Below are 206,597 nucleotides of genomic sequence, written 5' to 3' on the forward strand. Positions count from 1 at the left end.
CCGGCACCAGCCGTCGTGCCGTGGCCGGCTGCGCCACCCCAACCCGCTTCGCCGGCCACCTCAAACGTCGCCGATAAGCCAACCATGCATTAGATTTGAACCGGGCCACCTAACGGGGGCAGGCCAGAATAGGCCGTGCCCATGCAGAGCGTGTGCACGGGCGCGCGGATGTAGCGCATCGTGTCGTACATGGCGAAGCCGCTCGACACGACGCCGCCCGGCGAGTTGATGTAGAGATGGATGGGCTTTCGCGGATCCTCCGCCTCCAGGAGCAGGAGCTGCGCGCAGACCAGCGCCGACACCGTGTCGTTGACCTCCCCGTTCAGGAAGATCACCCGCTCGCGCAGGAGGCGCGAATAGATGTCGAAGGAGCGCTCCCCGCGGGGAGACTGCTCGATCACCATGGGGACGAGTTGCATCGCTTCGCGCATCGGCGAACTCCGGCAGGTTGGGTCGTGGAAGGGGATTGCCGCGGCGCGCGGCGGGAGGCGTCAGGCGGCGCGCATGAGCGGCGGCGCGTTGCCGTTGGCGGCTTGAGGCGCGACCTTCCGGAGGCGCGCGTCGGTCAGCTCGTGGAGGATGCGGAGGCGCGTGCCGCCGACCTCCGTCGGCTCCAGGCGGAAGGTCACCGTGCTTTCGAGAAAGGGCGGCTCGTGCTCCCGCATCCGGTAGCTGACGTCCCGCCCCGGTGTTGCGGCCACCGGCTCGGGCGAGGCGAGTGCCTCGCCCGGCAGCCAATGCTCGCGCAGGCCGGGCGTGGTGATCGCGCGCCAGACACGTTCGGGCGAGTCGTCGAACTCGTGGATCTCCTCGACGCGGACGGAGCGCTCCGGGATCTCGTCGAGGCTCATGGGTCCATCTCCTTGAGCACGCCGCGCAACGCGTCCATGCGAGCGGGCCAGTAGGCGCGGTACTTGGCGAGCCATCCGGCGATCAGCGCGACGCCGTCCGGGTCGACCTCGTAATGGACGAAGCGCCCTCGCCGCTCCTCGCGCACCAGCCGCGCGTCGCGCAGGACGCCGAGGTGCTGCGAGATCGCGGGCTGGCTGACGCCGATCCCCTCTCGAAGGGCGCTGGCGTTCATGCCGCCGGACGCCAGCTTCTCGAAGATCAGGCGGCGCGTCGGATCGGCCAGGGCGCGGAAGATGTCGTTCTCGACCATGCGCCAAACATAAGCCGATACTTATGAGTCGCGCAAGTTCCTCGATCGATCAGATGTCGTGCGCGCGCTGTCGGCGTCGATCCGGTGCGGCCTGCGCCAGGCCGATCGGCAGCCTGCCACGCGTCACTGCGAGGGCACCTTTCCATCGAGGTCGCCGCTCAGCAACCGCTCGAAGGCGACGGGCTCGAGCCTGCCCGGCGGCCGGAACGGGTCCGAGAAGGCGTAGATGAAGAAGAGCACGACCCCGGAATAGATCCCGAAGGTCGACAGGAGCACGAGGTGGCCGCGCGTCGGGCGGTAGACGTGAAAGGGCACGGACAGAAGGGCGAGACCTGCGATCGCCGGAGCCCAGAACAGGCCGCTGAAGCGCCCGAACACGCCGGCTTCCCGGGCTTCCCGCAGCTTTGCGACGTCGGTGATACGGCCGAGCATGCGATCGCCGAGCCACCGTTCGCGGTTCGTCGTGGGCTGCAGGTTCAGCAGGCGCTCGTAGACCCCCTCCCACTCCGCCCAAGCCTGCGGCGACAGCCCTTCCGAGCGCCCGAGCATGCCCCACTCGACGTCGATGACGGTGGATAGGTATCGCTTCAGCCCGTCCTGCACCGGATCGACCTCGCCGCCGCCATAGCGCCGGATGTCGTTGTAGACATCGGTGACGGCGATCGCCTCCTCGGTCAGTGCCGAACGGACGTCCTTGTAGTCGGAGAGCTCCTGGGCATAGACGAGGCCGAGGATCAGGCCGTGCAGCGCGGCGATCCTGAACGCGACCGATCCGGCGACGTCATGCGTTCGGTCGCTTTCGGTCCCCTCCGGCAGGAGCCGCCGCGCGAGAAAGTAGCTCGCGAGCACGATCGCCGTGGCGCCGGCCACGAAGGCAAGCCCGTAGGCACCCGATATCAGAAGGTTGCTCATCCTGTCCTTCGACCCCGTGGAAGGCCCTTGCCGCTCGCGTCAGCGGAACACGAGGCCGCAGGTCCCGCAAGCGCGAAGCGAGTCCACGATGGCCGCACGCCGGTCCGATCAGTATGAAAGGGGGACCGAGGGTCGAAAAACGCGACATCCGGCCCCTCGACGAAGACTTCCCGCGAAACCTTCTACATCCACGAAGCCGAACGATACGCGGACGGGATGTGCTGACGCGCGTTGCGATCGCGTGTACCGTTCGATACCAGCAAAACGCGGAACCAGGACCGGGGAAGCTCAACATGACGCTGCGGTCGGCATGCCTCCTCGGCGGCGTCGTGCTGCTCGGCTCCCTTGGATCGGCGAGCGCCGCAGACCTGCGCTACACATGCGACGACGGCCAGGCGCTGACGGCGGCGTTCACGACGCCCGGGAGCGGCCTCGGATCGGTCCGCCTGACCTTTGCGGGATCGCAGGAGATAGTCCTGTCCGCCGACGGCGGGCGCTACGCCTACGCGGAAACCGAGTTCTGGATCAAGGGCCGCGAGGCGTCTCTGACGCGCGGCGGAGTCACGACGAGCTGCCGCACCAGCGAATGACGGCGATCAGGCACTGACATCGGGCAAGGTTCCCCTTCTGCGGAGTTCGACGCGTGAGCACCATGGCCGGAACGCGCAACGATCTGTCCGTCCTCATCGTCGGGGCCGGACCCGTCGGCATGACCCTCGCCTCCGAGCTCGCGCGCTACGGCGTGACGGTGCGGATCGTCGACAAGGCGCCGCAGCGCACCGACAAGTCCAAGGCCCTCGTTCTCTGGAGCCGCACGCTCGAGCTTCTGGACCGCGGCATGGGCGCCCGGCCCTTCGTCGAGGCCGGGTTCAAGGTTCACGGGGTATCGATCCAGGCAGGCGGCGCGACGATCGGGCGCCTGGAGATGGACGCCGTTCCCAGCCCTTATCCTTTCGCCCTGATGATCCCGCAGTCGGAGACCGAACGCCTTCTTGAGGAGCGGCTCGCCGAGCAGGGTGTCACCGTCGAGCGCTCGGTCGCAGCACAGTCGATCGACGTCGGAAGCGAGGGTGTCTCGGCGGTTCTCCAAGCCGCCAGCGGGCACGAGGAGACGGTTCGTGCCCGCTGGCTCGTCGGATGCGACGGAGCCCACAGCGTGGTGCGCCACGCGCTCGGCGTCCCGTTTTCCGGCGAAACGCTGCCGAGCGACTGGATGCTCGCCGACGTGCACATGACGGGCTACCCCCATCCCGACACGGATGCGGCCGTTTACTGGCACAAGGAGGGCGTCCTGATCGTCTTCCCGATCTCGCCGGGCCGATATCGGGTTCTCGGCGACCTGCCCTCCTCCGGCGCCGAGGTCCCGCCTGCGCCGACGCTCGACCAAGTCCGCGATCTCCTGGCGCGGCGAGCGTCGCCCGGCATGAGCGTCCATGACCCGATCTGGCTGGCGGGCTTCCGGATCAACGATCGCAAGGTGCGCGATTACCGGCACGGGCGCGTCTTCCTGGCCGGCGATGCAGCTCACATCCACAGCCCCGCCGGCGGCCAGGGCATGAACACGGGCATGCAGGACGCCTTCAACATCGCCTGGAAGCTCGCGCTCGTCGAGCAGGGCACATGCGGCGAGGCGCTTCTGGACAGCTACTCGCCGGAGCGCAGCGCGGTGGGCGACCAGGTGCTGGAAGCTGCGGGGCGGCTGACGACGATCGCGACGCTGAAGAACCCGGTGGCCCAGCAGGTGCGCAACCTCGTCGGACACCTCGTGCTCGGCGTGACGGCGGCGCGGCACAAGGTGGCCGATACCCTGTCGGAGGTCGCGGTGCATTATCCCGACAGTCCGCTGAACGGACCGAGCCTCCGCCGCGGACCGCGACCGGGCGAGCGCCTCGCACCGGCGAAAGGCGACACCCCGATCGGCTCGGGGAACGCGCCGAGGTTCGTGCTTCTGGCCGAGAGAACGAGCGCCATCGACGATCTCGTCGCACGTCGCCCGGGCCTCGTGGATCCCGCCGTCCGGCCACCGCTGCGCGACGGTGCGATCTGGCTCATCCGCCCCGACGGCTACGTCGCCTGCGCGAGCGAGGATCCACGGGAGATCGCCGACTACCTCGACCGAATCGCAGCAGAACCTGCGCACCAGGTGGGAGCCGTTCCTCGCCGACATGGAGAAGCAGACGGGCCTCGACATTGAGCCCTTCTTCGCCTCTCGACTATGCCGGCGTCATCGAGGGCATGCGCTTCGGCAGGGTCCAGTGGGCTGGTTCGGCAACAAGTCGGCCATGGAAGCCGTCGACCGCGCCGCCTGATGGACCTGTTCCGGGCGATCCACGAGGTGGTCTTTGCGGTTCTCCTCGTCGTCGCCGTCGGCCTCGGCGTCATCGGCGCGGGCGGCATCGGGCACGTGCTGTTCGAGACGATCCGCGGCTTCTATTATCCGCAGGCTTCGGCGATCCTCATCATCGTCGTCGCCACCGTCACGGTGATGGACCTCGTTTCCCAAAGCCTCCGCAAGCGGGTGATCTGATGCGCGCCGCCCTCTACTACGCGCCGCCGGACGGCGCGCCCCTCGCGCGCCTCGCCGCCGACTGGCTGGGCCGCGACGCCGCCACGGGCGAGGCGACGCGCAAGCCCGATCCGCGCCTCGACCCGCTCGTCGCCGAGCCCGCGCGCTACGGCTTCCACGCCACGATGAAGGCGCCCTTCCGCCTCGCCGAGGGGCGCACGCTCGCCGAACTCGACGAGAGCCTCGCCGCCTTCTGCGCGGCGCGGGGCGCGGCGAGCGTCGAGCGCCTTGCCCTGCGCCGCATCGGCCGCTTCTTCGCCCTCGTGCCGGACGGGCCACATCCCGACCTCGCAACCCTCGCCGACGAGACGGTCCGCGCCTTCGAACCCTTCCGCGCGCCCTTGAGCGAGGCCGAGACCGCCCGGCGCGCGCCCGAGCGCCTGACGCCGCGCCAGCGCGCGCTGCTGGGCGACTGGGGCTATCCTTACGTCTTCGACGAGTTCCGCTTCCACATGACGCTGACCGGTCCGGTTCCGGACGAGGATGCGGCGGCCCTGGAAGCCGAACTCGCCGAGCGCCTCGCACCCGTCATCGACCGGCCGCTCGCCATCGACGGTCTCGCCCTCTTCGTCGAGCCGGAGCCGGACGCGCCCTTCCGGCTCCACGCCCGCCATCCCCTCGCCTCCATTCGCTGAACGCTGCCCATGATGACCCGCCAGCCGACCGAAGACGTCTTCACCCACGCCCGCATCGTGCTGCCCGACGAGATCGTCGAGGGCAGCCTCCTCGTGCGCGACGGACGCATCGCCGACATCTCGTCCGGCAGCGTGCGGACCGGCACCGACTGCGAGGGCGACCACCTCCTGCCCGGCCTCGTGGAGCTCCACACCGACCACCTCGAAGGCCACTACCTGCCGCGCCCCAAGGTGCGCTGGAACATCCACGCCGCGCTCCAGGCCCACGACGCGCAGGTCGCGGCCTCGGGCATCACCACCGTCTTCGACGCGCTGCGCGTCGGCATGGACGAGGACGCTGCGCTCGGCTCGGCCGACATGAGCGCGATGGCGGACGCCATCCTGACGGCGGGCGCCGACGACGCCCTGCGCGCCGAGCACTTCATCCACCTGCGCTGCGAGGTCTCGGCCCCCGACGTCCTTCCGAGCTTCGAGGCCTTGGCCGGCAATGCGCGCGTGCGCCTCGCCTCGCTGATGGATCACGCGCCCGGACAGCGCCAGTTCGTGGATCTCCAGACCTACCGGATCTATTACCAGGGCAAGTCGGGCATGTCGGACGCGGTCTTCGACGCCTTCTGCGAGCGGCGCGTCCGCGAATCCGAGCAGCACGCGCCCGGCAACCGCCGCGCCATCGCCGAGCGCTGCCACGCGGCCGGCATCCGGCTCGCATCCCACGACGACGCCACAGCCGCCCATGTCGCGGAAAGCCGCGATCTCGGCATCGCGCTTGCCGAGTTCCCGACGACGCTGGAGGCCGCGCGCTTGTCGCGCGAGGCGGGCCTGTCCGTGCTGATGGGCGCGCCCAACGTCGTGCGCGGCGGCTCGCATTCGGGCAACGTCTCGGCGCGGGATCTCGTGGAGATCGGCGTCCTCGACGCCCTGTCCTCGGACTACGTGCCCTTCAGCCTGATCCAGGCGACCTTCGCCCTGGCCGACACGATCGGCCTGCCGGCGGCCGCCGCCATGGTGACGCGCACGCCCGCCCGCGTCGCCGGGCTCGACGATCGGGGCGCTCTGTCTCCCGGGCTCCGGGCCGACCTCGTGCGGGTCCGGGCGCCGGCTGCGTCGGGCACGCCGCCGGTGGTCCGCGGCATCTGGCGCGAGGGTCGCCGTGTCGCTTGAGCCGGAGCATCCCGGTCGCGGCCTCCTCGTCGCGATCGTCGGCCCGAGCGGCGCAGGCAAGGACACGCTGATCCGCCTCGCCATGGAGCGCCTGCACGGCGAGCCGCGGTTCGGCCTCGCGCGGCGGGTCGTCACCCGCCCGCCCGACGGATCGAGCGAGGATCACGACAGCCTCGACGAGGCGGCCTTCGAGCGCGCCGAGGCGGCCGGCGCCTTCTGCCTGACGTGGCGAGCGCACGGCCTCGCCTACGGCCTGCCGCGCGAAGTGGCGAAAGCCGTCGCGGGGGGACAGGTGGTTCTCGCCAACCTGTCGCGGCGCTCGCTCGCGGAAGCGGCGCAACGCTTCGGACGCCTCGCCATCGTCGAGATCACCGCGCCCCGCGCCGTGCTGGTCTCGCGCATCGCGGCGCGGGGCCGAGAACCACCGGCCGAGATCGAGGCGCGGCTGGCACGGCAGGTCGACCTGGAGATGCCGGCCGGCGCCCTCAGTCACCTGCGGATCGACAATTCCGGACCGCCCGCCGACGGAGCCGACGCTCTCGTCCGGCACCTTCTGTCCTTCTCCGGCGCCTCGGGGAGCGCCTGCGTCTCGCAGGGATAGGCTCGGGCGAACAACCTGCGGGGAATGGCACAGGGGAACCTGGACGACCGTCGACAAGCAGCTCGCAGCCGGCCGAGTCGAGCTCCGCCGGCTGCGATCGGTCTCAGCGCGGCGGCAGCTTCATCCAGGCGGGGACGGCGACGTCGGCATGGGCGAACTGCGGCAGCTTCTTCGACAGCTCCTCCATGTTGGCGATGTTCTCGTCGTTGAGCTGGGCCTGCGTGATGAGGGTCGGCGGCACGATTACCGAGGCGCCGGGGTTCTCGCCGGCGAGCAGCATGGCGAGCGTTCGCACCGAGACTTCGCCGACGACAGCGGGGTTCGTCGCCGCGGTCGCGGCCCAGGCCGAGCCGGGCTCGCGCATCGCCGCGATGTCGGCGGTTGAGATGTCCGCGGAGTAGATCTTGATGTCGCCCGACATGCCGGCCTCGTCCACCGCGATCTTCACGCCCTTGGCGAACTCGTCATAGGGCGCGAAGACGACCTGGATCGTCGGGTTGGCGCGCAGAACCGCCGAGGCCTGGTTGGCGACGGAGTTGGCGATGGGATTGTCCATCGTGCCCCAGCGCGCGGCCTCCTTGATGCCGGGATACTTCGCCTTGAATTCCGTCCAGGTCTCGTCCCGACGGTCGAGAGGCGCGATGCCGGCCACGTAGACGTAGCCCGCCTCGAACTCCTCGCCATTGTCCTTGATCGCCTGCTCCAGCGCGAGACGGGCGAGGTCGCGGTCGGACTGCTCGACCTGCGGCACCGCCTCGTTTTCGACGTTGACGTCGAAGGCGACGACCTTGATGCCGGCGTCCAGGGCGCGCTGGACGGCGGGCTTCATCGATTCCGTCAGCCCGTGCTGGACGATGATGCCGTCGACGCCGAGGCCGATCGCCTGGTCCATCATGTCGGCCTGGAGGGCCGCATCTTGGCGGCTGTCGAAGACGCGCAGCTCGATGCCGAGAGCCTCGGCCTGCCGCTCGACGCCCGAGAGATAGGCCTGGAAGAAGTCGCCGGTGGAAAGGTAGCGCACCAGTGCGATCCGCGGCTTCTTCGAGCCGTCGAAGGGCGCGGGCGCGGCGCCCTGCGCGAGCGCGCGCAGCGGCAGGCCGGCAGCGGCCGCGCCGAGCGCCAGGGCCGTTCCCGCGAGAAGCCGGCGCCGGGTGATGCGTGTCATGGTTTGTCCTCCCCTTTTGTTTTCGTTATCGCGGCCGGTTCGACAGGCCGAAGGTGAACATCAGGGCCGCGACGAGAACGGCGCCCTTGATGAAGTCCTGCGCGTAGTAGGGCGCGTTCATCATGGTCAGGCCGTTGAGGAGCAGGCCGACGAAGAGTGCGCCGATGGCGGTGCCGATGGCGTTCGGCTTGCCCGCCCCGAAGACGGCGAAGCCGATGAGCGCGGCGGCGACCGCGTCGAGGAGGAGCGAATTGCCCGAGGACACGTCGCCGCGCCCGACGCGGGCGGCGAGCAGCACCCCGCCGACGCTCGCGAAGACGCCGGAGATCATGTAGGCGGCGATCCGGTAGGCCTCGACCGGCGCGCCGGCGAGGCGTGCGGCCCGCTCGTTGGAGCCGATCGCGTACATGATGCGCCCGAACCGGGTGAAGGTGAGGAAGACGGTAATGAGGAGCGCGAGCGCCAGCATCACGAGCACCGAGATCGGCACGAGGTCGAAGACGCGGTAGCGGCCGAGCGCCAGGAAGGCGGCCGTGAAACTGCCAGTCGCGGTCGAGCCGTCCGGCAGCGTCATGCCGCTGGCGATGGAGCGCCCTTCCGTCGGGATGAGCTGGAGCCCGAGCAGCAGGAACATCATGCCGAGCGTCGCGAGGAGATCCGGGATGCGCAGGCGCACGATCAGGAGGCCGTTGACGAGGCCGACCAGCGCGCCGACCGCCAGGCATGCTCCGACCGCCGCGACCGTGCCGCCGCCGAAAACCACCATGATGTAGGAAGAGGTCATGAGGCTGGTCGCCGCCACCGCCCCGATCGACAGGTCGAAGCCGCCGACGACGAGCGTCGCCGTCACGCCGAGTGCCAGGATCGCGACGATCGACACCGACTGGAGCACGATCACGAGGTTGCGCACCGACAGGAAGGACGGCTCCATGACGCCGAAGAACGCGACCATCAGGACGAGCAGCGTCACGAGCCCGTAGCGCACGGCGATCGGGCGGAAGGCGAAGCCCTCGCTTCGCTTGCGCTCGGGCAGGTTTGCCGAGGCGGGCTGGGCGAGGTCAGGCTGCATGGCGCTCGGCATGGGTGCTCTTCGACAGATCTCGGATAACGGCCTCGCGGTCGAGGCTGCCGGCGAAGTGTTCGGAGACCACTGCGCCCTGGCTCATGACGAGGATGCGGTCGGCGACTTCCGCGGCCTCGTCGAGGTCGGCGCACAGGACCAGCGTCGCCCTCGCCTCCGCCGTGTCGCGCAGCGCCTGGCCGATGTCGCGGCGCGCGGCGATGTCGACGCCCTGGAAGGGCTCGTCGAGGATCAGGAGGCGGCAGGGCCGCGACAGCCAGCGGGCCAGCACCACCTTCTGCTGGTTGCCGCCCGACAGCGCCGACATCGGCGCGATTTCGGAGGGCGCGACGATGCCGAGGCGCCGCACGAAGTCGGCGGCGTGGCGCCGCTCGGCCGAGCGGCCGAGGAGACCCAGGCTGCTGAAGGCGCGGGTGAAGGGCAGCGAAACGTTCTGCGACAGGTCGAAGTCCGGCACCAGCGAGGCGCCCGCCCGGTCCTCCGCCGCCATGTGGACGCCGGCCGCGACCGCCGCGCCCGGCGAGGCCGGGGCGAAGGGACGACCGTCGAGGCGGATCGCGCCGGCGGCCGGTCGGCGGGCGCCGAAGAGGCATTCCGCGAGCTCCGTCTTTCCCGCGCCGACGAGCCCGACGACCGCCGTCACCTCGCAGGTGCGCAGCGACAGCGAGACCGGTGGGCTTTCCGCCGACACGCGCAGGTCCCGCGTCTCCACCACGACCTCGCCGCCGGGCACACGGGCGTGGCTGGCCTTGGCGAGCTGGCGGCCGAGCATGGCCTGGACGGCCGCGCCATAGTCGAGCGGGGGCGCGAAGTCGCCAGTCACGACGCCGTCGCGCAGCGTGACGATGCGGTCGGCGAGGCGGCGGATGTCGCCCATGCGATGCGAGATGTAGAGGACCGGCACGCCTCGCCGCTTGAGGTCGAGGACGACGCGGAACAGCCGCTCGGCCTCGGCGTCGGACAGCGCCGAGGTCGGCTCGTCGAGGATCAGGAGCTTCGGGTCGTGGCCGAGCGCGCGGGCGATCGCCACCATCTGCCGGTCGGCGAGCGACAGTTCGGACACCGGCGTGTTCAGCGGCACGTCGAGGCCGACGCGCGCCGCCATGGCCTGGGCCTCCGCCCGCCAGCGCCCGCGCCGGAACAGAACCGGACCGCCGCGGCAGAGCCGGTCGATGCAGAGGTTCTCGAGGACGTCCATCGACAGGACGACGTTGTCGTTGATCGCCTGGTGGACGACGACGATGCCGTGTCGCAGCGCGTCGGAGGGCGAGGATGGCTGGAACGGACGGCCGTCGAGGCGCATCGCGCCGCCCGACAGGTCGTGGACGCCCGCGACGATCTTCACCAGCGTCGACTTGCCCGCGCCGTTCGCGCCCATGAAGGCGACGATCTCCCCAGCGCGCAAGAACAGGTCGACGCCCTTCAGCACGGCGGACGCGCCGAAGCTCTTCGTCACGCCCTCGAGCGCCAGCCGGGGCGCGCCCGCGCCTCCCGCGGCCGGCCCCCGATGCGCAGCTTCTTCGCCGAGCACGATGCGATTCTCCTCCCGAACCGGCGTCTCCCGAGCCGATTTCGCCGACAGACTTGCTCGATGCACTGGCCTATGTCAAACCCATTTGAAAAATGCCAGCGGGAGGGAGGTCCGCGCCATGATCCATTCGGGAGGCCTGCAACCGGAACCGCTCGTCGACGTCGTGCCGGACTACGGCGCCTACGAGCCGCTGGCCGTGGAGCGCGTCGCCGCGCGCCTCGCCGCCTATCCCGAGGTCGCCGCCCGGCTCGGCGGGCGTCCCGAAGACTGGCAGGTGCGCGAGGTCGGCGACGGCAATCTCAACTTCGTCTACATCGTCGAGGGTCCGGCGGGCTCGGTCTGCGCCAAGCAGGCGCTGCCCTTCGTGCGCCTCGTCGGGGAAAGCTGGCCGCTGCCGCTGTCGCGCTCCTTCTTCGAGCACGCCGCTTTGTCGCGGCAGGCGCGCCTGGCCGGCACCGTCCCGCAGATCCTACGCTTCGACGGCCCCCAGGCGCTCATCGTCATGGAGAACCTCGGCACCCACGTCATCTGGCGCAAGGCGCTGACGGCCCGCGAACGCCACGAGACGGCGGCGCCGATCCTCGGCCGCTTCATGGCCGAGACGCTGTTCCGCACCTCCGACCTAAACCTATCCGCGGCCGAGAAGAAGCGCGAGGCGGCGCTCTTCGCGGGCAACACCGCGCTCGCCAAGATCACCGAGGACCTCGTCTTCACCGATCCCTACCGCGTCCACCCGCTGAACCGCTGGACGAGCCCGGAGCTCGACGGGACGGCGGCCAAGGTGCGCGGCGACGCCGAGTGGAAGCTGGCGATCCAGGAGCTGAAGTGGCAGTTCCTGTGCTCGGCCGAGGCGCTGGTCCACGGCGACCTCCACACGGGCTCGGTCATGGTCTCGAAGGCTGGCGACGCGGAGGACGTGCGCGTCATCGACCCCGAATTCGCCTTCTACGGTCCCATGGGCTTCGACGTCGGCGCACTCCTCGCCAACCTTTTCCTCAGCTACTTCGCGCAGGACGGCCACGGGCCGGGTGCGGAGGCGATGAAGGCCTGGCTCCTCGTCCAGGGAACCCGCGTCTGGGACGCATTCGCCGCGCGCTTCTCCGAACTCTGGCGCACCGAGCGCCGCGGCGACGCCTATCCCGCGAGCCTCTTCGAGGAGCAGGGCCAGGCGGACGCCTCCGAGGCCGCGCTGGAAGCCTTCCTCGCCCGCCTCCAGGTCGACGCGCTCGGCTTTGCCGGCGCGAAGATGGCGCGGCGCATCCTCGGCCTCGCCCACGTGTCCGACCTTGAGACAATCGAGCCGCCGGCCCTGCGCGCGGCCTGCGAGACACGCGCCCTCGCGCTCGCTCGCCAGCTCGTCGTCGAGCGCCGGGCCATCGCAACAGTTTCGGCCGCCTGCCGGCGCGCCGCCATCCTTTCGGGAGCCGACGCATGAAGGTTAAGGGACAGCCGACGCGCACGATCTGGGTCGAGGCCGAGCCCGCCGAGGGGCGGCCCGGCAGCATTGGCATCATCGACCAGACCCGCCTGCCCCACCGCTTCGAGACGACGAGCCTTCGCTCCCTGGACGACGCCGTGCGCGCCATCCGCGACATGCTCGTGCGCGGTGCCCCGCTGATCGGCGCCACCGCCGCCTACGGCGTCGCGCTCGGTCTTCACGGCGACGCCTCCGACGCCCGGCTGAAGACCGTCTACGACGCGCTCTTCGCCACCCGCCCGACCGCGGTAAACCTGCGCTGGGCGCTGGACGAGATGATGCGGACGCTCCAGCCGCTGCCCGAGGCGGACCGCGAGCATGCCGCCTGGGCGCGCGCCGCCGAGATCGTCGAGGAGGACGTCGCGATCAACCGGCGGATCGGCGAGAACGGCCTCGCCCTCATCCGCGAAATCGCCGCAAAGAAGGGGGACGGCGAGCCGATCAACATCCTCACCCACTGCAATGCCGGCTGGCTCGCCACCGTCGACTGGGGCACGGCGACGGCGCCGATCTACCTCGCCCACGAGGCGGGCATTCCCGTCCACGTCTGGGTCGACGAGACGCGGCCGCGCAATCAGGGCGCGGCGCTGACGGCCTGGGAGCTGAACAATCACGGCGTGCCCCACCACGTCGTCGCCGACAACACCGGCGGCCACCTGATGCAGCACGGGCTCGTCGACATGGTGATCGTCGGCACCGACCGCACCACGGCCAACGGCGACGTCTGCAACAAGATCGGCACCTATCTGAAGGCCCTCGCCGCCCACGACAACGGCGTGCCCTTCTTCGTCGCCCTGCCTTCGCCGACGATCGACTTCTCGCTGAAATCCGGGCGCGACATCCCGATCGAGGAGCGCGGGGCGGAGGAGATGACCCACGTCCACGGCAAGACGGAGAGCGGCGAAATCGGCACGCTCCAGGTGACGCCGGACGGCTCGCCCGTCGTCAATTACGGCTTCGACGTGACGCCGGCCCGTCTCGTCACCGGCCTCATCACCGAGCGCGGCGTCGTCGCGGCCGAGGAGGAGGCCATCGCGGGCCTCTTCTCCGAGCGCCGGCAGGACGCGGCCTGAGCCATGGCGCACCGCGACGACCGGGCCCTCCGTGAGGCGATCATCCGCATATGCCTGCGCATGAACGCGGAAGGCATCAACCAGGGCACCTCCGGCAACGTCTCGGCCCGCGTCGAGGGCGGCATGCTGGTGACGCCGTCGGGCGTGCCCTACGAGGCGATGACACCGGACGCGATCGTCTTCGTCGCCGAGGACGGCTCCTGGTCCGGCGGCTGGCGCCCGTCGTCCGAGTGGCGCATGCATCTCGACATCTACAACAACCGCCCGGAAGCGGGCGCGGTGGTCCACACCCACTCGCCGCATGCGACCGCGTTGTCGTGCCTGCGCCGCGGCATTCCCGCCTTCCACTACATGGTCGCGGCGGCCGGCGGGCGCGACCTCGCCTGTGCCCGATACGAGACCTTCGGCACGCAGGCCCTGTCGGAAGCCATGCTGACCGCTCTCGAAGGCCGGCGCGCCTGCCTCCTCGCCAATCACGGCCAGATCGCCTTCGGCGCGAGCCTCGACAAGGCGCTCTGGCTCGCCGGCGAGGTGGAGGCCATGGCCCGGCAGTACATCCTCGCTTGTTCCCTCGGCGAGCCCGTGATCCTCGACGATGCCGAGATGACCCGAGTCCTCGCCCTCTTCGACGATTATGGCAAGCAGCCCGCGCGCGCCTAAGGCGGCGGGCGTCCCGGCGCCCTCGCTCGATGCCGGCCAGAGCCCGATGGTGCGGGCCGCCTGGGGCTACTTCGTCGAGGACATGAGCCAGGCCGAAATCGCCGAGCGGCTCGGCGTCTCGCGCGCCAGCGTCCACAACTACCTGCGCCAGGCCCGCGACGAGGGGCTGGTGCGCATCTCGCTCGATCCGGCCGTTCTCGCCCGGTCGCAGACCGCATCGAGCCTCGCCGAGCGCTTCGGCCTCGAAGCCGTCTACCTCGTGCCGGACGTGTCCAGCGTGCCGCTGGAAAGCGTCGCGCGCGCCGCCGCCATGTGGCTCGACGACCTCGTCGCGCCCGACGCCACCCTTGGCGTCGCCTGGGGCGAGACCGTCCACCGCGTCGCCGAGCTGCTGCCGCGCCGCGCCTATCCCGCCATGACCGTCGTGCAGCTCGTCGGCTCGATGGCACTGCCCTTCCGCTTCACGGCGGAGAGCTGCACCTCCCTCATCGCCGAGCGCTTCGGCGCGGCTTGCGCCACCCTCCACGCCCCGGCCGTGCTTTCCAGCACTGATCTCGTGTCGGCCCTGTCGCGAGAGCCGCTGATCGCCGGCCACCTCGCGCGCTTCCAGGGCTTGGACGCGGCCCTCTTCGCCGTCGGGCTCGCCACGGCCGAGAGCCACATCGTCCAGTCCGGCGTGGCGAGCCGCGCCGAACTCGACTTCTATCGCGGGCGCGGAGCCGCCGCCGTGATCGCCGGCCGCTTCATCGACGCGGACGGCCGGCCGATCTCCGGGCCGCTGGACGGACGCATCATCGGCATCGAACTGGAGCGCCTGCGCCGCGTGCCGGCCCGCGTCGCCGTCTGCGCGGGGACGGAGCGCGTGCCCGCCCTCCACGCCGCGCTTCGCGGCGGCTTCGCCACCCACCTCGTCACGGACGCCGCGTCGGCCTTTCAACTCCTCGATCTCTCCCGGCGCGACGAGCCCGTTCGGTGACAAGAAGGGCCGTGGGCGGACCGATCGTCGTTCAAGCCCAACAGTCAGAGAACCACCTGATCCTGGCGACCGGTGTCGGGTCAGCCGACGCTCGCATCAGCCCCGGCGGGTGTCGATCCGTTGCTGTCCGCCAACGCGGTCGTGAGCGATCGGACCGCCTCTTCGATCGCCGTTCGAGGCCCTACGCCTCGCAGCAGTCGTCCTGGTCCGGGTCGGGCTTGCGCCCGCGCTCCGTCAGCCCGACGATGCGCCGGTTGACACGGCTCGACAGGATGCCGGGATCGCCGAAGACGGCCTCGACGTCGGCGAGCGTCACGGCGTTGCCGCCGTTGCGGGCGAGCGCGCGCTGGGCGAGCCGTCGCACCATCTCCTTGACATAGGCGGCGCTTCCGCCGTCCGAGGCCTCGACCGCCCGCGCGGCCGCCCCGTCTGCGAAGGCGAGCGCCCGGCCGTAAAGGGATACGAGCCGGCGCCGGCAGTAGGCGTCGGGCAGCGGGATCTCGATCGCCTCGTCGACGCGCCCCGGCCGCGAGGCCAGCGCCTCCTCGATATCCTCCGGCCGATTGGTGGTGAGGACGAACAAGATGTCGGCCTCGGGCGCGAGGCCGTCCATCTCGTTGAGGAGGCGGTTGAGGAGGGTCTCGGTCTTGACGCTGTTGATCTCCTCGCGCGCCCGCCCGACGAGGTCGACGTCCTCCAGCACCACGATGCTCGGCTGGAGCGTGCGCGCGAGCGCGATGTATCGGCCGATCGAGGGCATCTGCTCGGCGGTGGCGAGGATCGTGGTGCGGCCGGGCAGGTTCGCCGCGACGTAGCGGATGACGTGCGTCTTGCCGGTGCCGGGCGGGCCGTAGAGGAGGATGCCCTTGCGCGTCGACTGGCCGAGGCGCTTCAGCCCCGCGCGGTGGCGGTCGAACTCGAAAACGTGGGCGTCGAGCCGCGCCATGGTGGCCGGCGCCAGGATCACGTCCTCACGCGCCACGGCCGGCAGGTCGTGGACGCGCATCGCCGAGTGCATGCCGTCGTATCCGGCGCTCGGCTCGAAGGAGAGGATCTTGCCGCGATAGTAGCGCGACGCCTCGCCGGCCCTCTGGACCCTGCCGAGAATGTCGCGGGCGAAGGCGGCCGCGTTCCCGCCCGGCAGGAAGCCGATCTCGACCTGCACCACCTGTCCGCCGCGCGGCTCGAAGAACTGCGAGAGCAGGATGGCGAGCGGCTCGCCTTCCGCCTCGAAGAGCCAGAGGGCGTTGTTGAGCGAGGCGTAGGTCTCGTGGCTGCCGACGTCGATGTCCTGGTACTGGAGCGGCGTCAGCGCCACGACGTGATGTCCCTGGGAAATGACGAGGTCGGAGAGCTTGGGCGCGATGAACTCGTGCTGCTGGTGGATGCCGAAGAGCCTCGGCGACAGGGCGGCGAGCTCCGCCTCGATCGTCGATTGCAGGTCGGGCAGGAGGTGCGGCGCGAAGCGGCGCCGCGAGGAGGACAGGCCGGTGAGGTCCGTGCTGCCGAAATGGGCGCCGAGCGCCTCCCAAGCGAAGCGGATGGGCTGGTTCATGCGGGTTCTCTCGATCGGTTTCGAATCGAATGGACGGGTGGTTGCGGTCAGTCCTCCCGGCGCCGCGCGCGGATGGTTTCGAGCATCTCCAGGTTGTTACGCGCCGTTTCCGACGAGATCCGGGCGCGCTCGAGAGCCAGGATCTGCTCGTTGTCGCGCCGCTCCTGTTGGCGGAGCATGCATTGCGTGTGGGCGTGCGAGCCGGGGCGTGCGCCGAAGTCGGCGCAGGTGCCGGCGTCCTGATAAAGGTCCGCCCGTCGCTGCTCCCCGTCCGACAGGCAGCCGGCGGAGGCCAGGGCGACGAGGAGCACGCCGCCGAGCGGCAGCAGCCGGCGAGCACGGGTCGCGGCGGTCATCGCGGCGCCTCCACCGTCAGGCCCGTCCAGCGGGCGGCGAAGGCCAGCATGTCGGCGAGCTGATCGACGGCCTTCCCGGTCGGCATGCCCGCGCCGTGCCCGACCTGCCGGTCGACGCGCAGGAGGCGGGGTCGGTCGCCCAGGTCGGCGGCCTGAAGGGTGGCGGCGTACTTGAAGGAATGGCCGGGCACCACGCGGTCGTCCGTGTCGGCCGTTAGCGTCAGGATGGCGGGGTAGTTTCGCCCCGGCGCGATGGTGTGCAGCGGCGAATAGGACAGGAGGTTGCGGAAGTCGGCCTCCTGCCCCGGATCGCCGTAGTCTTGCCTCCAGAACTGCCCGCCGGTGAAGCGGTCGAAGCGCAGCATGTCCATGACGCCGACGCCGGGGAGCGCCGCGGCGAAGAGGTCGGGGCGCTGGTTCACCACGGCGCCGACGAGCAGCCCGCCGTTCGACTCGCCCTGGATCGCGAGGCCGCCGGGCGCGGTGATCCCCTCGCTCTTGAGGTACTCGCCGGCCGCGATGAAGTCGTCGAAGACGTTCTGCTTGTTGGCCATGCGGCCGGCATCGTGCCAGGCCTTGCCGTACTCCCCACCGCCGCGGATGTTGGCGACGGCGTAGACGCCGCCCTGCTCGACCCAGGCGATCGTGGCCGGCGAGAAGAAGGGCGTCATGCTGATCCCGTAGCCGCCATAGCCGTAGAGGAGGGTCGGCGCGGGATCCGCGACGTCCTTGCGCCGCACGAGAAAGAGGGGCACGCGCGTCCCGTCCGTCGAGGCGAAGAAGCGCTGCTCGACTTCGATGGCGTCGAGGTCGGCCTCGACCTTCGGCTCCGCCCAGACGGTGGCGGCGTTCTTCGCGACGTCGTAGCGAAGGATCGTCGTCGGCGCGTCGTGGCTGGTGAAGACGAAGAAGGCCTCGGCGTCGTCGGCCCGGCCGGTGAAGCCGCCGGCGCTGCCGATGCCGGGAAGCTCGACGGTGCCGTCGGGCGTGCCGTCCAGGCGGAAGCGCTCGATCCGCATGCGGGCATCGACGATGGTGGAAAGGACCAAGCGACCGCCGATCAGCACCGCCTCGCGCAGCGCCGCATCGCCTTCCGGAATCAGGTCCTCGAAGCGGCCGTCCGGGTCGGCGAGGTCGAGGGTGACGATCTTGCCCCGCTCGGCGCCCTTCTGCGTCGAGAGAAAGAGCTTCGTTCCCACGTTGCCGACGAGCGCCCAGGCGTTCGTCGTTTCCGCGACGAGGACGCGCGGCGTCCAAGCGGGGTCCTCGAGGTCGACGATCGCGAGCGCGTTGCCGCCGGCGCCGGGCATCGACGAGACGGTGGCATAGCGGCCATCCTCCGTGACGCAGACGATGTTGAGGAGGTTCGGCCGATCGGGCGTTTCGAACAGGAGCCGGTCCTCGGCCTGCGGCGTGCCGAGCCGGTGGAAGTAGACGGCGTGGCCGGCGACCGGCGTCTCGAAGCCCTCGTCCGCCGCCGCGTCCGGGAAGCGGGCGTAGAAGAAGCCCGACCCGTCCCGCGCCCAGGCGATCGTCGTGAACCGGACGCGGGCGAGTTCGTCGTCGAGGAAGGCCTCGCCGTCGACGTCGAGGATCCGGATCCGGCGCCAGTCGCTGCCGCCCTCCTGCATGGCGAAGGCGACGTGGGATCCATCCTGCGAGACCGCCCATTCCGCGAGCGCGACGTCCCCCTTTTTGGACCACCTGTTCGGATCGAGGATCACCCGGTCGCGCCCGTTGACGCCTTCGCGCATCACGAGCGTCGCCTGGGCTTCGAGTCCGGCAAGGCGCGGCGAGAAGTAGCGCCCGCCCCGCTTTTCCGGCACGCCGAACTGCTCGTGGTCGAACAGCGCGGCGAGCCGCGTGGCGAAGGCGTCGCGCTCCGGCAGCCCGGCGAGGTAGGAGCGCGCGAGCTTGTCCTGCGCATCGACCCAGCGCGCCACCTCGGCGTCGCGGCGCCAGTCGGTCTCCAGCCAGCGATAGGGATCGGCGACATCGACGCCGAACAGGTGGTCGACGACGTCGACGCGCTTGGTGTCGGGATAGATCATCGGCATGTCCTCGTTGGCGGAGGCGGGCAGCGCTCCGAGCAGAAGGGAGAGGCAAAGGGCGCTCGCGCGCCCGGCGAGACGCGCGGGAGCGGTGCGGGCATGCGGGCTCCGCTCCCCGGCGGCACGGCGCGCGTCGGGGCCGAGCCCGGATAGCCGGGCTCTTCTCGTCGGGATCATGGTGGCTCCGTGTGTTCGATGAGGCGCGCCGCGACAGGCGGCGGCGCGCGGCTCAGTCGCGAGCCGGCCTCAATCCTCGACGGGATCGCAGATCGGCAGGGTGCAAGCTACCCGGATGGCAGCGGCGATGCGGCCGGACAGTTCGTCCAGCGTGAAGTGCCGGCCGCCGTTGATGGCGGCCGAACTGATCTCTTCGTCGACGAGGCGCAGGGCGGCCATGGCGGTCGCCGCGCAGAGCCTGACGTCGAACTCTTCGGGCGAGCGGCCGGTCCGCGCCGCCACGACGCGGACGAACTGCTCCTCGGCCTGGGCACAGGCCATCAGCCAGGCCGAGCGCAGCGCCGGCTCCTTGGGCAGCATCGCGACGAGGCGGGCGGCGGCGACGCCGTCGCGGACATACTGCTCGTCCCCGACGAAGGCGCGCATGGTGGCGAGGAGGTAGGCCTCGAGCGACTGAGACCGCGGCCAGGCTTCGAGGTATGCCGCGAAGCGCAGCTCCGTTGCCAGGAGCAGCGGCTCGGCGCAGGCTTCCTTGGAGCGGAAGTAGCGCCAGACCGTGCGCTTGGAGAGACCGGCAGCCTCCGCGATGGCGTCGCCGCTGGTTCCGTCCACGCCGTGCTTCCAGAAGAGGTCCGCCGCGTGCCGCGACACGGCGAGCCGCGCCTCCTCCATCTTCGACCGTTCGATCGCCGCCTCCGTGTCACTTGGTGCCACAGAGATATGGCACTAAGTGACAGGCGGTGCAAGATGGGTGGACGATGAATCCGGCGGCGCTACCCAGACGCCCAGCAAGCGTTCGGCCGCGTCAGGCCCTGTCCAGCCCGTCGACGGTGCGGATGCCGGCGAGGACGAAGTCGGAAAAAGCGCGCACCGCCGGACGCATGAAGCGCACGGAGGGATAGGCGAGGAACAGCTCGGTCGGGCGCACCTCCCAGTCCGGCAGGATGCGCACCAAGCGGCCGGACCTCAGATCGTCGGTGACCAGCAAGGACTGGACCGGACCTGCCGCATGGCCGTCGAGAAGCGTTCGCCCGACCACGTGCGCGTCGTTGGAATGAAGGATCGAGCGGACCTCCAGCTCCAGCACCTGACCGTTCGACAGGAGCGCCAGCCGGTTCTTCGCCGTCATGGAGCGCGACGTCGTCACCAGCGGAACCTGCGACAAGCGCTCCACCGTGTCGACGGGGCCGTGCTCGTCGAGAAAGGCCGGGCTTGCGACAAGGATGCGACGCGCGAGCCCCAGGCGGCGGATGACGAGGTCCTGCGCGCTCGGTCGCCCGTGCATGAAAGCCATGTCGAAGTTCTCGAAGACGAGGTCGACCGTCCGGTTCTCCAGCACCAGCTCGAACGTCACGTCGGGATGGGCGCGCTGGAACCGCATCACGAGGGGATGGAGATACCGCCCCCCGATGCAGGACGGCGCGTGGAGGCGAATCGTCCCCTCGATCGAGCCGGTCATCGCGCTGAGGCCCTCGACGGCGGCGTCGATGGAGGCGAGCGCCGAGCGGCTGGCGTCGTAGAGCGCCTGGCCTTCCGGCGTCGGCCGCACGAGGCGCGCGGAGCGCTCCAGGAGGCGCGCCTGCACACGCCGCTCCAGGTTGGCGATGTGCTTCGACACGGCGGGCTGCGACAGCGACAGGTCCTGGGCGGCGGCCGTGATCGAGCCGCGCTCGACGGTCCGCGTGAAGGCTCGAAGCGCCGCTGCCAGATCCATCCCGCCCCCACGCGCCTGCCCGCCCGGACGGCCTGGCCTCCCCCGTGGCCATCCATTCGCTTCGGCTATGCTGCCGATCAATCATAACCATCTGGAAGGATGCGGGGCAAGGTGTAGATATCGGCCTTCGTCGTCGAGCTCGAGCCTGTGATTTGACCGCACCTCTTCTAACCCGCCGCGCCTTCGTTCTGGGAGCGGCCGCCCTCAACCTCCTGTCGGCGGGATGCGTCGCGACACGGGATGCCCCGCCCCAGGCGCCGGCGCCGCAGCTGCCGCCCCCGCCCCAACCGGCGGCGATCGAGCCCCAGGGCTTCGATGGGCAGCGCACGCCCGAACTCGACGCCCGCTACGCGGCCCTCGTCGATGGCGGGCACGAAATCCCGGCCGTGCCCTACTGGAAGATCGACCCGAAGTTCTATCGCCAGCAGGTCACCGACCCCACCGCCGAGGCGCCGGGAACGGTGGTGGTCGATACGGCCAACCGCTTCCTCTACCTCGTCGAGCCGGGCGGCACCGCGATGCGCTACGGCGTCGGCATCGGCCGTGTCGGCTTCACCTGGGAAGGGCGCGGCATCGTGCACTGGCGTCAGCACTGGCCGCGCTGGAAGCCGCCGGCCGAGATGATCGAGCGCCAGCCCAACCTCGAGCGCTATTCCGTCGCCAATGGCGGCATGGAGCCCGGCATCGGCAACCCGCTGGGCGCACGCGCTCTCTACATCCACCAGAACGGCGAGGACACCCTCTACCGCCTCCATGGTTCGCCGGAATGGTGGACGATGGGCACCGCCGCCTCGGCCGGCTGCGTCCGGCTCGTGAACCAGGACGTGATCGACCTCTACGAGCGCGTGCCCCATCACGCGCCGATCGTCGTCAGGCAAACCCCGCTCTCGGCCTGAGGCCCGGCCCGCTCGTGACGCCCCGCCTCCGTCGCCCTCTGCGGCTGCGAAACCCTCGACGTCACGACCTCCACACCGATCCCGAGCGATCTCTCGAAACGGCGATGCGGGTGAAAAGCGAGGGCTTCCCGAACCCGCCCGATCCGACCTCGACTTCGGCCGGCGTCAGCTGGCTGACTGCACCCTCTCTCCCGCTCGCCCCGGAGCAGTTGGGCGATCGGGAGAGAGGGTGATGCGGCTCAGTTCGTCGAAGGAGCGCCGCTCGACGCCGTTCCGAGCAACGCGTCGGGACGGCTGATCGGAACGCCCCGCATGGACGAGGCTTTCGCCAGTCCGCTCGGCCCGAGCTTGCGCAGGGTCTGGAGGTAGCTGGGGTGCATGCCCCCGTCGACGTAGGCGACGGGCTTCGAGGGCTGGCGGGTCGCCAGGATCGCCTTCACCGCTTCCTCGTCGGCCGAACTGACGGCGAGGAGGTCGGGCGGCCCGCCCGTCACGGAGGGCGGGCACTCGGCCAGCGGGTCGAGCGTCTTGGCGATCTCGTCGGGCACGTCGAAGACGTAGCGCCGCCCGCAGGAGGAGACCTTCGGCTCCTGACCGCGGACGCGGAAGGCATCGTAGCCTTCCTTGAGGTTGCGCCAGAACGCGATGTTCGGGTCCGAGCGGTAGCGCGCCATGTTCTCGGGCGTCATCCGGAACGGAAAGGCCTGCACCTGGAAGGACTTCTTCTCGCCGGCCAGCGCGTCGCGCGCCAGGGCGTAAATCTCGCCCATCGCCTCGTCCGTCATGGCGAAGCAGCCGACGGAGGCGCAGGCGCCGTGGACCATCAGCGAATCGCCGGTGTGCCCGAGCGCGCGCTCCAGGCGGTTCGGATAGCCGAGGTTGAAGGAGAGGTAGTACTGGGACTTCGGGTTCAGGAGGCCGGCCGTCACCGTGTAGAAGCCTTCCGGCGCCTGGCGATCACCCTCCTTGACCTTCGGCCCGAGCTTTCCGGACCAGCGGCACATCGGATAGGTCTTCAGAAGCTCGTACCGGCCGCTCGCCGCGAGCTTCCAGACCTCCAGTTCGCTTTCCTGCTTGAAGACGCGCACGAGGATCGGGCTCGACGGCGTCATGCCCTTGGTCCGCATCTGGGCCATCAGCGCGGCCGGGATCGGCTGGAGGTGCGGCGCCGGGTCGAGGACGTCGTCCATGACGTTGACGCAGCCCCCGAGCACCAGGGTCAGGGCGACGGCCGAGAGGGCGGACTTCAGTCTTCTGAGCACGTCTGGTCGTCCGTGGATTGTCGGCTTGCAGCGAAGGGGTCGGCGGTTGGAGCGAAGTCGGGCGATGATCGCCGAGGATAGAGCGATTCCGGTCAAGAATGGGTTAAGCATGGATGGACGGCATCCGCGTGACGCACAAGCGTGCGACGGCGAACACCAGGTTCCTGGTGTCGCCACCTTCAATCGGCACGACCTTGCGCCAGGATGGCGACGTCCGCAGAGCGTCCTCTCGACCGCCTCCTCGAGGCGCGCCTGCGACGCGGCTCCTCGTCGAGTCCGCTGTCAGACGCTGGGAATGTCCACCCACCGCCCGAGGCGCGAGGACTCCATGCAGGCGTCGACGATCTGGCAGATGTGGTGGCCCGTCTCGAAGGTCGGCCACATGGGCGTATTGGTCGCCACCGAGCGGACCACCTCGGCGATCTCGATGATCTTCATCTCGTTGTAGCCGAGGGAGAAGTTCGGCAGCGGCAGGAAGGCGCGGTAGTTCGGGTTCTCGGGACCGACGTCGATCTCGCGGAACCCGCGGCGGCCGGCCCGGTCGTCGTTGGTGTAGAAGCGCAGGCGGTTCACCTCGTCCCAGTCGTAGGCGATGCTGCCCTTGGTGCCGTAGACCTCGTAGGTCTGCCTGAACTTGCGCCCGGTCGCCACCCGGCTGAAGTCGACGATGCCCCTCGCCCCGTTCTCGAAGCGGCAGAGGAGGTTCGTGCCGTCGGGATTGGTGACCTCCGCCATGGCCTCGTCGCCCGTCAGCTCGGCCCCCTCGCCGATGCCGAGGCCCGCGAAGATTGGGCGGCGCGGCGTCGCGACGAAGTTGTCGGCGACGAGCGAGCTCACGCGGCCGACCAGGAACTCCATGAAGCTGAAGACGTGCGTGCCGGTGTCGCCGACGATGCCGGTCGGCGCGAGCGTCCCGTCGGCCCGCCACATGAAAGGCGCGGCGGGATCACCGAAGACGTCGATGTGCTGGCAGCCCTTGAACATCTTGATCTCGCCGATCTCGCCGGCGTCGATGATCTCCTTGGCGCGATCGTGGATGGGATTGCGCGGGAAGGCATGGCCGACGCGCGTGATCAGGCGCTTCTCCCGCGCGATGTCGGCGAGCTCGCGCGCTTCGGCCGCCGTGTTGGCGAGCGGTTTCTCGCAGAAGACGTGCTTTCCGGCGAGAAGGGCCGCCTTGGCGACCTCGTAATGGAGGTCGTCGGGCAGGCAGATGTCGACGAGATCGACCTCGGGATGGTTCACCGCCTGCCGCCAGTCCTGGAAGACCTGCGCGCCCGGCACCTTCCGCAGGAGCCCCTCGGCGGCCTGCGGGTTCCGGTCCACGAGCGCAACGACGCGCGCGACGCCGCCCGCATCCCCGAAGAAGTGCGGGAAGGTCAGGAAGGCCATGGTGTGCACCTTGCCCATCCAACCGGACGCGCCGATCACCGCGACATTGACGTCCTTCATGGTGGTCATCCCTTCTGTTCGTTGGAAGCTCGAGCGGCGGGCCTTCGCAGCGCCTTCGCGCCGGTTCAGCCCGTCGCGGCCAGGCGTCGGTTGCCCGAGAACACGGCCGGCGGAAGCGGCTGCATGCCGCGGATGAGGTCGGCGCCCTTCTCTCCCACCATGATCGTCGGCGCGTTGGTGTTCGAGGAGGGCACGAAGGGCATGACCGAGGCGTCGCAGACCCGGAGGCCCTCGATGCCGTGGACCTTCAGGTCGGGACCGACCACGGCCATGGCGTCGTGTCCCATCTTGCAGGTGCCGACGGGATGGTGGTCGGTCTTGGCATTGGCGCAGCCGTATTCGAAGAGGTCCGCGTCGCTGATCACCTTCGGGCCGGGCAGGACCTCGCGCTTGACGAAGGGCTTCAGCGCCTGCGCCGACAGGATCTCGCGGGCGAGCTTCAGGCCTTTGATCGACATCTCGCGGTCGTAGGGGTCGGCCCAGTAGTTCGGGTCGATCAGCGGGGCCGCGGCGGGATCGGCGGAGGCGAGACGCACCGTGCCGCGCGAGCGCGGCCGCAGAAACGCCGAGTTCAGGGTGACGCCGGCATTGGCGAGCTTCTCGACACCCTTCTCGATGCCCGATCCAAGCCCGAGGTGGAACTGGATGTCGGGATACTCCGCCGTCGGGTCGGCGTACCAGAAGCCGCCGGTCTCGAAGAGGCTGGAGGCGACGGGGCCCTTGCGGGTCAGGATGTATTGGAGCCCGGCCAGCACGGTCCTGTGCGGCTTGGCGACGCCGTCATAGGTGTGATCGCCTGTGCATTCGGCGACCGCGAAGAGGTCGAGGTGATCCTGGAGGTTGGAGCCGACGCCCGGCAGGTCGTGGACCGTCTCGACCCCCACCGCGCGCAGATGGTCGGCCGGGCCGATACCCGACTGCATCAGGATCTTCGGCGAGCCGATCGACCCGGACGAGAGAATGATCTCCCGATCCGCGCGCAGGGTCTCCGGGCCGCTCTCCCCCTGGATCTCCACGCCGACCGCGCGGCCCTTCTCCACGAGGATGCGCGACACGCGCACGCCGGTGCGAACGGTCAGGTTCGCGCGCGCCTCGGCCGGCTTGAGGTAGGCGACGGCGGCGGAGGAGCGGCGGGCATTGCGCTGGGTGAGCTGGTAGTAGCCGACGCCCTCCTGCACCGCGCCGTTGAAATCCGGGTTGAAGGGGATGCCGCGCTCCTGCCCGGCCTTGAAGTATCCCTCGCAGATCGGCAGCGGCGAGATCGGGTTGGACACGCCGATCGGGCCGCCCTGCCCGTGATAATCGTTGGCGAAGCGCTGGTTGTCCTCGGCCCGCATGAAGTACGGCAGGACGTCGCGATAGCCCCATCCCTCGCAGCCGGCCTCGACCCAGCGCTCGTAGTCGCCGGGATTGCCGCGGGTATAGATCTGGGCGTTGATCGACGATCCGCCGCCGATGATCTTCGCCTGGGTGTACCAGAGGACCCGGTTCTTCATGTGCTTCTGCGGCACGGTGGACCAGCCCCAGGAGCCGAGGCCCTTCGTCATCTTGGCGAAGCCGGCCGGCATGTGGATGAAGGGATGGCGGTCGCGCCCGCCGGCCTCGAGGAGCAGGACGGAAACGCTCGGGTCCTCGCTGAGGCGGCTGGCGAGGACGCAACCGGCGGGGCCTCCGCCGACGATGATGTAGTCGGTCATGGACGGGTATCCAATGTGAAATGCGGGATCGGCGTGTCACCGCCCCGCGCCCTGCGCCGAGCCGGGACCTGCCGCGGCGGTTTCATGCCGCGAGATCCCCGGATGCGATGTGGTCGCCGACGCGCAGCGCCTGCGCGGCGACCGTCAGCGCGGGGTTGACGGCGGCGGAGGTCGGCAGGAACGACGCGTCCACGACGAAGAGGTTCGGGTGGTCGAACGCGCGGCAGAACGTGTCGAGCGGCGCTATCGCGGGGTCCGTTCCCATCCGCACGGTGCCGCACTGGTGCGATGGCGTCCGGCGGTCGAAGGTCCGGTGGAGGACGACGGGATAGCCGATCGAGCGCAAGACGCCGCGCATCCTGGCGACGAGCTTCTCGTGCGCCGCCATGTTGCTGCGCCGCCAGTTCAGCACGATGCCGCCGTTCTTGAGGGTAACGCGGCTCTCGGGGTCCGGCAGGTCCTCGCTCATCAGGTACCAGTCGGTCGAGCGCTTTGCCATCCAGTCGAGCGCGGCGAAGGGTGCCAGCGCCATGTTGGCCTTGAGGATGTGGCCGTCGATCTTGCCGAGCATCTGGACGTTGCCGAGCGGTCGGCCGCCCTGCCCGTCGCCGAGATAGAAGTCGTTCACGCCGATCGTCTTCTGATAGACGAGGCCGTGGCGCCGGCGCGGATCGAAGGCGATCATCGCCGTCGCGTTGTGGTTCATGAAGTTGCGGCCGACCTGGTCGGAGCGGTTGGCGAGGCCGGCCGGGTTGCGCGCGTCCGCCGAGCGCAGGAGCAGCGCCGCCGAGTTGATCGCGCCGGCGGACAGGATCACCAGCCCGGCGCGCACGATCTCCCGCGCGCCGCCCCGCTCGACATGGACCGCCTCGATGCGCGTCCCGTCCGGCACGGTTTCCAGGCGCTCGACCTTGGCGCCGGTCACCAGCGTCACGTTGGGATGGGCCAGCGCGACGGCGAGCGCCGCCGTTTCCGCGTCCATCTTGCCGCCGGCGCTGTTCGGGAAGGCGTCCCAGGGCGTGTCGCCTCCGGCGAGCCAGGCGGGCAGGTCGACGCCGAGCGGCAGCGAGTAGGGATGCAGCCCTTGGGCTCGCAGCCGCCCACGAATCTCGGCGATCTCCGCCTCGTCGGGTACGGGCGGATGGGCGTAAGGGGTCGAATGCGGCGGCTCGGTCGGGTCCTCGTTCGCGGCGCCGCGAACGCCGTAGAGCGCCTCCGCCCGGCCGTACCAGGGCTCCAGCTCCTCGTAGGGGAACGGCCAGGCCGGCGAGACGCCGCCGTCGAGCTCCATCTCGGCGAAGTCCTCCCGGCGGTAACGGGTGAGGACCGCGCCGTAGAACTTCGAATTGCCGCCGACGTAGTAGTAGTTGCCGGGGTTGAACGTCTGGCCGTCGCCGTCGAGCCAGAACTCCTTCGGCCGAAAGACGCCCTCGCGGAAGATCGCATGCGTGCTGCGGTCGTGCTCGGCCGGGGCCATGCGCTCGCCGCGCTCCAGGATCACGATCCGCGCGCCGGTCGGCGCGAGCGACGCCGCGATCGTCGCGCCGCCGATCCCCGAGCCGATGATCAGGACGTCGGGGCTGGGTATGGCATCGGCGGTCGTCACCCGATGCGCTCCTCGGTCTTGGGATCGAAGTAGACGATCTTGTCGGTGTGGATGGCGAGGCGCGCGGTCTGTCCCGCCCGGATCGGATAACCAGCCGAGCAGCGGCCGATGGCCTGGCGCCCGCCGAGCTCGCTGATCGCGTAGACGTCGGCGCCGGTCGGCTCGACGACGTCGATGCGGAAGTCGGACACGACGACGGAGGGGTCGGCGCCGTTCTCGGAGCGCGGCTCGGTGATCGCCTCGGGGCGGATGCCGACGATGATCTCGCGCCCGCCATAGCCTTCCAGGATGCGGCCGGCCTTCACCGGCAGCCGCAGCGGCTCGCCGCCGCGCGCAAGGGTGACGGCGCCGCCGTCCGGATCGACGCCGGCGCGCACGAGATTCATCGAGGGCGAGCCCATGAACTCGGCGACGAAGAGGTTGGCCGGCCGCTCGTAGATCTCGGCCGGCGTGCCGAACTGCTGGAGGACGCCGCCCTTCAGGACGGCGATCTTGGTGGCCAATGTCATCGCCTCGATCTGATCGTGCGTGACGTAGACGATCGTCGTCTTCAGCCGCTCGTGCAGGCGCTTGATCTCCGTGCGCATGTCGACGCGCAGCTTGGCGTCGAGGTTCGACAGCGGCTCGTCGAACAGGAAGACCTGCGGGTTGCGCGTCAGGGCCCGGCCCATGGCGACGCGCTGGCGCTGGCCGCCGGAGAGCTGGCTGGGCTTGCGGTCGAGGAGGTGGGTGATCTGCAGAGTTTCGGCGACGCGCTTGACCGCCGCGTCCCGCTCCGGCTTCGGAACCTTCCTCATCTCCAGGCCGAAGGCGATGTTCTGCGCCACCGTCATCGTCGGGTAGAGCGCGTAGGACTGGAACACCATGGCGATGTCGCGGTCGGCGGGCCTCAGGCCCGACACGTCGCGCCCGGCGATGCGGATCTCGCCGCCGGAGATGGGCTCGAGGCCGGCGATCGTGTTCAGGAGCGTCGACTTCCCGCAGCCGGACGGGCCGACGAGGACCAGGAAGCCGCCCTTCTCGATCGACAGGTTGATGTCGTTGAGGACCTGGACCGAGCCGTAGGACTTCTTCAGGTGGACGATGTCGAGGGAGCCCATGAGGGATCAGCCTTTCACGGCGCCCGCCATCAGCCCGCGCACGAAGTAGCGGCCGGCGACGACGTAGACGAGGAGGGTCGGGAGCGCGGCGAGAATCGCGCCGGCGAAGTGGACATTGTATTCGCGCACGCCCGTCGAAGAGTTGACGAGGTTGTTCAGCGCCACCGTGATCGGCTGCGACTGCGGGCTCGCGAAGGAGGCGCCGAAGAGGAAGTCGTTCCAGACGTTGGTGAACTGCCAGATGACGGTGACGACGATGATCGGGCCCGAGGACGGCAGGAGGATGCGGGTGAAGATCTGCCAGAAGCCCGCCCCGTCCATCTCCGCCGCGCGGATCAGCTCGTTCGGAAAGGCCTCGTAGTAGTTGCGGAAGAACAGCGTCGTGAAGCCGAGGCCGTAGACGACGTGGACGAGGACGAGGCCCGGCGTCGTGCCGGCGAGGCCGATGAGCCCGAGGACGCGCGCCATCGGGATCAGCACGATCTGGAACGGGATGAAGCAGGAGAAGAGCATCAGCCCGAAGACGATGCGGTGGCCGGGAAAGCGCCACTTGGTCAGGACGTAGCCGTTCACCGCGCCGAGCATGGTCGCGATCACGACCGCCGGCACCACCATCTTGATCGAGTTCCAGAAGTATGGCGCGAGACCCGTCGCCTCGATGCCGATCTGCGCCTGGTCCCAGGCCGACACCCAGGGCGCCAGCGTCCAGTCCCGCGGCAGGGCCAGCATGTTGCCCTGCTGGATCTCGGACAGGGGCTTCAGCGAATTCACCACCATCACGAACAGCGGCAGCAGGTAGTAGACGGAAAAGAGGATGAGGATCGCGTAGAGCGCGGCGCGGGCGAAGACGGACGCGCGCGAGCCGGCGGCAGGCTCCTCGCGGGGCTTGAGCGACAGGTCGGTCATGAGCGCGCCTTCCCGGCGAGTTCGCTGTAGAGGTAGGGGATGAGCACGGCGGAGATCATCATCAGCATGATCACCGCGGACGACGCGCCGACGCCCATCTGCGAGCGGGTGAAGGTGTAGGAATACATGAAGGTCGAGGGCATCTCCGTCGCGCGGCCGGGGCCGCCGTTGGTCATCGCCACCACGAGGTCGTAGGACTTGATGGCGAGGTGGGCGAGGACGACGAAGGCCGAGAGGAAGACGGGCTTCAACTGCGGGATGACGATCCGCCGATAGGTCTGGAAGGCCGAGGCGCCGTCGATCTGGGCGGCCTTCAGCATCTCGCCGTCGATGCCGCGGAGCCCAGCGAGAAACATCGCCATGATGAAGCCCGAGCTCTGCCAGACCGCGGCGATCACGATCGTGTAGATCGCCATCTCACCGTCCTTGATCCAGGTGAAGGAGAAGCTCTCCCAGCCCAGCGCGTGCATGGTCTGGGCGATGCCGATGCCGGGATCGAGCATCCACTTCCAGGCCGTGCCCGTGACGATGAAGGAGAGCGCCATGGGATAAAGGAAGATCGGCCGGATCAACCCCTCGGCGCGAATGCGCTGGTCGAGAAGGATCGCGAGGAGGAGGCCGAGCGCACAGCAGATGGCGATGTAGAGCGAGCCGAAGATCGCAAGGTTCTTCAGCGCCACCCACCAATTCGGCAGCGAGAACAGGCGGACGTAGTTCCCGAATCCGATGAAGTCGTAGACCGGCAGGAGCCGGGAGCTCGTCATCGACAGGTAGATCGAGAACAGGATGAAGCCGTAGACGAAGAGCAGCACGGCCGCGAAGCTCGGCGCGAGCACGAGCCTCGGCAGCCAGTCGCCCAAGGCTCGCCGCCGCGGCTGGGGCCTGTCCGTCGTCAGGGGCATCGAGGCCAGGGTCATGGCGCGCTCCTCCTCCCGCGCGTCCGAGACGCGCTCGTGCGACCGCTTGAATGGTGGAGGGCGCCCGCCTCCCGACGGGCGCCCCCTCGCCCGTGTCTTACTGCGCGCCCGCCACCGCGGTGACGAGCTCCTGCGTCGCCTGCTCGGGGGTGTAGTCGCCGTTGAAGGCGGCGGTTACGACATCGTACATGGCGTTCTTCACCGCCGCGCGGGCGGCGTGGCCGTGGGCGAGCGAGCCGAGCAGCGTGCCCTTCTCCGCAGCCTCCTTCACGTCGGCGATCGCCTTCTTGCCGCAGGCGTCGAAGGCCTCGTCGGAAACGTCGGTGCGGGTCGGCGCCGAGCCCTTGATCGTGTTGAAGGAGACCTGGAAGGCCGGGTCCTCGATGGCCGCCGCCAGCTTGCTCTGGGCGTCCTGCGCGTTCTCGCCGACCTGGAACATGGCGAACTGGTCGGTGTTGAAGGTCACCGTGCCCTGCGTGCCGGGGAAGCGGTAGCAGAGGAAGTCGGTGCCCGGCTGCTTGCCGGCGTTCAGGAACTCGCCCTTCGCCCAGTCGCCCATGATCTGGACGCCGGCCTCGCCGTTGATGACCATGGCGGTGGCGAGGTTCCAGTCGCGGCCCGAGAAGTTGTCGTCGACATAGGTGCGGAGCTTCGCCATCCGCTCGAACACCGTCTTCATGGTGTCGGAGCCGAGCGCCTCGGGGTCGAGGTCGATCATCGACTTCTGGTAGAAGTCCGGTCCGCCGGTGGTCATCACCACGCTGTCGAAGATCGTCGCGTCCTGCCAGGGCTGGCCGCCGTGGGCGAGCGCCGTCTTGCCGGCCGCCTTGATCTTGTCGAGCGCGGCGATGAGGCCGTCCCAGTCCTTCGGCTCGGAGAGGCCGAGCTCGTCGAACATCGCCTTGTTCACCCAGATCCAGTTGGTGGAGTGGATGTTGACGGGGGCGGCCACCCACTCGCCCTCGTACTTCGAGAACTTCTGGATCGCCTCGGGGATGGCCGCGTCCCAGCCGCCGGCCGCCGCCACGTCGTTGAGGTTGGCGAGCACGCCCTGCTCGGCCCAGTCCTGAATGTCGAAGCCGAGCATCTGCGAGGCCGTCGGCGGATCGCCGGCGGTCACGCGGGAGCGCAGAACGGTCATGGCGCCCTCGCCGCCGCCGCCCGCGACCGGCACGTCGACCCAGGCGACACCCTCGCCCTGGAGCTTGTCCTTCAGCGTCGAGAGCGCCTTCGCCTCGCCGCCCGAGGTCCACCAGTGCAGCACCTGGACCTCTTCGTTCGACTGCGCGGACGCCGAGCCGGCGATGCCGAGCGATGCGGCCGACGCCATCAGCGCGGCGGTCAGAAGGTTGGCGAATTTCATGGTCAGTCTCCTCCCAGAGAGGCCGGAAACGCCCGGCCGGCGTGTATCAGATCGCGTCGACCACCCAAGGCTTGGGGCGGCCGCCGGAATGCAGGTGGAGGGTCTTCTCCTCCGTGTAGTCGAGGGCGGCGTGGATCCCGAGCTCGCGCCCGAGGCCCGATTGCTTGAAGCCGCCGAACGGCAGCTCGCTGGCGCCGTCCATGAAGGTGTTGATCCAGACCGTGCCGGCGCGCAGGGCGCGCGAGACGAGGTGGCACGTGTCGAAGTTCGCGCTCCAGACGCCCGCCGAGAGGCCGTATTCCGTGCCGTTGCCGATCGCGATCGCCTCCTGGGGCGTCTCGAAGGTGAGCACCGTCAGCACCGGGCCGAAGACCTCCTCGCGCGCGATCGCCATGTCCGGCGAGACGCCGGTGACGATCGTGGGCGCCATGAAGCGACCGCTGTCGGCGGACAGCATCGCCCCGCCCGCCGGAAAGCGCGCGCCGGCGCCCCGCGCGCCCTCGACATAGGCGCCGATCTTGTCGGTGTGATCCTGCGAGATCAAGGCGCCGACGACCGTGGCATCGTCCAGCGGATCGCCGACGCGCACGCGCGCCGAGCGCGCCCGCACGCGCTCCACGAGCTCCTCGGCGATCGAGGCGTGGACGACGAGGCGGCTGCCGGCATTGCAGCACTCGCCCGCGTTGAAGAAGGCGCCGAAGACGATGGCGTCCGTCGCCGCTTCGAGGTCGGCGTCGGGGAAAACGATCTGGGCGTTCTTGCCGCCGAGCTCCATCGAGACCTTCTTCAAGGTTCCGGCGGCCGACGCCATCAGTGCCTTGCCGACCTTGGTCGAGCCGGTGAAGGAGAGCATGTCGACGTCCGCGCTCTCGACGGTCGGCGCGCCCGCCTCCGGCCCCGTGCCGGTGACGATGTTGACGACGCCCTTCGGCAGGCCGACCTCGATCAGAATCTCGCCGAGCAGCAGCGCCGAGGCCGAGGTCATCTCGCTCGGCTTCACCACGGCCGTGCAGCCGGCCGCGAGCGCGAACGGCAGCTTCTGCGACAGGATCAGGAAGGGGAAGTTCCAGGGCGTGATGATCGACACGACGCCGATCGGCTCGCGCAGGACGACGCCGAGCTTCGTTTCGCCGATGGTCGAGAAGGACTGGCCGTGGAGCGTTCTGGCGAGCGCGGCGGCGAAGCGCCAGATGTCGACCGCGCCGGCCATCTCGCCGCGCACCTGCGCGATCGGCTTGCCGGCCTCGATCGCGTCGAGCCGGGCGAACTCCTCGGCGCGCGCCTCGATGCGGGCTGCGACCTTGAGGAGGAGGCTCGACCGTTCGGCGCCGGTCATGCGCGGCCAGGTGCCGTTGTCGAACGCGGCCCGCGCGGCGGCGACGGCGGCGAGCGCGTCCTCGCGCCCGGCCCGCTCGTAGATGCTGACGGCGACGCCGTGCGCCGGCGCGACGCGCTCGATCGTTCCGCCGGCGCGTGCCTCGGTCCAGGCGCCGTCGATCAGGAGGCGATAGCGGCGCGGGCCGGCTTGGCTTTCCGGGATCGGGGCGATGGTGATGTGTGCGGTCATCGGTCGGCTCTCGTGTCTCATCGATGCTCAGCGGCCGGGAAAGGCGGGCGGGCGCTTCTCGCGGAAGCTCGACACGCCCTCAAGGCGATCGGCGGTGGTCGCGACGAAGGCGCTGGCGAGGGCTTCCGCCGCCCCCTCGCGCTCCTCGCCTTCGGCGATGTTGAGGAGGAGCTTGACGGCCTGCGTCGCGGTCGGCGCGCGGGCCGCGATGGCCTGCGCCCAGGCAAGCGCCACTTGGCGCCCTTCTCCCGTAGGCGCCAGCCGGTCGGCCAAGCCCTCGCCGAGCGCTTCCTGAGCCGTCAGCACCTCGCCGCCGAGCGCCATGCGGCGCACGATCCGGATGCCGAAGCGGCGCGCCGCGCGCTGCGTGCCGGACCAGCCGGGTACGACGCCGATGGAGCTTTCGGGAAAGCCGAACTTGACGTGCTCCTCCGCGACGCGAAAGTCGGCGCAGGCGGCCAGCTCCAGGCCGCCCCCGAGCGCATGGCCGTCGAGCAGCGCGATCAGCGGCACGGGAAGGCGCGCCAGCCCGTCGAAGATCGCGTGGCCGCGGCGCACCCACCCCTGCGCGAAGCCGAGCGGCTCCATGTGGCCCCAGGCGAGGATGTCGCCCCCCGCGCAGAAGCCGCGCCCCTCGCCCGACAGGATCGCGACGCGGACGCCCGGCTCGGCCGCGAGCGCCGAGACCGCGCCGTCGAGCGCGTCGAGCATCGGCAGGTCCAGCGCGTTGAGCTTGGCGGGACGCGCGAGGACGATCTCGGCGACCGTGCCCGACACGACGAGCCGGACGCCGTGCCCTTCCTCGCCGAAGAGGCGGGCGGTGGAGACGTCAGGCTGCACGGGCTTCTGCCTTCGGCTGGAGCGCGAGGCCGGGCGTGACCTTCCTCGGCAGCGCCAGGCCCATCGGCTCGGGCCGGTAGAGCGCGGCGTCGGAGACCTTGAGGTTCGGCGAGACGAGGAGCGGGAAGTCGGCATGGGCGAGAACGTCGCGCTGAAGGTCGATGCCGGGCGCGATCTCCGTCACCTCGATGCCCGCCGGCGTCAGGCACATGACGCAGCGCTCGGTGACGTAGAGGATGTCGCGGCCGGCGGCGCTCGCGCGCGGGCCGGAGAAGGAGACGTGTTCGACCTCGCGAACCAGCTTGTTGACCTTGCCTTCCTTCTCGATGACCACGCGGCCGTCGGAGACGCCGACGCGCGCGCCGGCCTTGAAGAGGCCGGAGAAGACGATGCGCTTGGCATGCGAGGTGATGTCGACGAAGCCGCCGGCCCCTGCCGTCACGTGCGGCCGGGCGGACAGGCGCGACACGTTCACCGAGCCGTCCTGCCCGATCTCCAGGAAGGACAGGAGCGAAGCGTCGAAGCCGCCGGCCTGGAAATAGGTGAAGAGGTGGGGCGAGGGCATGATGGCCTCGGCGTTGGACGAGCAGCCGAAGGCGAAATCGAGGAGTGGCAGGCCTCCCACGGCCCCTTGCTCGATCACCCAGGTCACCGCCCCGTGCAGCCCCTCCTCCAGGAGGATGCGCGGCACGTTGGCGGAGATGCCGAAGCCGATGTTGACGGCCATGCCGTCGGCGAGCTCGGTCGCGACGCGCCGGGCGATGACCTTCTGCATGCCCCACTCCGCCGTCTCGAAATGCGAGAGCGGATGGAAGATCTCGCCGGAAATGGCGGGGTCGTAGGGCGTCTGCGTCGTCTGCATCTGGTCCGGCGCGACGACGACGTGATCGACGAGGATGCCGGGCACCCGCACGTCCTGGGGCGACTGCGTGCCCGACTTCACCTCGCGCTTGACCTGCGCGATCACGACGCCGCCATTGTTGTGGGCGGCCATGGCCTGCTCCAGCGCGCCGAGAAAGGCGCCCTCGTGCTCGAAGGTGAGGTTGCCGCGCTCGTCGGCGCTGGTCGCGCGGATCACCGCGACGTTCGGGCGGATGGCGGGGAAGAACAGCCACTCCTCGCCGCCGAAGCGTTCGACGCGCACCACCGGCTCGCCGGGATTGTCGTTCATCGCGCAACCATGGCGGCGCGGATCGACGAAGGTGTCGAGGCCGACCTTGGTGAAGACGCCCGGCCGACCGGCCGCCGCCTCGCGATGCATGTCGAAGAGGATGCCGGAGGGGATGTTGTAGGCCTCAACCGCGTTCTCCCCGATCATCCGCCAGATCGCGGGCGGCTCGGCCGTCGAGGGTCCCGAGGGATACGAGCCGCAGATCGTGCGCTTGAGGAGGCCGGGCCTGGCCAGATGGTCGATGCCGCGGATGCCGTACATGTCGCCGGCCGCGATGGGGTGCAGCGTGGTCAGGCCGCGCGGATGCCCCGTCGCCTCGAAGCGTTCGCCGATCGCCGCCAGGACCGCGTCGGGGCAGCCGAGACCCGAGGAGGAGGAGACGGTCACGACCGAGCCGTCGCCGATCAGGCTTGCCGCCTCTTTGGCCGAGATACGCTTGCTCATCGTGTCACCAGTCGCGTTTCGTGTGGTCGCCGGGTGTCCGCGAGACCGACCGGAGATCAACCTCTCCGGAAGCTCGCGGACGATGCAGCCCGGCGCGCCGGGCGCCGGGCCGTGGTCGTGATCGCGTGGGGAAACATCTCGATCGACCGAATCCGGTCGCCGCTCCTGCGAGCGGCGCCGTGCGCCCCTCCTCAAGGCCGCCGGACTTCGACGATCTCTCCGCCTCCCCGGAGAATTTGGAACGTTCCAACATGCGGTGAGCGGATTGTCAATATGCCTGACGAGTGGCGCTGGCTGGAATGATCGGCGGCGAACCCATGCGAGCCTCGGAAAACTGCCTCAGCAAAGCAGACCGGTGCCGCGAAGGGGCGTGATCGACCCCCATGTTGTCGATTTGGCTTCGCCCCGGCGCAACACGGCGGCCAGCGGGCGAGTGTGGACGAGCGCGCAGACAGCCATGCCGCCCCTTGACCATTTTGGATCGTTCCAACAAATTCACCCGAATCGAAGCGCGGAGGATAGGATGGGTCGACCGCGGGTGACCGTCATCGACATCGCTCAGGCCGCGGGCGTCTCGAAGTCGACGGTCTCGCTGGTGCTGCAAGGCTCGCCCCTCGTGAAGGGAACCACGCGGGCGAAGGTCGTCGAGGCGATGAACGAGCTCGGCTATGTCTACAATCGCGGCGCCGCGAACCTGAGGCAGACCGGTTCGAAGTCGGGCATCGTCGGCGTCGTCGTGAACGACCTGACCAACGGCTTCTTCGCCGAGCTCGCGGTGGGCGTCGACATAGTCGTCCAGTCCGCCGGCTTCGTGCAGTTCCTGTCCAACACGGGCGAAAGCATCGACCGCCAGCGCGAGGTCGTCGCCTCGATGCGCGAGCACGGCATCTCAGGCCTCCTGGTCTCGCCGGCGCGGGGAACGGACCCGTCGGACTTCGCGCCGCTCGTCGAGGCCGGCATTCCCGTGGTCGTCGTCGTGCGCAGCCTTCCGGGCGGGAAGCTCTCCTCGGTGGTCGCCGACAATCCGAGCGGCGTCGCCGGAGCGGTTCGCCATCTGGTTTCGCTCGGGCACCGGCGCATCGCCTTCCTCGGCGGCTTCCAGGACACGGCCGTCTTCCACGAACGGCTGTCGGGCTATCGCTCGGCCGTGACGGCAGCGGGCTTCGGCTTCGACGAGGCGCTCGTGGTGCCGTCCGCGCCGTCGCGGGCGGGCGGCGCGGATGCCGTCGCGCGGGCGCTGGCCGTCGAGGAGCGCCCCACAGCCGCCGTCTGCTTCAACGACGCCGTCGCGTTCGGAGCCTGCGACGGGCTGCGGTCGCATCGTCTCGAGCCCGGCCGCGACTTCGCGGTCGTCGGGTTCGACGACGTCATCGAGGCGCGCACCGCTGTTCCCGCCCTCACCACCGTTTCCGTCGATCCGCAGGCCATGGGCCGGCGGGCCGGGCAGCTCCTCCTCAAGCAGATCGCCGCCGGCGGCGTGTCGTCCGAAGCCGTGATGACGTCCGTCCGGCTCGTCGTCCGCGAGAGCTGCGGCGCGCCGCGGCTCGCCGCCCAGGCCTGAGAACCGGCCCGACCGAGTCCGCTTCGTTTCTCGTCACCGTCGAACCTGCGCGCCCGCCGAGCGCTCTCGCCCGAAAGACCCCCATGACCCTCGAAGTCCCGCAACACATCCTCGATGCCCTGACCGACGTCGACATGCCCAAGCTCCCGGCCGAGCCCGCGACCGCCGAGACGATCGTCGTTTCCGGCGCCGAGATGCCGCTCTATCGCCGGGCCTGCGTCGTCGTCGGGTCGGGCGCGGCAGGCCTTCGCGCGGCGGTCGAGGCGAAACGGCGCGGCGTCGACGTCCTGGTGCTCAGCCAGAACGCCTGGGGCGGTACCTCGGCCTGTTCCGGCTCCGACAAGCAGACGCTCCACACGGCCAACACGGCGAATGCGGGCGACAACTTCGGCGCCATGGCCCGCGCCCTGGGGGCGGGCGGGGCGATGGACGAGGACACGGCCTATGTCGAGGCCGTCGGCTCGGCACGGATGATGGCCTCGCTCCAATATCTCGGCCTCCCCCTGCCCCAGGATCCGCTGGGCGGGACCCTGCGCTACCAGACCGACCACGACGAGGTGGGCCGAGCGACGAGCTGCGGCCCCCGCACCTCGCGGCTGATGGTCAAGGTGCTCGCCGAGGAGGCGATCCGTCTCGGGGTGCCGATCCTGAACCATACCACGGCGGTGCAGATCCTCGTGGTCGGCACCGGAGCCGAGCGGCGCGTCGTCGGCGTGCTCGCCCTGCGCGCCGCCGAACGCACGGAGGCGAACCCGCTCGGCCTCGCCGTCTTCCGCAGCGACGCGGTGGTGCTCGCAGCGGGCGGGCCGGGGGAGCTCTACCGCGACAGCGTTTATCCCAACGGCTGCTTCGGCTCGCTCGGCCTCGCGCTCGCAGCCGGGATCGACCTCGTTAACCTGACGGAGAGCCAGTTCGGGATCGGCACGCGGCGGGAGGGCTTCCCGTGGAACCTGTCGGGCACCTACGTGCAGGCGATGCCGCACATCTACTCGGTCGATGCCGACGGCCGGGAGCACCACTTCCTCGCCGACTACTACCGCACGACGCGGGAGCTGGCCTCGAACGTCTTTCGCAAGGGCTACCAATGGCCCTTCCACGCGACGCGGATGCTGGATTTCGGGTCGAGCCTCGTGGACCTCGCGATCGTGCGCGAATCGGCGGCCGGGCGCCGCGTGTTCATGGACTTCCTGAGGAACCCGCTACCCGTCGGCGACGACCTGCCCTTCTCGCTCGACCGGCTGGACGACGACGTGCGCCGCTACCTCGGCACGGCCGGCGCCGACCAAGCGCTGCCGATCGAGCGCCTGCGCCACATGAACCCGCTCGCGATCGAGCTCTACCGGCGCTACAAGGTCGACATCGCGCGCGAGCCGCTGGAGTTCGCCGTGAACAACCAGCACATGAACGGCGGCGTCATGGTCGACGTCTGGGGCCGGACGTCGCTGTCCGGCTGCTACGCGGTCGGCGAGGCCGCCGGCACGCACGGCGTCACGCGCCCGGGCGGGGCCGCGCTCAATGCCGGCCAGGTCTTCGGCACCCGCGCCGCGGAGCACCTCGCGGCACGGTTCGATCCCGACCCGGCGGACGCGGGCACGGCAGGCTTCCACGAGGCCGTCGGAGAGGCGCTGGCTGGTGTCCGCGCAGTCCTTCGCCCCGGAAGCCCGCTGTCGGTTCGAACCATCCGGGCCGAAGTGCAGGATCGGATGAGCGACAAGGCCGGCATGATCTGCGAGGCGGCCGAGGTCGAAACGGCCCTCGCCGACGCCAAGTCGCTCAACGCGCGCATCCGGTCCGAGGGCATCTCCTACGGTCGTCCCGCCGAGGCCGGGCGGGCGCTCCAATGGCGCCAGATGGCCCTCGCCTCGGAAGCGGTGCTCACCGCGCTGGATCATTTCGTCCGCAGCGGCGGGGGCAGCCGCGGCGCGCGCGCGATCATCGACCGAGACGGCGAGTCGCTGCCGCTGGCGAGAACGGGCGCCCTGGAGGACTGCCGCTTCCGCAAGGAGCGCGATGCGCAGCGCGGAGAGCAGATCGTCGTCGCGTCGGGCCGCGACGGCATGAGGGTATCGACGCGCGCCAATCGCAGCTTCGACGAGAGCGGGCGATCGTTCTTCGAGCGGGACTGGCCCGATTGGCTGACGGGGCGGATCTTCTCGTCCGGTGGCCGCAAGAGCGCGGTCGACGGCTGACAGGTCGCGGCTGACGGGATCGATCATGGCCGAGGCGATGCTTGCGGCGTAACTCCTCGGCAACCGCGCGTGAGGGGATCGTCACCCGGGCCGGCGCCCTCAGGCGACGCCATCGTCATCGCCGGGCTGGGCTCGCCGCCCGGTCATAAACGTCATTTGGGGAGCAAAATGATGACTGCACCGGATCTCGAAGAACTCGCGCGCGAGCTGGAGGAGCTTCGCTTCGAACGCTTCGACCTCGACACTGCCTGGCGGCTCGGGTGCATCCTGCGCGAGATGGCGGTGGCCGACGCGCTACCCGTGCGGATCGAGATCAGCGTGGCCGGCAACGTGCTGTTCGCGACCGCCCTGCCCGGCACCAGCCCCGACAACGCGGAATGGGTCCGCCGCAAGCGCAACACCGTCATGCGCTTCCACCGGTCCTCGCTCGCGCTGCGCCTGGAATGCGAGGCGAGAGGCGTCGGGCTCGGCGCGCGGTTCGGCCTCGACGAAAGGGACTTCGCCGCGAGCGGCGGCGGCGTGCCGATCGCCACGCAGGCCACCGGCATCATCGGAGCGGCCGTCGTCAGCGGCCTGCCGGACGTGGAGGACCATCGGTTGCTGGTGCGCGCCATGAGAACGCTGCGCGCCGAGCAGACCGGACAGGCGCCGGCCTGACGGCACGGCCGAACCGGCTGCCCATCCTCGATGATGGCGCGGGCGAGTTCGGGTCATGCCTGAAGTGCGTTTTCCGCGATCGGCTCTGGATGCGTCGATCAGCGCTCGTCGGAGAGGCTGGACGCCGCAGACGCCTGCCGGAGCGGCGCGGTCCAACCGGCGGCCGGACCGGACGCGTTCCGGTAGGCCTCGATGAAGGCGGCGAGCGCCGGGTTCTCGTTGCCCGGCAGCCAGACCATCATCAGCTCCACCGGCTCCGCCGGATCGGCTACCAGCTTTCGGAACGCGACGCCTTCCATGCCGAGACAGGCTGCGCTTTCGGGCACGAGCGCCGCGCCGAAGCCGGCCGCCACGAGCGCCAGCATGGTATGAATCTGTCCGACCTGCTGCACGACGTTCGGCCGCACGCCCGCGCGGTCGAGAATTCCGCTCGTCAGCTCGAAGAAATACTTCGACGCGTCGGGCGAGTAGCCGATGAGGTCGCGGTCGACGAGGTTCGCCGGTGCGAGGACCTCGCGCAGACAGAGCGGATCGTCTCGCTGGAGAGCCACCATCATCGCCTCGGGCGCGAGCGGCAGGCTGGCGTGCCTTGCGCCCGGCGGCAGGGCGCGCAGGAGCCCGACATCGAGCGTGCCGCTGTCGAGCCCTTCGAGCTGGGCATGGGTGACCATCTCCCGCAGCACGACGTCGATCCCCGGCAGCTGCCGCCGCAGGAGATCCAGGAGCGCCGGCATCCGGCTGTAACCGGACGCCGCCGTGAAGCCGAGGCGCAGCGTGCCCGCCTCGCCGCGCCAGACCCGCCGGGTCCAGCTCGCCGCGCTCTCCGACAGGCGCAGGATGCGCCGCGCCTCCGGCAGGAAGGCGCGCCCCGCCGGCGTCAGGCGCACGACGCGGCTCGATCGCTCCAGGAGACGCGCTTCCAGCGCGTGCTCCAGGAGCTGGATCTGCCGGCTCAGCGGCGGCTGCGTCATGTTCAGCCGCGCGGCGGCGCGCCCGAAATGCAGCTCCTCGGCGACCGCCACGAAGCAGCGCAGCTGGCTGAACTCGAACATCGATCCAATTCCCGCATCGATCCATTCGGTCTTTGAGTTAGACCGCATCGACGGGGGCGTCTACTCCTCGGCTCACGAGCCTCGGGCCGAGCACGAATGCTCCGATCCGGGCGCCAGCGCCGACCAGCACTCGGATCGGCCCGATCGAACCGGAACCGGAGGAATCCAGATGACGAATCTTTCGCCCGCAGCGATGGCCAGCGCCGTCGGATCCGGCCTCCTGACCTTCCCGATCACGCAGTTCGACCCGAACAACCGCTTCAACGAGGAGGCCTTCCGCGAGCACTGCTCCTGGCTCCTCGCTCACGACGTCGCCGCCCTCTTCGCGGCCGGCGGCACGGGCGAATTCTTCTCGCTCACCCCGGCGGAGGTCGACGCCGTGGTTCGCGCGTCCGTCGTCGAGACGGCGGGCCGCGTGCCCGTCATCGCGGGCTGCGGCTACGGAACGGCGATCGCCGTGGAGATCGCGCGGGCCGCCGAGAAGGCCGGAGCCGACGGCCTTCTGCTTCTGCCCCCCTACCTCACCGAGGCCGGGCAGGACGGTCTGGCGGCTCATGTCGAGGCGGTGTGCCGCTCGGTGGGCATCGGCGTCATCGTCTACAACCGCGCCAATGCCGTTCTCGGTCCCGACGCGCTGGCACGGCTCTGCGAGCGCTGCCCGAACCTCGTCGGCTTCAAGGACGGCGTCGGCGACCTCGAGCTGATGGCGCGCGTCGCCAGCCGGATCGGCGACCGCCTGACCTATGTCGGCGGCCTGCCCACCGCCGAGACCTTCGCCCTGCCCTACCTCGAGATGGGCGTGACGACCTATTCGTCGGCGATCTTCAACTTCATGCCGGAATGGGCGTTGCACTTCTACAAGGCGGTGCGGGCCCGCGACCGCGACACGGTCGCCCGGGAGCTGAAGGAGTTCGTGCTGCCCTACATCGCGCTGCGCGACCGCGGCCGGGGCTACGCCGTCTCCATCGTCAAGGCCGGCGTCGACGCCGTCGGGCGCCGCGGCGGCCCAGTCCGCACGCCTCTGACCGACCTCACGGCATCCGAGCGGGCCGAGCTCAAGGTCCTGATCGAGAGCGCCGAGGCGCGACTGCCCCGGGCCTCGCTCGCCGCCTGAACCAGCCGCCACCGCGGGTGCGGAACGCGCTCGACGCGCTTCGCACCCCCGCATCCGGAGGGAGGATCCCGATGCTCACCGACCCCATGTTCAGCACGACCGCCGACCGTCACCTCGCCCGCCACGCGCCGCGGATCGTTTCCGTGCGCGCCGTGCCGGTGGCGGGGCGCGACAGCATGCTCCTGAATCTCAGCGGCGCCCACGCTCCCTTCTTCACGCGCAACCTCGCCATCATCGAGGACGATGCCGGCCATGTCGGCGTCGGCGAGGTGCCCGGCGGCGAGGCGATCCGCCAGACCCTCGACGAGGCGGGACCGCTCCTCGTCGGGCACTCGGTCGGCGAGTACAACGCCCTCCTCAACCGCGTGCGCGCGACCTTCGCCAGCCGCGACAGCGCCGGCCGCGGGCTCCAGACCTTCGACCTGCGCACGACGATCCACGTCGTCACGGCCCTCGAATCGGCGCTTCTCGACCTTCTCGGCCAGCATCTCGGCGTGCCGGTCGCGGCGCTCCTCGGCGACGGGCAGCAGCGCGACCGCGTCGAAATGCTCGGCTACCTCTTCTATGTCGGCGACCGCCGCCGCACCAACCTGCCCTACCGCGCCGGCGAGGGCGCGAACGACGCCTGGACCCGCCTGCGCGACGAGGAGGCGCTGACCCCGGAGGCCGTCGCCCGCCTCGCCGAGGCGGCGCAGGAGCGCTACGGCTTCCGCGACTTCAAGCTGAAGGGCGGCGTCCTCGCGGGCGAGACGGAGATGGAGGCGGCGGTGGCGATCAAGCGCCGCTTCCCGCAGGCGCGCGTGACGCTCGATCCCAACGGCGCCTGGTCGCTCGACGAGGCGGTGCGGCTCTGCAAGGGGCGCGGCGACGTCCTCGCCTATGCCGAAGATCCCTGCGGCGCCGAGAACGGCTATTCCGGCCGCGAGGTCATGGCCGAGTTCCGCCGCGCCACGGGCCTGCCGACCGCCACCAACATGGTGGCGACCGACTGGCGCCAGCTCGCCCATGCCGTCCAGCTCCAGTCGGTCGACATCCCGCTCGCCGACCCGCATTTCTGGACCATGCAGGGCTCCGTGCGCGTCGCCCAGCTCTGCCAGACCTTCGGTCTCACCTGGGGCTCGCACTCCAACAACCACTTCGACGTCTCGCTCGCCATGTTCACCCATGTCGGCGCCGCGGCGCCCGGCCGGGTGACGGCGCTGGACACGCACTGGATCTGGCAGGACGGCACCGAGCGCCTGACGCGCGAGCCGCCGCGGATCGTCGACGGCCACGTCGCGGTTCCCGATCAGCCCGGCCTCGGCGTCGAGCTCGACATGGAGCGCGTGGAGGCGGCGCACCGCCTTTACCTCGACCATTGCCTGGGCGCGCGGGACGACGCGCTCGCGATGCGCTTCCTCGTGCCGGACTGGCGCTTCGACAACAAGCGGCCCTGCCTCGTGCGCTGAGCGCGCCCGCAGCACGCGAAATCGCGCCGTGCCCGCCGATGGGAGGTGGGGCGCGGCGATGATCAACCTGGGAGGAAACCAGATGAAGAACACCCTGATCGGGCTCGCCGCCGGACTGGTCATGTCCGCCGTTGCCGGCGCGGCCTATGCCTTTCCCGATGGGCCGGTGACGATCGTCGTGCCCTTCCCGCCGGGCGGCGCCACCGACACGACCGCCCGCCTTATGGAGGCGAAGATGGCTGCGGCCCTCGGCGGCAACCTCGTCATCGAGAACCTGCCGGGCGCGACGGGATCCATCGGCGCCGGCCGCGTCGCGGCCGCCGAGGCGGACGGGCAGACCCTGATGGTCGCCTCGCTCGGCACCTTCGCGACCAATCCGTACCTCCAGAAGAACCTCGCCTACGATCCGGTCAAGGACTTCGACCTCCTGACCGTCGCGGTGCGCACGCCCAACGTCCTCGTCGCCAACCCGCAGTTCGAGGCGGCCGACGTCGCCGCGCTGGTCGAGGCCATGAAGGCCGAGCCGGCCACCGTGACCTTCGCCAATTCGGGGACGGGGTCCTCGGACCACCTGACGGCAGCCCTGTTCTGGCAGGCGACGGGTACGGAGGGCGTCCACGTGCCCTACAAGGGCGGCTCGGCCGCCCAGACCGATCTTCTCGGCGGCCACGTCGACGTGTCCTTCCAGAACCTCGGCGCGATCCTGACCTATGTCCAGGGCGGGCAGATGAAGGCCCTCGCCCAGACCGGCGAGACGCGCCATTCCATGCTGCCGGACGTGCCGACGCTGAAAGAGCTCGGCTACGCCGACGTCGTCGTCAATTCCTGGCAGGGCGTCGCGGCCCCGAAGGGCCTGCCGGCCGAGACCAAGACGAAGCTGAACGAGGCGCTCCAGGTCTCGCTCAAGGACCCCGGCATCGTGGAGGAATTCGGCAAGCTCGGCTTCGAGGTCGTTGCCAACTCCAACGAGGAGTTCGCGAGCTTCCTGACGCAGGAGATGGCCCGCTGGAAGGGCGTCATCGAGAAGGCCGGCATCCAGCCGGAATAGTTGGACGAGCGAAGAGCGGCCGCGCGTCGTCGCGGCTGCTCTCGCCTCAGGAACGGATCGACGATGGCTCCGCCAGGAGGCCGGTCGCCATCGCGCGGAAGGCCTCGACGGCCTTGGGCAGGACGGCGCGCGGCTCGTCGCTGGCAGCGATCCAGAGGGCGGCGTTCAAGGCCGCGCCGCTCAGAAGGCGGGCCGCGGCCTCGACGTCGACGGGCTTCATGACGCCCTCGGCCACGAGGTCGGCGACCGCCTGCTTCGTCAGTTCGAGGCAGGCGTTCTGGCTCGGCCACGTCGAGGGGTCTCCGAGAAAGGCCGGACCGTCGAGAAGCACGATCCGCCGGACCTGCGGATCGAGCGCCATCTCGATATAGGCGGCCCCTTCCGCCAGCAGAGCTTCCCACTGGCTCGGCGCCGCCTCGGCGGCCTGCCGAGCTTGGGCCGCCATCTCGCCGTCGAGTTCGGCGACGACCGCGGCCAGCAAGCCCTTCTTGTCGCCGAAGTTGTGGTAGAGCGCCCCGCGCGTCAGGCCGACATCGGCGGTGAGCTCGTCCATGGATGCGGCGGCGAACCCCTTCTCCGCAAAGGCGCGCCGCGCCGCCTGGACAAGTTTGGCGCGGTTCTCTTCCATGGTTTCGAGGCGGCGATTGGCACGCATGAGGGTTCTTCCAGCGAACGGCGGCGCGCACGTCGATTGACATACGCTCCGTATCTGAGATACTTCGGATACGTGCCGTATATCAAACCACGCGGCGTCCGCAAAGCTCCGGCTGCTGCCGCGCGGCAGGCTTCGCGCGATCAGCGCCGCCCAGGAAGGATCCGATCATGACGAAACGCGACCCCGTCTTTCCCGCAAACCGTCACGCCCTCTACGAGAAGCACGGCTACTCGCCCGCCATCCGCTCCGGCGACCTCCTGTTCGTGTCCGGCCAGGTTGGGAGCCGGCTCGACGGCTCGCCCGAGCCGGACTTTCCGGGCCAGGTGCGGCAGGCCTTCGCGAATCTCGAGGCGATCCTAAACGCAGCCGGCTGTACCTTCGAGGACGTCGTGGACGTCACGACCTTCCATACCGACCCGGAGAACCAGTTTCCGGCCGTCATGGAGGCGAAGGGCGATGCCTTTCCGCAGGCGCCCTACCCGACCTGGACGGCTCTGGGCGTCAACTGGCTGGCCGGCTTCGACTTCGAGATCAAGGTGATCGCCCGCATCCCGGCCGCGGCCTGACGGCCGGCCCGCAGCGGCACCATCGACGCCGCTGCGGCAAGGCGGATCAGGGGGCAGCCGGCAGCTCGCCGGGCCGTCCTCCGCCTCCTGGAGGCAGAGGCGTGGTCCGGTCGGACCTTAGTTGTTGGGGCCGTCGATCCGGCTCGGCTGGATGGGATCGGAGGTCGGGAAGCTGTCCTCGAGCGACTTCTCCAGCTTCTCGTCGTCGGTCAGCGGCCGTTCCTGATGGCCGGGGGTGCCGTGATCCTCGCCGATCTTCTGCATCGCCGGCGCCTTGGTGTCATGCTCGGACTTGGACATGGAATCTCCTTTGCCAAGCGATGAGAAGCCCGCGTCGCTCGTGATGGTTCCCGTCTGGTCAGTCCCGCCAGGGAACGATGCCGGGAAGGCGACGGCCGAGCCGGTCGAACAGGACGGCAAGGAGCGCGACGACGAGGATCGACAGGACGGACAGCGCCGACGCCTCGCCGGAATTGCCTTCGTACTGGAAGGCGAAGACCATCACGCCCACCGTCTCGGTGCCCGCCGACCAGAGAAGCGACGAGACCGTCAGCTCGTTGAAGGCGGTCAGCGCCGCGAGAACCATGCCCGCCCCCGCGGCCGGTGCGGCGAGCGGCGCGGCAATCCCCCGCAGGCGCCGCCCCAGACGGACGCCGCAGACGCGGCCCGCATCGTCGAGCGCCGGATCGAGCCGGCCGAGCGCCGCCGAAACGGGGCCGAGCACCAGCGGCAGGAACCGCGCGACATAGGCGAGGAGCAGGATCGCCGGCGTCGCGTAGATCGAGACGCCGACGATCGGCAAGGGCGGCAGGAAGACGAGGATGAAGGCGAGCGCCACCACCGTGCCGGGAACGGCGAACGGAATCTCGGCCCCAAGCGTCGTCAGCTTGGCGGCGGGATTTCGGCGCAGTCTGGCGAGGTAAGCGAGCGGCACCGCGACGAGGCCGGCGATCACCGCCATGGACAGCGAGAGCGCGGCCGAGTTCAGGATGGCACGGCGCACGGCGGCGCTGGAGAGGACCGTCTCGTAGTTCGCCGCGGTCGCGCTGGTCCGGCTCAGCGCGACGCCGAGGGCCGGCGCCAGGGAGCTGAGCACGAGGGCGAGCATCGGCAGGATCGCCACCACCGTCACGGCCGCCCACACCACGCCGAGGGCAAGCGGGCGCGTCGCGCTCGGCAGCACCGGCGCGGGGGCGCCCGGTCGCGCCTCCACCGGCACCGACATGCGCCGAAGCAGAAGCGCCCGCGCCCCGAGGGCGCCGAGGACGAGAACGGCGAGGATCAGCGCGATCACCGCGACCTGCGGCAGGACCGCGGGCCCGAAGCCGTTCAGCCGCTGGTAGGCGAGCGTCGTGAGAACGGGAAAGCGCCCGGGGATGCCGAGAAGCGCGGGAATGCCGAAGTTTCCGATCGAGGCGGCGAAGGCGAGAACGGCGCCGCCGAGAATGCCGGGCGCGAGCAGCGGCAGAACGATGCGGCCGAGGATCCGTCCGCGCCTGGCGCCGCAGATGCGGGCGGCCTCGACGAGGTCGGCGGGCAGGCCCTTCATGGCGGCGCGCGTCGCCAGGAACACCAGCGGCATAGCCTCGACGCCCATCAGCGCCGCGATGCCCCAGCCCGAATAGAGCGGGCTGCCGCCCGATCCCGGCCAAGCCAGAGCGGACAGCTCGATCCAGGCAAGCGCCATGATCTGCGAAGGGACGAGGAGCGGCGAGAGCAGGAGAAAGGTTGCGGCAATGCGCCCGCGCGAGCGGCCGTATCCGAGCGCGAGCGCGAGAATTGCGCCGGAAAGCGTCGCGATGATCGTCGCGCCGGCCGAGACGGCGAGGCTGTTCACGAGCGCGCGCTGCACGGCCGTGGATGCGAGCGCCTGCGACAGCGTGCCGAGGCTCGCGCCGTCCTCGCCCGGCGAGAAGGCGAGCGCGATCAGCCGGGCGAGCGGATAAAGGCACGCGGCGCAGACGAGAAGCAGGAGGCCGCCCGCGAGGACGGCCTCCGATCGAAGCGCGGGTCTGCGCAGCCGCAAGCCGCCGGGCCGGCGGCCGGCCGCGGCGTCGGCGACGTCAGCCACCGAACAGGTCGGAGAAGCGCATCTTGAGGTCGCTCTCGTCCGCCAGGAGCCTGGCGGCATCGGTCGGAAGAACCTTGAGCGTCGCCTGGTCGGGATAGCCGGTCGGCGGGGCCATGCCGGCAATGACCGGGAAGTAGCCCTGCGCCACCGACTGCTCCTGCGCGGCGCGGCCGAGCTGCCAATCGACGAAGGCCTTCGCGGCCTCCGGATTGTCGGTGCCGGCGAGGATCGCGACGGGCTGGGTGATCGTCGAAACGCCCTCGGCGGGGAAGACGAAGTCGACCGGCGAGCCCTTCGCCTTGGCGTTCATCGCCATGTACTCGACGATGATGCCGTAGGCCTTCTCGCCGCGCGCCACGGCCTCGATCACCGTGCCGTTGCCCTGGCCCGCGACCGCGCCGGCATCGGCAAGCGCCTGGTAGTAGTCCCAGCCGAAGTCCGGCTGCTGCGTCACCGTTCCGACATGGATCACCGCCGCGCCGGAATAGAGCGGGCTCGGCATGATGAGCTGCGAGGCGACGGTCTCGTCCTTGAGGTCCGCCCAGGAGGTCGGCGGCGTCTGGACCTTCTGCGTGTTGTAGACGATGCCCGTGGTGATGAGCTTTGTGCCGAAATAGGTCTTGTCTGGGTCGACCAGCGTCGCCGGAATGTCGGCGACGGGTGCCTCGGCATAGGGCATCAGGCGCTTGTCGTTCTTCAGCTGCGTCATCGCGATCGTGTCGGCGATCAGCAGCACGTCCGCAGGCGAATTGCCGGCCGCGAACTCGGCCTGGAGCTTGGCCATCAGCTCCGTGGTGCCGGCGCGGAAGATCTCGACGGACACGCCCGGATGATCCTTGCGGAACGCGTCCACCACCGCGGTCATCTGGTCGTTGGGCTGCGAGGTGTAGACGGTGATCGTGCCGGTCGCCGCATCCTGCGCCGCGGCGGGAGCAGCGAGCATGACGGCGGCGGCGAGCGCGACGATGGACGAGCGGAGACGGAAATACATGCGACGGCCTTCCGGAAACGGCGGGATACGCAGCAGCTAACGCGGCCGCATGACAGGCGGATGACTGCCGGCCGCAGCGTCAGGGGTCCCGCGGCAGCAGCCAGCCATCCACGACGCGCAGCCGCACGACCGCGCCGGCGGGCAGCGGGACGGGACTGCGGACCTGCACCGCAATTGCCTCGCCTGCGCGTGCGAGATCGACCGTCAGGAGATGATGGCCGCCCTCGAAATGTCCATCCCGCACGGTGCCGCCGAGCAGCGGCTCGCCCGGCGGGCGGGGACCATCCTCGGCAAGGGCGAGCCCGTCGGGCCGCAGGCAGAGCCAGCCCGGACCGGCCGGCGCCGGACCGGGCAGCGAGAGCACGCCTTCGGCGAGGCGAACGTCGCGCCGCGCCGGGTCGCTCGCCGAGGCGCCCAGCACCTCCACGGGCAGGAGCCGCCGGTTGCCGACGAAGCGCGCGACGGCCGGCGAGGCCGGACGGTGCCAGATGTCCTCGGGCGCCCCAACCTGTTGCAGACGCCCGCCATTCAGGACCGCGACGCGGGTCGCGAGCGCCATGGCTTCGGCCTGATCGTGGGTGACGAAGACGAAGGTGGTGCGGGTCTCGGCGTGGATGCGCCGGAACTCCGCGGCCATGCTCGCGCGCAGATTCGCGTCGAGGTTGGCGAGCGGCTCGTCGAGGAGGATGAGCCGCGGCCGCATGGCGAGGCTGCGTGCCAGCGCCACGCGCTGACGCTGGCCCCCGGAAAGTTGGTGCGGCCGCGCGCCCGCCTTGGCGGAGAGACCGACGAGATCCAGCGCCTGGGCGACCCGCGCCGCGATCTCCGACCGATCGAGGCCGCGCCCGTGCAGGCCGAAGGACACGTTGCCCTCCACCGTCATGTGCGGCCAGAGCGCATAGGACTGGAACACCATGCCGAGCCCGCGATCCTCGGGTTCGACGAAGATCCCCTCGCCCGCCACGACCCGCTCGCCGAGCGCGATCGTGCCGCCGTCCGGGCGCTCCAGCCCGGCGAGGAGGCGCAGGACGGTCGTCTTTCCGCAGCCCGACGGCCCGAGAAGCGCGAGAAAGGCGCCGTCCTCGACCTCCAGGTCCAGGTCGTCGACGGCGCACGTTCCGCCGTAGCTCTTGCTCACCTGCCGCAGAAGGATACCGACCATGCACGCCGTCAAATTGCCGCCCGAAGTCCGGCCACTTAGCCCCGGCATGCGACGGTGCTGTGACAAGGTAGGCGGGAAGAGCCCGATGGCCGCGTTACGTTCGCCCCATGCCCCGTCGTCGCACCGACCGCGCGCTTGAGAGTTATGCTCCGCCGCTGGACGGTTTCGGCACGGCCGACGAGCAGGACGTCGTGCGCCGGTTCGAGCCGCGGCTAATGCTTCGATGACGCCGCAGCAGCGTCCGTTCGCTCGCTCCATCGCGCAGCGAAGGGCTCGGTGCGCAACCCTTCGCCCGTGACGAACGCCATCGGAAGGGTCGCGTAGAGCCCGGAGGCGTCGAGGCGTTCGATCCGGCCGAAGAGCTGACGCTCCAGGCACAGGCGCACGAGCCGCAGGCCGAAGCCGGACGTCCACGGCAAGGGATCCTCGCCGTCGGGCAGGATCCAATGAAAGTGCATGTGCTCGCCGGCTTTTTCGACGCGAAGGACGACGGGCTGGTCCCTCGCCTGCCCGTGCAGGCGCTGGTTGACGGCGAGTTCGTGCAGGGCCTGCGCCAGGGGTACCACGGCTTCGGCGCGCATCCGAATCTCCGGGCCTTCGAAGAGCATGGTGAGACGCTCCTGCTCGGCCGTCCTCGCGACGAGCTCCGACAGCGCCGTCGCCGACCATTCGGCGTGCGACAGGAGATCGTGCGCTCTCGACAGAGCCATGATGCGCCCCGAAGTCTTGGACGCCAGGGCGGCGTTGTCGCCGCTGCTCCGAATGGTGTGCTCGACCACGGAGCGAAGCACGGACAGCGTGTTGCGGACGCGGTGGTTCAGCTCCGCCAGAAGAAGGTCGCGATGACGGTTCCGCTCGTGAAGCGAGGCATCGGCTTCGCGCAGCGCGGATGCGACCGTCACGAGCTCGCTGACCGTCTGCGGCGTCCGATCCGCCGGTCTGCCCGTCCCCGTCGAAGCTGCCAGGGCCTGGAGGGCCCTGACATCATGCTCCAGGCGCAGGGAATAAAGCCGGGCGAGAACCACCGACGTCGCGAGAACGAGGGCGATCACCGCCGCGAGAGACAGAACGAGCGTTCGGAACGGCGCGTTGAGGACCGACCGGGGTACCGCGACCACGACGCGCCAGGGCGTCACCTCCAGCGTGTCGTAGGCCGTGAAGACCGGCGTCCCGTCCAGGGCTCTGACATCGTCGACGACGCCGGACTGGAACTCGGCCGCTCGTTCGGTGAACGAGGGCGGCGCGAGCTCGCCGATGTAGCGCTCCTGATCGCGGCTCCGCGCCACCACGCGGTCGTTTCCGTCGAGAACGGTCGCGGTCCACGCCGCCGGTAGAGGCGCGTTCGCCAGGATGCCCCGGATCACTTCCGGCGCCATCGCCATGTTCAAAGCGTAGCGAACCTCGCCCTCGACCCTGAGGGGCACGTTGACCAGCACGTATCGCCCGCCCGTCAGGGCGCCTGTGTACAGGTCGGACACGGTCGGCTCGCCCGTCGAGAAGACTCGCATGTCCGCGGCGACGACCGCTGGATCCCGGTTCACGGGCAAGGGCTCGCCGGTGGGAACGAGCGTGTTCATCACCTGGCGATGATCGCGATCCCGCACCGAGATCATCGATCCGCGGAGCTTGAGGAGTTCCAGCGCCTGCTCGCGCAGCGCGCCGAAATCCTGGGCGGCGACGTTCGGCGAGGCCGCCAGGGCCTGCAGCGCCGCCTTCGTCGCCTCGAGCTCGCGGTCCAGCTGGCTGCTCACGGTGGCCGCGAGCGCGACGGCGCCCTCTTCGACCCGTCTGTGCTCGGCGACCGCGTACCACCAGCCGAGGCCGAGGCCCAGCAGGAGCTGGGGAACGAGGATCAGCACGGCGAACACCAGAAGGTGCCAGCGGATCGGCAAGGTTCGGATCGACAGCTTCATCGCCGCTCGACATCTGCCATCGAGCCGGCCGGGGGCTTCGTGCCCCTCCAGCCTCGCCGAACCGTCGGCACCCTGCGCGAGGCCGACCTCACGGCCGTTCGTCCCGGATGACGGCTCCGATTCGGCGGCCGAGATCCTCGACGTTGAACGGCTTCGTCACGATTGACATGCCGTGATCGAGATGGCCATGATTGAGTACGGCATTCTCGGCATAGCCCGTCACGAACAGCACCTTCAGGGTCGGCCTGAGTTCCCGGGCCGCGTCCGCGACCTGCCGTCCGTTCATGCCGTTGGGGAGGCCGACATCGGTGATCAAAAGGTCGATCCGTGCGTTCGACTGCAGCACCTTCATGCCCGAGGGGCCATCGGCCGCCTCGATCGCCCTATAGCCGAGATCTTCCAGGACGTCGACGACGAGCATGCGCACCAGCGGCTCGTCGTCGATGACCAGCACCGTTTCACCATCGCCGCCGGGCACCGCTGCCTGCGCGGCTCCGACGGGTTCGGCCTCGGCGTCGCCGAGGTGGCGAGGCAGGTAGACGCAGACCATCGTGCCCTGCCCGACCTCCGAATAGATCCGCACCTGACCGCCGGACTGGCGCGCGAAGCCGTAGATCATCGAGAGGCCGAGGCCGGTGCCGACGCCGATCGGCTTCGTCGTGAAGAAGGGCTCCATCGCCCGCTCGACGACGTCGCGCGGCATGCCGGTCCCATTGTCCGAGACGCAGAGCGAGACGTACTGGCCCGGCGGCAGGTCGCGCTCGCGCGCCGCCCGCTCGTCGAGCCAGCGATTGCCCGTCTCGATCGTGAGCCTGCCCCCGTCCGGCATGGCGTCGCGGGCGTTGATGCAGAGGTTCAGGAGCGCGTTCTCGAGCTGGTTGGGATCGGCGAGAACCGGCCAGGCGCCGCTGGCGACGACGACCTCCACCAGGATCGACGGCCCGACCGTGCGCCGGACGAGCTCCTCCATCCCGGCCACCAGGACGTTGACGTTCGTCGCCTTGGGTTCGAGCGTTTGGCGCCGCGAGAATGCGAGAAGCCGGTGCGTCAGGGCTGCGGCGCGGCGCGCGGCGCCTTGCGCGGCGGACAGGTAGCGCTCGACATCGGCGCTGCGCCCCTGGGCGATCCTCGTCTCCATCATCTCGAGGCTGCCCGAGATCCCGGCCAGGAGGTTGTTGAAGTCGTGCGCGAGCCCTCCGGTGAGCTGGCCGACCGCCTCCATCTTCTGGCTCTGGCGCAGCTGCTCCTCGACGCGCTTCTGATCGGTCACGTCGCGGCCGACGATGTGGAACGAGCTGGTCTCCACCTCCGGGATCGCCGTCCAGTCGATCGTCCGGTAGGCGCCGTCCCTTCCGCGGACATGGTCGACGAAGTCGGTGACCGTCTCGCCCTGCGAAAGACGTCGAACGACGTCGGCCGTTTCCGAGTGGTCGGCGGGATCGACGATCTCGGCGAAGGGACGAGCGAGCAACTCCTCCTCCGTCCAGCCGAGCATGCGGGTCCAGGCCGGGTTGATCGACTTCATGTAGCCGTCGAAGCCGGCGGTCCCCATCAGGTCGTTGGTGCTCTGCCAGACGCGGTCGCGTTCGCGGGTGCGGCGATCGAGCTCCTCCGCCTGTCGCTTCACCTGCGTCACGTCGCGCACGGTGGCGTAGATGCGCCCCTCCCGCGGCACCGCGTTCCAGGACAGCCAGCGGTAACTGCCGTCGCTATGTCGGTAGCGGTTCTCGAAGGAGAGCTGGGCCTCTCCATCCGACAGCCGGGCGGCGGCCGCGCCGGTCGTGTCCCGGTCGCCGGGATGAACGAAGTCGAGGAACGGCCGCGATCGCATCTCCTCCTCGCTCCAGCCGAGCGTTTCGGCCCAGGCCGGATTGAGCTCGACGAAGTAGCCGTCGAGATCGGCGACGCAGAGAAGATCGCTCGATGCGCTCCAGATCAGGTCGCGCTCGCGAGTCCGCTCCTCGACCTTGGCTTGCAGCGCCGAATTGAGCCGAGCAAGCTCGGCCGCCTGCCGCCTGTTGTCGTCGATGTCGGTGTTGGTGCCGACCCAGCGCGAAACGGCGCCCGCCTCGTTTCTAACGGGAAGAGCGCGCGCGAGGAACCACCGGAACGCGCCGTCGTGGCGCCGGATGCGGAACTCCACCTCGTAGGTCTCGCCCGTGGCGAGGCTGCGGGTCCAGGCTTCCGCCGCCCTCGGCAGGTCGTCGGGATGCACGATCCGGCCCCAGGTCTTGGCACCGTCGAGCGTGCCGGGCGCCGCACCGCAATAGGCGTAGACCTGGGCGTTGAACCAATCCAGATGGCCGTCGCCCGTCGCCGCCCAGACCTGGTTGGGCACGGCCTGCGCGAAGACGCGGAACTGTTCCTCGCTCCGGCGCAATTCCGTTTCGGCGGCCTTGCGGGCGCTCGTGTCGTTGAACAGGAGGGCGACGCGATGGCGCTCCGGCGCGTCGACCGGAAAGGCGTAGACGTCGAACCATCGGGCCATGGCGTCCGAGCCGCTCTCGAAGCGGCTCGGCTCGCGCCGACGGTCGACGTCGGCATAGGCATCGACCCAGGCCTGCTCGAGGTTCGGCACGAGGGTCCGAGCGGTGCGCCCCGTCGCGTCGCTCAGTCCGGTTTGTTGCTCGAAGGACGGATTGGTCTCGACGAAGAGGTAGTCGACAACTCGGCCGTCGGGATCGTGAAGCACCTCCAGGACGCAGAAGCCGAGATCGGTGTTGTCGAGGATCGCGCCGTAACGGTCGGTATTTCCGTCGAGGTGGGGTCCAGTCGGCTCGGGATCGGTCATCTCGAAAGGTCGGGTCCGGCTGCGGGCTGCGGGATCATGGAAGACGCCATCCGAAGAGACCGACGCCCGATCCATTCCGCTGGCCGGGAGCGGGGCCCGGAGGAGCCTAGATAGACGACTAGGCGCCTATGGCGAGGCTCGGCCTGGTTGTGCGACGGCCCGGCCGGCAGGTCGTCGTCCGCCGCCGGGCCGCCATGCCCAAATGCCGGTGGTTTCCCGCCGAGCGGGTTGTTCCCAGCGCGTCAGCGGCTGCGCGTCAGGGGGAACGGAGCGCTCCGCACCGATCAGCGATGGTCAGCATCCCTGGTGGTTCCGCGCTTCGAGGGCGAGCGGCTCGAGGGCACGCAGGATGTCCTCGTCCCGGAAGGGCTTGGCGATGAAGCCCAGGGGCTCCCACGCCGCAGCCATGGCTCGGAGACGGTTGTTGACGTTGCCTGACACGAAGAGGGAGCCGACACCATGCTCCTCCCTCAATCGCCGGGCGACATCCACGCCGTCGTGGCTGCCGGCGATGTTGTAGTCCATGATCGCGACGTCGAGACGCTTCCTGGAAGCGATCTCCATGGCTTCGCTCATCCGCGTGGCGATGCCGGCGACCTCGTGATCCGCATCCTCGATGATGCTTTGCAGATCCATCGCGATCAAAGGCTCATCCTCGACGATCAACACGCATAGGGTCATTGCTGCAGGCTCCTTCGAGCCGCAAACACACCGTCCGACCGGAAGGATGCGGTGAATAGGCGTGAAGTCTGTGGACGGCGAAGGGTGACCGTGGAAGCGCGTCGGAAGATCGCGCCTCGGCCGGAAACGAACGCGATCGCGGTCCCGGATCGTTCGGCAGATCCCACGTCGATCCTCGCGAGCGGGCAAGCTGTCCTTCGCCAGACAAGAGGGCCTGCACTATCGTCCGGCGGGCCTCAGGCGGATGACGTCGACGTCAGTGCTCGACGTCGGGCCATCGCCACCGCCGGCGGACGGGCTGCGCATCCCGAACGTGGCGCGTGCGACGGCCTTCAGAAACCGGGTGCGCGTGAGATCGCGCCCGCTTTCGGCCAGTCCGTCACGCACGATGCGCGCAAGCAGGTCCGCAAGATCGTCGCGGCTGGTGAAGGGAGAGGCTGGTCTCACGAGAAGGGTTTCGGCAGGCGCTTCGGCGAGGCGTTGGAGATCGCTCGGCGTTTCCACGGCGAAGATCGACACGATGAGGCTGGTGTCGGCGAGGTCCGCCTGGGGAAGCGCCAGGATCGCGGCGAGGTCGCGCGCCGACGCCGCGCGACGCTCCGCGCGGTCCCCGCCCTCCCGGAGCGCATCAGCGTTCCGCGAGATGAAGTCCGCAACCGCACTCTCGCCCGGGGTGAGCCAGACGACATCGGGCAGGCGCTCGCGATCCCGCGACGGCAGGTGGGCCGGACCGACCACCGGGATGCCTTGGGCGACGAGCGCATCGAGGAGTTCGGTGCCGAAGGCGGTTCCCGGCTCGCTGCCGAGAACCGCGAAGACGTCGTCGAACGCGCCGGAGGACGGATCCGCGAGGATCGAGACGAATTCGGCGCGCCGCCCGTTCACGTCAGGCGAACCGAGGGCGCCCCAAGCCCGCTCCAGGGACAGGCGGAGGGCTTCCGCTTCCTCGCGGTTGCCGGGCCGCGCCGCGACGGCGAAGCGGACCCGACCCGCTTCGACCCCGCGGCGCTCGTCCGTCTCGATCTGCGACAGGAAGCGCCAGAGGACATCGAGCTGCGCATCGTCGAACGCGTAGCGCGGCATAGCGAGAGCCAGCGGCCGTCCGTTGCTGCGAAGCCCGTCACGGAGCGCGCGGGCGAAGAGCGCGGCGTCGTAGGCCGGACGCGCGAGCGCGGGCTCGCGCAGCCTCCGGCCGTCCACCGGCGGGATCGTCGCCGAGCCCGCCACCGTCCCGGAGGCGTCGCGGCCGTGGCAGCCCGAGCATCGAAGCCCGGCCTGCGGCACGCCGGCGATCGTCGCGGCCCGGTCGGAGGCTTGCGTGCCCCGGAAGATGGCGCTTCCCGTCTCCTCGCCGGTCGCGGGACCGTTCGAGGCCAGCAAGCCGAGAAGGCCGACGAGGCGCAGACAGTGCCTCACGGCGGAGATCGGACCCAGTCCAGGAGTTCCCCCGGTTCGACGAAGCCGTCGCGGATCGAGGGCCCACTGTCTCCTGGTGCCCAGCGCACGAAGCGGACGGTGTGATCCTCGCCGCTGGACGGGCGCATCGCGAGCCCGTCCAGAACGGCGAAGACGTCGGCGGGATGGCCGGTGAGGAAGATCCGCGATGGGTCGAGATAGTGGGCTCGCTCGGCTTCGAGGCGCTCTGGCGTATCGTCGAGCGGGTTCAGCGTCAGCGTCGCCAGGGTGAGACCGTCGAGACCCTCCGCCCGAGCCATGTGGGCGACGGCGTCCATGATCGCGTCGCTGGGCGGGCATTGGGCGACGCAGCCGGTCAGGGTGAAGGAAAGGAGCAGTGTCCCCTCGCCCGCCAGATCGTCCGGGAAGCGCAAGGTCCGCCCATCGGAGGTCACGAGGTCGACCCCGACCGTCCGCGGTCCCGGCGCGCTGCTCTCGACGCTCAGGTCGATCGCGCGGGCGGCGCCCGGCGCCGAAAGGAGCAAGCCCGCGGCAACAACACGAAGCATCCGTCGCAGGATGTCGCAAGCGGTCATGGCGTCGATCTCCGGATGTCGAAGACGGCCGGCGCGATCTCCACGCCCGGCGCCTCAACCGACAGCGAGAAGCGCCCCAACCGGCGCGCGAGTTCGACGACGAAGGTTTGGTCCGGACCCGGGCGGGCCAGGAGGCGCTTGGGCGCGCCGAAGCCGAGATCATGGAGCCGGAGTGGCAGCGGGCCCTCGGCGAGGCCCGGCGGCCGGTTGCGGATCGCCAGGACCACCACCGCCTTGCCCCCCGGCGCGGGCGGCGGCGTCATCGAGACGACGCGGAGGGAGGCGGGCGGCAACTCCTCGGCGCCCGGTCCGTCCACGAAGAAGCCGGCGCAGCCGGTGGTTCCTCCCGGCCCCGTGGTCGCGACGAGCTGGTAGGCGCCGCCGCGCGGCAGCGTCACGAGGGCCGAGAAGCGGCCGGGCGCGATTTCGGCGAAGCCGCGATCGAAGAGCGCGAGCTTTCCGATCGCTCGCCCCGCCACGCGGATGGTCGAGGTCATCGCGTTGGAGATGCCGCCGCCCGCCGCGATCCGGTAGGCGACGGGACTGCCGGGCGGCAGAAAGAGCGCCATCGGCTCGGGATCGAGCGGCACGAGGATCCCGCTCTCGCCGCCCGGCATGGGCGGTGGTCCGGGAATGTCCACCCGGCGCAGGAAGGGCGGCGCGCCGGCGCCGAGCGGCGCGAGATCGAGGACGCTCACGAGACGGGGATCGGCGTGCGCGAGAACGAAGGCGGTGCCGGCGCGGGCGCTCGCCGTCACCGGCCCGGGAAGCGGCAACCGCGCGGCAACGCGCGAGAACGTCAGATCGACCACGGCGAGCTCGGGGCGCTCGCCGTCGCTCCAGGCCAGGGCGTAGCGGCGATTGCCGGCCTCGCCGAGCGCCAAGCCGGATGGCGAAAACGGAAGCAACAGGCGAGCCGCGTCGGCGGGCGCGTCGAGCCATCGAAGTTGCAGTTCCGGTGCGTCGGGGCCGGCGGACACGAGCGCCACGCCATCGGCCGCGACCGCTGGGCCTAAGCTCGCCGCGGGCAGGCGGAAGGGCGTGGACTCAACATCGCGCAGGATCGCCGCCGACCCATCGGCCGCCGCGACGATCGCGCCCGCGCCGGACGCCGTGATGCGAAAGGGAGCGGGTTCGAGGTGCTCGCGGCGTTGGAACCGGCCGTCTCCGTCGAAAAGTGCGATCGATCCGGTCGCGTCCTCGGCGACAACCAGCCCGTCGTCGCCGATGGCGAGGATGCCGCCGGGGCCTCGAAGGCCCTCGGCGACGAGGCGCCGACCGCCGGCGGGAAGCTCGACCGCCTCGACCCGCCCCGCCGTGCGATCGAGAAGAAAGGCGCGCGGCACCGTTCCGCCAATCGTGAAGCCGTCCGCCGCGCCCTCGATCGGCGTGACGCTGATGGTGTTGGCAGCGCCGAGGCGATGGGCGAGATCGGTCACCACGAGCTGCGCCCGTCCGTTCTCGCGAGCGATGCCGACGAGGTAGCGCCCGTCGAGCGGAAAATCGTCCGGGGACAGCGTTCCCGAGGCGCGCAGCATGTGGGCGGCCGCCCCGCAGCCCGGCGCGCCCGGCTCCAGCCGCCGCACGAAGGCGCGCGGCGCGAGCCCGGTCGCCGGCCGACCCGAAGCCGCGTCCGAAAACGAGACGGTGACCGAAAGAACCTGTCCGGCCATCAGGGGGCGATCGCCGGCAGGCCCGCTCGCGGAGAAGGGCTCGATCGTCATGGCGGTCCGCAGGCCCGGAGCAGGCGGAACGTCCTGGGCTGCGGCGGTCGCGACCGCCGCCGCGAGGAGGCCGAGCGCGACGACGACGTGGCCGCCCCGGTTCAAGGCCCGCACGGCGTCGCCTCCCCCGGCACGTTCGGCGACACCGCGAGATAGCCCCAGACGCCGGCCGCGAAGATGTGCTGCGGACCGTCGCGCCAGAGGTAGTCGCCCGACGCCTCCGGCGCGCAGCCGAAGGCCGTCATGGCCTTGCCGGGACCGAGCAGCGCCGAGTGCCCCGATCCGAAGCCGGGCATGAGGTCGTCGTAGCCGAAGCCCGTCGACACGAAGGCCCGCTGGCGCGCCCGACCCTGCGGCAGGGCGATCCGCACGGCGATCTCCTCCTTCGGCCGCGCCGCGATCTCGGGACCGGCGAGCGGCCGCGTCTGCGGCGAGGCGAAACGCCGCGCGAAGAAGTCGGGCGCGAACTCGACGGCATTGAGATCGTCCCCGTCGCCGCGATCGGGATAGCCGCGCGTGCCGAAGGCCGCGTCGGCTCCGCCCGTTCCGGCGATGCGCAGCCGGAACGGCGCGGAGCGATAATCGACGCCGTGCTCGCCGCGGTCATAGGAGTCGTCGCAGACGACGCAGTCCGGCAGCGGCCGCCCGCTCCAGCCGGGGAGCGCGGCCACCGCGGCGGCCCGGCGCCAAAGGTTGAGGCCGTCCTGCCAGAGAAGCACCCGCTCGCGCAGGATCGCCTCCGGCACGTGCGTCGCGTTTCCGGGATCGCCGGCGACGGTGACGGCGGGCACCGGCACGAGCGCTGCCGGGGCATGGCGCCAGGCGAAGCGCTCCGCCGGACTTCCGGTCGGCATCGATCCCTCGGGCTCGACGACCAGCGTTCCCGACAGGCCGTGCACGCCGTGCGAGACGACGTCGCCGAGCGAGCGGATCGGCAGAGCGCCGAAAGCATAGGGTATGCTGACGAAGACGCGATCCGCCCGACCCGGTTCGGCGAAGAAGGCGTCGAGCGCCCGCTGCACGAACCCCGTCTGCTCTTCGGGGATGTGGTAGACGCAAAGGACCAGACCGAAGACGGTGATCTGCTTCTGCGTGGGACATCCCTCCATCTCGCTGCTGCGCAAGACGATTCGCATCGCCTCCCCCGCGCCGGCCCCGGCTGCGGCCCGCAGCGCGGCGTCGAGGCCGGAGCCCGAGGCCGGATCGAGCATCTGGTCAAGTCGGTTCTCGCTCGCCCAGGCGAAGCCGGCGAAGTAGCGCGTGACGGTCCAGAACGGTCGCGACGAGCCGCCCGGCGGCACGGCGCGGGCCTCGTTGAGGCCGACGGCCTGGAGGCCGCCGGGCCTCAGCATCGGCGTCGTCAGCGGCAGCGACAAGGCCACCTGCCGCGAGGGCACGAGCTCGAAGGAACCGCCCGCCTGCCGCCGGTCGACGTTGAGGGGCACGATCGGCGGCATCAGGGCGTCGCCCGGCTGGTCCCAGATCGGTCCGGTCGCATTCAGCGCGTTGATCAGGAGCAGGTCGACGCAGTCGCCCGCCGCCACGCGGAGGACGAACGGGGTGCCGAAGATCGCGGCGCGCTTGGCGGCCTGCGTCGGCGCATCGTCGCCCGGCCGGATCGCCACGTCGAGCTTGCGGCGGATGATGGCGCGGATCGCGCGGGCATCGAGCCCCGCGAGCGTCGAGTCCTGTCGGCCGGCGAGGGCCTCGTAGAGCCCCATGCCGAACCCGCCGGCGTAGTAGGGAGCGAGGTTCAGGGGCGGACGATCGAGGCCCAATTCGGCGAGCGACAGGGGCACGAGCATCAATCCGTCGGGATCGAACAGCCCGTTCTGGCGGGGCCCCGCACCGTAGATCGTGCCGGGAACGGCGAAGTCATTCTTGGGAAGCACCTCGCCCGCCCGCACCGCCGCGGCGATCGCCGGCACGCGGTCGCCGCCGACCGGGCACCAGGCCTTGAGGCTCGAGGTTTCGGCCGGAACCGTCGGCGCGATCGTGGGCGCAGGCGGAGCCGGCGTACCCGACGTGATCGCCCGCCATTGCTGGCGCAGGACCGGCAGCGGCACGAGGCGCCGTCCCACCGCGCTCCCAGCAGCCGCCGGATCCAGGCAGCGGTTGAAATCGTCGCTGGTGCGGGGCGGCATCGACAGGCACGTCGTCGCGTCGGCCTCGCCCGGCCCGTCATAGGTGCGGATCAGGCCCCAGGCGCCGTTCCACAGGGCGTCGGTCGACCCGAAGTGGTAGAGGAGGTCGAGCGACGGCCGGCCGTCCGGAACGCTCGCGACGAGGCTGGTGCCGGCTCCCGCATCGCCGGAACCGTTCGCGCTCGTGTTCGGCGCGAGGGACGGCGTCTGGCTGTTGACGCCGCTGGCGACCAGCGAGCCGAATTCGAAGTGCTCGGAGATGCCGATCTCGTGGGCGGCGACGAAGCCGAGCGGGTTGTCGCAGCCCGCCACGAAGGTCTTCATGTCCGTCCAGAAGGGTTCCGTTTCGTAGCCGCCGAACGACCAGCCCGGGAACTCGCCGGGCCGTCCGCTGCGGGCGAAGGGCGATTCGAGGCAGGCGCTACTGCGCGAGCGCGGGCCGCTCCGCCCCGGCTCGTGGCGCTCCGCCGGGAAGGGCTGGTCGACGTTGCGCCGGATGGTGCGCCCTTCGACCGTGAAGATGTGCTGGACCTCCTGCGCACCCTGGACCAGGCGGACGACGAGGCGCTCGCCGGACAGGGCCTCGAGAACGGGCGTGCAGGGATCGCCGTGCAGGTCCGAGCGGAAGATGTTGGCCATGTCGCCCGCCTCGCCGCCGCGCTGGCGCACGATGCTGCGGTGGTCGGTCGCGGACAGGCGCGGCGCGCCGGCCGGCGCGCAGGGGCTCGCGGCGAAGGGCGGCGGCAGGCCGTTCCGGTCGCCTCCCACGCGAAGCGGGATCGGCTCGCCGCGATAATTGACGAGATAGGGATCGTGGTGATCTGCGGAGATCGCCTCGGGGCGGGCCGGCGGCGCGATCGGGCGGCCGTGCTCGCGCCGGATTTCTCGGCGGCGCTCGGCGAGTTCGGCGACGCGGGCCTCGCTCGACGACAGCGGGGTTCCCTGCAGCGCCAGATCGAGGGCCGGCGCCGCCTCGCCGTTGACGACGTCGTCCGGCGAAGGCGAGGTCGCGGGATCGATGGCCTCGGCCACCAGCCGGTCGAGGCCGCGGAGATCGTCGGCTGGCTGCGGCACCGGCAAGGATGCATCGGCCTCGCGCCTGCCGTCGTAGAGAAGCGCGAAGTCGGCGATCGCCAGAGCATATTCGCGGGCATCGACCTGCAGGGGATCGCCGGCGACCTGATTGGCCGGGTCGCCGAGCCTCGGCCGGTCCCCAGGCTGCTCCAGCGCGTTGTCCTTGTAGGTGAAGACGTTGGCCCGCGCGCCGACGAGGCGTTCGGACGCTTCAGTGCCGAGCGTCGGCACCAAGGGCATCGCGTTCTGGGCCGTCGCCGGACCGGCGACGCAGAGCTCGGGCGACGCGGCATCCTCGCCCGGTCGCGGCAGGGGGCAGACGACGTGCGTCGACGGCTCGATCAGGAGCGCGGAGTAGAAGCCGTGCTGCTGGATGTTGGAGGGACCGAAGTGGTCGTGCGTGAAGACGGTGCGCAAGGTGCGGTCGGCGACCTGCGCGCCCTCGCCCGCACGCGCGACGAGCCCCTCGTAGCTGAGGATCGGGTCGGCGAACCAGCGCTGCACGGTGGTCTGGAAATACTGGATGTTCTCCGGCAGGAGACGGTCCAGGGTGGCGACCGTCTCGATCATCTGGGCGGCGCATTGAGCGTCGGTGCGCTCGGCGACGTCGTCGATGGAGGACGGGTCCTCCCCGGCCCGCTTCGTCGCCCGGCTGCGCGAGTGGCAGATCCGCGCCAGGACCTCCTGCGGCGAGAAGGTGCCGTCCTCGTAGTTGTAGCCGTTGCCCGAGCCGTCCGACGAGGTGACGTCGAACTTCACGAGGTGGATGTGCTGGCCGATCGTGTCGGTCGGCACCTTCATCTGGAAGTCGTCGAGCTTCAGCGCCTTGGCCGTCTCGTTGGTGTGCTGGAGCTCGATGCACTCGCCGGAAAAGGCGCGGAAGTAGAAGGGCTCGGCGGTGGCGGTGGCGCGTCCCTTGATGGCGCCCGCTTGCGAGGACAGGACGTTGATCCGGCCCTGCGGATCGTGCCAGCCGGCGCGGTTGACCACGAGATCGACGTCCACGGCCGAGACCTGGAAGCGGCGGAATCCCAGAAGACCCGGATCGGGCACCATCCTGATCCCGGCCGCGCGCAGCGGATCGGCGATTTCGGCGAAGGCTTGCGGATCTCGGGCCCATGACCCCGTCGCCGCGTCGAAGCGGCGGAAGGGATAGCCCGCCATCACGCTCGGCGCGCCGCACGGATCGGCGAAGGGCGCACCGGGCGCGGGCGGCGCGCCGTTCACCGGAAAGAAGGCGCGGATCGGCGGCACCGCGGCCGGGCTCGGGCTGGGCTGTAGAGGCGGAGGGGCCGCGGCCGCGACGGGCACGGGCATCGCCGCCAGACGGCCGGCGGCCGGAACCTCGTAGGCGCCGGCGTCGGCACCGGGCGCGGCGACGACCTCGCCGTGCGCATCGCGCAGTTTCACTCCTGCGCCGTCGTGATGGAAGCGCATGGCGGACTGTTCGAGCCGGGTGCCGTCATGAGGCAGAAGCTCCAGTCGCAGGTCGCCGAACTCCGAGGTCATGTCGCCCAGCGCCAGCATGCGCTCGATCGGCACCACAGGGTCTTCGCCGGCCTCGAAGCGCTCGCGCTGCTCGTCGGTCGCGGCGCCCGAGAGGGATCGCCCGGCCGTCACCACGTGGCGCGGAAGCCCGCCGTCGAGGCGCGGTCGGCCGAGCGCCGCGGCGAGGTCCGGCTTCAGCGCGTTCGCCGCCTCGGCCATGTCGAGTGGCGGCTGCGGCGTGCGATGGCCGGGCACGCCGGGAATATAGAACGGGTAGCCCGGCATGGCCGTGCCGGCGCCCTCGGTGTCGGCATAGGTCGGCAGGAGCGGCAGGCCGTTCGCGGGCAGCGGCACGAGCCCGGGGATCGGCGTTCCCGAGTCCTGCCGGGCGGCGCCGGGCTCGCGCCACTCTCCCTGCGGGCCGACGCTGCCCTCCCGCCGCGGCGGCGTCGCGCCCGCCAGGATCTCCGCCTGCGTCTGCTTCCCCCGCGGCTCGACGGAGAGCGAGGGCTCGACCTGCCCGTCCGGCAGGAGGCGCGTGCCGTCCTCCAGAACGTCGTGGACGCGCCAGAGCGCCCACATGCCTTGCGCGAAATGCGGGTAGAGGTGGCAATGGAAGATCGCGTCGCCCGGCGTGCGATTGCGGTTTCCCGTTCCGAGCGAGGCCCAGTAGCCCTTCGGCTCGGGAAGGCTGCCGTCCGGTTGGCGCGGCGCGAAGCGGTCGAGCCCGCCCTGGTAGATCCGGTAGGTCAGGCCCTGCTGCGGGCCGATGGTCTGGCTGTCGAGATAGGCGCCGCGGCCGGAGTCGTTGCCCGCGAACCATTGATGGCTGTGCAGGTGGAAGACGTGGGTTTCCTTGCCGGCGTGGAGGTTGCGGAAGACGACCTTGTCGTTGAGGTAGGAGTGATGGACGTTCGAGGGATCGTCGGGAAAGACTTCGAGAAGCGCCGGGTCGCCGTTCGCCCAGCTTTCCAGGAAGAACTCCTCGTAGAGGCACTCGGCGCACTGCCCGGCGGGGCCGATGCCGAGCCGGTTGGCGAGCACGGCCGCGCCGACCCCGCTCGAGCCGTAGTTGATCGCGAAGCCGTCGCGCACGCCGGCGAGCTGGCCGTAGCGGCCGAGCGCCTTCAGGTCGTCGGCGTAGAAGGTCTTCAGCTCGTCGTGAAAGATGACGGTGAATTCGCGAAACGGCGCGGCCGCCTCGCGCGCCAGACGCCGTTCGCGCAGGCTCGCTTCCGTCCTGGCCACGGGCAGCGGCTCGGCCTCCGCCTCCGGGACGACGACGGCGTTGAGGTCGGAATGGACGATCTCGAAGACCGGCGCCGCTGCGCCGTCCACGATGCAGGGCCGCAGCATGGCGAGAACCGGAACGTCCCGCACGCCGCAGTCGAAGCCCTGGCCGACGCGCGCCGCGTCGCCGCCGTCGGGCACCGCCGCGAAGTAGTCGACCGTGCCTTGCCGCGCGTGGCGCACCGGCCCTTCCGATTTCGGCCAGACGCGGTCGAAGGCGGCGCGCGAAACCTGGCTGCGGAAGGCCTGGCTTCCAGCCGGCTCGATGATGAGCGCGCCGAAGAGGCCGTGGATCAGCGAGCCGCCGTCCGCCTCACCGCCGGCCGGCGCGGCATAGCTCGACACGAGATGCGTGCCTTCGGACGGCAGGCGCCAGCGGCAGGTGAAGCTCGCGCCGGGCGCCACCGCACCGGTGCCGATGCAGGCCGGATGGATCCCGCTTCCGGCAGGCACCGGCTCGAGGCCGGGAATGACGAAGGACAGGGTGCGCGTCAGCGGCCAATCCGTCCCGTAGCCGTTGGCGGCAACGGCCTCGTCGCCGTCCGCCTCGACCGCCCGGCACTGCTCCGCGAAGGCGGCGCCCACCTCGTCGCGAAGGGCGACGGAGCTTGCGCCCGCGTCCTCGCAGAAACCGGGCCCGGGCTCGGCGACAGTCGCCGAGGGCGGCAGCGCGGCATTCGACAATCCCGGCTGGTCGGGCCGCAGGAGGTTGGTGACCGTCACTTCGAGCGTGTCGCCGACGTTGGCGCGCAGGACCAGCGGCCGCGGCCGCAGGCAGTCGCGAAGCAGGACCTCGCCGGGTTCGAGCGGCCCGGTACCGCTTTCGGCGCCGCTCATCTCGCCGCACGCCTCGGCGTTCGGCCCCTCTCCGCTTCCGGCATCGAGGGCCGACACGTCGCGCTCAAGCGCGAAGATCATGCCGTAGGGATTGAAGGAGCCGAAGCGGTTGTAGACGATGAGATGGTCGAGGGCGACGACGTCGGCGTGGACGATGCGGCCCGCCTCCTGAGCATTGGCCTCGCTGGCTGCAAGGCCGCCGCTTGCCGCGAGCAGAAGCGTGGAGAGCGCGACGGCGATCCGCGGCGGATGCGCCGCGCCGGATCGGCGCCGCTGCGACAGAGCGAGACGAACAACGTCGAGCATGGGCCCACACCCCGGAGATCATGCGTGCCATGCGTTGTCCGCCCTTTGCCGAGGCGGCGCACAAGCTTCACGCACTGGACGACGTTAGGGAAGGCAAGTCCTTGATACTCGAGCAGATCGCGGAACATCGACGCGATCCCGATCATGCTCGCAACCGGCACTCAGGCTCTGACAGCAATGCCCCGAGACGCGGACACGATACACCCGCTCGGGTACGATCTACCTGCTGCCGATGCATACTATACATAGAACTTATTTGGCATCAACATGCGCAGCGAGCATCGGCAGTCGATCGGAGGCCGAAGGATGGGCATTCTGGCAAGCGGACGCTATCGAGGTCAGCTCGATGGCGGGCAAACCATGATCCTGCGCTGCGAGCGAAATGCGGCGGGCGGCGGGCTGATGCGGATCAGCGGCGACGTCGTGGAGCCCGACGGAGCGATCTCCTCCTTCGTTTCGGATCCGCCCGGCACGGCCGGCTTTCCCGCCGAGGGAGCCGACGGCTTTCTGCGGTTCTCCGCCGAAACGGTGAGCCGGACCGGCGCGAACGCTTTCCGCGTCACGCTCGATCTGCTGCCGGGCGAAGCCGGGCGGGTCGACGTCAGGCTGGTCCATCCCTTCGCCGCGCTGAACGGGAGCCTGTCCTTCGTCGACACCCTGTTTCGCAGCCTCGTCCTGCGCGTCGACGTCTGGCCCGGCGTGGTGCCGCGCGAGCCGGTCGACGACAGTTCCGAGGCCGGGCGCCAGATCGTGTCGGCCCTCGCCGCCGCCGGCATTGCGGCGGCGATCGAGACCGGGGTCGCGCCCGACCCGACGGCGACGCCGCGACGGATCGAGTTCCGCGACCTTCATGCCTGGCTGCGCGATCTCCAGCCGCCGCCTCTCGGCGACGGCGACTTTTTCGTCAGCATGCTACTCGGCAGCAGCCTGGCTGGGGGCACCGGCAAGCATACGCAGGGCATGATGTACGAGACCTTCGGCGAACGGGCTCGCCAGGGCGTCGCGGTCTTCCTCGACCACGCGGCCTTCGCCACGCCAAACGACGAGGTCTGGCGCCGCGAGCTCGTCTTCTCCGTGCTGCACGAGATCGGACACGCCCTGAACCTGCCGCATGCCTGGCTCGCCGAGCCGCCGGGGCCGTCCGCCTTGTCCTGGATGACCTATCCCGACCGGTATCCCGGCGGCACCGATCCCTTCTGGACGGCCTTCGAGCCGGGCTGCTTCGGCGAGACGGAACTGCCCTATCTGCGCCACGCCTATCACTGCGACATCGCGCCGGGGCAGAGCCACTTCGACGAGCGCGCCTGGCCCAGCTTCGTGCGGGGCGGCGGCAGCGACCGGACAAGCGGGCGTCGGGCATCCGCCGCCGACCTCGCGATCGCGCCGCTGAAGCCGCATTACGCTCTCGGCGAGCCGATCTTCCTGCGTGCCGAGATCCGGAACACGGGCGCGCGGCGGCTGTCCTTCGTCGACGCGCTCGACCCGAGCGACGGGTGGCTCGACGTCGCCGTCACGACGCCGGACGGGAGCCGGCGCAGCTTCGTTCCACCGGCTCGCCTGTGTCAGACGCCCCGCCGCCGGCGCCTGGAGCCCGATGCCCACAAGGCGTTCGACGGCATCCTCCTCAGCTTCTCGCAGGACGGGCCGCTGTTCGAGGAACCGGGCCTCTATCGGGTCGAGGCGCGGTTCGAGGGGTTGCAGGCCGGCCCGCTTCTCGCCGCCACCGAGATCCGCATCCTGTATCCGACGCGAGAGGAGGAGCTGTTCGCGCGAGCGCTGTTCGCCGACGCCGCTCTGTGCCGTGCCATCTGGCTGCGCCATCCCCTGTCCGAGAAGCAGGCCTGGGCCGACATGATGGACAAGCACGCCCATCTTCTTCCGACGGACGCGGGCAACACCACGAGCGCCTACCTGCACTACGTCGCGGCCCAGGGCTGGCTGAAGCCGCACCGCGACAGCGTCGACGGCCGGGATTGCGGCACCAACCGCCGCAAGGCCAAGGCGCACCTGCAGGCTGTCGTGCCGACGCACCTTCCGGCAGGCGTCGGCCGACTGCGAGCGCTGCTCGTGCGGTGAACGGGACGCCTCAACGGCCGAGGTGACAGCAGGCCGGCGCGAGCGCGTTCCGGAGGTCCGGAAGATCGCCGGCTGCCTCTTGAGCCGATCCGCCGCGACCAGATCGAGCGCTGCGTCCAGTTCAGATCCATCGCCGCACGGCGTGCTTGTAGTCGCGGTAGGCCTGGCCGAAGGCGCCTTCGAGAAACCCCTCCTCGTCGCGCACCTGCAGCTCGCAGGCGAGCCAGAAGGCGAGCGCGCAGGCGATCATCAGCGGCGACGGGACGGCGACCGCAAGTCCGGCCGCGATCGCCAGCATCCCGAGAAAGGTCGGGTTGCGGGAGACCTCGAAGAGCCCCGTCGTCACCAGCCGGTCGGGCGCAATATCCGGCACACCGACGCGCCAGCGGCGCCCCATATGGCCCTGCGCGTAGACCGTCAGCCCCTGCCCCGCCAGCGCCACCACGATGCCGAGGAGCCGGAGACCCGATCCCTGGCCGTCGATCGGACGGAAGAGCATCCCCGGCCCGCCCGTTGCGTGGGCCGCCGCAGCCAGGAGGCCGCCGACGACGGCAGTCCGAAACAGCACCTGAGCGAGACGCTGGCGACGCGTGTTGCCGAAGCTGTAGGCATTCCGGCCGATCGCGGCGGTGATGCGGCGCGTCGCGGCCATGAGCCAGAGACTAGTGGTTGCGAGGATTACCCAGGGCGCGTGGAGGAGGACGAGGTCGGTCGGGCCGGTCATCGCGGCTTCCATCCCAGAAGCCGCATGGCGTTGGCGGTGACGAGTACGGTGGCACCGGTATCGGCGAGGATCGCGGGCCAGAGGCCGGTGATGCCGAGAACCGTCGTGACGAGAAACACCGCCTTCAGCCCGAGCGCGATCGCGATGTTCTGGCGGATGTTGCCCATCGCGCTCTTGGCGAGCGCGATCATGTCGGGGATATCGCGCATTCGCCCGTGCAGCGCGGCCGCGTCCGCCGTCTCCAGCGCGACGTCCGTGCCCCCGCCCATGGCGATGCCGACGTCGGCCGCCGCGAGCGCGGGCGCGTCGTTGATGCCGTCGCCGACCTTGGCGACGACGAAGCCGCGGCCCTGCAGCTCCTTCACGATCCGCTGCTTGTCCTGCGGCAGGAGTTCGGCCTGCGCCTCGATGCCGAGGCTCCGCGCGATGGCCTGCGCCGTGCGACGGTTGTCGCCGGTGAGCATGACCGCCTGGATGCCCTCGTGCTTGAGGGCCGACAGACCGGCAGCGGCATCCGCCCGCGGCTCGTCGCGGATCGCCAGGAGCCCCGCCACCGCGCCGCCGGCCAGAAGCACGGAGACAGTCTTGCCCTCGTCGTTGAGGCTCCGGATCTGCGACTCCCAGGGCGCGAGAGAGACCGTGCGCGCGACCGCCTGGGGGGAGCCCAGGAAGGCCTTCATCCCCCCGACGCTGCCCGACACGCCCTCGCCGGGGATCGCCTGCGCGTCGAAAGCGGGCGGCACCGGTGCACCCTCGGCCTTGGCCTTGTCGAGGATCGCGAGCGCGAGCGGGTGGCTGGAGCCGCGCTCGAGGGCCGCCGCGAGCGAGAGGACGTCGCGATCCGAGCGGCCGGCGGCAACGACGTCGGTCACCTTCGGCTTGCCCTCGGTGATCGTGCCGGTCTTGTCGAGCGCGACGGCGGTGATGCGGCTGAGGCCTTCGAGAACGACGCCGCCCTTCATCAGAAGCCCGCGCCGGGCGCCGGTCGAGAGGCCGGCGGCGATGGCGGCGGGCGTCGAGATGACGAGCGCGCAGGGACAGCCGATGAGGAGGATCGCGAGCCCCTTGTAGACCCACTCGCCCCAGGCGCCGCCGAAAAGCAGCGGCGGCACGATCGCGACCAGCGCGCCGACGACCAGGACGGCGGGCGTGTAGACCCTGGAGAAGCGGTCGATGAAGCGCTCGGTCGGGGATTTGGCCTCCTGCGCCTCCTCGACGAGGCGCACGACGCGGGCGATGGTGTTGTCGGCCGCGGCCGCCGTGACCGTCACGCGAAGAACGCCGTCGGTGTTGATCGTGCCGGCGAAGACGGCGTCGCCGATCGTCTTGCGCTTGGGCACGCTCTCGCCCGTCACCGGCGCCTCGTCAACGGCGCTCGCCCCTTCCACGATCGTGCCGTCGGCGGCGATGCGGTCGCCGGGCCGCACGAGGATGGTGGCGCCGACCGCGAGGTTCTCGGCCGGGACCTCCCGCGTCTCGCCGTTCGCCTCGACGAGTGCGGTCTTCGGAACGAGCGCGGTCAGTCCCTGGATGCTCTTGCGGGCCCGGCCCGCCGCGACGCCCTCCAGCATCTCGCCGACAAGGAACAGGAAGACGACGGCGGCCGCCTCCTCCTGCGCGCCGATGATGACGGCGCCGACCGCGGCGATGGTCATCAGCATCTCGATCGAGAAAGGCGTGCCGTAGCGCGCTGCGGTGATCGCCCGCCAGGCGACGGGCACGAGGCCGACAGCGAGCGCGAGCAGGAAGGCGGCCCGTTCGATACCGGGAACAGCATGGCCGATGACATAGGCCGCGACGAGCGCCGCGCCGCAGGCGGCGGTCAGGCGCGCCTTGCGGGTCTTCCACCAGGCGGTTCCGCCTTCGTCTTCCGCGTGGGAATGCAGATGGCCTTGGGAGGACGCACCATCATCGTGTCCGCCATGGTCGTGCCCGGCATGCGAGGCTCCCGCCGATCCGGGTCCAGCGGCGGCCGGCGCGATGCCGTAGCCGAGGTTCCTCACCTGCCGCTCCAGCGCGCCGGCATCGAGCGAGGGAAAATGGGTGACCGTCAGCGTCTCCGTGGAGACCGAGACCATGACGTCCTCGACGCCGGGCAACCGCCTGACGGCGGTATCGACCTTCGCCGCGCAGGACGCGCAATCCATGCCGGTGACGCGGTAGCGGGAACGATCGAGAGTGGCGCTCATGGGACAAGTCCTTGTTTGTCCCGTTCTCGCTACATCCTCGAGCGACTAGAGGATCAAGCGGAGATTTGATCACGGCTCCGTGACCAGCTCACCCGGTCAGTTCGCCGCCACCTCGTCGGCGTGAACGAAGCAGCCGGCCTTATCGGACGCTGCCGACGAGAAGGTCGCGGACGTCTTCGATCGTCACCCACCGCCCGGCATGAGCCTCGGACTGGCGCTTCAGGTAGGTGTAGGGCGTCAGCTCCCAGGCGAGGACCCGATCCTCGAGGTTGTCGAGGATGAAGTCGCCCTGGTCGGTGCGCAGGGTCAGGACCGCGTGGCCGTCGCCGTTGCTCTGCCGAACGACGGTGATCAGGAGCGCCGAGGCCGGCACGCCCTCCGTCTCCAGGACGTGCTGCTTGAACAGGACGTAGTCCTCGCAGTCTCCCTCGCTCGTCGGATAGGACCAGAGTTCCGACACGCCATGCATCTCCTGATCGGTGCGCGGCTGGATGCGGACGTTCGCGAGATAGTTCACGCGCTGCACGGTCTGCCAGAGTTCGGGCGTCAGCTTCACGATTGCACGGACGGCATTGGGCGTGCAGGCAGCCGCTTCGCGGCGGCAGAAGTCGTGGTGGCCGATCGGCTGTGAGGCCGGCCCCGTCGTCGGCATCGGTCGTCCCGCCTGCGCCGAGGTAGCCGAAATGACCCCCAGCGCCGTAAAGACCAGCGCAACCAAGGCACGACGAACCGCTCGCATCCCCTGTCCCCCGCTCCGCCTCGTCCCCGTCCCGCCGCTCGGTGGCGGTGGTTAATGAAGACTTAACGCTGGTGCGCGGTCTCGGACAGGATGGTCTCGATGGTCGTGGTTAATACCCACAATCTTAGACGTCGCCGCGGCCACTCCGGCGGAGCGAGCCGCACATGGCCGCGTCGGGCGGCATCGTCGCCCCCGCCGCCAGCGCTTAGCGCATGCGGGTTGACGGGCCCGAGCCGGGTGGCCGATGACGATGTCCAATCCAGCCTCGGGAGACGGGCGATGACCCTCAGCGGCGTTGCGATCGGCGAAGCGTCGAAGGCCACCGGCATTAAGGTGCCGACGATCCGGTACTACGAGCAGATCGGGCTCCTGCCGGCGCCTCCCCGAACGGGCACGAACAGGCGCCTCTACAACGGCTCGGACCTGCGCCGGCTGCGCTTCATCCGCCACGCTCGCGAGTTGGGGTTCGAGATCGAGCCGATCCGCGAGCTGCTGGCGCTCGCCGGCGAGCCGGACCATCCCTGCGCCGACGCGGACCGCATCGCCCGCGCCCACCTCGCCGACATCGACCACAAGATCGCACGCCTGTCCGCGCTTCGAACGGAGGTGGCCAGGATGACGGAATGCCACCACGGCTCCGTCGCCGATTGCCGGGTCATCGAGGTGCTGGGCGACCATGGGCACTGCCTGACCGATCACTGACCGGCCGTCGTCTGGCCGGACGGCCGGTCAGGCGCTCGGCCGGGACGCGTCTCGGGCGGCTCTGCCCGGCGCGCTGGCGTTTGACGTTGCGTCAGCGGTCGACTGAGGCCCTGCGCAGGATCGTCGGCAGAAGGCCGCCCGCTTTCAGCACCTCGACCTCCAGCGACATTTCGATGGCGGCGGTAATCTCGATGGCTTCGACCGACGCGTCGGTGCGCAGCACGCGAGCGGCAAGCCTGCCGCGCGGCGTGATCGAGCCTGAGCTTCCGCCGACAAGTTCGCCGCCTTGGCGTCGTCCGAGAACGCGCGTGGGCGAGATCCTCGAGTCCATCGGCCTCGCCAACTGAACGATCGGCCGCCGGCTCACGCCTGCCGTTCCGATCGTCGGCGGCAGGAAAACTCGACGGGATAGCCATCCCCGCACGATGGATGTTCACCGGCGCTCGGAGGTGATGTAGGCTCCGGGCACCGCGGCGTCTCCGGCGCGGGGTGGCTGGGAGGGTCTCGTGGAAGCGGTCCGCAGCGGCTATCGCACGACGGCGCGGGTCCTGCACTGGACGGTCGCCGTTCTCGTTCTCGGCATGATACCGGCCGGCCTCGCCATGACGACGGAGAGCCTGCCCCGCGGCGTGCGCGACATGCTGTTCATCGGGCACAAGAACGCGGGCGTCCTGGTGCTCGCTTTGATGCTGGCGCGGGTCGCCTTTCGCCTGACGCACAAGCCGCCGCCCTTGCCCGCCAGCCTGCCGCCGATCCAGCGGCACGTCGCGGCGGCGACGCACACCCTTCTCTACGTCGTCGTCCTCGTCATGGCCGTGTCCGGCTTCGTTCGCGTTCAAGCCGGCGGCTTCCCGATCGAGATGCTCGACGCGCTCGGCCTTCCGCCGCTCGTGCAGCGATCCGATGCCGTGGCCGAGACGGCGAAGCGCGTCCACTTCCTCGCGCACTACGCCGTCATCGGCCTCGTCGCCCTCCACATCGCGGGCGCGCTCCATCACGCGCTCTGGCGGCGGGACGGCCTGGTGCGGCGCATGTGGCCGCCGATCGCGCCGTGATGGCTCAGCGCGCGGCGGGCACGGCGAGAAGATCGACGTGGCCGACGGTGCAGACCGCGCCGCTCGCGGCTGCCGATCGCCGGAACGCCGCCCAGTCCGCGAGATCGCCCGGCGAGATCCGACCCGTTTCGCCCACGGCCGCGGCGAAGCCGCCCAGAAAAGCGTCCTGAAGCGCCGCATCGACCGGACCGAGGCGCCAGGCGCTGTCGGCGAGCCGGACCGCGAAGCCGCGGCGGCGAAACGCCTCGGCGCAGAGGCGCGGCGCCGCCGGGCCAAGCGCGGCGCCGAAGCCCTTGTCGCCGCCTTGATGCGCGGCGAAGGCCGACACGACGTCGGCGTCGAGCGGATGCGGCACGCTCCAGCCGACGCGGCCATCGACCGAGAGGGCGGCGTAGAACGGCAGGCGGCGCTCGGCCAGCGCATCGGCGAGGCGCTCCACGAACGAGGCCGATACGAGATCGAGCAAGGCCGACGCCGTAACGAGACCAGCTGCGTCGACCAGAGCGGGATCGAAGTCGGCGATGTCGGCGGCGAGCGTCTCGACCGCGTCGCCGCTTCGCCGCCGCGCTTGATCGAGAAGCACGGGATCGGCGTCGACGAAGCGCCAGCGCGTGGCCTCCGCGAGCCGCGGCTGCAGAACTCGAAAGGTGGAGCCCGTGCCGGCGCCGAGATCCACCACGAGGCCGCCGCGCGCCCCGGCGAGCTGCGCCGCTTCAGCGAGAAGGCGCGGGTCGCGGGCGCGGGCGTCCGCGGGCTCGCGCAGGTCCAGCCAACTGCCGTCGAAGCCGCTCACCGTGCCGTCTCGTTCAGCGCGCCGGCGACGAGCGACGCCGTGTCCCGCCAGCTCGGCAGCAGCTCGGCGGCCTGGCGCGCGCCGCGCGCGAAGGCCGCGCGCTCTGCATCGCTGGACAGGAGACGCCGCAGAGCCGCGGCGAGCTGAGTCGGATCGTCCTGCGGCACCAGGATGCCCGCCGTTTCCGGCACGACGTCGGGAACCGCACCGGCCCGCGCGGCGATGATGGGCAGGCCGTGCGCCATGGCCTCGGCGAAGACCATGCCATAGCCTTCGTAGCGGCTGGGCAGCGCGAAGACGTGGGCGCCGGCATATTCGGCCGACGGATCGGCCACGCCGCCGACGAACACGACGCGCTCGCCGAGGCCGTGCCGCGCGGCCCGCTCGCGCAGGGCCGCGCCCCAGGCGGGGTCGATCGAGTCGCCGCCGACGATGCGGCAGCGCCAGTCGAGGTCGGCCAGAAGCGCCAGGGCGTCGATCAGAACGTCGTAGCCCTTGCGCGGGATCAAGGAGCCGACCGACAGGACGAGCGGCGGGCCTGCCGGCGGCTCGCGCGCCGGCGCACGGTCGGTGCCGGGCGGCGCCACGGTCAGGCGCGCGCGCGGCACGCCGAAGGCCGCGACCAGCGTTTCAGCCGTGGCGGGGCTCGTCACCACGACGGCCAGGGCCTCCGCCAACGCCTGGACCTCGGAGTCGCGCAGCTCGGCGGCGAGCGCGGGATCGAGCCCTGTCTCGAGCGCCAGGGGATGGTGGACGAGCGCGACGAGGCGCAGCCGCCGCGCCTCGGCCGCGGCCGTCTTCGGCATCAGGGCGTAGGCGAGACCGTCGACGAGGACGAGGTCTCCGTCCGGAAGGGCGGCGAGGGCGGAAGCGGCCTCCACTTCCGCGTCGCGCGCGTTGTCCAGAGCGAGCGACGGCAGGGCAACGTGCCGGACATCCCAACCGAGGAGGCGCAGCTCGGCCATGAGGCGCCGGTCGTAGCCGTAGCCGCCGGTGCGTGCCTCGATGTCGCCGGGAACGACGACGTGGAGGACGGCGCTCACAGATCGGCCTCGAACCAGGCGCGGGCGACGTTGGACTCGTGGAGCCGCACGCGCAGACGCACGATCCGCGCGCCGCCGCCGCCCAGGCGCCCGTCCCGGATCAAGCCCGCGATGGCGTCGAAGATGTGCCGCGCCAGCACCTCGGTCGTCGTGACGCGCCCGGCAAAGACCGGCAGCTCATCGAGATTGGCGTAGTTCAGCGGCGCGAGCACCTCCCGCAGCACCTCGAAGGCGAGGCCGATGTCGACGCCGAGGCCGTCCTCGTCCAGCTCGCGCGTGAAGAAGGCGGCGTCGACGTGGAAGGTCGCGCCGTGCATGCCCTGCGCCGGTCCGAAGACCGGGCGCGGAAGGCTGTGGGCGATCATGATGTGATCGCTGACTTCGACGGCGAACATGGCGGCTCCTTCAATAACGGATGCGATGGCAGAGAGTGTCTGGCGCGTCGAGCACCGCGGCGTAGTCGTGAGCAAGCGAGGCGAAGTCGCTCTCGCCCGACACGAGCGCGTCGAGTTCCGGCCGGTCGCGAAGAAGGCGCAAGGCGAGGTCGAGACGGCGGGCCGTGCTCCAGCGCGCCCGCCGCGCCGGGGGAACGGCGCCGACCTGCGAGCCAAGGATCGACAGGCGCTTCGAGTGAAACGCGCCGCCGAGCCGCAGCTCGACGGGCGCGGTGCCGTACCAGCTCGCCTCGACGGCCCGACCCTCGAAGCCGAGGCAGGCGATCGCGGTGTCGAGGCCCCCGGCGCTGCCGCTGACATGGACGGCGACGTCGCAATCCGTCGGCGCTTCGCCGGGCGCCGCGAAGCCAATCCCGAGCGCGGCCGCGAGGCGCTCGCGCCCCGAGGCGACGTCGACCAGCGTCACCTCCGTTCCGGGAATGCCAGCGGCGAGAGCGGCGACGAGCGCGCCGACCATCCCGGCTCCGATCACGGCAAGCCGGTCGCCGAGCTGGAGGCCGGCGTCCCAGACGATCGTCAGCGCCGTTTCCATGTTCGCGGCGAGCACCGCGCGCTCCGCCGGCAGTCCCTCCGGCACGAGGTGCAGAGCCTCGGACGGCACGACGAAGCGATCCTGGTGAGGGTGGAGGCAGAAGACGGTGCGGCCGATAAGAGCCGCGGGGCCCGCCTCGACGAGCCCGACCGAGGCGTAGCCGTACTTCAGCGGAAAGTCGAAGCCGCCGGCCTGAAAGGGCGCGCGCATCGCTTCGTGCTGGTCCGCCGGCACGCGGCCTTGGAAGACCAGCCGCTCCGTTCCGCGGCTGATCGCGCCGAAGCGGGTCGCGACGCGGCACTCTCCGTCTTTCGGCTCCCGCAGCCGTTCGCGGCGCAGCGCCGCCCGCCCCGCAGCCTCGATCCACAGCGCCGTCGCCTCATGCCGCCGCGGCTCGTCGCTCATCGGTCCTCGTCGGTGGTCACAAATCGATCAACGCTCATTGTCGCATTCCTGAATCAGCGGCACTGCCGCTCTAGGTTTCATTGTCATCCGCATCCGCAAGGCCGCAACCCCCATCATGACCCTCCACAACCCTCGCATCGTGCCGCAGGCCTCCGCCGTCCGCCTCGCCCGATGGGGAGTCGCGGGGGCCTTCGCCGCTTCGACGCTCCTGCTTCTCGGCGTCGGTGTCCTGGCGATCGGTACATTCGAGCTGGGCTGGGAGCTGCTGCCGCTCTCGACCGCCCTGTTCGCGGCGATCGGCGTCATCGTCCTGACCAGCCTGCCGAACGGCCACCCGCATGCCCGGTTCGGACCGGCCAACACCATCACCACGCTCCGGGCCGCCATGACGGTGCTTCTTGCTGGTCTGCTGCCGGAAGCGGATCGGATCGCCGATCCGGCGCAGGCGGGCCTTGCCTGGACGCTGACCGGCTTCGCCGCGCTCGCGCTCGCCCTCGACGGCTTCGATGGGCAGGCCGCGCGGCGCAGCGGGCTCGCTTCGCGCTTCGGCGCGCGCTACGACATGGAGGTGGATGCCCTCCTCATCCTCGTGCTCTCGGTATTCGCGCTCGCCTCCGGCAAGGCGGGCGTTTTCGTTCTCGCGATCGGGCTGATGCGCTACCTCTTCGTCGCCCTCCTCGCCCTCGTGCCCAGCCTGGACGGCGAGCTCGCGCCCTCGCTGCGCCGGAAGGTCGTCTGCGTGGTCCAGGTCGGAGTGCTCTGCGCCCTCCTCGCGCCGCCGCTCGAGCCGCCGCTCTCGGGCTGGCTGGCGGCCGCGGCTCTCGCCCTGCTCACGGCTTCCTTTGCCGCCGACATCCTCGCTTTGGCGCGTCGTCGCGGATGAAGGCCGACGTCGCGTCCACGCTCGGCCTCTGGCGCTCGCTTCTCATCTATCGCGGCCAGCCCTGGCGCACCCTGGCGCTGCGCCGCTTCTGCCGGACGCTCGTTCGACCCGGCGACCTCGCCTTCGACGTCGGGGCTCATGTCGGCAGCCGGGCTCGGGCCCTGGCTGCCGCGGGCGCCAGGGTCGTCGCGATCGAGCCCCAGCCGCTCTTCGCCGACTACCTCGCGCGGCGCGTCGCCGGTCCGCGCATCGCCGTGCTGCCGGTGGCGCTCGGCCGAACGCCGGGGCGCGCGACGCTGAACGTGTCGCGCCGGCACCCGACCGTGTCCACGCTGTCGGCGGACTGGATCGGCAAGGTGCGGGAGGCGCCGGGCTTTTCGGGCGTGCGCTGGGAGGGCCGCACCGAGGTTCCCGTGACGACGCTCGACGCGCTCATCGCCGAGCACGGCCGCCCGGCATTCTGCAAGATCGACGTGGAGGGGCTGGAGGCGGAGATCCTCGGCGGCCTCAGCCAGCCGATCCCGCTGCTTTGCTTCGAGATCCTGCCGGCAGCAGCCGACATCGCGGAAGCCTGCATCCGACGGCTCGCGGGGCTCGGACCCTACCGCTTCGGCTTCGTGCCGGGCGAGCGGCACCGGTTGGGAGACGAATGGCTGAGCGCGGACAGGATGGTGGCGCGGCTTCCCGACATCGCGGCGGCCGGCCGCTCCGGCGACATCTATGCCCGCCTCCAGTGACGGCCGGCGCCTGACGCCGCTGCGCGCGACCTTCGGCGCCGCGCTCCTCGCGGCCGGATCGACGCTTCCGGCGCCGGGCGGCGGGCTGCCGTCCAGCCTTCCGCTGGAATGGCCGGTCGCGATTCTGCTCCTGGTCACCGCTGCCCCGTCGCGCCTGTTGTTCACCGCCCTCCGGCTGCTCGTGACGGTCGCCGTGGCGCTGACCGTCTTCTTGAAGCTCGCCGACCTCGGCACCGGGCTCGCCTTCTCGCGTCCCTTCAATCCGCTCCTCGACGCATCGCTCCTCGTGTCCGGCTGGCACCTCCTGTCCGGCACGATCGGGCGCGGCGAGGCGCTGGCCGTCGTAGTTCTCGCGCTTGCAGCCTGGGGCGCGGCGACGGCGCTCCTGTTCTGGTGCTTCGGCGGCTTCCGCCGCCTGCCGAGGGGGCCGCGCCGGCTCGTCGGCGGCCTCGCCGCCGCAGTCGTGGCGCTGTGGCTCGTGCCATCCGGTCCGGTGAAGCCGGAGGCGACGCGCTATCTCGAAGCCCGCCTCGATCTCGTCGCGCAGTCCGTCGCGAGCCTCGCGCGCTTCGAGGATTCGCTCGCGACCGATCCACTGGCCGGCCATCCGCCGGAGACCCTCTTCTCGGCGCTGTCCGGCAAGGACGTGATGGTGCTCTTCGTCGAATCCTACGGGCGAAGCGCCGTGGAGGATCCCGCCTATGCTGGCACGACGCTGAGCCGCCTTCGCGCGGCGGAAAGCTATCTGTCGGCGGCAGGCATCGGGGCCGTCAGCGGCTGGCTGACGTCGCCGACCCTCGGCGGGCAGAGCTGGCTCGCGCACGGCGCCCTTCTGTCCGGTCTCTGGACGAGCGACCAGAGCCTTTACGACCGGATGATCGCGAGCGATCGGGCAAGTCTCAACGCCCTGTTCCGCGACGCCGGCTGGCGGACGATCGCGGCCATGCCGGCGATCACCATGGATTGGCCGGAAGCCGGCTGGTTCGGCTACGACGCCGTGTTCGACGCGCACAATCTGGGCTATCGCGGCAAGCCGTTCGACTGGGTGACGATGCCCGATCAGTTCACGCTCGCCGCGATCCGGCGGATCGTCGAGGCGGAGCATCCGCGCCCCGTGATGGTGGAGGCAGCGCTGATCTCCAGTCACGCCCCCTGGACGCCGCTGCCGCGGATGGTGCCCTGGGAAGACGTCGGCGACGGTCGCATCTTCGATGGTCAGGCCGCGTCCGGCGAGAAGCCCGAGGTGTTGTGGCGCGACCCGGCGCGAGTCCGCGCCGCCTATGGCCGTTCGATCGACTACGCGCTGGAGGCGGTCTTCTCCTATGCCGCGACCTTCGGCCGGAACACCGTCTTCGTGATCCTCGGCGACCATCAGCCCGCGCCGCTGATCACCGGCGAAGGCGCCGCGCGCGACGTGCCCGTCCACATCCTCTCGGACGACCCGGCGATCCTGCGCCGCTTCGCCGGCTGGAACTGGACGCCGGGCCTCGTTCCGGCGGCCGATCTGCCCCCTTGGCGGATGGATGCGTTCCGCGAGCGCTTTGCGCACACGACGAGCGATTCGCCGCTTCCCTCGCCCGAGCATGCGGGCCATAGCTCGACGCCATGACGCCCGATCCCATCCTCATCGCCGAAACCGTGGTCCTGCTCCTGGGCGCCAGCGCCTTTGCCGGCGTTCTCGCCGGCCTGTTCGGCATCGGCGGCGGCGCCGTCTTCGTGCCGGTGCTCTACCAGACCTTCGGCCTGTTCGGCGTCGATCCCGACGTGTCGATGCAGCTCGCCATCGGCTCCTCGCTCGCGATCGTCGTGCCGACCTCGATCCGCTCGGTGATGAGCCACCGCGCGCATGGCGCGGTCGATTTCGAGCTGCTTCGAAGCTGGATCGTCATCGTGCCGCTCGGCGCCGTCGCCGGCGCCGCGATCGCCGCCGCGATCTCGTCGGAAGCCCTGCGCTCGATCTTCGCGGTGATCGCCTTCGTGATCGGCGTGCAGCTCTTGATCGGCAAGCTGCCCTTCACCCTCGGAACCGACCTGCCCGGCCGTCTCGGCCGCTGGATCGCCGGCATCTTCATCGGCATGGTCGCCGCGCTGATGGGCATCGGCGGCGGCGTTCTCAACAACACCTTCATGACGCTGTACGGGCGCTCGATCCACCAGGCCGTGGCGACCTCGGCGGGGGTCGGCGTGCTCGTCTCGATCCCGGGCCTCGTCGCCTTCGTGATCGGCGGCTGGGGCCATCCGGACCTGCCGGCCTGGAGCCTCGGCTACATCAGCCTGCCGGTGATCCTGATCGTCGCGCCGCTGGCGACGCTGTTCACCCCGCTCGGCGCGCGCCTCGCCCACCGGCTGACCAAGCGGCAGCTGCAGGTCGGCTTCGGCGTCTACCTCCTGACCGTGGCGCTGCGCTTCTTCATCAGCCTGATCTAGAGCCCATCCCTTCGACTGAAATTCGAGAGATGGGCTCCAGCTTGTTGACGCTGCGATCTTATCCGGCGGCAAAGGCGCCCGGATTGCGGCGCCAGACCGAGCGGTTGAGGCCGGCCGCCAGACAGACCCAGGCGAGATAAGGCACGAGCAGCCAGGCGGCGACGGCGTCGATGGGCGCGAACACCGCGATGTTGGCGAGGATCGCGGCGCCGAGCGCCAGGATGTCGGCGAAGGCGAGATCGGCCCGGCGCAGGCCGAAGAACAGCCAGGACCAGGCGGCGTTCAGGGCGAGCTGGAGCGCGAAGATCGCGAAGGGAAGCGGCGCCAGCCCGACCGCCTCGTAGATCCGCCAGCCGCTCACGGCGATCAGCACGTAGAGGATCGTCCAGACGATCGGAAAGGCCAGGTTCGGCGGCGTCCAGGACGGCTTGGCGAGCCCGTTGTACCAGGTGCCCGGCTTGAACAGGATGCCGGTCGAGGCCACCGCGAGGACGATGGCGAGAAAGGCGCCGAGGCTCAGGATGGAGGACAGGGTCATGGCATGCAGCTTCTTCAAACGGTTGCGGCCGGTTGCTAAGCTAGAACGTTCGAGAGGTCGCGGCCAGTCCTGCACGCCGCGCTGCGGCGATGGTCGCGCTCTCTGTGCAGTTCGTGACACGATCGAAAGCATGTCGCGTGCATGCTTCCCCGACACGATGCGCCCAACCGGAGGAACTCGCCCGTGAATGCTCGACTCTGCCGCCTCGCCGCCGCCCTCGCCCTAGCGACCGTCGCCTTCGCGCCGCTCGCACAGGCCGACGAGAAGCAGGACTTGAAGACCCTGCGCGCCTGCCTCGGCGAGAAGTCGGAGGACGAGAACGCCTGCATCGACGTCGTCGCGAACCCGTGCGTGGAGGAGCCGGACGGCTCCACCACGGTCGGCATCACCGAGTGCCTGTCGCGCGAGGAGGCGGCGTGGGACGTGCTTCTCAACGAGCGCTACGAGGCGCAGGTCAAGAGTGCCAAGGCGATGGACGCCGAGCTGAAGGGCAATGCGGCCACCGAAAACGCGACCTCCGTGCTGAAGAGCCTGAAGACGGCTCAGCGCGCCTGGATCGCCTATCGCGACGCCGAGTGCGAGAGGCGCTGGGCGAACTATCAGGGCGGCACCATCGCGTCGAACATCGCCGCCGCCTGCACCCGCGACATGACCGCGAACCGCGCCATCGACTTCGCGCCCGACGCGGGCTGAAATCGTTCACAGCGAGGCGTGCTGCCAGGCATAGACCGCGACGACGGCCAGGAGCGCGGTCGCCAGCCCCATCTGCAGCGGGCGCAGGCGGGCGAAGAACAACGGCGCCTCGCCCCTTCGGGCGGCGCGCGGATCGAGCACGGCGAGGCTCGCGAAACCGGCGAGCTCGATCACCGAAGCCGGAAAGGGAAAGCCCCAGGCGACGGCGAAGAGCGCCGCGATGCCGGCCAGAAACAGCCAGAGCATCGTGGCGACCTGCGCCGTGGTCGGCCCGCCCGGCTGGCGGAAGGACACGCCGCGGCGCACGCCCGCGAAGAAGGTGAGGAGCGCCGCCCCGAAGATCAGGACGGCGTTGAGGATCAGGAAGGACAGGCCGCGCGGCGCCAGCCACACAGACAAAGCGCCGACCACGAGCGGCACGAGCGCCGCATAGGCGAACAGGAAGCCTTCGGTCGGCGTGTCCGCCGGCTCGCTCGCCTCGATGCGTCGTGATCCCCCGGTGTCGGCCATCATCCGTCCCCTTTCGGCACTTCCGCTCCTCAACAGGGGCGGCAGGCGCCCGTTCCACGCGCGATGGCGCCCATGCGGTCACGCGGCGCGCGCGATCTGCCACAAATCTTGAATCCGCCAGCGGGGGTAAGGCTTTGCACCGGCCGGCCAAACCGGATAGCGGTCGGCGACGTTTTTCCCGCCGAGCCGCAACACCGAGGCCGCATCGATGCAGAGCGCCATCCAGTTCATCGATCTCAACACGCAGCGCGATCGCATCCGCGCCCGCGTCGATGCCCGCCTCGCCGCCGTTCTCGACAGCGGCGCCTACATCATGGGGCCGGAGATCGCCGAATTGGAGGACGGCCTGTCGCGCTTCGGCGGCATGGAGCGCACCATCGCCTGCGGCTCGGGCACCGACGCCCTCGCCCTGCCGCTGATGGCCTGGGGCCTCAAGCCGAACGACGCGGTCTTCGTGCCGAGCTTCACCTTCGCCGCCACCGCCGAGGTCGTCGCATGGTTCGGCGCCGTGCCGGTCTTCGTCGACGTCTTCGAGGACAGCTATAACATGGACCCGGCGAGCCTTCGCCGGGCGATCGAGGAAGCCCGCGCCGGTGGCCGGCTGAACCCGCACAGCGTCATCGCCGTCGATCTCTTCGGCCAGATTGCCGACTATGCCGAGATCCGCGCGATCTGCGATGAGTTCGGCTTGAAGCTGATCTCGGACGCGGCGCAGGGCTTCGGCTCGACCCGCGACGGCAAGCCCGCCGCGTACTGGGCGGACGTCGTCGCGACGAGCTTCTATCCGGCCAAGCCCCTCGGCTGCTACGGCGACGGCGGCGCGGTCCAGACCAACGACGCGGAACTCGACGCCGTGATGCGCTCGCTTCGCGTCCACGGCTCGGGCACCGATCGCTACGACAACGTGCGCATCGGCATGAATGCGCGCATGGACACGCTGCAGGCCGCGATCCTCCTGGAGAAGCTCGCGATCTTCCCCGAGGAGATCGAGGCCCGCATGCGGGCCGCTGCGCGCTACGCCGAGGCGCTCGGCGACGTCGTCGCCGTGCCGCGGCTGCCGGACGGCGTCGTCTCGACCTGGGCGCAGTACACGATCCGGCTGAAACCGGGCACGCGCGACGCCTTCGCGGCCACGATGCGCGAAGCCGGCGTTCCCACCGTCGTCTACTATGCCCGCCCGCTCCACCGGCAGACGGCCTATTCGCACTACCCGCTCGCCGGAAACGGCCTGCCGGTGACGGATTCGCTGGCCGAGACGGTGATCAGCCTGCCGATGCACGCCTATCTCGACGAGGCAACCCAGGATCGCGTCATCGCGGCGGTGCGCTCCGCCGTGTGAGGCGGTGGCGCGTCAGCGCCTGCCGTTCGGTGCAGCAAGTTCTGCACAGCGGGTGGGCAAGCCGCCCAAAGGTCACGCAGGACGCGAATCCTCGCGCAGTTCAGGCTTGATTTTCGCGTCGGCGCCTATCTCTTAGAAGAAGGTCCGAAGCGGAGTTGCCTGTGAAGCCTTTCGACGAAATGCTCCTCGATGGCGGCGGCGTCCGCCCGGCCTATCAGAGGTTCGAGGACTGGTTCGACCGACAGGATCACGCGGCCCTGATCGAAAAGAGCACGGAGGCCGAGAACGTCTTCCGTCGCACCGGCATCACCTTCAACGTCTACGGACAGGAAGAGGCGGCCGAGCGCCTGATCCCCTTCGACCTCGTGCCGCGGATCATCTCCAAGGGCGAGTGGGATCGGCTCGCCGTCGGCATCGAGCAGCGCGTCTGGGCGCTCAACGCCTTTCTCGCCGACATCTACAACGAGAAGGAGATCATCAAAGCGGGCATCGTTCCCGAGCGGCTGATCTCCGGAAACGAGGCCTACCTGCCGCAGATGGAAGGCTTCAGGCCTCCGGCCGGCGTCTACACCCACATCATCGGCACCGACATCGTGCGGACCGCCGAGGACCAGTTCTACGTCCTGGAGGACAACGCCCGCACGCCGTCCGGCGTCTCCTACATGCTGGAGAACCGGGAAACGATGATGCAGATGTTTCCCGAGCTCTTCGCGCAGAACCGCGTGCAGCCGGTCGAGACCTACCCGCACGACCTGCGCCGCTCCCTGGCGGCGGTCGCTCCGCCGGCCTGCGAAGGCGTGCCGACGGTCGCGATCCTGACGCCGGGCATCCACAACTCGGCCTATTACGAGCACGCCTTCCTCGCCGACAACATGGGCGTCGAGCTGATCGAGGGCTCCGACGTCGTAACGATGGACGGGCGCGTGAAGATGCGCACCACGGCCGGCTACAGGACGATCGACGTCCTCTACCGCCGCGTCGACGACGCCTTCCTCGACCCTCTCGCCTTCCGGCCCGAATCGGTGCTCGGCATTCCCGGCATCATGGACGTCTACAAGCGGGGCGGCGTCACCATCGCCAACGCGCCGGGCACCGGCATCTCCGACGACAAGGCGATCTATTCCTACATGCCCGACATCGTCGAGTTCTACACGGGCAAGCCGGCCATCCTCCAGAACGTGCCGACCTGGCGCTGCGCCGAGGCCGACAGCCTCGCCTATGTCCTGGAGCACCTCGCCGAACTCGTCGTGAAGGAGGTCCACGGCTCCGGCGGATACGGCATGCTGGTCGGCCCCGCCGCGTCCAAGGCCGAGCGGGAGGTCTTCGCGGCCAAGCTGCGCGAGAAGCCCGGCAACTACATCGCCCAGCCGACGCTGTCTCTGTCCACGGTTCCGATCCTCGTGGACAAGGGCCTCGCGCCGCGGCACGTCGACCTTCGGCCCTTCGTGCTCGTGTCCGACAAGATCCGGATCATCCCCGGCGGGCTGACCCGCGTCGCTCTGAAGGAGGGCTCGCTCGTCGTGAACTCCAGCCAGGGCGGCGGGACCAAGGACACCTGGGTGCTGAAGGACTGATCGATGGCACTTCTCGGACGCACCGCCGCCGGCCTGTTCTGGATGTTCCGCTACATCGAGCGCGCCGAAAACATGGCGCGCATCGTGGATGCGGGTCTCAGGCTCTCGCTCACCAACCTGACCAGCGGCCCGGAGGAGTGGCAGTCGGTTCTCGTCTCGGCGGGCGCGGAAGCCGCCTACCGCCAGAAGCACGCCGAATTCGACCCGCAAAGCGTGATCGACTTCCTGATCCGCGACCGCGACAACCCGTCGAGCATCCGCTCCTCGATCGACACGGCGCGCTCCAACGGGCGCATGGTCCGCACCGCCCTCACCCGCGAGGTCTGGGAAACGCTCAACGAGGCCTATCTCACGCTCAAGGCCCGGCTGGAGCGCCCCGTCGAAGAGCACGAGCTGCCGCAGGTGATCGACCTCGTGAAGCGGCAGACCGCCCTCATCCGCGGCGCCTTCTACGGCACGATGCTGCGCAACGAGATCTTCGACTTCTGCAATCTCGGCGCCTTCGTCGAGCGCGCGGACAACACGGCACGCATCCTCGACGTCAAGTACTGGGTGCTGCTGCCGACGCACTCCTCGGTCGGCTCGCCGCTCGATTCGCTGCAATGGGCGTCGATCCTGCGCTCCGTCTCGGCGCAGCGCTCCTATATCTGGGAGTACGACGCCGAGTACCGGCCGATCGAGGTCATCGACTTCCTGATCCTCAACCGGCGCATGCCGCGATCCCTGGCCTATTCCTGCGCCTGCATCCTGGAAAGCCTCGACTTCCTGGCGCGCAGCCACGGCTTCGACGCGGACTGCCATCGCACGGCGCAGGCGCTGAACGAACGGATGACGCAGCGCAGCGTGACCGAGATCATCGACGCGGGACTGCACGAATTCCTGGGGCAGTTCATCGTCGACAACAATCGCCTCGCCAGCGAGATCGCCGAGAGCTTCAACTTCTACAAGTGAAGCGCGCCGCTCCGCACCGTTGCAGGCGGGTGACGGCGCAAGCTTGAGGCAGCCTGGACGAGCCTATCGTCTTCCGGCTCGCTCGAAGGAGCGCTAACGAGCGGTAGCCGTCCGGCGAAAACGGGCGGGCACGTCGGAAGAGGGCTCCCATGACCTATTGCGTCGGTCTCGCGGTCGATCGGGGCCTCGTCTTCATGTCGGACACCCGCACCAATGCGGGCGTCGACAACATCTCGACGGTCGGCAAGATGAAGACCTGGGAGGTGCCGGGCGAGCGGTTCCTGTGCCTGCTCAGCGCCGGCAACCTCGCGACGACGCAGGCGACCGTGTCGCTCCTCGAGGAGCGGCGCGTGGCGCCGGCCGAGCGCAACCCGGCGATCCTCACCATGCCCTCGATGTTCCAGACCGCGAGGCTCGTCGGCGACACGCTGAAGGAGGTCATCGCCGAATCGACCCCGGCCGGCCCCAATGCCGACGGCCGCTTCACCGCGAGCTTCATTCTCGGCGGCCAGATCAAGGGCGGGCGTCCGCGCGTCTTCATGATCTATCCCGAAGGCAACTTCATCGAGACGACGCCGGACAACCCCTTCTTCCAGATCGGCGAGCACAAGTACGGACGGCCGATCATCGTGCGCGCATACGAACCCGGCATGTCGCTGGAGGAGTGTGCCAAGCTGCTCCTCGTGTCCTTCGATTCGACCATTCGCTCGAACCTGTCGGTCGGTCTGCCGATCGACATGCAGTTCTACGAGACCGATTCGCTGAAGGCCGGCTACCGCCGCCGCTTCGACCGCCGCGACCCCTACTACGTCCGCATCTCCGAAGGCTGGTCCGATTCGCTGAAGAAGGCCTTCGACGACCTGCCGCCCTTCACGACGGAAGGCTGACGCGGCGCCGCGTCAGTAGATGCCGGGGATGATCCGGGCGGTGCGCGCGCGATAGGCGCGGAACTCGTCGCCGAACGCTTCCTCCATCATCCGCTCCTCCGGGCCGATGCGCAGGAAGAACAGCGTGCCGAAGCCGACGAGCCCGGACAGGCCTGCCAGCCAGTTCGGCAGGAGCAGCGCTTGCGCCACGGCCATCGCCCAGAAGGCGAGGTACATGGGGTGGCGCAGCCGCGAATAGATGCCGCTCGTCACCAGCTTGTGGTCCTCGCGGATGTCGAGCGAGACCGACCACATCTTGCCGAGCGCCTTGTGCGTCAGCCGGAACAGGACGAGCGCGAAGGCGGCGGCGATGCAGCCGAGGACGATCTGCAGGGCCGAGGGCTCGTAGGACAGGGAGCGCGGCCAGCGTGTCGCGGCGAAGATGCCGGGCAGGATGCCGAGGCCGGTCAGGGAGACCGCCATGCGCACCGTCTCGGCGGTGCCGCGCGCGGAGGCCGCGACGCGGGCGCGCTTGGCTCGCCGCGCGAAGGAGAAGCGGATCACGTACCAGCCGACGGCGAGGACGACCCAGGCGGCGACGCCGATGCTCGTCCAGCTCATCGCGGCGCGGCCTCGGCCGCGGGACCCAGCGGCGGCAGATCGACGGAGCGCGCCTCGACGAAGCGCGGGAAGGACACGGGACCGAACAGGATCATGTGGAACGCATAAGGGCGCCGGCGCTCGTTGCCCAGCACGAACTGCCGATGCAGCCGGAAGAAGTTGAGCCGGATGCGGCGGAAGGTCTCCGGCGTCAGGAGCTTGGACAAGGAGATCCGCATCGTTTCGGGCATCCGCCCCGTCTCGATCCCGAGCGAGCGGGCGGGCTGCGAGCGATAGAAGTTGATCGGATCGGTGATGGCCTGAACGTCGAGCCAAAGGAGGCGATCGCGCGAGACGAGCGCCTCGACCGCCGCCCGCTGTTCGCGGCTCGCCGGGTGCAGCGCCGTCTTCATGAGGCTCGATCCCACGGTGAGGAGGCCGAGTTGCGGCGGCACCGCGCCGATGCGCTCCAGCGCCCGAGCGAGAGCCGGCACGGCGAAGCTCGCCCCGAGGCTGTGCGCGGCGACGATGATCTCGTCGGCGTCGGCGTTCGCCAGACGTTCGGTGAGGAGGTCCGCGAAGGCCGCGAGGCGCGCCTCGATCGCCGGCGAGCGGCCGCGGCAGAGATCCGCCGCCAGAGCCCAGTCGTCGAGCGCGACGAGGAGGTGAAAGCGCTTGTCCGCACGCTCGAACAGAAGGGCGCAGGCGGCAAGGCCGAGCGGCACGCTCCACACGGCATGCCAGGCGGACAGGCCGGCCCAGGCCGGCAGCGCGGCGAGAACGCCGCCGACCAAGGCGACGAGCGCGAGGAGGATCAGCGGGAACAGGAAGAACAGCGCGTAGCGCCAGCTCGTGCGGCAGTAGCGAAAGAAGGTGCCGCTGACGAGGAAGTCGCCCATGGCGGCGAGGCCCGCGAGGATTCGGCGCCGCTTGGGCCGCGCCGCATAATCGAGGACGAAGTCGCCCCAGCCGCACAGGACGAGCTCGGTCTGGCTGCGCCAGCCCGCGCCCTCCCCGGTCCAGCGGGTTTCGGACAGAAAGGCGTCCGGCCCGACCGTTTCGGCCCGGTCGAGCGTCAGGGATACGTCGAAGGCGGCAGCGGTCTTCTCGGCGCCATGACGAAGGCGGCCGACATGATCGGCCGCCTGCATGGGTTCGAAGCCTGGAAACAGGAACACCAGCCGCCGCGAAACCGGGTCGATCATCGGGCCAGTCTGCGCGGGATGCGGGCGGAGCGCCGAAGCGCCCCGTACGGCATCAGGTGTTCATCGCCTTCAGCGTCTCGATGTAGTTCTTCGGGAAGAGCATCGGGTTGGGAGCCCGGTAGCCCATGTGGTTGGCGATCTTGCCGACGAAGCCCGAGCAGTTGGCGAGCACCGCGTGCCAGACCGGCGAATTGGCCTGGAGGTGGCGGATGTAGGCGAGCACGTCGTTGTACTGCGCCCGGTTCAGGTTGATCCGCCAGTTGGCGGTCATGTACTCGTCCTCGAGGTCGCCGTCGCTCGCGCCGGTCTCGGAGGGCACGGGCACCATGTGACCGAGGACGTAGGGCACGTCGCTGGTCGATGCCGGGTGCAGGCCGGCAACCTCGCGCGTGAGGATGTTGCCCGCGCGGTCGCGCTTGCCGAACATCACGAAGGTATGGCCGTAGCTTTCCGCCGAGCGGGCGCGAAACTCGATGTAGTAGAGACCGTCATCGACGGGCGCGTAGGCGTTGGCGGCGTAGTCGGCCGACGACGTCGAAGCCATCGCCATCGAGGCGTTCTCGTTCGTGGAGGCGCAACCCGCCATTCCGAGGCAGACAAGGCCGAGGAAAGCTGTCCGGATCATCATCTTCATACGTTTCGTTCCTTCGGGCCGGCAGGCGCTCGCGGGGGCGCTCGTCCCGGCTTCTGACACGATGCTTAAGGCGTTGATTTGCGAGGCACCATCACGGAGTGAATGGCGCTCTCAGCCACCTGTGCTACCTTTTGGTCGCCTGTTGCCTCAACGCAACAGGCGCCGGGATCAGTACTGCTGCGCCACGGCCGGGAAGTAGGGATCCAGCGGATCGGCTTCGCGCGTCGGGTAGGCGTCCGCGGCCGGCATGGTCGATCCGGTTTCAGAGGGATCGACGTAGGACTGCGCGCCGTATGCGCCTCGAGCCGAACCGTAGCCGCCCTGCGCGGCGGGGTAACCGCCGGACGCACCGCCACCCTGGGCGGGATAAAGCTGCTGCGGATAGCCTGCCTGACCATTGCCGTAGGGCTGCTGCTGCTGGGTCGGATAGGCCTGCGACTGCGCCGGGTAGGACTGGCTCGGCATGCCGCCGACGCCGCCGCCTTCCATCGGCGCGCCCATGCCGGTCGCGCCCGTGTTGCTGGCGACGTATTGCGGCAGGTCGTCGTCGTTCTCGCCGACGAGGGCCTCGTTGCCCTGCAGCACCACCACCTTCGCGCCGACCGGGATGCGATTGTAGAGGTCGATGGCGTCCTGGTTCATCAGGCGGATGCAGCCGGATGAGGCGGCGGTGCCGATCGTCCACCACTCGGCCGTGCCGTGCAGGCGGTACAGCGTGTCCTTGCCGTCGGCGTAGAGATAAAGCGCGCGCGCGCCCAGCGGATTGGTCAGGCCCGGGGGCATACCGTTCTTGTAGGGCTCCAGCTCGGGCTTGCGCTTGATCATCTCCGCCGGCGGATGCCAGCTCGGCCATTCGCGCTTGGTGCCGACCTTCGCCTCGCCCTTCCAGGACAGGCCGGAGCCGCCCACGGCCACGCCGTAGCGCATCGCCATGCCGTTGGCCTCGACCACGTAGAGAAAGCGGTTCGGCGTGTCGACGATCACGGTGCCGACCTCGTAGCCCTGCGCGTTGTAGGGCACGCGCTGGCGCAGGAAGCGCGGATCGACCTTGTCGACCGGGATCTCGACGAGATGGTGGCCGTTATCGTCCACGGCCGCGTAGTTCATCACCGAGTCCGGCGGGGTCGGCGCGCCGAAGGCGGATTCGGCGGCGAGCTGGGTCTCGGGCGGCATCTGAGTCGCTTCGGGCGCGAAGGCGTCCTCGGTGAGAGAGTCGTGCGTCAGGCAGCCCGACAGCGACATCGTCGCCGCGGCCATCAACGCGATCCGGCTCGTTTTCGACAGCATTCTCATGCGAGACCTTCCTCGACCTGCGGAACCTGGTGCCGCCCGGGCGCAACGCGTGCCCCCAACGGGCGCCCGCGACGCTGCACCGCGATTCCCCGGTTTCGTCCGCAGCAAACCTGCAACAGTGTCAACCGTGTGGCACGGACAGGGTTTCTACTATGCTATTGGAGAACAATGTCCTAAGCAGGCTGGCCTCGAAAACGGACCGCGGTTGCAGCGCGAAAGGCCCAGGAAGGGCCGGAGTGGCAGGAATCCTGCCGATGGCGCAAGCCTTTGCGGCGTCCTGAAGGGCGGCGCGCGTCGCCCGTCCGAGCAGGCAGAACTGTTGCAGGACAGACACAGAGATCGACCGCGGAACGAGGACGCCGCGGCTCGGGATGAGGACCGGACATGAAGAATCTGATCGCGGCGGCCCTTTTTTGCGCGTCGCTTTCCGCCTGCGTCACGGCGCAGCCGGACGTGGCCCTGCAGCCGGTGGCCCGGGGGCCCTCGCCGGAGGAGGTGCGCAACGACAATCATTGCCGCGGCCTGCTGATGCAGCCCGGGACCTTCGTCTACGTGCAGTGCCGGCTTGCCATGGACGGGACCCAGCTCAAGCAGGAGCGCCAGTTCCGCGCCCGGCTGGAGTCGGTCGGCGGCCCGCTCACGCCCGACGTCGAGAACGCGATGCGCGCCGACGTCATCTGCAACTTCAACGAAGCGTCCAAGCTCTCGCAGCAGGTCGGCGACGCCCAGGCCCTCGCCTATCAGGCGCTCGGCAAGTGCCGCCGCCAGCGCGGCGTGCTCGAGCGCACGGTCGCCACCTGGCTGCCGGGCCGTTTCGACGCTCTGGCCACCTACGAACAGGATGCCGTCGGGCGGAACGTGACGACGATCAACGAGGCCCGCGCATTCCCGACGACGCCGCCCCCCGGCGCCATGGCCGCGGCAGGCGCACCCGGCCCGGGTGGCATGCCGGGAGCCGGCGCGCCCCAGCCGGTCGGCGGCCCGGCGGTGCCGGTGGGCCAGCTCGCGCCGATGCGGGCATACTGAGCTGCGGCGCGGCACGATCGCGTCGCAACCCATTGTTCACCACGCACGAAACGTTGGGGAGTTCGGGCAACGCGTGTTGCGCTGTTGCACTAGCGAGATGGCCTGGCTTGCCCCAATTTGCGCTGCATGCGTATTTCCTGAGGTGGCTTGGGCGCATTCAACGTTTGACAGTAGAGGATCCCTCTCAATGAAGAACATCATGGTTATCGCCGCTGTGTCGTTCGCGATGGCTACCCTCGCCGGCTGCGCCGGTGACGGCATCGGCAAGGGCGTCGGCAAGGGCAAGGGCAAGGGCCCGGTTGTCGTTGAAGAGCCGGCGCCGGTCGTGACGCAGGACACCTACGTCTCGAAGGGCTGAGCCCCGCCAAGACCAGCGGCGAGCGGGCAGCTTCCTCGAAGCGCCCCTCGCCTGTCTTCAGGCTCGTCGGTTCATCAGAACCGGCGAGCCTTTTTCATTTGAAGCACTTGAAAGCAGTCGACATCGAGCGCCAGCCCGGTGCGGCGGCCGAATCTCAGGGATCGCGGCGCAGGCCCTTGGCGGCGAGTTCGTCGAGATAGGTCTGCCAGCGCGCATCGCGATTCGCGCCGAGCTCGGACAGGTAGCTCCAGGTGAAGAGGCCGCTGTCGTGCCCGTCATCGAAGACGATTCGCACGGCGTAATGGCCGATCGGCAAAACGTCGCGAATCGCCACGGCGCGCTTGCCGCCCACCGTCACGCGCTGGTCCGGAGCATGGCCCTGAACCTCGGCCGAGGGCGACATGACGCGGAGCATCTCGGCGGGAAGCTCGTCCCGCGAGCCGCCCCTCCAGGCGATGAACAGGGTTCGACGGTTGGGCGAGACGCGCAGCTCTTCGGGAACTTGCGTGGGTGACGACATGATTCGTGGCCTCTGAGCTCAAGGGAGGACGGCCCGCGGAGGGTCGCTCCGCTTGACCGCGCCCACCCCCGCTTCCACATTCGGGGGATCAGCACGGGAGAATGCGCCCTCCGGGGCGGTTATGTCATGGATCAAGCCGAGAACATCAAGCTGGACAAGGCCGTGGCCGCGGCTCGTCCGCGGATGATCGATCCGTTCAAGCGACCGATCACCTACCTCCGGGTCTCCGTGACCGACCGTTGCGACTTCCGCTGCGTGTACTGCATGGCGGAGGACATGACGTTCCTCCCCAAGCGGGACCTCCTGACCCTCGAAGAGCTCGACCGCCTGTCGAGCGCCTTCATCGCCAAGGGCGTGCGCAAGCTGCGGCTCACCGGCGGCGAACCCCTGGTGCGGCGCGGCATCATGCAGCTCATCCGCTCCTTGTCCCGGCACCTGGACAGCGGCGCCCTGGAAGAGCTGACGCTGACCACCAACGGCTCGCAGCTCGCGCGCTTCGCCTCCGAACTCGCCGATTGCGGCGTCAAGCGCATCAACGTGTCCCTCGACACGCTGGATGCCGGCAAGTTCAAGGCGATCACGCGCTGGGGCGACTTCGACAAGGTGATGGGCGGCCTCATGGCCGCGCGAAGCGCCGGTCTCAAGGTGAAGCTCAACGCCGTCGCGCTGAAAGGATTCAACGACGACGAGATCCCGTCGATGATCGAGTGGGCGCATGGCGAGGGAATGGAGCTGACCCTCATCGAGACCATGCCGATGGGTGAGATCGACGAGGATCGCACCGACCGCTACCTGCCGCTCAGCGCCGTGCGCGCGAGCCTCGCGGAGCGCTGGACGCTGAAGGACATCCCGTTCCGGACGGGCGGGCCTGCCCGCTACGTCGAGGTGGCCGAAACCGGCGGCCGGCTCGGCTTCATCACGCCGATGACCCACAACTTCTGCGAAAGCTGCAATCGCGTTCGCGTCACATGCACCGGCACACTCTTCATGTGCCTCGGCCAGGAGGACGCCGCGGACCTGCGCGGGCCGATGCGTGCCTCCGAGGGCGACGAACTCCTGAACCAGGCGATCGACGCCGCCATCAGCCGCAAGCCGAAGGGCCATGACTTCGTGATCGATCGCCTCACCAAGGCGCCCTCGGTCTCGCGCCACATGAGCGTCACGGGGGGCTGATCCGATGCGGACGAGACTGCGCGCCCTCGCTTTGGCGACATGGTTCGGCTTGACCATCGCACCGGTCGCGGCGGTGGCCGATCAGGTGAGCCGCGACGGCGGCGACGTCACCTACGTCAACAGCCGCTACGGAACGTCGGCGCGCTTCCCGGCCGCCGCCTTTCCCGAAGAGCTTCCGGCACCGAGCAACGGAGACGGGCTGGCCTGGAGTTCGCCGAGCGGCGCGCAGCTCGCCATCTACGGCCGCCCCAACGACGGGGGCGAGACGCCGAAGTCCGTGATCGCCCTTCGCGCCGCCGACGATTCGGTCACCTACAAGGCATCCGGCGACCGTTGGGCCGTGGTGTCCGGCTTTCGCGACGGACTGATCTTCTACGAGCGCTATATCTTCCGGGGCGACCTCATCCATTCCGTCTCGATCCGGTACCCCGACTCCGAGCGGGGGACCTACGACCGGCTGGTGGGCCCGATCACCAACTCGCTGCGCGGCGCGAACGCGTCCTGATGCGACCATCCGGCGACCGAGTTTTTCGCCGGACGGGCTTTCACCGCAAGGGCAGAGGCGTATAACCCACGCTTCCCTGTCTAATCCGGACGTGCATCCCCCGTGCTTTCCCGATCGCCGTCCCGCCTGAGCGACAATGTCCGCGCGGCGCTGTTCATGCTGGCGGCCATGGGCGGCTTCGTGATCAACGACGCCTGCACGAAATATGCCACGCGCGACATCGATATCGCGCAGATCATGGCCGTTCGCGGCGTGATGGCGACAGCGTTCCTGGCATTTCTGGCCTGGCGGGCCGGAGCCTTCGTCGGTATCGACCGCGTCCTCTCGCCGCGGCTCGGGGCCCGCACGCTGGCCGACATCGGCGCGACGATCTCCTATCTCACCGCCCTCGCCCACATGCCGATGGCGAACGCGTCAGCCATCTTCCAGGCGACGCCGCTCGCGGTGACGCTCGGGGCGGCCCTGTTTCTCGGCGAAAAGGTCGGCTGGCGGCGCTGGTGCGCGATCGGGACCGGCTTTCTCGGCGTCCTCGTCATCGTCCAGCCCGGCTCGGATGGCTTCAACGCGTATTCGCTGGCGGTTCTCGTGTCGGTCGCCTGCTCATCGATGCGCGACCTCGTGACCCGCCGCATGGACGCGCGCCTGCCCTCGATCACGATCTCGCTCGTCACGGCGGCGGCGGTCTGCATCGTCGGCTGGGCCTGGCTGCCCTTCGTCGGATGGAACCCGATCGCTCCCGACATCCTCCTCGCCCTGATGATCGGCGCCGTGTCGATCGGCGTCGGCTATATCTTCATCGTGAAGGCCATGCGGCTGGGCGACATGGGCTTCGTCGCCCCCTTCCGCTATTCGATCCTTCTCTACGCCCTTCTTCTCGGCTTCGTCCTCTTCGGGGATCGACCGACCGTTCCGGTCGTCGTCGGCTCGTCCATCGTCGTGGCGAGCGGCCTCTACACGCTGCTGCGCGAGCGGCGGCTCGGCCGCCTCAAGGTGGCCCGCGCGCAGGTGCATTGATGCTGAAACGAACCGACGAAACCGGCCTGACAACTGGTGCCGCGCCGATCCGGGCGCCGATGCTGGCGACGCTGATGATCGCCTCGGCCCTGTCGCCGCTGGCAATCAACATCTTCATCCCGTCGGTGACCTCGATCGCCGGCGACTTCGACGTTCCCCCGTCGACCATCGGCCTCGGCCTTTCGCTCTATCTCGCGGCCACGGCCGCGATCCAGCTCCTCGCCGGACCCCTATCGGACCGCTACGGGCGCCGACCGGTGATGATCGCCGGCTCCGTCCTGTTCCTTGTCGGCACGCTCCTGTGCATCTTCGCCGCCTCCGCGACGATGTTTCTCGTCGGTCGCATCATCCAGGCGGCGAGCGCCACGGGCATCGCGCTCTCGCGCGCCATCGTACGCGACGTGTTCGACCGCGCCCGATCGGCCTCGATGATCGGCTACGTCACCATGGGCTTCGCGGTGGCGCCGATGCTCGGGCCCGCGATCGGCGGGCACATGGACGGCGCCTTCGGCTGGCGGTCGGTCTTCTGGCTGCTGCTGGTTCTCGGCGTCCTGACCCTCGGCCTCCTCGTCTTCGACCTGTCCGAGACCAACCGCGACAAGGGCAAGCCGGTCTTCGCCCAGGCGGCGAGCTACGGCATTCTCGCCCGCTCGCCGGCGTTCTGGCGCTATGTCGGCGTCTCGGCCCTCACCTCCGCGGTCTTCTTCTCCTTCCTCGGCGGCGGGCCGATCATCGCCGGCCATGTCCTCGGCATGACGCCGGCCGGCTACGGCATGTGGTTCATGCTCTGCGCCTTCGGCTACATCGTCGGCAACTTCGTCGCGGGGCGCTACTCGCAGCGCTTCGGCGTGAAGCCGATGATGGTCGCGGGGAGCCTTCTCAGCTTCAGCGCCCCGCTGCTCACGCTCGGCCTCTTCGTCGCCGGGCTCGTCACGCCCGCGACGCTCTTCGCGCCCATGCTCATCGTCGGGATCGGCAACGGCCTCGCCCTGCCCTCGTCGACGGCCGGCGGCGTCAGCGTCCGGCCGGAGGCGGCGGGGGCCGCGGCCGGTCTCCTCGGCGCCTTTCAGATCGGCGCCGGCGCGGCCTGCTCGACGATCGCCGCTCATCTGGCCGAACGCTCGGACGGGCCGGTCGCGGTGGCGCTCCTGATGGCCGCCTGCGGCTTCCTCGGCCTCCTGTGCGCGGTGACCGCCCGCCGCGAGGCGGCGCATGCGCCTTGAGGGCAAAAAAGATGAGGAACGGCCGGGGCGGCGGGCCTTCGCTTGGTTGCACGGCGACCGGCTTCCGTGCAGCATCGACGCCGCTTCGCGCCCTCCCGACGATCATTCACATTCAGACACCGGAAAGCATTTCATGACGCTTCTCAAGACACTCGTTCTCGCCGGCACCGCGCTGGCCTTCGCCGCGGGCGCGGCGAGCGCGCAGGACACCGACGCCGGCAAGGACTGGTCGACCGTCGTGATCGGGACGGAGGGCGCCTATCCGCCCTTCAACTTCCTCGACGCCTCGGGCCAGCTTCAGGGTTTCGACGTCGACGTCGCCAAGGCCCTCTGCGAGCAGATGAAGGTGACCTGCACCTTCGTCACGCAGGATTGGGACGGGATGATCCCGGCGCTCCAGAACGGCAACTTCGACGCTCTCATCGCCTCCATGTCGATCACGCCCGAGCGCGAGGAGCAGATCGCCTTCACCGACAAGTACTACCAGACGCCTCCGGCCATCGCCGTGCCGAAGGATTCCGACATCGCCGAGCCGACGGCCGCCGCGCTGGACGGCAAGGTGATCGGCGCCCAGACCGCCACGACCCATCTTCAGGCGGCCGAGTCCCTCTTCCCCGACGCCGAAGTCCGGCCCTACCCGACCGCCGAGGAATACAAGCTCGACATCGACAGCGGCCGCGTCGATGCCGTGGTCGACGACGTCGTGGTGCTGTCCGAATGGCTGAAGAGCGATGCCGGCGCCTGCTGCAAGCTCCTCGGGACACTGCCGGCCGATTCCGCCATCTACGGCAAGGGCATCGGCATCGGCCTGCGCAAGGGCGACGAAAAGCTGCGGACCATGTTCAACGAGGCCATCCAGGCCATCCGCGCCAACGGCAAGTACAAGGAAGTCCAGGACAAGTACTTCGACTTCGACGTGTACGGCTCCTGATGCCTTCGGGCGCGCCGAGCCCATCGGGGCCGGCGCGCCGCTCCGGCGGACTGCCTGAATGACTTCAATCACGAGCCTCCTCGGCTTCGGCGCGGAAGGCTGGGGCGACGACCTCGCCTCGGGCGCCCTCGTCACCATCGCGCTCGCACTCGCCACGCTCCCCTTCGGCCTCGTGCTCGGCTTCCTCCTGTCGCTCGCCAAGCAGTCCGAGGACTGGGCGCTGCGCCTGTCCGCCGACATCTACACGACGATCTTCCGCGGCCTGCCCGAGCTTCTCACCCTCTTCATCGTTTATTTCGGTATCAACGGCCTTCTCAAGGCGGCGAGCGACGGGGCCGGGCTGCCGGCGCTGGCGCTGTCGAGCTTCGCGTCCGGCATGGTCGCGCTCGGGGTCGTCTTCTCCGCCTTCGCGAGCGAGGTCTTTCTGTCCGCCTTTCGCGCGATCCCCAAGGGCCAGCGCGAGGGCGCGGCGGCGCTCGGCCTGCGCCCGCGACATGTCATGGTGCTCGTCATCCTGCCGCAGGTGCTGCGCGTGGCCCTGCCCGGCCTGTCGAACCTTTGGATGAACCTCCTCAAGGACACGGCGCTCGTGTCCGTCGTCGGGCTCGCGGATCTCTTGCGCCAGACGCAGATCGCCGCCCGCGTGACGCGCGAGCCGTTCCTGTTCTTCGGCACGGCCATCGTCCTCTACCTCGTCATGACGGCGGTGTCGTCGGTCGTCATCGCCTGGATCGAGCGATGGACGCGGCGCGGGGAGCCGGCGCGATGAAGAACGCCCTCGATCCGCCGCTCGCCGCGACGCCGCCCGACGTCCTGCCCCGGCGGCGGCCGGGCTTCGCCGGCGTGCTGGCGCTCGGCGCCTGGCTTCTGGCGGGGCTGAGCCTCGTCGCCTACCTCGCCGCAGCGTGGAATCCCGACCTCTTGGCGCGCTACGCCCCGATCTACCTGTCGGGCCTTTGGACCACGATCCAGCTCGTCGCGATCTCCTTCGTCGCCGGCGCCCTGATCTCGGTGCCGGTCGCGCTCGGACGCGGGTCGAAAGGCTTCGTTCAGCGCGACCTGTCGACGGCCTACGTCGTCCTGTTCCGCGGCACGCCGTTCATCGCCCAGCTCTTCCTGATCTATTACGGCTTCGGCCAGTTCCGCGACTTCTTCGAAACGATCGGTCTCTGGGGGTTCTTCCGTGAGCCCTGGTACTGCGCGATCTTCGCGCTTGCGCTGAACACGGCCGCCTATCAGGCCGAGATCCTGCGCGGCGCCGTCGCGAGCGTGCCGAAGGGCCAATGGGAGGGCGCGAAGTCGCTCGGGCTGTCCCGCCTGACGACGCTGCGCAAGGTGATCCTGCCGCAGGCGGCGATCGTGGCGCTCCGGCCCTACACGAACGAAGTGATCCTGATGGTGAAGGCCTCGGCCATCGTCGCCATCATCACGGTCTACGACCTCCTCGGCGAAACGCGGCGGGCCTATTCCCGCACCTTCGATTTCCAGACCTACATTTGGGCGGCGATCCTCTATCTCCTGATCGTAGAACTGCTGCGCCACGCGACGAACTTCGCGGAGCGGCGGCTGACCCGTCATCTGCGTCGCTGAAGCGGCGCTCCTCATCGGCACTCAGGACAAGGATCAACGATGGCCAAGGTCGCGTTCATCGGGCTCGGCGTGATGGGCTACCCCATGGCGGGTCATCTCCGGGCGAAAGGCGGCCACGAGGTCGCCGTCTTCAATCGTTCCGGCGAGAAGGCGCGGAAATGGGCGTCCGAGCACGGCGGCCGCGCCGCCGCGACGCCTCGGGAAGCGGCCGAAGGGGCCGACTTCGTCTTCACCTGCGTCGGCAACGACGACGACGTGCGTTCCGTGGTGCTGGGCGAATGCGGCGCCTTCGCCGGCATGAAACCGGGCGCGACGCTCATTGACAACACGACGGCCTCCGCGGAGCTCGCCCGAGAACTCGACGCGGCGGCCAAGGACAAGGGCCTGCGCTTCGTCGACGCGCCCGTCTCCGGCGGCCAGGCCGGCGCCGAGAACGGCGTCCTGACCGTGATGTGCGGCGGCGACGAGGACAGCTTCCAGGCGGCGCGTCCGGTGATCGACGCCTATGCCCGCATGGTCGGTCACATGGGGCCGGCGGGTGCCGGCCAGCTCGCCAAGATGATGAACCAGATCTGCATCGCAGGGCTTGTCCAGGGCCTTTCGGAAGCCATCGCCTTCGGCCAGCGGGCCGGGCTCGACATCGAGACGGTGATCTCCGTCATCTCCAAGGGCGCGGCCGGCTCCTGGCAGATGGAGAATCGGCACAAGACCATGATCGATGGCCGCTACGACTTCGGCTTCGCGGTCGAGTGGATGCGCAAGGATCTCGGCATCTGCCTTTCGGAAGCGCGCCGCAATGGTGCGTCCCTGCCCGTCACGTCGCTCGTCGACCAGTTCTACGCCGAGGTGGAGGCAATGGGCGGGAAGCGTTGGGACACGTCTTCGCTGCTGGCCCGGCTCAACCGCTGAGAACGGACGCCTCGCCGGTCCATCGTCGAGCTGGCCGGCCTCGTCTCCCGGCCTGACGAGATGCAGCGGCGCTCGCCCGTGGCACAGGGATTGCTTAACCATGTCCGACGGCGGCAGGAGTCGTGGCATGGACCGAAGACGAGACGACGAGGGCGGACGATCGCCCCAACCTGGCACAGTGAGGATCGACCGGTCCTCGGTTCTGTTCCAGGATTGGCTCTACCCGCAGCCACCGCAGCAGCGCGCGATCGAACGGGCGATGGTGGACGTCTATCTCGTCGGCCTGATCGCGGCTGTGGTTATCGTCGCAGCGGTTGGCGTCTGGTTCGGTCTCCAGGCTCTCGGCATCGGGGTTCTCGACGCGATGATGCTCGAATTCGCGCTCGCCGTTCTCGGAAGCATCGTGGCGATCGCCTCCTTTCTTCTCGCGAGATGACGGGCACGCGCCGCTACGGCCGACCGGACGCGTCGCGGAGGATCAGGCCGCCTCGATGACGCTCGCGCCGACGCGCACGAACCGGGCGGCGAAATCGCCCGCGGGCATGGGCTTGCCGAACAGGTAGCCCTGCCCTTCCGCCACCCGCTCGCGCAGGTGGCGCATCTGCCCCGCCGTTTCGATGCCCTCCGCGATCACCGACAGATCCGCGCCCTCGGCCATCCGCACCACGGCATCGACGATCGCCCGGTCCATGCGGTTCGTCTCGATGTCGCGGACGAACGACCTGTCGATCTTCAGGCGCGTGATGTCGAGCTGCTTCAGCATCGTCAGCGACGCGTAGCCGGTGCCGAAATCGTCGAAGGCGATGCCGACGCCCATGGCGCGCAGGCGCCGCAAGTGTTCCGACACGATCCGCTCGTTCTGCAGGACGATGTTCTCGGTGATCTCGAGCTCGAGCCCGTCGGACGGAAGACCGCTCGACAGGAGGGCGGACTCGACGCGCTCCACGAAGTCGGGCGAGCGAAGCTGAACGGCGAAGAGGTTCACGCCCAGCCGGAAGTCGGCAAGCCCCTGGCGCCGCCACGCCACGGCCTGGCGGCAGGCCTCCCGCAGGATCCAATCACCGACCGGCACGGCGAGGTGACTGCCTTCCAGCACCGACAGGAAGGACGCGGGCGCCCGCACGCCGAAGTAGGGATAGTTCCAGCGGATGAGCGCTTCGGCGCCGGTGATCGCGCCGGTGCGCAGGTCGACCTGCGGCTGGTAGTACAATTCGAAGTGCCGCTCGTCCCAGGCTTCCTGAAGCTCCATCGCCGTGCCGCTCCGCTCCATGGCGATGCGCCGCAGCTCGGGAGTGAACAAGCGGATCCTCGCCCGGCCGTTCGCCTTCGCATCGTAGAGGGCGAGGTCCGCGGCGGTGAGCATCTCGACGGTTCCGGTAAACGCCGAGCCGGACGTCATGACGCCGATGCTGGCGGAGATGTGGACCGTCTGGTTCTCGACCGCGATGGGTTCTTCGATCGCGGCGATGATCGCGCGGCCGACATGGTCGGCCTGCAGGGGATCGGCGCTGTCGTCGATCAGGACGGCGAACTCGTCGCCCCCGAGCCGGGCCACCATGTGCCGCTCGTCCACGGCCGACCGCAATCGCTCGGCGACGATGCGCAAGACTTCGTCGCCGCCGCCGTGACCGAAGGCGTCGTTGACCGCCTTGAACCCGTCGAGGTCGATCATCATCAGCGTGAAGGAAGCCGCCACGCCGTCCGACGGCCCGGCCAGCTCGGCGAGGCGATCGTGGAAGCGGGTGCGATTGGCGAGGCCGGTCAGGTGATCCGTGAAGGCGAGAATCCGGATCCGCTCCTCGCTGCGCAAGCGCTCCCGCTGATCGCGGAAGGCGAAGACGATCTGCGGACGACCGCCGAGGTTCACGTCGCTTCGCAGGAGGCGGACCGGCACCAGCCTGCCGGAGGCCGCGACGATGTTCGCGTCGGCCTCCTGATGCTCCGGCAAATCACTCAGGTTCGCTTCGAGGAGCAGATCGCCGAGCGAACAGCCGGTCAGATCGGCCCGGCTCCGCTCGCACAGGCGGGCCAGGCTTTCGTTCGCCGTGACGACGACGTCGCCTTCGCAGATCGCCAGGCCTTCCAAGGCGAGGTTCGCGAGTTCGCCGAGCCTCAGCCGCTCCTTGCGCAGCATGGCCTTCGCGTGGAGGGTCATGCGCAGGCCGAGCAGCGCGAGAAGACCGAGACCGATGCTGACGGCCGCGACGATCGGAGCCAGGACGTCCGGAGGCACGGCATAGGTCGGCAGCCGGATCGCCGGATCGTATTCCAGGCGCAGCGCCATCATGCCGCCGATGTGCAGCACGGCGATCGCCAGGATCAGCAGCGGCGCGGCTGCGGGCCGGACCGATTTCATCCGCTCGCCAGCGACCACCGTGGAGAAACCGAAGAGCGCAAGTCCCGCGGCGAGCGACACCGCCACCAGGGTCGGCTCCCACCAGATCTCTCCGGTGACGAGGTAGGCTGCCTGACCGACGTAGTGGAGGAGCGCCACGCCGATCCCGATCACGAGCCCGCCCCAGAACCGGCGAAGCCGCTCGTGCCGCCCCAGCGTGAGCATGATCCCCGCGCCGATGCCGGCCGTGGCGAGAAGCAGGGAGAAGGCGGTCAGGGCCGGCTCGAACGCGGACAACATGCCCGGGCGATAGGCCAGGAGCGCGATCATGTGCGTCGCCCAGGCCGTGCAGCCCGCCGCCCCGACGGCGACGAGGGCCCAGTTCCGACGCGCGTCCCCGGTGCTGTGCCCGGCATGCCGGGCGATCGAGAAGGCGCCGTAGACGCCGATCCCGCAGACCGCTGCGGCCAGCAGCAGCAGGACCGCGTCGTGATCGACCTGTAGACAGGAAAGGACTTGCTGCATCGGTGAGTCTCCGCCGCAAGATCCTAAGGGACAGCGCTTAAAAACTTCCGCGTGCAGACCATCGATGCTGGCCGGCGCGGCGAAATGTCGTCGGGCGATCTCTCAACCTGAACCCGGCGGTTCTACTGCGTCAGCATCGGCTCGGCGCGGGTTTGGGCGAACATCCGCTGCAGGGCCGCGTCGATCGCGTCCGCCTGGCTCGCCTCGTAGTACCACCCGAGCGACGCGCAGCTCTTGAGTGCCGGCGCGACCTTCGCGGCCACGCCCGTGTTGACCACTTGGACCGCGTACCAGTCGGTCTCAATGAAGGGTCGCGGCGGCAGGTAAGTCGTATAGAGCACGCCGACCGTGATGCCCTTGGCCTTCATCGCCGAACAGGATGCCTGCTCCAGAGCGCTGACGCAGCGGTTGCCCGTCTGCACGCATCCGCTTCCCTTCTGAACGTCCCGCACGCCGTCGGTGATGATGATGACGTACTTCTTGGGCTGCTCGGGCGAAGTCCCGTCCCCCGCGGCCGTCAGGCGCTGGTTGAGCTGGGCGACGGTCTCGTTCTGGTAGCTGTCGGAATAGGGATTGCCCTTGCTCGGACCGAGCGTGATCTTTCTGGCGGCGGCCGCGAGGGAGTCGAAATCGCCCGAAAGATCGTGAAGCGTGATCAGGGCGCCGGTCGAATAGTTGGCCGACATCCCCATCGCGAAGAGCCCGATCCGGTAAAGCGGATCCGAGTGGGATTCGCGCCGCGCCGTTTCCACGAGATCCACCGTCGCGTCCCGCAGCACGTCGATCCGCAGCCGGATGCCCTCGCGCGCCGCGACGTCCGAGTAGGTTTCCGTGTGGTCCGAGTTTTCCTTGGCATGGCAGCCGAAGACGCAGGATGTCTGCTCCGACTTGCCGTTCTTCAGCTTGACCCTGGCGTAGAAGAGACGGTTCATCTCGTCCGTCGTCGCGGCGATGCCCATCGATTGCGACACGTCGACGGCGACGTAGACTTCGGAATAGGTGGGAAGAACGACGCTCGATATCGACGCGTCGCTGGCCTCGAAGCTGTCCATTCCGAAGAGCGGGGCGAGGTAGGTTGCCCGGTGCACCTTGAAGCTGGCGCGGCTCGACAAGGTCTGTCCCGAGCGCGTCACTTTCACCGTCGCCTCGTAGTCGGTGAGCCCGAGCTGCGCGGCGTTCGCGTCGAACAAGAGCCGCCCGCGGCGCTCGCCTTCCGCGATCGCGGCCGCCACCGATGCCGCGCTGCCGTCGCCCGAGCGGATCAGGTCGCGCGCGACACCGCCGGCCTGGAGCGCCGCGGCATCGGCCGCGACCTGGGCCTTGTTTCGCGCGGAAAGAATGTTGCCGAAGTCGACGGCCAAGCCGACCCCTCCGAGCATCGGCAGCGCCATGACGGCGAAGATCATCGCCACGTTGCCGTCCTTTCGCCGCCAGATCTGGGCGGCCGACCGCAAGCTCAGGAAACCGGAAAGCGAGAAGTTCATGACCGTCCTGGGCAACTGACCGCATATTCGACCGCGGCGACGTGCCTCGGCCGGAAGAAGGTGGAGCGATGGAAGGAGATCGTTTCCGAAAGGACGGAGACGATAACGGGCTCGTAGCTGGCCACGACGTCGACGACGACGATCGAGCCGGGCCCGAAGACTTCGGGCGGCAGGGTCGAAAGCGAGCTTCCGGAGCCGGCCGGAAGGGCGCCGCAGGGCCGCGTCCTGCCCGTCAGCGAGGTGCTGAACTCGACGTCCGCCTTGTAGGTGCAATCCCGCTTGCAGGCCGCGTCGGCCAGGCTGAATTCGACGCTCGAAACCGTCACGTCGACGGCCGCTTCCAGCGTCTTGCCCGTGTTGGCGGCGTGCCGGATCACGTTGGGATCGATGAGGGCCGCCATCTTGATGAAGCCCGCCATCTCCGATTCGCCGATCGGCCCCTTGGTGCGCGAAACGAGTTCGCCGATCGTCTCCGCGATGAAGGTGGCGCGATTGGCCGCCGTGATGGCCGAACTGACTTCGACGCCGCCGACCAGCATGACGATCATCGCCGGGGCGATCAGTGCGAATTCGAGCGCCGCGACGCCCGAACGCGAGCGGCCGAACCGAGCGAGCAGTTGCTTCAACACGATGGGTGCGCGCCCTTGTGCGGCTCCGCGCGCACGAGCGTCGTCGATCGCATCAGGATGGGACTGCTTTCCCAGTCGTCGGCGCCGATGAGGCTGCTGACGATGTTCGGCAGCTTGTAGGCGGCGTCGATGAACACGAAGTCGTCGGGACCGCCCAGGCAGAAGCTGCCCTTGGACGGGTCGCTCTCAACGGCCGCGAGGCTTCGGGTCTGCCCGTCGACGAAGCGGTAGATGCCGGTCTTCTTGTCGGCGTCGGAGGTCGCCTCGATGCGGTAGACGTTGAGGATGATGTTGTCGCACGACAAGGCCATCATCAGGTGCGGGCAGATCATCTGGTTCAGGAACGCGGCACGGTTCTGAGCGGAGGCGGGAACGTCGCCGACCATGACGGCGCGCGCGGCCAGACGTGTGGCGTGATCCAGCGATTGAACGCCGAAGTGGTAGAGCGCCAGCTGAAACACCATCAGCACCAGCGCGAAGAACGGCGCGGCCACGAAGGCGAACTCGACAGCAGCAACACCGCCTTTGTTGCTGCTTACGCGGGTCGTCAGTTCGATAAGTTGTCGGATGACGCGTCCCGGTTGCATGCCGCTACCGCCTGTCGGTTTTCCGACGAGCTATGCCGGCAGCTCCTTAAGCTATTCCTAGCGCATGCTTTCAAACTGTTGCTTGTAAGACGGAACCTCTGAAGCTGGGACGCGAATTTGGGCGGCCCCTGAAGATGATTCTCCCCGTGCGGCCGACCGCGCGCTTCCGTGCATGGGAAATCCGCAAGCCTCCGGCGCGTCGCGATGACGCTGCAGGAACCATCGCGGTCCGCGCACGCTTCGTGAAGCAGCACGGAGAGACCTTCATGACAGACACCAGCCGCCGCACCTTCCTGGCCGGCGCCGCCCTGACCGCGGGCGTGGCCGTCACGCTCGCTTCGAATACCCCTGCCTCGGCGCAGGCCGGATCCGGCGCCGGCTCGGCCACGGCCCCGACCGCCGCCGACTATCCCAAGCCGCCCTACCCCGTGGAGATGCAGCCCTGGCCGGGCCTCGCTTCGCGCATGAACCCGCGCCCGGACCACGGCGAGACGAGCTACAAGGGCTCCGGCAAGCTGGCGGGCAAGAAGGCCCTCATCACCGGCGGCGACAGCGGCATCGGCCGCGCGGCCGCCATCGCCTACGCTCGCGAGGGCGCGGATGTCGCCATCAACTACCTGCCCGCCGAGGAACCCGACGCGAAGGAAGTCGTCGCCCTGATCGAGGCGGAAGGCCGCAAGGCCGTGGCCATCCCGGGCGACCTGCGCACCGAAGAGTTCTGCCGCCGCCTCGTCGCCGAGGCCGCCGACCAGCTCGGTGGCCTCGACATCCTCGTCAACAACGCCGCGCTTCAGCAGACCCGTCCGTCGATCGCCGAGATTTCGTCCGAACTCTTCGACGACACCATGAAGACGAACGTCTACGCACCGTTCTGGCTGACCAAGGCGGCGCTCGAGCGGATGGGGTCGGGCGCCGTGATCGTGAACACCTCGTCGGAGCAGGCCGGCAATCCCTCGCCCGAGATCATGCACTACGCGATGACGCGCGCCGCCGTCCTCAACTTCACCAAGGGCCTGGCCAAGGAGCTGGCGCCCCGCGGCATCCGCGTCAACGCGGTCGCGCCGGGTCCGTTCTGGACGCCGCTGCAGGTTTCGGGCGGTGCGACCGAGGAGAAGCTGCGGACCTTCGGCAGCGACTCGCCCATGGGCCGCGCGGGCCAGCCGGCCGAGATCGCGGGGCTCTACGTCGCGGCCGCCGATCCGCTTCTCAGCTTCTCCACCGGCCAGATCTTCGGCTCCACCGGAGGCAACGGCCAGCCGGCATGACGAAGCCGGACGCGGCGCAGCGCGGACGATCGCCGCGGCGCCGCTTGGCATGAGGGCTGAGGGCTAGGCCCGGGTCGCTCCTCTCCGGCACGCGGCATTCGTCGCGTGCCGGGGGGCCTGCAACTCGATGGCGGACTGCATCGGATCGAAAAGGGATGCGGCGGGTCGCGCGAGCCACCAACCGAACGGATTCACGGCGGCGTCGAGAGGCTGCTCAACCGGCTGGTCCGGCGATACGGAAAGTCGCGGGTCTCACAGTGACCTGTCGTTGACAGGGACGCGTTCCCGGGCTTGACCATCCGTCGCCGGCCTCGCACCCCACGGATCCTCGCTGGAATGATCACGTCGACCAGGATCCTCGGGCATCCGTCATCCCGAACCGACCAGACTGCGCGCGCGGGCTCGATGATCGCTCGTCAATTTCCGGGTCGGCGGCGGACATGGAACGCGTCCCGCCGCGGCGGCCGTTCAGCGGCAAGGTCGTTCTCTTCGTGAGGATTGTCGCCCGCCGTCGCGTCACCGCGCGAGAGCTGCGCCTGGCTTCCGGCCTCGCGCTCGGGGCCTTCATCCTCTGCCACTTCCTCAACCACGCCCTCGGTCTCGTCTCGGTGCGGGCCATGGAGGCGGCCCGACCCTTTCTGTCCGCGCCCTGGCGGACGCTTCCCGGCACAGTGCTTCTTTACGGATCGCTTGCCGTCCACTTCGCGCTGACCCTCGCCAGCCTCTACGAGCGGCGCACGCTCCGCATGTCCGTCAAGGAAGCGGGTCAGACCGCGCTCGGGTTGGCCCTGCCCTTTCTTCTCATCGGCCACGTCGTCGGTACGCGCATCGACTTCGCCCTGACCGGCACAGAGGCGACCTACCCCGCCATCGTCGAGAGCCTCTGGGTTCGGAATCCGCTGAACGGGGTGCGGCAGGTTGTGGCTCTCGTCGTAGCGTGGCTCCACTTTTGCCTCGGCCTGTTCTTCTGGCTGAGGGTCAAGCCCGTCTTTGCCCTGTGGCAGCCCTACCTCCTCGCCGCTGGCATCCTCGTTCCCGTGCTGTCCGCGCTCGGCTTCGTATCGGCCGGCAAGGAGATCGCGGCGGGCGGAGCTGCCGTCATCCAGCGCGTCGGCGAGACGCCCGACTGGATCGCTCCGGCCATCGGCACGGCCCTCGCCGTTCCGATCATGCTCGTCCTCGTCGCGCGAAGCGTGCGTGCCGCCCGCCGCCGGCGCGATCGCATCCGCATCGGCTACCCCGATGGACGCTCGGTGGACGTGCCGCGAGGCTACAGCATTCTGGAAGCCAGCCGCAGCGCCAGGATCCCGCATCAATCGGTCTGCGGCGGGCGGGCACGCTGCTCCACCTGCCGCGTCGAGATCCTGCACGGCGCGAACGGTCAGCCCGCCCCGGACGCCGCGGAGCGGGCGACGCTCCAGCGCATCGGCGCCGGGCCGCGGGTCCGCTTGGCCTGCCAGTTCCGGCCCACACGCGACGTGGAGGTCATCCCGCTCGTCGACGCGAGCACCCCGCCGGGCATTCGGCTGGGGGCGACCATGCTCGACGTCCACCCCGCCGCCTTCGGCGAGGAGCGGGAGATCGTGGTGATGTTCTGCGACATCCGCGGCTTCACGCGCCTTTCCGAGCACCGCCTGCCGTTCGACGTCGTGTTCATCCTGAACCGCTACTTCGAACTGGTCGGCCGAGCCGTGACCGACAATGGCGGGGTGGTGGACAAGTTCGTCGGCGACGGCGCGATGGCGCTGTTCGGCCTTTCGGTGCCTCCGGCGACAGCCGCCGCCCAGGCGCTCGCCGCCGCCGAGCGGATCATCGCCGACCTGCGCGATCTGAACGAGACCCTGAAGCGCGAGTTGATCGAGCCGCTGCGGGTCGCCGTCGCGCTTCACCAGGGTCCCGCCATCATCGGCGAGATCGGTTACGGCGCGACGGCCAGCCTGACGGCGGTGGGCGATACGATCAATGTCGCCAGCCGGCTGGAAGCGGCGGCCAAGGCGGCCGACGCGGAGCTGCTGGTGTCCGACGAGGTCATGCGCCGCTCGGACATCTCCATCGACGGCTTCGAACTGAAGATTCTCGACGTGCGCGGCCGGTCCCGTCCGCTCGAGGTCTGGGTGCGGAGTGCCACCCGTCCAAACTGACCGGGCGAAGCGCTTGTCGACCTGCGACCCACCTCGATCCTCGCGTCGAACGCTTTTCCCAGGCGAGCGGATCACCTCACCGCAGCGGAAGATCGATCGTGCAACGCACGCCGTTTCGTCCCAGCTCGTAGGAGGTCTCGGCCTGAAGCTGATAGGGCAAGGCTTTCTCGATCAGCATGCGCCCGTAGCCGCCTCCCCGCGGCGCGGCTCCCTCGTCGGGCATGTCGGACACACCGCTCTCGATCCATTCGACCTGCAGACGGTCGAGGAGCGCCTCGTCCTTGTGCAGGCGCCACACGACGCGAAGCTGCCCTTCGTCCGTCGACAAAGCACCGTACTTCACCGCGTTGGTCGCGAGTTCGTGGATCGCCAGCGCGAAGGTCTGGATCGTCGCCGATCGCAGGCGCACGCCCGCCGGTCCGTCGAGCATCACGCGCTCGCTCCTGCCGTCGTCGGGGAAACCGCGGGCGCCGAGTTCGGTTCGGATCAGCTGATCGAAGGTGACGCGGTCGCCGCTTTCCAGCTTCGACAGGAGACCGTTGATCCGCGACAGAGCGCCCAAGCGCTCGCGAAATGTCGGCAGGAACATCTCGAGGCTGCCCGCACCGTCGGCCGTTCGGTCGGCCATGGATCGAATGACGCCGAGGAGGTTGCGCGTCCTGTGCTGGAGCTCGGCGACGAGGACGTTCTGGCGCTCCTGAAGCTGGCGCAGGTCGTCGATGTCCGTCGATGTGCCGAGCCATTCCGTAATCCGGCCGTCCTCGTCGCGCACAGGCAGGGCGCGGTTCTGGAACCAACGATGCCGCCCTTCGCCGGCGTGGAAGAGCCGCGTTTCCATCGCGAGGGCGGACGAGCCGTTCGCCTCCCGCCAGCCTGCCAGCGCCCTGTCCCGGTCATCGGGATGCAGCGCCTTCAGCCACCCGTGGCCGCGGCTTTCCTCGAGCGTCTGGCCGGTGAAGCTGCTCCATTGCGGGCTTGCCCAGGTCCACTCGCCTCCGTCGACGGCGCGCCAGACGAGCTGCGGGATGCCTTGGATCACCGTCCAGAGCCGACGCTGGTTCTCGCGCAGCCGCTCGCCCATTTCCTTCTGCTCGGTGACGTCCTGGGTGATGCCGCCGACATGGGTGATCTGACCACCGGCATCGCGGATCGGGAAGCCGGAGTCCTGGATCCAGCGCACCCGTCCGTCATCCGCACGCCGGATGCGGTAGGCGATCTGGATGTTCTCACCCTCCAGGACACGCCAAAGATCCGTGAGGGCCTGCTCCCGATCGTCGGGATGCATCAGCTCGCGCCAGCGCGCCAGATCGCGGAGGACCGCGTCGCGACCCTCGCCCCAGATCCTCTCGAAGGCCGGACTGAGATAGGTGAGCTGGCGCGTGCGCGCGTCCACGATCCACAGGACGTCCGTCGAGTTCTCGGCAAAGGAGCGGAATCGCTCCTCGCTTTCCCTCAGCCTGGCCGCAGCCGCCGCCTCTCTCAGACGCAGCACCTCGGCCTGATCGCGCTTCCAGTCGCTGATCTCCTTGGTGGTGGTGGCGACGCCGTCGTTGAGCTTGACGACCGACTGGTAGTACCAGCCGTCGAACTGCTCGTGCACGTAATGATGCTCGGCCTGTTCGGGCACCCCGGTCTGCGTCACACGCTTGAAGGCGTCGAAGATGCCCTCGGCGACGACCCCCGGATTGTGCTCCAGCAAGCTTTTTCCGCGCATCTCGCCGAGCTGGCATTCGGAGGCGTGGTTGTTGAGGATCCAGTTGAAGTCGACGATTTCGCCTGCGTTGTTCCAGACCGCCTCGAAGACCTGGATCATGTCGGTGGAGGAGTCCATCGTCGCGCGCAGGAGGTCCCGCCCCGCCTTCAGCTCGGCCGTTGCGTCCTCGACGCGCCGTTCCAGTTCGATGCGGTGCTTTTCTTCGGCCGCTCTCAGCGTCTCGGCGGCCACGCGTCGCTCGGTGATGTCGCTGGCGGCGCCGAACCATTCGGCGATCTCGCCATCCGGCCCGATCAGCGGAACGGCACGCGAAAGAACCCAGCCGATGCGGCCGTCGGCAAACCGGACGCGGTGCTCCAGGTCGAAGAGCGACTTGGTCTGGATGGCCTCCTCGATCCCGGCGACCACCCGCGGGCGATCCTCGTCCAAGATGTACCGGTCGATCCAGCTCTCGACGGGCCCGGCGTCGCCGGAAAGGGTGTCGTTGTCGAGCTGGTACATCATCTGCCAGTCGGGGCTCATGCGGTAGATCGAATAGGTGCCCGCGGTCACCAGCGCTCGGAAGCGCTCCTCGCTCTTCCTGAGCGCGCTTTCGGCACGGCGACGAGCGCTGAGGTCGACGGTGACGGCGATGATGGTCGACGGTCCGTCCGAAGCCAGAAGCGGCGTCAGAATGCTGTTGGCCGGGATAAGCTCGCCATTCGGGCGCCGGTAATGCTTGTCCAGCGACGTGGCTTCGCCGGTCGCGAGGCTCTGGCGCAGGGCCGACACGGATGGGAGCACATCCAGCTCGTGCGTCACGTCGCCAACCGACATGCCGACGAGCTCGTCCGGCGTGCGGCCGAGGATATGGCAGAGCTCCCTGTTGACGCGCAGGAAGTGGCCCTCCGCACTGATGACGGACAAGCCCACCGGCGCCGTGTCGAAGACGGCGCGGAAGCGGACGTCCCGCCGACGTTCGCGCTCCTCGACGTCGCGCAGGCGCTGAATCTTGTGGAGGCGGTCGACGACCGGGCCGATGATGGTGGCGTAGGTCCGCAGGACGTCGATGTCCGCGTCGGAGAAGTCGCGAGGCTCGTTCGCGTCCACCTGAAGGATTCCGTAGGCGCGCCGGCCGGACATGAAGATCGGCACATTGGCGACCGCGCGAACGCCTTCGTCCGTCAGAAAGCCGGCGAAGGTGAAGCGGTTCTCGTCCCGGATGTCGCGCGTGATCACGGGTCGGCCCGTCTGAATGGCGACGCGTTCCGAAGAGGTCGCGTCCACCGCAAACCTCAGGCGGCCGATGGTCTCGGGCTTCCAGCCAAGACCGGCTCGAACAAGCAGCTCCGTCTCACCGTCCTGGATCTCCAGGACCACAGCGCGGTGGGTGCCCAGCGCATTCCTCACGAGGCGGCAGGCTTGTGTCAGCACCTCGTCGAGATCGTCCGAGGCGAGGGCGAACTCACCGAAGTCGGCGAGTCCCTGCTGTCGCTCGCCTCGATGCCCACGGTTGTCCATACTCGATCCCCTGCGCTGGGTTGAAGCTACCGCAAGCTCAAGGACAACGCGCAACAGGAGGATGCTTTGCTCTGCGTTAACTAGCCGGCTACAGACGGTTGAGTTTTACGCTCCTTGTTCAACCGAACGTATGCCGCCGAATTCGCCGGCGCTTTGCATGAGGGTCCACGGTTCCGACCCTGCCCCGTGAAACGGATCTCGACGAAGTGAGAAGCCTCAAGGGTCGAGCCCGCCGACCGCCTGTCAGAACCCGCTCAACACGCGTAGATGCCGGTGCTCGTGGTTCGTGCCGGTCGGATGGGCATGCGAATGCCGCTCTTCGGCGACCGGGATCAGGCAGAGAGACCCATGGAGGACGCCGCGCTCGGCGAACAGCGCCTCGGCATAGGCCGATACGTCGCCCACCCGTCCCCGCATCAGCATCACGTCGATCGACGTGGTGTGGTCGAGCGGGGCCGACAGAACAGCGACCGTCTCATCGTGCCGGTCCAGGCGGCCTTGGGGCACCCGCGTCGCGAGGCTGCGGACCGACTGGTCGATCGCGCAGCTGACGACGCCGAAGCAGTGCGCCCCGGCCGGCGCCTCGGGGCGCGCCGACAGTCCGCGTCGCACGAGATCGCGGATCGCCTCGGACCGGTTGGCCGCGCCGACGCTCTCCATATAGGCGTCGAGCGCGACTGCGAGATCGTCGTCGATCGCGATGGTTGTCCGACGCATGGCCAATGGCTCTCCGATGATCCTCGCAGAATAAGCCGATGTAGAAGGCCGCACAACGAACCTCCGCGTCAGGAACCCTTGCCGGTGGTCGCGCTCCGGACGTATGATCCGTCGATAAGAATTTCATACTCGGAGTGCGCCGTGACCTGTCTTCCTGGCACTCTCGGGCGGTCCGCCGCCCTATGCCTGATGCTCGCCTCGACGCCGGCGCTCGCCCATTTCCAGGAGATCATCCCGTCGGCCGACGTCGTGCCGGAGGGGGGCAGCGTGACCGTCGACATGATCTTCACTCATCCCTTCGACGGCGGTCCCGCGATGGACATGAAGCGCCCCGTGCAGGTGGGCGTCCTCAAGAACGGGACGAAGAGCGACCTGTCCGGCTCGATCGCGGAAAAGCCGGCGGGCGACGCCACCGGCTGGACGCTGGCGCACGAGGTGAGCGAGCCGGGCGCCGCGATCTTCTATGTCGAGCCCCAGCCCTATTTCGAGCCGGCCGAGAACAAGCAGATCATCCATTATGCCAAGGTGGTGGTGGACGGCTTCGCGTCCGGCGAGGGCTGGGACGCGCTCGTGGGCCTCCCGGTCGAGATCCGTCCGCTGACCCGGCCGACCGGACTTTGGACCGGCAACCAGTTCTCCGGCGTCGTACTGAAGAACGGCGCGCCCGTGCCCTTCGCCGAGATCGAGGTCGAGTTCATCAACGACGGCACGGTGAAGGCTCCGAACGACGCTTTCGTCACCCAGGTGATCAAGGCCGACGCCAACGGCACCTTCTCCTACACCATGCCGCGCGGCGGCTGGTGGGGCTTCGCGGCGCTGGTGGAAGGCGACCAGCCCGGCAAGTCTCCGGACGGTCAGGACGTCGCCATCGAGGAGGGCGGCCTCATCTGGGTGAGGACGACCGATATGTCCGGCTCGAATTAGGCACGCCCCGATGGCCCACATCGCCGACGGTCTCCTTTCCGTGCCGGTGCTGCTCTGCGGTGCCGGCATGGCGGCCGCCGGCGTCGGGCTCGGGCTGCGGCGGCTCGACGACCGCCTGATCCCGCGGGCCGGTATTCTCGCCGCAGCGGTGTTCGTCGGCTCGCTGGTGTCGATCCCCGTCGGCCCGTCCAGCGTGCACGTCCTGATGAGCGGGGCGATGGGTCTCATGCTCGGCATCGCCACCTTTCCGGCAGTGCTGGTCATCCTGTCGCTGCAGGCGCTGCTGTTCGGCTTCGGCGGACTGACGACGCTGGGCGTCAACACGGTCAACATCGCGCTGCCGGGCGTCGTCTTCGCCATGCTCCTCGGCCCCGCGATACGGCGCGCCGGCCACGCGACGACGCGCGCGGCGCTCGCCGGCCTCGTCGGCGCCCTCTCGGTCGCGGGCACCGGGGGTCTCGTCGCCCTGTCGCTCGCTCTCTCGTCCTCGGACTACGCGCCGGTCGCCAGCGTGATCATCGCCACCTACGTGCCGCTGATGATCGGCGAGGCGTTCGTGACCGCGACGATCGTGTCCTTCCTCGCCCGCGTGCATCCGGACGCGCTGCGGCCGGTCACCTCATGAAGCGCGTCGCCGCCGCGCTGCTGATCGCGCTCGCCCTCGCCTCCCCGGCCGCGGCTCACAAGCTCAAGGTGTTTGCTACCGTCGAGGGACAGGCCGTCCGGGGCTACGCCTTCTTCATCGGAGGAGGCCGACCGAACGGCAGCCCCTGGATCGCGAAGGACGCCGCCGGCAAGGTCGTCGCTTCCGGCACCACGGACGCCGAGGGCCGCTTCGCCTTCGCGCTTCCTGCCGCGGCGACCACGGATCTGACCGTGACGGTCGACACGCAGGAGGCCCATGTCGCCTCGGCGACCTTGGCGGCAAGCCGGCTGGCCGGAGCATCCTCGACCGCGCCGCCCGCCCCCGCACCCGCCGACGGCGCAGCGGATGCGGGGGGCGACGAGGCGAGGCTCGCCGCGCTGATCGGCGCCGCTGTGCAGAAGGAGATCGAGCCGCTGATGGAGCGGCTGGAAGCGATGGATGCGCGGCTGCGTTTCACCGACATGCTCTCCGGCGTGTTCCTGATCATCGGCCTTGCCGGCATCGGGCTCTGGGCGCGGGGGCTACGACGCTGATCGCCCTGAGCGACCCGCGTCTGCGCCTCGTCGCCGCGCTTGTCGCGGTTTGCGCGATCTCGCTCCTCCAGACGCTGCCGGTCGCCGCGGTCGTGTTCTCGGTCGCCGTTCTCGTCGCGGCGCTGCATCGCACGGAGCGTCGGCTCTGGTCTCGATTGCTGCACGTCGAGATGTTCGCTCTCCTGCTCTTCGTGACGCTCCCCTTCACCATGCCCGGTCCGACCCTCGCCACGCTCGGGCCTCTCCACGTCAGCAGCACCGGCCTTTGGCGCGCGTCGCTCGTCGCGCTCAAGGTTTCGGCCTGCGTTCTGGTTCTCCTCGTCCTCCTGAACGGCCTAGAGCCGGAACGGCTCGGCGCGACGCTGCGGGCGCTGCACGTGCCGGAGAAGCTCACCCGCCTCTTCGTGATGACGGCCCGCTATGTCGCGCTGATCCGCGAGGAAGCGCGGCGGCTGAGCGAGGCCATGCGCGCGCGCGGTTTCACACCCCGCTCGAACCGCCATACCTGGCGCAGCTACGGCAATCTTCTCGGCATGATCCTGGTGCGCGCGCTGGACCGGGCCGAGCGCGTGCAGGAAGCCATGCTCTGCCGCGGCTTCGCCGGACACTACCCCGATGTGCCGCTGCCCCTGCCGCGCTCCCGCGATTGGGCGCTCTTCGCGCTGCTCCTCGGCGCCGCCGTTCTCGCCGTGACGACCGATCGCCTATGAGCGCGCTTCTCGAACTCTCCGGTCTCACCGTCATGCGCGGCGGCACGACCGTTCTGACCGGCGTCGATCTCACGCTGTCGCGCGGCGAGCGCGTCGCGCTGGTCGGTGCCAACGGCGCCGGCAAGACAAGCCTTCTGCGCAGCATCGTCGGGCTGGAACCCACCGGAGGCGGCAGGATCCGCCTGTTCGGCGAGGACTGCACGACGGAGCGGCAGTTCCGCACCGTCCGCCCGCGCATCGGCTTCCTGTTTCAGGACAGCGACGACCAGCTCTTCTGCCCCACAGTCCTCGAAGACGTCGCCTTCGGCCCGCTCAATCTCGGGCTCGGCGCGGCGGACGCGCGGGCCCGAGCGATGGCCGCGCTGGAGGGCCTCGGCATCGGCCATCTCGCCGATCGCATCAACCACCGGCTGTCCGGCGGCGAGAAACGGCTCGTATGCCTTGCAGGGCTGCTCGCGATGAAGCCGGACGTCATGATGCTCGACGAGCCCACCAACGGCGTCGACGAGGCGCATGGCCGCCGATTACGTCAGGCGCTGCTCGCCTATCCCGGCGCCCTGCTCCTCGTCTCGCACGACTCACATTTCGTCGCCGAGCTGGCGACACGGGAGATGGTGATCCGGCAGGGTCGACTCGTGCCGGCGGACATCCATGACCACGCCCATGTTCACCGGCATCCCCACATCCATCCAGACCACGACCGGACATAACCGGACCGATTGCCCCAAGACGAAACGGCGCGAAGCGCGATACTTTCATGAATTGTCCCTGAGGTGGCTAATTAGAGCCACCCAAAACAACTTCACGATGAAACTATTTATCGCTGGTACCTTCGCAGGCTCTGCTGTTATCAAAGCATAACGACCCCGCAGACTGAACCAACATGCCGCTTTGGCATGGCCGGGGTGCCGCGCTCGTCGAGGAATTGGCTCATGCACTTCACGCCGAGAGAAATCGATAAGCTCCTGATCTACTCGCTCGCTCAGGTCGCGCAGAAGCGTCAGGATCAGGGACTGAAGCTCAACCATCCCGAGGCGGTCTCGCTGATCTCCGTCGCCGCGCTGGACGGGGCGCGCGCCGGCAAGACCGTCGAAGAGGTCATGGAGCTGGCCGGCCGGGCGATCACCCGCGACGACGTCATGGAAGGCGTCGTGGACATGATCCCCTACGTGCAAGTCGAGGCCGTGTTCGCCGACGGCAGCCGCCTCGTCACCGTGCACAATCCCATCAAGTAGCGCGCTCGAGGGGCCTCATCATGAGCAACGACCAGAAGAAGGCCCCGGTTGGCGGCCTCGTCCTCGGCAAGGGCGACATCGAGATCAATGCCGGCTACCCGACCACGGCGCTGAAGGTGCGCAATACCGGCGATCGTCCCATTCAGGTCGGGTCGCATTTCCATTTCTTCGAGGTGAATGCTTCGCTGGAGTTCGATCGCGAGCAGGCTTTCGGCAAGCGGCTCAACATTCCGGCCACGACCGCGCTGCGCTTCGAGCCGGGCGACGAAAAGGACGTCGTTCTGGTTCCCTTTCAGGGCAAGCAGCGCGTGCTGGGCTTCAACGGCCTCGTCAACGGCTGGGTCGGCGACGAGAACTACAACGACTACCGCCCGCGTCTTGCCGACGCTCTGGAGCGCGCGCAGCGCTACGGCTTCAAGAGCAAGTCGTCATGAGCCGCAACAATCAGGCAATGGAGCTCTGAGATGGCGAAGATCTCGAGGCGGCAATATTCGGACCTCTACGGTCCCACGACCGGCGACAAGATCCGGCTGAGCGACACGGATCTCTACATCGAGATCGAGAAGGATCTGCGCGTCTACGGCGAGGAGGCCGTCTACGGCGGCGGCAAGACGCTGCGCGACGGCATGGGCTACGACAACGAGCTCACCAGCGCGGCGGGCGCTCCCGATCTCGTCATCACCAACGTCACCATCCTCGACGCCGTGCAGGGCGTCATCAAGGCGGATGTCGGCATCAAGAACGGGTTGATCTGCGGCATCGGCAAGGCCGGCAACCCGTCCACCATGTCGGGCGTCACCCCCGGCCTCGCGCTCGGGCCGGGCACGGACGCGATCTCGGGCGAGCATCTCATCCTGACGGCGGGCGGCATCGACGCGCACGTCCATTACATCTCGCCCCAGCAGGCCCAGGCTGCCCTGTCCAACGGCGTCACCACCCTGTTCGGGGGCGGCATCGGACCGAGCGACGGCACCAACGGCACCACGATCACCCCCGGCACCTGGAACATCGAGATGATGCTCCGGTCGTTCGACGGCTGGCCGGTGAATGCCGGCGTGCTCGGCAAGGGCAACGGCTCGGCACCGATCCCGATCGAGGAGCAGATCCGCGCCGGCGCGGCGGGCCTCAAGATCCACGAGGACTGGGGATCGACGCCGGCCGCGATCCGCAACGCCCTGACCGTCGCCGACAGTCACGACGTCCAGGTCTGCATCCACACCGATACGCTGAACGAGGCCGGCTTCGTCGAGAACACGATCGCCGCCTTCGAGGGCCGCACCATCCATACCTACCACACGGAAGGTGCCGGCGGCGGCCATGCGCCGGACATCATCCGCGTGGCGGGCCTCCCGAACGTCATTCCCAGCTCGACCAATCCGACGCTGCCCTACGGGATCAACTCCCAGGCCGAGCTGTTCGACATGACGATGATCTGTCACAATCTCAGCCCGAAGATCCCCACCGACGTGGCCTTCGCCGAGAGCCGGGTTCGCGCCGAGACCATCGCGGCCGAGAACGTGCTGCACGATCTCGGGGCGATCTCGATCCTGTCCAGCGACAGTCAGGCGATGGGCCGCATCGGCGAGAACTGGACGCGCACCATCCAGACCGCCGATCTGATGAAGCTGCGGCGCGGCGCCTACACCGGCGACACCTCGGGCAACGACAACGAACGCGTGCTGCGCTTCGTCGCGAAGGTCACGATCAACCCCGCCATCGCGCAGGGTGTCGCCCGCGTCGTCGGCTCGATCGAGGTCGGCAAGATGGCCGACCTCGTGCTCTGGGAGCCGGCCTTCTTCGGCGCCAAGCCGAAGATGGTCATCAAGGGCGGCATGATCTCCTGGGCGCTGATGGGCGATCCCAACGCCTCGCTGCCGACGCCCCAGCCGGTGATCTACCGGCCGATGTTCGGCGCGATGGGATCGGCCCTGCCCCGCACCCGCGTGACGTTCACCTCGCACGCCGCCGTCGAGGACGGGATCGTCGACCGCTACGAGCTGAAGTCCCAGGTCCTGCCCGTCTACGGGACGCGGACCATCACCAAGAACTCGATGGTGCGCAACAGCACCCTGCCGGTGATCGAGGTCAATCCGGAGACCTTCGCCGTCACGGTCGACGGCACCCATGCCACGATCGAGCCGGCGACGCGTCTCCCGCTCACCCAGCTCCACTTCTTCAGCTGAGCCTCACCTCGCATCGTGGAGGGGCACGGCCCCTTCACAACACCCCGATGGGACGCAACCGATGGTCGCAATCGATGTACTGTGGGTGGGGTTGGGAGGCGGTGTCGGCTCCCTGCTGCGCTGGCAGGTCGGTCGGCTCGTCGAGCAGCGCAACGGCACGCCGTTCAAGTTCGGCACGCTGTTCGTCAACGTCTCCGGCGCCTTCGTCATCGCCTATATCTCGGCTTCGCTGGCGCTGGGCTGGGAGCATCGCTACGGCGACGTCATCTCGTCGCTGGTGCTGACCGGACTGCTCGGCGGCTACACCACCTTCAGCACCATGCAGCTCGATGCGGTCCAGATGACCGCGGCCCGGCACCACGCGCTGGCGCTCGTTTATCTCGTCGCGTCGGTGGGCACCGGCCTTCTCGCCGCCGCGGCCGGTGTCGCGCTGGCACGGGTCTAGGGGATGGCGATGGGCGGGCCGGCAGTCATCGTCTTCGTCGGCGGAGGTCTCGGGGCGATCGTTCGCGAGCTGTTCATGCTCGCGCTTGGCCGCCACAGCGCGGCATTCCCCCTCGACATCTTCGCGGCCAACATCGTCGCCTCGTTCCTGCTGGGGCTCGTCGTCGGCCTTCATCAGGCACACCGCGCCTCGGACAACGCCAAGCTTCTGGTCTCGACCGGCTTTTGCGGCGGCCTGTCGACCTTCTCGAGCTTCATCTACGGCGCCTATTCGGAGATGACGACGCGCGGTCAGCTGAAGCTTTCGCTCGTCTACATCTTCTCCAGCCTTGTCATCGGCTACAGCGTTACTTGGCTCGGTCTTCGAACGACGATGCAGCTGCGTCGCGCCTGAAGCCGGGTCTGTTGGGAGGCGTCCATGATTCTCGTCGAGAGCACGCTCGGCAACATCAGCCATCCGATCTGGCAGGAGCGCGCCGCCACCGGCACGGTCGATCTTCTGGTGCTGGAACAATGGGAAGCGCCGAAGAGCCGGCTGCGGAAGGCGACGGGCGGCGGGATCGAGCTCGCGATCTCGCTTCCGCGCTCCGAGCACCTGCATGACGGCGACGTGCTGCACTACGACGAGGCCGCCGACGTCATCGTCGTCGCCCGGATCGCGCTCAAGGACGTTCTCGTCATCGAGCTCGAGGGCATCGAGACGCTGTCGCCGTCCGAGATCCTGCGCACCTGCTTCGAGCTGGGTCATGGTCTGGGCAATCAGCACTGGCCGGCGGTGATCAAGGGTACCACCGTCTACGTGCCCTTGTCGGTCGACCAGAAGGTCATGGCATCGGTCATGCGCACCCATGCCTTCGAGCACGTGAAGACGCATTTCGCCCCCGGCGCGGAGATCGCGGCCAAGCTGGATGCCCGCGAGGTGCGCCTGCTCTTCGCCGGTGCCGACGCGACGCCGCATCATCATCACGCAGAGCACGACCGAGCCCACTCACACGACCATGATCACGGCCACCACCTAGGGAATGGGCATCATCATGATCACGATCATCAGCATGACCATGACCATTCGCACCGTCACGGCCGCGCGCACTCGCAGGTGACCTGATGATGGACGGCGGCATGGGCAAGCGTGGCAGTGCCGTCGGCATGGTGCATCTGGCGCGCCTGCTGCAGTTCTCGGATTCCACGCTGCCGATCGGCTCCTTCGCCTTCTCGAACGGGCTGGAATCGGCTCTGCAGACCGGCATCGTCTCCGATCCGGCAAGCCTTCTGAGCTATGTCGACCTCATCCTGCGGCAGAGCGCGCGCATGGACGGGATCGCCCTGCTCCACGCCCACCGCGCGGCGCTGGCGGGCGACGACGAGGCGATCCGTCTGGCGGACAGCGAACTGTTCTGCCGGCGCGTCGGCGAGGAGCAGCAGCTGATGCTGACGCGCGTCGGCAAGAAGTTCGCCGAGCTGGTGCTGACGATCATGACGGCGCCGACGCTCGAGCGCTGGCTGGGCGACATCAAGGCGAACGCGACCCCGGGTTGCCTGCCCGTCGGCCAGGCGATCGCGCTCGCTCACATGGGTGCCGACGAGGTCGAAGCCTTCGCCATGCATCAATACGCCATCGGCTCGATGATCCTCAGCGCCGCCCTGAGGCTCATGCGCATCGACCACCTCGACACGCAGCGCATCCTGTTCACGGCCCAGGGACGCGTCGAAGGCGACTATCTGGCCGTTCGCGACTTCTCGCTCGACGAGATGGCCTCCTTCGCCCCCGTCTTCGACGTCCTCGTCGCCCATCACACGACCACCCATCTCCGCCTGTTCATGAACTGAACGCGGGATCGGCAAGGAAATCGGTTCATGAAGAAGATCACGCGCATCGGCATCGGCGGACCGGTCGGCTCGGGCAAGACCGCCGTCATCGAGACCATCACCCCTCGCCTCATCGACCTCGGCATCAAGCCGCTGATCATCACCAACGACGTGGTGACGACCGAGGACGCCAAGCAGGTGCGCCGCACGCTGAACGGCATCCTCGTCGAGGAGAAGATCGTCGGCGTCGAGACCGGCGCCTGCCCGCACACCGCGGTGCGCGAAGACCCGTCAATGAACATCGCGGCCGTCGAGAAGCTGGAAGAAGACTATCCCAACAGCGACGTGATCCTGATCGAGTCCGGCGGCGACAACCTCACTTTGACCTTCAGCCCGGCGCTCGCGGACTTCTACATCTACGTCATCGACGTCGCCGCCGGCGACAAGATCCCGCGCAAGAATGGCGCCGGCGTCTGCCAGTCCGACATCCTCGTGATCAACAAGAAGGACCTCGCCCCCTACGTCGGCGCGAGCCTGGAGGTGATGGAGCGCGACTCCAAGCTGATGCGCGGCAAGAAGCCGTTCATCTTCACCAACTGCAAGACCGAAGAGGGGATCGACGATCTGATCCGCCTCATCCTCGACATGGCGCTCTTCGACGTGAAGGTCGCCGAGCCCGCGAGAATGGACGCCTGAGGCATGGCGCTCCACGAGCAACTCGGTCGCCTGGACGACGCGCGCGAGCTGCGCGACTTCAAGGCCGAGCCCGCTCAGATGCGGGCGGCAGGGCCGGGAAAGGTCGGCGAGCTGCGCCTCGGCTTCTCGCTGTGCGGCGGCCGCTCGATCCTGCACGACCTTTACCGCGTGGCGCCGCTGCTTGTTCAGCAAGCGCTCTACTGGGACGAGGCGATGCCGGAACTGCCGATCTGCTCGATCATCTCGATCGGCGGCGGCATCCTGCAGGGGGATCGATACAAGATCGACATCTCCGTGGGCGAGGATGCGTGCGCGCACGTCACCTCGCAGAGCGCCAATCGCGTCCATCGCATGGACGCGAACTACGCCTCCCAACATCAGACGGTGACGCTGGAGCGCGGCTCCTACCTGGAATACCTGCCGGATTTCACCATTCCCTACCGCGACTCCCGCTTCATCAATCACACCGACATCGTGATCAGCGAGGACGCCACGCTGCTCTACGGCGAGATGATGCTGGTCGGCCGCAAGCATCATCGTGCCGAGGAGCGCTTCGGGCTCGATCTCCTCTCGAACGCGGTGGCGGTGCGCCGGCCCGGCGGGCGCAAGCTCTTCGCCGAGAAGATCCTGATCGAGAAGGGCGATCCGTCCGTCGATTATCCCGCCGTGATGCGGGGCTTCGACGCCTTCGCCAACATCATGTGCCTGACGCCTCCGCCGGTCGCCGCCCGCATCCAGGAGCGCTTCGAAACTCAGTTCCCGAGCGAAGGGCCGCGGGCGATCTCCGGCGTCTGCCGCCTGCCCAACGCTGCCGGCCTGATGCTGCGCGCGGTCGGCATGGAAACCTACGACGTGCGCCGCGAGGTGCGCCGGTTCTGGCGCATCGTCCGCGAGGAAGCGCGCGGTCGGACGCTTCCGCAGGAATTCCTCTGGCGCTGACTGAAAGATCCCAGCCGTGGCCGAGCAGAAAAGCAACCTCGTCACCGAAGTCCTGAAGGGAACGAGTCAGGTTTTCTTCATGGAGAACGCCGTCACCGGCATCCTGTTCTTCGCCGCCATCGCCTACGCATCCTACGCGTCCGACGCCTGGGCGACGACGATCGGCGCCGTCGTCGGCGTCGTCGTCGCGACCCTCACGGCGCGTCTGCTGGATTGCGACGAGGCGTCGACCGCCTCGGGCCTCTTCGGCTTCAACGGCGTTCTCGTCGGCGTCGCCCTGCCGACCTTCATCGCCGACTCGCCGCAGCTCTGGGTCTACGTGGTGATCGGTGCCGCCGTGAGCACAGTCATTACCGCAGCCTTCAGCGCGACGCTGACCGGCCGATGGGGCATTCCCGGCTCGACCGGACCCTTCGTACTCACCGGCTGGCTGATGGTCGCCGGCGCCTACTCCTTCGGCGGCCTGCACGTCACCGGCAGCGCCCCGAAGCTTCCCACGGACTACCTGCAGGGCCTCGCATCGATCCCGCGGCCCGCGGAACTCGTGCAGATCTTCTTCCGCAACATCGGGCAGGTCTTCCTGCTCGGCAGCGAGATCTCCGGCGCGATCATCCTTCTCGGCATCTTCATCGCGTCGGTCCGCGCCGGCCTGGCGACCGTTGCCGGCTCGCTGATCGCCATGGTGGTCGCAATTGGGATGGGTGCGGATCCCACCGCGGTCAGCCAGGGGCTCTACGGCTTCAGTCCCGTTCTGACCGCGCTCGCCGTCGGCGTCATCTTCCTGAAGACGTCACCGAAGGTGATCGCCTACGCGGCGCTCGCCACCGTCGCCACGGTCTTCGTGCAGGCCGCGCTCGACGTGATGGTAGCGCCCGTCGGGATCCCCTCGTTCACGGCCCCCTACGTGCTGACGATGTACCTCTTCATCGCGCCCAAGAAGCTGATGGCTCCGCACCCGCACAAGCCGGTCGCGGACCACATGGTCGGCAACGCGCATGCCGAGCCCGCCTCGTCCCCGTCGACGGCCGCGTCGTGAGAGCGACGAGGACTCGCAACGACCACAGGAACCGGCACGGCGGCTCGCCAGCCGCCGTTTCAAGCTGAAGCGGCGCGCGGTCGGGTCGCACGATCCAGGCGCGCATTGTCGAAAAGGGTGATGGTATGCAAGCAATCAACGCGGGCGACACGGCCTTCATCCTCCTGTGCACCGCTCTGGTGTGCATGATGACCCCGGCCCTGGCGCTGTTCTACGGCGGCCTCGTCAAGCAGCGCGACATGCTGTCGATCATGATCCAGAACTTCGTCTGCATGGGCGTGGTCGGGCTGATCTGGGTCTTCGGCGGCTTCAGCCTCGTTTTCGGACCCGACATCGGCGGCGTGATCGGCAGCATCGTGCCCTATTTCGGCATGTACAATGTCGGCATCACGCCCAATCCGAGTTACGGGCCGAACATCCCCTTCATCATGGTGTTCGCCTATCAGATGATGTTCGCCATCATCACGCCGGCGCTGATGACCGGCGCCTTTGTCGGCCGGTTCCGCTTCGGCGCCTATCTCTTGTTCATCACCTTCTGGACCATCCTGGTCTACCTGCCTGCGGCCCACTGGGTCTGGGGTGGAGGCTTCCTCGCGAAGCTCGGCGTGGTGGATTTTGCCGGCGGCATCGTCATCCACACCTCGGCGGGCTTCTCGGCGCTGCTGACTGCGGCCTACCTCGGCAAGCGCAAGCTGGCCCCGGGCGAGAGCGAGTCCGAGCCGGCTGCCCTGCCGCTGGTGGCGCTGGGCGCCGGCCTGTTGTGGTTCGGCTGGTTCGGCTTCAATGCGGGCGGCGCCTATGCCGCCGACGCGCTCGCGGCCTACGCCTTCCTCAGCACCATGCTGGCAGGCTCCATCGCCATGCTCGTCTGGATGTTCTGGGAGTGGCGGGAAAAGGGTCGCCCCTCGTTCTCCGGCGTCCTGGTCGGCGCGGTGGCGGGCCTCGCCACCATCACCCCGGCCTCCGGTTATGTCGAGCCGATCTCCGCGCTGCTGATCGGCGCCGTCGGGGCCACGGTCTGCTACCACGCCAAGTACGTGCAGAGCTGGCTGAAGATCGACGACACGCTCGAGGTCTGGCGCGCGCACGGCGTCGGCGGCGTCACCGGCGCCCTCTTGATCGGCGTCCTCGCCAGCCCGCACATCGACCAGGTGTCGGCGGGCTTCCGTCAGCTCGGCGTCCAGCTGCTCGCCGTGGTGGTCGTCGCCGCCTATGCCAGCCTCGTCACCTACGTCCTTCTGAAGATCCTGGACGGCATGGGGGTGCTCCGGGTGTCGGACGAGATCCAGGAGGAAGGCCTCGACACGCCGTTCTACGGCGAGCGTGCCTACAGCTTCTGGAACATGGATCGCGGGAATGCAAAGTGACCGCCGGACCGAGGTCGGCGCGGCTGGTTCATCCTCGCCGCTGAGCCGCGACGGCGCCCGCTCGGGACATCGGGTCCCGGGCGGGCGCTTCCATCTCCTCCGCAGCCTCGCCGGTGCATCGCCGCCATGGACCTGACGCTCGCGATCTTCGTCCTCGTCTACGTCGCCATGGGCGTCGGCCATCTTCCGGGCTTTCGCCTCGACCGCACCGGCTCGGCCATCGTCGGCGCCATGGTTCTCATCGCCGCGGGGCGGATCTCGCCGGCCGCCGCGTGGGCTGCAGTGGACTACCGCGTCATCGGCCTCTTGTTCGGCCTGATGACGATTTCCGCCGCCTTCATGGTGGCCGGCTTCTACGACTGGGTCGCCCTCAAGGTCGGTCATCTGAATGTCGGCCCGAAAGGCCTCCTGGCGATCCTGATCGCCGTGTCCGGAGCCATGGCCGCCCTTCTCAACAAGGACGTCGTGGCGGTGGCGATGACGCCGATCTTCTGTTCGATCTGTTTGGAACGGCGGCTCAATCCGCTACCGTTCCTTCTCGGCTTCTGCTTCGCCGCGAATTTCGCCTCGGCGACGACGATCCTCGGCAGTCCGCAGAACATGATCATCGCCGAAACGCTGCGGCTGTCCTTCCTCGGCTTCATGGCCGCCGCCGCCCCGCCGGCGGTGTTGGGGCTCCCGGTGGTCTGGGGCGTCATCGTCCTGTGCTATCGCGGGCGATGGGCGCTGCCCGCGACGCAGGGCACGGCCGCACCGGCCCTCCCTCCACCGACCGCCTTCGATCGGGGCGAGACGATCAAGACCGGCATCGTCACCATCGCGGTGGTCGCGGCCTTCATCTTCAGCGACCTGCCGCACATGCTGATCGCCCTCATGGGCGCCAGCGTGCTGCTGATCAGTCGTCGCTTCTCGTCGAGCAACCTTCTGCACAACGTCGACGGCGATCTGCTCCTGCTCCTGTTCGGCCTGTTCGTGGTCAATGCGGCGCTGACGGCGACCGGCCTGCCCGAAGAGGTCCTGGCCGGCCTGCGCCATATCGGGCTCGATCTTCGCGACCCGCCGTCCATGCTCGTCATCATGGCCGTTCTCAGCACCATCGTGGGCAACAACCCGGCCGTCATGCTGGTGGCGCCCTTCATCGGCGGTGCGCACCATCCCGAAGCCCTGGGCGCAGCGATCGCGCTCGGCACGAGCTTCTCGTCGAGCGCGGTGATCTTCGGCAGCCTGGTCGGCATCATCGTCGCCGAGGAGTGCCGCAAGCGCGGCATCGGCCTCAGCTTTTCCGAGTTCGCCCGCGCCGGCCTGCCGACCTCCATCCTGTGCCTGCTGATGGCCGCCGCATGGATTCTCTACCTCCGCTGACCCCTCTCGAAAGCCGGAGCGCGTCCCGGCCGCTCTGCGTCATCTCCGAGCGCCTCGGCGTCGCCGGGTGCGGCCCACAGCCGTTCGGTGCCCGGATCGGAGTCCGATGCACGGCAGGCTTCACAGTTGGTAAGGAATTTGGTGGGCCCGGCAGGACTCGAACCTGCAACCAAGCGGTTATGAGCCGCCGGCTCTGACCATTGAGCTACAGGCCCACCCGTCATCGGCGTAGCGGAATCGGCGGAGCTCCTCAAGAGGCGGGAGAGCGTCGAGAGGCTCCATCGCGAGACGGCCACATTCGGCTTCGATGAAGCGGCATCATGCCCACGGGGAGCTTTCGATGACGGTGATTCGCCCGCTTCTTCTCGCCTTCGCCCTGACCGGATCGACCTGCCTTGCGGCGCAGGCCCAGTCGCCCTTCTCGTCGCCCGACGCGCCGGTGCGCTCGGTGACGGTGACCGGTCACGGCGAAGCGAGCGCGAGGCCCGACCTTGCCTATGCGGACTTCACCGTGCTGCGCACGGGCAAGACCGCCCGCGAGGCGCTGGATGCGGCCAACACCGGCATGGCAGCCGTGCTTGAAGGAATGAAGGCCGAGGGCATCGAAGACCGGGACCTGCGCACCGCGGGCTTCTCGATAAATCCGCAGTACCGCTACGACCAGAATCAGGACGGCACGCAGAAGCCGCCGGAGCTCGTCGGCTACGAGGTGCGCAACAGCCTGACCGTTCGCGTGCGCACCGTCGACAAGATTGGCGCGATCCTCGACAAGGCGGTGTCGCTCGGAGCCAACGAGGGCGGCTCCATCCGCTTCGACTTCACCGATCCCGAGGACTTGCGCGGCGAGGCGCGGCGGAGCGCCGTCGCGGATGCCAAGGCAGCGGCCGAGATCCTGGCCGAAGCCGCCGGCGTCCAGCTCGGTCGCGTCCTCGACATCACGACGAATGTCGAGCAGGAGCCCCTGCCCCCCGTACCGATGCTGCGCATGGCCCAGTCGGCGGCCGCGCCGGAGGTGCCCGTCGCCCTCGGCGAAAACACGATCGACGCGCGCGTGCGCATCATCTTCGAGATCGCGCCCTGACGGGTCGACCCCAATAAAATGACCCCGCCGGTGTCTCGCACCGGCGGGGTCTTGAACGGCAGCGGCTCGGCGTCCGGATCAGCGGCGATAGCTGATCACGGGGCAGTCGCGGCGCTGGGCGAAGCGGACTTCGGCGCCGTTGCGGGCCGAAACGATCGTGATCGCGCGGCGCGTCTCACGCGCCACGTAGGGGCGGCGCACGCCGAGACGGCCGGCCTCGCGCAGCGCGCGGCGCGGCGAGCAGAAGTCGCCGCGATGCCGGCTCGGGCCGCGGTCGTCGTAGCGCGGTCCGCCGCCGCGATAGCCGTGGCCGTCGCCGATGGTGATGCCGAACGAGATGTCGTTCGCGGCCGCCGGCGCCGTGGTCAGGCCGAGGGCGCCGGCAGCCAGCGCGGCGGAGAGGCAGGCGCCGCGGATCAGGGTCTTGAACATGGTGCGTCTCCCGGAAGAGCGGCCGGCGCAGCGAGCTCGGCCAGAAGGATGCGCTCTTCTAAGCCGGGCGAACTGAATGCGTTCGGAAGGGCTCGTTCATCTCGCGTTCAGCCTGGCGCCGCCGGGCGTTCGGTCAGCCCGCGGCATCCAGCCCATGGCGGGCGCTGATCCGCGCGATACGACCGTCGGCGATCTCGAAGAACAGGCCGGCCGGCACGGAGAAGCTGCGCCCCTGCCCGTCGGCAGGCTCGCCGCGCAGCGTGAACTCCGCCGCGGCATGAACCCCGTCCGGCGCGACCATGACCACGAGGTCGCCGATGCTGCGCCGGACACGGCGCGCCTCGGCCGCAAGGGCTTCTCTGAAGGCGTCGCGGCCGATCGAGCGTTCGCCCGTGGTGCCATCGATCGCCACGTCGTCGTCGAGGCAGGCGAGCGCCGCGTCCCAATCGGACGCGTTCAAGGCGTCCACGAAGCGGCGCAGCAGCGCGTCCATGTCGTCGGCCGTCATACGAAATCCCCCTCCGTTGGTGCCGGTCGCGGCAGGCCCGTCCTTCAGCCGAAGGCGCCCCGCATGACCTTTGTCGAGACCTTCTCGAACACCCAATCGGGCACGAAGAAATCGGCGGCGAGCCGTCCGGTTCCGGCGGGCGCGTAGGGTGCGAAGTCGGTGACACCCTCCTCCATCAGCACCAGCTCGTCGATCAGGAACTGACCCGTGCACTGGCGCGCCGGGCGGGTCAGGACCGCGTGGGCGGCATCGGCGACGATCTCGGGCGAGCGGCTGATCGAGGCGAGCGCGTCGCCGCCGAGAACGTTGCGAACGGCCGCGGTGTCGATGGCGGTCAACGGCCAGAGCGAGTTCACGGCGACGCCCTGCTCTTCGAACTCCGCCGCCATGCCAAGGGTACAGAGCGACATACCGTACTTCGCCATGGAATAGGCGACGTGGTTCTTGAACCACTTGGCCGACATGTCGAGCGGCGGCGAGAGATTGAGGATGTGCGGGTTGTCGGCATTCAGAAGGTGGGGCAGGCAGAGCTTGGAGACGAGGAAGGTGCCGCGCGCATTGACCTGATTCATGAGGTCATAGCGCTTCATCTCGGTATCCAGCGTGCCGGTGAGCGCGATGGCCGAGGCGTTGTTGACGCAGATGTCGATGCCGCCGAAGCGCGAAACGGCCTGCTCCACCGCGGCCGCGACCTGCGCCTCCTCGCGGATGTCGCAGAGAACGGCGAGCCCCTGCCCGCCCGCGGCCTCGATCTCGGAGACGGCGGTGTGGATCGTTCCGGGAAGCTTGGGATGCGGCGTGTCGGTCTTGGCCGCGATCACGACGTTGGCGCCGTCGCGCGCGGCGCGCAGCGCGATCGCGAGGCCGATGCCGCGCGAGCCGCCGGACATGAAGACGGTCTTGTTCTTCACGCTGCGAGTGTCGGTCATGGGTGCTCCTCCTCAACGATTGACGTTTACGTCAAAGAACGAGGATTGGAAACCGCCGGTCCCAACTACCTTTGGAAGAGCCGGTCGCCCTGCTCGTCGACGAGCTGTCGAGCCTTGCGCAGCGCCGCCTGCGCCGCGTCGTCGAGGCTCGGCAGAAGATCGGCGCGCACGAAGCGATGCTCCTTCGCCTCGCCTCCGATCGTCTTCGACACGGTGCCGGCCAGCCGGAACTGCCCGCTGTCGGGAATGGGCGCGGCGGCGATGGTGAAGCCGTTGTACTCCTCGCTCGCCGCCGTCTTCGGGGCGGCCGGCTCCGCCGGGCTCGCGCCGCCGCCACCGCCGAACAGACGCTTGAAGAAGGACATGGCGTGGGACCTCGCGGCGGCATTGGCTGGTGGGACGGAGGCCGCGAAGGCGGCCCGTCTCACATATGGTCGGACAGGCGCAGCTGAAAAGCCTCGATGCGCTCGGCCGCGAGTTCCGCCTCGGCCCGCTCGTCGCGCACGAGCTGGTAGCAGGTCGGCGACGGCCGCCGATGGATGCGTGTCGACAGCCGCAGGGCATCGATCACCCAGAGCTCGCCGACGCCGAAGGCGGCATAGATGGTCGCCTTACGACCGAGATCATAGGCGAGGCTCGAATCGGAGACCTCGATCGCGAGGCGGCAGGTCGCGGCGGTCAGGCCTTCGAGACCGATCGCGCGATCATAGACGACGAAGTCCGGTTCGAGGAACGTATCGTCGGAAAGGCGGAAGGTCGTCGCCGGGGTGAAGAGGAGCGGGTCGGACGGCGCAGTCAGGCTCGAAAACGACGAAGGCCGGCGGATCGCCTCCGCCGGCCTCGCCTGATCGTCGCTTGCTCGATGCGCTCAGCTGTCGAGGAACGAGCGCAGCTTGCGCGAGCGGCTCGGGTGCTTGAGCTTGCGCAGCGCCTTGGCCTCGATCTGACGGATGCGCTCGCGGGTCACCGAGAACTGCTGGCCGACCTCTTCGAGGGTATGGTCGGTGTTCATGCCGATGCCGAAGCGCATGCGAAGGACGCGCTCCTCGCGGGGCGTGAGCGAAGCCAGCACCCGCGTCGTGGTCTCGCGCAGGTTCGCCTGGATCGCCGCGTCGATCGGCAGGATCGCGTTCTTGTCCTCGATGAAGTCGCCGAGGTGGCTGTCCTCCTCGTCGCCCACGGGGGTTTCGAGCGAGATCGGCTCCTTGGCGATCTTGAGGACCTTGCGGACCTTCTCCAGCGGCATCGCCAGCTTCTCGGCCAGCTCCTCCGGGGTCGGCTCGCGGCCGATCTCGTGGAGCATCTGGCGCGAGGTGCGCACGATCTTGTTGATCGTCTCGATCATGTGGACCGGGATGCGGATGGTCCGCGCCTGGTCGGCGATCGAGCGGGTGATGGCCTGCCGGATCCACCACGTCGCGTAGGTCGAGAACTTGTAGCCGCGGCGGTACTCGAACTTGTCCACGGCCTTCATCAGGCCGATGTTGCCCTCCTGGATGAGGTCCAGGAACTGCAGGCCGCGGTTCGTGTACTTCTTGGCGATGGAGATCACGAGGCGCAGGTTCGCCTCGACCATCTCCTTCTTGGCCTGCCGGGCCTCGGATTCGCCCTTCTTGACCATGTTCACGATGCGGCGGAACTCGATGATCTCGAGGCCGGTCTCGGTGGCGAGGTTCTGGATCTCCTGGCGGAGGTTCCGGATGTTGTCCTTGCCGTTCTGGACGAACTTCAGCCAGCCCTTGCCCGACAGGTTCGCGATGTGGCGCGTCCAGTTCGGATCGAGCTCGGAGCCCTGGTACTCGCGCAGGAACTCGTCGCGCTTGACGCCGTAGCTTTCGGCGAGGCGCAGAAGCTTGCCCTCGTTGCCGACGAGGCGCTTGTTGATGTCGTAGAGCTGCGCGACCAGGGCGTCGATGCGGTTCTGGTTGAGCGAGAGGCTCTTCACCGCGGCGACGAGGTCTTCCTTCAGCTTCTTGTACGAGCGCTCCTGAGCCGAGGACAGGGCGCCGGCGGCGGCGAGCCGCGACTCGACCTGCTGGTCCTGGAGCTTGCGCAGCCGCTTGTAGGAGTCGGCGATCAGGTCGAAGGTCTCCATGACCTGCGGCCGGATTTCCGCCTCCATGGCGGCCAGCGACATCGAGTTCTCGATGTCGTCCTCGTCGTCGTCGTCCTCGCCGCCCTCGCCCGGCAGCTTCATGCCGGTCTCCGCTTCGGTGCGGTTCTCGGCGTTTTCACCGTCGATGCCGGGGCCCGGCACCTTGGCCTCGGGGCCGGCATAGGTCGCTTCGAGATCGACGATCTCCCGAAGCATGATGTTGCCTTCGTTGAGTTCGTCGCGCCAGATGATGATGGCCTGGAAGGTCAGCGGGCTCTCGCACAGGCCGGCGATCATCGTCTCGCGGCCGGCCTCGATCCGCTTGGCGATGGCGATCTCGCCTTCGCGCGACAGGAGCTCGACCGAGCCCATCTCGCGCAGGTACATGCGGACGGGGTCGTCGGTGCGGTCGCCCGCCTCGCGCTTCTGGGTGGTGGCGACCTGCGTCGAGCCGGTCTCGGCGAGCTCGGTCGATTCGGAGGCGGACTCTTCCTTCTCCTCCTCCTCGCCTTCCTCGTCCTCGACGACGTTGATGCCCATGTCGTTGAGCATGGCCATCATGTCCTCGATCTGCTCGGACGTGACGTCGTCCGCCGAGAGCATCGAGTTCAGCTTGTCCATCGTGACGAAGCCGCGCTTCTTCGCGGCCTTGATCATCTTCTTGACGGCATCATCGGAGAGATCGAGAAGAGGGCTGTCGGGGGCGCCATCCGGACGCTCCTCGACCGGCGCTTCGCTTTCCTTGACCTTGGTCGCCATGCAGTCTTCTCTCCAATTCGTGTCGCATCCCGCCCGTCAGAGGGATGCGAGGCCGGTCCGAGACTGATCCGCTCCTTCGCTCCCGCCAAGGCCGGCTTATCCTGCCGGCCGTCACGGGTGCGACGTCGAACGACGCCGGTAAGAAGGAACGCTTCAACCAAGCGTCAAGACGCAGCCCGGCCTACGGAACTCTGATTCTCATTTCCATTTTGAATGTCAACCGCTTGCGACCCGCAAACGAGCACGAGAGCGCCCTCCCCCAGGAGAACGCCCTTATCGCGCCGGCGTTTACCGGACCTGACCTTTCGGCTGGCTTGTCCAACCGTCAGATCGCTTTCGCGCCGCGACCCGAAAGGATCCCGTAGCCTTCGATCAACGCTTCGATCGCCGTCGCGTCCTCGATTTCACGTTTGACTTCAAGCATATGTTGCAAGGTCAGCTCGGTCGGCTCGGTGCCGAGCTGCTCTTCCGCCTGCTTCAGTTCCCTATGTAAGGATCGGAATCGGTGCTGCAAGTGAAGCGCCTGCCGCACCGCTTCGCGGGCGTCTTCCGGCGCCGCGTCCGCCAGAACCGACCATTCCCGAACGAGCCGCATGCGCGTCTCCGCCTCGTCGAACAGCCCGATCGCGCCGCGTCGTTGCAGCGCGCTCAGGAGATCGTCGCGGTCGCGCGGCGCTTCCTCGGCGTAGACGTCGAGCACGACGCTGCGCAGCCGTTCCAGCGTAGCGTCGGCGAGCTCCAGCCCGGCGAAGTAGTCGAACGCTTCTTCGAACAGGACCGGATGGTTGATGAAGCCGACAACGATGGTGGTTTCCCGCCGGCTCGGCGCGGCCGTGGCCGTGGCCGACTCGGTGCGAGTGAGGCTGGAACGGGCGAGCCGGTCCGAGACGGCCGCGCGCCGCCCGGCGCCGCCGGGCCCGTGGCCGCCCTGCCCGCCATTCTTCTTCCAGCCGCCGCCTCCGCCGCGGTCGTTCCGGTTGAAGCCGCCGTCGCGCCGCTGGTTTCCGGCGGCCGGCGCGCCGAAGAAGGCGGACAGGCGCTCATCGACGTCCTGCAGATAATGACGCCGCACGCTCTCGTCGCCGACCTGTCGCACCAGCGACTTCAAGCGCTTTTCGAGGTCTGCGCGGCGTTCGGGCGTGTCGAAGCTCGCGCCGGCGGTTTCGCGCATCCACAGGAGATCGGCGAGCGGCCGGGCGCCCTCCAGCACCCGGTTGAACGCTTCCGCGCCGCCATCGCGCACCACGTCGTCCGGGTCCTTGCCGGTCGGCAGCATGACGAAGCGCAGCGACTGCCCCGGCTTCAGGAGCGGCAGAGCCACCTCCGCCGCGCGGTGCGCCGCCTTGGTGCCCGCCGCGTCGCCGTCGAAGCACAGGATCGGCTCGGGCACGCTTTTCCAGAGAAGCTCCAGCTGGCGATCGGTCAGCGCCGTGCCGAGCGGCGCGACGGCGTGCTCGAAGCCGTACTGGTGCAGCATGATGGCGTCGACGTAGCCTTCGACGACGAGGAGCGTGCCCGTCTGGCGCGCCGCGCGCCGGGCGCGGGCGATGTTGAAGAGCGTCGAGCCCTTCACGAAGACCTCGGTCTCCGGCGAGTTCAAGTACTTGGCCTGCGCGTCCGCGGACATGGCGCGCCCGCCGAAGGCGATGACGCGCTCGCGCGTGTCGAGGATCGGGAAGATGATCCGGTCGCGGAAGCGGTCGTAAGAGACGGCCACGTTCTCGTGGATCACCAGTCCCGCCGCCTCGATCTCCGCCTTGCCGACGCCCTTGGAGACGAGGTGCTCCTTCAAACGATTGCGCGACTCGGGGGCGTAGCCGATGCCGAAGACAGCCTGGGTGGCGGGCGAGAGGCCGCGGTCGCGCAGGTAGGCGCGCGCCTTGGCGCCGTCGCCCTCCTGAAGCTGGGCACGAAAGAAGTCCGCGGCAATCCGCAGCGCGTCGAAGATCGTCGCGCGCTGCGCTTCGCGCTTCTCCGCCTCGGGGTCGCGCGCCGGCATCGGCAGGCCCGCCTCGGCCGCCAAGCGCTCGACGGCTTCCGGAAAGGCCATGCCCTCGCAGTCGGTCAGGAAGCGGAACACGTCGCCGGACACGCCGCAGCCGAAGCAGTGGTAGCGCCCCTTGACGTCCTCGCAGTGGAAGGACGGCGACCTCTCGCCGTGGAACGGGCAGCAGGCCCAGTAATCACCCTTGCCGGGCTGTGTCTTTCGGCGGTCCCAGGTGACCCGCCGGCCGATGACGTCCGAGATCTTCACCCGGTCGCGGATGTCGTCGAGAAAGGACGGGGCGAATCGCATGGTGCGCATTATAACGCCTCCGCCCGGGAAAATGGTTAATCGCGTCGCGCCGCCTTGCCTCGGCGGGGCACGGGCGGTCTATCTCTACGGCCTCGGCCCCGGAGATCCGCCCATGCTGCCCGCCCTCACCGCCATCCTGCTATGTCAGCTCGCGGGCGAGACGATCGCCGCCGCGACGGGCCTGCCCCTGCCGGGCCCGGTGATCGGCATGGCGATCCTGTTCCTCGTCCTCCTGCTGCGCGGCTCCGTTCCGACCGATCTCGGCCAGGTCGGCGGCGCGCTCCTCGCCAACCTGTCGCTGCTCTTCGTCCCGGCCGGCGTCGGCATCATGACCCACGCGGCCCGGCTCGAAGCGGAGGCGCTCCCGCTCGGCGCAACGCTCGTTCTCTCGACGCTCGCGACGATCGCCGTCACCGGCCTCGTCATGAACAGGCTCGGCCGGACGGGGAGGCGAACCGATGGGTGAGCGGCTTTCCGACATCTGGGTCTATCTCGCGGCCAGTCCTCTCCTCGCCCTGACGATGACGCTCGTCGCCTTTCAGGCCGCGAGCTGGATCCACGTCAAGGCGGGCCGTCCCGCCCTCCTCAACCCGGTGCTTCTGACGGTCGCCGCCGTCGTCGCCGTCCTCGTCCTCACCGGTACGAGCTACGAGACCTATTTCGAGGGCGCGCAGTTCATCCACTTCCTGCTCGGCCCGGCGACGGTCGCGCTCGCCATCCCGCTCTATCGGCAGTTCGAGCGCGTGAAGCGCTCCGCCTTCGCCGTCGCGGCCAGCCTCCTCGCGGGCTCGCTCTCGGCGATCCTCGCCTCGCTCGGTGCCGGCCTCGTCTTCGGGGTCGATGCGGCGTCGCTCGTCAGCCTCGCGCCGAAGTCCGCGACCGCGCCCGTCGCGATGGGAATCGCCGAGAAGCTGGGCGGCCTGCCCTCCCTGACGGCCGTCTTCGTGATCCTCACCGGCATTCTCGGCGCCTCGCTCGGGCCGCCGCTGCTCTCGCTCCTGCGCGTCCGCGACGAGGCGGCGCGGGGCCTTGCCATCGGCACGGCCTCGCACGGCATCGGCACCGCCCGGGCGCTGCAGGACAGCGAGGTGGCGGGCGCCTTTTCGGGGTTGGCGATGGGCCTCAACGCCCTGGCCACCGCCCTTCTCGTGCCGATCGTCTGGGCGCTGCTATTCTAGCGGCGTGTCCGGCCCCGGCGCCTTCAGCCGGTCGTTCAGCACCTTGTAGCGCAGCCACACCACGCCCTTGTCTCGCTGCGTGACGGACTGGAGCTCCAGCGGGCGCGAGCCCGCCCAGGCGCCGGACACGTCGAAGAGCGAGGGCGCCTTCGCCCGTCCGTCCGTGACCGGCACGACGGCGACGGACAACTCGTCGACGAGCCCGGCATTCATCAGGGAGCCGTTGACGCCGCCGCCGCCCTCGACGAGCAGGCGCTCGATGCCGAGCTCGCGATTGAGCGTCTCGAGGACGGCGGCGAAGTCGATCTCGTCATCGCCGCCGAAGACGTAGGAGACGCCGGTCTTTTGCAGGAAGGCGAGATAGTCGTCGGACACCTGCCGCGACAGGATCGCGATCACCGGCTCGCCGTCGATCGCGCCGCTCTTCCAGGCGATCCGGCCGGATCGGTCGACGGCGACGGCGTAGCTCTTGGCGCCCTTTCCCTCGAACCAGTCGGTCCGCTCGACGGGGCCGGTGGCCAGCCCCTTCTCCCATTCGCCCTCGCCGTCGAAATCGCGCTCGATGGTCACGCGGCCGACGAGCCAGGCGTCACCCGCGATCTCGTCGTGGATCGTCTCGAAGATCGAGGAGGGATCGTCGATCGCCCAGCCCTCCGTGCGGACGCGGCCGTCGATCGAGATCATCATGTGGCAGAGGACGTGGGGTTTCATCGGGGCTCGCTTCGCGCGTCTCGGAAGCGGTTGGAAGCCGGACAAGGCGCCGGGGGTTCCCGGCGCCTCGATGATCAGCGCAGCAGTTCCTTCACGACGCCGCTCGCCCGGGCGAAGTCCATCTGCCCGGCATAGCGCTCCTTGAGCGCGCTCATGCAGCGGCCGACGTCGCGCAGTCCCTGGGCGTTGGTGTCGGCCACGACCTGCCGGCAGGCCGCCTCGACCGCGTTCGGGTCGAGCTGCGCAGGCAGGAACTCCTCGATGATCGCGATCTCCTCGCGCTCCTGCGCGGCGAGTTCGGCGCGGCCGTTGTCCTCGTAGATCTTGGCCGATTCCTGCCGCTGCTTCACCATCTTGGTGAGGACCTGGCGGATCTCGTCGTCGGTCAAGGGGTCCTTGCCCGCGCCGCGCTGGGCGATGTCGCGATCCTTGATGGCGGCGGTGATCAGGCGCAACGTGCCCATCCGAAGCTTGTCCTGCGCCTTGATGGCCTGGTTGAGGGCCTCGGTGAAGATTTCACGCATGGAAGCGACTTTCCGAAAAAATACGAGACGGCGCGGCGCGCGGGTTCTCCCCGCCGCCCGCGCCGCTTGGGCGCGAGGGTAGACCGGATCGAGCTGTCGCGAAACGGGAGGGAGGCGGCCCGCGGGGCGCCGCGCCGCATATGGGAATTCGTTGATCGCGGCTCAAGCGGCTTGCATCGGCGGCCCGGCGCGGCGATATGGAGCCTTCAGCGAACCCATGCACCGCCGACACCCCGGACCGAGCCGCGCCTGCCGCGCACCTCGTCCCGGATCTCGGCCGCGCGACGATGTTGAGGAGCCGAGCCATGACCGAGGGCTGGACCAGACGAATTCCCACCGCCCTGCTCGTTCTCGCGGACGGCACCGTGATCGAGGGCGACGGGCTCGGCGCCGAGGGCGCCGTCGAGGGCGAGGTCTGCTTCAACACCTCGCTCACGGGCTACCAGGAGATCCTGACCGATCCGTCCTACGCCAAGCAGATCGTCACCTTCACCTTCCCCCACATCGGCAATGTGGGCGCGAACGAGGAGGACAGAGAGGATCTGGCTCCGGACGGCAGCGCCCGCGCCGTCGGCGCGATCTTCCGCGCCGAGGTGTCGGAGCCCTCCAACTACCGGTCGGTCGCCCATCTCGACGCCTGGCTGAAGAGCCACAACGTCGTGGCCCTCTCCGGCATCGACACGCGCGCCCTCACCGTTCTGATCCGCGAGAAGGGCATGCCCAATGCCGTGATCGCGCACAATGCCGAAGGCAAGTTCGACGTCGAGGCGTTGAAGGCCCGCGCGGCCGCCTGGGGCGGCATCGTCGGGCTCGATCTCGCCAAGGAGGCGACCGGCGGCGAAGGCACGATCTGGAACGAGACGCCCTGGGCCTGGGGCGCCGGCTACGGCGCCGGTCAGGACCCGCGCTACACGATCGTCGCCATCGACTACGGCACGAAGCGCAACATCCTACGCCTCATGGCGGGCGGCGGCGCCAAGGTCGTGCTCGTGCCACCGACTGCGACGGCCGACGAGATCCTGTCGCACAAGCCGGACGGCGTCTTCCTGTCCAACGGTCCCGGCGACCCGGCGGCGACGGGCGAATACGCCGTGCCGGCGATCCGCGGCGTGATCGACGCGGGCGTGCCGACCTTCGGCATCTGCCTCGGCCACCAGATGCTGGCGCTGGCGCTCGGCGGCCGCACCGAGAAGATGCACCAGGGCCATCACGGGGCGAACCACCCGGTGAAGGACTTCACCACCGGCAAGGTCGAGATCGTCTCGATGAACCACGGCTTCGCCGTTGCGGCCGACTCGCTGCCGGAGGGCGTCGAGGAGACTCATCGCTCGCTGTTCGACGGCACCAATTGCGGCCTGCGCCTCAAGAACAAGCCGGTCTTCTCCGTGCAGCACCATCCCGAGGCCTCCCCCGGCCCGCAGGACTCGCACTACCTCTTCAAGCGCTTCTTCGACCTCATCGACGAGCACAAGGCCGAAACCGCCGCCTGAAGGCTTTCGAACCGCAGACATGACAAGGGCGCCGGACGGATGACGTTCGGCGCCCTTTTCAGTTTTCGCCCCCCGAGGAACGGGGATGGCTCATGCGCTGCGGAACAGGAGGGCCAGCCGCTTCACGAAGCTGCGGAAGCCGCAGCTGAAGGTTGCGTGACGATGAAGGTCGTCCCGATCCCGGTCTGCGCCGACCGCCGAGCGGGCAATGACGATATCTGCGAGCATGGCGTGAACTCCTCAACTGACTGGACCGAAAACCTCGTCCGCTGTCCAAAAACGACGCCCCGCCATAACCTTGGGGCACTTCCGATGATATGTGCACTTCGTGCGCATTTGCAAGGAGATTTGGCGCACTTTGTGCGGCTTGTTGACGCGATTCGCTCAGCCGGCTTCAGGAGGGCCCAACCCGCGCGAAATTGACGCCGGCCAACCACTCATTGTAGGTCCTCGGGCTTGACCGAATCTGAAACGGTGCGACCCTGCGGGCGATTCGAAGGCGCGATCGATGAATGCCGACTCGTTCAAGGCCTGGCGGAAATCGCTCGGGCTGAAGCAGAAGGACGCGGCCGAGAAGCTAGGCCTGAAAAAGCGCGTCATCCAGTACTACGAGAAGGGTCATCGCGACGGGAAGGACATCGAGATCCCGAAGACCGTGGAGCTCGCCTGCCTCGCGCTCGCCTTGGGGTTCGAGTCCTATGACGGCCAGCCCCTGCGCGGTTCGACCCTCCTGATCCCGGCGCAGGGCACCCTCGCCGACAATCGCCCCGAGCCGGAGCATGCCGCGCGCGAGGCCTGACCTCGGCCGCTCACTTTCGGGGTTCCGTCGCCGGGCACGCTTGCCTATAAGGCGCCTCTAGCCAGACAGACGAAGCCGAACGCGCCGGACAGCGGCCGGGGTCATGCCCCGCGCCGCCGACAGGCGCAGGCGAAGACGCGCGAGAACCCGCATGCCCAAACGCACCGACATTCAATCGATCCTCATCATCGGTGCAGGGCCGATCGTCATCGGTCAGGCCTGCGAGTTCGATTATTCCGGCACGCAGGCCTGCAAGGCGCTGAAGGCGGAAGGCTACCGGATCATCCTGGTCAACTCGAATCCGGCGACGATCATGACCGATCCGGATCTCGCCGACGCGACCTATATCGAGCCGATCACGCCCGAGGTCGTCGCCAAGATCGTCGCCAAGGAGCGCCCCGACGCGATCCTGCCGACCATGGGCGGCCAGACCGCGCTGAACACCGCCCTGTCGCTCAAGCGCATGGGCGTCCTCGACAAGTACAACGTCGAGATGATCGGCGCCGACGCGACGGCGATCGACAAGGCCGAGGACCGCGCCCTCTTCCGCGAGGCCATGGCCAAGATCGGCCTGGAAACGCCGAAGTCCTTCCTCGCCAACGCGACGGAGGCGAAGGCCGCCGACAAGCGCCAGATCGAGAGCCTTCGCGCCGAGGTGATCCGCACGACCGAGCCCGGCCCGGCGCGCGACGAAGCGCTCGCCAAGGTCGAGGCCGAGTGGGCGGCGGGCGAGAGCGACCGCAAGCAGCGGCACGTCGCGCGCGGCCTCGCCGCCGCGGCCGAGGCGCTCGACCATGTCGGCCTTCCCGCCATCATCCGCCCCTCCTTCACGCTCGGCGGCACCGGCGGCGGCATCGCCTACAACCGCTCGGAGTTCTTCGAGATCGTCGAAGGCGGCCTCGACGCCTCTCCGACGACCGAGGTGCTGATCGAGGAGTCGGTGCTCGGCTGGAAGGAATACGAGATGGAGGTGGTCCGCGACCGTGCGGACAACTGCATCATCGTCTGCTCGATCGAGAACGTCGATCCGATGGGCGTCCACACCGGCGACTCCATCACCGTCGCGCCGGCGCTGACGCTGACGGACAAGGAATACCAGATCATGCGCAACGCGAGCATCGCGGTGCTGCGCGAGATCGGCGTCGAGACCGGCGGCTCCAACGTTCAGTTCGCCGTGAACCCGGAGAACGGGCGCCTCGTCGTGATCGAGATGAACCCGCGTGTGTCGCGCTCCTCCGCGCTCGCCTCGAAGGCCACCGGCTTCCCGATCGCCAAGATCGCGGCCAAGCTCGCCGTCGGCTACACGCTGGATGAGCTCGACAACGACATCACGGGCGGCGCAACGCCGGCGTCCTTCGAGCCGACGATCGACTACGTCGTGACCAAGATCCCGCGCTTCGCCTTCGAGAAGTTTCCCGGCGCCGAGCCCACGCTGACCACGGCCATGAAGTCGGTCGGCGAGGTCATGGCGATCGGGCGCACCTTCGAGGAGTCGCTCCAGAAGGCGCTGCGCGGCCTCGAGACCGGCCTCGACGGTCTCGACGAGATCGTCATCCCTGGCCTCGGCGAGGACGACGACAAGAACGCCGTGCGTGCCGCGCTCGGCAAGCCGACGCCCGATCGCCTGCGCATGGTGGCGCAGGCCCTGCGCATGGGCACCAGCCCCGAGCAGGTCCACCAGTCCTGCCGCATCGACCCCTGGTTCATCGCGCGCCTTCAGCACATCGTCGACACGGAAGCGCGGATCGCCGAGCACGGACTGCCCGGGGACGTCGACAATCTGCGCCACCTCAAGAGCATGGGCTTCTCGGACGCGCGCCTCGCCAAGCTGGCGAATACGAGCGAAGCCGAGGTCGCGGCGCTGCGCGAGCGGCTCGACGTCCATCCCGTCTTCAAGCGCATCGACACCTGCGCCGCCGAGTTCGCCTCGCCGACGCCCTACATGTATTCGACCTACGAGCGCCCCTTCGCCGGCGCCATGCGCTCCGAGGCCGATGTGTCCGACAAGCGCAAGGTCGTGATCCTCGGCGGCGGCCCGAACCGCATCGGCCAGGGCATCGAGTTCGACTATTGCTGCTGCCACGCCGCCTTCGCGCTTCAGGACGCGGGCTTCGAGGCGATCATGGTCAACTGCAATCCCGAGACCGTCTCGACCGACTACGACACCTCCGACCGCCTCTACTTCGAGCCGCTGACCGCCGAGGACGTCCTCGAGATCCTGCGCGTCGAGAAGGAGCGCGGCACGCTTCACGGCGTCATCGTGCAATTCGGCGGCCAGACGCCGCTGAAGCTTGCCGAAGCGCTGGAAAAGGCCGGCATCCCGATCCTCGGGACGTCGCCGGACGCGATCGACCTCGCCGAGGACCGCGACCGCTTCCAGAAGCTCCTTCACGATCTCGGCCTGAAGCAGCCCGAGAACGGCATCGCGCGCTCCGTCGAGGAAGCCCGCGCGATCGTCGAGCGGGTCGGCTATCCCGTCGTCGTGCGCCCCTCCTACGTGCTGGGCGGCCGGGCGATGGAGATCGTGCGCGCCGACGCGCAGTTCGAGCGCTACATGAAGGAGGCCGTGGTCGTCTCCGGCAAGTCGCCGGTGCTGATCGACTCCTATCTTTCCAACGCCATCGAGGTCGACGTCGACTGTCTCTGCGACGGCGAAGACACGCACGTCGCAGGCATCATGGAGCACATCGAGGAGGCCGGCATCCATTCCGGCGATTCGGCCTGCTCGCTGCCCGTCCATTCGCTGTCGCCGGAGATCGTCGCGGAGCTCGAGCGCCAGTCGCGCGAGCTCGCCCTCGCGCTCAAGGTCGGCGGCCTGATGAACGTCCAGTTCGCCATCAAGGACGACGTCATCTACGTCCTCGAAGTGAACCCGCGCGCCTCGCGCACCGTGCCCTTCGTCGCGAAGACCGTCGGCTCGCCGATCGCCAAGGTCGCCGCCCGCGTCATGGCCGGCGAGAGCCTCGAAGCGGCGCTCGCCGCCTATGGCGGCCGGCCGGACTTCAAGTCGCTGCGCCATATCGCGGTGAAGGAAGCCGTCTTCCCCTTCGCCCGCTTCCCCGGCGTCGACACCCTGCTCGGCCCCGAGATGCGCTCGACGGGCGAGGTCATGGGCCTCGACACGGACTACGCCGTCGCCTTCGCCAAGTCGCAGCTCGGCGCCGGCGTGGACCTGCCGCGCGAGGGCACCGTGTTCGTGTCCGTGCGCGACGAGGACAAGGCGCGCGTTCTGGAGCCGGTGAAGCGCCTGCGCGAGCTGGGTTTCCGCGTCATCGCGACGGGGGGCACGCAGCGCTTCCTCGTGGAAAACGGCATCGAGGCGGAGAAGATCAACAAGGTGCTGGAAGGCCGTCCGCACATCGAGGACGCGCTGCGCAACCGGCAGGTGCACCTCGTGTTCAACACGACGGAAGGCGCCAAGGCCCTGTCCGACTCGCGCTCGCTGCGGCGCGCGGCGCTGACGCACAAGGTGCCCTACTACACGACGCTCTCCGGCATGATCGCGGCGGCGGAAGCGATCCAGGCCCTGCGCGCCGGAAATCTTGAAGTGCGGCCGCTCCAGGCCTACTTCACGGCCGCTTGATCCTGTGATCGTCTTGGGCTCTGCTGACGATCGGAGTCGAGCGTCGAGCCCGAACCTGCGGCAGGCCTCGGACGATCGCGTCCGGGGCCGGCTTTCTTTTTAGCATCGGCCGAACTCGATCGGCTGCGACAACGTGAAGGGAGGCGGCCGGCGCATCAGCCGGCCGACCGGAAAGGTGGAGACCATGGAAAAGGTCCCGATGACCGAGAGGGGTTACGCGGAGCTCAAGGAAGAGCTGCGCCGGCGCCAGCAGGAAGAGCGGCCGCGCATCATCCAGGCCATCGCCGAGGCGCGCGCCCACGGAGACCTTTCCGAGAACGCCGAGTACCACGCCGCCAAGGAATCGCAGAGCCTGAACGAGGGCCGCATCTCCGAGCTGGAGGACCTGACGGCCCGCGCCGAGGTCATCGACGTGTCGAAACTGTCCGGCGACCGGATCAAGTTCGGCGCGACGGTGAAGCTCGTCGACGAGGACACCGAGGAGGAAAGGACCTACCAGATCGTCGGCGATCAGGAAGCCGACGTGAAGAAGGGCCGCATCTCCATTTCCTCGCCCATCGCCCGCGCCCTCATCGGCAAGGGCGAAGGCGACACGGTCGAGGTGGCCGCTCCCGGCGGCGCCCGCTCCTACGAGGTGATCCAGGTCCGCTGGGCCTGAGCACGGTTCTTCGGGGAGCAACGATGGCGACGTTCGAACGGGCGCTCGCGCTGGCGCGCGAGGCCCATGCCGGCCAGATCGACAAGGCCGGCGCGCCCTACATCGCGCATGTCGAGCGTGTCGCGGCCGGCGTCCACCGGCCGGACGAGAAGATCGTCGCCATCCTCCACGATGTCGTCGAGGACAACCCGGACTGGACCGTCGAGCGCCTGTCGGCGGAAGGCTTCTCCGACCGCATCGTGGCGGCCGTCGACGCGCTGACCAGGCGGGAGGGCGAGGACTATTTCGACTTCGTCCGGCGGGCGATGGCCGATCCCCTCGCCCGTCCCGTCAAGCGCGCCGACCTTCTCGACAACCTCGACAAGACCCGGCTGTCCGCCGTGACGCCCGAGGCCGAGGCGCGCATGGAGCGCTATCGACGGGCCCTCGCCATGATCGACGAGGCCGGGGCGCCGAAGGCGTGAACCCGCGCGACATCGACGTCCTTGCGCCCAACTTCAAGCGGCGCCTGTCCGGCGTCACCTCCACCGTCATCCAGCTCGTTCCCGAGCAAGCGAAGCGGCTTCGCATCGCGGTCGTCGGCCCCGGCCTGCCGGAGACCCTGCCGCGGCTGCGCCTGCACCAGCTGCCGGCCCTTTGGCGCCGGCCGGCGAGCGGCAGGCCGTTCCGCATCTGGCACGCGCGGCGCAACGTCGAGATGCTGGCGGGGATCGTCCTGCGCGATGCCCTGCGCATGCCGCTGCGCCTCGTCTTCACCTCCGCCGCCCAGCGCCATCACACGGCCTATACCCGCCGCCTGATCCGTCGCATGGACGCGGTGATCGCGACGAGCGGGCGCAGCGCCGCCTTTCTGGAGCAGCCGGCGACGGTCGTCATGCACGGCATCGATCTCGCCCGCTTCGGTCCGGACGGACCGCTGCCGCAGGACGATCTGGCCCGGCGCCTCGCCGGCCGACGCGTCGTCGGCTGTTCGGGCCGCATCCGGCACCAGAAGGGCACCGACGTCTTCGTCGAGGCGATGATCGACCTCCTGCCGCGCCATGCCGACTGGGCGGCGGTGATCACCGGGCGCACGACGCCCGAGAATGCGGGCTTCGAGGCGGGGCTTCGCGAGCGGATCGCGGCGGCGGGCCTGACGGACCGCATCCACTTCGCCGGCGAGGTGCCGGACGTCGCCGCCTGGTTCCGCCGCTTCGACCTCTACGTCGCCCCGCCCCGCAACGAGGGCTTCGGCCTGACGCCGCTGGAAGCGATGGCGAGCGGCACGCCGGTCATCGCGAGCGATGCCGGCGCCTTTCGCGAGCTGATCGCCGAGGGCGTCACCGGCGCCGTCGTGCCGGCGGACGACGCGCTGGCCCTCGCCCGAGCCGCTGAGCCCTTCATGGCGGATCCCGCCCGGCTCGCCGCGGCCGGCGAGGCCGCCCTCGCCCATGTCCGCAGCCACTTCCCCCTGTCGCGCGAGGCGGCGGCGATCGAGGCCGTCTACGAGTCGCTCTGGGCGTCCGCCGCCGCGAGGGCCTGAGCGAACTCGCCGACGTTCAGCTCGGGCTCGCGCAGCTGCAGCGTCCAGGCGCGCGCCAACTGGAGCCGTGCGAGCCGCACCTGCGTGGCCAGCCGGCGCATGTGGAAAGGCACCGTTTCCCGGGTCACCGGCAGCCGGGCGCGCGGCTGGTGGATCTGCGTCGAGACGTCGATGCCGGGATCGACGCCGAACCCCTTCAGGATATGGGCCTGGACGGCGAGCGCCGGCTCGGCCTGCACCATGTCGAGCCCCGAGGAGAAGAGGAACGCGTCGCTCGGCGCGGCCAGGCGTTCCGCCCGCATCAGCAGCCGCTCGGCTCCGCGCGGCGAGACGTAGTAGGCGGCCGAGCCCGACTTGTCGCGCGCGACGAGCGACAGGCGGCCGACGGCATGCTGGACCGGTGCGACGCGCCGGAAGAACTTGCGTCGGCCGGCATGTTCGAGGTTGCAGAGGTCGTAGGATCGCGGCGGATCGGCGAGAAAGGCCGGGAGGCGCGGCGACAGCACCGCGTCGTCCTCAAGGACGACGAGGCCGTCCGAACTCTCCGCAGCCCGCTGCCAAAGCGCTTTGTGCGACAGGAACAGCGCGAGCTCCGGCCCGGTGATCGGCCGCTCCCAAAGGCGCGACAGGCGAGCCGCCTGGTTGGCCGGGATATCCACCGGGGTCAGCGCAGGAAAGCGCTCCAGGACCAGCCCGAGCGCCCGTCCCTGCCGCTCCAAGAAGCGGCGGCGCTCCGCGGCCCGGTCGAGGTTGATGAACAGGATCGGTATGGCGTCCACGCTCAGCGCATCCAGATCGAGGGCAGGAACAGGATCACGACGGTGACGATCTCCAGGCGGCCGAGCAGCATGATGGCCGTCAGCACCCAGAGCTGCGCGTCGGTGAGGCTGGAAAAATCGCCCGCCGGCCCGATGACCGGCCCGAAGCCCGGTCCGACGTTGGACAGGCTGGTGAGCGTGCCGGAAAAGGCCGTGAGGAGGTCAAGCCCGAGCACGCCGAGGACAACGGTGCCGATCAGCAGCACCCCGAAATACAGGAAGAAGAAGATCGTGACGGCCTGCACCGCCTGCGGCTGGATCTCGCTCTCTCCGTAGCGCAGGCGGATCACGGCATGGGGGCGCACCAGGCGGCGGAACGAGGCGTCGACGAGCTTGTAGAGGACGACGAGCCGGTTCGCCTTGATGCCGCCTGCCGTCGAGCCGGCGCAGCCGCCGAGAAACAGCGCGATAAAGAACAGCCCCACCGCCGCTTCCGACCAGCGCGTGTAGTCGTCCGACACGAAGCCGGTCGTCGAGAGCAGCGAAACGAGGCCGAAGCTCGACGTGATCAATGCCTCGCCGAACGGCACGCCCTCGATCAGCCGGCGCGACACCGCCAAAGCCAGGCTGAGCACCAGGCAGAGGACGAGGAAGACCGCGATCTGCGGGTCCCGGCGCCTTTGCGAGCGGGAGCCTGTGAAGGCGCGAACGTAGATGACGAAGGGCAGCGCGCCAAGGATCATGAAGAGTGTCGCGGCGACCAGGATCCGGTCGTCGTGGAAATAGCCGAGCGAAGCGTCGTGGGTGGAGAAGCCGCCCGTCGAGATGGTCGCCATGGCATGGTTGACCGCGTCGAAGACGCTCATGCCGAGCGCGGCGTAGGTCGCGGCGCAGAGAACCGTCAGCGCGCCGTAGGCGGCGGCGAGGCCGGCGGCGAGCTGGCGCGCCCGCGGCAGCACCTTGTCCGCCTTGTCCGAGCCTTCCATCTGGAACAGCGCCAGCCCGCCGATGCGCAGCTGCGGCAGGATCATGATCGCCATGACGACGATGCCGATGCCGCCGATCCAGTTGAGGAGCGAGCGCCAGAGGAGCAGCCCGGGCGGCAGGAGGTCGAGGCTGGAGATCACGCTCGCCCCGGTCGTGGTGAGGCCCGAGGTCGATTCGAAGACGGCCCCGGCGATGCTCAGCCCGGCGGACGAGAAGTAGAGCGGCAGCGCGCCCGCCAGCACCGTCACCACCCAGACCGTCGTCACGAGAAGGAAGCCGAGCCGCGCGTTGAAGCGCATGGGCTCGCCGCGGCTCGCCGCGCCCACCAGCGCGCCGACGGCTCCGATCAGGAAGGACGACAATGCGAAGACCCGCCAGTCCTCGTTGTCCTCAGCGAGATCGACGAGCGCCGGCAGAAGCATGGCGGCGGCGATGATCAGGCAGAACAGCGCCGAAACGTGGGAAACCGTCCTGATGATGGCGAACGTCCCCCGTACCCGGACCTGCGGCAGACACGCCGATGCCGTCCGCAGCCGCGGGTCTTATCCCCGACTCAGCGCCGCTTCAATCGCGCCGGACGGGCGAGCCGCGTTGCGGCTGTGCAACGCCTCGTCTATTGATCGATGCTGCCGCGCTCGCCATCTGCGAGGCGACGTCATCAGCGAGCGACAGTTATGACCGAACGCCACGCGCAGATCCTGATCCTCGGCTCTGGGCCGGCCGGCTACACCGCGGCGATCTACGCCGCGCGCGCCATGCTGAAGCCGATCCTCGTCTCCGGCCTCCAGGAAGGCGGCCAGCTGACGATCACGACGGACGTCGAGAATTATCCGGGCTTCGCCGATCCGATCCAGGGCCCCTGGCTCATGGAGCAGATGAAGGCGCAGGCGATCCACGTCGGCACCGAGATCGTCGGCGACCTCATCGTCAAGGCGGAGCTGAACGTCCACCCCTTCCGCCTCACCGGCGATTCGGGGACCGTCTACACCTGCGACGCGCTGATCGTGGCGACGGGCGCCCAGGCGCGCTGGCTGGGCCTGCCGAGCGAAGCCTTCTTCCAGGGCTTCGGCGTGTCGGCCTGCGCCACCTGCGACGGCTTCTTCTACCGCAACAAGGACGTGGTGGTGGTCGGCGGCGGCAACACCGCCGTCGAGGAGGCGCTCTACCTCGCCCACATCGCGAAGTCGGTGACGCTCGTTCACCGCCGCGGAGACCTGCGCGCCGAGCGGATCCTCCAGAACCGGCTGCTGGCCAAGGACAACGTGTCGGTGATCTGGAACGCCGAGGTCGACGAGGTTCTCGGCAAGACCGAGCCCTTCAAGTCGGTCACCGGCGTCCGGTTGAAGGACACGCGCACCGGCGAGACGCGGGAGCTGGCGACCGACGGCGTCTTCGTCGCCATCGGCCACACTCCGGCCGTCGAGCTCTTCACCGGCCAGCTCAGGCAGAAGCCGTCCGGCTACCTCTGGGTCGAGCCGGGCTCTGCGCGCACCTCGATCGAGGGCGTCTTCGCCGCGGGCGACGTCGCGGACGACGTCTACCGGCAGGCCGTGACCGCCGCGGGGCTCGGCTGCATGGCGGCGCTGGAGGCCGAGAAGTGGCTGGCGGCGCAGGGGCTCGAGGAGCAGCGGCAGGCTGCGGAATAAGCGCATCCGTCTAAGGCAAGCGGGGAACTAGCGGAACATGGCGCTCGACTGGGACAGGCTGCGGATCTTCCACGCGGCGGCCGAAGCCGGCTCCTTCACGCACGCGGCCGACGCGCTGAACCTCAGCCAGTCGGCGATCAGCCGTCAGGTGGCGGCGCTCGAGCAGGAGCTCGGCGCGCCGCTCTTCCATCGCCATGCGCGCGGCCTCGTCCTGTCCGAACAGGGCGAGCTCCTGTTCCAGACGGCGAGCGACGTGTTCAAGCGGCTCGAAGCCGTGCGGATGCAGCTCTCCGAAACCCAGGAGAAGCCGACCGGCAAGCTGCGCGTCACGACGACCGTCGGCCTGGGATCGGGCTGGCTGACCGAGCGCGCGACCGAATTCCTCGAGCTTTATCCCGAGGTCGAGCTGCAGCTCGTCTTCGACAACGAGGAAATCGACCTCACCATGCGCAAAGCGGACGCGGCGATCCGCCTGCGCCAGCCGCAGCAGCCGGACCTCATCCAGCGCCGGCTGTTCACCGTGCACCTCCACGTCTACGCCTCGGCGAGCTACATCCAGCGCTTCGGCAAGCCGGAAACGGCGGAAGACCTCGACCACCATCGCATCATCACCTTCGGCGAGCCCGCGCCGAACTACCTGCGCAACCTCAACACGCTGGAAACCATCGGCCTGCCGGACGGCCAGAACCGCAGCCCGATCCTCCAGATCAACAATCTCATGTCGATCCGCTCGGCCATCGAGAGCGGCATCGGCGTGGCGCTGCTGCCCGATTACATGATCGACAAGCGCTCGCGTCTGGTGCAGCTTCTGCCGGAGATCGAGCTGCCGACCTTCGACACCTACCTCTGCTACCCCGAACAGATGCGGGGCGCCGCCAAGCTGAAGGTCTTCCGCGACTTCCTGATCGCGAAGGCCCGCACCTGGAGCTTCTGAGCCATGACGTCCTCCCCTGCCTTCCGCACCATGACGGTCGATGAGGTGGAGCCGCTGCTCGGCGATCCCGAAACGGTGATCGTTGACGTGCGCGAGCCGCACGAGCTGGAAGCGACGGGCAAGATTCCCGGCGCGGTCGCCATCCCGCTCGGTCAGATCCCGGAAGCGCTGGCGGCGGGCAGCCCGCTGCGCGAGAGCGTCCTCGACGGCGACAAGACCGTCGTCTTCTACTGCGCCGCAGGCGCGCGCTCCGCGCGCGCCGCGGGTGCGGCGGCGGAAGCCGGCATCGGTCGGATCGTCAACATGCAGGGCGGTTTCAACGCCTGGGCTCAGGCCGCGCTGCCCGTCGAGGACTGAGGCTCAGGCGCTGAGCGCGGCATCGGGCTCGATGCGCCGCTGGTCGAGATAGCCGGCGATCTCGGACGCGCGCATCGGTTTGGCGTAGAGGAAGCCCTGCACCTCGGTCATGCCCTCGCTTCGGGCGAATTCGAGCTGGTGTTCGGTTTCCACGCCTTCGAGCACGGTTTCCATCTTCAGCGTCCGCGACAGCCGCACGATCGTGCGGACGATCTCGGCGTCGCTGTCCTCCGCGGTCAGCTCGCGGGTGAAGCAGCGGTCGATCTTGATCCGGTCGAAGCGGATGCGCCGCAGGTTGTTGAGCGACGAAAAGCCCGTGCCGAAATCGTCCATCGTGATGCGCACGCCGAGCGCGCGCAGTTCCTCGATCGTCTTCAAAAGCCGCGGGCTGTGCTCCAGGAGCACCGATTCGGTGATTTCCAGGTCCAGCCGGCCCGGGGCGAGCCCGCTCTCCTCGATCGCCTCACGGACGTGGTGGACGAGCCGCAGATCCTTGAACTGCACGGCCGACAGGTTGACCGCGACGCCGATGGGCTTGGGCCAGTCGGCCGCCGCACGGCAGGCGTCGCGCAGGACGCGGCGGCCGAGCTGGACGATGAAGCCCGAGGTTTCGGCGAGCGGGATGAACTCCGACGGCGGCACCAGTCCGCGCTCCGGATGGTTCCAGCGCACCAGGGCCTCGAAGGAGCGGATCGCGCCCGACTTCGTGCCGTAGATCGGCTGGTAGTGGAGTTCGAATTCGTCCCGGTCGAGCCCGCGCTTCATCTGCACTTCAGCCGCCGCCGCCGATTCGCGGGTCTGCCGCAGGCTCGGCGTGAACAGGCGATACGCGCTGACGCTCTCCTGCTTGGCCTCGTAGAGCGCGAGATCGGCCGCGATGATCACGTCCGACCAGTTGTTGGCGTCGACGCCGATGCGCGAGATGCCGATGCTGGTGCCGACGTTGAGCACCAGCCCGTCGAAGGGAATGTCCTGGCCAATGGCCGCGATCAGCTCTTCCGCAAAGCGCGCGGGCGAGCACGCCCACTCTTCCGAGAAGTGGACGATCGTGAATTCGTCGCCGCCCAGCCGCACGGCGAAGTCGTCGCCCTTGCAGGCCTCGCGGAGCCGCGCGGCGACCGTCGTCAACACGACGTCGCCGGCGCGATGGCCGAACGTGTCGTTCACGTGCTTGAAGTCGTTGAGGTCGAACATGAAGAGAAAGGCGCCGCGGCGGCGCCACTCGCCGGTGGCGAGCCCCTCCTCCAGGTTCGAGACGAGATAGGTGCGGTTGAAGAGGCCCGTCATCGGGTCGTGGAGCGCCTGCTCGCGCACCCGGCTCTCGCCCTCGGCGGTGCGCTGCAGCTGCTCGCGCATCGCCATCTGGTGCCGACCGATCTCGAGGAAGATGCGGCCGACGACGAAGGGCGAGGTCAAAGCCAGCGCGTGCATCAGCGTGGAGGAGAAGGTCGCCACCAAGCTGGGATCGCTTCCCGTCCAGCGACGGAATTCCATGTCGGCGAAGATGCCGCTGGCGCAGAACACGGCTCCGAGCGTGCCGCCCGCAAGCGCGTAGCTCGCGCCGGGCAATGCCTGCCACTTGGCGCGGCCGCGCGTCAGCACGTCGGCTCCAACCCATCTCTTCGGCATCGACGGCCCCTCGGATGCAACCATAAGCAGCTTGGCGGAATTGTGTTGAATGCTGATTAACTGGCGCCGCGCTCCTCCGGTTCTTGTGATTGACGTCGCCCGGTACGAGACCAGACGAGGGCGGCATGGACGAAATGGTGTTCGCGATCGGCGACGTGCATGGCGAGTCACGCCTGCTGGCGCAGACACTCGCCTGGGTTGAGAGAACCGCTGTCGAGTACGAGTCCCGTCCGATTCTCTACATTCTCGGCGACCTCGTCGATCGCGGCCCGGATACGAGGGGCGCGCTCGACCTCGCCGTCGAGACCCTGGCACGATGGCCGGGCTCGAAGCTTCTCCTTGGCAATCACGACCGCTGGTTCCTCGACTTCGTCGACGGCGCGATGCGGGACGCGGACCGCGTGGAGCACTGGTTCGGCCAGGGCGGCGCCGAGGCGCTCCAGTCCTACGGCTTCGACCTCGACGATCCGCGCCGGGCCGCCGAGGAGATCGCGCTCCGGCACCCGTCGCATCGCCGCCTTCTCGCCCAGGCCTCGCTTTACGAGCGGCGCAACGGCCACCTCTTCGTCCATGCCGGGATCGAGCCGGGCCGCTCGCTGGCCGATCAGGGCGAGGACCAGTTCCTCTGGATCCGCCGTCCGTTTCTCGACCATGTCGGACCGCTCGGCCACGTCGTCGTTCACGGACACACGCCGCAGAAGCCTGCGCGCCCAACGGTGACCGAGAATCGCATCAGTCTGGATACCGGAGCCGCCACGACGGGCGTCCTCACGGCGGCGGCTTGGCCGCCGCCCTTCGGAACCTGCCCACCCATCTTCGCCGCCACGGCGAAAGGAAGCGGAAAGGTTCGGCCGATCGAGCCGCGCCGGCTCGACCGCGGCCTCGGCACCGTTCTCGATCGCTGAAGCCCAAAAAGCGGACGGTCCGAAGACCGTCCCAAATTTGGCTGGAGTATCAGGCCACGAAAAACCTGATGCTGGTTAATTCACCGGCAATGCAAAAGTTGCGTTAGGGCAAAAGGCGATGCGTCCGCCCCCGGACGTCGGCTAAATTCCTTGGCCGTCTCGACGTTTCGGACGTCTGTTCCAATTCCCTGCCCGAAGCGTGCTCTTGATCCCGCGCGCATGAGTTTCACGATAAGGGTGCAGAGAATGTTCCGCGACAAGCCTTCCGCCTATGATCGGCTGTCCGACGCGCTATCCGACCTCACCGAGCGCCTGGGCGATCTCGAAGAGCAGATCGTCGAGCGCATCAATCCGCGGCCGTCACGGCTGGAGCGGGCGCGCCGCGCCGTGTCGCGCAACCTGCCGAGCCTCTACGCGCAGCCGTCCTGGGCCGAGCGGCACCTGCCGGGCTTCCTGTCCGGCCTGTCCCTGCCCTCGTGGGGCGACGCGCGCGACGAGTTGGCCGAACTCTCGAGCGCCGCGCGCGCGCGGGCCGTCGCCGCCCGTGCCCAGATCCCGGACGCCCGTCCCTATCTCGAGGACGTTCGCAGCCACCTTCCCGACTGGCGCCTGCCGCGGCACCTGAGCTTCCGGCGCGGCATGGAGGCTCAGCGCGGCATCGATTACCTCCGCGATCGCCCGGGCGCGACCACGGCGCTGATCCTCGGCGGCACGGTTCTCGTCGTCGGCGCGGCCTGGTTCGTCACCAAGAAGGTGCAGGAGCATTCGGAGGAGCCGGATTACGAGACGGTCCGGCGCGACGGCGCCATCGAGATCCGCGACTACGACGCGATGATCGTGGCCGAGACCGTGAAGAGCGGCTATCACGAGAAGGCGCGGACCGCCGGCTTCAACACGCTGGCCGACTACATCTTCGCGCGCAACCGCGCCGGCAAGAAGATCAACATGACGACGCCGGTGCTCCAGCAGCTCTCCGAGAGCGACGGGCGCACCAAGGGCTGGGCGATCCGCTTCATCATGCCGAAGAAGTACACCAAGGCGACGCTTCCCGAGCCATCCACGAGCGACGTGGCCTTGAAGGAGATCCCGTCCAAGCGGGTCGCGGCGATCCGCTTCTCCGGCAACTTCAGCGCCACGGCGGCGAGCAAGCAGCTGATGACGCTCTACAACTACCTCGCCGACGAGAACCTGAAGCAGAAGGGCGATCCGGAATACGCCTTCTACAACCCGCCCTGGACGCCGGGCTTCCTGAAGCGCAACGAGATCCTGATCGAGATCGAGCGCTGATCGCGGAACGGAGTGAGTGATAGAAAAGGGCGGAGGTTCCTTGCGGGATCTCCGCTTTTTTTTCATTTCGACTTAAATTCGCCCGTTAATCATCCATCAATCGACTTCCAAAAGTCCTTGAAACTTAAGGCACGCCCCGGCCATTCTTCCAGCTGATCGTCGGACGGGAGAATCGGGACATGAAGCGCTTCACGGCAGGGCTGACGGCAGCCGCGACGCTTCTCATCGCCTGCGGGCCAGCCTTTTCCGCAGGCCGGAACGGCGTGGCCTGCTACGAGCCGGTCCGCACCGGTCCCGTCTACAAGACGATCACCGAGAAGGTGCTCGTACGCCCGGAGACCGTCGCCTACGACATCGTGCCCGCGCAGTACGGAACCCGCGCGCGGCAGGTCGTGATGCAGCCGCAGCGCACCGAACTCTACGACGTACAGGCCGTCTTCGGCACGCAGCAGCGCGAGGTGGTTCTCGCCCCGAGCCGCACCGTGCGCCGCCACGCCGCGCCGCGCTATGCCGAGGTGGCCGAGACGGTCGAGGTGTCTCCGGCGCGGGTGGTCTGGGAATGGCGGATCATCGACGGCAAACGCGTGAAGTGCCGGGTGGAATATCCGGCCCGCTACGAGCAGCGCACCCGCAAGGTGCTCGTCGAGGCCGGCCGCAGCTGGACGGAATACCAGCCGGAGCAGCGCGCCACGGTGACGAGCCAGGTGCTCGTCCAAGCCCCCGGCACGCGCGCGCAGACCGTGCTGCCGCAGATCGACTGGGTGGAAGAGCGCTATCTCGTCCGGCCGGAGGTACGCGTCCCGCGCCTCGTGCCGGCGGTCTACGAAACGCGCTCGCGCCGCGTCCTCGTCAAGGCGCATGGCGAGGGCCTGCGCCGCGTCCATGTCGGCAAGACCTGCTGAGAGGCGCTTGCAGGGCCCGGTCGCCCCGCCGCATAGACGGGGAATGACATCATCCGCTCTGCCATCCGGCTTCGCCCTCGACGGCGACGACCTCCGCCTCGACCCGCGCGAGCCCGCCTTCTTCGAGGATCCCTACCCGACTTATGCCGCCCTCCATGCGAGCGGCCGCGGCACCGCGGTCTGGCGGGAGGGCAGGCTGCGCGTCACGTGGCGGCAGGAGGCCGTGTCGAAGCTGCTGCGCGTTCGCCGCTTCGGCCGCATCCTGCCGGCGGACGCTCTCGGCCGCGCCGACCATTCGGCGCAGCCATCCCACGTCTCGGCCTTCTACGCGTTGGAATCCAACTCCCTCCTCGAACTCGAACCGCCGACCCACACGCGGCTGCGGGCCCTCGTCACCAAGGCCTTCGTGTCGCGCCGCGTCGAGGCGATGGAAGGCACGATCCGGACCATCGCCGACGATCTCATCGACGCGTTCGCGGCCGATGGCGAGGCGGATCTCGTCGCGACCTTCGCCAACCAGCTGCCGGTTCGCGTCATCGCGCGCCTGATCGGCGTCGGCGAGTCGGTTTCCGACCGGCTGCTCGCCTGGTCGCACGCGATGGTCGCCATGTACCGCTTCGGCCGCACGCGCTCGGACGAGGACGCGGCGGAAGCGGCTGCCCGCGACTTCTCGGCCTATCTGCGCGACGCGATCGAGGAGAAGCGGCGGCGGCCCGGGGCCGACCTCGTCTCGACCCTGATCGCAGCCGAGAGCGAGGACGGCCGGTTGTCGGCCGACGAGATGGTCTCGACGCTCGTGCTCCTGCTCAACGCCGGCCACGAGGCGACGGTGCACGCCATCGGCAACGCCGTCGCCGCGATCCTCTCCCACGACATCGATGCGGGCGCCCTGCTCGCCGACGACGCCTCGGCCGACCGCCTCGTCGAAGAAGCGCTGCGCTTCGACACGCCGCTCCATTTGTTTCGCCGAACCGCGCTTGAGGAGGTCGAGGTGGAAGGGGTGACGCTCGCGCGCGGCGAGGAGATCGCGCTTCTTCTCGGCGCGGCGAACCGCGACCCCACGGTCTTCGTGGAGCCGCACCGCTTCGATCCGGCGCGCGCGCCGAACCCGCACGTCTCCTTCGGCGGCGGCATCCACTTCTGCGTCGGCGCCCCGCTCGCCCGACTGGAGATGCGCGTGGCGCTGCGCCGCCTCTTCGAGCGGCTTTCGGGCCTCGCCCTCGCCGGTCCCCTGTCCGTGCGCGACACGTGGCACTTCCGCGGGCTCGACCGGCTCGACGTCCGGTTCGACCCCGTCAAACCTTGACGACGAAGTGCTTGCGCGTCGGCGAGACGACGCGCCACGTGCCCTTGAAGCCGGGACGGATCACGAAGCCGTCGCCGGCGGACAGCGTCACCGCCTCGCCGCCCTCGGCGGTCAGAACGGAGACGCCGTCGAGGATGTGGAAGAACTCCCACTCCGAATAGTCGACCTGCCACTCGCCCTCGTCGGCTTCCCAGATGCCGGCGTAAAGGCCGTCACTCGTCTCCTCGATGGTCCAGGTGCGGGTGACCGGCCGGCCGGACACGATCCGGTCCGGCGCCGGGCCGCCAATTTCCGGCTCGATGCCGGCGGCCTCGATCCGGGCCCAGAGGCTGTCGATCTCGCTCATCGCGGCGGCTCCTCGTCGTCCCTCAGGTCTTGGCGAGAGCCTGTTCGAGGTCGGCGATGATGTCCTCGACGCTCTCGATGCCGATCGACAGGCGCACCACGTCGGGCCCGGCGCCGGCGCTCTTCTTCTGCTCGTCGGCGAGCTGCTTGTGGGTGGTCGAGGCCGGATGGATCACCAGCGAGCGCGTGTCGCCGATGTTGGCGAGGTGCGAGAAGAGCTCGAGCCCCTGCACGAAGGCGACGCCGGCGTCGTAGCCGCCCTTGAGGCCGAAGGTCATGACGGCGCCGGCGCCCTTCGGCGCATAGCGCTGCATCAGCGCGTGGTTCGAATCGGACGGCAGGCCGGCATAGGACACCCATCCGACCTTCTCGTGCCCTAACAGGTACTGCGCGACGGCCAGCGCGTTGTCGCAGTGCTTCTGCATGCGGAGCGGCAGCGTCTCGATGCCGGTCAGGATCATGAAGGCGTTGAAGGGTGAGATCGACGGCCCGAGATCGCGCAAACCGAGGACCCGGCAGGCGATGGCGAAGGCGAAGTTGCCGAAGGTCTCGTGGAGGACGATGCCGTTATATTCCGGCCGCAGCTTGGAGAGCACGGGATAGCGGTCGCTCGCCGACCAGTCGAAAGTGCCGCCGTCGACGATGACGCCGCCCATCGAGTTGCCGTGCCCGCCCATGAACTTCGTCAGCGAACCGACGACGACGTCCGCCCCGTGCTCGATCGGACGGCAGAGGTACGGCGTTGCCAGCGTGTTGTCGACGATCAGCGGCAGGCCGTGCCGATGCGCGATCTCGGCAATGCCGGCGATGTCGCAGACGATGCCGCCGGGATTGGCGATCGACTCGATGAAGATCGCCTTGGTCTTGTCGGTGATCGCCGCCTCGAAGGTCGAGAGATCGGCGGGATCGGCCCACTGCACCTCCCAGCCGAAGGACTTGAAGGAGTGGCCGAACTGGTTGATCGAGCCGCCATAGAGCTTGCGCGAGGCCACGAAGGCGTCGCCGGGCGAGAGCAGCGCGTGGAAGACGATCATCTGCGCGGCGTGCCCGCTCGCCACCGCCAGCGCCGCGGTGCCGCCCTCAAGCGCGGCGACGCGCTCCTCGAGCACGGCCTGCGTCGGGTTCATGATGCGGGTGTAGATGTTGCCGAACTGCTGGAGCCCGAAGAGCGAGGCGGCGTGGTCGACGTCGTCGAACACGAAGGACGTCGTCTGGTAGATCGGCGTCGCCCGCGCGCCCGTCGCGGGGTCCGGCTGCGCGCCGGCATGGATCGCCAGGGTTTCGAAACGGGGATTGCTCATCGGTCGACTCCTCCGGAATTGCCGCGGGAGGTTTGCATCCCCGGCCGCGGGAAAAAAGGCATGAGCCGGTCGAAAAGCGGCTCGCCGGCGGAAAATCCCCTTTGCGGAAGCCGCCGCCGGACCGGATGCGCAACGATCGCCCGCCCCGCGCATTGGCCGCAGAGTTCGACGAACAGCAGGGATCAGTTTGAACATGCCCGACAATCAGGGACGCGTGCGCTACGCCGTGGTGGGCGGCGGCTGGATCAGCCAGGGCGCCTTCATGCCGGGCGTCGGCCAGACCGAGAACTCCGTGATGACGGCGCTCGTCACGGGCGACCCGATCAAGGCCGACGCGTTGGCGAAGAAGTACGACCTCGCGAGCTACCGATACGAGGACTACGACAAGCTCCTCGCATCCGGCACGGTCGATGCGGTCTACATCGCGACGCCGAACTTTCGTCACCGCGAGTTCGCCGAGCCGGCCCTCAAGGCCGGCATCCACGTCCTCCTGGAAAAGCCGATGGAGTGTTCGGTCGCCGACGCCCAGGCGATCGAGGACGCCGCGAAAGCGTCCGGTGCCAAGCTGATGATCGCCTATCGCCTGCATTGCGAGCCGGGCACGCTTGCCCTCCTCCAGGCGATCCGCGACGGCGCGGTCGGCAAGCCGCTCTTCTTCTCCTCAGACTTTTCCCAAAACGTCAAGGGCTCCAACCACCGCGCCAAGAGCGGCTACTGGGCCGGCCCTGTGCCGGACATGGGCACCTATCCGATCAACGCCGCGCGCAACCTCTTCGGTGCCGAGCCGGTGAGCGTGCGCGCCGTCGGCACGAGGGGCGGCCGCGATTTCGGCTTCGACGACACGGTCGCGGTGACGCTGGAGTTTCCGGGCGAACGTCTCGCGAGCTTCACCGTCAGCTATTCCGGCGCCGACATCGACGAGTTCCGGGTGATCGGCACGGACGGGACGGCGCGCTGCTCGCCCGCCTTCGGCTTCGGCGAGGGCACGGCCACCACCTACACCCTCACCGACAAGGACGGGAACGAGAGCGAGCACGAGGCACCCGTCGTCGACCAGTTCGCCGGCGAGACCGCCTACTTCTCCGACTGCATCCTCAACGATCGCGAGCCCGAGCCGAACGGCGAGGAAGGCACCCTCGACGTCGTGGTCCTGGAGGCCGTGGAGCGCGCGCTCGAGACGGGCGACACGCAGAAGCTCGAGCCGCGCGAGCGCCGGCGCCGTCCGGTAGCGGACCAGAAGCGCGAGTTCCCGCTGGCGAAGGTGCCGGACTTCGTGAACACGGACGTGCCCATAGGGTGAGGCGGATCGGTCGTCAGGCGTGCAGATCCTCGACGTTTCCGGCAGCGACCAGGGCGAGCACCCGAACGCCTGATGGCTCTACGCGATACAGGATGATGTGGGCGGCATGCTCGTGCCGCCGCACATTCGTCCCGATTGTCGGCGCGGCCCGTCCCATGCGTGGGTTTTCGGCAAGCAGGCCAAAGACGCGCTCCAACTCTTCGATGTAGCGCAGAGCCTGCCGTCGACCGAAGAGTTCGATGCCGCTCAGATAGATATCGAGGAGTTCGCGATCGACGCGTCCTGATAGCGAAAAGCTAGTCACGAAAGATGCCGCGCTCGCGAGCGATCCGATCACCCTCGGCGACGATGTCCGCGATATTCCGGTCGCTGATTCCGCTGGCCTCCGCGTCATCCACGATGCGGCGAAGATCGTCGATCGACAGCGGGGCAGAAGATTGGCTTGAAGGTTTCTGGCGATCATTGGCCACCAGAACCGCAAGATAATGGTTCGCGCTCGCGTAATCCCCAGCCTGCACGCGCCCCTCGATCCAGTCGGCCAGCCCGTCGGAGATCGTAATGGTTAAGGTCGCCATCGCTTGTCCTCTCGGATGTTTGGAATCTAATATAGGAGCAGCCCGAGGCGCGACGCCGCCATCACCCCCGCCGCGGGTTCAGTCCCAAGCTCTGGAAGCCGGCGCGCATCACCGGCTTCTTCGACGAGAGCACGCGCGAGTTGACGCCGTTCCAGCCGATCTCGCCGGAGAGGCGGGCGTATTCGATCTTGGGACAGCGATCCATGACGACGGTCAGGCCCGCTTCCTCCGCGCGCCGCGCCGCTTCGTCGTGGCGCACGGTCAGCTGCATCCAGATCACCTTCGGCTTGGGGTCGAGCGCGAGTGCTTCGTCCACGATGCCGGGCACGGCGTCGGAGGAGCGGAAGATGTCGACCATGTCGATCGGCTCGGGGATCGCCGCGAGGCTCGGATAGCAAGTGCGCCCAAGGATCTCCTGGCCGGCGAGGCCAGGATTGACGGGGAACACCGTGTAGCCCTTGGCGATGAGGTACTTCAGCACGAAGAAGCTCGGCCGCACCTCCTTGGCGCTCGCGCCGACGAGCGCCACTGTCTTCGTCTCGTCGAGGATGCGGCGGATATCGGCGTCGGCATAGGCAAGGCGCTCGGGGCTCATTCGTGCGTCCATTCCGGCTTGCGCTTGCCGAGGAACGCGCCGATGCCCTCTTCCGCGTCGCGCGCCAGCATGTTCTCGACCATGACGGAAGCCGCATAGTCGTAGGCGTCGGCGAGCCCCATCTCCGCCTGGCGGTAGAAGGCCTCCTTGCCGATCTTCACCGTCGCGGCCGACTTCGAGGCGATGGTGCGCACGTACTTGCCGACCACGGTGCCGAGATATTCCGGAGGCACCACGCGGTTGACGAGACCGAAGTCGCGGGCGGTGCGGGCGTCGATCGTCTCGCCGGTCAGGAGCATCTCCATCGCGTGCTTGTTCGACAGGTTGCGCGAGAGCGCGACCATGGGTGTCGAGCAGAACAGGCCGATATTGACGCCGGGCGTGCAGAAGGCGGCCTCCTCCGACGCGATGGCGAGGTCGCAGCTGGCGACCAGCTGGCATCCGGCCGCGGTGGCGAGACCGGCGATCTCGGCGATCACCGGCCTGGGGTGGCGTACGATCGCCTGCATCAGCTCGGCGCAGCGCCGCATGGTGGTCTCGAAGAAGGCGCGGCCGCGATCGGGATCGCCGCGATGCGCGGTGATCTCCTTGAGATCGTGGCCGGCCGAGAAGAGCTTGCCGGAGGCTGCGATCACGACGACGCGGCAGTCGCGGTCCGCCGCCGCTTCGGCGAGCGCCGCCATCAGCGCGTCCATCATGGCGACGGAAAGCGCGTTGGCGGGCGGGCTCGACAGAACGATGCGGTGGGCATGCTCGCCGCGCTGGACCGCGATCGGGTGCGTGCCGGCCTGCGGCAGTTCCAGGATGTCGGCCATGCTCGTTCCTCCTACGCCGGCGCCTCGGCTTTCGATGTACCGCCGCGCTCCGCCTCGTGCTAGCCGGATAGTTGTCGGGGCGAGGCGGGGGTGCCAACGGATGCAGCCGGTGATGGACGTGGCGTCGCTGGAGAGCTTCCTCGCCAGCGACTTTCCGCAGGTGAACGACGGCGGCAAGGCCTTCCACGTCGTGTCGGTCGCGCCGGGCTCGGCGACGATGCGCCTCGACGCGGCCGAGCGACACCTGCGGCCGGGCGGCACCGTGTCGGGTCCGACGCTCTTCGCCCTCGCCGACGTCGCCGCCTATGTCGCGATCCTCGCCCATATCGGTCCTGTCGCGCTCGCCGTCACGACGAACCTCTCGATCAACTTCCTGAGGAAGCCCCTGCCCGGCCCGCTTTTCGCGCAGGCTCGCATCCTGAAGCTCGGCGCACGGCTCGCGGTGACGGAAATCTCGATCACCAACGGCGCGGACGGCGACGTCGTCGCGCACGCGACGGCAACGTACTCCATCCCGCCGCGACTACGGTAACTGGATACCGCGTTCCGGTATTATGATACCGCACTGCTCCAAAGCCTTGCGATACAGGCCTTTGAGAAGAGTTGTAGCTCGCACTTCGTGTTGACATGGCGAGTCCTGGCCGCTACAGCACCGCCATCGAACGGCGGCGCGATGCCGCTCTTTGTTGCGCGACGATGGCCCCGGCCGCCGATCCGCGCCGGACATCAAACGCACCGGACCAGTTCATGAAGACCTTCTCGCAGAAGAACGAGACGGTGGAGAAGAAGTGGGTCGTCATCGACGCCGAGGGTCTCGTCGTCGGTCGCCTCGCCTCCATCGTTGCGCTTCGCCTTCGCGGCAAGCACAAGCCCACCTTCACGCCCCACATCGACGACGGCGATAACATCATCATCGTCAACGCCGACAAGGTCGTGTTCACGGGCAAGAAGTACCAGAACAAGACCTACTACTGGCACACCGGCTATGCCGGCGGCATCAAGGAGCGCAAGGCGCGCGAGATTCTGGAAGGCCGCTTCCCGGAGCGCGTCGTCGAGAAGGCCGTCGAGCGCATGCTGCCCCGCGGCCCCCTCGGCCGCCAGCAGCTCAAGAACCTGCGCGTCTATGCCGGCGCCGAGCACCCGCACACGGCTCAGACCCCCGAGACGCTCGACGTGCGCTCGATGAATTCCAAGAATGCGAGGGCCGCCTGATGTCCCAGCTCTCTTCGCTGCAGTCCGCCCTGACCTCGGCCGGCGCCGCGCCGGAGTCCGATGCTCCGGTTCACGTCCAGAAGCTCGACCAGTTCGGCCGCGCCTACGCGACTGGCCGCCGCAAGGACGCGGTCGCCCGCGTCTGGGTGAAGCCGGGTACCGGCAAGATCACCGTCAACGACAAGGACTTCTCCGCCTACTTCGCGCGGCCGGTCCTCCAGATGGTGCTCCAGCAGCCGATCGTCGCCGCCGACCGTAACGGTCAGTTCGACATCATCGCCACCGTCGTCGGCGGCGGCCTGTCGGGCCAGGCGGGCGCCGTGCGCCATGGCATCAGCCGCGCCCTCACCCACTACGAGCCGGGCCTGCGCGCCGTCCTGAAGAAGGGCGGCTTCCTGACCCGCGACTCGCGTACCGTCGAGCGCAAGAAGTACGGCAAGGCCAAGGCCCGCCGCTCCTTCCAGTTCTCGAAGCGCTGATCCGGGCCGGCGGCCCGCCCGGGTCGCCACCGCTTCGCGAAACAGACAAGGGCCGTGCGGGCATCCCCCGCGCGGCCTTTTTCGCATCGTGGAACAACATCGAACTGTCATGCAGCGGCGCTAGCTGAGGAGCGGCGACGCGCCAGCGAGAGGATGAACAGGCCATGGCCGAGAGCGGCATCGACCACGCCTTCACCGCGACGGAGATCACCGGCGCCGCCGGCGATCCGACCTATGCCGGCGCCCTCTCCTTCATGCGGCGACGCTTCACCAAGGACGTGGCCGGCACCGATGCCACCGTCTGGGGCGTGCCGTTCGATTCCGCCGTGTCGAACCGTTCGGGCGCGCGCTTCGGGCCGCAGGCGATCCGTCGGGCCTCGGCGATCTTCGACAACGATCCGCAGTACCCCTTCCACACCGACCTCTTCGAGGCCTTCTCCGTCGTCGACTACGGCGACTGCCGGCTCGACTACCGCCTGCCGGAAGCGGCCCACGAGACGATCCGCGCCGACGCCGAGGCGCTCCTCGCCAAGACGGGCTTCCTGCTCACGCTGGGCGGCGATCATTCGATCGCCTTCCCGCTTCTCCAGGCGCATCATGCCCGCCACGGCCGCATGAGCCTCGTTCAGTTCGACGCGCACCAGGACACCTGGCCCGTGGCGCGCGGGGCGGACGGCTCGGTGCGCGTCGACCACGGCTCCTTCACCAAGGCGGCGGTCGAGGCCGGGCTGATCGATCCCGCGACCTCGATCCAGGTCGGCATCCGCACGCACGCGCCGGAGGATTGCGGCATCGCCATCCTGCACGGTTACGAGGTGGAGGAGATGAGCGCCGTCGATATCGCCAAGCGCATCTACGAGCGCACGCACGGCACCAACGTCTACCTGTCCTTCGACATCGACTGCCTCGACCCCGCCTTCGCGCCGGGCACGGGCACGCCGGTGGCGGGCGGGCCGTCGAGCGCCAAGATGCTCGCCGTCCTTCGCCACCTGAAGAACGCCGAGATCGTCGGCGCCGACGTCGTCGAGGTCGCACCCGCCTACGACCATGCCGACGTGACGGCGATCGCCGCGTCGAGCGTCGCCATGTACGTCCTCGGTATCCTGTCCGAGAAGAAGAGCCGGCGCGCAGCCGGCTGAGCCCTGCCTGCCCCTCCGCACGAAAGCCCAAGGCCCATGAGACCCAAGATCTTCATCGACGGCGAGCACGGCACGACCGGCCTCCAGATCCGCAACCGGCTGGCGGGGCGAGACGACATCGAGGTCATCTCGATCCCGACCGAGCGGCGCAAGGAGCGCGAGGCGCGGCAGGAGTACCTGCAGGCCGCCGACGTCGCGATCCTCTGCCTCCCCGACGACGCGGCCAGAGAGAGCGTCCAGCTCATCGGCGATGCCGGCACGCGCGTCATCGACGCCTCGACCGCGCACCGCACGGCCGAAGGCTGGACCTACGGCTTCCCGGAGATCGACGCCGGGCAGTTCGCGGCGGTGTCGAACGCGCAGTTCGTCGCCAATCCCGGCTGCTGGCCGCAGGGCCCGATCGCGCTCCTGCGCCCGCTGATCCGCGCCGGTCTCCTGCCCGCCGACTATCCCGTCACCTTCAACGGCATCTCCGGCTATTCCGGCGGCGGGCGGCAGATGATCGAGGAGTACGAGGCGAAGGGCGACGATGCGCCGGAATTCCTCCCCTATGCGCTCGGCCTGAAGCACAAGCACATTCCGGAGCTGAAGACCTATGCGGGCCTTTCCCGCGACCCGTTGATGCAGCCGGCCGTCGGCAATTTCGCGCAGGGCATGGTGACGGTGGTGCCGCTCCAGCTCGGCACGCTGGCCCGGGTGCCGAAGGGCGCGGAGCTCCACGCGGCGATCGCCGACCACTTCGCCGGCCTGCCCGGCGGCGTCGTGTCCGTCGCGCCCTTTGAAGCGACGGACCGCGTGGCCTCGCTCGATCCGGAGAGCCACCGCGACACGGACGGCATGACGCTGCATGTCTTCGCCAACGACAACCGGGCGCAGGCCCTTCTTGTCGCGGTCTACGACAATCTGGGCAAGGGCGCCTCGGGCGCGGCCGTGCAGAACCTCGACCTGATGATCGGGGCGGAGCGCCGCTGAAGACGGCGCTCCGGGCAGCTCAGCCGAGGATGGAGGCGGGCGTGCGCCCGCTTTCGGAATACTCGCCCTTCATCGAACGGGCGTGGGCGACGGCATAGATCAGGACCACGACCGCGCCCGCCTGGTGGGCGATGCCCCAGCCGATCGGCACGACGAGCAGCAGCGTGGTGATGCCGATCGCGGCCTGGACGAGAACGAGGCCGACGAGGATCGCCGAGCGCCGCGCATGGCTCGTCTCCGGCGCCTGGACATAGGCGGCGATGCAGTGGATCACTGTCGCGGCGAGCAGGACATAGGCGCCGAGGCGATGCAGGAACTGCGCCGTCATGTAGTTCTCGAACGGGTTCAGCCACCAGGGCTGCATGGACCACAGCCCGTTCGGGACGAGCTGCCCCTCCATCAGCGGCCACGTGTTGTAGATGAGGCCCGCATTCAGCCCCGCGACGATGCCGCCGAGATAGATCTGCAGGAAGCACAGCGCGACGAGAACCAGCGAGGCCGCGATCGAGCCGCGCGAGGGCGGCGCTTCGAGCGGCTGCGGGGTAAGCCCGCGCGCCACCCAGACGATCGAGCTCAGGATCAGGCAGGCGACGATCAGGTGCACCGCGAGGCGGTACTGGCTGACGTCGGTGCGCTCGACGAGCCCGCTCGCCACCATCCACCAGCCGATGCCGCCCTGGAGGGCGCCGAGCGCGAGGATGCCGAGAAGCCGCGGCTTGAGAAACGACTCGAGCCGCCCCGTCAGCCAGAAGAAGGCGAGCGGCAGCGCGAAGGCGACCCCGACGGCGCGGGCTAGGAAGCGGTGCGCCCATTCCCACCAGAAGATGGTCTGGAACTCCGACAGGCTCATCCCGCGATTGATCTGCTGATATTGCGGGATCTGGCGGTAGAGGTCGAACTCCTCCTGCCACTCGGCGGCCGAGAGCGGCGGGATGACGCCGTGGATCGGCTTCCATTCGGTGATCGACAGGCCGGATTCCGTGAGGCGCGTCGCGCCGCCGACGACGACCAGGGCCACCACCATCAGCGCGACGAACCAGAGCCAGAGGCGGACGGCGAAGCGATTGATTTCGCGCGGGCTCGCTCGGCGCGGAGCGACATCGGCTGAATAATACATGATGCTCATCGACGGCCTTCTCCAGACCGGTTCCTAGAACCCGAATTCGGCACGTCGATCAAGGACCGTGGTGCCGCAGGCGCGGCATGGCGTCCGCGCGTCTGGCGCCCCGGTGCGGCAATCGCCATAAGACAAGGCGACGATTCTCGAGACAAGGAGGGCGGGCTTCATGCCGACGCGCCTCAAGAAGCTGATCGGGACGGTGATCCTGATCGTCCTGGTGCTGTTCTACGCCCTGGTGGCGATGGCCGTGGCGACCGCGACCCTCGCGGAAGCGAGCGGCTGGGTCCATCTCCTTTACTTCCTCGTCACCGGCCTCCTCTGGGTGGTGCCGGCGATGTTCCTCATCAAGTGGATGGAGACCCCGAGCCGCGCCGAGGCCGAAGCGCGCGCCCGGACCGAGCGCCAGCGCCGGGTCTGATCAGGCCTGGACCGGAGGATCGAGCCACAGGACGATCGCGTCGCCGGCGCCCGCATCCGCCAAGCGGTCGGTGAGATCGGCGACGAGCAGGCTGTCATCGAGCTGGGCCGCGACGATCAGGGCGGCGTCCTCGTGCATCAGCGTGCCGAGGATGCGGGGGCCCGGCTCGTCGAGATGAAGCACGACGCAGCCGTACGACGCCTCCAGCGCCTGCATCAGCGTGACGAGTTTCGAAGGCGCGGCCTGCAGCAGGCGAACGTCAAAGGTCTCGCCCGCGGACACGAAGTGGGCGGAACTCGCCGTGTCCGGATGGATGAGGTCGGCGATTTCGCATCGGCCTTCCACGTAATCGGTCAAGCCCGGCGAGGGATGCGGGCGGCCCATCAGCGTTGCGGCCCCGCTCTCCTCGGTCAGGTCGACGAGAACGGCCGATCCGTCGCGCTCGGCGAGATGCCGAACAAGCGCGACCGCCGCTTCCGCGCCGTCCTCGGGGCTGGTGCCGAAGACGAGGAGCCGCGTCATCCGGCTCGCGACGACCGCTTCGGCCAGCTCCTCGACGCGCGGAGAAGCGGACGAAGGCGCTCGGGTCGAGGCCGGGGGCGCGACCTCGGCCTCTTCGGTCGGCACGTCGTCGGTCGCGATCGGGTCGGAAAGCGCGGAGGCGTCATCCCAGAGCTTCGGGTCTGCGCGTCGTCGCCGAAACAGGAAGGGCAGGAGGCCCCCGAAGAAGCCCGCCAGCCCGAAGCCCGCGGTCGAGATCAGGATCGGACGCTCCTCCGGCTCCTCGGGCCGCGCGGCCTCCGTGAACATCAGGCGCGGCCTGTCGCCGGCAATCGGCGCTTCGGGCGCAACGACTTGTGGCGCAGCGGCGGGAACCGAAGCCGTTCGGCTCGCCTCCCAGCGCCCAAGCGCGTCGTCGAGCGCGGAGCGAGCCTCCCCGACGGCCGTATCGAGCGCAGCCCGACGCTCGGCCTGCGGATCGGGCACGGGCGCGGGCGCGCTCGCCGCAGAAAGGCTCGAAGCCTCGCGGCGCTCGCGCGCATCCAGTTCGGCGAGGGCCTGACGTCCGCGCGACAGTTCGGCCGAGAGGATGCGCTCGGCCCGGTCGAGCGCCGCGCCGAGCGCGGCTTGCGCTTCGGCTGCGTCCTCGCGCCCTCGCCTGAGACGCGGATGGTTGTCGCCGTAGGTCTCGGCCAGCGCCTCTGCCTCGGCGCGCACCGCGTTTCGCCGAGACACCGCGGCGCGCAGATCGGCGGGTAGAACACCGGGATCGACGGGGCGCCCGCTGCGGACCCTTGCGATGGCGGATTGCCGCGCTTCCAGCGCGCCGAGAGCGCGGCGAGCCTGCGCGCGGGCGCTGCGCGTCGCTTCCAGTCTTTCGACCGCTGCGGCCGAGGCGCCTGGTGCTTGTGCCACGGCGGGTGTCGGAGGCGCTCCCAAGGCTACGAGATCGGCTTCGGCCTTCGCGAGATCGGCGCGGCGGGCCAGCACTTCTGCCTCGAGGGCGGCGCGCTCGGGCTCGACCGGGTCGGGCTCGGACATCGGCGGCGGCCGCTGAATGGACTGGGTGAGGGCCGGCTCGGTCCGCGCGACGAAGCTCGCGGCGACCGCGTTCACGACGGCTTCCGCGACTGCCGGGTCGCGGTGACGGAAGGACACGGCAACGATCGGCGCGCCCGCCTCCGCCTCCAGGCTCAGGCCGCGGGCCAGCCGCTCGACGTCGGTCGACCGATCGGCCTCGTCGTCCCCCGCGAGAACGGTCGAGACCCGGGGCGGCAGGGACGCCGCCGCCGCGGCGAGCGACTCGCCCGTTTCGAGGTCCGAGAGGACCGACTCGACGCTGGCTGCATTCTCGGCGGCGGGCGGCACGACGACGAAGCTCGTGGCACGATAGGTCGGGACGACGTAGCGTGCCCAGCCGTAGCCGGTGCCGGCGAAGATCGCCGTCGAGGCCAGGAGCAACGCCCAACGCGCGGCACGGCCGCGCGCCGGCCGGCGCGGGCTCCGAGCCCTTCCGGGTCGCCCCTTTACAACCATTGATCGTTCGTCTCCTCGCCCGTTCCGCGGCGCAGCGTATCGGCACGCGCACCGAGACGTCCTTCCGGCCCGCAAAAGGTGGCGGGAGGACGGCACTCGGGCAAGCGAAAGCCGCGGTAGAGCACGTTTAACCCTAGGTTAACCCTAATTGAATACAGACGGGTGATAAACACATCGAAGGACGGAACCCATGCGGATCGTCGCGGCCTTCGCGATCTTCTCGATGCTGGCCGGCTGTTCCAGCTACAAGCCGGTCGGGCCCGTGTTCAACGAGGCCCTGAACGCGCCCTACCGGCTCGATTCGGGAGACCGCGTCCGCATCACCGTCTTCGAGCAGGAAAGCCTGACGAACAGTTACGCCGTCGACAAGGCGGGCTACGTGTCGGTTCCCCTGATCGGGTCGGTCCCGGCCCGCGGACGCACCACCAAGCAGCTGGAGTCCGACATCGCGCAGCGGCTTCGCGACGGCTTCCTGCGCGATCCCGACGTCGCCGCCGAAGTCGACACCTATCGGCCCTTCTTCATCATGGGCGAGGTCAACACCGGGGGCCAGTACACCTACGTTCCCGGCATGACCGCGCAGAACGCGGTCGCGATCGCCGGCGGCTATAGCCCGCGGGCCGAGCAGGAAAGCGTCGACATCACCCGGCGCGTCGGTGGCCGGGTTCTCACGGGCCGGGTGCTCGCCTCGGACCCGATCCTGCCGGGCGATACGATCTACGTTCGGGAAAGCTTCTTTTAAGCCTGTTTCCGATCGTTAGCGCCCCAATGAGGCTTTCCTAACGCTGCCATCGTAATTCACGCCGAGGGACCTGCCACGGCGAAGACATCGAGCCGTCGCCGACCGTGCGGGCACCTTGCCAGCAGGACGACGAGCGAGAAGCCATGCGAAAGCCGTCATCGGATCAGGATCTGCCGACCAACCTCGTCGCGGCCTTCCCGGCAGCAGGCGTCAAGGACAGCTCATCCTCGGCCGCGCCGGGCGCCCTCAACGAATTGGCCGCCGTCGCGGCGCGGCAGTTCCAGACGAGCTTCCTGACGGCTCGCCTCCTCGGCGGCATCTGGCGCGGGAGCGAATTCGCGATCCTGGTGACGCTCGGTCTCGGCCTTTATGCCGGGATCGTCGGGATGCACTACAGCCTCGCCCTGCACTACGGACTGCTGACGCTGCTCGGCGCGAGCGCTCTGGTGCTGGTTCTCGGCTTTCTCGACGGCTACCAGGTCGCGATGCTGCGCTCGACCGGGCGTCAGCTGATGCGGCTCGCGACCGCCTGGGGCGGGGTGCTCGCCCTCATGACGCTCTGCATCTTCTTCTTGAAGCAGCAGGACACCTTCTCGCGCATCTGGCTCGGCTCCTGGTTCGTGTCCGGCTTCGTCGCCCTCGCGGCCGCCCGCATCGTCCTCGCCTTCCGTATCCGCCGCTGGGCGCGAAACGGCGTCATGGAGCGCCGCGCCGTGATCGTCGGCGGGGGCACGAACGCCGAAACGCTGATCCGATCGCTCGAATCGCAGCCCGAGAGCGACATCCGGATCTGCGGCATCTTCGACGATCGCAACGACCGGCGCTCGCCGCCGATCGTCGCCGGCTATCCCAAGCTCGGCACGATCAAGGAACTCGTCGAGTTCGCGCGCGTCGCCAAGATCGACATGCTGATCGTCACCTTGCCCCTGTCGGCCGAGCGGCGGCTGCTCGAACTCCTGAAGGACCTTTGGGTGCTGCCGCTCGACATCCGCCTGTCGGCGCATTCGTCGCACATGCGGTTTCGCCCGCGCTCCTACTCCTTCATCGGCTCGGTGCCCTTCCTCGACGTCCTGGACAAGCCGCTGGCGGACTGGGACTGGGTGGCCAAGCGGGTGCTCGACGTGACGATCGCGTCGCTGGCGCTCATTATCCTGTCGCCGGTGATGCTGGCGACCGCCCTGGCGGTGAAGCTCGACAGCCCGGGGCCGGTCTTCTTCCGGCAGAAGCGCCACGGCTTCAACAACCAGATCATCGACGTCTTCAAGTTCCGGTCGCTGCATCACGCGATGTCGGACCCGTTGGCGCGCTCGATCGTCACGAAGGGCGACCGCCGCGTCACGCGCGTCGGCCGCTTCATCCGCAAGACTTCGATCGACGAGCTGCCGCAGCTCTTCAACGTCTTGCGCGGCGAGCTGTCGCTGGTCGGCCCCCGCCCCCACGCCGTCCACGCCATGTCGAGCGGCAACGAGGCCTTCGTCGAGATCGTCGAAGGCTATTTCGGCCGCCACAAGGTCAAGCCCGGCATCACGGGCTACGCGCAGATCAAGGGCTGGCGCGGCGAGATCGACGAGCCGGTGAAGCTCAAGCAGCGCTTCGACCACGATCTCTTCTATATCGAGAACTGGTCGATCCTCTTCGACCTCTACATCCTGGCCATGACCCCGATCAGCCTCCTGCGCTCGCAGAATGCCTATTGATCAGGTGACGGCACGCCGCGCCTGGAAGCGCTCGGCCTCGTAGGCGCGGCTTTCCAGGACGTCGCGCAGCACCTCCACCGCGTCGGCGACGTCGACGAAGCGCGTGTAGAGCGGCGTGAAGCCGAAGCGCAGGATGTCGGGCGCCCGGAAGTCGCCGACGACGCCGCGCTCGATCAGCGCCTGCATGACGGCATAGGCCGCCTCGTGCGTGAAGGAGACTTGGCTGCCGCGGCGATGGGCCTCGCGCGGCGAGGCGAGCGTCAGGCCGAGGCCGGCGCAACGCGCCTCGACGCCCTCGATGAAGGCCTCGCACAGCGCCACCGACTTCTCTCTTAGGCGCGCCATCTCGACGTCGTCCCAGACGTCGAGGGCCGCGTCCAGCGCGCTCATGCCGATCACCGAGGGCGTGCCGGTGAGGAAGCGCCGCACGCCCTCGGCCGGCGCGTAGCCGACGTCGAAGCGGAAGGGTGCGGCGTGGCCGAACCAGCCGGACAGAGGCTGAGCGGCGCGCGCCCAGTGGCGCGGCGAGACGTACAGGAAGGCCGGAGCGCCTGGACCGCCGTTGAGGTACTTGTAGCCGCAGCCGACGGCGAAGTCGGCCCGAGCGTCCGCGAGGTCGACCGGCACCGCGCCGGCGGAATGGGCGAGATCCCAGACCGTCAGGATGCCGCGCTCCTGCGCCGCCTTGGTCAGCGCGGCCATGTCGTGCATCCGGCCGGTGCGATAGTTGACGTGGGTGAGCATGAGGACGGCGACGTCCCCGTCCAGCATCGCCTCGATATGCTCGGGATCCTGGGCGAGACGCAGCTCGTGCCCCTGCCCGGCAAGCGCCGCGAGGCCCTCCACCATGTAGAGGTCGGTCGGGAAGTTCGACGCCTCCGAGACGACGCCCCGGCGTCCGGGAGCGAGCGCGAGGGCCGCGGCGAGGACCTTGAAGAGGTTCACCGAGGTCGAGTCGGTCGCGACGAGCGAACCGTCCTCGGCGCCGACGAGCCGACCGATCTTCGCCCCGACGCGGGCCGGGAGGTCCACCCAGCCGGCCTCGTTCCAGGAGCCGATCAGGCCCCGACCCCATTCCCGGGACACGGTGGCGGCGACGCGGTCTTTCGCCGCACGCGGCAGCGCGCCGAGTGAATTGCCGTCGAGATAGACCACGCCGTCCGGCAGTTCGAAGCGCTCGCGAAGGTGCCGCAGCGGATCGGCCGCGTCGCGCGCCAGGGCCTCGTCACGGCTGCGCGAGCGGGGTTCCAGGTGATCCATCGGCATTCCTCGTGCTCCTCGGGTCGTCATCCACGTCTGCGCGCGGCACTAGCAGGGTGGCGGCCCCGCTTCCACATGCGCGAAGAATGAACAGGTGATGAATTCTTCGGCGCTCGCGCTGTCGAAGGTCAAGCCTCGCGCTAGGTTCAGGAGTGCCGGCGAGCCCGGCGCTTCCCCGCGCCTCGTCGGCATTCGCCACGTTCGGCGAACACTCCACGCCAGCGAAAGCAGAACCGCATGACTGAAACGCCGCAGCCCTTCAATCGTGCCGAGCGCGTGTTCGGCACCCCGATCGAGCGGGCCGAGAAGGGGTCTGCCATGTCGATGATCCGTGCCGAGGTCGAGGCGCGCAATGCCAAGTCCGAGCGCCTGCGCGCGATGCGCCTCGCGCAGGAAGCCGCCACGCCGGCCGTTACCGCGACGCCGCGCAAGGGTGCGCGGGCCAAGTCCGCCGAGCCGCAGATCGCCGCCGAGTAGGTTCGGCGTCGATCGTCGGAGGCCGACGCTCCGGACGGGCGCGTCGGCCTCGTCGTGTCAGGACCTCTCCCTCGCCAGCCAGTCGGCCGCGATGGACAGGTCGGCCTGCGAGAGGCCGTGCCCGACCGGCAGCTGCTCGTGCGTGACGCGGGCGCCGCGCTCGCTCAACTGTCGCGCCAGACGCGCCGCATTCTCCTCCGGCACGATCGGATCGAGCATGCCGGACAGGATCAGGACGGGCACGCCGTCCAGCGCCGCTTCGGGCGGCGCCTGCAGCGGCACCATGGCCCGGATCAGTACCGCGCCGGCGAGAACCCTCGGGCGGAGCATCAGCATCGCCGCGGCGATGTTGGCGCCGTTGGAGAAGCCGAGCGCGATCGGGCTCGCTAAGCCGTAGGTCGTTCTCGCGCCGTCCACGAAATCGGCGAGCTGGTGGGCCCGCGCGATCACGTCCGCCTCGTCGAAGACGCCCTCGGCGAGGCGGCGGAAGAAGCGGGGCATGCCGTTTTCGAGAACCGGGCCGCGCGGCGACAGGAGCGCTGCGCCCGGCGCCACGCGGGCGCCGAGCGGCAGGAGGTCGCCCTCGTCGCCGCCCGTGCCGTGGAGGAGCAGGATCGGCGGCCGCGCCGCCGATCCAGGCTCGAAGCGGTGGACGAGCGAGAGCCCGTCCCCGGCGCTAGCCGCCGCGTTCACGCGACGGCCGGCGACACGGCATGCGCCTCGGCATCGAGGCTCGGGAGCCGCGCCTCGATGGCCGCGCGCCGCCCTTCCAAGAAGGACGGCAGCTTCAGCGTCGCGCCGAGGGCGTCGCTCGGCTCGTCCACGGCGAAGCCCGGCTCGTCCGTGGCGATCTCGAACAGAACGCCGCCGGGCTCGCGGAAGTAGACGGACCGGAAGTAGTTCCGGTCGCGCTGCTCCGTCGCCTGCAGCCCGTGGTCGGCGGCGAGCTTCGCCACCATGGCTTCCTGCTCGGCGTCGTCGGCCGCGCGAAAGGCTATGTGGTGGACGGTGCCGGCCCCGGGCCGTCCCCGCAGGAAGTCGCCGACCGCGCGGATGTCGATCGCCGTGCCGAGCCCGCCGCCCGCAACGCCGTAGCGCGTCGTCGTGCCCTCGGTCTCGAGCTTCGTCATGCCGAAGACGTCGGTGAGGACGTCAGCCGTCGCCGCGCCGTCCTTCAGGAGAAGGCTCGCGGAGTGGATGCCGCGAATGGCGTGATCGGCGTCGATCTCGCCGCTCGTCCAGACCGCGTCGCTGCCGACATCGTGCTTGGCGGCGACGAGCGCGAGGCGCATGCCGTCCGGGTCGCGGAAGGGCAGCACCGTCTCGCCGAAGCGGCGGACGATGGAGTCCTGCTGGACGCCGGCGGTCAGAAGGCGGTGCGACCAGAAGCCGAGCGCCTGCTCCGGCACGGCGAGCACCGTCTCCTGCAGCTCGCCGATGCCCATGCGGCCGAGCGCGGCGTGGGCATAAGGGAAGAAGGTCAGGATCGTCCCCGGCCGGCCGGCCGCGTCGCCGTAGTAGAGGTGGTGCGTGGTCGGATCGTCGAAGTTGACCGTCGTCTTCACGCGGCGCAGGCCGAGGATACGGGTGTAGAAGTCGTCCGTCCGGTGGTCCGGGCCGGAGATCGCCGTGATGTGGTGAATGCCGTTCGTCCGCATGAGAGCCTCCATGAGCTTCGTCGAGGCAGAAGGTAGGCGAGCGACTTCGGTCGCGAAAGGTGAACAGTAGCTTGACGCGGTGAACAGTCCGGCGACCGTTTCGCTCAGAGCACGACGCGGGCGTGCCGCTCGGCCGCCTGCCGCACGGCGTCGAGGAAGCGGACGGTCTCGGCGGCGGACGCGGCGGTGACCGGCGGCTCGCCGCCGTCGCGGATCGCCCGGACGATCCCCTCGTAGAACGTCGTCCAGCGGCCGGCTTCGGAAGGGATTTCCTCGCGTGCGCCCTCGCCGCTCACCAGGATGCCGCGGTTCTCGGCGGCCTCCTCGCCGAAGCCGGGCTCGGTCGGCCGGCCGCCGGCGCGCAGGGCCGCCTCCTGCGGATCGATGCCGCGCTTGAGGAAGGAGCCCGCCGTTCCGTCGATCCGGTAGCGCCAGCCGCCGTCCGCGACGACGGAGGCGGCGCCGAGCGAAAGGCGCAGCGGCCCCTTCCCCGCCCGGATTTCGAAGCCGTCGTCGACCGCCCCGCCCTCGCGCTGGACGAAGACGTCGGCTTCCACCCAGTCGGGCATGCCGAAGAGTTGGATCGCCTGATCGGCGAGGTGCGGCCCGAGATCGTAGAGGAGGCCCGCCCCCGGCAGCGCCTCCTCGCGCCAGCGCTGCTGGACGCTGGGCCGGAAGCGGTCCCAGCGGGCGGCGTAGTTGAAGACGCGGCCGAGACGGTTCTCGCCGAGGAGACGGCGGATGGTCAGGAAGTCCGCGTCCCAGCGGCGGTTGTGGTAGACGGACAGGACGAGACCGCGCGCTTCGGCGAGGCTCTTCAACTCGGCCGCCTCGTCATGGGTCAGCACGAAGGGCTTGTCGACGACGACGTGGCGCCCGGCCTGGAGGGCGCGGCGGGCCTGCTCGTAATGCAGGTGATTGGGCGTCGCGAGCACCACGAGGTCGATGCCGGGCAGCGCCAGCGCCTCCTCCAGGGAGGCGCAGACAGCGGCGCTCGGCCGCTCGGCGCGGATCTCCTCGGTGCGCGACGATACGACGGCTCCGATCTCGATCCCCGCCGCTTCCATCACGGGCGCATGCAGCAGGCGTCCGGCAAGGCCATATCCGACGAGGGCGGCGGTGATGGGCATGGGGTGATCTCCAGAAGCGTCGGATTATCGAAGCGCACGTCTCGTCATGACCGGACAGGTCCGGAACGGCAACGAAGAAGAGGCGCGTCCCCTCGCCCGCTTGCGGGAGAGGGTGGACCGCGAAGCGGGCCGGGTGAGGGTGTCGGCCGCGCGAGCGGCCAGGCAAAAACCAGCGTCGCGGCCGTCACGAACCACCCTCATCCGCCTGCCGGCACCTTCCCCCGCCAGCGGGAGAAGGGAGCAGCGTCGGCGCCAGTTCTTCGCCCTTCAATGGAAGTCGCGCGACTTCGGGATGATGCGCTGGTTGCGGGGGTGGTTGGTGCCGCGGGGAACCTGGGGACGCAGGACCTCGTCGGCGCGGGTGAGCTGGAAGTTCGGGCGGTCCTCCTCGGAGAGGTGGGCGAGATCGGGCGTGCGGTCGATCAGGCGGGCGGCCACGACGTGGACGACGCCTTCCGCGCTGCGCTGGACGCGGCCGCGCACCTCGATGAAGCGCGAGCCGATGACCTCGCGGCGGAACTGCGAGAACAGCGTCGACCAGATGACGATGTTGGCGATGCCGGTCTCGTCCTCGATCGTCATGAAGACGACCTTGCCGTTGCCCGGCCGCTGGCGGACGAGAACGACGCCGGCGAGGCGCACGAAGGCGCCGCCGCGCCGGCTCGTCGCGGCCTGGCAGGACATCACGCCTTCGCGGCTCAGCCGCTCGCGCAGGAAGGCGAGCGGATGGCCCTTCAAGGACAGGCGCGTCACCTTGTAGTCGGTGACGACGTGCTCGGCGGGGCTCAGGGCGGGCAGCGCCGTGTCCGGCTCGGCGCCGAGCTCGGGCGCGCGGGCCGCGGCGAAGAGCGGCAGCTCCTCGGCCGAGACGAGGCGGCGCACCTGCCAGAGCGCCTCGCGCCGGTCGAGCCCCATGGAGCGGAAGGCGTCGGCGTCGGCGAGCTTCTCCATGGCCTGACGCGGCAGGCCGGCGCGGCGCATCAGGTCCTCGACGCTGGGATGGGCGCCGTTCTTGGCGGCGAGGATCCGCCTCGCCCAGTCCTCCCGGAACCCGTCGATCAGCCGGAAGCCGAGGCGGAGCGCAAGGGACGTGTCCTCCTCCTCCTCCAGGGTGCAGTCCCACTCGCTGGCGCCGACATCGATCGGCTTCACCAGGACGCCATGCTCGCGCACGTCGCGCACGAGCTGGGCGGGCGCATAGAAGCCCATGGGCTGCGAGTTGAGAAGCGCGCAGGTGAAGGCGGCGGGATGGTGGCACTTGATCCAGGCCGAGACGCAGACGAGGTGGGCGAAGCTCGCGGCGTGGCTTTCCGGGAAGCCGTAGGTGCCGAAGCCTTTGATCTGGTCGAAGCAGCGCTGGGCGAACTCCCGATCGTAGCCGCGCGCCACCATGCGCTCCACCATCTTCTCCTCGAAACTGCCGATGATGCCGAGGTGGCGGAAGGTCGCCATGGCCCGGCGCAACCCGTTGGCCTCGACGTCGGAGAACTTCGCCGCCACCATGGCGAGGCGCATGGCCTGCTCCTGGAAGAGCGGCACGCCGAGCGTTTCCTTCAGCACCTGCTCCAGCTCGTCGGGCGGGCCGTGCTCCGGCGACGGCGACGGGTAGACCACCGCCTCCACGCCGTCGCGGCGGCGCAGATAGGGATGAACCATGTCGCCTTGGATCGGTCCGGGGCGCACGATCGCGACCTGGACGACGATGTCGTAGAAGCGCCGCGGCTTCAGGCGCGGCAGCATGTTGATCTGCGCCCGGCTCTCCACCTGAAACAGGCCGATGGAATCGCCCCGGCAGAGCATCTCGTAGACTTGTCCGTCGTCGCGCGGGACGGTGTCGAGCGACAAGGGACCGGTGAGTCCATGCCCCGTCGCCCGCCCGTGATGGCGCAGCAGCTCGAAGCCTTTGCGGATCGCCGTCAGCATGCCGAGCGCGAGGATGTCGACCTTGAGAAGCTCCAGCTCGTCGATGTCGTCCTTGTTCCACTCGATGAAGGTGCGGTCCTCCATGGCGGCGTGGGCGATGGGCACGACCTCGTCCAGCCGGTCGTTGGTGAGGACGAAGCCGCCGACGTGCTGTGAGAGGTGCCGGGGAAAGCCGATGATCTGGCGCGACAGGTCGACGGCGCGGGCGATGATCGGGTCGGCCGGGTCGAAGCCGGCCTGTAGGATGCGCTCGTCCGGCAGGCCGGTCTCCCAGCTGCCCCAGACGGTCGCGGCAAGTCGGGCGGTGACGTCCTCCGTCAGACCCAGCGCCTTGCCGACGTCGCGCACGGCGCTCTTCGGGCGATAGGTGATGACGGTCGCGGCGATGCCGGCGCGGTGGCGGCCGTAGCGCTCGTAGATGTGCTGGATGACCTCCTCGCGCCGCTCGTGCTCGAAGTCGACGTCGATGTCCGGCGGCTCGCGCCGCTCCTCGGACACGAAGCGGGCGAAGAGGACGTCGATCTCTTCCGGGTCGACGTTGGTGATGCCGAGAAGGAAGCAGACGACGGAGTTCGCAGCCGAACCGCGTCCCTGGCACAGGATGCCCTGCGACTCGGCGAAGCGCACGATGTCGTGGATGGTGAGGAAGTAGCGGGCGTAGCGGAGCTTCTCGATGAGCCGCAGCTCGCCGGCCAGCGGCTTCGACACCTTCTCCGGCACGCCGTCGGGATAGCGGAGGGCGATGCGGCCCCGCACGAGGTCTTCGAGGTGGCTCTGCGGCGTTTTGCCCGGCGGCACGGGCTCGTCGGGATAGTTGTACTTCAGCTGGCCCAGCTCGAAGTCGACGCGGTCGAGGAGGTGCTGCGTCTCCTCCAGCGCCTGCGGTGCGTCGCGGAAGAGCCGGGCCATCTCGGCCGCGGGCTTGAGGTGGCGCTCGGCGTTCGCTTCCAGCCGGCGGCCGGCGGTTTCCACGGTCAGGCCGAGGCGCACGCAGGTGACGACGTCCTGGAGCGGGCGGCGGTCGGGGTGGTGATAGAGGACGTCGTTGGTGGCGAGAAGCGGCACGCGGGCGCGCGCCGCGATCTCGGCCGAGTGGGCGAGCATGCGCCGGTCGCGGCCGCGATAGCGCATCGCGGCGCCGAGCCAGACGGCGCCGGGCGCGACCTCGCGCAGGCGCGGCAGCAGGTCCGGCATGGCGCCGAGCTGCGCCTCGCCGGGCATGGCGACGAGGAGGAGATCGCCGGCGCGGGCGAGGAGATCGTCGAGGCCGAGGCGGCAGTCGCCCTTCTCCGCCCGCAGGTTGCCGGCGGTCAGGATGCGGCAAAGGTCGCCCCAGCCTTTCCGGTCGACGGGATAAGCAATGATGTCGGGCGTGCCGTCGGCGAAGACGAGGCGGGCGCCGCAGACGTAGCGGAAGCGCTCCGCGGCGGCGCGGACCTCGGCCGGTTGAGTTTCGTCCTCAATCACGGTGCGCAGTGCCGAGCGGGCGCGCACAACGCCCGAGACGGTGTTGCGGTCGGCGAGGCCGAGGCCGGCATGTCCCAGCGCCAGCGCCTGCAGAACGACCTCGCCCGGCTGCGAGGCGCCGCGCAGGAAAGAAAAGCTCGAAGCCGCCGCCAGCTCGGCAAAGGCCGGCCCGCTCACGCGAAGAGGCCGTGCAGGAACCAGCGCGGCCCGGTCGTCTCGACGCCGTAGAGCCCAGCGCGGAACACCCAGAAGCGCCGCCCGTCCGTGTCCTCGACGCGGAAGTAGTCACGGGTCGGAACGGCGCCGCCCTCGCCCCGCCACCACTCGGCCGAGATGCGCTCCGGGCCCTCGGCATGGGCGACCTCGTGGAGGACGCGCCGCCAGCGGAAGCGCTTTGGAGCGCCGTCCGGAACCTCGGCGACGACGTCGAGCGGCTGGGGCGGGTCGAAGAGGCGCAAGGGGCGCTCGGGCGGCTCGCCCCGCGGCTCGTAAGGGACCGGCGCGAGAACCCAGGCGCTGGCCTCGCCGCCCTCCCCGATCTCGCGCAGGAGCGGCACCAGCCGCTCGGCCCGCTCAGGGATGTGCGTGTCGAGGGCGTCGAAGCGCACGGCCGCGTCCTCGCCGAAGCGCGACCCGAGGCGGTCGGCGAGGCCGGACACGGCCGACTCCTGCCGCCGTGCGCCAAAACTGTCCTGGCGGGCCGCCATCGGCTCGGCGAGGAGCACGGCGAGGCGGATCGCGTCGAAGCCGAAGCCGGGATCGAGCGGATCGGCAGCCGAATCGATCCGCCGGAACAGGAGGCGCGCGAGGCCCTCCGGCTCGCGCAGCGGCGCGGCGGTGGCGACTGCGATGCGGCGCACCGCCCCGTCGGTGCGGAAGAAGCTCGCCTCGAAGCGCCGGCCGCCCTTGGCCTGCCGTTCCAGCCGACCGCAAAGGTCCTGCGCCAGCCGCTCGAGCGCTGCGGCGCAGTCCTCGACCCGGCCGATCGGCTCGGCGAAGCGGCGCTCGGCGGAAAAGACCGGCACCGGGCGGCGCGGCACGATCGGCTTCTCCGTCCGGCCGAGCACCCGGTCGAGCCGGTCGATCAGCCCTTGGCCGAAGCGCGCGGCGAGCGGGGCGCGGGGGCGCTCGGCGACGTCGCCGACGGTGCGAAGGCCGAGCCGCGCCAGCGCCACCGTTTCCGCGTGTTCCAGCCCGAGCGCCGCCGCCGGCAGCGGGCCGACGGCCGCCGGCTCGCCGCCGGAAAGCACGATCGCGCCGGGCAAGCCGCCGAAGCGGGCGAGCGCGCGGGCGGCGTCCGGCGTGCCGGCCACCGCCGCGACGCAGGCGACGCCGACGCGGGCGAGCCGCGCCTCCACGTCGCGCTTCATCGCCGCTTCGCCGCCGAAGAGGTGAGCGGCGCCGGCGATGTCGAGGATCAGCCCGTCCGCGCCGTCGAGGGCGACGAGCGGCGTGTAGCGGTCGCAGGCGTCGGCGAGGCGCGCCAGGAAGGCGGCGTCCGCGGCCGGGTCGTGGTCGGCGACCGCCAAGTCCGGCACGCGGGCCCGCGCGTCGGCGAGGCCGAGGCCCGGCAGGAGGCCGAGGCGCCGGGCCGCCGCATCGCCCGCGACGAGCCGCATCGCGCCCTTGACGCGGGCCGCGACGACGAGCGGCCTCTTCGCCTCAGCCGGCGCGGCGCAGGGCGTGCCGGCCCGGTTCGGCTCCACCCGCGCCAAGCGATCGGTGGGGAGAAACGGCAGCCACAGGCACAGGAATCGACGGGTCCCGGAAGGTTCGTGCGTCACGGCTCCACTCCACGCGCCATGTCTGCTGCGGCAGGCCAGCGCGATGCCGCAGGAGTTCGATCTCGAAGACGGGATGGCCGGGCGCGCCGGCCGCGAGCGGCGTCGAGACCCCGGCCCGCACGCGCCAGCGCGCATGCGCCGCGCTCGGCGCCCCATCCGGCGCCCCGACGCGCAGGAGGAAGGCCGCCGCGCCCGAGCGCCGCGCCGCCACTGCCAGGCGGCGCGTGGCGTCGAGGTCGAGAGCGCGGGGGTCGCCCCAGATCTCGATCGCGACGGCGCCGATGCCCGGCGAGCGCAGCGCCTCCAGCCCTGCCTGAAGGCTGCCGAGCCCGTCCCGCGTGCGGGCGAGAAGCAGCTCGCCGGGATCGGCCCCGAGCGCCAGGAGCCCCGCCCCGTGCATCTCGCCGAACTCGGCCGCCGTCATCGACTGGCGCACGATCGCCGCCCGCCGCGTGCCGGTCCCCGCCATCGCCCGCAGCATCAGCGCGATCGTGAAGCCGCCCGCGGCCGGGCCGTCGTTCTGCGATGCGGCGCGGATCTCGTGCAGCGCGCCGACCGGCATCGGCCCGACCCGCGCGTCGATCGAGGCCATGCCGAAGCTGAAGCTCCCCTCGCCGCCGTCCGAGGTTTCGGAACGCGAGCGCTCCCACGCGTCGCGAAAGCCGTGCGCGTCGAGGCGCGGCCGCGGCGCTGCGGCAAGGCCCGCACCGCGGCCGGCTTCGATCGCGGCAAGGCTTCGCCGCAGATCGGCAAGGACGTCACCCAAGGCCGAATCTCCGTTCATGATATGTTCCAGAAGGACTCCCGCATGGCTGGGAGTCAACGGGCTTATTTTCCTAAGACAGACGAACTAGACGAAGGCCGGCGCCGATCCAGAGGAATTCGGTCTTATCCCCGCTGTTCACCGTTTCCCCAGGAAATCCTCCGCCAGTTCGGTCCAGAAGGCGGCCCCGACGGGAAGGAGGTCGTCGTTGAAGTCGTAGGACGGATGGTGGAGGGGCCAGTCCCTTTCGCGCCGCCCGGCGGTGCCGAGGAAGAAGTAGCTGCCGGGGCGGGCCTTCAGCATGTAGGCGAAGTCCTCGCTGCCCATGGAGGGGCGCGCCATCTCCTCGACGTTCTCCGCCCCGGCGAAGCGCGTGGCGAGGCGGCGGAGGTACTCGGTCTCGGCCGGATGGTTGATCGTGGCGTCGTAGGAGCGCTCGTAGAGGACCTCCGCCTCGCAGCCGAGGCTCTTGGCCTGGAGCTCGGCGATCTCGCGGATGCGCCGCTCCAGGAAGTCGCGGGTGTCGGGATCGAAGGAGCGGATGCCGACGACGATCTCGGCCGTCTCCGGAATGACGTTGCTGACCGTGCCCGAATGGAAGGCGCCGACCGTGACCACCGCCGGCTCGATCGGGTGGACGTTGCGGGACACGATTGTCTGGAGGGCGAGGACGATCGCCGCGCCCGCGACGATGGGGTCGCGCGCGTCCTGCGGCTGCGCACCGTGGCCGCCATAGCCGCGCAACACGATCCGGGCCTCGTCGACGGCGGCCATCATCGGCCCGGAGCGCAGGGCGAAGCGGCCGAAGGGGATGTCGGGATCGTTGTGGAGCGCGAAGACCGCGTCGCAGGGGCAAAGGTCGAAGAGCCCCTCCTCCACCATGATCCGCGCGCCGCCGACGTTCTCCTCGGCCGGCTGGAAGATGAGGTGCACCGTGCCGTCGAAGTTGCGCCGTTCGGCGATGGCCTTGGCCGCGCCGAGCAGCATGGCCGTATGCCCGTCGTGACCGCAGGCGTGCATCTTGCCGGGAACGAGGCTGGCATAGTCCGCGCCCGTGCGCTCCTCGATCGGCAGGGCGTCCATGTCGGCGCGGATGCCGACCGAGCGCTCCGACGTGCCGACCGTCAGCGAGCCGACGACGCCGGTGCCGGCGAGCCCGCGCGTGACGCGGTAGCCCAGCGCTTCCAGCCGCTCGGCGACGATCGCGGAGGTGCGGACCTCCTCCAGGCCGAGCTCCGGATGGCGATGAAGGTCGTGGCGCAGCGCCACGAGGTCGGGCATGTCGTTGCGAAGGGCGGAGAGGGTCTGCGTCACGGGGGCTCTCGCGGCTGCGTCGGATGGCGCCAGGATGCGCGCCCTCGCTCGCCGCTTCAAGGGCGGCGGCTTGCGCCGGGCGCCGCCTCCTGATCTCTGCGCGGCATGACGTCCGCCCCTTACCGCCGCCTCGTCTTCGTCGGCGCCGGCCATGCCCATGTCGAGGTCCTGCGCCGCTTCGCCCAGCGTCCGCTTCCCGGCACCGAGCTGGTTCTCGTCACCCGCGCGGCGCACACGCCCTATTCCGGCGCGGTGCCGCTGGTGATCGCCGGCCACCTGTCGCTCGAGGACGCCCTGATCGACGCCGCCGGCCTCGCGGCCAGAGCCTCCGCCCGCCTGATCCTCGCCTCCGCGACCGGCCTCGATCCCGACGCGCGGCAGCTGAGCCTCGACGACGGCACGCGCCTCGCCTTCGACACGCTGTCGCTCGACATCGGCTCGGCGCCGGACATGGCCGCGCTCGGCGCGGACGCGGCGGCGGTCATCCCCGCCAAGCCGATCGACGGGCTCCTCGCCCGGATCGAGGCGCTCGCTGCCGACATCCGCGATCGGGACGATCCGGTCACGATCGCCGTCGTCGGCAGCGGCGCGGCGGGCGTCGAGCTCGCCTTCTCGCTCGACCACCGCTTCGCGGGCCTCGAGCCCCGAGGTCCGCCCGTGCGGGTCGTGCTCGCCGGGCGCTCCCGCCGCCTCGTGCCCGGCTGCAACGCGCGAACGCGCCGGTGCCTCGAACGCCGCCTTGCCCAGCGCGGCATCCCCCACCTGTCAGGCTTCGACGCCGTCTCCTATCGCGACGACGAGCTATACGCCGCCGACCGTCGATCGGTGAGGGCAAACGCGGTGATCTGGGTGACCGAAAGCGCCGCGCCGCCCTGGCTCGCGGCGAGCGGCCTCGCCTGCGACGCCCGCGGCTTCGTGCTCGTCGACGAAGCCCTGCGCTCGCGCTCGCATCCCAGCATCTTCGCCGCCGGCGACGTCGCCGCCCTTCCCCAGCCGCGCCCGAAGGCCGGCGTCTTCGCCGTCCGAGCGGGCCCCGTTCTCGCCGAAAACCTCCGGCGCGCGCTGACCGGCGAAACGCTGCGAGCCTATCGTCCGCAGACGCGCTGGCTCAGCCTGATCTCGACCGGCGACCGCCATGCCGTTGCCGACAGGGGGCCGCTCAGCTTCGAGGGCGAATGGGTCTGGCGATGGAAGCGCTGGATCGACGCCCGCTTCCTGCGCCGCTACGCACCGAACGACGGCAGCGGATCCTGCGGCCTTCGGAACGATCACATCGATTTTTGAGAAGAGATGGTCGGAGTGAAAGGATTCGAACCTTCGACCCCCTGAACCCCATTCAGGGGTATTCGCTTTTCTCCACATTGCGCTCGTTTGCTGGAGATGCCAATCTGCCATATTTTTGAACAGGTTATGTCGTATCCACCTTCCTGCGATCTTCGGCAGCTTTCCCGCTGGTGCTTCCCGGGTGCTACCCAATTCGCAACCAAACCCTCTCCTCAGGGAGTGTCTCAATGCCGCGGGTCCGCATCACAAAACGCTTCCTCGACAGCCTAACACCGCGCGATCGCGAGTTCGTCCATTGGGATCCCGATCTCGCCGGCTTTGGCGTGCGGGTCCGTCCCACTGGCCGGATGACCTACATTGTCCAGTACCGCGCCGGCTCCGGCCGCAGCGCGCCAGACCGTAAGGTGACGCTCGCCCCAGTGGGCCGCCTCACACCCGACGAGGCGCGCGCCGAAGCGCGCCGCCTTCTTGGCTCAGTCGCACAAGGTGCCGATCCGGCAGGCGAGCGGCAGCGGCGCCATGCGGCTATGACAATCAACGAACTCGCCGCCGCCTTCATGGCTTTGCATGTCAAACCGAAACGCAAACCTAAGACCGCTGAGCTGTATCAGCATATCCTCGAGAAGTTCGTCCTGCCGGCGCTTGGCGCAAAAAGCGTCGCTGACGTTACTAAAGCCGACGTCATGCGTCTCCACCATGGCATGCGCGATCGGCCGTTCATGGCAAACCGTACGTTAGCCGTGATCAGTTCGCTGTTTAGCTGGGCTAGTAAACATGAGCATGTGCATGAAGGTTTGAACCCGGCAGCGCGCATAGAGACATTCGTGGAGAACCGGCGCGAGCGCTTCTTGTCGACCGAGGAGCTAAAACGCCTCGGAGCTGCGCTACGAGAAGCCGAGACTGTCGGTATCCCTTGGGAGCCGAACCTCAGCAAACCGACAGCGAAGCACCTTCCGAAGCCGGAGAACCGGCAGACGATCGTCAATCCGTTCGCGACAGCCGCCATCCGTCTCCTTCTGTTTACAGGGGCGCGGCTTCGAGAGATTCTACACCTGCGGTGGGCTGAGGTCGACCTGGCTAGGGGCCTGCTTTTCCTTCCCGACTCCAAAACCGGTCGGAAGACCATTGTTCTCAGTGCGCCAGCGATCGCCGTGCTGCACGAACTGCCTCGGACGGGGGTCTTCGTGATCGCGGGCAACAGCCCGGACAAACCGCGTTCCGATTTGAAACGGCCTTGGGGACTCGTCTCGCGCCGAGCCAAGCTTGAGGGTGTTCGCATCCACGATCTTCGACATAGCTTCGCAAGCTTTGGAGCAGGCGGCGGGCTCGGGCTTCCGATCATCGGCAAGCTTCTCGGCCACACTCAGGCGAGCACTACGCAGCGCTACGCCCACCTCGACACTGACCCGCTCAGGCGTGCATCGGATGCGATCGCCCTTGCGATCTCAGCCGCGATGGGCGAGTTCGCGTCAACTGACAGAAACGGATCGCTGGACGGGCGGTAAGACGCTCAGTCGTCGCGAGGCCGATGCTTCGCGTTCACCCTTAGCTGATGAAAACCGCAATCATCATGCAGTCGCGATGCATTTGATTGCCGGTTACTGGCGCTTAAACGCGCCGTTCTTGTAGGATCAGCTTCGCTGACCTCCAGAGATCCTCAGACTTACAAAACAAGACGACCATCAATGATTGATCCTACAGCCGAATGATATCAGTTAGCATCATAGTCCGTGGCTTTGAAGAAGTTGGCGCACTCGTCGGGTTGGGAGCCATCGACGATCTTGCCGATTGTCGTCCAGAGCGCCTCAACGGTCCTTTCTTCGGCTTTTCGCAGGAGCGCCTCGAGTTTGGAGAAGGCCACCTCGATCGTGTTGAAGTCGGGGCTGTAGGGCGGCAGGTAGAGAAGTCGCGCTCCGGCCGCCTCGATCAGGCGCGCCACCGCCGGCCCCTTGTGGCTGGAAAGGTTGTCCATCACGACGATGTCGCCGGCCTTCGGTTCGGGAACGAACACCTTCTCGACGTAGGTCTCGAAGGCGACGCGGTTGATCGGCCTGTCGAGCACGAAGGGCGCGACAATCCCGCCCAGGCGAGGCCCGGCGACAAAGATCGTGGTTTCCCAGAGGCCGTGCGGGATGGCGGCGCGGAGCCTTGGCCTTTGGGCGCTCGGCCATAGCGGCGGGCCATGTTCGTGGAGGCTCAGGTTTCGTCGATGAAGACCAGGTGAGTGGAGCACTTCCGACCGATGCTCCCATTCGGCTGTCGTGTCCCTCGCCATCGGCCGGGCCAGCGCGTGCGGTGGCTATGACGACGCGTCAGGTCGGCGGCTCGCTGCGGCCGTGCGCGTCCGGCACGCAGCCCAAGGATTCGCTGCGGCCTCGTTGAGAAAGCCGCGCGGCTGGGCGATGGTACCAGGGAGAATCCACCGTGACCCCGCTTGGCCAAGCCAAGCGTGCCGCAGACACCGGACCGATGCGAATGCTCCATGCTTATGCCGGCACCAGGGACCCGCTGGCGCGCCACTACACGGCCGAATTTGTCGGCAGCCGGTTCGTCGACCTCTTCGACAGGGAACACCCCGCCGGCATCCTCGACCTCGGCTCGGGGGGTGGCGCGCTCTCGCTCGCCGCGGCGAGGCGCTGGACCGCCGCCGACATCGTGACGGTGGACGTCGACCAGCAGGCCGGCGCGAGAATTTGCGACAGCATGCGCCTTGTGGCGGACCGGCGGCACACGCACCTGCAACTGGACGCGCTCGACGAGGACCTCCCCGCGCGCCTCGCACACCGCAGCTTCGACGTGGCGCTGTGCAATCCCCCATACCTAACGCTTCCCTGGCGGCAGGGCTTTGACCGGATCCTGTCCGAGGCCGGGTTGCCGAGAGAGGCGCGCCGCAACCCCAGCCCCGTCGCGGCGGAAACCTTGTTCGTGGCGCAAATCCTGCGCATGGCCGGGCGTCGGGCCGAGATCGGGGTGATCGTGCCGGACGGGCTGGTCTCAGGGCGGCGCGCCAGGAGCTTCCGCCGGTCGCTGCTCTCGCGCGTGAGCGTCAGCTGCGTGATCCAGCTTCCTCGCAGGTCCTTCAGCGGGACTGATGCCCAGGCGCACATCGTGGTCTTCCGGAACGAGCCCGGCGGCGGCGGGGACATCGAGCTGGCCCGGCTGGGCGAGGACGGGCTGCGCGAGCCGATCAGGATCTCGTGGGAGGCAGCGGAAAACCGCATGGACCACGAGTTCCACCTGCCGAGGCGGACGTCCGGCCGCTCTACCTTCAGGCTGTGCGACATCGGGGCCGAGATCGTGCGGGGAAACCTCTCGTCTGCCGAGGCGCGTTCAGCGACCCAGCCCGTCTTCCATACGACTAGCTTCCGAAAGGCACCGGGAGCGTCGGTCGAACTCCGGAGCGACTTCTGCGCGGACGACAGAGTGGGCCGCAGGGTGGCGCGAGCAGGAGACATCCTCCTCGCGCGGGTCGACCGCAATCTGCACAGAAAGGTCTGCCAGGTCGCCGCGGGCAGCGCGATCCTGAGCGACTGCGTCTACGCGATCCGCGTGCCGAACCGCTGGAAAAGGGCCGTGCTCAACGCGCTGAGTTCGCCTTCGGGCAGCGAGGCGCTCCTGAAAACGTCCCGCGGCGTCGGCGCGCGCATGCTGTCAAAAGCGGATCTCCTCGAACTGGAGCTGGAGGTCGCATGAGCGTCGGAGCGCCGCCAGCTCCGCTGGACGACTGGTTAGAGGAGGCGTTCGAGGAACGCGCGGATCATGTGGAGGAGGACGTGCTGCGGGACGGCACGGCCACCGGCGATCACTTCGACGACGTGGTCCGCAAGTTGCACTCGAAGGGCTTGGTGCTGCTCGTCGGCCCGAGGGGGTGCGGCAAAACGCACCTGATGCGCTACGCATGGCTCGAGTGCCTCGACGATGAAACGAAGCCCTTTTGCATCTACACCTCGCTCAACAAGTACCTCAGCCTGGAGCCCTGGTCCGCGGCGAGGACGGACGCGCGCGCACTCTTCCACTCGTGGGTGCTCGCCAGAATTCTGCAGGCCGGGCACGAGACCCTCGAGAGGGTGTCCGGCGTCGCGTCCGGCGGCGGGGCGCGACTCCAAGCCTTCATCAATAACCTTGAGAGAAGGTTCGACCTCGAGGACGAGGACGAGGATCTGCACCGCAGGCTTTCGGTCGAGTCAGTGAAGGCGACGCTCGTGAAGCTGGCCGAGCGGGCCGGGCGCAAGCGCATTGTCCTGCTGCTCGACGATGCCGCGCTGACGCTGGCGCCGGCGTTTATGTCCGAATTCCTCGACATCCTGCGCGTCGTAAAGTCGGCCCAGATCGCGCCGAAGTGCTCGATCTACCCGGGGACGACCGTATTCGGTCCCCGCTTCCACGCCGACCACGAGGGGCGGACCGTTTCCGCCTGGGTTCCGGTCACCGAGCCCGGCTACGCCCAGATGATGCAGACGATCGCCGCCCGACGCTACCCGTCGGGTCTCGCCACGGTCCCGTCCGACGCCAACACGCTCCTGCAATACGCAGCCTTCGGCATCCCGCGCGCCTACCTTTCGCTGATTCGCGAGTACAATTCCGTCGTGGGCAACGCCGGGCGCAGGAGCGGCACGGCGGCTTCCCAGGCAAAGTTGATCCAGATCGTCCGCGACCTGAGGGACAACCGCGTCGCCGAGTTCCTGTCCCTAGCGGAGAAGATCGTCGAGCTTAAAACACTCGTGACGGTGGGCGAGCGGTTCTTCAACGGGGTCGTAGAGGCGATCCGCGACCACAACGAAGGCCTCGTCGAGAAGGGACAAAAGCAGGTTGCGATCGGCATCGACGCATCGGAGTTTGACTCGCTCACGACGCGCATGGTCGACCTCCTCTCTGAGGCCGGTCTCCTGTCCCGCGAGCAGGAGGTCTCCCATGGACCAGACCGCCGCTACCGCCGTTTCATCCCCCACTTTGCCGCCCTAATCGCGGCGCGTACGTTCTCAGCCGGCAGCCGCGGCACTTCGGCGGCGGCGATCGTGAAGTTCATCGAGCGGCCCGACTCGAAGCATCCGGTACGCCGGACCTTCGAGACGGTGCTCAAGCAGCAGAAGGTCCGCGGCCCGCTGAAGCTAGACCTGCCCGCCTGCCAGGCCTGCGGCGCACCGAGGCAGAACGAGAAGCAGCGCTTCTGCCAACACTGCGGCAACCGCCTCACGGACGAGCTAATCTACAACCGGATCATGGCCATGGGCATGCCGTCAGTCCCGGGCCTCACACCGTTTCTCTCGGAGAAGCTGCAGGGAAGCGGGATCCGCACGATTGGCGAGCTGCTCGCGTCCCGCGACCCGGGAAGCGATTTGCGTAAGATTCTCGATATCGGCCCGGCCAGATCGATGAGAATCATCCAGCGCGTGGAGTCCTACATCGACGAGGCCATGTCTTGAGCGGCCCCGCGCACCCGCCGCTCGTCGCGGTCGGCGAGATCCCGCACATCGACACGGCTCGGCTCTTCAGACCGGTCGACAGCCAGCCGAGCCCGATTGACAACTTCATCGCCAACACCAACGCCATTAACAAGATCCTGGTGAACGCGACCGCGTCCGAAGCGCCGACCCCCGAACTCGCGGCCGTGGTCGTGCTCGGCTACCTCTCCGCGGTGGAAACCTACTTCAGGACGCTCCTGAGCCGGCTCGCGCACGTGGACCCGGTAACGATGCTCAAGCTCGGGAGCAAGCAGATCTCATTCGCGGTCGCGATGTCCCGCCCGCGGGAGACGTTGGCGGAGGCGCTCTACGAGGATTCCTTCGCCTCGGTGAAGGAGCTCAAGTCGCGTCTGAACGAGATCGGGATGGCCAACCTACCGTCGGAGCTGGCCAACGCCCTCGCCACCTACGACAAGATCTGCCACGTCCGACACTGCTGCGTCCACCGCTTCGGCTACCTCGGCACCAAGAACGCGAACGACCTGGGCCTCTCGACACACGCGCACCTCGTCGGACAGATCTTCACTGCCGACGTCGACGGCCTCAATGACATCGCGGACGCGCTTCAGCAGTTCGTGAAAGCCCTTAACAACCACATCTTCCGCTTCGTCACGGACAGGACCGTTGACGACCAGAATGGTCCAAATCCTCAATGCGGATGGCGCTGGACCTGGGACGTCGACGCCGATGCCGACGCTTTCGCGCCCTTCTACGATCTCTTCGCAGTCCGCCGGGGCACTCCGCCTAGCGTTGGCGCCGCCGAGGCATACAGGACGTTCAGGGACCTGAACCTCAGGAAGGCACGGAAGATGGAAGAGCGGCAGGACGCCGCTCTCGCAGCTGCGGCTAAATCCGGCACGGCACTGACTGATCCAAAACCTGACACGCTCGAACAACGGCACGCCGCCGCGGAGCCGGACAACGCACGATCGCTTCCCGATCCGGTTCCCCCCGTCGTGCCCAGGAGACGGCGACGTAGCATGGCGAGCGCCTCGTCGGAAGACAGTCCGTTCACCCCCACGCGCGAGGACCCAATCACCTGACCCGCAAGCCGATCCCGGATGCCGATTGTGAGATGGTCGGCACCCGAACAGCCGGGTCGGCGAGGCCGCCCTGCTTGAGCGTGATCAGCGGTTGCCGTAGCCGGAGCCTGGCACGAGCGAGAGCTTACCGAGGGCCGTCGTCGCCATCTCGCCGGGGCTCGTGCCCTGGAGGCATCACGTGGTGGTTTGCCGATCGCCAAATTCCCGAAGCGGAGGCATTCGAAAGGACATCGTCACTTACCCTGCCCCGACTGTCGGCGTCCCTCGTTGAGATGCCCCTAGAGGCTGCTATGGACCGTGGACAGTGGTGTGTCGGATCAGCGAGGCTCGTTCTGGTCGGAGGGTCGTCGAGCAAAGACGTCTGTCTTGACTCGACTGGCCGACGCCCCGGATGGCCTCACTGATACGACCAGCACAACGCCTATCCGTGGTCCATAGCAGCTTCTAAAGACTTGCTTTCGCTCGACGTCAAAGCAGCCCAAGCGGATTCGATGACTCCGCTCTGCCGGGATGCTGGACGGAACAACCGTATCTCGACGGGTATCGCGACCTCGGGCGGGCCAGCCATCATGAGGCGCCCGTCGCGGAGATCGTCCTCTGCAAGGGTCATTGGCAACCACGCCAGTCCCGTTCCCGCCCTCGCCATGGTTAGAAGGGTCGCGGCTAGGTGGGACTTGAACACTGGGGTGCGCGAGGATCGTGCTACAGTGTCGGATTGCACAGTGGCGATTATGCGGCCCAGCCCCGACTTTTCGCTATACGCCAGATAGTCCATGCCCCCAGGCTGGTCCAACGACCACAATACCCTTCCCTCCGGCCCTGGAGCGCTAACGGGCACCAGGGTGTCCGATCCAACGATCGTGCTCTTGAACTGCTGGGGATCAAGCCTGCTCGGGACAGCGGCATGATGGTGGCACAGCAGGAACTGTGCGTCCCCGCGCGACAGGATCTGCTCGCACGCCTCCATGCTGTCGGAGACCAGGTTGAGATTGCCCCGACCGAATAGTTCGTCGTTCCGGCGGATCCAGGTCGGGAAGAACGTGAATGAGAGTACGTGGGTGGCCGCTATCGTCAAGGTATGGGCCTGCCTCTCCGCAACGGCCAGCGTATCGCGACGCATCTGCTGGATGGCCCTGCTGAGCATTGCGGCCTGTGTTTGGAAATGCAGGCCGGCCGCGGTGAGCGAAACCGAGTGGGTCGTCCGCACGAAGAGGTCAGTTCCCACCCACTGCTCGAGCGCGCGGACACGTCTCGAGAAAGCGGGCTGCGTGACATTGCGCCGTTCCGCAGCGCGCGAGAAGTTAAGCGTTTCGGCTAAGGCGAGGTAGTCCTCAAGCCACATCGACTCCATCGGTAATGCGCCTTCGTCATAAACAGACACTTCAAATGCATTAGCCTTGCCCCTCGAGCAGGGCTACGGATCCTCCATCACCCGCCCGCCGAGCACGGACCGAAGCTGGGACAATTTCCCTTACAGGTCAATCGGTACGTGACGCGGAGGCTTGGGCAAGGGAGGGTCCAGGAAGATGAAGACACTACGCTCCGGCGTCCTCAACCAACTCTACGTGCAGGTTCTGATCGGCATAACGATCGGAGGGCTCATCGGCTTCCTCTGGCCACAGGTCGGCACCTCGCTCCAGCCCATCGCCGACGGCTTCATCAAGCTCATCAAGATGCTGCTGTCGCCGATCATCTTCGGCACCGTCGTCGTCGGCATAGCCAAGATGAGCAACATCAAGGAAGTCGGGCGCATCGGCGCGAAGGCGCTGCTCTACTTCGAGATCGTCTCGACGCTCGCCCTCCTAATCGGGCTCGTCGTCGTCAACGTCATGCGTCCTGGCGAGGGAATGAACATCGACGCGACGCACATAGACACCTCGTCCATCTCCACCTACGTCCAGGCGTCGCAGGCCGATCACGGCATCGTCAAGTTCCTGCTCGACATCATCCCGGTCACGATCGTGGACGCCTTCGCCAAGGGCGCGATGCTCCAGGTGATCCTCATCTCCGTCCTGGTCGGCGTCGCGCTGGTCCAGCTCGGGGAGCGCGGAAAGCCGCTCGTCGGCCTGATCGATGCCTTGTTGCAGACGCTGTTCAAGATCGTCGGCATTGTGATGCGGCTCGCCCCGCTCGGAGCCGGCGCGGGCATCGCCTTCACCATCGGCAAGTACGGCATCGGCACGATCTGGTCGCTCGCCTACCTCATGCTCGGGGTCTACGTCACCTCGATCCTGTTCGTGGTCGTGGTGCTCGGCAGCGTTGCCTACTGGTCCGGGTTCCCGCTGCCCTCGTTCCTCCGCTACTTCAAGGACGAGATCCTCATCGTGCTCGGCACCTGCTCGACCGAGGCCGTCATGCCCCAGATGCTGGCCAAGCTCGAGCGGCTGGGATGCGACAAGACCGTGGTCGGGCTGGTGCTGCCCACCGGCTACACGTTCAACGCCGACGGCACGTCGATCTACCTCACGATGGCCGCAGTCTTCGTCGCTCAGGCCACCAACACCGATCTCGGCATCGCCGACCAGCTCGTGCTCCTCGGCGTCCTGCTCCTGACCTCGAAGGGATCCGCGGGCGTCGCCGGAGCGGGATTCATCACCCTGGCGGCCACCCTGTCGTCGATCGGCACCGTCCCGGTTGCGGGCCTCGTCCTGCTACTCGGCGTCGACCGCTTCATGAACGAGGCGCGTGCCGTCACGAACCTCATTGGCAACGGTATCGCCACGATCGCCGTCGCCAACTGGGAGGGCGTGTTCGATCGGAGCCAGGCGCGCGAGGTGATGCGCCTCCATCGGGAGGGCAAACTTCCGGACGTCCAGGACGAGGCGCCCGAAGACAGCCACAACCTCGTCCCCCAGCACTGACCATTCAGCTAGCCAACCGAGAACCCAAGGGAGAACTTCCATGCGCATCGTCGACGTTGTCGAGGTCACCAAGCCGATCGCCTCGCCCATCCGCAACGCCTACATCGACTTCTCGAAGATGACCGCCAGCCTTGTCGCGGTCGTGACGGACGTCGTCCGCGACGGTCGCCGCGTCGTCGGCTACGGCTTCAACTCGAACGGCCGCTATGGCCAGGGCGGCCTCATCCGCGAGCGCTTCCGCGACCGGATCATCGAGGCCGACCCGCAGAGCCTCCTGAACGACGCCGGCACCAACCTCGACCCCCATCGCATCTGGGCCAAGATGATGATGAACGAGAAGCCCGGCGGCCACGGCGAGCGCTCGGTCGCGGTCGGCACCATCGACATGGCGGTCTGGGACGCGGTCGCCAAGATCGAGGGCAAGCCGCTCTTCCGGCTTCTCGCCGAGATGAAGGGCCGCGAGGCCAACCCGCGGGTCTTCGTTTACGCAGCCGGCGGCTACTACTACCCCGGCAAGGATGACTCCGCGCTCCGCAAGGAGATGCGCGGCTACCTCGACCGCGGCTACAACGTCGTGAAGATGAAGATCGGTGGCGCCCCCATCGACGAGGACCGGCGCCGCATCGAGGCGGTTCTGGAGGAGATCGGGTCGCAGGCGCGCCTCGCCGTCGACGCGAACGGCCGCTTCGACCTCGAGACCGGCATCGCCTACGCCAAGATGCTCCGGGACTACCCGCTGTTCTGGTACGAGGAGATCGGCGACCCGCTGGACTACGCGCTCCAGGCCGCGATCTCCGAATTCTACGACGCGCCGATGGCGACAGGCGAGAACCTGTTCTCGCACCAGGACGCCCGCAACCTCCTGCGCTACGGGGGCATGCGCGCCGACCGCGACTACCTCCAGTTCGACTGCGCGCTGTCCTACGGCCTCGTGGAGTACCTGCGCACCCTCGACGTCCTGCGCCAGTTCGGCTGGTCCCCGGAACGCTGCATCCCGCACGGCGGCCACCAGATGTCGCTCAACATCGCGGCCGGCCTCGGGCTCGGCGGCAACGAGAGCTACCCCGACCTGTTCCAGCCCTACGGCGGGTTCCCGGACGGCGTGAAGGTGCAGGACGGCCACATCGTCATGCCCGACCTGCCGGGCATCGGCTTCGAGGGCAAGTCCGACCTCATCAAGGTCATGCGCGAACTCGCGGAGTGACGTCGCGGACGGGCACGGGAAACCGTGCCCGTCCGTATCCTGACATGCCCGGGGAGGCGGCGATGATCGAAGACTTCAGGCAGGCGGCCCTCGACTACCATCGCCACCCGCAGCCCGGTAAGCTGGGGATCCAGACGACCAAGCGGATGGAGACGCAGCGCGACCTCGCGCTCGCCTATTCTCCCGGCGTGGCGGCTCCCTGCGAGGTCATCGTCGCCGACCCCGCGGCGGCGCGCGAGTTCACGGCGCGCGGCAACCTCGTGGGCGTCGTCACCAATGGCACCGCCGTCCTCGGCCTCGGCAACATCGGCCCGCTCGCCTCGAAGCCGGTGATGGAGGGCAAGGCTGTCCTCTTCAGGAAGTTCGCCGGGATCGACTCCTTCGACATCGAGGTCGACACGACGGACGTCGCCCGTTTCTGCGACGCGGTCGCGCTCCTCGAGCCGACCTTCGGCGGCATCAACCTCGAGGACATCAAGGCGCCCGAGTGCTTCCTCATCGAGGCGGAACTGCGCTCTCGCATGCGCATCCCCGTCTTCCACGACGACCAGCACGGAACGGCCATCGTCTGCGCGGCCGCGATCACCAACGCGCTCCTGCTCCAGGAGAAGCGGATCGAGGACGTGAGGCTCGTGACGGCGGGCGCCGGTGCGGCCGCCATCGCATGCGTCGAGCTCCTGGTCTCCATGGGGATGAGCCCCGCCAACGTCACGCTGACCGACATCGACGGCGTGGTCCACGCCGACCGGGCCGGCGAGATGCTGCCGAACATGCGGCGCTTCGCCCACGCGACGACCGCGCGGACGCTCGGCGACGTCGTCGGGGGCGCAGACATCTTCCTCGGGCTCTCGGCGCCGGGGGTCTTCAAACCGGACTGGCTGCCGCTGCTCGCCCCCCGCCCGCTGATCCTCGCGATGGCGAACCCGAACCCGGAGATCATGCCCCACTTGGTGCGGGAACGCCGTCCCGACGCGATCGTCGCGACGGGGCGTTCGGACTTCCCAAACCAGGTGAACAACCTCCTGTGCTTCCCCTACATCTTCCGCGGCGCGCTTGACTGCCAGGCCACGGAGATCAACGAGGCCATGAAGATGGCGGCGGTCTCGGCGATCGCCGCCCTCGCGCGCGCCGAACCCGACGAGGCGGTCGCCAACGCCTACGGCGGCGAGGCGCTGCTCTTCGGGCCCGAGCACATCATCCCGAAGCCATTCGACCCGAGACTGATCCTTGAGGTCGCGCCGGCCGTCGCGAGGGCCGCCGAGCAGACGGGCGTGGCGCTCAGCCCGATCGGCGACCTGGCGGCCTACCGGGCGAGCCTCGGACGGCATGCCCACGGCTCCACCCAGTTGATGATGCCGTTATTCGAGTCCGCGAGACGCGAGACCAAGCGCGTGGCCTATGCGGCGGGAGAGAGCGACTCGATCCTCCGGGCGGCCCAGATCGTCGTCGACGAGCGCTTGGCGCGGCCCGTCCTCGTCGGCCGCCGCGGCGTGATCGAGGACGGCATTCGCCGCCTGGGCCTGCGCATGCGCGTCGACGACCACGTCGAGGTGTTCGATCCCACCGGCGACGACGCGCTCCTCCCCGACTTGCAGGAGCGCTACGTCGCGCTGGTGGAGCGCAGGGGCGTCCCGCCCGCGGCCGCGCGGCGGCGGCTGCGCCAGCAACCGACCGTCGCGGCGGCGATGCTGCTCGAGGCCGGCCTCGTCGACGCCGCCCTGTGCGGCACCCCGGCCGACTGGTCGATGGAGACGAGGCTGGCGCTGGAGATCGTGCCGAGGGCGGAGGGCGTCGACCGCGTCTCGGCCCTGACCGCGCTCATCCACGGTCAGGGAACGCTGTTCTTCGCGGACACCCACCTGAACGTGGACCCGACGGCGGAGCAGTTGGCCGAGCTGACGCTGATGGCGGCGGAGCAGGTCAGGCGCTTCGGCCTCACGCCGAACGTCGCGCTGCTCTCCCACTCGAACTTCGGCGCGTCGAAGGCGCCCAGCGCGCGCAAGATGCGCGATGCCCTTCGGCTCGTCCGCGCGCGGGCGCCCGAACTGCGGATAGACGGCGAGATGCATGCGGACGCCGCGATCAACCCGTCGATCCGTTCCAGCGTCGTGAGCGAGAGCGTGCTCGACGGTCCCGCCAACCTGCTCGTCATGCCCTCGCTCGACGCCGCGAACATCGCGTTGACGCTCCTGACCTCCGTCACCCGGGGCGTCGCGGTCGGCCCCATTCTGGTCGGGATGTCGAAACCCCTGCATGTCCTCGTGCCCTCCACGACGACCCGCGGGATCGTGAACATGACCGCGCTGGTCGTCACCGAGAGCGTCAACGACTGGAAGGGAACGCGGGCATGACGGGCACTAACGGGGTTTCCGAAGAAGGCAGGCGAGCCGCAATGCGGATCGCCGAAATGCGCAACTCGGGGGCGCGCATCGGGACGCTGGCCTTCGGCTGGGCGCCCGCATTGGCCGAGGCCAACGGCATCCAATTCCTGGAGACACCGGCCGGGACGGCATGGAAGGTCGCCCGCTCGCCCGAGGGAACGCCCGTCGTGTCCGAGCTGCACCCGTTCGTCGCCGAAGGGGACGCCCTGACCAGGCACGAGGGCGCCCTGCTCGAGATCGAGGTCGCGGTGACGCTGCGCCGCGACCTCCCCGTCAGGACCGGCGAGGCCTACACGAGGGCCGAGATCCTCGATGCCGTCGGCGAGTTCCGCGTCGGGGCGGAACTCGTCCGGAGCGTGTTCCTGGAGAACGGGAAGGTTTCGTTCCCGCTCTTCGTCGCCGACCGCATGGGGAACGACGGCTATCTCCTGGGTCCGTTGTTCGATCGCGATCACCTCGATGACATCCAGCGCGGCCGCCTGAAGCTGGAACTCGAGGGCGTGCCCCTCTTCGACGCGGACGCGAAGCACGGCAACGGCGACTGCCTCGGCTGGCTCGTCGATTTCGCCAACCTGGACGCGCGCTTGGTGGACCCTCTGGCAGTGGGCGCCTGCGTGACGACCGGTTCGTTGTGCGGGGCCGTGGCGATCCCCGGTCCCGGACACGTGGAGGTCGGCTTCGGGAACGGATTCGCGTTCGGCTTCGACCTCGTCGAGCCGACCGGCAACCGGGTGGGCCGGTGACAGCGAAGCCTCGCCGCATCGTCATCACGACGCCGACTTTCGATGCCGGTGCCCATGCCTTGATCCGCGAAGCGGGCTTCGAGGCCGTCCACCGGGCCGCCCCGTCGGACGGGACGCTCCCCGATGGGGACGTGACCGAACTCCTTCGCGACGCGGAGGGGTGGATCGTCGGGCAGTCGCACGTGACGTCCGACGTGCTGGAGCGCTTCCCGCGGATCAAGGTCGTCTCGCGCAGAGGTGTCGGTCACGACAGGGTCGATCTCGCCGCCGCCCGGCGGGCGGGCGTCGTCGTCACCATTGCCGCGGGAGGGAACGACGCATCGGTGGCGGACCATGCCGTCGCGTTGATGCTGGCCGTCCTGCGAAGGCTGAGGGAGACCCAGTCGGAGATGGAGCGGGGCGTCTGGCGGATCCTGACCAGCCACGACCTCTACCGGAAGACCGTCGGCATCGTCGGCCTCGGCCGTGTGGGACGTAGCGTCGTCAAGCGGCTGGCGGGATTCGAATGCCGCGTCCTCGTCTATACCAGAACGCCGCCGTCCTCCGGCGCGGGCGCCGACAACGCGCTGACGTTCGTGGACCTCGCGACGCTTCTGCGGGAGAGCGACGTGGTCTCGGTCCACACCCCTCTCACCGACGCCACCGAGTTCATGATCGACGCGTCGGCGATTGGCTCGATGAAGCCCTCGTCGATCCTAGTCAACGTCGGGCGCGGCGGCGTGGTGAACGACCGCGACCTGCTCGAGGCCCTTCGTGGCGGGAGGATCGCCGGAGCCGGCCTCGACGTGTTCGCGAGCGAGAGCCTGCCCGGGTTTGCCGACGTGACCAAGGAACTGGTTTCCTTGCCGAACGTCGTCGCCAGCCCCCATGCGGCCGCCTCGTCGGCGGAGAGCCTGGCTCGGACGGACATGCTCGCCGCGGCCGCCGCGGTCGCGGTGCTCAACGGAAGCGGGCTCCCGGCCGAGCAGGTCGTCGCGGATGGTCGACGCCCCTGACGGGCACCGGAATGCGATACGGCGGCGGTCGCGTCCCGTGAGCCCGACGCGGGCGGGCCTGTCCGCCGCGCGTCAGGCGGCGGACAGGCTGCCCCCCAACGCATTCCACAAGGGCTTCCGCCGTCTGGCCGAGGTTGCGCGCCGGACGGAGCAGGACGACGTCCACGGGGATGCCGTAGTCGCCCCGCACCTCGCATAGACTGCCGCCCTCGCCGAGTTCCTCGTCGACAAGGCTCAGGGGCAGCCACGCGACGCCCATGCCGTCCATGGCCATCGCCTTGAGGGCGACGGCCAGGTGCGAAGTGAAGTTGGTGCGCGTTCCGTCGATCCTCGCGTGGGGACTTACCTCGACGATGCGGCCCATGCCCGAGTTGCCGTCGAAGGCCAGGAGGGGCGTCGGGTCGGACGGGTCGCCCGGGACAGCGAAGACCGGCTGCCCCAAGGCCTCCCGCCTGCACACGGGAACGAGCCGGTTGGTTCCGATCACCATCCACGAGTAGGCGCCGGGATCGAGGCGGGTCGGTGCCATCGGGTGGTGATGGCAGAGCAGGAAGTCCGCCAGCCCCTCGGCCATGAGCCGTTTACAGGCGACCATGTTGTCCGCGTAGAGATGCACGGGGACGGCCGTCGCCGCCGGCCCCAGCGCCCGCAACATGCGCGGGAACGCGGTCAGCGACAGGGCGTGCGTGGAGGCAAAGCGCAGCGTCGGCCGATCCTCCATCGAGGCTTGGGCGCTCCTGCGGCCGGCCTCGAGCGAGCGCATGACCTCGTCGGCCACCTCCAGCATCACGTTCCCCGCCGCCGTCAGCTCGAGCCGGTGGCTGGAACGGTCGACGAGCGGATGGCCCACCCAGTCCTCGAACGCCCGGACCCGTCGGCTGAACGCGAGTTGCGTGACGTTCCGCATCTCGGCGGCTCGCGAAGAGTTCAGGCATTTCGCCAACGCCGAGAGGTCTTCGAACCAGGACATTTCCATGGTCGAAGTCCCCGGCATAGATCTAGGCTGAATAGGCATTGGACGGAGATCGGCAGAATACGGGAAATGCGGCCCGGGGGCAAAGGCAGGGAGCCGTGGCCTGCCCCATCCAAGCTGGGAGGAACACATGAACCGACTGCTCGCTAGTTTCGCGTTATCCGCGCTGATCGCGACCCCCGCCGCCGCGCAGGAGTACCCGACCAAGCCGATCACCATGCTCGTGCCGTTCGCCGCTGGTGGTCCGACCGACACCGTGGCGCGCATCACCGCAGACGCCATGACCAAGTCACTCGGGCAACAGGTGCTCGTGGAGAACCTTCCCGGCGCCGGCGGCACGATCGCCGCGGCTCGGGCCGCCGAAGCGGAGCCCGATGGCTACACGATCCTGATCCACCACATCGGCATGTCGACGGCGCCGACCCTCTACCGTCAGCTCTCCTTCAAGCCGCTCGAGGCATTCGCTCCCATCGGACTTGTGACCGAGGCCCCGATGACGATCGTGGCGCGACCGGACTTCGCGGCATCGAACCTTTCGGAGCTGATCCAGACCATCAAGGCCGACAGCGAGGCGATCACCTACGCCAATGCGGGTATCGGTGCGGCGTCGCACCTTTGCGGCATGCTCTTCATGTCCACCATCGGGGCGCAGATGACGACGGTTCCCTACAAGGGCAACGGTCCGATCATGACCGACCTGATGGGGAGCCAGATCGATCTTACGTGTGACCAGGCAACGAACACGGCTGGTGCCCTAAAGGCCAACCAGATCAAGGGCTACGCGGTAACTGCCGCCGAGCGCCAGAAGGCGCTGCCCGACCTTCCGACCACGGCCGAGGCGGGCCTGCCCAACTTCGAGCTCAGCGTCTGGCATGGCCTCTACGCACCGGCGGGCACGCCCGACGAGGTGATCAAGAAGCTGACGGAGAGCTTGCAGGCGGCCGTGCGCGACGAAAACGTCCACAAGCGTCTCGACGACATCGCCACCCTTCCCGTGACCGAGGCACAGGCGACCCCCGATGCGCTCAAGGAAAGGCTCGGCGGTGAGATCACGCGTTGGAAGCCGATTATCGAGGCTGCTGGCCAGTTCGCCGACTGAGGAGACGATCGAGCGGGCGGACCCTGGTCCGCCCCAATCGACCGAACGGACACTGGGAGCGTAGAAATGACCGATCGAGTCTACCGCGTCGCCGTCATCGCAGGTGACGGCATCGGCAAGGAGGTCGTGCCCGAGGGATTGCGCGTGCTGAAGGCCGCGGGAGACCGCTACGGGTTCGAGGTCCGCTGCGACCACTTCGACTTCGCGTCCTGCGACTATTACGAGCGCCACGGCAAGATGATGCCGGACGACTGGAAGGACCAGATCGGGGGGCACGACGCCATCTTCTTCGGCGCCGTCGGCTGGCCGGACAAGGTGCCGGACCACATCTCGCTCTGGGGTTCCCTGATCCAGTTCCGCCGCGAGTTCGACCAGTACGTCAGCCTGCGGCCCGTGCGCCTGATGCCGGGGGTTCCGTCCCCGCTTGCCGGAAGGAAGCCCGGCGACATCGACTTCGTTGTCGTCCGCGAGAACACCGAGGGCGAGTACTCGTCGATCGGCGGCCGCATCTTCCCTGGGACCGAGCGCGAGACCGTTCTCCAGGAGACGGTCATGACGCGGGTCGGCGTCGACCGCATTCTCAAGTACGCCTTCGACCTCGCCGCCTCTCGCGGCAAGCACCTGACATCGGCGACGAAGTCCAACGGCATCTCGGTGACGATGCCATATTGGGACGAACGGGTTGAGGCGATGGCTGCCAACTATCCCGACGTGCGGTGGGACAAGTACCACATCGACATCCTGACCGCGCACTTCGTCCTGAACCCCGACAGGTTCGACGTCGTCGTCGGATCCAACCTCTTCGGCGACATCCTCTCCGACCTCGGCCCGGCATGCACCGGCACGATCGGCATCGCTCCCTCGGGCAACATCAACCCGGAGCGCAAGTTCCCCTCGCTGTTCGAACCGGTTCACGGTTCGGCGCCAGACATCGCGGGCAGGAACGTCGCGAACCCGATCGGACAGATCTGGGCTGGTTCGATGATGCTGGACCACCTCGGCGAGGCAGAGGCTGCCGCCGGGATTCTCAAGGCCATCGAGGAGAGCCTGTTGCGGCCCGAGGCGCGTACGCGAGACCTCGGCGGCACGGCGGACACGACGACCTGCGGCAAGGCGATTGCGGAATCCCTCTCCGCTCGGTGACCGTTCGCTCCCGGATCAACCCGGACGGCTCAGAAGGCGTCCCAAGGTTGCGCTCGAGTGGTGGAGACCGTCCCTTATGAGCCGATGGTGGCGACCATCGGCTCGTAAGGATGAACACCATCCGGATAAGGCTCGAGGATCGAGCATGGATGCCATCAAGGCTGCGGATACGCAGGAAGGATTTGCGCGAAGGGTGCTCGCTGACCTGTTCTCGGCGGCAGTCGGCGCGGCGGATCCGATGCGGGTCCTTGCCGCAGCGCTTCCGGAGAGGCCCCTTGGCCGCTGCATCGTCGTCGGGGCAGGCAAGTCCGCGGCGGTGATGGCGCAAGCGGTCGAGGCAGCTTGGCCCGACCTCGACCTGTCCGGGGTTGTCGTCACCCGTTATGGTCACGGCGTTCCCACGCGTCGGATCAAGGTCCTCGAGGCCGCCCACCCCGTGCCTGACGAGGCGAGCGAGCGGGCGGCTCGCCTGATCATGGCGACGGTCGACGGACTCGGGCCCGATGACCTCGTTCTCGCCCTCATGTCCGGCGGCGGGTCCTCGCTGCTGGCGTTGCCGGCGGATGGACTGACGCTGGAGGACAAGCGGCAGGTCAATCGGCTGCTGCTTGCCTCCGGCCTCGGCATCAACGAGATGAACCAGGTCCGCCGCCGCATTTCGGCCGTCAAAGGCGGGCGCCTCGCGGAGGCGGCGCGTCCGGCGCGGCTCGTGACGCTGGCGATGTCGGACGTGCCCGGCGACGACCCGCGGGCTATCGCTTCCGGTCCGACGGTTCACGATCCGGACGGAGGAGGCGACCTGTCGGCCCTGGCCGAACGGTTGGGGCCGAATTTGCCCGAGACTGCCCGCCGGCTGCTCGTTCGCCCAACCGAGCCGCTCGCGGCCTTCGAAGCGGATTACCGCATGATCGCGACTCCGCAGATGGCACTGGAGGCCGCGGCGCATGCGGCTCGGCGTTACGGCGTCGCGCCGCTCCTCCTCGGCGACGCCCTCGAGGGTGAGGCTCGGGAGGCTGGCATCCTAATGGCCGGCATCGCTTGCTCGATGCGCCGGCATGGCCATCCGCTGCCTGGCCCGGCCGTCATCCTGTCAGGCGGCGAGTTTACGGTGTCGGTCGGTGCCGGGATCCCGGGTCGTGGAGGTCAAATACCGAGTTCCTTCTTTCGCTCGCCGTCGCCCTGCGGGGCGAAGCCGGCGTCTTTGCCCTCTCGGCCGACACCGACAGGATCGACGGGACCGAGAACGCTGCGGGTGCCATCGTGATGCCGGACACGCTCCATCGGGCTGCGGCGGCAGGACTCGATGCTGCGGCCATGCTGAGCGCCCACGACAGTTACAGCCTGTTCTCCCGGATCGGCGACTTGGTCGTCACGGGACCGACGCTCACCAACGTCAACGACTTCCGGGCCCTGCTCGTCCTGCCCTGACGAGTTGGCCCCGTTCCTTGAGAGGGGAAACGATGGACGGCAATCCGCACGCGCAAGCGCACCAGTCCCGATCAAGGCGCGACGTGTTGGCGGGGCTGATCTTCCTCGTCATCGCGATCGCCTTCGCCTGGGAAGCGACGCATTACGACATGGGTCGCACGATCCGCATGGGGCCGGGCTTCATCCCGCTGACCCTGGCGGTTCTTCTCGGCGTCTTCGGCGCGGCCGTGGCCGTCACCGGCTTTCGCAACAAGCACGACACCGCCGAGGCCGGACCGGTCTCCTGGCGCGGCATCGTCCTCGTCTGCGTCTCGCTCGTCATCTTCGGCGCCTATGGCCGCCAGCTCGGCATCGTGCCGGTCGTGTTCCTGTGCGTCTTCATCGTCGCGCTCGCCTCGGTAAAGAACACCATCCTCTCCGCCCTCGCCATCGCCGCCGCGCTCTCCGCGCTCTGCTGGCTGGTCTTCAAGCTGGGCCTTGGCATGTCGCTTCCAACGATCGGGCCGGCCTTCGGTCCCTTCCAGGTCTTCTGACGAGAGCGCGTCATGGAACTCCTCTCCCACCTCGCCCTCGGCTTCGAGACGGCCTTCACGCCGGTCAACCTACTCTGGTGCTTCGTCGGCGTCCTCCTCGGCACGCTTGTCGGGGTGCTCCCCGGCATCGGCCCGACGGCGACCATCGCCATGCTCCTGCCGATCACCTTCACCTTCTCGCCCGTCACCGCCCTCATCATGCTGTCGGGCATCTATTACGGTGCGCAGTACGGCGGCTCGACGACGGCCATCCTCATCAACCTGCCGGGCGAGTCCTCCTCGGCCGTGACCGCCATCGACGGCTACCAGATGGCCCGCAAGGGCCGGGCCGGACCCGCGCTCGCAACCGCCGCCCTCGGCTCCTTCTTCGCCGGCTCGGTCGCGACCCTGATCCTGGCGGTCGCCGCTCCCCCGCTCGCCCGCGTGGCGCTGAACTTCGGCGCGGCCGAGTACTTCGCCCTTCTGGTTCTCGGCCTTCTCGTCTCGATCTCGCTCGCCCACGGCTCGGTTCTCAAGGCGCTGGCCATGATCTGCCTCGGCCTGGTGCTCGGAACCGTCGGGCAGGACGTCACCACCGGCACGCCGCGCTTCACCATGGGCTTCCAGGAGCTCTACGGCGGCATCAACTTCGTCTCGCTGGCGGTGGGCATGTTCGGCGTCGCCGAAATCTTCCGCAACCTCGAGACCGAGCGCACGCGCGAGGTGGGGGTGAGCCGCGTCACCAACCTTTGGCTGACGAGGGAAGACTTCCGCCGCATTGTCGGCCCGGTTCTGCGCGGCACGGGCCTGGGCTCGGTTCTCGGCATCCTGCCGGGCGGCGGGCATGTCCTGGCCTCCTTCGCCTCCTATTCGGCCGAGAAGAACCTGTCGAAGAACCCCAAGGAGTTCGGCCACGGCGCGATCGAGGGCGTGGCGGGTCCTGAAAGCGCCAACAACGCCGCCGCCCAGACCTCCTTCATCCCGCTTCTGACGCTCGGCATTCCCGCCCACCCGGTGATGGCGCTGATCGTCGGCGCCTTCATTCTCCAGGGCATCACGCCCGGGCCCAACGTCATCAACGACCAGCCCGCCCTGTTCTGGGGCATCATCGCCTCGATGTGGATCGGCAACGCGATGCTCGTCATCCTCAACCTGCCCCTCATCGGGCTTTGGGTGAAGATGCTGACCATCCCCTACCGGGTGCTGTTTCCCGCGATCGTGATCTTCGCCTCGATCGGCTGCTACTCGATCAACAACAACCCCTTCGACGTCTACGCCATCGCAGTGTTCGGTGTGCTCGGCTACGTGCTGATCCGCCTGGGCTGCGAGCCGGCGCCGCTGCTGCTGGGCTTCGTGCTCGGCCCGCTTCTGGAGGAGAACCTGCGCCGCGCCATGATCATCTCGCGCGGCGACCCGATGGTGTTCCTGACACGCCCGATCTCGGCGACGCTCCTCGCCATGGGCCTTGCCTGCGTCATCGTCGCCGTCCTGCCCTCCATCCGCAACAAGCGAAAGGAAGTCTTCGTCGAAGACGATTGATCGACGAGGGCCTCGGTTCAAGCACCGCATCACCCATCTGGAGGCCATGCCTCAGCTGGATGGTCCAGCTCACCGAGGCGCCGCGCGGGGGCACGGGCACGCAATGAAACGCAATCGACGGGTCAAGATTCTAGCGACGCTCGGGCCGGCGTCCTCCGACGAGGCGATGATCCGCAAGCTGCATGAAGCGGGCGCGGACGTCTTCCGCATCAACATGAGCCATGCCGACCACGACCTGATGCGCGAATTGGTCCGCCGCATCCGCTCGGTCGAGGCCGCCGTCGGGCGCCCCATCGGCATCCTCGCCGACCTCC

The 206,597-nt window shown here is 69.0% G+C and carries 187 protein-coding genes, 1 tRNA gene and 4 pseudogenes; 102 read left to right on the forward strand and 90 right to left on the reverse strand.

All coding sequences use genetic code 11. From position 1 onward, the window contains the following. Window positions 1-125 precede the first annotated feature (125 nt). From FZN60_RS12185 to FZN60_RS12200, 4 genes and pseudogenes are all read right to left on the reverse strand, one after another. Window positions 126-431, reverse strand: a pseudogene (locus FZN60_RS12185) (ATP-dependent Clp protease proteolytic subunit); the annotation flags it as partial. A 60-nt stretch (window positions 432-491) separates the two neighbouring features. After that, the gene (locus FZN60_RS12190; protein WP_158873764.1) at window positions 492-851 is read right to left on the reverse strand and encodes an SRPBCC family protein; all 360 of its coding nucleotides are present in this window, start codon (window positions 849-851) and stop codon (window positions 492-494) included. Then, window positions 848-1,162 (reverse strand): ArsR/SmtB family transcription factor, encoded by a 315-nt coding sequence (locus FZN60_RS12195; RefSeq protein WP_158873765.1) that lies wholly within the window; start codon window positions 1,160-1,162, stop codon window positions 848-850. Before FZN60_RS12195 ends, FZN60_RS12190 begins: the two co-directional genes overlap by 4 nt. Before the next feature lie 123 nt (window positions 1,163-1,285). Further along, the gene (locus FZN60_RS12200) at window positions 1,286-2,074 is read right to left on the reverse strand and encodes a bestrophin-like domain (protein WP_158873766.1); all 789 of its coding nucleotides are present in this window, start codon (window positions 2,072-2,074) and stop codon (window positions 1,286-1,288) included. A gap of 293 nt (window positions 2,075-2,367) precedes the next feature. Between FZN60_RS12200 and FZN60_RS12205 the strand changes: the two genes are divergently transcribed. The 6 genes from FZN60_RS12205 to phnN all read left to right on the forward strand — a co-directional run bounded on the left by FZN60_RS12205 (window position 2,368) and on the right by phnN (window position 7,037). After that, window positions 2,368-2,664, forward strand: coding sequence for an MliC family protein (locus tag FZN60_RS12205; protein ID WP_158873767.1), 297 nt, complete (start codon window positions 2,368-2,370; stop codon window positions 2,662-2,664). Window positions 2,665-2,726: 62 nt separating this feature from the next. Beyond that, window positions 2,727-4,268, forward strand: a complete 1,542-nt coding sequence (locus FZN60_RS12210) for an FAD-dependent monooxygenase (protein ID WP_158873928.1) — start codon at window positions 2,727-2,729, stop codon at window positions 4,266-4,268. Window positions 4,269-4,382: 114 nt separating this feature from the next. Then, complete coding sequence (locus tag FZN60_RS12220) at window positions 4,383-4,601, forward strand: PhnE/PtxC family ABC transporter permease (RefSeq protein WP_246726738.1); 219 nt, start codon at window positions 4,383-4,385, stop codon at window positions 4,599-4,601. Then, complete coding sequence (locus FZN60_RS12225) at window positions 4,601-5,275, forward strand: DUF1045 domain-containing protein (protein ID WP_158873768.1); 675 nt, start codon at window positions 4,601-4,603, stop codon at window positions 5,273-5,275. Before FZN60_RS12220 ends, FZN60_RS12225 begins: the two co-directional genes overlap by 1 nt. Window positions 5,276-5,287: 12 nt before the next feature. Then, window positions 5,288-6,436: an alpha-D-ribose 1-methylphosphonate 5-triphosphate diphosphatase gene (locus FZN60_RS12230; protein WP_158873929.1), complete on the forward strand. Its 1,149-nt coding sequence runs from the start codon at window positions 5,288-5,290 to the stop codon at window positions 6,434-6,436. Then, window positions 6,426-7,037, forward strand: a complete 612-nt coding sequence (gene phnN / locus FZN60_RS12235) for a phosphonate metabolism protein/1,5-bisphosphokinase (PRPP-forming) PhnN (RefSeq protein WP_158873769.1) — start codon at window positions 6,426-6,428, stop codon at window positions 7,035-7,037. The genes FZN60_RS12230 and phnN overlap by 11 nt, the downstream gene beginning before the upstream one ends. Window positions 7,038-7,140: 103 nt before the next feature. On the opposite strand, the gene FZN60_RS12240 is transcribed toward phnN, so the two are convergent. Genes FZN60_RS12240 through FZN60_RS12250 form a run of 3 tightly spaced genes read right to left on the reverse strand, consistent with a single transcriptional unit; the run spans window position 7,141 to window position 10,754 of the window. Continuing rightward, complete coding sequence (locus FZN60_RS12240) at window positions 7,141-8,202, reverse strand: substrate-binding domain-containing protein (RefSeq protein WP_158873770.1); 1,062 nt, start codon at window positions 8,200-8,202, stop codon at window positions 7,141-7,143. 25 nt (window positions 8,203-8,227) lie between these two features. Beyond that, window positions 8,228-9,271 carry an ABC transporter permease gene (locus tag FZN60_RS12245; RefSeq protein WP_158873930.1) on the reverse strand — a complete coding sequence of 348 codons (1,044 nt, stop codon included), beginning with the start codon at window positions 9,269-9,271 and terminating at the stop codon, window positions 8,228-8,230. Beyond that, window positions 9,261-10,754 (reverse strand): sugar ABC transporter ATP-binding protein, encoded by a 1,494-nt coding sequence (locus FZN60_RS12250; protein ID WP_246726756.1) that lies wholly within the window; start codon window positions 10,752-10,754, stop codon window positions 9,261-9,263. Before FZN60_RS12250 ends, FZN60_RS12245 begins: the two co-directional genes overlap by 11 nt. 178 nt (window positions 10,755-10,932) lie before the next feature. On the opposite strand from FZN60_RS12250, the gene mtnK reads away from it, so the two are divergent. Genes mtnK through FZN60_RS12270 form a run of 4 tightly spaced genes read left to right on the forward strand, consistent with a single transcriptional unit; the run spans window position 10,933 to window position 15,000 of the window. Next, the gene (mtnK, locus tag FZN60_RS12255; protein ID WP_158873772.1) at window positions 10,933-12,249 is read left to right on the forward strand and encodes an S-methyl-5-thioribose kinase; all 1,317 of its coding nucleotides are present in this window, start codon (window positions 10,933-10,935) and stop codon (window positions 12,247-12,249) included. Beyond that, window positions 12,246-13,364 carry an S-methyl-5-thioribose-1-phosphate isomerase gene (mtnA, locus tag FZN60_RS12260; RefSeq protein ID WP_158873773.1) on the forward strand — a complete coding sequence of 373 codons (1,119 nt, stop codon included), beginning with the start codon at window positions 12,246-12,248 and terminating at the stop codon, window positions 13,362-13,364. Before mtnK ends, mtnA begins: the two co-directional genes overlap by 4 nt. A 3-nt stretch (window positions 13,365-13,367) precedes the next feature. After that, window positions 13,368-14,024, forward strand: coding sequence for a class II aldolase/adducin family protein (locus FZN60_RS12265; RefSeq protein WP_158873774.1), 657 nt, complete (start codon window positions 13,368-13,370; stop codon window positions 14,022-14,024). Further along, entirely contained in the window at window positions 13,999-15,000 is a 1,002-nt protein-coding gene (locus tag FZN60_RS12270; protein ID WP_158873775.1) for a sugar-binding transcriptional regulator, read from the forward strand. The genes FZN60_RS12265 and FZN60_RS12270 overlap by 26 nt, the downstream gene beginning before the upstream one ends. Window positions 15,001-15,181: 181 nt before the next feature. Here the strand turns inward: FZN60_RS12270 and FZN60_RS12275 are convergent, their stop codons facing one another. The 5 genes from FZN60_RS12275 to FZN60_RS12295 form a co-directional block, all read right to left on the reverse strand. Then, window positions 15,182-16,555, reverse strand: coding sequence for an AAA family ATPase (locus FZN60_RS12275; protein ID WP_158873776.1), 1,374 nt, complete (start codon window positions 16,553-16,555; stop codon window positions 15,182-15,184). A gap of 47 nt (window positions 16,556-16,602) precedes the next feature. Beyond that, window positions 16,603-16,911, reverse strand: a complete 309-nt coding sequence (locus FZN60_RS12280; protein ID WP_158873777.1) for a hypothetical protein — start codon at window positions 16,909-16,911, stop codon at window positions 16,603-16,605. Beyond that, window positions 16,908-19,139, reverse strand: a complete 2,232-nt coding sequence (locus FZN60_RS12285) for a prolyl oligopeptidase family serine peptidase (RefSeq protein ID WP_246726739.1) — start codon at window positions 19,137-19,139, stop codon at window positions 16,908-16,910. Before FZN60_RS12285 ends, FZN60_RS12280 begins: the two co-directional genes overlap by 4 nt. A gap of 69 nt (window positions 19,140-19,208) precedes the next feature. Then, window positions 19,209-19,811 carry a TetR/AcrR family transcriptional regulator gene (locus FZN60_RS12290; protein WP_158873778.1) on the reverse strand — a complete coding sequence of 201 codons (603 nt, stop codon included), beginning with the start codon at window positions 19,809-19,811 and terminating at the stop codon, window positions 19,209-19,211. A 133-nt stretch (window positions 19,812-19,944) separates the two neighbouring features. Then, window positions 19,945-20,853, reverse strand: a complete 909-nt coding sequence (locus tag FZN60_RS12295) for a LysR family transcriptional regulator (protein WP_158873779.1) — start codon at window positions 20,851-20,853, stop codon at window positions 19,945-19,947. Window positions 20,854-21,005: 152 nt separating this feature from the next. Here FZN60_RS12295 and FZN60_RS12300 point away from each other — a divergent pair, with 152 nt between their 5' ends. Continuing rightward, entirely contained in the window at window positions 21,006-21,749 is a 744-nt protein-coding gene (locus FZN60_RS12300) for a L,D-transpeptidase (protein WP_246726741.1), read from the forward strand. A 239-nt stretch (window positions 21,750-21,988) separates the two neighbouring features. Here FZN60_RS12300 and FZN60_RS12305 read toward each other — a convergent pair whose 3' ends face one another. From FZN60_RS12305 to FZN60_RS12355, 11 genes are all read right to left on the reverse strand, one after another. Continuing rightward, a complete protein-coding gene (locus tag FZN60_RS12305) occupies window positions 21,989-23,011 on the reverse strand; it encodes a L,D-transpeptidase family protein (RefSeq protein WP_369413038.1) in 1,023 nt (340 codons plus the stop codon). Between the two features lie 282 nt (window positions 23,012-23,293). Further along, entirely contained in the window at window positions 23,294-24,463 is a 1,170-nt protein-coding gene (locus FZN60_RS12310; protein WP_158873780.1) for a Gfo/Idh/MocA family protein, read from the reverse strand. A gap of 65 nt (window positions 24,464-24,528) precedes the next feature. After that, window positions 24,529-26,160 (reverse strand): GMC family oxidoreductase, encoded by a 1,632-nt coding sequence (locus FZN60_RS12315; protein ID WP_158873781.1) that lies wholly within the window; start codon window positions 26,158-26,160, stop codon window positions 24,529-24,531. Window positions 26,161-26,242: 82 nt separating this feature from the next. Continuing rightward, a complete protein-coding gene (locus FZN60_RS12320; protein ID WP_246726743.1) occupies window positions 26,243-27,766 on the reverse strand; it encodes an FAD-dependent oxidoreductase in 1,524 nt (507 codons plus the stop codon). After that, on the reverse strand, window positions 27,763-28,866 hold the full coding sequence (locus tag FZN60_RS12325) for an ABC transporter ATP-binding protein (RefSeq protein WP_158873782.1): 1,104 nt from the start codon (window positions 28,864-28,866) through the stop codon (window positions 27,763-27,765). Before FZN60_RS12325 ends, FZN60_RS12320 begins: the two co-directional genes overlap by 4 nt. 6 nt (window positions 28,867-28,872) lie before the next feature. Beyond that, on the reverse strand, window positions 28,873-29,772 hold the full coding sequence (locus FZN60_RS12330; RefSeq protein ID WP_158873783.1) for a carbohydrate ABC transporter permease: 900 nt from the start codon (window positions 29,770-29,772) through the stop codon (window positions 28,873-28,875). Continuing rightward, complete coding sequence (locus tag FZN60_RS12335) at window positions 29,769-30,674, reverse strand: carbohydrate ABC transporter permease (protein ID WP_158873935.1); 906 nt, start codon at window positions 30,672-30,674, stop codon at window positions 29,769-29,771. Before FZN60_RS12335 ends, FZN60_RS12330 begins: the two co-directional genes overlap by 4 nt. 112 nt (window positions 30,675-30,786) lie before the next feature. Then, window positions 30,787-32,052, reverse strand: coding sequence for an ABC transporter substrate-binding protein (locus FZN60_RS12340; protein ID WP_158873784.1), 1,266 nt, complete (start codon window positions 32,050-32,052; stop codon window positions 30,787-30,789). A gap of 46 nt (window positions 32,053-32,098) precedes the next feature. Beyond that, on the reverse strand, window positions 32,099-33,619 hold the full coding sequence (locus FZN60_RS12345) for an aldehyde dehydrogenase family protein (protein WP_158873785.1): 1,521 nt from the start codon (window positions 33,617-33,619) through the stop codon (window positions 32,099-32,101). A 27-nt stretch (window positions 33,620-33,646) separates the two neighbouring features. Then, window positions 33,647-34,459 (reverse strand): enoyl-CoA hydratase/isomerase family protein, encoded by an 813-nt coding sequence (locus FZN60_RS12350; protein ID WP_199266557.1) that lies wholly within the window; start codon window positions 34,457-34,459, stop codon window positions 33,647-33,649. Beyond that, complete coding sequence (locus tag FZN60_RS12355; RefSeq protein ID WP_158873787.1) at window positions 34,449-36,074, reverse strand: acyl CoA:acetate/3-ketoacid CoA transferase; 1,626 nt, start codon at window positions 36,072-36,074, stop codon at window positions 34,449-34,451. Before FZN60_RS12355 ends, FZN60_RS12350 begins: the two co-directional genes overlap by 11 nt. 523 nt (window positions 36,075-36,597) lie before the next feature. Between FZN60_RS12355 and FZN60_RS12360 the strand changes: the two genes are divergently transcribed. From FZN60_RS12360 to FZN60_RS12370, 3 genes are all read left to right on the forward strand, one after another. Continuing rightward, window positions 36,598-37,635, forward strand: a complete 1,038-nt coding sequence (locus tag FZN60_RS12360; protein ID WP_158873788.1) for a LacI family DNA-binding transcriptional regulator — start codon at window positions 36,598-36,600, stop codon at window positions 37,633-37,635. 83 nt (window positions 37,636-37,718) lie between these two features. Beyond that, the gene (locus FZN60_RS12365) at window positions 37,719-39,824 is read left to right on the forward strand and encodes an FAD-dependent oxidoreductase (RefSeq protein ID WP_158873789.1); all 2,106 of its coding nucleotides are present in this window, start codon (window positions 37,719-37,721) and stop codon (window positions 39,822-39,824) included. 171 nt (window positions 39,825-39,995) lie between these two features. Next, window positions 39,996-40,481, forward strand: a complete 486-nt coding sequence (locus tag FZN60_RS12370) for a heme-degrading domain-containing protein (protein WP_246726746.1) — start codon at window positions 39,996-39,998, stop codon at window positions 40,479-40,481. Between the two features lie 98 nt (window positions 40,482-40,579). Here FZN60_RS12370 and FZN60_RS12375 read toward each other — a convergent pair whose 3' ends face one another. Beyond that, window positions 40,580-41,533: a LysR substrate-binding domain-containing protein gene (locus FZN60_RS12375; RefSeq protein ID WP_158873791.1), complete on the reverse strand. Its 954-nt coding sequence runs from the start codon at window positions 41,531-41,533 to the stop codon at window positions 40,580-40,582. A 169-nt stretch (window positions 41,534-41,702) separates the two neighbouring features. Here FZN60_RS12375 and kdgD point away from each other — a divergent pair, with 169 nt between their 5' ends. The 3 genes from kdgD to FZN60_RS12390 all read left to right on the forward strand — a co-directional run bounded on the left by kdgD (window position 41,703) and on the right by FZN60_RS12390 (window position 45,143). Continuing rightward, window positions 41,703-42,647 (forward strand): 5-dehydro-4-deoxyglucarate dehydratase, encoded by a 945-nt coding sequence (kdgD, locus tag FZN60_RS12380; RefSeq protein ID WP_158873792.1) that lies wholly within the window; start codon window positions 41,703-41,705, stop codon window positions 42,645-42,647. Between the two features lie 86 nt (window positions 42,648-42,733). Beyond that, on the forward strand, window positions 42,734-44,095 hold the full coding sequence (gene gudD / locus FZN60_RS12385; RefSeq protein WP_158873936.1) for a glucarate dehydratase: 1,362 nt from the start codon (window positions 42,734-42,736) through the stop codon (window positions 44,093-44,095). Between the two features lie 82 nt (window positions 44,096-44,177). After that, a complete protein-coding gene (locus tag FZN60_RS12390) occupies window positions 44,178-45,143 on the forward strand; it encodes a Bug family tripartite tricarboxylate transporter substrate binding protein (protein WP_158873793.1) in 966 nt (321 codons plus the stop codon). Between the two features lie 46 nt (window positions 45,144-45,189). Here the strand turns inward: FZN60_RS12390 and FZN60_RS12395 are convergent, their stop codons facing one another. Further along, a complete protein-coding gene (locus FZN60_RS12395; RefSeq protein ID WP_158873794.1) occupies window positions 45,190-45,798 on the reverse strand; it encodes a TetR/AcrR family transcriptional regulator in 609 nt (202 codons plus the stop codon). 167 nt (window positions 45,799-45,965) lie between these two features. Here FZN60_RS12395 and FZN60_RS12400 point away from each other — a divergent pair, with 167 nt between their 5' ends. Next, window positions 45,966-46,364, forward strand: a complete 399-nt coding sequence (locus FZN60_RS12400) for a RidA family protein (RefSeq protein ID WP_158873795.1) — start codon at window positions 45,966-45,968, stop codon at window positions 46,362-46,364. A 117-nt stretch (window positions 46,365-46,481) separates the two neighbouring features. Here FZN60_RS12400 and FZN60_RS12405 read toward each other — a convergent pair whose 3' ends face one another. From FZN60_RS12405 to FZN60_RS12455, 11 genes are all read right to left on the reverse strand, one after another. Continuing rightward, window positions 46,482-46,664, reverse strand: coding sequence for a hypothetical protein (locus FZN60_RS12405; protein ID WP_158873796.1), 183 nt, complete (start codon window positions 46,662-46,664; stop codon window positions 46,482-46,484). Between the two features lie 58 nt (window positions 46,665-46,722). After that, a complete protein-coding gene (locus tag FZN60_RS12410) occupies window positions 46,723-48,435 on the reverse strand; it encodes an ABC transporter permease (protein WP_158873797.1) in 1,713 nt (570 codons plus the stop codon). Then, entirely contained in the window at window positions 48,428-49,426 is a 999-nt protein-coding gene (locus FZN60_RS12415) for an ABC transporter substrate-binding protein (RefSeq protein WP_199266550.1), read from the reverse strand. The genes FZN60_RS12410 and FZN60_RS12415 overlap by 8 nt, the downstream gene beginning before the upstream one ends. Window positions 49,427-49,505: 79 nt before the next feature. Further along, window positions 49,506-50,588, reverse strand: coding sequence for an ABC transporter ATP-binding protein (locus FZN60_RS12420; RefSeq protein ID WP_158873798.1), 1,083 nt, complete (start codon window positions 50,586-50,588; stop codon window positions 49,506-49,508). A 212-nt stretch (window positions 50,589-50,800) separates the two neighbouring features. Next, window positions 50,801-52,501, reverse strand: coding sequence for a sensor histidine kinase (locus tag FZN60_RS12425; RefSeq protein WP_158873799.1), 1,701 nt, complete (start codon window positions 52,499-52,501; stop codon window positions 50,801-50,803). 88 nt (window positions 52,502-52,589) lie between these two features. Continuing rightward, on the reverse strand, window positions 52,590-55,292 hold the full coding sequence (locus FZN60_RS12430; RefSeq protein WP_369413039.1) for a PAS domain-containing hybrid sensor histidine kinase/response regulator: 2,703 nt from the start codon (window positions 55,290-55,292) through the stop codon (window positions 52,590-52,592). A 294-nt stretch (window positions 55,293-55,586) separates the two neighbouring features. Beyond that, window positions 55,587-56,162, reverse strand: a complete 576-nt coding sequence (locus FZN60_RS12435; protein WP_158873801.1) for a response regulator — start codon at window positions 56,160-56,162, stop codon at window positions 55,587-55,589. Window positions 56,163-56,192: 30 nt separating this feature from the next. After that, window positions 56,193-57,389 carry a c-type cytochrome gene (locus tag FZN60_RS12440; RefSeq protein ID WP_158873802.1) on the reverse strand — a complete coding sequence of 399 codons (1,197 nt, stop codon included), beginning with the start codon at window positions 57,387-57,389 and terminating at the stop codon, window positions 56,193-56,195. Beyond that, on the reverse strand, window positions 57,386-57,964 hold the full coding sequence (locus FZN60_RS12445) for an SCO family protein (RefSeq protein WP_158873803.1): 579 nt from the start codon (window positions 57,962-57,964) through the stop codon (window positions 57,386-57,388). The genes FZN60_RS12440 and FZN60_RS12445 overlap by 4 nt, the downstream gene beginning before the upstream one ends. Then, window positions 57,961-59,802, reverse strand: a complete 1,842-nt coding sequence (locus FZN60_RS12450; protein ID WP_158873804.1) for a YncE family protein — start codon at window positions 59,800-59,802, stop codon at window positions 57,961-57,963. The genes FZN60_RS12445 and FZN60_RS12450 overlap by 4 nt, the downstream gene beginning before the upstream one ends. Next, window positions 59,790-66,827 (reverse strand): cupredoxin domain-containing protein, encoded by a 7,038-nt coding sequence (locus tag FZN60_RS12455; RefSeq protein WP_158873805.1) that lies wholly within the window; start codon window positions 66,825-66,827, stop codon window positions 59,790-59,792. Before FZN60_RS12455 ends, FZN60_RS12450 begins: the two co-directional genes overlap by 13 nt. A 306-nt stretch (window positions 66,828-67,133) precedes the next feature. On the opposite strand from FZN60_RS12455, the gene FZN60_RS12460 reads away from it, so the two are divergent. Next, window positions 67,134-68,903 carry a zinc metalloprotease gene (locus FZN60_RS12460; protein WP_158873806.1) on the forward strand — a complete coding sequence of 590 codons (1,770 nt, stop codon included), beginning with the start codon at window positions 67,134-67,136 and terminating at the stop codon, window positions 68,901-68,903. 121 nt (window positions 68,904-69,024) lie between these two features. On the opposite strand, the gene FZN60_RS12465 is transcribed toward FZN60_RS12460, so the two are convergent. The 3 genes from FZN60_RS12465 to FZN60_RS12475 form a co-directional block, all read right to left on the reverse strand. Further along, the gene (locus tag FZN60_RS12465; RefSeq protein WP_158873807.1) at window positions 69,025-69,627 is read right to left on the reverse strand and encodes a methyltransferase family protein; all 603 of its coding nucleotides are present in this window, start codon (window positions 69,625-69,627) and stop codon (window positions 69,025-69,027) included. Then, complete coding sequence (locus tag FZN60_RS12470) at window positions 69,624-71,816, reverse strand: heavy metal translocating P-type ATPase (RefSeq protein WP_158873808.1); 2,193 nt, start codon at window positions 71,814-71,816, stop codon at window positions 69,624-69,626. Before FZN60_RS12470 ends, FZN60_RS12465 begins: the two co-directional genes overlap by 4 nt. A 139-nt stretch (window positions 71,817-71,955) precedes the next feature. Further along, a complete protein-coding gene (locus FZN60_RS12475; protein ID WP_158873809.1) occupies window positions 71,956-72,555 on the reverse strand; it encodes a transglutaminase-like cysteine peptidase in 600 nt (199 codons plus the stop codon). Between the two features lie 279 nt (window positions 72,556-72,834). Between FZN60_RS12475 and FZN60_RS12480 the strand changes: the two genes are divergently transcribed. Continuing rightward, complete coding sequence (locus FZN60_RS12480; protein ID WP_158873810.1) at window positions 72,835-73,257, forward strand: MerR family transcriptional regulator; 423 nt, start codon at window positions 72,835-72,837, stop codon at window positions 73,255-73,257. 91 nt (window positions 73,258-73,348) lie between these two features. On the opposite strand, the gene FZN60_RS12485 is transcribed toward FZN60_RS12480, so the two are convergent. Next, on the reverse strand, window positions 73,349-73,624 hold the full coding sequence (locus FZN60_RS12485) for a hypothetical protein (protein ID WP_158873811.1): 276 nt from the start codon (window positions 73,622-73,624) through the stop codon (window positions 73,349-73,351). 139 nt (window positions 73,625-73,763) lie between these two features. On the opposite strand from FZN60_RS12485, the gene FZN60_RS12490 reads away from it, so the two are divergent. Continuing rightward, window positions 73,764-74,312, forward strand: coding sequence for a cytochrome b (locus FZN60_RS12490; protein WP_158873812.1), 549 nt, complete (start codon window positions 73,764-73,766; stop codon window positions 74,310-74,312). 4 nt (window positions 74,313-74,316) lie between these two features. Here FZN60_RS12490 and FZN60_RS12495 read toward each other — a convergent pair whose 3' ends face one another. Genes FZN60_RS12495 through FZN60_RS12510 form a run of 4 tightly spaced genes read right to left on the reverse strand, consistent with a single transcriptional unit; the run spans window position 74,317 to window position 77,540 of the window. Next, window positions 74,317-75,105: a class I SAM-dependent methyltransferase gene (locus FZN60_RS12495; RefSeq protein ID WP_158873813.1), complete on the reverse strand. Its 789-nt coding sequence runs from the start codon at window positions 75,103-75,105 to the stop codon at window positions 74,317-74,319. After that, a complete protein-coding gene (locus FZN60_RS12500; RefSeq protein WP_246726751.1) occupies window positions 75,102-76,148 on the reverse strand; it encodes a glycosyltransferase family 4 protein in 1,047 nt (348 codons plus the stop codon). The genes FZN60_RS12495 and FZN60_RS12500 overlap by 4 nt, the downstream gene beginning before the upstream one ends. Continuing rightward, the gene (locus FZN60_RS12505) at window positions 76,145-76,543 is read right to left on the reverse strand and encodes a 6-pyruvoyl trahydropterin synthase family protein (RefSeq protein WP_158873814.1); all 399 of its coding nucleotides are present in this window, start codon (window positions 76,541-76,543) and stop codon (window positions 76,145-76,147) included. Before FZN60_RS12505 ends, FZN60_RS12500 begins: the two co-directional genes overlap by 4 nt. A gap of 10 nt (window positions 76,544-76,553) precedes the next feature. Then, window positions 76,554-77,540, reverse strand: a complete 987-nt coding sequence (locus FZN60_RS12510; RefSeq protein WP_158873815.1) for a zinc-dependent alcohol dehydrogenase — start codon at window positions 77,538-77,540, stop codon at window positions 76,554-76,556. A 115-nt stretch (window positions 77,541-77,655) separates the two neighbouring features. Between FZN60_RS12510 and FZN60_RS12515 the strand changes: the two genes are divergently transcribed. Genes FZN60_RS12515 through FZN60_RS12530 form a run of 4 tightly spaced genes read left to right on the forward strand, consistent with a single transcriptional unit; the run spans window position 77,656 to window position 81,587 of the window. After that, on the forward strand, window positions 77,656-78,423 hold the full coding sequence (locus tag FZN60_RS12515; RefSeq protein ID WP_158873816.1) for a CDP-alcohol phosphatidyltransferase family protein: 768 nt from the start codon (window positions 77,656-77,658) through the stop codon (window positions 78,421-78,423). Beyond that, on the forward strand, window positions 78,420-79,160 hold the full coding sequence (locus FZN60_RS12520; protein ID WP_158873817.1) for an FkbM family methyltransferase: 741 nt from the start codon (window positions 78,420-78,422) through the stop codon (window positions 79,158-79,160). The genes FZN60_RS12515 and FZN60_RS12520 overlap by 4 nt, the downstream gene beginning before the upstream one ends. Beyond that, window positions 79,144-80,769, forward strand: coding sequence for a sulfatase-like hydrolase/transferase (locus FZN60_RS12525; RefSeq protein ID WP_158873818.1), 1,626 nt, complete (start codon window positions 79,144-79,146; stop codon window positions 80,767-80,769). The genes FZN60_RS12520 and FZN60_RS12525 overlap by 17 nt, the downstream gene beginning before the upstream one ends. Next, window positions 80,766-81,587, forward strand: coding sequence for a sulfite exporter TauE/SafE family protein (locus FZN60_RS12530; RefSeq protein ID WP_158873819.1), 822 nt, complete (start codon window positions 80,766-80,768; stop codon window positions 81,585-81,587). Before FZN60_RS12525 ends, FZN60_RS12530 begins: the two co-directional genes overlap by 4 nt. 58 nt (window positions 81,588-81,645) lie before the next feature. On the opposite strand, the gene FZN60_RS12535 is transcribed toward FZN60_RS12530, so the two are convergent. Beyond that, window positions 81,646-82,125, reverse strand: coding sequence for a TspO/MBR family protein (locus FZN60_RS12535; protein WP_158873820.1), 480 nt, complete (start codon window positions 82,123-82,125; stop codon window positions 81,646-81,648). Window positions 82,126-82,308: 183 nt separating this feature from the next. Here FZN60_RS12535 and FZN60_RS12540 point away from each other — a divergent pair, with 183 nt between their 5' ends. After that, on the forward strand, window positions 82,309-82,818 hold the full coding sequence (locus tag FZN60_RS12540; RefSeq protein WP_158873821.1) for a lysozyme inhibitor LprI family protein: 510 nt from the start codon (window positions 82,309-82,311) through the stop codon (window positions 82,816-82,818). 6 nt (window positions 82,819-82,824) lie between these two features. Here FZN60_RS12540 and FZN60_RS12545 read toward each other — a convergent pair whose 3' ends face one another. Next, window positions 82,825-83,331: a DUF3429 domain-containing protein gene (locus tag FZN60_RS12545; RefSeq protein ID WP_158873822.1), complete on the reverse strand. Its 507-nt coding sequence runs from the start codon at window positions 83,329-83,331 to the stop codon at window positions 82,825-82,827. A 75-nt stretch (window positions 83,332-83,406) separates the two neighbouring features. Then, window positions 83,407-83,550 (reverse strand): hypothetical protein, encoded by a 144-nt coding sequence (locus FZN60_RS12550; protein ID WP_158873823.1) that lies wholly within the window; start codon window positions 83,548-83,550, stop codon window positions 83,407-83,409. Here FZN60_RS12550 and FZN60_RS12555 point away from each other — a divergent pair. The 4 genes from FZN60_RS12555 to FZN60_RS12570 all read left to right on the forward strand — a co-directional run bounded on the left by FZN60_RS12555 (window position 83,537) and on the right by FZN60_RS12570 (window position 88,079). Beyond that, complete coding sequence (locus FZN60_RS12555) at window positions 83,537-84,667, forward strand: DegT/DnrJ/EryC1/StrS family aminotransferase (RefSeq protein ID WP_158873824.1); 1,131 nt, start codon at window positions 83,537-83,539, stop codon at window positions 84,665-84,667. The genes FZN60_RS12550 and FZN60_RS12555 overlap by 14 nt on opposite strands. A gap of 179 nt (window positions 84,668-84,846) precedes the next feature. Continuing rightward, window positions 84,847-86,241: a circularly permuted type 2 ATP-grasp protein gene (locus FZN60_RS12560; protein WP_199266554.1), complete on the forward strand. Its 1,395-nt coding sequence runs from the start codon at window positions 84,847-84,849 to the stop codon at window positions 86,239-86,241. 3 nt (window positions 86,242-86,244) lie between these two features. Further along, the gene (locus tag FZN60_RS12565) at window positions 86,245-87,192 is read left to right on the forward strand and encodes an alpha-E domain-containing protein (protein WP_158873826.1); all 948 of its coding nucleotides are present in this window, start codon (window positions 86,245-86,247) and stop codon (window positions 87,190-87,192) included. 149 nt (window positions 87,193-87,341) lie between these two features. Further along, a complete protein-coding gene (locus tag FZN60_RS12570; RefSeq protein WP_158873827.1) occupies window positions 87,342-88,079 on the forward strand; it encodes a proteasome-type protease in 738 nt (245 codons plus the stop codon). Between the two features lie 12 nt (window positions 88,080-88,091). Here the strand turns inward: FZN60_RS12570 and FZN60_RS12575 are convergent, their stop codons facing one another. The 4 genes and pseudogenes from FZN60_RS12575 to FZN60_RS29410 all read right to left on the reverse strand — a co-directional run. Beyond that, window positions 88,092-88,679 (reverse strand): protein-S-isoprenylcysteine O-methyltransferase, encoded by a 588-nt coding sequence (locus FZN60_RS12575; protein ID WP_158873828.1) that lies wholly within the window; start codon window positions 88,677-88,679, stop codon window positions 88,092-88,094. Beyond that, window positions 88,676-89,863, reverse strand: a complete 1,188-nt coding sequence (locus tag FZN60_RS12580) for a hypothetical protein (RefSeq protein WP_158873829.1) — start codon at window positions 89,861-89,863, stop codon at window positions 88,676-88,678. Before FZN60_RS12580 ends, FZN60_RS12575 begins: the two co-directional genes overlap by 4 nt. A 52-nt stretch (window positions 89,864-89,915) precedes the next feature. Beyond that, window positions 89,916-90,413, reverse strand: a complete 498-nt coding sequence (locus tag FZN60_RS12585) for a hypothetical protein (RefSeq protein ID WP_158873830.1) — start codon at window positions 90,411-90,413, stop codon at window positions 89,916-89,918. 663 nt (window positions 90,414-91,076) lie between these two features. Further along, window positions 91,077-91,790, reverse strand: a pseudogene (locus tag FZN60_RS29410) (L,D-transpeptidase); the annotation flags it as partial. Window positions 91,791-92,174: 384 nt separating this feature from the next. Here FZN60_RS29410 and FZN60_RS12595 point away from each other — a divergent pair. Continuing rightward, entirely contained in the window at window positions 92,175-92,816 is a 642-nt protein-coding gene (locus tag FZN60_RS12595) for a hypothetical protein (protein WP_158873831.1), read from the forward strand. A 187-nt stretch (window positions 92,817-93,003) separates the two neighbouring features. Beyond that, window positions 93,004-93,174, forward strand: a complete 171-nt coding sequence (locus FZN60_RS12600; protein WP_158873832.1) for an ABC transporter — start codon at window positions 93,004-93,006, stop codon at window positions 93,172-93,174. 154 nt (window positions 93,175-93,328) lie between these two features. Here FZN60_RS12600 and FZN60_RS12605 read toward each other — a convergent pair whose 3' ends face one another. Further along, entirely contained in the window at window positions 93,329-93,694 is a 366-nt protein-coding gene (locus FZN60_RS12605; protein ID WP_158873833.1) for a gamma-butyrobetaine hydroxylase family protein, read from the reverse strand. Between the two features lie 126 nt (window positions 93,695-93,820). Here FZN60_RS12605 and moaA point away from each other — a divergent pair, with 126 nt between their 5' ends. The 9 genes from moaA (at window position 93,821) to FZN60_RS12650 (ending at window position 101,475) form a co-directional block, all read left to right on the forward strand. Then, window positions 93,821-94,867 (forward strand): GTP 3',8-cyclase MoaA, encoded by a 1,047-nt coding sequence (gene moaA / locus FZN60_RS12610; RefSeq protein ID WP_158873834.1) that lies wholly within the window; start codon window positions 93,821-93,823, stop codon window positions 94,865-94,867. A 49-nt stretch (window positions 94,868-94,916) separates the two neighbouring features. Continuing rightward, window positions 94,917-95,372 (forward strand): hypothetical protein, encoded by a 456-nt coding sequence (locus FZN60_RS12615; RefSeq protein WP_199266551.1) that lies wholly within the window; start codon window positions 94,917-94,919, stop codon window positions 95,370-95,372. Between the two features lie 102 nt (window positions 95,373-95,474). Continuing rightward, window positions 95,475-96,386 (forward strand): DMT family transporter, encoded by a 912-nt coding sequence (locus FZN60_RS12620; protein WP_246726754.1) that lies wholly within the window; start codon window positions 95,475-95,477, stop codon window positions 96,384-96,386. Then, window positions 96,386-97,609, forward strand: a complete 1,224-nt coding sequence (locus FZN60_RS12625; RefSeq protein WP_158873835.1) for a multidrug effflux MFS transporter — start codon at window positions 96,386-96,388, stop codon at window positions 97,607-97,609. The genes FZN60_RS12620 and FZN60_RS12625 overlap by 1 nt, the downstream gene beginning before the upstream one ends. Before the next feature lie 133 nt (window positions 97,610-97,742). Then, window positions 97,743-98,540, forward strand: coding sequence for an ABC transporter substrate-binding protein (locus tag FZN60_RS12630; RefSeq protein ID WP_158873836.1), 798 nt, complete (start codon window positions 97,743-97,745; stop codon window positions 98,538-98,540). Window positions 98,541-98,598: 58 nt separating this feature from the next. Beyond that, entirely contained in the window at window positions 98,599-99,309 is a 711-nt protein-coding gene (locus tag FZN60_RS12635; protein ID WP_158873837.1) for an ABC transporter permease, read from the forward strand. Next, complete coding sequence (locus tag FZN60_RS12640; protein ID WP_158873838.1) at window positions 99,306-100,130, forward strand: ABC transporter permease; 825 nt, start codon at window positions 99,306-99,308, stop codon at window positions 100,128-100,130. The genes FZN60_RS12635 and FZN60_RS12640 overlap by 4 nt, the downstream gene beginning before the upstream one ends. Before the next feature lie 39 nt (window positions 100,131-100,169). Beyond that, the gene (locus FZN60_RS12645) at window positions 100,170-101,039 is read left to right on the forward strand and encodes an NAD(P)-dependent oxidoreductase (RefSeq protein WP_158873839.1); all 870 of its coding nucleotides are present in this window, start codon (window positions 100,170-100,172) and stop codon (window positions 101,037-101,039) included. A 127-nt stretch (window positions 101,040-101,166) separates the two neighbouring features. Then, window positions 101,167-101,475, forward strand: a complete 309-nt coding sequence (locus FZN60_RS12650) for a hypothetical protein (RefSeq protein ID WP_158873840.1) — start codon at window positions 101,167-101,169, stop codon at window positions 101,473-101,475. A gap of 42 nt (window positions 101,476-101,517) precedes the next feature. Here FZN60_RS12650 and FZN60_RS12655 read toward each other — a convergent pair whose 3' ends face one another. The 4 genes from FZN60_RS12655 to FZN60_RS12670 form a co-directional block, all read right to left on the reverse strand. Further along, a complete protein-coding gene (locus tag FZN60_RS12655; protein WP_158873841.1) occupies window positions 101,518-103,899 on the reverse strand; it encodes a bifunctional diguanylate cyclase/phosphodiesterase in 2,382 nt (793 codons plus the stop codon). Window positions 103,900-104,021: 122 nt separating this feature from the next. After that, a complete protein-coding gene (locus FZN60_RS12660; RefSeq protein WP_246726763.1) occupies window positions 104,022-105,305 on the reverse strand; it encodes a pilus assembly protein TadG-related protein in 1,284 nt (427 codons plus the stop codon). 74 nt (window positions 105,306-105,379) lie between these two features. Then, on the reverse strand, window positions 105,380-106,012 hold the full coding sequence (locus FZN60_RS12665) for a TadE/TadG family type IV pilus assembly protein (protein ID WP_158873843.1): 633 nt from the start codon (window positions 106,010-106,012) through the stop codon (window positions 105,380-105,382). After that, entirely contained in the window at window positions 106,006-106,599 is a 594-nt protein-coding gene (locus FZN60_RS12670) for a TadE/TadG family type IV pilus assembly protein (RefSeq protein WP_255475969.1), read from the reverse strand. Before FZN60_RS12670 ends, FZN60_RS12665 begins: the two co-directional genes overlap by 7 nt. Before the next feature lie 266 nt (window positions 106,600-106,865). On the opposite strand from FZN60_RS12670, the gene FZN60_RS12675 reads away from it, so the two are divergent. Both FZN60_RS12675 and FZN60_RS12680 read left to right on the forward strand, forming a co-directional pair. Next, the gene (locus FZN60_RS12675; protein ID WP_199266552.1) at window positions 106,866-107,864 is read left to right on the forward strand and encodes an SDR family oxidoreductase; all 999 of its coding nucleotides are present in this window, start codon (window positions 106,866-106,868) and stop codon (window positions 107,862-107,864) included. A 440-nt stretch (window positions 107,865-108,304) separates the two neighbouring features. Further along, window positions 108,305-110,005 (forward strand): adenylate/guanylate cyclase domain-containing protein, encoded by a 1,701-nt coding sequence (locus FZN60_RS12680; protein ID WP_158873845.1) that lies wholly within the window; start codon window positions 108,305-108,307, stop codon window positions 110,003-110,005. Between the two features lie 76 nt (window positions 110,006-110,081). On the opposite strand, the gene FZN60_RS12685 is transcribed toward FZN60_RS12680, so the two are convergent. Then, on the reverse strand, window positions 110,082-113,219 hold the full coding sequence (locus tag FZN60_RS12685) for a PAS domain S-box protein (protein WP_158873846.1): 3,138 nt from the start codon (window positions 113,217-113,219) through the stop codon (window positions 110,082-110,084). A 243-nt stretch (window positions 113,220-113,462) separates the two neighbouring features. Then, window positions 113,463-113,936 (reverse strand): nickel-responsive transcriptional regulator NikR, encoded by a 474-nt coding sequence (gene nikR / locus FZN60_RS12690; protein ID WP_158873847.1) that lies wholly within the window; start codon window positions 113,934-113,936, stop codon window positions 113,463-113,465. A gap of 189 nt (window positions 113,937-114,125) precedes the next feature. Between nikR and FZN60_RS12695 the strand changes: the two genes are divergently transcribed. From FZN60_RS12695 to FZN60_RS12775, 17 genes are all read left to right on the forward strand, one after another. Next, complete coding sequence (locus tag FZN60_RS12695; RefSeq protein WP_158873942.1) at window positions 114,126-114,860, forward strand: DUF4198 domain-containing protein; 735 nt, start codon at window positions 114,126-114,128, stop codon at window positions 114,858-114,860. Window positions 114,861-114,870: 10 nt separating this feature from the next. Further along, on the forward strand, window positions 114,871-115,485 hold the full coding sequence (cbiM, locus tag FZN60_RS12700) for a cobalt transporter CbiM (RefSeq protein WP_158873848.1): 615 nt from the start codon (window positions 114,871-114,873) through the stop codon (window positions 115,483-115,485). Then, entirely contained in the window at window positions 115,482-116,039 is a 558-nt protein-coding gene (locus tag FZN60_RS12705) for a NikL family nickel/cobalt ECF transporter subunit (RefSeq protein WP_158873849.1), read from the forward strand. Before cbiM ends, FZN60_RS12705 begins: the two co-directional genes overlap by 4 nt. Before the next feature lie 5 nt (window positions 116,040-116,044). After that, on the forward strand, window positions 116,045-116,749 hold the full coding sequence (gene cbiQ, locus FZN60_RS12710; protein ID WP_246726768.1) for a cobalt ECF transporter T component CbiQ: 705 nt from the start codon (window positions 116,045-116,047) through the stop codon (window positions 116,747-116,749). Continuing rightward, window positions 116,746-117,459, forward strand: a complete 714-nt coding sequence (locus FZN60_RS12715) for an energy-coupling factor ABC transporter ATP-binding protein (protein ID WP_158873850.1) — start codon at window positions 116,746-116,748, stop codon at window positions 117,457-117,459. Before cbiQ ends, FZN60_RS12715 begins: the two co-directional genes overlap by 4 nt. A 222-nt stretch (window positions 117,460-117,681) precedes the next feature. Then, window positions 117,682-117,984 (forward strand): urease subunit gamma, encoded by a 303-nt coding sequence (locus tag FZN60_RS12720; protein WP_158873851.1) that lies wholly within the window; start codon window positions 117,682-117,684, stop codon window positions 117,982-117,984. A gap of 20 nt (window positions 117,985-118,004) precedes the next feature. Further along, the gene (locus FZN60_RS12725) at window positions 118,005-118,418 is read left to right on the forward strand and encodes an urease subunit beta (protein ID WP_158873852.1); all 414 of its coding nucleotides are present in this window, start codon (window positions 118,005-118,007) and stop codon (window positions 118,416-118,418) included. A 30-nt stretch (window positions 118,419-118,448) separates the two neighbouring features. Next, a complete protein-coding gene (locus tag FZN60_RS12730) occupies window positions 118,449-120,167 on the forward strand; it encodes an urease subunit alpha (RefSeq protein ID WP_158873853.1) in 1,719 nt (572 codons plus the stop codon). Between the two features lie 61 nt (window positions 120,168-120,228). Next, window positions 120,229-120,612 carry a fluoride efflux transporter FluC gene (locus FZN60_RS12735; protein ID WP_158873854.1) on the forward strand — a complete coding sequence of 128 codons (384 nt, stop codon included), beginning with the start codon at window positions 120,229-120,231 and terminating at the stop codon, window positions 120,610-120,612. Between the two features lie 9 nt (window positions 120,613-120,621). Then, complete coding sequence (locus FZN60_RS12740; protein WP_158873855.1) at window positions 120,622-121,005, forward strand: CrcB family protein; 384 nt, start codon at window positions 120,622-120,624, stop codon at window positions 121,003-121,005. Between the two features lie 24 nt (window positions 121,006-121,029). Then, window positions 121,030-121,716, forward strand: a complete 687-nt coding sequence (locus FZN60_RS12745; RefSeq protein ID WP_158873856.1) for an urease accessory protein UreE — start codon at window positions 121,030-121,032, stop codon at window positions 121,714-121,716. Between the two features lie 41 nt (window positions 121,717-121,757). Then, window positions 121,758-122,438, forward strand: a complete 681-nt coding sequence (locus tag FZN60_RS12750) for an urease accessory protein UreF (protein ID WP_158873944.1) — start codon at window positions 121,758-121,760, stop codon at window positions 122,436-122,438. Between the two features lie 27 nt (window positions 122,439-122,465). After that, window positions 122,466-123,113 (forward strand): urease accessory protein UreG, encoded by a 648-nt coding sequence (gene ureG / locus FZN60_RS12755; protein ID WP_158873857.1) that lies wholly within the window; start codon window positions 122,466-122,468, stop codon window positions 123,111-123,113. A gap of 3 nt (window positions 123,114-123,116) precedes the next feature. Continuing rightward, window positions 123,117-124,052 carry an urease accessory protein UreD gene (locus FZN60_RS12760; protein ID WP_158873858.1) on the forward strand — a complete coding sequence of 312 codons (936 nt, stop codon included), beginning with the start codon at window positions 123,117-123,119 and terminating at the stop codon, window positions 124,050-124,052. 16 nt (window positions 124,053-124,068) lie between these two features. Beyond that, the gene (yut, locus tag FZN60_RS12765) at window positions 124,069-125,088 is read left to right on the forward strand and encodes an urea transporter (RefSeq protein WP_158873859.1); all 1,020 of its coding nucleotides are present in this window, start codon (window positions 124,069-124,071) and stop codon (window positions 125,086-125,088) included. Between the two features lie 125 nt (window positions 125,089-125,213). Next, on the forward strand, window positions 125,214-126,455 hold the full coding sequence (locus FZN60_RS12770) for an ammonium transporter (protein ID WP_158873860.1): 1,242 nt from the start codon (window positions 125,214-125,216) through the stop codon (window positions 126,453-126,455). 126 nt (window positions 126,456-126,581) lie between these two features. Beyond that, complete coding sequence (locus FZN60_RS12775) at window positions 126,582-127,817, forward strand: ArsB/NhaD family transporter (RefSeq protein ID WP_158873861.1); 1,236 nt, start codon at window positions 126,582-126,584, stop codon at window positions 127,815-127,817. Window positions 127,818-127,956: 139 nt separating this feature from the next. Here the strand turns inward: FZN60_RS12775 and FZN60_RS12780 are convergent. Then, window positions 127,957-128,032 (reverse strand) — tRNA-Ile (locus FZN60_RS12780). 125 nt (window positions 128,033-128,157) lie between these two features. Here FZN60_RS12780 and FZN60_RS12785 point away from each other — a divergent pair. Continuing rightward, window positions 128,158-128,898 (forward strand): SIMPL domain-containing protein, encoded by a 741-nt coding sequence (locus FZN60_RS12785; RefSeq protein WP_158873862.1) that lies wholly within the window; start codon window positions 128,158-128,160, stop codon window positions 128,896-128,898. A 78-nt stretch (window positions 128,899-128,976) separates the two neighbouring features. Here FZN60_RS12785 and FZN60_RS12790 read toward each other — a convergent pair whose 3' ends face one another. The 7 genes from FZN60_RS12790 to dnaG all read right to left on the reverse strand — a co-directional run bounded on the left by FZN60_RS12790 (window position 128,977) and on the right by dnaG (window position 135,917). Continuing rightward, a complete protein-coding gene (locus FZN60_RS12790; RefSeq protein ID WP_158873863.1) occupies window positions 128,977-129,330 on the reverse strand; it encodes a hypothetical protein in 354 nt (117 codons plus the stop codon). 133 nt (window positions 129,331-129,463) lie between these two features. Further along, window positions 129,464-129,838 carry a nuclear transport factor 2 family protein gene (locus tag FZN60_RS12795; protein WP_158873864.1) on the reverse strand — a complete coding sequence of 125 codons (375 nt, stop codon included), beginning with the start codon at window positions 129,836-129,838 and terminating at the stop codon, window positions 129,464-129,466. A 44-nt stretch (window positions 129,839-129,882) separates the two neighbouring features. Then, a complete protein-coding gene (locus FZN60_RS12800; RefSeq protein ID WP_158873865.1) occupies window positions 129,883-130,767 on the reverse strand; it encodes an SDR family oxidoreductase in 885 nt (294 codons plus the stop codon). A 65-nt stretch (window positions 130,768-130,832) separates the two neighbouring features. After that, window positions 130,833-131,132, reverse strand: a complete 300-nt coding sequence (locus FZN60_RS12805) for an HlyU family transcriptional regulator (RefSeq protein ID WP_158873866.1) — start codon at window positions 131,130-131,132, stop codon at window positions 130,833-130,835. 59 nt (window positions 131,133-131,191) lie between these two features. Further along, a complete protein-coding gene (locus tag FZN60_RS12810; RefSeq protein WP_158873945.1) occupies window positions 131,192-131,593 on the reverse strand; it encodes a Uma2 family endonuclease in 402 nt (133 codons plus the stop codon). 42 nt (window positions 131,594-131,635) lie between these two features. After that, window positions 131,636-133,621, reverse strand: a complete 1,986-nt coding sequence (gene rpoD, locus FZN60_RS12815; RefSeq protein WP_158873867.1) for an RNA polymerase sigma factor RpoD — start codon at window positions 133,619-133,621, stop codon at window positions 131,636-131,638. 325 nt (window positions 133,622-133,946) lie between these two features. Continuing rightward, window positions 133,947-135,917: a DNA primase gene (gene dnaG / locus FZN60_RS12820; protein ID WP_158873946.1), complete on the reverse strand. Its 1,971-nt coding sequence runs from the start codon at window positions 135,915-135,917 to the stop codon at window positions 133,947-133,949. Window positions 135,918-136,029: 112 nt separating this feature from the next. Here dnaG and FZN60_RS12825 point away from each other — a divergent pair, with 112 nt between their 5' ends. Together FZN60_RS12825 and FZN60_RS12830 are read left to right on the forward strand one after the other, a co-directional pair. Further along, a complete protein-coding gene (locus FZN60_RS12825) occupies window positions 136,030-136,383 on the forward strand; it encodes a CidA/LrgA family protein (protein WP_158873868.1) in 354 nt (117 codons plus the stop codon). Further along, entirely contained in the window at window positions 136,376-137,095 is a 720-nt protein-coding gene (locus FZN60_RS12830) for an LrgB family protein (RefSeq protein WP_158873869.1), read from the forward strand. Before FZN60_RS12825 ends, FZN60_RS12830 begins: the two co-directional genes overlap by 8 nt. Here FZN60_RS12830 and FZN60_RS12835 read toward each other — a convergent pair. Then, entirely contained in the window at window positions 137,087-137,806 is a 720-nt protein-coding gene (locus FZN60_RS12835; protein ID WP_158873870.1) for a dihydrofolate reductase family protein, read from the reverse strand. The two genes, FZN60_RS12830 and FZN60_RS12835, sit on opposite strands and share 9 nt — an antisense overlap. Before the next feature lie 74 nt (window positions 137,807-137,880). After that, window positions 137,881-138,330, reverse strand: a complete 450-nt coding sequence (locus FZN60_RS12840) for a GatB/YqeY domain-containing protein (protein WP_158873871.1) — start codon at window positions 138,328-138,330, stop codon at window positions 137,881-137,883. 305 nt (window positions 138,331-138,635) lie between these two features. Here FZN60_RS12840 and carA point away from each other — a divergent pair, with 305 nt between their 5' ends. The 6 genes from carA (at window position 138,636) to FZN60_RS12875 (ending at window position 146,382) form a co-directional block, all read left to right on the forward strand. Next, the gene (gene carA, locus FZN60_RS12845) at window positions 138,636-139,820 is read left to right on the forward strand and encodes a glutamine-hydrolyzing carbamoyl-phosphate synthase small subunit (RefSeq protein ID WP_158873872.1); all 1,185 of its coding nucleotides are present in this window, start codon (window positions 138,636-138,638) and stop codon (window positions 139,818-139,820) included. Window positions 139,821-140,328: 508 nt separating this feature from the next. Beyond that, on the forward strand, window positions 140,329-140,619 hold the full coding sequence (locus tag FZN60_RS12855; protein WP_158873874.1) for a helix-turn-helix domain-containing protein: 291 nt from the start codon (window positions 140,329-140,331) through the stop codon (window positions 140,617-140,619). 151 nt (window positions 140,620-140,770) lie between these two features. Beyond that, entirely contained in the window at window positions 140,771-144,202 is a 3,432-nt protein-coding gene (carB, locus tag FZN60_RS12860; RefSeq protein ID WP_158873875.1) for a carbamoyl-phosphate synthase large subunit, read from the forward strand. Window positions 144,203-144,386: 184 nt separating this feature from the next. Then, on the forward strand, window positions 144,387-144,860 hold the full coding sequence (gene greA, locus FZN60_RS12865; RefSeq protein WP_158873876.1) for a transcription elongation factor GreA: 474 nt from the start codon (window positions 144,387-144,389) through the stop codon (window positions 144,858-144,860). Between the two features lie 23 nt (window positions 144,861-144,883). Next, window positions 144,884-145,324, forward strand: a complete 441-nt coding sequence (locus FZN60_RS12870; protein WP_158873877.1) for an HD domain-containing protein — start codon at window positions 144,884-144,886, stop codon at window positions 145,322-145,324. Continuing rightward, the gene (locus FZN60_RS12875) at window positions 145,321-146,382 is read left to right on the forward strand and encodes a glycosyltransferase family 4 protein (protein WP_158873878.1); all 1,062 of its coding nucleotides are present in this window, start codon (window positions 145,321-145,323) and stop codon (window positions 146,380-146,382) included. The genes FZN60_RS12870 and FZN60_RS12875 overlap by 4 nt, the downstream gene beginning before the upstream one ends. On the opposite strand, the gene FZN60_RS12880 is transcribed toward FZN60_RS12875, so the two are convergent. Then, complete coding sequence (locus FZN60_RS12880) at window positions 146,343-147,161, reverse strand: glycosyltransferase family 25 protein (protein ID WP_158873879.1); 819 nt, start codon at window positions 147,159-147,161, stop codon at window positions 146,343-146,345. The genes FZN60_RS12875 and FZN60_RS12880 overlap by 40 nt on opposite strands. A gap of 2 nt (window positions 147,162-147,163) precedes the next feature. After that, window positions 147,164-148,561 carry a TrkH family potassium uptake protein gene (locus FZN60_RS12885; RefSeq protein WP_158873947.1) on the reverse strand — a complete coding sequence of 466 codons (1,398 nt, stop codon included), beginning with the start codon at window positions 148,559-148,561 and terminating at the stop codon, window positions 147,164-147,166. Window positions 148,562-148,801: 240 nt separating this feature from the next. On the opposite strand from FZN60_RS12885, the gene trxB reads away from it, so the two are divergent. The 3 genes from trxB to FZN60_RS12900 are packed head-to-tail and all read left to right on the forward strand — an operon-like array spanning window position 148,802 to window position 151,064. Next, window positions 148,802-149,773 (forward strand): thioredoxin-disulfide reductase, encoded by a 972-nt coding sequence (gene trxB, locus FZN60_RS12890; protein ID WP_158873880.1) that lies wholly within the window; start codon window positions 148,802-148,804, stop codon window positions 149,771-149,773. A gap of 37 nt (window positions 149,774-149,810) precedes the next feature. Next, a complete protein-coding gene (locus tag FZN60_RS12895; protein WP_158873881.1) occupies window positions 149,811-150,707 on the forward strand; it encodes a LysR family transcriptional regulator in 897 nt (298 codons plus the stop codon). A gap of 3 nt (window positions 150,708-150,710) precedes the next feature. Continuing rightward, on the forward strand, window positions 150,711-151,064 hold the full coding sequence (locus FZN60_RS12900) for a rhodanese-like domain-containing protein (RefSeq protein ID WP_158873882.1): 354 nt from the start codon (window positions 150,711-150,713) through the stop codon (window positions 151,062-151,064). Window positions 151,065-151,067: 3 nt separating this feature from the next. Here FZN60_RS12900 and FZN60_RS12905 read toward each other — a convergent pair whose 3' ends face one another. Next, entirely contained in the window at window positions 151,068-152,693 is a 1,626-nt protein-coding gene (locus tag FZN60_RS12905; protein WP_158873883.1) for a putative bifunctional diguanylate cyclase/phosphodiesterase, read from the reverse strand. Between the two features lie 125 nt (window positions 152,694-152,818). Here FZN60_RS12905 and FZN60_RS12910 point away from each other — a divergent pair, with 125 nt between their 5' ends. From FZN60_RS12910 to FZN60_RS12925, 4 genes are all read left to right on the forward strand, one after another. Next, a complete protein-coding gene (locus FZN60_RS12910; RefSeq protein WP_158873884.1) occupies window positions 152,819-153,598 on the forward strand; it encodes a metallophosphoesterase in 780 nt (259 codons plus the stop codon). Between the two features lie 246 nt (window positions 153,599-153,844). Further along, window positions 153,845-154,885: an SOUL family heme-binding protein gene (locus FZN60_RS12915; protein WP_158873885.1), complete on the forward strand. Its 1,041-nt coding sequence runs from the start codon at window positions 153,845-153,847 to the stop codon at window positions 154,883-154,885. 179 nt (window positions 154,886-155,064) lie between these two features. Then, window positions 155,065-155,787, forward strand: a complete 723-nt coding sequence (locus FZN60_RS12920) for a hypothetical protein (RefSeq protein ID WP_158873886.1) — start codon at window positions 155,065-155,067, stop codon at window positions 155,785-155,787. A gap of 43 nt (window positions 155,788-155,830) precedes the next feature. Beyond that, window positions 155,831-157,093, forward strand: a complete 1,263-nt coding sequence (locus FZN60_RS12925) for a cytochrome P450 (protein WP_158873887.1) — start codon at window positions 155,831-155,833, stop codon at window positions 157,091-157,093. Here FZN60_RS12925 and FZN60_RS12930 read toward each other — a convergent pair. After that, window positions 157,083-157,439: a cupin domain-containing protein gene (locus FZN60_RS12930; RefSeq protein WP_158873888.1), complete on the reverse strand. Its 357-nt coding sequence runs from the start codon at window positions 157,437-157,439 to the stop codon at window positions 157,083-157,085. The genes FZN60_RS12925 and FZN60_RS12930 overlap by 11 nt on opposite strands. A 22-nt stretch (window positions 157,440-157,461) precedes the next feature. After that, window positions 157,462-158,739, reverse strand: coding sequence for an O-acetylhomoserine aminocarboxypropyltransferase (locus FZN60_RS12935; protein ID WP_158873889.1), 1,278 nt, complete (start codon window positions 158,737-158,739; stop codon window positions 157,462-157,464). A 193-nt stretch (window positions 158,740-158,932) separates the two neighbouring features. Here FZN60_RS12935 and FZN60_RS12940 point away from each other — a divergent pair, with 193 nt between their 5' ends. Beyond that, a complete protein-coding gene (locus FZN60_RS12940; protein WP_158873890.1) occupies window positions 158,933-160,039 on the forward strand; it encodes a Gfo/Idh/MocA family protein in 1,107 nt (368 codons plus the stop codon). Window positions 160,040-160,052: 13 nt separating this feature from the next. On the opposite strand, the gene FZN60_RS12945 is transcribed toward FZN60_RS12940, so the two are convergent. The 4 genes from FZN60_RS12945 to FZN60_RS12960 all read right to left on the reverse strand — a co-directional run bounded on the left by FZN60_RS12945 (window position 160,053) and on the right by FZN60_RS12960 (window position 162,024). After that, entirely contained in the window at window positions 160,053-160,343 is a 291-nt protein-coding gene (locus FZN60_RS12945; RefSeq protein ID WP_158873891.1) for a type II toxin-antitoxin system RelE/ParE family toxin, read from the reverse strand. After that, window positions 160,336-160,614 carry a ribbon-helix-helix domain-containing protein gene (locus FZN60_RS12950; protein WP_158873892.1) on the reverse strand — a complete coding sequence of 93 codons (279 nt, stop codon included), beginning with the start codon at window positions 160,612-160,614 and terminating at the stop codon, window positions 160,336-160,338. The genes FZN60_RS12945 and FZN60_RS12950 overlap by 8 nt, the downstream gene beginning before the upstream one ends. Window positions 160,615-160,675: 61 nt before the next feature. Further along, window positions 160,676-161,209 carry a CoA-binding protein gene (locus FZN60_RS12955; RefSeq protein WP_158873893.1) on the reverse strand — a complete coding sequence of 178 codons (534 nt, stop codon included), beginning with the start codon at window positions 161,207-161,209 and terminating at the stop codon, window positions 160,676-160,678. Next, window positions 161,206-162,024 carry an enoyl-CoA hydratase gene (locus tag FZN60_RS12960; protein WP_158873894.1) on the reverse strand — a complete coding sequence of 273 codons (819 nt, stop codon included), beginning with the start codon at window positions 162,022-162,024 and terminating at the stop codon, window positions 161,206-161,208. Before FZN60_RS12960 ends, FZN60_RS12955 begins: the two co-directional genes overlap by 4 nt. 100 nt (window positions 162,025-162,124) lie before the next feature. Between FZN60_RS12960 and FZN60_RS12965 the strand changes: the two genes are divergently transcribed. From FZN60_RS12965 to argC, 5 genes are all read left to right on the forward strand, one after another. Beyond that, window positions 162,125-162,556, forward strand: a complete 432-nt coding sequence (locus tag FZN60_RS12965) for a PaaI family thioesterase (RefSeq protein WP_158873895.1) — start codon at window positions 162,125-162,127, stop codon at window positions 162,554-162,556. A gap of 215 nt (window positions 162,557-162,771) precedes the next feature. Further along, window positions 162,772-163,236 carry a 50S ribosomal protein L13 gene (gene rplM / locus FZN60_RS12970; RefSeq protein WP_158873896.1) on the forward strand — a complete coding sequence of 155 codons (465 nt, stop codon included), beginning with the start codon at window positions 162,772-162,774 and terminating at the stop codon, window positions 163,234-163,236. Beyond that, window positions 163,236-163,715, forward strand: a complete 480-nt coding sequence (gene rpsI / locus FZN60_RS12975) for a 30S ribosomal protein S9 (protein ID WP_158873897.1) — start codon at window positions 163,236-163,238, stop codon at window positions 163,713-163,715. The genes rplM and rpsI overlap by 1 nt, the downstream gene beginning before the upstream one ends. Before the next feature lie 164 nt (window positions 163,716-163,879). Next, complete coding sequence (gene speB, locus FZN60_RS12980; protein ID WP_158873898.1) at window positions 163,880-164,854, forward strand: agmatinase; 975 nt, start codon at window positions 163,880-163,882, stop codon at window positions 164,852-164,854. A gap of 36 nt (window positions 164,855-164,890) precedes the next feature. Continuing rightward, on the forward strand, window positions 164,891-165,826 hold the full coding sequence (gene argC / locus FZN60_RS12985; protein WP_158873899.1) for an N-acetyl-gamma-glutamyl-phosphate reductase: 936 nt from the start codon (window positions 164,891-164,893) through the stop codon (window positions 165,824-165,826). 19 nt (window positions 165,827-165,845) lie between these two features. Here argC and FZN60_RS12990 read toward each other — a convergent pair whose 3' ends face one another. Beyond that, window positions 165,846-166,952 (reverse strand): COX15/CtaA family protein, encoded by a 1,107-nt coding sequence (locus FZN60_RS12990; RefSeq protein ID WP_158873900.1) that lies wholly within the window; start codon window positions 166,950-166,952, stop codon window positions 165,846-165,848. A gap of 160 nt (window positions 166,953-167,112) precedes the next feature. Between FZN60_RS12990 and FZN60_RS12995 the strand changes: the two genes are divergently transcribed. Then, a complete protein-coding gene (locus tag FZN60_RS12995; protein ID WP_158873901.1) occupies window positions 167,113-167,364 on the forward strand; it encodes a DUF2842 domain-containing protein in 252 nt (83 codons plus the stop codon). Here FZN60_RS12995 and FZN60_RS13000 read toward each other — a convergent pair whose 3' ends face one another. Then, on the reverse strand, window positions 167,365-169,326 hold the full coding sequence (locus FZN60_RS13000) for a hypothetical protein (RefSeq protein WP_158873902.1): 1,962 nt from the start codon (window positions 169,324-169,326) through the stop codon (window positions 167,365-167,367). It lies immediately after the preceding gene. 265 nt (window positions 169,327-169,591) lie between these two features. Here FZN60_RS13000 and FZN60_RS13005 point away from each other — a divergent pair, with 265 nt between their 5' ends. After that, on the forward strand, window positions 169,592-170,143 hold the full coding sequence (locus tag FZN60_RS13005; RefSeq protein WP_158873903.1) for a polysaccharide biosynthesis/export family protein: 552 nt from the start codon (window positions 169,592-169,594) through the stop codon (window positions 170,141-170,143). Between the two features lie 143 nt (window positions 170,144-170,286). Continuing rightward, window positions 170,287-171,840, forward strand: a complete 1,554-nt coding sequence (locus FZN60_RS13010; RefSeq protein ID WP_158873904.1) for an undecaprenyl-phosphate glucose phosphotransferase — start codon at window positions 170,287-170,289, stop codon at window positions 171,838-171,840. Here FZN60_RS13010 and kynU read toward each other — a convergent pair whose 3' ends face one another. Beyond that, on the reverse strand, window positions 171,841-173,100 hold the full coding sequence (gene kynU, locus FZN60_RS13015; RefSeq protein WP_158873948.1) for a kynureninase: 1,260 nt from the start codon (window positions 173,098-173,100) through the stop codon (window positions 171,841-171,843). A 237-nt stretch (window positions 173,101-173,337) separates the two neighbouring features. On the opposite strand from kynU, the gene FZN60_RS13020 reads away from it, so the two are divergent. After that, a complete protein-coding gene (locus FZN60_RS13020) occupies window positions 173,338-173,577 on the forward strand; it encodes a hypothetical protein (protein WP_158873905.1) in 240 nt (79 codons plus the stop codon). A gap of 57 nt (window positions 173,578-173,634) precedes the next feature. On the opposite strand, the gene FZN60_RS13025 is transcribed toward FZN60_RS13020, so the two are convergent. From FZN60_RS13025 to FZN60_RS13055, 7 genes are all read right to left on the reverse strand, one after another. Continuing rightward, window positions 173,635-174,270, reverse strand: coding sequence for an alpha/beta hydrolase (locus FZN60_RS13025; protein WP_158873906.1), 636 nt, complete (start codon window positions 174,268-174,270; stop codon window positions 173,635-173,637). Beyond that, window positions 174,267-175,235 carry a ring-cleaving dioxygenase gene (locus FZN60_RS13030; RefSeq protein WP_158873907.1) on the reverse strand — a complete coding sequence of 323 codons (969 nt, stop codon included), beginning with the start codon at window positions 175,233-175,235 and terminating at the stop codon, window positions 174,267-174,269. Before FZN60_RS13030 ends, FZN60_RS13025 begins: the two co-directional genes overlap by 4 nt. Before the next feature lie 104 nt (window positions 175,236-175,339). Beyond that, window positions 175,340-176,365, reverse strand: coding sequence for a Gfo/Idh/MocA family oxidoreductase (locus FZN60_RS13035; RefSeq protein ID WP_158873908.1), 1,026 nt, complete (start codon window positions 176,363-176,365; stop codon window positions 175,340-175,342). 267 nt (window positions 176,366-176,632) lie between these two features. Beyond that, window positions 176,633-179,932: an error-prone DNA polymerase gene (locus FZN60_RS13040; protein WP_158873909.1), complete on the reverse strand. Its 3,300-nt coding sequence runs from the start codon at window positions 179,930-179,932 to the stop codon at window positions 176,633-176,635. Continuing rightward, window positions 179,929-181,461, reverse strand: a complete 1,533-nt coding sequence (locus FZN60_RS13045) for a DUF6504 family protein (protein WP_369413040.1) — start codon at window positions 181,459-181,461, stop codon at window positions 179,929-179,931. The genes FZN60_RS13040 and FZN60_RS13045 overlap by 4 nt, the downstream gene beginning before the upstream one ends. Further along, window positions 181,418-182,305 (reverse strand): ImuA family protein, encoded by an 888-nt coding sequence (locus tag FZN60_RS13050; protein ID WP_158873910.1) that lies wholly within the window; start codon window positions 182,303-182,305, stop codon window positions 181,418-181,420. The genes FZN60_RS13045 and FZN60_RS13050 overlap by 44 nt, the downstream gene beginning before the upstream one ends. Window positions 182,306-182,440: 135 nt before the next feature. Continuing rightward, window positions 182,441-183,583, reverse strand: a complete 1,143-nt coding sequence (locus FZN60_RS13055) for a M20 aminoacylase family protein (RefSeq protein WP_158873950.1) — start codon at window positions 183,581-183,583, stop codon at window positions 182,441-182,443. 138 nt (window positions 183,584-183,721) lie between these two features. Here FZN60_RS13055 and FZN60_RS13060 point away from each other — a divergent pair, with 138 nt between their 5' ends. Next, a complete protein-coding gene (locus FZN60_RS13060) occupies window positions 183,722-184,900 on the forward strand; it encodes an FAD-dependent oxidoreductase (protein WP_158873911.1) in 1,179 nt (392 codons plus the stop codon). A 227-nt stretch (window positions 184,901-185,127) separates the two neighbouring features. Further along, window positions 185,128-186,405, forward strand: coding sequence for a tyrosine-type recombinase/integrase (locus FZN60_RS13065; protein WP_158873912.1), 1,278 nt, complete (start codon window positions 185,128-185,130; stop codon window positions 186,403-186,405). Window positions 186,406-186,611: 206 nt separating this feature from the next. Here FZN60_RS13065 and FZN60_RS13070 read toward each other — a convergent pair. Further along, window positions 186,612-187,120, reverse strand: a pseudogene (locus FZN60_RS13070) (IS630 family transposase); the annotation flags it as partial. 204 nt (window positions 187,121-187,324) lie between these two features. Between FZN60_RS13070 and FZN60_RS13075 the strand changes: the two are divergent. Genes FZN60_RS13075 through FZN60_RS13085 form a run of 3 tightly spaced genes read left to right on the forward strand, consistent with a single transcriptional unit; the run spans window position 187,325 to window position 191,405 of the window. Beyond that, complete coding sequence (locus FZN60_RS13075) at window positions 187,325-188,593, forward strand: N-6 DNA methylase (protein WP_158873914.1); 1,269 nt, start codon at window positions 187,325-187,327, stop codon at window positions 188,591-188,593. Continuing rightward, the gene (locus FZN60_RS13080; protein ID WP_158873915.1) at window positions 188,590-190,323 is read left to right on the forward strand and encodes a P-loop NTPase family protein; all 1,734 of its coding nucleotides are present in this window, start codon (window positions 188,590-188,592) and stop codon (window positions 190,321-190,323) included. The genes FZN60_RS13075 and FZN60_RS13080 overlap by 4 nt, the downstream gene beginning before the upstream one ends. Then, a complete protein-coding gene (locus tag FZN60_RS13085) occupies window positions 190,320-191,405 on the forward strand; it encodes a hypothetical protein (RefSeq protein ID WP_158873916.1) in 1,086 nt (361 codons plus the stop codon). Before FZN60_RS13080 ends, FZN60_RS13085 begins: the two co-directional genes overlap by 4 nt. A gap of 421 nt (window positions 191,406-191,826) precedes the next feature. Here FZN60_RS13085 and FZN60_RS13090 read toward each other — a convergent pair whose 3' ends face one another. Beyond that, window positions 191,827-192,756, reverse strand: coding sequence for a LysR family transcriptional regulator (locus FZN60_RS13090; RefSeq protein WP_158873917.1), 930 nt, complete (start codon window positions 192,754-192,756; stop codon window positions 191,827-191,829). Window positions 192,757-192,931: 175 nt separating this feature from the next. Between FZN60_RS13090 and dctA the strand changes: the two genes are divergently transcribed. The 5 genes from dctA (at window position 192,932) to FZN60_RS13115 (ending at window position 199,589) form a co-directional block, all read left to right on the forward strand. After that, window positions 192,932-194,266, forward strand: a complete 1,335-nt coding sequence (gene dctA, locus FZN60_RS13095) for a C4-dicarboxylate transporter DctA (protein WP_158873918.1) — start codon at window positions 192,932-192,934, stop codon at window positions 194,264-194,266. Window positions 194,267-194,306: 40 nt separating this feature from the next. Next, window positions 194,307-195,470: a mandelate racemase/muconate lactonizing enzyme family protein gene (locus FZN60_RS13100; protein WP_158873919.1), complete on the forward strand. Its 1,164-nt coding sequence runs from the start codon at window positions 194,307-194,309 to the stop codon at window positions 195,468-195,470. 62 nt (window positions 195,471-195,532) lie between these two features. Continuing rightward, window positions 195,533-197,821, forward strand: a complete 2,289-nt coding sequence (locus FZN60_RS13105; RefSeq protein ID WP_158873920.1) for an NADP-dependent malic enzyme — start codon at window positions 195,533-195,535, stop codon at window positions 197,819-197,821. A 41-nt stretch (window positions 197,822-197,862) separates the two neighbouring features. Beyond that, window positions 197,863-198,594 carry a 2-keto-4-pentenoate hydratase gene (locus FZN60_RS13110; RefSeq protein ID WP_158873921.1) on the forward strand — a complete coding sequence of 244 codons (732 nt, stop codon included), beginning with the start codon at window positions 197,863-197,865 and terminating at the stop codon, window positions 198,592-198,594. Continuing rightward, on the forward strand, window positions 198,591-199,589 hold the full coding sequence (locus FZN60_RS13115; RefSeq protein WP_158873922.1) for a phosphoglycerate dehydrogenase: 999 nt from the start codon (window positions 198,591-198,593) through the stop codon (window positions 199,587-199,589). The genes FZN60_RS13110 and FZN60_RS13115 overlap by 4 nt, the downstream gene beginning before the upstream one ends. Here FZN60_RS13115 and FZN60_RS13120 read toward each other — a convergent pair. Beyond that, on the reverse strand, window positions 199,534-200,565 hold the full coding sequence (locus FZN60_RS13120; RefSeq protein ID WP_210253417.1) for a LysR substrate-binding domain-containing protein: 1,032 nt from the start codon (window positions 200,563-200,565) through the stop codon (window positions 199,534-199,536). The genes FZN60_RS13115 and FZN60_RS13120 overlap by 56 nt on opposite strands. A gap of 127 nt (window positions 200,566-200,692) precedes the next feature. On the opposite strand from FZN60_RS13120, the gene FZN60_RS13125 reads away from it, so the two are divergent. The 6 genes and pseudogenes from FZN60_RS13125 to FZN60_RS13150 form a co-directional block, all read left to right on the forward strand. Further along, window positions 200,693-201,661 (forward strand): tripartite tricarboxylate transporter substrate-binding protein, encoded by a 969-nt coding sequence (locus FZN60_RS13125; RefSeq protein WP_158873924.1) that lies wholly within the window; start codon window positions 200,693-200,695, stop codon window positions 201,659-201,661. Window positions 201,662-201,727: 66 nt separating this feature from the next. Further along, on the forward strand, window positions 201,728-202,804 hold the full coding sequence (locus FZN60_RS13130; RefSeq protein ID WP_158873925.1) for a tartrate dehydrogenase: 1,077 nt from the start codon (window positions 201,728-201,730) through the stop codon (window positions 202,802-202,804). 145 nt (window positions 202,805-202,949) lie between these two features. Further along, window positions 202,950-204,232 (forward strand): annotated as a pseudogene (locus FZN60_RS13135) (glycerate kinase type-2 family protein). Window positions 204,233-204,264: 32 nt separating this feature from the next. Continuing rightward, window positions 204,265-204,765, forward strand: a complete 501-nt coding sequence (locus FZN60_RS13140) for a tripartite tricarboxylate transporter TctB family protein (RefSeq protein ID WP_158873926.1) — start codon at window positions 204,265-204,267, stop codon at window positions 204,763-204,765. A gap of 12 nt (window positions 204,766-204,777) precedes the next feature. Next, window positions 204,778-206,283, forward strand: coding sequence for a tripartite tricarboxylate transporter permease (locus tag FZN60_RS13145; protein ID WP_158873927.1), 1,506 nt, complete (start codon window positions 204,778-204,780; stop codon window positions 206,281-206,283). 103 nt (window positions 206,284-206,386) lie between these two features. Continuing rightward, a partial coding sequence (locus FZN60_RS13150; protein WP_246726579.1) for a pyruvate kinase occupies window positions 206,387-206,597 on the forward strand: 211 nt, incomplete at its 3' end.

Origin of the sequence: Antarcticirhabdus aurantiaca, from assembly GCF_009765365.1 — a bacterium.
GTDB lineage: Bacteria > Pseudomonadota > Alphaproteobacteria > Rhizobiales > Rhizobiaceae > Antarcticirhabdus > Antarcticirhabdus aurantiaca.

Bases quoted from the DNA above. Each gene is read 5' to 3' on its own strand.
- FZN60_RS12190 (WP_158873764.1), bottom strand. From the start codon at position 851: ATGAGCCTCGACGAGATCCCGGAGCGCTCCGTCCGCGTCGAGGAGATC.
- FZN60_RS12195 (WP_158873765.1), bottom strand. From the start codon at position 1,162: ATGGTCGAGAACGACATCTTCCGCGCCCTGGCCGATCCGACGCGCCGC.
- FZN60_RS12200 (WP_158873766.1), bottom strand. From the start codon at position 2,074: ATGAGCAACCTTCTGATATCGGGTGCCTACGGGCTTGCCTTCGTGGCC.
- FZN60_RS12205 (WP_158873767.1), top strand. From the start codon at position 2,368: ATGACGCTGCGGTCGGCATGCCTCCTCGGCGGCGTCGTGCTGCTCGGC.
- FZN60_RS12210 (WP_158873928.1), top strand. From the start codon at position 2,727: ATGGCCGGAACGCGCAACGATCTGTCCGTCCTCATCGTCGGGGCCGGA.
- FZN60_RS12220 (WP_246726738.1), top strand. From the start codon at position 4,383: ATGGACCTGTTCCGGGCGATCCACGAGGTGGTCTTTGCGGTTCTCCTC.
- FZN60_RS12225 (WP_158873768.1), top strand. From the start codon at position 4,601: ATGCGCGCCGCCCTCTACTACGCGCCGCCGGACGGCGCGCCCCTCGCG.
- FZN60_RS12230 (WP_158873929.1), top strand. From the start codon at position 5,288: ATGACCCGCCAGCCGACCGAAGACGTCTTCACCCACGCCCGCATCGTG.
- FZN60_RS12240 (WP_158873770.1), bottom strand. From the start codon at position 8,202: ATGACACGCATCACCCGGCGCCGGCTTCTCGCGGGAACGGCCCTGGCG.
- FZN60_RS12245 (WP_158873930.1), bottom strand. From the start codon at position 9,271: ATGCAGCCTGACCTCGCCCAGCCCGCCTCGGCAAACCTGCCCGAGCGC.
- mtnK (WP_158873772.1), top strand. From the start codon at position 10,933: ATGATCCATTCGGGAGGCCTGCAACCGGAACCGCTCGTCGACGTCGTG.
- mtnA (WP_158873773.1), top strand. From the start codon at position 12,246: ATGAAGGTTAAGGGACAGCCGACGCGCACGATCTGGGTCGAGGCCGAG.
- FZN60_RS12265 (WP_158873774.1), top strand. From the start codon at position 13,368: ATGGCGCACCGCGACGACCGGGCCCTCCGTGAGGCGATCATCCGCATA.
- FZN60_RS12270 (WP_158873775.1), top strand. From the start codon at position 13,999: ATGGCAAGCAGCCCGCGCGCGCCTAAGGCGGCGGGCGTCCCGGCGCCC.
- FZN60_RS12275 (WP_158873776.1), bottom strand. From the start codon at position 16,555: ATGAACCAGCCCATCCGCTTCGCTTGGGAGGCGCTCGGCGCCCATTTC.
- FZN60_RS12280 (WP_158873777.1), bottom strand. From the start codon at position 16,911: ATGACCGCCGCGACCCGTGCTCGCCGGCTGCTGCCGCTCGGCGGCGTG.
- FZN60_RS12285 (WP_246726739.1), bottom strand. From the start codon at position 19,139: ATGATCCCGACGAGAAGAGCCCGGCTATCCGGGCTCGGCCCCGACGCG.
- FZN60_RS12290 (WP_158873778.1), bottom strand. From the start codon at position 19,811: ATGGAGGAGGCGCGGCTCGCCGTGTCGCGGCACGCGGCGGACCTCTTC.
- FZN60_RS12295 (WP_158873779.1), bottom strand. From the start codon at position 20,853: ATGGATCTGGCAGCGGCGCTTCGAGCCTTCACGCGGACCGTCGAGCGC.
- FZN60_RS12310 (WP_158873780.1), bottom strand. From the start codon at position 24,463: ATGAAGGACGTCAATGTCGCGGTGATCGGCGCGTCCGGTTGGATGGGC.
- FZN60_RS12315 (WP_158873781.1), bottom strand. From the start codon at position 26,160: ATGACCGACTACATCATCGTCGGCGGAGGCCCCGCCGGTTGCGTCCTC.
- FZN60_RS12325 (WP_158873782.1), bottom strand. From the start codon at position 28,866: ATGGGCTCCCTCGACATCGTCCACCTGAAGAAGTCCTACGGCTCGGTC.
- FZN60_RS12330 (WP_158873783.1), bottom strand. From the start codon at position 29,772: ATGACCGACCTGTCGCTCAAGCCCCGCGAGGAGCCTGCCGCCGGCTCG.
- FZN60_RS12335 (WP_158873935.1), bottom strand. From the start codon at position 30,674: ATGCCCCTGACGACGGACAGGCCCCAGCCGCGGCGGCGAGCCTTGGGC.
- FZN60_RS12340 (WP_158873784.1), bottom strand. From the start codon at position 32,052: ATGAAATTCGCCAACCTTCTGACCGCCGCGCTGATGGCGTCGGCCGCA.
- FZN60_RS12345 (WP_158873785.1), bottom strand. From the start codon at position 33,619: ATGACCGCACACATCACCATCGCCCCGATCCCGGAAAGCCAAGCCGGC.
- FZN60_RS12355 (WP_158873787.1), bottom strand. From the start codon at position 36,074: ATGAGCAAGCGTATCTCGGCCAAAGAGGCGGCAAGCCTGATCGGCGAC.
- FZN60_RS12360 (WP_158873788.1), top strand. From the start codon at position 36,598: ATGGGTCGACCGCGGGTGACCGTCATCGACATCGCTCAGGCCGCGGGC.
- FZN60_RS12365 (WP_158873789.1), top strand. From the start codon at position 37,719: ATGACCCTCGAAGTCCCGCAACACATCCTCGATGCCCTGACCGACGTC.
- FZN60_RS12370 (WP_246726746.1), top strand. From the start codon at position 39,996: ATGACTGCACCGGATCTCGAAGAACTCGCGCGCGAGCTGGAGGAGCTT.
- FZN60_RS12375 (WP_158873791.1), bottom strand. From the start codon at position 41,533: ATGTTCGAGTTCAGCCAGCTGCGCTGCTTCGTGGCGGTCGCCGAGGAG.
- kdgD (WP_158873792.1), top strand. From the start codon at position 41,703: ATGACGAATCTTTCGCCCGCAGCGATGGCCAGCGCCGTCGGATCCGGC.
- gudD (WP_158873936.1), top strand. From the start codon at position 42,734: ATGTTCAGCACGACCGCCGACCGTCACCTCGCCCGCCACGCGCCGCGG.
- FZN60_RS12390 (WP_158873793.1), top strand. From the start codon at position 44,178: ATGAAGAACACCCTGATCGGGCTCGCCGCCGGACTGGTCATGTCCGCC.
- FZN60_RS12395 (WP_158873794.1), bottom strand. From the start codon at position 45,798: ATGCGTGCCAATCGCCGCCTCGAAACCATGGAAGAGAACCGCGCCAAA.
- FZN60_RS12400 (WP_158873795.1), top strand. From the start codon at position 45,966: ATGACGAAACGCGACCCCGTCTTTCCCGCAAACCGTCACGCCCTCTAC.
- FZN60_RS12405 (WP_158873796.1), bottom strand. From the start codon at position 46,664: ATGTCCAAGTCCGAGCATGACACCAAGGCGCCGGCGATGCAGAAGATC.
- FZN60_RS12415 (WP_199266550.1), bottom strand. From the start codon at position 49,426: ATGTATTTCCGTCTCCGCTCGTCCATCGTCGCGCTCGCCGCCGCCGTC.
- FZN60_RS12420 (WP_158873798.1), bottom strand. From the start codon at position 50,588: ATGGTCGGTATCCTTCTGCGGCAGGTGAGCAAGAGCTACGGCGGAACG.
- FZN60_RS12425 (WP_158873799.1), bottom strand. From the start codon at position 52,501: ATGAAGCTGTCGATCCGAACCTTGCCGATCCGCTGGCACCTTCTGGTG.
- FZN60_RS12430 (WP_369413039.1), bottom strand. From the start codon at position 55,292: ATGACCGATCCCGAGCCGACTGGACCCCACCTCGACGGAAATACCGAC.
- FZN60_RS12445 (WP_158873803.1), bottom strand. From the start codon at position 57,964: ATGACCGCTTGCGACATCCTGCGACGGATGCTTCGTGTTGTTGCCGCG.
- FZN60_RS12455 (WP_158873805.1), bottom strand. From the start codon at position 66,827: ATGCTCGACGTTGTTCGTCTCGCTCTGTCGCAGCGGCGCCGATCCGGC.
- FZN60_RS12460 (WP_158873806.1), top strand. From the start codon at position 67,134: ATGGGCATTCTGGCAAGCGGACGCTATCGAGGTCAGCTCGATGGCGGG.
- FZN60_RS12465 (WP_158873807.1), bottom strand. From the start codon at position 69,627: ATGACCGGCCCGACCGACCTCGTCCTCCTCCACGCGCCCTGGGTAATC.
- FZN60_RS12470 (WP_158873808.1), bottom strand. From the start codon at position 71,816: ATGAGCGCCACTCTCGATCGTTCCCGCTACCGCGTCACCGGCATGGAT.
- FZN60_RS12475 (WP_158873809.1), bottom strand. From the start codon at position 72,555: ATGCGAGCGGTTCGTCGTGCCTTGGTTGCGCTGGTCTTTACGGCGCTG.
- FZN60_RS12480 (WP_158873810.1), top strand. From the start codon at position 72,835: ATGACCCTCAGCGGCGTTGCGATCGGCGAAGCGTCGAAGGCCACCGGC.
- FZN60_RS12505 (WP_158873814.1), bottom strand. From the start codon at position 76,543: ATGTTCGCCGTCGAAGTCAGCGATCACATCATGATCGCCCACAGCCTT.
- FZN60_RS12510 (WP_158873815.1), bottom strand. From the start codon at position 77,540: ATGAGCGACGAGCCGCGGCGGCATGAGGCGACGGCGCTGTGGATCGAG.
- FZN60_RS12515 (WP_158873816.1), top strand. From the start codon at position 77,656: ATGACCCTCCACAACCCTCGCATCGTGCCGCAGGCCTCCGCCGTCCGC.
- FZN60_RS12520 (WP_158873817.1), top strand. From the start codon at position 78,420: ATGAAGGCCGACGTCGCGTCCACGCTCGGCCTCTGGCGCTCGCTTCTC.
- FZN60_RS12525 (WP_158873818.1), top strand. From the start codon at position 79,144: ATGCCCGCCTCCAGTGACGGCCGGCGCCTGACGCCGCTGCGCGCGACC.
- FZN60_RS12530 (WP_158873819.1), top strand. From the start codon at position 80,766: ATGACGCCCGATCCCATCCTCATCGCCGAAACCGTGGTCCTGCTCCTG.
- FZN60_RS12535 (WP_158873820.1), bottom strand. From the start codon at position 82,125: ATGACCCTGTCCTCCATCCTGAGCCTCGGCGCCTTTCTCGCCATCGTC.
- FZN60_RS12545 (WP_158873822.1), bottom strand. From the start codon at position 83,331: ATGATGGCCGACACCGGGGGATCACGACGCATCGAGGCGAGCGAGCCG.
- FZN60_RS12555 (WP_158873824.1), top strand. From the start codon at position 83,537: ATGCAGAGCGCCATCCAGTTCATCGATCTCAACACGCAGCGCGATCGC.
- FZN60_RS12550 (WP_158873823.1), bottom strand. From the start codon at position 83,550: ATGGCGCTCTGCATCGATGCGGCCTCGGTGTTGCGGCTCGGCGGGAAA.
- FZN60_RS12560 (WP_199266554.1), top strand. From the start codon at position 84,847: ATGCTCCTCGATGGCGGCGGCGTCCGCCCGGCCTATCAGAGGTTCGAG.
- FZN60_RS12565 (WP_158873826.1), top strand. From the start codon at position 86,245: ATGGCACTTCTCGGACGCACCGCCGCCGGCCTGTTCTGGATGTTCCGC.
- FZN60_RS12570 (WP_158873827.1), top strand. From the start codon at position 87,342: ATGACCTATTGCGTCGGTCTCGCGGTCGATCGGGGCCTCGTCTTCATG.
- FZN60_RS12575 (WP_158873828.1), bottom strand. From the start codon at position 88,679: ATGAGCTGGACGAGCATCGGCGTCGCCGCCTGGGTCGTCCTCGCCGTC.
- FZN60_RS12580 (WP_158873829.1), bottom strand. From the start codon at position 89,863: ATGATCGACCCGGTTTCGCGGCGGCTGGTGTTCCTGTTTCCAGGCTTC.
- FZN60_RS12585 (WP_158873830.1), bottom strand. From the start codon at position 90,413: ATGGCGATGGCTTCGACGTCGTCGGCCGACTACGCCGCCAACGCCTAC.
- FZN60_RS12595 (WP_158873831.1), top strand. From the start codon at position 92,175: ATGAAGAATCTGATCGCGGCGGCCCTTTTTTGCGCGTCGCTTTCCGCC.
- FZN60_RS12600 (WP_158873832.1), top strand. From the start codon at position 93,004: ATGAAGAACATCATGGTTATCGCCGCTGTGTCGTTCGCGATGGCTACC.
- FZN60_RS12605 (WP_158873833.1), bottom strand. From the start codon at position 93,694: ATGTCGTCACCCACGCAAGTTCCCGAAGAGCTGCGCGTCTCGCCCAAC.
- moaA (WP_158873834.1), top strand. From the start codon at position 93,821: ATGGATCAAGCCGAGAACATCAAGCTGGACAAGGCCGTGGCCGCGGCT.
- FZN60_RS12625 (WP_158873835.1), top strand. From the start codon at position 96,386: ATGCTGAAACGAACCGACGAAACCGGCCTGACAACTGGTGCCGCGCCG.
- FZN60_RS12630 (WP_158873836.1), top strand. From the start codon at position 97,743: ATGACGCTTCTCAAGACACTCGTTCTCGCCGGCACCGCGCTGGCCTTC.
- FZN60_RS12635 (WP_158873837.1), top strand. From the start codon at position 98,599: ATGACTTCAATCACGAGCCTCCTCGGCTTCGGCGCGGAAGGCTGGGGC.
- FZN60_RS12640 (WP_158873838.1), top strand. From the start codon at position 99,306: ATGAAGAACGCCCTCGATCCGCCGCTCGCCGCGACGCCGCCCGACGTC.
- FZN60_RS12645 (WP_158873839.1), top strand. From the start codon at position 100,170: ATGGCCAAGGTCGCGTTCATCGGGCTCGGCGTGATGGGCTACCCCATG.
- FZN60_RS12650 (WP_158873840.1), top strand. From the start codon at position 101,167: ATGGACCGAAGACGAGACGACGAGGGCGGACGATCGCCCCAACCTGGC.
- FZN60_RS12655 (WP_158873841.1), bottom strand. From the start codon at position 103,899: ATGCAGCAAGTCCTTTCCTGTCTACAGGTCGATCACGACGCGGTCCTG.
- FZN60_RS12660 (WP_246726763.1), bottom strand. From the start codon at position 105,305: ATGATCTTCGCCGTCATGGCGCTGCCGATGCTCGGAGGGGTCGGCTTG.
- FZN60_RS12670 (WP_255475969.1), bottom strand. From the start codon at position 106,599: ATGCAACCGGGACGCGTCATCCGACAACTTATCGAACTGACGACCCGC.
- FZN60_RS12675 (WP_199266552.1), top strand. From the start codon at position 106,866: ATGACAGACACCAGCCGCCGCACCTTCCTGGCCGGCGCCGCCCTGACC.
- FZN60_RS12680 (WP_158873845.1), top strand. From the start codon at position 108,305: ATGGAACGCGTCCCGCCGCGGCGGCCGTTCAGCGGCAAGGTCGTTCTC.
- FZN60_RS12685 (WP_158873846.1), bottom strand. From the start codon at position 113,219: ATGGACAACCGTGGGCATCGAGGCGAGCGACAGCAGGGACTCGCCGAC.
- nikR (WP_158873847.1), bottom strand. From the start codon at position 113,936: ATGCGTCGGACAACCATCGCGATCGACGACGATCTCGCAGTCGCGCTC.
- FZN60_RS12695 (WP_158873942.1), top strand. From the start codon at position 114,126: ATGCTCGCCTCGACGCCGGCGCTCGCCCATTTCCAGGAGATCATCCCG.
- cbiM (WP_158873848.1), top strand. From the start codon at position 114,871: ATGGCCCACATCGCCGACGGTCTCCTTTCCGTGCCGGTGCTGCTCTGC.
- FZN60_RS12705 (WP_158873849.1), top strand. From the start codon at position 115,482: ATGAAGCGCGTCGCCGCCGCGCTGCTGATCGCGCTCGCCCTCGCCTCC.
- FZN60_RS12715 (WP_158873850.1), top strand. From the start codon at position 116,746: ATGAGCGCGCTTCTCGAACTCTCCGGTCTCACCGTCATGCGCGGCGGC.
- FZN60_RS12720 (WP_158873851.1), top strand. From the start codon at position 117,682: ATGCACTTCACGCCGAGAGAAATCGATAAGCTCCTGATCTACTCGCTC.
- FZN60_RS12725 (WP_158873852.1), top strand. From the start codon at position 118,005: ATGAGCAACGACCAGAAGAAGGCCCCGGTTGGCGGCCTCGTCCTCGGC.
- FZN60_RS12730 (WP_158873853.1), top strand. From the start codon at position 118,449: ATGGCGAAGATCTCGAGGCGGCAATATTCGGACCTCTACGGTCCCACG.
- FZN60_RS12735 (WP_158873854.1), top strand. From the start codon at position 120,229: ATGGTCGCAATCGATGTACTGTGGGTGGGGTTGGGAGGCGGTGTCGGC.
- FZN60_RS12740 (WP_158873855.1), top strand. From the start codon at position 120,622: ATGGGCGGGCCGGCAGTCATCGTCTTCGTCGGCGGAGGTCTCGGGGCG.
- FZN60_RS12745 (WP_158873856.1), top strand. From the start codon at position 121,030: ATGATTCTCGTCGAGAGCACGCTCGGCAACATCAGCCATCCGATCTGG.
- FZN60_RS12750 (WP_158873944.1), top strand. From the start codon at position 121,758: ATGGTGCATCTGGCGCGCCTGCTGCAGTTCTCGGATTCCACGCTGCCG.
- ureG (WP_158873857.1), top strand. From the start codon at position 122,466: ATGAAGAAGATCACGCGCATCGGCATCGGCGGACCGGTCGGCTCGGGC.
- FZN60_RS12760 (WP_158873858.1), top strand. From the start codon at position 123,117: ATGGCGCTCCACGAGCAACTCGGTCGCCTGGACGACGCGCGCGAGCTG.
- FZN60_RS12770 (WP_158873860.1), top strand. From the start codon at position 125,214: ATGCAAGCAATCAACGCGGGCGACACGGCCTTCATCCTCCTGTGCACC.
- FZN60_RS12775 (WP_158873861.1), top strand. From the start codon at position 126,582: ATGGACCTGACGCTCGCGATCTTCGTCCTCGTCTACGTCGCCATGGGC.
- FZN60_RS12785 (WP_158873862.1), top strand. From the start codon at position 128,158: ATGACGGTGATTCGCCCGCTTCTTCTCGCCTTCGCCCTGACCGGATCG.
- FZN60_RS12790 (WP_158873863.1), bottom strand. From the start codon at position 129,330: ATGTTCAAGACCCTGATCCGCGGCGCCTGCCTCTCCGCCGCGCTGGCT.
- FZN60_RS12795 (WP_158873864.1), bottom strand. From the start codon at position 129,838: ATGACGGCCGACGACATGGACGCGCTGCTGCGCCGCTTCGTGGACGCC.
- FZN60_RS12800 (WP_158873865.1), bottom strand. From the start codon at position 130,767: ATGACCGACACTCGCAGCGTGAAGAACAAGACCGTCTTCATGTCCGGC.
- FZN60_RS12805 (WP_158873866.1), bottom strand. From the start codon at position 131,132: ATGTCCTTCTTCAAGCGTCTGTTCGGCGGTGGCGGCGGCGCGAGCCCG.
- rpoD (WP_158873867.1), bottom strand. From the start codon at position 133,621: ATGGCGACCAAGGTCAAGGAAAGCGAAGCGCCGGTCGAGGAGCGTCCG.
- dnaG (WP_158873946.1), bottom strand. From the start codon at position 135,917: ATGCGATTCGCCCCGTCCTTTCTCGACGACATCCGCGACCGGGTGAAG.
- FZN60_RS12825 (WP_158873868.1), top strand. From the start codon at position 136,030: ATGCTGCCCGCCCTCACCGCCATCCTGCTATGTCAGCTCGCGGGCGAG.
- FZN60_RS12830 (WP_158873869.1), top strand. From the start codon at position 136,376: ATGGGTGAGCGGCTTTCCGACATCTGGGTCTATCTCGCGGCCAGTCCT.
- FZN60_RS12835 (WP_158873870.1), bottom strand. From the start codon at position 137,806: ATGAAACCCCACGTCCTCTGCCACATGATGATCTCGATCGACGGCCGC.
- FZN60_RS12840 (WP_158873871.1), bottom strand. From the start codon at position 138,330: ATGCGTGAAATCTTCACCGAGGCCCTCAACCAGGCCATCAAGGCGCAG.
- carA (WP_158873872.1), top strand. From the start codon at position 138,636: ATGACCGAGGGCTGGACCAGACGAATTCCCACCGCCCTGCTCGTTCTC.
- FZN60_RS12855 (WP_158873874.1), top strand. From the start codon at position 140,329: ATGAATGCCGACTCGTTCAAGGCCTGGCGGAAATCGCTCGGGCTGAAG.
- carB (WP_158873875.1), top strand. From the start codon at position 140,771: ATGCCCAAACGCACCGACATTCAATCGATCCTCATCATCGGTGCAGGG.
- greA (WP_158873876.1), top strand. From the start codon at position 144,387: ATGGAAAAGGTCCCGATGACCGAGAGGGGTTACGCGGAGCTCAAGGAA.
- FZN60_RS12870 (WP_158873877.1), top strand. From the start codon at position 144,884: ATGGCGACGTTCGAACGGGCGCTCGCGCTGGCGCGCGAGGCCCATGCC.
- trxB (WP_158873880.1), top strand. From the start codon at position 148,802: ATGACCGAACGCCACGCGCAGATCCTGATCCTCGGCTCTGGGCCGGCC.
- FZN60_RS12895 (WP_158873881.1), top strand. From the start codon at position 149,811: ATGGCGCTCGACTGGGACAGGCTGCGGATCTTCCACGCGGCGGCCGAA.
- FZN60_RS12900 (WP_158873882.1), top strand. From the start codon at position 150,711: ATGACGTCCTCCCCTGCCTTCCGCACCATGACGGTCGATGAGGTGGAG.
- FZN60_RS12905 (WP_158873883.1), bottom strand. From the start codon at position 152,693: ATGCCGAAGAGATGGGTTGGAGCCGACGTGCTGACGCGCGGCCGCGCC.
- FZN60_RS12910 (WP_158873884.1), top strand. From the start codon at position 152,819: ATGGACGAAATGGTGTTCGCGATCGGCGACGTGCATGGCGAGTCACGC.
- FZN60_RS12915 (WP_158873885.1), top strand. From the start codon at position 153,845: ATGTTCCGCGACAAGCCTTCCGCCTATGATCGGCTGTCCGACGCGCTA.
- FZN60_RS12920 (WP_158873886.1), top strand. From the start codon at position 155,065: ATGAAGCGCTTCACGGCAGGGCTGACGGCAGCCGCGACGCTTCTCATC.
- FZN60_RS12925 (WP_158873887.1), top strand. From the start codon at position 155,831: ATGACATCATCCGCTCTGCCATCCGGCTTCGCCCTCGACGGCGACGAC.
- FZN60_RS12930 (WP_158873888.1), bottom strand. From the start codon at position 157,439: ATGAGCGAGATCGACAGCCTCTGGGCCCGGATCGAGGCCGCCGGCATC.
- FZN60_RS12935 (WP_158873889.1), bottom strand. From the start codon at position 158,739: ATGAGCAATCCCCGTTTCGAAACCCTGGCGATCCATGCCGGCGCGCAG.
- FZN60_RS12940 (WP_158873890.1), top strand. From the start codon at position 158,933: ATGCCCGACAATCAGGGACGCGTGCGCTACGCCGTGGTGGGCGGCGGC.
- FZN60_RS12950 (WP_158873892.1), bottom strand. From the start codon at position 160,614: ATGGCGACCTTAACCATTACGATCTCCGACGGGCTGGCCGACTGGATC.
- FZN60_RS12955 (WP_158873893.1), bottom strand. From the start codon at position 161,209: ATGAGCCCCGAGCGCCTTGCCTATGCCGACGCCGATATCCGCCGCATC.
- FZN60_RS12960 (WP_158873894.1), bottom strand. From the start codon at position 162,024: ATGGCCGACATCCTGGAACTGCCGCAGGCCGGCACGCACCCGATCGCG.
- FZN60_RS12965 (WP_158873895.1), top strand. From the start codon at position 162,125: ATGCAGCCGGTGATGGACGTGGCGTCGCTGGAGAGCTTCCTCGCCAGC.
- rplM (WP_158873896.1), top strand. From the start codon at position 162,772: ATGAAGACCTTCTCGCAGAAGAACGAGACGGTGGAGAAGAAGTGGGTC.
- rpsI (WP_158873897.1), top strand. From the start codon at position 163,236: ATGTCCCAGCTCTCTTCGCTGCAGTCCGCCCTGACCTCGGCCGGCGCC.
- speB (WP_158873898.1), top strand. From the start codon at position 163,880: ATGGCCGAGAGCGGCATCGACCACGCCTTCACCGCGACGGAGATCACC.
- argC (WP_158873899.1), top strand. From the start codon at position 164,891: ATGAGACCCAAGATCTTCATCGACGGCGAGCACGGCACGACCGGCCTC.
- FZN60_RS12990 (WP_158873900.1), bottom strand. From the start codon at position 166,952: ATGAGCATCATGTATTATTCAGCCGATGTCGCTCCGCGCCGAGCGAGC.
- FZN60_RS12995 (WP_158873901.1), top strand. From the start codon at position 167,113: ATGCCGACGCGCCTCAAGAAGCTGATCGGGACGGTGATCCTGATCGTC.
- FZN60_RS13005 (WP_158873903.1), top strand. From the start codon at position 169,592: ATGCGGATCGTCGCGGCCTTCGCGATCTTCTCGATGCTGGCCGGCTGT.
- FZN60_RS13010 (WP_158873904.1), top strand. From the start codon at position 170,287: ATGCGAAAGCCGTCATCGGATCAGGATCTGCCGACCAACCTCGTCGCG.
- kynU (WP_158873948.1), bottom strand. From the start codon at position 173,100: ATGGATCACCTGGAACCCCGCTCGCGCAGCCGTGACGAGGCCCTGGCG.
- FZN60_RS13020 (WP_158873905.1), top strand. From the start codon at position 173,338: ATGACTGAAACGCCGCAGCCCTTCAATCGTGCCGAGCGCGTGTTCGGC.
- FZN60_RS13030 (WP_158873907.1), bottom strand. From the start codon at position 175,235: ATGCGGACGAACGGCATTCACCACATCACGGCGATCTCCGGCCCGGAC.
- FZN60_RS13035 (WP_158873908.1), bottom strand. From the start codon at position 176,365: ATGCCCATCACCGCCGCCCTCGTCGGATATGGCCTTGCCGGACGCCTG.
- FZN60_RS13055 (WP_158873950.1), bottom strand. From the start codon at position 183,583: ATGCCCGACCTCGTGGCGCTGCGCCACGACCTTCATCGCCATCCGGAG.
- FZN60_RS13060 (WP_158873911.1), top strand. From the start codon at position 183,722: ATGACGTCCGCCCCTTACCGCCGCCTCGTCTTCGTCGGCGCCGGCCAT.
- FZN60_RS13065 (WP_158873912.1), top strand. From the start codon at position 185,128: ATGCCGCGGGTCCGCATCACAAAACGCTTCCTCGACAGCCTAACACCG.
- FZN60_RS13080 (WP_158873915.1), top strand. From the start codon at position 188,590: ATGAGCGTCGGAGCGCCGCCAGCTCCGCTGGACGACTGGTTAGAGGAG.
- FZN60_RS13090 (WP_158873917.1), bottom strand. From the start codon at position 192,756: ATGGAGTCGATGTGGCTTGAGGACTACCTCGCCTTAGCCGAAACGCTT.
- dctA (WP_158873918.1), top strand. From the start codon at position 192,932: ATGAAGACACTACGCTCCGGCGTCCTCAACCAACTCTACGTGCAGGTT.
- FZN60_RS13100 (WP_158873919.1), top strand. From the start codon at position 194,307: ATGCGCATCGTCGACGTTGTCGAGGTCACCAAGCCGATCGCCTCGCCC.
- FZN60_RS13105 (WP_158873920.1), top strand. From the start codon at position 195,533: ATGATCGAAGACTTCAGGCAGGCGGCCCTCGACTACCATCGCCACCCG.
- FZN60_RS13110 (WP_158873921.1), top strand. From the start codon at position 197,863: ATGCGGATCGCCGAAATGCGCAACTCGGGGGCGCGCATCGGGACGCTG.
- FZN60_RS13120 (WP_210253417.1), bottom strand. From the start codon at position 200,565: ATGGAAATGTCCTGGTTCGAAGACCTCTCGGCGTTGGCGAAATGCCTG.
- FZN60_RS13125 (WP_158873924.1), top strand. From the start codon at position 200,693: ATGAACCGACTGCTCGCTAGTTTCGCGTTATCCGCGCTGATCGCGACC.
- FZN60_RS13130 (WP_158873925.1), top strand. From the start codon at position 201,728: ATGACCGATCGAGTCTACCGCGTCGCCGTCATCGCAGGTGACGGCATC.
- FZN60_RS13140 (WP_158873926.1), top strand. From the start codon at position 204,265: ATGGACGGCAATCCGCACGCGCAAGCGCACCAGTCCCGATCAAGGCGC.
- FZN60_RS13145 (WP_158873927.1), top strand. From the start codon at position 204,778: ATGGAACTCCTCTCCCACCTCGCCCTCGGCTTCGAGACGGCCTTCACG.